The 230,686-nt window shown below is 57.7% G+C and carries 200 protein-coding genes, 9 tRNA genes, 6 rRNA genes, 2 pseudogenes and 1 CRISPR repeat array (2 of these 218 running past the window's edge); of the genes and pseudogenes, 100 read left to right on the top strand and 117 right to left on the bottom strand.

All coding sequences use genetic code 11. The features are described from left to right. A protein-coding gene (gene hisC / locus AAY24_RS15645; protein WP_046860474.1) for a histidinol-phosphate transaminase crosses the window boundary here: on the bottom strand, positions 1-310 show its start. 749 nt of this gene lie to the left of the window's left edge; only the first 310 of its 1,059 coding nucleotides appear in the window; it begins with the start codon at positions 308-310; its stop codon lies beyond the left edge, outside the window. Between the two features lie 167 nt (positions 311-477). Between hisC and AAY24_RS15640 the strand changes: the two genes are divergently transcribed. The 5 genes from AAY24_RS15640 (at position 478) to AAY24_RS15625 (ending at position 4,172) form a co-directional block, all read left to right on the top strand. Then, positions 478-897 (top strand): DUF3617 domain-containing protein, encoded by a 420-nt coding sequence (locus AAY24_RS15640; RefSeq protein ID WP_046860473.1) that lies wholly within the window; start codon positions 478-480, stop codon positions 895-897. 206 nt (positions 898-1,103) lie between these two features. After that, positions 1,104-1,298, top strand: coding sequence for a hypothetical protein (locus AAY24_RS19285; protein ID WP_199930403.1), 195 nt, complete (start codon positions 1,104-1,106; stop codon positions 1,296-1,298). A 136-nt stretch (positions 1,299-1,434) separates the two neighbouring features. After that, positions 1,435-3,273, top strand: a complete 1,839-nt coding sequence (locus tag AAY24_RS15635; RefSeq protein ID WP_046860472.1) for an SLC13 family permease — start codon at positions 1,435-1,437, stop codon at positions 3,271-3,273. Positions 3,274-3,348: 75 nt separating this feature from the next. Then, the gene (locus tag AAY24_RS15630) at positions 3,349-3,843 is read left to right on the top strand and encodes a TIGR00645 family protein (RefSeq protein WP_418064571.1); all 495 of its coding nucleotides are present in this window, start codon (positions 3,349-3,351) and stop codon (positions 3,841-3,843) included. Between the two features lie 131 nt (positions 3,844-3,974). After that, complete coding sequence (locus tag AAY24_RS15625) at positions 3,975-4,172, top strand: hypothetical protein (protein ID WP_046860471.1); 198 nt, start codon at positions 3,975-3,977, stop codon at positions 4,170-4,172. 6 nt (positions 4,173-4,178) lie between these two features. Here the strand turns inward: AAY24_RS15625 and AAY24_RS15620 are convergent, their stop codons facing one another. Further along, positions 4,179-4,868 (bottom strand): aspartate/glutamate racemase family protein, encoded by a 690-nt coding sequence (locus tag AAY24_RS15620; protein ID WP_335337251.1) that lies wholly within the window; start codon positions 4,866-4,868, stop codon positions 4,179-4,181. 237 nt (positions 4,869-5,105) lie between these two features. Here AAY24_RS15620 and AAY24_RS15615 point away from each other — a divergent pair, with 237 nt between their 5' ends. Together AAY24_RS15615 and AAY24_RS15610 are read left to right on the top strand one after the other, a co-directional pair. Then, on the top strand, positions 5,106-5,912 hold the full coding sequence (locus AAY24_RS15615; protein ID WP_046860469.1) for a CbbQ/NirQ/NorQ/GpvN family protein: 807 nt from the start codon (positions 5,106-5,108) through the stop codon (positions 5,910-5,912). Between the two features lie 37 nt (positions 5,913-5,949). Next, a complete protein-coding gene (locus AAY24_RS15610) occupies positions 5,950-8,205 on the top strand; it encodes a nitric oxide reductase activation protein NorD (RefSeq protein WP_046860468.1) in 2,256 nt (751 codons plus the stop codon). 110 nt (positions 8,206-8,315) lie between these two features. Here the strand turns inward: AAY24_RS15610 and AAY24_RS15605 are convergent, their stop codons facing one another. From AAY24_RS15605 to AAY24_RS15590, 4 genes are all read right to left on the bottom strand, one after another. Next, a complete protein-coding gene (locus AAY24_RS15605) occupies positions 8,316-8,558 on the bottom strand; it encodes an EF-hand domain-containing protein (protein ID WP_046860467.1) in 243 nt (80 codons plus the stop codon). Between the two features lie 276 nt (positions 8,559-8,834). Next, the gene (locus tag AAY24_RS15600) at positions 8,835-10,229 is read right to left on the bottom strand and encodes a sigma 54-interacting transcriptional regulator (protein WP_046860466.1); all 1,395 of its coding nucleotides are present in this window, start codon (positions 10,227-10,229) and stop codon (positions 8,835-8,837) included. Beyond that, entirely contained in the window at positions 10,168-10,779 is a 612-nt protein-coding gene (locus tag AAY24_RS15595; protein ID WP_046860465.1) for a hypothetical protein, read from the bottom strand. The genes AAY24_RS15600 and AAY24_RS15595 overlap by 62 nt, the downstream gene beginning before the upstream one ends. Then, entirely contained in the window at positions 10,776-12,257 is a 1,482-nt protein-coding gene (locus AAY24_RS15590; RefSeq protein ID WP_199930402.1) for a sensor histidine kinase, read from the bottom strand. Before AAY24_RS15590 ends, AAY24_RS15595 begins: the two co-directional genes overlap by 4 nt. Positions 12,258-12,535: 278 nt before the next feature. Between AAY24_RS15590 and AAY24_RS15585 the strand changes: the two genes are divergently transcribed. After that, positions 12,536-12,868, top strand: coding sequence for a BON domain-containing protein (locus AAY24_RS15585; protein ID WP_046860463.1), 333 nt, complete (start codon positions 12,536-12,538; stop codon positions 12,866-12,868). A 68-nt stretch (positions 12,869-12,936) separates the two neighbouring features. Then, the gene (locus AAY24_RS18635; protein WP_052761278.1) at positions 12,937-13,473 is read left to right on the top strand and encodes a hypothetical protein; all 537 of its coding nucleotides are present in this window, start codon (positions 12,937-12,939) and stop codon (positions 13,471-13,473) included. Between the two features lie 12 nt (positions 13,474-13,485). Here AAY24_RS18635 and AAY24_RS15575 read toward each other — a convergent pair whose 3' ends face one another. The 3 genes from AAY24_RS15575 to AAY24_RS15565 form a co-directional block, all read right to left on the bottom strand. Then, on the bottom strand, positions 13,486-14,076 hold the full coding sequence (locus AAY24_RS15575; protein ID WP_046860462.1) for a DUF938 domain-containing protein: 591 nt from the start codon (positions 14,074-14,076) through the stop codon (positions 13,486-13,488). 34 nt (positions 14,077-14,110) lie between these two features. Further along, the gene (locus AAY24_RS15570) at positions 14,111-15,238 is read right to left on the bottom strand and encodes a GNAT family N-acetyltransferase (RefSeq protein ID WP_046860461.1); all 1,128 of its coding nucleotides are present in this window, start codon (positions 15,236-15,238) and stop codon (positions 14,111-14,113) included. A gap of 93 nt (positions 15,239-15,331) precedes the next feature. Then, on the bottom strand, positions 15,332-16,006 hold the full coding sequence (locus AAY24_RS15565; RefSeq protein WP_046860460.1) for a glutathione S-transferase family protein: 675 nt from the start codon (positions 16,004-16,006) through the stop codon (positions 15,332-15,334). Positions 16,007-16,145: 139 nt separating this feature from the next. Between AAY24_RS15565 and aroG the strand changes: the two genes are divergently transcribed. Beyond that, the gene (gene aroG / locus AAY24_RS15560; RefSeq protein WP_046860459.1) at positions 16,146-17,210 is read left to right on the top strand and encodes a 3-deoxy-7-phosphoheptulonate synthase AroG; all 1,065 of its coding nucleotides are present in this window, start codon (positions 16,146-16,148) and stop codon (positions 17,208-17,210) included. Positions 17,211-17,219: 9 nt separating this feature from the next. On the opposite strand, the gene AAY24_RS15555 is transcribed toward aroG, so the two are convergent. Together AAY24_RS15555 and AAY24_RS15550 are read right to left on the bottom strand one after the other, a co-directional pair. After that, on the bottom strand, positions 17,220-17,663 hold the full coding sequence (locus AAY24_RS15555) for a tetratricopeptide repeat protein (protein WP_046860458.1): 444 nt from the start codon (positions 17,661-17,663) through the stop codon (positions 17,220-17,222). A gap of 85 nt (positions 17,664-17,748) precedes the next feature. Then, entirely contained in the window at positions 17,749-18,573 is an 825-nt protein-coding gene (locus AAY24_RS15550) for an inositol monophosphatase family protein (protein WP_046860457.1), read from the bottom strand. A 146-nt stretch (positions 18,574-18,719) separates the two neighbouring features. Here AAY24_RS15550 and AAY24_RS15545 point away from each other — a divergent pair, with 146 nt between their 5' ends. Continuing rightward, the gene (locus AAY24_RS15545) at positions 18,720-20,687 is read left to right on the top strand and encodes a transglycosylase SLT domain-containing protein (protein ID WP_052761277.1); all 1,968 of its coding nucleotides are present in this window, start codon (positions 18,720-18,722) and stop codon (positions 20,685-20,687) included. On the opposite strand, the gene AAY24_RS15540 is transcribed toward AAY24_RS15545, so the two are convergent. Continuing rightward, complete coding sequence (locus AAY24_RS15540; RefSeq protein WP_052761276.1) at positions 20,662-23,103, bottom strand: hypothetical protein; 2,442 nt, start codon at positions 23,101-23,103, stop codon at positions 20,662-20,664. The genes AAY24_RS15545 and AAY24_RS15540 overlap by 26 nt on opposite strands. 37 nt (positions 23,104-23,140) lie before the next feature. Further along, positions 23,141-23,587, bottom strand: a complete 447-nt coding sequence (locus AAY24_RS15535; protein WP_046860456.1) for a sigma D regulator — start codon at positions 23,585-23,587, stop codon at positions 23,141-23,143. Between the two features lie 158 nt (positions 23,588-23,745). Here AAY24_RS15535 and AAY24_RS15530 point away from each other — a divergent pair, with 158 nt between their 5' ends. Continuing rightward, on the top strand, positions 23,746-24,243 hold the full coding sequence (locus AAY24_RS15530) for a hypothetical protein (protein ID WP_046860455.1): 498 nt from the start codon (positions 23,746-23,748) through the stop codon (positions 24,241-24,243). Here AAY24_RS15530 and AAY24_RS15525 read toward each other — a convergent pair. After that, positions 24,222-25,319, bottom strand: a complete 1,098-nt coding sequence (locus tag AAY24_RS15525; protein WP_046860454.1) for an aminopeptidase — start codon at positions 25,317-25,319, stop codon at positions 24,222-24,224. The genes AAY24_RS15530 and AAY24_RS15525 overlap by 22 nt on opposite strands. A gap of 29 nt (positions 25,320-25,348) precedes the next feature. Here AAY24_RS15525 and AAY24_RS15520 point away from each other — a divergent pair, with 29 nt between their 5' ends. Together AAY24_RS15520 and AAY24_RS15515 are read left to right on the top strand one after the other, a co-directional pair. After that, positions 25,349-26,590, top strand: a complete 1,242-nt coding sequence (locus AAY24_RS15520; protein WP_046860453.1) for a multifunctional CCA addition/repair protein — start codon at positions 25,349-25,351, stop codon at positions 26,588-26,590. Between the two features lie 117 nt (positions 26,591-26,707). After that, positions 26,708-28,237, top strand: a complete 1,530-nt coding sequence (locus tag AAY24_RS15515) for a serine/threonine protein kinase (protein WP_052761275.1) — start codon at positions 26,708-26,710, stop codon at positions 28,235-28,237. Positions 28,238-28,251: 14 nt separating this feature from the next. Here AAY24_RS15515 and AAY24_RS15510 read toward each other — a convergent pair whose 3' ends face one another. Beyond that, positions 28,252-29,388 carry a BaiN/RdsA family NAD(P)/FAD-dependent oxidoreductase gene (locus AAY24_RS15510; RefSeq protein WP_046861368.1) on the bottom strand — a complete coding sequence of 379 codons (1,137 nt, stop codon included), beginning with the start codon at positions 29,386-29,388 and terminating at the stop codon, positions 28,252-28,254. A gap of 156 nt (positions 29,389-29,544) precedes the next feature. Between AAY24_RS15510 and AAY24_RS15505 the strand changes: the two genes are divergently transcribed. After that, complete coding sequence (locus AAY24_RS15505) at positions 29,545-30,939, top strand: DEAD/DEAH box helicase (RefSeq protein ID WP_082117178.1); 1,395 nt, start codon at positions 29,545-29,547, stop codon at positions 30,937-30,939. A gap of 2 nt (positions 30,940-30,941) precedes the next feature. After that, a complete protein-coding gene (locus AAY24_RS15500; RefSeq protein ID WP_335337180.1) occupies positions 30,942-31,205 on the top strand; it encodes a DUF3820 family protein in 264 nt (87 codons plus the stop codon). 9 nt (positions 31,206-31,214) lie between these two features. Here AAY24_RS15500 and AAY24_RS15495 read toward each other — a convergent pair whose 3' ends face one another. Together AAY24_RS15495 and AAY24_RS15490 are read right to left on the bottom strand one after the other, a co-directional pair. Further along, positions 31,215-31,781: a plasmid pRiA4b ORF-3 family protein gene (locus AAY24_RS15495; protein ID WP_046860451.1), complete on the bottom strand. Its 567-nt coding sequence runs from the start codon at positions 31,779-31,781 to the stop codon at positions 31,215-31,217. A 184-nt stretch (positions 31,782-31,965) separates the two neighbouring features. Beyond that, positions 31,966-33,129 carry a hypothetical protein gene (locus AAY24_RS15490; protein WP_046860450.1) on the bottom strand — a complete coding sequence of 388 codons (1,164 nt, stop codon included), beginning with the start codon at positions 33,127-33,129 and terminating at the stop codon, positions 31,966-31,968. A 407-nt stretch (positions 33,130-33,536) separates the two neighbouring features. Between AAY24_RS15490 and cas9 the strand changes: the two genes are divergently transcribed. Genes cas9 through cas2 form a run of 3 tightly spaced genes read left to right on the top strand, consistent with a single transcriptional unit; the run spans position 33,537 to position 37,998 of the window. Further along, positions 33,537-36,743 carry a type II CRISPR RNA-guided endonuclease Cas9 gene (cas9, locus tag AAY24_RS15485; protein ID WP_046860449.1) on the top strand — a complete coding sequence of 1,069 codons (3,207 nt, stop codon included), beginning with the start codon at positions 33,537-33,539 and terminating at the stop codon, positions 36,741-36,743. Between the two features lie 4 nt (positions 36,744-36,747). Continuing rightward, positions 36,748-37,659 carry a type II CRISPR-associated endonuclease Cas1 gene (gene cas1 / locus AAY24_RS15480; RefSeq protein ID WP_046860448.1) on the top strand — a complete coding sequence of 304 codons (912 nt, stop codon included), beginning with the start codon at positions 36,748-36,750 and terminating at the stop codon, positions 37,657-37,659. A 6-nt stretch (positions 37,660-37,665) separates the two neighbouring features. After that, a complete protein-coding gene (cas2, locus tag AAY24_RS15475; RefSeq protein ID WP_046860447.1) occupies positions 37,666-37,998 on the top strand; it encodes a CRISPR-associated endonuclease Cas2 in 333 nt (110 codons plus the stop codon). Positions 37,999-38,061: 63 nt separating this feature from the next. Next, positions 38,062-39,878: a CRISPR direct-repeat array (repeat unit 36 nt; unit sequence ATTGTAGTCATCCGGGGTGAGAGAGGGAACTACAAC). Positions 39,879-39,959: 81 nt separating this feature from the next. On the opposite strand, the gene AAY24_RS15470 is transcribed toward cas2, so the two are convergent. From AAY24_RS15470 to AAY24_RS15455, 4 genes are all read right to left on the bottom strand, one after another. Beyond that, positions 39,960-40,652 carry a DUF2461 domain-containing protein gene (locus AAY24_RS15470; protein WP_046860446.1) on the bottom strand — a complete coding sequence of 231 codons (693 nt, stop codon included), beginning with the start codon at positions 40,650-40,652 and terminating at the stop codon, positions 39,960-39,962. 91 nt (positions 40,653-40,743) lie between these two features. Next, positions 40,744-41,667: an AEC family transporter gene (locus AAY24_RS15465; protein WP_046860445.1), complete on the bottom strand. Its 924-nt coding sequence runs from the start codon at positions 41,665-41,667 to the stop codon at positions 40,744-40,746. 146 nt (positions 41,668-41,813) lie between these two features. Beyond that, positions 41,814-42,521 (bottom strand): hypothetical protein, encoded by a 708-nt coding sequence (locus AAY24_RS15460; RefSeq protein WP_234422186.1) that lies wholly within the window; start codon positions 42,519-42,521, stop codon positions 41,814-41,816. Next, a complete protein-coding gene (locus tag AAY24_RS15455) occupies positions 42,508-43,716 on the bottom strand; it encodes a class I SAM-dependent methyltransferase (protein WP_046860443.1) in 1,209 nt (402 codons plus the stop codon). Before AAY24_RS15455 ends, AAY24_RS15460 begins: the two co-directional genes overlap by 14 nt. 112 nt (positions 43,717-43,828) lie before the next feature. On the opposite strand from AAY24_RS15455, the gene AAY24_RS15450 reads away from it, so the two are divergent. Then, positions 43,829-44,572 carry a pteridine reductase gene (locus AAY24_RS15450; RefSeq protein ID WP_046860442.1) on the top strand — a complete coding sequence of 248 codons (744 nt, stop codon included), beginning with the start codon at positions 43,829-43,831 and terminating at the stop codon, positions 44,570-44,572. A 7-nt stretch (positions 44,573-44,579) separates the two neighbouring features. On the opposite strand, the gene folK is transcribed toward AAY24_RS15450, so the two are convergent. Both folK and folB read right to left on the bottom strand, forming a co-directional pair. Continuing rightward, the gene (folK, locus tag AAY24_RS15445) at positions 44,580-45,086 is read right to left on the bottom strand and encodes a 2-amino-4-hydroxy-6-hydroxymethyldihydropteridine diphosphokinase (protein ID WP_046860441.1); all 507 of its coding nucleotides are present in this window, start codon (positions 45,084-45,086) and stop codon (positions 44,580-44,582) included. A 1-nt stretch (position 45,087) separates the two neighbouring features. After that, positions 45,088-45,444, bottom strand: a complete 357-nt coding sequence (gene folB, locus AAY24_RS15440; protein WP_046861366.1) for a dihydroneopterin aldolase — start codon at positions 45,442-45,444, stop codon at positions 45,088-45,090. 140 nt (positions 45,445-45,584) lie between these two features. Between folB and plsY the strand changes: the two genes are divergently transcribed. Next, positions 45,585-46,169, top strand: coding sequence for a glycerol-3-phosphate 1-O-acyltransferase PlsY (gene plsY / locus AAY24_RS15435; RefSeq protein WP_046860440.1), 585 nt, complete (start codon positions 45,585-45,587; stop codon positions 46,167-46,169). Between the two features lie 35 nt (positions 46,170-46,204). Here plsY and tsaD read toward each other — a convergent pair whose 3' ends face one another. After that, positions 46,205-47,239 carry a tRNA (adenosine(37)-N6)-threonylcarbamoyltransferase complex transferase subunit TsaD gene (tsaD, locus tag AAY24_RS15430; protein ID WP_046861365.1) on the bottom strand — a complete coding sequence of 345 codons (1,035 nt, stop codon included), beginning with the start codon at positions 47,237-47,239 and terminating at the stop codon, positions 46,205-46,207. 252 nt (positions 47,240-47,491) lie between these two features. Between tsaD and rpsU the strand changes: the two genes are divergently transcribed. From rpsU to AAY24_RS15400, 6 genes are all read left to right on the top strand, one after another. Further along, on the top strand, positions 47,492-47,707 hold the full coding sequence (gene rpsU, locus AAY24_RS15425; protein WP_046860439.1) for a 30S ribosomal protein S21: 216 nt from the start codon (positions 47,492-47,494) through the stop codon (positions 47,705-47,707). Between the two features lie 24 nt (positions 47,708-47,731). Continuing rightward, entirely contained in the window at positions 47,732-48,175 is a 444-nt protein-coding gene (locus AAY24_RS15420) for a GatB/YqeY domain-containing protein (protein WP_046860438.1), read from the top strand. Between the two features lie 97 nt (positions 48,176-48,272). Further along, positions 48,273-50,051, top strand: coding sequence for a DNA primase (gene dnaG / locus AAY24_RS15415; RefSeq protein ID WP_046860437.1), 1,779 nt, complete (start codon positions 48,273-48,275; stop codon positions 50,049-50,051). Positions 50,052-50,184: 133 nt separating this feature from the next. Further along, positions 50,185-52,038, top strand: coding sequence for an RNA polymerase sigma factor RpoD (rpoD, locus tag AAY24_RS15410; protein ID WP_046860436.1), 1,854 nt, complete (start codon positions 50,185-50,187; stop codon positions 52,036-52,038). Positions 52,039-52,052: 14 nt separating this feature from the next. Continuing rightward, a tRNA-Ile gene (locus AAY24_RS15405) sits at positions 52,053-52,129 on the top strand. A 228-nt stretch (positions 52,130-52,357) separates the two neighbouring features. Beyond that, a complete protein-coding gene (locus AAY24_RS15400; protein ID WP_046860435.1) occupies positions 52,358-53,335 on the top strand; it encodes a site-specific integrase in 978 nt (325 codons plus the stop codon). Positions 53,336-53,485: 150 nt separating this feature from the next. Here AAY24_RS15400 and AAY24_RS19645 read toward each other — a convergent pair whose 3' ends face one another. The 3 genes from AAY24_RS19645 to AAY24_RS19595 all read right to left on the bottom strand — a co-directional run bounded on the left by AAY24_RS19645 (position 53,486) and on the right by AAY24_RS19595 (position 55,892). Further along, a complete protein-coding gene (locus tag AAY24_RS19645) occupies positions 53,486-53,860 on the bottom strand; it encodes a hypothetical protein (RefSeq protein WP_335337179.1) in 375 nt (124 codons plus the stop codon). Between the two features lie 617 nt (positions 53,861-54,477). After that, on the bottom strand, positions 54,478-55,221 hold the full coding sequence (locus AAY24_RS19280; RefSeq protein ID WP_199930399.1) for a tetratricopeptide repeat protein: 744 nt from the start codon (positions 55,219-55,221) through the stop codon (positions 54,478-54,480). A 26-nt stretch (positions 55,222-55,247) separates the two neighbouring features. Further along, the gene (locus tag AAY24_RS19595) at positions 55,248-55,892 is read right to left on the bottom strand and encodes an RHS repeat-associated core domain-containing protein (RefSeq protein WP_269465310.1); all 645 of its coding nucleotides are present in this window, start codon (positions 55,890-55,892) and stop codon (positions 55,248-55,250) included. A 96-nt stretch (positions 55,893-55,988) separates the two neighbouring features. On the opposite strand from AAY24_RS19595, the gene AAY24_RS15390 reads away from it, so the two are divergent. Then, positions 55,989-56,135, top strand: coding sequence for a hypothetical protein (locus AAY24_RS15390; protein WP_234422185.1), 147 nt, complete (start codon positions 55,989-55,991; stop codon positions 56,133-56,135). A 1,207-nt stretch (positions 56,136-57,342) separates the two neighbouring features. Here AAY24_RS15390 and AAY24_RS19495 read toward each other — a convergent pair. Continuing rightward, a complete protein-coding gene (locus AAY24_RS19495; RefSeq protein WP_234422308.1) occupies positions 57,343-57,693 on the bottom strand; it encodes a hypothetical protein in 351 nt (116 codons plus the stop codon). Positions 57,694-57,780: 87 nt separating this feature from the next. Then, positions 57,781-57,966: pseudogene (locus tag AAY24_RS19640) on the bottom strand (RHS repeat-associated core domain-containing protein); the annotation flags it as partial. Positions 57,967-58,029: 63 nt separating this feature from the next. Between AAY24_RS19640 and AAY24_RS18990 the strand changes: the two are divergent. Beyond that, positions 58,030-58,176 carry a hypothetical protein gene (locus AAY24_RS18990; RefSeq protein ID WP_234422185.1) on the top strand — a complete coding sequence of 49 codons (147 nt, stop codon included), beginning with the start codon at positions 58,030-58,032 and terminating at the stop codon, positions 58,174-58,176. A 255-nt stretch (positions 58,177-58,431) separates the two neighbouring features. Here AAY24_RS18990 and AAY24_RS15375 read toward each other — a convergent pair whose 3' ends face one another. Next, on the bottom strand, positions 58,432-58,890 hold the full coding sequence (locus tag AAY24_RS15375; protein ID WP_046860432.1) for a hypothetical protein: 459 nt from the start codon (positions 58,888-58,890) through the stop codon (positions 58,432-58,434). Continuing rightward, the gene (locus tag AAY24_RS19635; protein ID WP_335337178.1) at positions 58,887-59,486 is read right to left on the bottom strand and encodes an RHS repeat-associated core domain-containing protein; all 600 of its coding nucleotides are present in this window, start codon (positions 59,484-59,486) and stop codon (positions 58,887-58,889) included. The genes AAY24_RS15375 and AAY24_RS19635 overlap by 4 nt, the downstream gene beginning before the upstream one ends. 522 nt (positions 59,487-60,008) lie before the next feature. On the opposite strand from AAY24_RS19635, the gene AAY24_RS15360 reads away from it, so the two are divergent. The 4 genes from AAY24_RS15360 (at position 60,009) to AAY24_RS15345 (ending at position 67,698) form a co-directional block, all read left to right on the top strand. Beyond that, positions 60,009-61,060, top strand: a protein-coding gene (locus AAY24_RS15360; protein WP_199930397.1) for an IS3 family transposase whose coding sequence is annotated in 2 segments (ribosomal slippage) — positions 60,009-60,264 and positions 60,264-61,060 — 1,053 coding nt in all. Because the reading frame shifts where the segments join, the coding sequence is not laid out codon by codon here. Between the two features lie 180 nt (positions 61,061-61,240). Next, the gene (nifJ, locus tag AAY24_RS15355; protein WP_046860429.1) at positions 61,241-64,840 is read left to right on the top strand and encodes a pyruvate:ferredoxin (flavodoxin) oxidoreductase; all 3,600 of its coding nucleotides are present in this window, start codon (positions 61,241-61,243) and stop codon (positions 64,838-64,840) included. 2 nt (positions 64,841-64,842) lie between these two features. Continuing rightward, the gene (locus AAY24_RS15350) at positions 64,843-65,850 is read left to right on the top strand and encodes a dihydroorotate dehydrogenase-like protein (RefSeq protein WP_046860428.1); all 1,008 of its coding nucleotides are present in this window, start codon (positions 64,843-64,845) and stop codon (positions 65,848-65,850) included. Between the two features lie 102 nt (positions 65,851-65,952). After that, the gene (locus tag AAY24_RS15345; RefSeq protein WP_046860427.1) at positions 65,953-67,698 is read left to right on the top strand and encodes a GGDEF domain-containing protein; all 1,746 of its coding nucleotides are present in this window, start codon (positions 65,953-65,955) and stop codon (positions 67,696-67,698) included. A gap of 35 nt (positions 67,699-67,733) precedes the next feature. Here AAY24_RS15345 and AAY24_RS15340 read toward each other — a convergent pair whose 3' ends face one another. After that, positions 67,734-68,141 carry a hypothetical protein gene (locus AAY24_RS15340; protein WP_046860426.1) on the bottom strand — a complete coding sequence of 136 codons (408 nt, stop codon included), beginning with the start codon at positions 68,139-68,141 and terminating at the stop codon, positions 67,734-67,736. 157 nt (positions 68,142-68,298) lie between these two features. Between AAY24_RS15340 and AAY24_RS15335 the strand changes: the two genes are divergently transcribed. Beyond that, a complete protein-coding gene (locus AAY24_RS15335) occupies positions 68,299-68,637 on the top strand; it encodes a pentapeptide repeat-containing protein (protein ID WP_046860425.1) in 339 nt (112 codons plus the stop codon). A 245-nt stretch (positions 68,638-68,882) separates the two neighbouring features. Here AAY24_RS15335 and tatC read toward each other — a convergent pair whose 3' ends face one another. The 10 genes from tatC to typA form a co-directional block, all read right to left on the bottom strand. Further along, complete coding sequence (gene tatC, locus AAY24_RS15330; RefSeq protein WP_046860424.1) at positions 68,883-70,085, bottom strand: twin-arginine translocase subunit TatC; 1,203 nt, start codon at positions 70,083-70,085, stop codon at positions 68,883-68,885. Between the two features lie 18 nt (positions 70,086-70,103). Further along, positions 70,104-70,457: a Sec-independent protein translocase protein TatB gene (tatB, locus tag AAY24_RS15325; RefSeq protein WP_046860423.1), complete on the bottom strand. Its 354-nt coding sequence runs from the start codon at positions 70,455-70,457 to the stop codon at positions 70,104-70,106. 39 nt (positions 70,458-70,496) lie between these two features. After that, positions 70,497-70,745, bottom strand: a complete 249-nt coding sequence (tatA, locus tag AAY24_RS15320) for a Sec-independent protein translocase subunit TatA (RefSeq protein WP_046860422.1) — start codon at positions 70,743-70,745, stop codon at positions 70,497-70,499. Positions 70,746-70,898: 153 nt separating this feature from the next. Further along, positions 70,899-71,216 (bottom strand): phosphoribosyl-ATP diphosphatase, encoded by a 318-nt coding sequence (locus tag AAY24_RS15315; RefSeq protein WP_046860421.1) that lies wholly within the window; start codon positions 71,214-71,216, stop codon positions 70,899-70,901. Next, positions 71,213-71,983, bottom strand: coding sequence for an imidazole glycerol phosphate synthase subunit HisF (gene hisF / locus AAY24_RS15310; RefSeq protein WP_046860420.1), 771 nt, complete (start codon positions 71,981-71,983; stop codon positions 71,213-71,215). Before hisF ends, AAY24_RS15315 begins: the two co-directional genes overlap by 4 nt. Before the next feature lie 31 nt (positions 71,984-72,014). After that, the gene (gene hisA / locus AAY24_RS15305) at positions 72,015-72,752 is read right to left on the bottom strand and encodes a 1-(5-phosphoribosyl)-5-[(5-phosphoribosylamino)methylideneamino]imidazole-4-carboxamide isomerase (protein WP_046860419.1); all 738 of its coding nucleotides are present in this window, start codon (positions 72,750-72,752) and stop codon (positions 72,015-72,017) included. A gap of 45 nt (positions 72,753-72,797) precedes the next feature. Next, complete coding sequence (gene hisH / locus AAY24_RS15300) at positions 72,798-73,439, bottom strand: imidazole glycerol phosphate synthase subunit HisH (RefSeq protein ID WP_046860418.1); 642 nt, start codon at positions 73,437-73,439, stop codon at positions 72,798-72,800. Positions 73,440-73,467: 28 nt separating this feature from the next. Then, the gene (gene hisB / locus AAY24_RS15295) at positions 73,468-74,058 is read right to left on the bottom strand and encodes an imidazoleglycerol-phosphate dehydratase HisB (protein ID WP_046860417.1); all 591 of its coding nucleotides are present in this window, start codon (positions 74,056-74,058) and stop codon (positions 73,468-73,470) included. Between the two features lie 409 nt (positions 74,059-74,467). After that, a complete protein-coding gene (gene dtd, locus AAY24_RS15290; RefSeq protein ID WP_046860416.1) occupies positions 74,468-74,905 on the bottom strand; it encodes a D-aminoacyl-tRNA deacylase in 438 nt (145 codons plus the stop codon). 365 nt (positions 74,906-75,270) lie between these two features. Continuing rightward, a complete protein-coding gene (typA, locus tag AAY24_RS15285) occupies positions 75,271-77,091 on the bottom strand; it encodes a translational GTPase TypA (RefSeq protein ID WP_046860415.1) in 1,821 nt (606 codons plus the stop codon). 515 nt (positions 77,092-77,606) lie between these two features. On the opposite strand from typA, the gene AAY24_RS15280 reads away from it, so the two are divergent. Then, entirely contained in the window at positions 77,607-78,275 is a 669-nt protein-coding gene (locus tag AAY24_RS15280; protein ID WP_046860414.1) for a TIGR04211 family SH3 domain-containing protein, read from the top strand. 93 nt (positions 78,276-78,368) lie between these two features. Here AAY24_RS15280 and ilvD read toward each other — a convergent pair whose 3' ends face one another. Next, on the bottom strand, positions 78,369-80,219 hold the full coding sequence (gene ilvD / locus AAY24_RS15275; protein ID WP_046860413.1) for a dihydroxy-acid dehydratase: 1,851 nt from the start codon (positions 80,217-80,219) through the stop codon (positions 78,369-78,371). A gap of 90 nt (positions 80,220-80,309) precedes the next feature. Beyond that, positions 80,310-81,392 (bottom strand): PQQ-dependent sugar dehydrogenase, encoded by a 1,083-nt coding sequence (locus AAY24_RS15270; protein ID WP_046860412.1) that lies wholly within the window; start codon positions 81,390-81,392, stop codon positions 80,310-80,312. Between the two features lie 102 nt (positions 81,393-81,494). Between AAY24_RS15270 and AAY24_RS15265 the strand changes: the two genes are divergently transcribed. Next, positions 81,495-82,073: a TetR/AcrR family transcriptional regulator gene (locus AAY24_RS15265; RefSeq protein ID WP_046860411.1), complete on the top strand. Its 579-nt coding sequence runs from the start codon at positions 81,495-81,497 to the stop codon at positions 82,071-82,073. Positions 82,074-82,172: 99 nt separating this feature from the next. Continuing rightward, complete coding sequence (gene argE, locus AAY24_RS15260; protein WP_046860410.1) at positions 82,173-83,318, top strand: acetylornithine deacetylase; 1,146 nt, start codon at positions 82,173-82,175, stop codon at positions 83,316-83,318. 31 nt (positions 83,319-83,349) lie between these two features. Here argE and AAY24_RS15255 read toward each other — a convergent pair whose 3' ends face one another. After that, positions 83,350-83,799: a DUF192 domain-containing protein gene (locus AAY24_RS15255; protein ID WP_052761271.1), complete on the bottom strand. Its 450-nt coding sequence runs from the start codon at positions 83,797-83,799 to the stop codon at positions 83,350-83,352. A 75-nt stretch (positions 83,800-83,874) separates the two neighbouring features. Continuing rightward, positions 83,875-84,741 (bottom strand): LysR family transcriptional regulator, encoded by an 867-nt coding sequence (locus tag AAY24_RS15250; protein ID WP_046860409.1) that lies wholly within the window; start codon positions 84,739-84,741, stop codon positions 83,875-83,877. 209 nt (positions 84,742-84,950) lie between these two features. Between AAY24_RS15250 and AAY24_RS15245 the strand changes: the two genes are divergently transcribed. The 4 genes from AAY24_RS15245 (at position 84,951) to mgtE (ending at position 89,384) form a co-directional block, all read left to right on the top strand. Further along, positions 84,951-85,229: a hypothetical protein gene (locus tag AAY24_RS15245; RefSeq protein ID WP_046860408.1), complete on the top strand. Its 279-nt coding sequence runs from the start codon at positions 84,951-84,953 to the stop codon at positions 85,227-85,229. Between the two features lie 243 nt (positions 85,230-85,472). Beyond that, entirely contained in the window at positions 85,473-86,801 is a 1,329-nt protein-coding gene (gene argA / locus AAY24_RS15240) for an amino-acid N-acetyltransferase (protein ID WP_046860407.1), read from the top strand. Between the two features lie 5 nt (positions 86,802-86,806). Then, complete coding sequence (locus tag AAY24_RS15235) at positions 86,807-87,904, top strand: cation diffusion facilitator family transporter (RefSeq protein WP_046860406.1); 1,098 nt, start codon at positions 86,807-86,809, stop codon at positions 87,902-87,904. 112 nt (positions 87,905-88,016) lie between these two features. Next, positions 88,017-89,384, top strand: a complete 1,368-nt coding sequence (gene mgtE / locus AAY24_RS15230; RefSeq protein WP_046860405.1) for a magnesium transporter — start codon at positions 88,017-88,019, stop codon at positions 89,382-89,384. Between the two features lie 428 nt (positions 89,385-89,812). On the opposite strand, the gene xdp1 is transcribed toward mgtE, so the two are convergent. Next, positions 89,813-90,619: an exosortase-dependent surface protein XDP1 gene (gene xdp1 / locus AAY24_RS18985; RefSeq protein WP_199930395.1), complete on the bottom strand. Its 807-nt coding sequence runs from the start codon at positions 90,617-90,619 to the stop codon at positions 89,813-89,815. Positions 90,620-90,787: 168 nt separating this feature from the next. Further along, entirely contained in the window at positions 90,788-93,616 is a 2,829-nt protein-coding gene (gene prsT / locus AAY24_RS15220) for an XrtA/PEP-CTERM system TPR-repeat protein PrsT (protein WP_046860403.1), read from the bottom strand. Positions 93,617-93,782: 166 nt separating this feature from the next. On the opposite strand from prsT, the gene AAY24_RS15215 reads away from it, so the two are divergent. Both AAY24_RS15215 and AAY24_RS15210 read left to right on the top strand, forming a co-directional pair. Further along, positions 93,783-94,556 (top strand): DODA-type extradiol aromatic ring-opening family dioxygenase, encoded by a 774-nt coding sequence (locus tag AAY24_RS15215; RefSeq protein ID WP_046860402.1) that lies wholly within the window; start codon positions 93,783-93,785, stop codon positions 94,554-94,556. A gap of 111 nt (positions 94,557-94,667) precedes the next feature. Next, positions 94,668-95,630 (top strand): zinc metalloprotease HtpX, encoded by a 963-nt coding sequence (locus AAY24_RS15210; RefSeq protein WP_046860401.1) that lies wholly within the window; start codon positions 94,668-94,670, stop codon positions 95,628-95,630. A 118-nt stretch (positions 95,631-95,748) separates the two neighbouring features. Here AAY24_RS15210 and AAY24_RS15205 read toward each other — a convergent pair whose 3' ends face one another. From AAY24_RS15205 to AAY24_RS15195, 3 genes are read right to left on the bottom strand one after another with little or no spacing between them, the layout of a single operon-like run. Beyond that, positions 95,749-97,260, bottom strand: a complete 1,512-nt coding sequence (locus tag AAY24_RS15205; RefSeq protein ID WP_046860400.1) for a RimK family protein — start codon at positions 97,258-97,260, stop codon at positions 95,749-95,751. A gap of 27 nt (positions 97,261-97,287) precedes the next feature. Next, positions 97,288-98,409, bottom strand: a complete 1,122-nt coding sequence (locus AAY24_RS15200) for a GNAT family N-acetyltransferase/peptidase C39 family protein (RefSeq protein WP_046860399.1) — start codon at positions 98,407-98,409, stop codon at positions 97,288-97,290. Continuing rightward, a complete protein-coding gene (locus AAY24_RS15195; protein ID WP_046860398.1) occupies positions 98,406-99,194 on the bottom strand; it encodes an RMD1 family protein in 789 nt (262 codons plus the stop codon). Before AAY24_RS15195 ends, AAY24_RS15200 begins: the two co-directional genes overlap by 4 nt. A gap of 633 nt (positions 99,195-99,827) precedes the next feature. Here AAY24_RS15195 and AAY24_RS15190 point away from each other — a divergent pair. From AAY24_RS15190 to AAY24_RS15120, 15 genes are all read left to right on the top strand, one after another. Next, a complete protein-coding gene (locus AAY24_RS15190; protein WP_046860397.1) occupies positions 99,828-101,120 on the top strand; it encodes a citrate synthase in 1,293 nt (430 codons plus the stop codon). A 236-nt stretch (positions 101,121-101,356) separates the two neighbouring features. Then, positions 101,357-101,575 carry a hypothetical protein gene (locus AAY24_RS15185; RefSeq protein ID WP_046860396.1) on the top strand — a complete coding sequence of 73 codons (219 nt, stop codon included), beginning with the start codon at positions 101,357-101,359 and terminating at the stop codon, positions 101,573-101,575. Between the two features lie 359 nt (positions 101,576-101,934). Continuing rightward, complete coding sequence (locus tag AAY24_RS15180) at positions 101,935-102,303, top strand: histidine triad nucleotide-binding protein (protein WP_046860395.1); 369 nt, start codon at positions 101,935-101,937, stop codon at positions 102,301-102,303. Positions 102,304-102,909: 606 nt separating this feature from the next. Further along, on the top strand, positions 102,910-103,209 hold the full coding sequence (locus AAY24_RS15175; protein WP_046860394.1) for a DUF1488 family protein: 300 nt from the start codon (positions 102,910-102,912) through the stop codon (positions 103,207-103,209). Positions 103,210-103,672: 463 nt separating this feature from the next. Further along, positions 103,673-104,587, top strand: a complete 915-nt coding sequence (locus AAY24_RS15170; RefSeq protein WP_046860393.1) for an ABC transporter ATP-binding protein — start codon at positions 103,673-103,675, stop codon at positions 104,585-104,587. Then, the gene (locus AAY24_RS15165; protein ID WP_082117175.1) at positions 104,580-107,465 is read left to right on the top strand and encodes a Gldg family protein; all 2,886 of its coding nucleotides are present in this window, start codon (positions 104,580-104,582) and stop codon (positions 107,463-107,465) included. Before AAY24_RS15170 ends, AAY24_RS15165 begins: the two co-directional genes overlap by 8 nt. A gap of 3 nt (positions 107,466-107,468) precedes the next feature. Beyond that, positions 107,469-108,446, top strand: coding sequence for a DUF4340 domain-containing protein (locus AAY24_RS15160; protein WP_046860392.1), 978 nt, complete (start codon positions 107,469-107,471; stop codon positions 108,444-108,446). Continuing rightward, positions 108,443-109,447, top strand: coding sequence for an AAA family ATPase (locus AAY24_RS15155; protein WP_046860391.1), 1,005 nt, complete (start codon positions 108,443-108,445; stop codon positions 109,445-109,447). Before AAY24_RS15160 ends, AAY24_RS15155 begins: the two co-directional genes overlap by 4 nt. Further along, a complete protein-coding gene (locus tag AAY24_RS15150; RefSeq protein WP_046860390.1) occupies positions 109,431-110,351 on the top strand; it encodes a DUF58 domain-containing protein in 921 nt (306 codons plus the stop codon). The genes AAY24_RS15155 and AAY24_RS15150 overlap by 17 nt, the downstream gene beginning before the upstream one ends. Further along, entirely contained in the window at positions 110,348-110,812 is a 465-nt protein-coding gene (locus AAY24_RS15145) for a DUF4381 domain-containing protein (protein WP_046860389.1), read from the top strand. The genes AAY24_RS15150 and AAY24_RS15145 overlap by 4 nt, the downstream gene beginning before the upstream one ends. Continuing rightward, complete coding sequence (locus AAY24_RS15140; RefSeq protein ID WP_046860388.1) at positions 110,809-111,804, top strand: VWA domain-containing protein; 996 nt, start codon at positions 110,809-110,811, stop codon at positions 111,802-111,804. The genes AAY24_RS15145 and AAY24_RS15140 overlap by 4 nt, the downstream gene beginning before the upstream one ends. Next, positions 111,801-113,678, top strand: coding sequence for a vWA domain-containing protein (locus AAY24_RS15135; protein WP_046860387.1), 1,878 nt, complete (start codon positions 111,801-111,803; stop codon positions 113,676-113,678). Before AAY24_RS15140 ends, AAY24_RS15135 begins: the two co-directional genes overlap by 4 nt. Then, positions 113,675-115,441 (top strand): BatD family protein, encoded by a 1,767-nt coding sequence (locus tag AAY24_RS15130; protein WP_046860386.1) that lies wholly within the window; start codon positions 113,675-113,677, stop codon positions 115,439-115,441. Before AAY24_RS15135 ends, AAY24_RS15130 begins: the two co-directional genes overlap by 4 nt. Positions 115,442-115,513: 72 nt before the next feature. Beyond that, positions 115,514-116,482, top strand: coding sequence for a tRNA dihydrouridine(20/20a) synthase DusA (gene dusA / locus AAY24_RS15125; protein ID WP_046860385.1), 969 nt, complete (start codon positions 115,514-115,516; stop codon positions 116,480-116,482). Then, positions 116,479-116,838, top strand: a complete 360-nt coding sequence (locus tag AAY24_RS15120; RefSeq protein ID WP_046860384.1) for a cupin domain-containing protein — start codon at positions 116,479-116,481, stop codon at positions 116,836-116,838. The genes dusA and AAY24_RS15120 overlap by 4 nt, the downstream gene beginning before the upstream one ends. Positions 116,839-116,913: 75 nt before the next feature. Here AAY24_RS15120 and AAY24_RS15115 read toward each other — a convergent pair whose 3' ends face one another. Beyond that, complete coding sequence (locus AAY24_RS15115; RefSeq protein WP_046860383.1) at positions 116,914-118,479, bottom strand: bifunctional aminoglycoside phosphotransferase/ATP-binding protein; 1,566 nt, start codon at positions 118,477-118,479, stop codon at positions 116,914-116,916. Positions 118,480-118,595: 116 nt separating this feature from the next. On the opposite strand from AAY24_RS15115, the gene AAY24_RS15110 reads away from it, so the two are divergent. After that, positions 118,596-118,802 carry a YgaP family membrane protein gene (locus AAY24_RS15110; protein ID WP_046860382.1) on the top strand — a complete coding sequence of 69 codons (207 nt, stop codon included), beginning with the start codon at positions 118,596-118,598 and terminating at the stop codon, positions 118,800-118,802. Between the two features lie 47 nt (positions 118,803-118,849). On the opposite strand, the gene rimO is transcribed toward AAY24_RS15110, so the two are convergent. The 3 genes from rimO to AAY24_RS15095 form a co-directional block, all read right to left on the bottom strand. Further along, entirely contained in the window at positions 118,850-120,169 is a 1,320-nt protein-coding gene (gene rimO / locus AAY24_RS15105) for a 30S ribosomal protein S12 methylthiotransferase RimO (protein ID WP_046861360.1), read from the bottom strand. An 11-nt stretch (positions 120,170-120,180) separates the two neighbouring features. Then, positions 120,181-120,519, bottom strand: a complete 339-nt coding sequence (locus tag AAY24_RS15100; protein WP_046860381.1) for a hypothetical protein — start codon at positions 120,517-120,519, stop codon at positions 120,181-120,183. A gap of 474 nt (positions 120,520-120,993) precedes the next feature. After that, entirely contained in the window at positions 120,994-121,188 is a 195-nt protein-coding gene (locus tag AAY24_RS15095) for a hypothetical protein (RefSeq protein WP_199930394.1), read from the bottom strand. A gap of 179 nt (positions 121,189-121,367) precedes the next feature. On the opposite strand from AAY24_RS15095, the gene AAY24_RS15090 reads away from it, so the two are divergent. Genes AAY24_RS15090 through ispH form a run of 3 tightly spaced genes read left to right on the top strand, consistent with a single transcriptional unit; the run spans position 121,368 to position 123,375 of the window. Further along, positions 121,368-121,919 (top strand): cob(I)yrinic acid a,c-diamide adenosyltransferase, encoded by a 552-nt coding sequence (locus AAY24_RS15090; RefSeq protein WP_046860379.1) that lies wholly within the window; start codon positions 121,368-121,370, stop codon positions 121,917-121,919. A gap of 49 nt (positions 121,920-121,968) precedes the next feature. Then, positions 121,969-122,415, top strand: a complete 447-nt coding sequence (locus AAY24_RS15085) for an FKBP-type peptidyl-prolyl cis-trans isomerase (RefSeq protein ID WP_046860378.1) — start codon at positions 121,969-121,971, stop codon at positions 122,413-122,415. A gap of 18 nt (positions 122,416-122,433) precedes the next feature. Continuing rightward, complete coding sequence (ispH, locus tag AAY24_RS15080; RefSeq protein ID WP_046860377.1) at positions 122,434-123,375, top strand: 4-hydroxy-3-methylbut-2-enyl diphosphate reductase; 942 nt, start codon at positions 122,434-122,436, stop codon at positions 123,373-123,375. A gap of 65 nt (positions 123,376-123,440) precedes the next feature. Here the strand turns inward: ispH and AAY24_RS15075 are convergent, their stop codons facing one another. Genes AAY24_RS15075 through AAY24_RS15040 form a run of 7 tightly spaced genes read right to left on the bottom strand, consistent with a single transcriptional unit; the run spans position 123,441 to position 130,342 of the window. Continuing rightward, positions 123,441-123,887 (bottom strand): type IV pilin protein, encoded by a 447-nt coding sequence (locus AAY24_RS15075; RefSeq protein ID WP_046860376.1) that lies wholly within the window; start codon positions 123,885-123,887, stop codon positions 123,441-123,443. A gap of 2 nt (positions 123,888-123,889) precedes the next feature. Beyond that, positions 123,890-124,249 carry a hypothetical protein gene (locus tag AAY24_RS15070; protein ID WP_046860375.1) on the bottom strand — a complete coding sequence of 120 codons (360 nt, stop codon included), beginning with the start codon at positions 124,247-124,249 and terminating at the stop codon, positions 123,890-123,892. Between the two features lie 9 nt (positions 124,250-124,258). Next, positions 124,259-127,813, bottom strand: a complete 3,555-nt coding sequence (locus AAY24_RS18980; RefSeq protein WP_199930393.1) for a pilus assembly protein — start codon at positions 127,811-127,813, stop codon at positions 124,259-124,261. A 17-nt stretch (positions 127,814-127,830) separates the two neighbouring features. Beyond that, entirely contained in the window at positions 127,831-128,379 is a 549-nt protein-coding gene (locus AAY24_RS18620) for a pilus assembly PilX family protein (RefSeq protein WP_052761269.1), read from the bottom strand. Beyond that, the gene (locus AAY24_RS15050) at positions 128,376-129,362 is read right to left on the bottom strand and encodes a PilW family protein (protein WP_046860373.1); all 987 of its coding nucleotides are present in this window, start codon (positions 129,360-129,362) and stop codon (positions 128,376-128,378) included. Before AAY24_RS15050 ends, AAY24_RS18620 begins: the two co-directional genes overlap by 4 nt. A 3-nt stretch (positions 129,363-129,365) precedes the next feature. Then, complete coding sequence (pilV, locus tag AAY24_RS15045) at positions 129,366-129,809, bottom strand: type IV pilus modification protein PilV (RefSeq protein WP_052761373.1); 444 nt, start codon at positions 129,807-129,809, stop codon at positions 129,366-129,368. 8 nt (positions 129,810-129,817) lie between these two features. Beyond that, positions 129,818-130,342, bottom strand: coding sequence for a GspH/FimT family pseudopilin (locus tag AAY24_RS15040; protein ID WP_046860371.1), 525 nt, complete (start codon positions 130,340-130,342; stop codon positions 129,818-129,820). Positions 130,343-130,489: 147 nt separating this feature from the next. Between AAY24_RS15040 and AAY24_RS15035 the strand changes: the two genes are divergently transcribed. From AAY24_RS15035 to AAY24_RS15020, 4 genes are all read left to right on the top strand, one after another. Continuing rightward, positions 130,490-130,921: a Fur family transcriptional regulator gene (locus AAY24_RS15035; protein ID WP_046860370.1), complete on the top strand. Its 432-nt coding sequence runs from the start codon at positions 130,490-130,492 to the stop codon at positions 130,919-130,921. A 130-nt stretch (positions 130,922-131,051) separates the two neighbouring features. Further along, positions 131,052-131,127: transfer RNA gene (locus tag AAY24_RS15030), tRNA-Thr, on the top strand. Between the two features lie 156 nt (positions 131,128-131,283). Then, positions 131,284-133,317, top strand: coding sequence for a methyl-accepting chemotaxis protein (locus AAY24_RS18615; protein WP_082117172.1), 2,034 nt, complete (start codon positions 131,284-131,286; stop codon positions 133,315-133,317). 166 nt (positions 133,318-133,483) lie between these two features. Next, the gene (locus AAY24_RS15020) at positions 133,484-134,335 is read left to right on the top strand and encodes a 6-carboxytetrahydropterin synthase (protein WP_046860369.1); all 852 of its coding nucleotides are present in this window, start codon (positions 133,484-133,486) and stop codon (positions 134,333-134,335) included. 52 nt (positions 134,336-134,387) lie between these two features. Here the strand turns inward: AAY24_RS15020 and AAY24_RS15015 are convergent, their stop codons facing one another. From AAY24_RS15015 to hisI, 3 genes are read right to left on the bottom strand one after another with little or no spacing between them, the layout of a single operon-like run. Further along, positions 134,388-135,725: a dihydroorotase gene (locus AAY24_RS15015; RefSeq protein WP_046860368.1), complete on the bottom strand. Its 1,338-nt coding sequence runs from the start codon at positions 135,723-135,725 to the stop codon at positions 134,388-134,390. Between the two features lie 58 nt (positions 135,726-135,783). After that, complete coding sequence (gene gloB / locus AAY24_RS15010; RefSeq protein WP_046860367.1) at positions 135,784-136,563, bottom strand: hydroxyacylglutathione hydrolase; 780 nt, start codon at positions 136,561-136,563, stop codon at positions 135,784-135,786. Between the two features lie 17 nt (positions 136,564-136,580). Next, positions 136,581-137,006 carry a phosphoribosyl-AMP cyclohydrolase gene (hisI, locus tag AAY24_RS15005; protein WP_046860366.1) on the bottom strand — a complete coding sequence of 142 codons (426 nt, stop codon included), beginning with the start codon at positions 137,004-137,006 and terminating at the stop codon, positions 136,581-136,583. 155 nt (positions 137,007-137,161) lie between these two features. Between hisI and fur the strand changes: the two genes are divergently transcribed. The 11 genes from fur (at position 137,162) to AAY24_RS14950 (ending at position 144,073) form a co-directional block, all read left to right on the top strand. Then, positions 137,162-137,593, top strand: coding sequence for a ferric iron uptake transcriptional regulator (fur, locus tag AAY24_RS15000; protein ID WP_046860365.1), 432 nt, complete (start codon positions 137,162-137,164; stop codon positions 137,591-137,593). 13 nt (positions 137,594-137,606) lie between these two features. Then, the gene (locus tag AAY24_RS14995; RefSeq protein ID WP_046860364.1) at positions 137,607-137,936 is read left to right on the top strand and encodes a DUF1820 family protein; all 330 of its coding nucleotides are present in this window, start codon (positions 137,607-137,609) and stop codon (positions 137,934-137,936) included. Between the two features lie 85 nt (positions 137,937-138,021). Beyond that, entirely contained in the window at positions 138,022-138,585 is a 564-nt protein-coding gene (locus AAY24_RS14990; protein WP_046860363.1) for an ankyrin repeat domain-containing protein, read from the top strand. A 70-nt stretch (positions 138,586-138,655) separates the two neighbouring features. Beyond that, positions 138,656-139,111, top strand: a complete 456-nt coding sequence (locus tag AAY24_RS14985) for a hypothetical protein (RefSeq protein WP_046860362.1) — start codon at positions 138,656-138,658, stop codon at positions 139,109-139,111. A 140-nt stretch (positions 139,112-139,251) separates the two neighbouring features. Beyond that, a complete protein-coding gene (locus AAY24_RS14980; RefSeq protein WP_052761266.1) occupies positions 139,252-139,557 on the top strand; it encodes a BolA family protein in 306 nt (101 codons plus the stop codon). A 109-nt stretch (positions 139,558-139,666) separates the two neighbouring features. Continuing rightward, on the top strand, positions 139,667-140,041 hold the full coding sequence (locus tag AAY24_RS14975; protein WP_046860360.1) for a hypothetical protein: 375 nt from the start codon (positions 139,667-139,669) through the stop codon (positions 140,039-140,041). Continuing rightward, on the top strand, positions 140,013-140,921 hold the full coding sequence (locus AAY24_RS14970) for a TRAP transporter TatT component family protein (protein ID WP_234422184.1): 909 nt from the start codon (positions 140,013-140,015) through the stop codon (positions 140,919-140,921). Before AAY24_RS14975 ends, AAY24_RS14970 begins: the two co-directional genes overlap by 29 nt. A 61-nt stretch (positions 140,922-140,982) precedes the next feature. Next, positions 140,983-141,978, top strand: a complete 996-nt coding sequence (locus AAY24_RS14965; RefSeq protein WP_046860359.1) for a TRAP transporter substrate-binding protein — start codon at positions 140,983-140,985, stop codon at positions 141,976-141,978. 3 nt (positions 141,979-141,981) lie between these two features. Further along, the gene (locus AAY24_RS14960; protein WP_046860358.1) at positions 141,982-142,323 is read left to right on the top strand and encodes a cupin domain-containing protein; all 342 of its coding nucleotides are present in this window, start codon (positions 141,982-141,984) and stop codon (positions 142,321-142,323) included. Then, on the top strand, positions 142,320-142,808 hold the full coding sequence (locus AAY24_RS14955) for a TRAP transporter small permease (protein ID WP_052761265.1): 489 nt from the start codon (positions 142,320-142,322) through the stop codon (positions 142,806-142,808). The genes AAY24_RS14960 and AAY24_RS14955 overlap by 4 nt, the downstream gene beginning before the upstream one ends. Beyond that, positions 142,805-144,073, top strand: a complete 1,269-nt coding sequence (locus tag AAY24_RS14950) for a TRAP transporter large permease (protein WP_046860357.1) — start codon at positions 142,805-142,807, stop codon at positions 144,071-144,073. The genes AAY24_RS14955 and AAY24_RS14950 overlap by 4 nt, the downstream gene beginning before the upstream one ends. 105 nt (positions 144,074-144,178) lie before the next feature. Here AAY24_RS14950 and AAY24_RS14945 read toward each other — a convergent pair whose 3' ends face one another. Further along, positions 144,179-145,069, bottom strand: a complete 891-nt coding sequence (locus tag AAY24_RS14945; RefSeq protein WP_335337249.1) for a histone deacetylase family protein — start codon at positions 145,067-145,069, stop codon at positions 144,179-144,181. Between the two features lie 115 nt (positions 145,070-145,184). Between AAY24_RS14945 and AAY24_RS14940 the strand changes: the two genes are divergently transcribed. Beyond that, positions 145,185-147,866, top strand: coding sequence for a bifunctional acetate--CoA ligase family protein/GNAT family N-acetyltransferase (locus AAY24_RS14940; protein WP_046860355.1), 2,682 nt, complete (start codon positions 145,185-145,187; stop codon positions 147,864-147,866). A gap of 101 nt (positions 147,867-147,967) precedes the next feature. Here the strand turns inward: AAY24_RS14940 and AAY24_RS14935 are convergent, their stop codons facing one another. Next, positions 147,968-148,858 (bottom strand): sigma 54-interacting transcriptional regulator, encoded by an 891-nt coding sequence (locus AAY24_RS14935; RefSeq protein ID WP_046861354.1) that lies wholly within the window; start codon positions 148,856-148,858, stop codon positions 147,968-147,970. A 14-nt stretch (positions 148,859-148,872) separates the two neighbouring features. Further along, complete coding sequence (locus AAY24_RS14930; RefSeq protein ID WP_046860354.1) at positions 148,873-149,586, bottom strand: sulfite exporter TauE/SafE family protein; 714 nt, start codon at positions 149,584-149,586, stop codon at positions 148,873-148,875. Between the two features lie 240 nt (positions 149,587-149,826). Between AAY24_RS14930 and AAY24_RS14925 the strand changes: the two genes are divergently transcribed. From AAY24_RS14925 to AAY24_RS14915, 3 genes are all read left to right on the top strand, one after another. Then, on the top strand, positions 149,827-151,296 hold the full coding sequence (locus tag AAY24_RS14925) for an AAA family ATPase (protein WP_046860353.1): 1,470 nt from the start codon (positions 149,827-149,829) through the stop codon (positions 151,294-151,296). Between the two features lie 63 nt (positions 151,297-151,359). Continuing rightward, positions 151,360-152,547: an SUMF1/EgtB/PvdO family nonheme iron enzyme gene (locus AAY24_RS14920; RefSeq protein WP_082117171.1), complete on the top strand. Its 1,188-nt coding sequence runs from the start codon at positions 151,360-151,362 to the stop codon at positions 152,545-152,547. 4 nt (positions 152,548-152,551) lie between these two features. After that, entirely contained in the window at positions 152,552-153,430 is an 879-nt protein-coding gene (locus tag AAY24_RS14915) for a radical SAM protein (RefSeq protein WP_046860351.1), read from the top strand. A gap of 91 nt (positions 153,431-153,521) precedes the next feature. On the opposite strand, the gene AAY24_RS14910 is transcribed toward AAY24_RS14915, so the two are convergent. Next, on the bottom strand, positions 153,522-154,232 hold the full coding sequence (locus AAY24_RS14910) for an FKBP-type peptidyl-prolyl cis-trans isomerase (RefSeq protein ID WP_082117170.1): 711 nt from the start codon (positions 154,230-154,232) through the stop codon (positions 153,522-153,524). A gap of 164 nt (positions 154,233-154,396) precedes the next feature. Here AAY24_RS14910 and AAY24_RS14905 point away from each other — a divergent pair, with 164 nt between their 5' ends. Beyond that, positions 154,397-154,636, top strand: coding sequence for a hypothetical protein (locus AAY24_RS14905; RefSeq protein ID WP_046860350.1), 240 nt, complete (start codon positions 154,397-154,399; stop codon positions 154,634-154,636). A 5-nt stretch (positions 154,637-154,641) separates the two neighbouring features. Here the strand turns inward: AAY24_RS14905 and nadC are convergent, their stop codons facing one another. From nadC to AAY24_RS14890, 3 genes are all read right to left on the bottom strand, one after another. Next, complete coding sequence (gene nadC, locus AAY24_RS14900; RefSeq protein WP_418064570.1) at positions 154,642-155,481, bottom strand: carboxylating nicotinate-nucleotide diphosphorylase; 840 nt, start codon at positions 155,479-155,481, stop codon at positions 154,642-154,644. Position 155,482: 1 nt separating this feature from the next. After that, positions 155,483-155,827: an FKBP-type peptidyl-prolyl cis-trans isomerase gene (locus tag AAY24_RS14895; protein WP_046861352.1), complete on the bottom strand. Its 345-nt coding sequence runs from the start codon at positions 155,825-155,827 to the stop codon at positions 155,483-155,485. A gap of 175 nt (positions 155,828-156,002) precedes the next feature. After that, positions 156,003-158,282 carry a DUF1631 domain-containing protein gene (locus AAY24_RS14890; RefSeq protein WP_052761264.1) on the bottom strand — a complete coding sequence of 760 codons (2,280 nt, stop codon included), beginning with the start codon at positions 158,280-158,282 and terminating at the stop codon, positions 156,003-156,005. A gap of 294 nt (positions 158,283-158,576) precedes the next feature. On the opposite strand from AAY24_RS14890, the pseudogene AAY24_RS19630 reads away from it, so the two are divergent. The 4 genes and pseudogenes from AAY24_RS19630 (at position 158,577) to ampD (ending at position 161,401) form a co-directional block, all read left to right on the top strand. After that, positions 158,577-160,117, top strand: a pseudogene (locus tag AAY24_RS19630) (DUF1538 domain-containing protein). Next, a complete protein-coding gene (locus AAY24_RS14875) occupies positions 160,102-160,452 on the top strand; it encodes a P-II family nitrogen regulator (protein ID WP_046860347.1) in 351 nt (116 codons plus the stop codon). Before AAY24_RS19630 ends, AAY24_RS14875 begins: the two are co-directional and overlap by 16 nt. Next, entirely contained in the window at positions 160,449-160,847 is a 399-nt protein-coding gene (locus tag AAY24_RS14870; protein ID WP_199930392.1) for a CBS domain-containing protein, read from the top strand. The genes AAY24_RS14875 and AAY24_RS14870 overlap by 4 nt, the downstream gene beginning before the upstream one ends. Next, the gene (gene ampD / locus AAY24_RS14865; protein WP_046860346.1) at positions 160,844-161,401 is read left to right on the top strand and encodes a 1,6-anhydro-N-acetylmuramyl-L-alanine amidase AmpD; all 558 of its coding nucleotides are present in this window, start codon (positions 160,844-160,846) and stop codon (positions 161,399-161,401) included. Before AAY24_RS14870 ends, ampD begins: the two co-directional genes overlap by 4 nt. Here ampD and lspA read toward each other — a convergent pair. The 4 genes from lspA to murJ all read right to left on the bottom strand — a co-directional run bounded on the left by lspA (position 161,398) and on the right by murJ (position 167,437). After that, positions 161,398-161,865 (bottom strand): signal peptidase II, encoded by a 468-nt coding sequence (gene lspA / locus AAY24_RS14860; protein WP_046860345.1) that lies wholly within the window; start codon positions 161,863-161,865, stop codon positions 161,398-161,400. The genes ampD and lspA overlap by 4 nt on opposite strands. 39 nt (positions 161,866-161,904) lie before the next feature. Next, positions 161,905-164,733, bottom strand: a complete 2,829-nt coding sequence (ileS, locus tag AAY24_RS14855; protein ID WP_046860344.1) for an isoleucine--tRNA ligase — start codon at positions 164,731-164,733, stop codon at positions 161,905-161,907. A gap of 133 nt (positions 164,734-164,866) precedes the next feature. After that, entirely contained in the window at positions 164,867-165,799 is a 933-nt protein-coding gene (gene ribF, locus AAY24_RS14850; protein ID WP_046860343.1) for a bifunctional riboflavin kinase/FAD synthetase, read from the bottom strand. A gap of 108 nt (positions 165,800-165,907) precedes the next feature. Then, entirely contained in the window at positions 165,908-167,437 is a 1,530-nt protein-coding gene (murJ, locus tag AAY24_RS14845) for a murein biosynthesis integral membrane protein MurJ (RefSeq protein ID WP_082117168.1), read from the bottom strand. 246 nt (positions 167,438-167,683) lie between these two features. On the opposite strand from murJ, the gene rpsT reads away from it, so the two are divergent. Beyond that, positions 167,684-167,944, top strand: coding sequence for a 30S ribosomal protein S20 (gene rpsT / locus AAY24_RS14840; RefSeq protein ID WP_046860342.1), 261 nt, complete (start codon positions 167,684-167,686; stop codon positions 167,942-167,944). A gap of 181 nt (positions 167,945-168,125) precedes the next feature. After that, entirely contained in the window at positions 168,126-171,071 is a 2,946-nt protein-coding gene (locus AAY24_RS14835) for a DUF748 domain-containing protein (RefSeq protein WP_046860341.1), read from the top strand. A gap of 17 nt (positions 171,072-171,088) precedes the next feature. On the opposite strand, the gene proB is transcribed toward AAY24_RS14835, so the two are convergent. The 4 genes from proB to rplU form a co-directional block, all read right to left on the bottom strand. Beyond that, a complete protein-coding gene (gene proB, locus AAY24_RS14830; RefSeq protein WP_046860340.1) occupies positions 171,089-172,216 on the bottom strand; it encodes a glutamate 5-kinase in 1,128 nt (375 codons plus the stop codon). Between the two features lie 10 nt (positions 172,217-172,226). Beyond that, positions 172,227-173,303: an Obg family GTPase CgtA gene (cgtA, locus tag AAY24_RS14825; protein WP_046860339.1), complete on the bottom strand. Its 1,077-nt coding sequence runs from the start codon at positions 173,301-173,303 to the stop codon at positions 172,227-172,229. A gap of 95 nt (positions 173,304-173,398) precedes the next feature. Beyond that, entirely contained in the window at positions 173,399-173,656 is a 258-nt protein-coding gene (gene rpmA, locus AAY24_RS14820; protein WP_046860338.1) for a 50S ribosomal protein L27, read from the bottom strand. 15 nt (positions 173,657-173,671) lie between these two features. After that, complete coding sequence (gene rplU / locus AAY24_RS14815) at positions 173,672-173,986, bottom strand: 50S ribosomal protein L21 (RefSeq protein WP_046860337.1); 315 nt, start codon at positions 173,984-173,986, stop codon at positions 173,672-173,674. 250 nt (positions 173,987-174,236) lie between these two features. Here rplU and ispB point away from each other — a divergent pair, with 250 nt between their 5' ends. From ispB to AAY24_RS14800, 3 genes are all read left to right on the top strand, one after another. Beyond that, complete coding sequence (ispB, locus tag AAY24_RS14810) at positions 174,237-175,205, top strand: octaprenyl diphosphate synthase (protein ID WP_046860336.1); 969 nt, start codon at positions 174,237-174,239, stop codon at positions 175,203-175,205. Positions 175,206-175,214: 9 nt separating this feature from the next. Then, positions 175,215-175,291 (top strand) — tRNA-Pro (locus tag AAY24_RS14805). A gap of 300 nt (positions 175,292-175,591) precedes the next feature. Beyond that, on the top strand, positions 175,592-176,482 hold the full coding sequence (locus AAY24_RS14800; RefSeq protein ID WP_046860335.1) for a metal ABC transporter solute-binding protein, Zn/Mn family: 891 nt from the start codon (positions 175,592-175,594) through the stop codon (positions 176,480-176,482). Between the two features lie 50 nt (positions 176,483-176,532). Here the strand turns inward: AAY24_RS14800 and AAY24_RS19270 are convergent, their stop codons facing one another. After that, positions 176,533-176,700 carry a hypothetical protein gene (locus tag AAY24_RS19270; protein ID WP_199930391.1) on the bottom strand — a complete coding sequence of 56 codons (168 nt, stop codon included), beginning with the start codon at positions 176,698-176,700 and terminating at the stop codon, positions 176,533-176,535. A gap of 461 nt (positions 176,701-177,161) precedes the next feature. On the opposite strand from AAY24_RS19270, the gene AAY24_RS14795 reads away from it, so the two are divergent. Further along, on the top strand, positions 177,162-181,082 hold the full coding sequence (locus AAY24_RS14795; RefSeq protein ID WP_052761263.1) for a PAS domain S-box protein: 3,921 nt from the start codon (positions 177,162-177,164) through the stop codon (positions 181,080-181,082). A 111-nt stretch (positions 181,083-181,193) separates the two neighbouring features. Here the strand turns inward: AAY24_RS14795 and AAY24_RS14790 are convergent, their stop codons facing one another. Beyond that, on the bottom strand, positions 181,194-182,630 hold the full coding sequence (locus AAY24_RS14790; RefSeq protein ID WP_046860334.1) for an MBL fold metallo-hydrolase RNA specificity domain-containing protein: 1,437 nt from the start codon (positions 182,628-182,630) through the stop codon (positions 181,194-181,196). A gap of 198 nt (positions 182,631-182,828) precedes the next feature. Between AAY24_RS14790 and AAY24_RS14785 the strand changes: the two genes are divergently transcribed. Next, complete coding sequence (locus AAY24_RS14785; protein ID WP_052761262.1) at positions 182,829-185,552, top strand: cation-transporting P-type ATPase; 2,724 nt, start codon at positions 182,829-182,831, stop codon at positions 185,550-185,552. A gap of 38 nt (positions 185,553-185,590) precedes the next feature. Here the strand turns inward: AAY24_RS14785 and AAY24_RS14780 are convergent, their stop codons facing one another. Both AAY24_RS14780 and AAY24_RS14775 read right to left on the bottom strand, forming a co-directional pair. Beyond that, the gene (locus tag AAY24_RS14780) at positions 185,591-186,292 is read right to left on the bottom strand and encodes a response regulator transcription factor (RefSeq protein WP_046860333.1); all 702 of its coding nucleotides are present in this window, start codon (positions 186,290-186,292) and stop codon (positions 185,591-185,593) included. A 98-nt stretch (positions 186,293-186,390) separates the two neighbouring features. Further along, complete coding sequence (locus tag AAY24_RS14775) at positions 186,391-187,686, bottom strand: ammonium transporter (RefSeq protein WP_046860332.1); 1,296 nt, start codon at positions 187,684-187,686, stop codon at positions 186,391-186,393. A 704-nt stretch (positions 187,687-188,390) separates the two neighbouring features. Between AAY24_RS14775 and AAY24_RS14770 the strand changes: the two genes are divergently transcribed. Beyond that, on the top strand, positions 188,391-188,963 hold the full coding sequence (locus AAY24_RS14770) for a lipid-binding SYLF domain-containing protein (RefSeq protein ID WP_046860331.1): 573 nt from the start codon (positions 188,391-188,393) through the stop codon (positions 188,961-188,963). Positions 188,964-189,075: 112 nt separating this feature from the next. Here AAY24_RS14770 and AAY24_RS14765 read toward each other — a convergent pair. The 16 genes from AAY24_RS14765 to AAY24_RS14690 form a co-directional block, all read right to left on the bottom strand. Beyond that, positions 189,076-189,152, bottom strand: a tRNA-Met gene (locus AAY24_RS14765). Between the two features lie 152 nt (positions 189,153-189,304). Beyond that, positions 189,305-190,396 carry a redox-regulated ATPase YchF gene (gene ychF / locus AAY24_RS14760; protein ID WP_046861345.1) on the bottom strand — a complete coding sequence of 364 codons (1,092 nt, stop codon included), beginning with the start codon at positions 190,394-190,396 and terminating at the stop codon, positions 189,305-189,307. A gap of 144 nt (positions 190,397-190,540) precedes the next feature. Further along, on the bottom strand, positions 190,541-191,305 hold the full coding sequence (locus tag AAY24_RS14755; RefSeq protein WP_046860330.1) for a ParA family protein: 765 nt from the start codon (positions 191,303-191,305) through the stop codon (positions 190,541-190,543). Positions 191,306-191,367: 62 nt separating this feature from the next. After that, positions 191,368-191,751, bottom strand: coding sequence for a response regulator (locus AAY24_RS14750; RefSeq protein ID WP_199930390.1), 384 nt, complete (start codon positions 191,749-191,751; stop codon positions 191,368-191,370). Next, positions 191,744-193,951, bottom strand: a complete 2,208-nt coding sequence (locus tag AAY24_RS14745) for an EAL domain-containing response regulator (protein ID WP_046860328.1) — start codon at positions 193,949-193,951, stop codon at positions 191,744-191,746. The genes AAY24_RS14750 and AAY24_RS14745 overlap by 8 nt, the downstream gene beginning before the upstream one ends. Before the next feature lie 501 nt (positions 193,952-194,452). Then, positions 194,453-196,531 carry an elongation factor G gene (gene fusA, locus AAY24_RS14740; RefSeq protein ID WP_046860327.1) on the bottom strand — a complete coding sequence of 693 codons (2,079 nt, stop codon included), beginning with the start codon at positions 196,529-196,531 and terminating at the stop codon, positions 194,453-194,455. A gap of 422 nt (positions 196,532-196,953) precedes the next feature. Further along, positions 196,954-197,029: transfer RNA gene (locus AAY24_RS14735), tRNA-Thr, on the bottom strand. Positions 197,030-197,050: 21 nt separating this feature from the next. Next, positions 197,051-197,863 (bottom strand): SPOR domain-containing protein, encoded by an 813-nt coding sequence (locus AAY24_RS14730; RefSeq protein WP_046860326.1) that lies wholly within the window; start codon positions 197,861-197,863, stop codon positions 197,051-197,053. Beyond that, entirely contained in the window at positions 197,860-198,630 is a 771-nt protein-coding gene (locus AAY24_RS14725) for a type III pantothenate kinase (protein WP_046860325.1), read from the bottom strand. The genes AAY24_RS14730 and AAY24_RS14725 overlap by 4 nt, the downstream gene beginning before the upstream one ends. 27 nt (positions 198,631-198,657) lie before the next feature. After that, complete coding sequence (birA, locus tag AAY24_RS14720) at positions 198,658-199,641, bottom strand: bifunctional biotin--[acetyl-CoA-carboxylase] ligase/biotin operon repressor BirA (RefSeq protein ID WP_046860324.1); 984 nt, start codon at positions 199,639-199,641, stop codon at positions 198,658-198,660. A 21-nt stretch (positions 199,642-199,662) separates the two neighbouring features. After that, a complete protein-coding gene (locus AAY24_RS14715) occupies positions 199,663-201,492 on the bottom strand; it encodes a M61 family metallopeptidase (protein WP_046860323.1) in 1,830 nt (609 codons plus the stop codon). A gap of 213 nt (positions 201,493-201,705) precedes the next feature. Next, positions 201,706-201,821: ribosomal RNA gene (gene rrf, locus AAY24_RS14710) — 5S ribosomal RNA — on the bottom strand. Between the two features lie 115 nt (positions 201,822-201,936). Beyond that, a 23S ribosomal RNA gene (locus tag AAY24_RS14705) occupies positions 201,937-204,824 on the bottom strand. Positions 204,825-205,071: 247 nt separating this feature from the next. Further along, positions 205,072-205,147 (bottom strand) — tRNA-Ala (locus AAY24_RS14700). A 32-nt stretch (positions 205,148-205,179) separates the two neighbouring features. Then, positions 205,180-205,256, bottom strand: a tRNA-Ile gene (locus tag AAY24_RS14695). Positions 205,257-205,320: 64 nt separating this feature from the next. Continuing rightward, positions 205,321-206,862 (bottom strand): 16S ribosomal RNA (locus AAY24_RS14690). Together the 16S, 23S and 5S rRNA genes with 2 tRNA genes alongside form the textbook arrangement of a ribosomal RNA operon. Before the next feature lie 1,420 nt (positions 206,863-208,282). Between AAY24_RS14690 and AAY24_RS19710 the strand changes: the two genes are divergently transcribed. Together AAY24_RS19710 and AAY24_RS19545 are read left to right on the top strand one after the other, a co-directional pair. Further along, a complete protein-coding gene (locus tag AAY24_RS19710) occupies positions 208,283-208,459 on the top strand; it encodes a transposase (protein WP_418064569.1) in 177 nt (58 codons plus the stop codon). Positions 208,460-208,571: 112 nt separating this feature from the next. Further along, complete coding sequence (locus AAY24_RS19545; RefSeq protein ID WP_199930388.1) at positions 208,572-208,853, top strand: transposase; 282 nt, start codon at positions 208,572-208,574, stop codon at positions 208,851-208,853. A gap of 69 nt (positions 208,854-208,922) precedes the next feature. Here AAY24_RS19545 and rrf (AAY24_RS14680) read toward each other — a convergent pair. The 6 genes from rrf (AAY24_RS14680) to tyrS all read right to left on the bottom strand — a co-directional run bounded on the left by rrf (AAY24_RS14680) (position 208,923) and on the right by tyrS (position 215,764). Further along, a 5S ribosomal RNA gene (rrf, locus tag AAY24_RS14680) occupies positions 208,923-209,038 on the bottom strand. Between the two features lie 115 nt (positions 209,039-209,153). After that, positions 209,154-212,041: ribosomal RNA gene (locus tag AAY24_RS14675) — 23S ribosomal RNA — on the bottom strand. 247 nt (positions 212,042-212,288) lie between these two features. Next, positions 212,289-212,364, bottom strand: a tRNA-Ala gene (locus AAY24_RS14670). A gap of 32 nt (positions 212,365-212,396) precedes the next feature. Further along, positions 212,397-212,473, bottom strand: a tRNA-Ile gene (locus AAY24_RS14665). 64 nt (positions 212,474-212,537) lie between these two features. Then, a 16S ribosomal RNA gene (locus AAY24_RS14660) occupies positions 212,538-214,079 on the bottom strand. Positions 214,080-214,567: 488 nt separating this feature from the next. After that, positions 214,568-215,764 (bottom strand): tyrosine--tRNA ligase, encoded by a 1,197-nt coding sequence (gene tyrS / locus AAY24_RS14655; RefSeq protein WP_046860322.1) that lies wholly within the window; start codon positions 215,762-215,764, stop codon positions 214,568-214,570. 340 nt (positions 215,765-216,104) lie between these two features. Here tyrS and AAY24_RS14650 point away from each other — a divergent pair, with 340 nt between their 5' ends. From AAY24_RS14650 to AAY24_RS14640, 3 genes are all read left to right on the top strand, one after another. After that, positions 216,105-217,568, top strand: coding sequence for an OapA family protein (locus tag AAY24_RS14650; RefSeq protein WP_052761260.1), 1,464 nt, complete (start codon positions 216,105-216,107; stop codon positions 217,566-217,568). 67 nt (positions 217,569-217,635) lie between these two features. Then, positions 217,636-218,718 (top strand): anhydro-N-acetylmuramic acid kinase, encoded by a 1,083-nt coding sequence (locus AAY24_RS14645; RefSeq protein ID WP_335337248.1) that lies wholly within the window; start codon positions 217,636-217,638, stop codon positions 218,716-218,718. Positions 218,719-218,847: 129 nt separating this feature from the next. Beyond that, positions 218,848-220,047 carry an NnrS family protein gene (locus tag AAY24_RS14640; protein WP_046860320.1) on the top strand — a complete coding sequence of 400 codons (1,200 nt, stop codon included), beginning with the start codon at positions 218,848-218,850 and terminating at the stop codon, positions 220,045-220,047. Positions 220,048-220,127: 80 nt separating this feature from the next. On the opposite strand, the gene ssb is transcribed toward AAY24_RS14640, so the two are convergent. Both ssb and AAY24_RS14630 read right to left on the bottom strand, forming a co-directional pair. Next, positions 220,128-220,598 (bottom strand): single-stranded DNA-binding protein, encoded by a 471-nt coding sequence (gene ssb / locus AAY24_RS14635; RefSeq protein WP_046860319.1) that lies wholly within the window; start codon positions 220,596-220,598, stop codon positions 220,128-220,130. Positions 220,599-220,655: 57 nt separating this feature from the next. After that, positions 220,656-222,044 (bottom strand): MFS transporter, encoded by a 1,389-nt coding sequence (locus tag AAY24_RS14630; RefSeq protein WP_046860318.1) that lies wholly within the window; start codon positions 222,042-222,044, stop codon positions 220,656-220,658. 176 nt (positions 222,045-222,220) lie between these two features. Here AAY24_RS14630 and uvrA point away from each other — a divergent pair, with 176 nt between their 5' ends. Next, positions 222,221-225,049: an excinuclease ABC subunit UvrA gene (gene uvrA / locus AAY24_RS14625; protein ID WP_046860317.1), complete on the top strand. Its 2,829-nt coding sequence runs from the start codon at positions 222,221-222,223 to the stop codon at positions 225,047-225,049. Positions 225,050-225,073: 24 nt separating this feature from the next. On the opposite strand, the gene AAY24_RS14620 is transcribed toward uvrA, so the two are convergent. From AAY24_RS14620 to rplO, 9 genes are all read right to left on the bottom strand, one after another. Then, positions 225,074-225,823, bottom strand: a complete 750-nt coding sequence (locus AAY24_RS14620; RefSeq protein ID WP_046860316.1) for an SAM hydrolase/SAM-dependent halogenase family protein — start codon at positions 225,821-225,823, stop codon at positions 225,074-225,076. A 130-nt stretch (positions 225,824-225,953) separates the two neighbouring features. Further along, on the bottom strand, positions 225,954-226,343 hold the full coding sequence (gene rplQ / locus AAY24_RS14615; protein ID WP_046860315.1) for a 50S ribosomal protein L17: 390 nt from the start codon (positions 226,341-226,343) through the stop codon (positions 225,954-225,956). Between the two features lie 55 nt (positions 226,344-226,398). Continuing rightward, positions 226,399-227,397, bottom strand: coding sequence for a DNA-directed RNA polymerase subunit alpha (locus AAY24_RS14610; RefSeq protein WP_046860314.1), 999 nt, complete (start codon positions 227,395-227,397; stop codon positions 226,399-226,401). Between the two features lie 22 nt (positions 227,398-227,419). Then, a complete protein-coding gene (gene rpsD, locus AAY24_RS14605) occupies positions 227,420-228,040 on the bottom strand; it encodes a 30S ribosomal protein S4 (RefSeq protein WP_046860313.1) in 621 nt (206 codons plus the stop codon). A 19-nt stretch (positions 228,041-228,059) separates the two neighbouring features. Next, positions 228,060-228,446: a 30S ribosomal protein S11 gene (gene rpsK / locus AAY24_RS14600; RefSeq protein WP_046860312.1), complete on the bottom strand. Its 387-nt coding sequence runs from the start codon at positions 228,444-228,446 to the stop codon at positions 228,060-228,062. Between the two features lie 55 nt (positions 228,447-228,501). Further along, complete coding sequence (gene rpsM, locus AAY24_RS14595) at positions 228,502-228,858, bottom strand: 30S ribosomal protein S13 (protein WP_046860311.1); 357 nt, start codon at positions 228,856-228,858, stop codon at positions 228,502-228,504. A 93-nt stretch (positions 228,859-228,951) separates the two neighbouring features. Next, a complete protein-coding gene (gene rpmJ, locus AAY24_RS18970) occupies positions 228,952-229,065 on the bottom strand; it encodes a 50S ribosomal protein L36 (RefSeq protein ID WP_082117165.1) in 114 nt (37 codons plus the stop codon). Between the two features lie 37 nt (positions 229,066-229,102). Next, positions 229,103-230,452, bottom strand: coding sequence for a preprotein translocase subunit SecY (gene secY, locus AAY24_RS14590; RefSeq protein ID WP_046860310.1), 1,350 nt, complete (start codon positions 230,450-230,452; stop codon positions 229,103-229,105). Further along, positions 230,453-230,686, bottom strand: partial view of a 50S ribosomal protein L15 gene (gene rplO, locus AAY24_RS14585; protein ID WP_046860309.1) — the 3' portion only. Its footprint extends 201 nt past the window's final position; 234 of the gene's 435 nt are visible here — the last part of the coding sequence; its start codon lies beyond the right edge, outside the window — the gene reads right to left on this strand; its stop codon occupies positions 230,453-230,455.

Here is a 230,686-nt window from a genome sequence, read left to right as displayed (position 1 = left end):
GGGGCAAATCGTGTTTCAGCAGCCCCAGAAAGGTGTGTGCCAGCACCTCGTCAGAGCCGTTGCCGACAAATACCTGCGCCGGTGTCACACCGTGGAAGTCGGCAATCGCCTGCTTCAGCCGGTCGGCATTCGGGTCGGGATAGAGCCGCAGGCTCTCTGCCGCCTCCGCCGCCATTGCCTGCAGGGCCCGGGGTGACGGGGGATAGGGGTTTTCGTTGGTGTTGAGCTTGATCAGATCGGTCTGTTTGGGTTGCTCCCCCGGCACGTAAGGGGTGAGGGTCTGAACGATCGGACTCCAGAAACGATTCATAGCGGGACCTGATGCCATCCTGTGGGGTTTTGTAAGCAGCAGATCATACCGCTAACGGGACGCCGTTCCCATAGGCGACAGACCAGCCAATCACGCATCGACGCTACCGGGGATCTCTGTCAGAATCCAATGCTGGAAGATTATCCCTAGCCCCTAAGGAGAGCACTATGTCCGTCCGTTATGCCATGCTTGCCAGTGTCCTGCTATTCACCATGACTCCGGCAGCTGCCGAAGATATGCAGATCTCCCCGGGCCTGTGGGAGGTTCAGATCACCTCGAAGATGCCCATGCTGCCCCAACCGACCGTCAAGAGCATGCAGCACTGTTTCACCACCGGCCAGTTATCTCCCGACAAGATCATGGAAAACTCCAGCAACTGTGAATTCAGCGACGTGCAATCGAGCGGTTCTGAACTGAACTGGAAAATGAGCTGCACCGGGCATGGCGGCAGCATGAGCGGTACCGGCCACTTCGAGTCCGCAGGCACCAGTATGAACGGCACCCTGCTGATGACCATGCAGATGCAGGGCCAGCAGATCACCATGGAGCATCAATGGTCGGGTAAACGGATCGGCGACTGCCCCTGATCAATCCGGCTCTTCAAACAAGCCCCTGCAGCCTTGTTCAGGCTTAACACGGGCGACCCGAACGGGTCGCCCGTGTCCCCACTACCGCCTCCAATCACAGACACCTGCAAGAAGTTAGATCCACTTCTTAAAAAAAATATTATAAAACTATTGCAATCCTATGATATTGCGTTATTTTTACAATAAATCGCGAAGGAGGCACTACTATGTTGAATAAACTGGATAAAGAGATCTGCCATCGCTGCCCCCATGAAGTGGTGACAGGTGTAGCCTGCGACTGGCGCCCCATGGACCAATGTCCTTACCTGGCGTCTGAGACATCACCCAGGCGAAGCCGCGGTGTGCATCTGGTGCCGCTCCCCCTCTCCAGCGAAACCGACGCGATACGCAGCATCGACTGATCAGCCGGCGAGCCGGGAGCGACGGCCCTGCTGGCTTTGCGACAAACCCGGCGGGCGATGCAATTGCCGTTATACTGTTAGCTGTGCGCCGCAATCAGCGGCCCGCTAGCAGAGTTATCAGCGCAATTATCTCTCTATGTTGCCACCGCCACCCGACCCCCACGCCATTGCCGTTCTGCTGCTGATCGTGGTGGCCCTCTACCTGTTCACGCGGGACAAGATCCCGTTAGAGACCTCCTCACTGCTGATCCTGATCAGTCTGGTGGTGGGATTTGAAACCTTCCCCTACAGCCGTGACGGCATCACCCTGCAGCCCGGGGACTTTTTCAGCGGCTTCGGCAACGAGGCGCTGGTGGCCATCTGTGCCCTGATGATTATCGGCCAGGGCCTGGAGAGCACCGGTGCCTTGCGCCCCCTGGCCGCTCTGCTGTCCAGGCTTTGGGCCACCCGGCCACTGATCTCATTCCTGGCCACCCTGCTGTCCGCCGCTCTGCTCAGTGCGTTTCTCAACAACACACCGATAGTAGTGATGCTGCTGCCGATCCTGATCAGCGTCTCGATCCGCAACAAACAGTCCGCCTCCGGCATCCTGCTCCCGATGGGTCTGGCCACCCTGCTGGGCGGCATGACCACCACCATCGGCACCTCCACCAACCTGCTGGTGGTGGGTATCGTAGCGGACCTGGGCCTGCACCGGTTCGGTATGTTCGACTTTGCCCTGCCGGTACTGGTGGCGGGTAGTGTCGGGCTGCTCTACCTCTGGCTGCTGGCACCGCGCTTGCTGCCGCCGCGCCAGGCACTGTTGTCCGATATGTCGCCCCGGGTGTTCGACGCCCAGCTCTACATCAACCGGGAGAGCTTCGCCAACGGCAAGACCCTGGCCGAGATACTGGAGAAGACCGACCGGCGCATGAAGGTGGAGAAGATCCAGCGCGGTGACGGACTCAATGTGACCCGTCTGCCAACCGCCGTACTGCACGAGGGTGACCGCCTGCTGGTGCGGGACACGCCGGAGCTGCTGAAGGAATATGAACAGCTGCTGGGCGCCACCCTGTATAACACCAGCGACATCGAAAATCCGATTGACGAGGAGCACCCCCTCTCGTCCGAAGGCCAACTGCTGGCCGAAGTGGTGGTGACGGAAGGCTCCCCCCTGTACCGTCGCACCCTCAAGGAGCTGCGCTTTGCGGAGCACAACAACCTGGTGATCCTGGCCATTCACCGCACCCAGACCCAAGGCCAGCAGATCATCAAGCGCGGCATGGGGGATATACGCCTGGAGAGCGGCGACGTACTGCTGATGCAGGGGGCAGCGGAACGTATCGAGGCGCTGAAAAGCAGCGGCAAGCTGCTGGTACTGGATGCCTCGATCTACCTGCCGGAGACCCGCCGGGCCCGTCTCGCCCTGCTGATCATGGCGGGCGTGGTGATCGGTGCCGCCAGCGGACTGCTGCCGATCGCCACCAGCGCCCTGTGTGGTGTCGGACTGATGCTGCTGACCCGCTGCCTGGACTGGGAGGATGCCGCTTCGGCCCTCAGCACCCGGGTGATCCTGATCGTGGTGGTGAGTCTGGCACTCGGCATGGCCCTGATGGAGACCGGCGGGGCTGACTATATCGCCAGACTCTATGTGGCACTCTCCACCGGACTGCCGATCAGCGCAGTGCTGGGGGGACTGATGCTGATGATCGCCATCCTCACCAACGTGGTCTCCAACAATGCGGCGGCCGTAATCGGCACCCCCATCGCCATCAGTATTGCCGGTCAGTTGGGCCTGCCCACCGAACCTTTCGTCCTGGCGGTCCTGTTTGGTGCCAACATGAGCTACGCCACCCCCATGGGTTATCAGACCAACCTGCTGATCTTCAGCGCAGGCGGCTACCGGTTCAGCGACTTCCTGCGCGTGGGCATCCCCCTCACCCTGATCATGTGGGCCGGCCTGCTGGGCATGTTGATTCTGCTCTACGACCTTTAAAAACCACGCCACCGCCCTTACTATGGGGAGCGCTATCCGTCGTTGTAGAAATCAGACTGACCTGAAGGATCATCCATGATTGAAAAGAGCCTTGAACGGGCAATGTACGCCATGCGCTGGGCACTGGCACCCATCTACCTGGGGCTGAGTCTCGCCCTGCTGGCCCTGGGCATAAAGTTTTTCCAGGAGGTGTTCCACCTGCTGCCCAGTATTCTCACCGTATCCGAGACCGACCTGGTACTGGTGGTACTGTCGCTGATCGATATGGCCCTGGTGGGCGGCCTGCTGGTGATGGTGATGTTCTCCGGTTATGAAAACTTTGTCTCACAACTGGACGTGTCGGAAGATACCGAAAAGCTCGCCTGGCTCGGCAAACTGGACACCAGCACACTGAAGAACAAGGTGGCGGCCTCCATTGTGGCGATCTCCTCCATCCATCTGCTGAAGATCTTTATGAACGCGGTCAATATCGACAACGAAAAGCTGCTCTGGTATGTGATCATGCACTTGACCTTTGTCGCCTCCGCGGTGGCCATGGGCCTGCTGGATACCAAGACCCGCCATCACTGATCTTCTTGGCCAGCATGATCAACCTTCATTTGATGACGCTATTTAGGGTAAAATCAGCCGGTTATCGGAGTGCCGGCGGCTGTCCGCCCGCATACCCCCTCCCCCACCTTGCCTGACTATTTGGAGTTAAAATGACCCAGCCGGAAACGCAAATCGAGGCACCGTCCAAAACCGTGGTCACGGTGACCAAAGCCGATCTGCCGCTCACCTGCCCCCGGGCTGACGATCCCACCACCGGCCTGCATCCGCGTGTCGCCATTCCACTCAAGAATCCCGGTGACGAGGCCAGCTGCCGCTACTGCCGGACCCGTTATCGCCTGGTGGAGTGAGTCCGCTCAATCCGCAAGTATAAAATCCACTGCCGCGGCGGCATGCAGCGCGGTGGTGTCGTAGAGCGGCACCGCTGTCTGCGCCTGCTGTACCAGCAGGGCAATCTCGGTACAGCCGAGAATGACCGCCTCGGCGCCGGCCTGGCGCAATGCTTCGATAATCTCCAGATACGTCTGGCGGGAGGCGTCACGGACCCGACCCAGACAGAGCTCGTCGTAGATGATCCGGTGCACCCGCTCCCGCTCATCCCGACCCGGCACCAGTACATCGATGCCGAAGCGCTGTTCCAGCCGCTGCCGGTAAAACGGCTGCTCCATGGTGAAGCGGGTACCCAGCAGGCCAACCCGCCGCACACCGTCTGCCGCCAGCCGGCGGCCGGTCGCATCGGCAATATGCAGTAACGGGATAGAGAGCGCCTGCTCAATCTGTTCCGCCACCCGGTGCATGGTGTTGGTACAGATGATCAGGCCATCCGCACCACCCCGCTGCACCGCAAGGGCCGCCTCTTCCAGGATAGTCGCTGTGGCGGCCCAGTCGCCCTGGTGCTGCAGCCGTTCGATCTGCTGAAAATCCACGCTGTAAAGCAGGATCCTGGCCGAATGAAGTCCGCCCAGGCGCGCCTTCACCCCCTCATTGACGGCCCGGTAGTAGCTGACCGTCGACTCCCAGCTCATGCCGCCCAACATGCCTATCATCTTCACGTCTGATCACCTTCAATTTTACTAACAGTAGCCAGCTCACCCGCCCGACAAACACTACAATTCAAACTGCGGGTGGGACAAACAACCCTTTTATTCATCACTATAATGTAATGTGATAATCGATTTAGATAATATTTAGATTATGCATCCAATCAGCAAATACTATTTTCACTCCGCCCGAATACCAACTACTCTGGCGCATAATTTTGGCTATCGCGTGATGGGGTCATCATGACAGAAATCAGTGAACAGTACCGTATAGAACAGGAGCCATTCTACCACCCTCAGGGGGATGAAATTGCGCTCTACCAGGCCGCTTACCAGGCACGCATGCCGGTGATGATCAAGGGCCCGACCGGGTGCGGCAAGTCCCGTTTTATCGAACATATGGCCTGGCGTCTGAAACGACCGCTGATCACCGTGGCCTGTAACGAGGATATGACCGCCTCCGATCTGGTGGGTCGATACCTGCTGGATGCGGATGGTACCCGCTGGCTGGATGGGCCGCTGACCGTGGCAGCCCGTATCGGTGCCATCTGTTACCTGGATGAAGTGGTGGAAGCGCGTCAGGACACCACCGTGGTGATCCACCCCCTCACCGATCATCGCCGCACCCTGCCCCTGGACAAGAAGGGCGAAGTGGTGGCTGCACACCCCGATTTTCAGTTGGTGATCTCCTACAACCCCGGCTACCAGAGCCTGATGAAGGATCTGAAACAGTCCACCAAGCAGCGCTTTTCCGCCCTCGACTTCGATTATGCGCCAGAGTCAGTCGAGGCGGAGATCATCTGCCGGGAGACCGGCATCGACGCCGACACCGCCAGCAAGCTGGTCAAGATCGGCCATGCCGCACGGAACCTGAAAGGCCACGGTCTGGATGAAGGGATCTCCACCCGGTTGCTGGTGTACGGCGCCCAGCTGATCGGGCAGGGGGTTGAACCCATCGCCGCCTGCCGCATGGCACTGGTGCGCCCGATCACCGACGACGGGGATATCCGGGCCACACTGGATCACGCCATCGACAGCCTGTTCGCCTGATCCGGCCCACTGCTGTGACAGCCACGGGAAGCACATTGTGACTATCGAGGAATCCGCTCTCCAGGCCTACCGGGAGCAACTGACCTGCAATTTCCAGCAGTTGGACCTGGTGTTCGCCGACTGCATGGAGGAGGCCGCCGACAGCCTCACCGAGGCAGGCATCCAAGCCTACCTGGAAGGCGCCTCCCTGATCTGTATGATCGGCCGGGGCTTTGAGCCGGTACTGGTCTACCTGGAGGAGATGCCCCAGGTGGCGGCACGCCTGGGTGAGCCGGTCCTTGGTCTGGTGTCGCAAACTGTCTGGAAAATCTCCCGCACGCCCAACGGCGCCATCATCCTGCCCTTCCTGCAGACCCTGGCGGAGGCGGCGCGCCGACTCGGCAGCGAGACCCAGCTGACCCGCTATATTGAACTGCTGCTGGAGATGCTGGAGCGGACCAGCAGCTCCATCCACGGCGGCCCGGCCACCATTCCCAGCCCCGGAGCTAAAGCGTACCTGGAGCAGATGCCCTACCTGCTCAACCAGCTCTCCCTGGAGGGTATCCGCAACTGGACCGAGTACGGGATTCGCAACTACTCGAACCACCCCGAACGGCAGATCGACTTTTTCAGCCTGCAGTCGGCGGACAGCCGTGCCATGCTGCAACGGGAACGGCACGGCACCCTGTTTGCCGACCATGAGCGCCAGCTCGACCTCTACCTGCGCGCCCTGTGGCAGGACAAGGATCACCTGGTCCCTTACTCCACCGCCTTCGACGAGCTACGCAAGCCGATCCCCTACTACGACTCCCTGGGTATCCGGGTGCCGGATGTGTTTGACGACACCGACAGCGGCGTGCGCGGTATCGACCGCTACCGCGCCGTGCTGGCCCATATCGCCGCTCACCGACGCTGGAGTCAGGCGATCTTTGCCGACAACTTCAGCCCCTTCCAGCGCATCGCCATCGAACTGCTGGAGGATTCCCGGGTGGAGTACCTGGCGATGCAGTGCTATCCGGGATTGCGGAAACTCTGGCTGGCCCTGCATCCGGTGCCGATCGAAGGGGAGTGCGACCCGCAGAAAGAGTCCTGTATCCGTCACCGGCTGGCCATGCTCTCCTATGCCATACTCAATCCCCAGCACGGCTACCGTAACCGGGATATCCTGGACGCGGTGGCCCAGTTTCACCAGCTGATGCAAGGGGGCGAGAGCAGCACCCAGGGTATTGTGCAGCTGGCCATCTCTTTCATCGCCCGCACCCGGATACAGAACGACCAGGCACCCAATGTCTACTTCAAGAACACCGTGGTGGAGTACCGGGATGATAACCGTCACCTGTGGAAGTTCATCGAAGAGGGGGACGAGGAGGAGCAGTTCGAAGTGGAGCGCAAGAAGATGGAGCAGGAGCCGCTTAACGCCCTGCCCCCGCGCCACTACCCTGAGTGGGACTACAAGACCCAGACTTATCGCCCCGACTGGGTAAGCCTGTACGAATCGCTCCATCCACCGGGTGACGCCCGCTTGATTGATGACCTGCTGACCAAGCACAGCGCCCTGGCCAAGCAGCTGGAACGGATTCTCGACCTGCTCAAACCCCAGCAGTATGTCCGGGTACGCTACCAGGAGGAGGGCAGCGAGCTGGATCTGGATGTGGCGATCCGTTCCCTGGTGGATTTCAAGGGTGGTGCCACCCCGGACACCCGCATCAACATGAGCCACCGACACGACGGCCGGGACATCGCGGTGATGCTGTTGCTGGATCTCTCCCAGTCCCTGCACCAGGTGCCGGAGGGGTGTGACCAGAGCATCCTGCAACTGAGCCAGGAGGCGGTAGCCCTGCTGGGCTGGGCCATCGACCGGCTGGGCGACAGCTTCGCCATCGCCGGCTTCTCCTCCAACACCCGGCATGAAGTGCGTTACCAGCACATCAAGGGCTACAGCGAAGCCTGGAATGAACCGGTCAAGGGGCGCCTGGCGGCCATGGAGGCAGGCTACTCCACCCGCATGGGAGCGGCAATGCGCCACGCCGGCCACTATCTGGGGGCCCGTCAGGCGGAGAAGAAGCTGCTGCTGATACTCACCGATGGTGAGCCATCCGATATCGACGTACAGGACGAGCGGCTGCTGATCGAAGACGCCCGTAAGGCGGTTCAGGAGCTGGATCGGGACAACATCTACACCTACTGCATCAACCTGGATCCCCGCGCCGACGACTATGTAAGTGACATCTTCGGCAAGCAGTACAGCGTCATCGACCGGGTGGAAAAACTGCCGGCCAAGCTGCCGGAACTGTTCCTCTCCCTGACCCGCTGAACCACTCACCCCAAAACGACCCAGCCCCACCGGGAGCTACCCGATGGGGCTGGATCAATCAGCTGCTCACCCGCAGGAGGGAGTACTGCCCTGCGGATATCGGCGACTGATCAGTTGGCCGGTGTGGTCGTCACCACCTCAAACTTGGCAAATTCAGCAGGATCCAGCTGACCGTCCTTGTTGGTGTCCAGGGCGTCCCACTGCTCGCTCAGTCCCGGAATGGCCTTGGCCTCTTCCTGGCTCAGGGTACCGTTGTTATCGGTATCCAGTGCCACATCGGTTTTGCTTTCAGCAGCGATCACAGCGGCAGCGGCCAGGGAAGCAAACAGCAGAGTCATAATCTTCTTGGTCATAGGGAACTCCATTCATCAATAAAATATAGGTTCGGGCTGCCTACCTTGGAAGCAGTCAGCTATCCGGTACAGAGCAAGCCCGATGCCAACTTTTTATTTACCCTATTTTTCAGTCACTTATGATGAAACGATCAAAACAGTGGCGTCCTGTACCGAGCCAGCTGTCGCCAATCGGCAACAGCCGTTCAGGCTTACCGGCCCAGGTGCTTGATATACCGCCATTGTTAGCTGTTGCCGATAGGCGACAGTGGGTATGGACCCTGTCGCCCGGGGGGATCAATCGCCGCCCGGATCCTGCTTGAAACGGGCCGGATCCAGGTGATGCCGCTTAAGCAGCTTGTAGAATTCCGTGCGGTTACGCTTGGCCAGCCGGGCCGCCTGGCTGACGTTGCCGTTGACCCGTTGCAGCAGTTCCACCAGGTACTCCCGCTCAAACTGCTCCCGCGCCTCCTGGAATCCCGGCAACAGGGCCGACTTCTCCTTCAATGCCTTCTCCACCTGCTGGACCGGTATGATGGGGGTAGTGGAGAGCGCCGTCAGCCGCTCCACCACATTCTGCAGCTGGCGCACGTTGCCTGGCCAGTCATACTGCACCAGGGCACTGAGCGCCTCGGCGGAAAAGCCCTTCACCCGGTTACCGTAGCGGGGAGTGAGCCGGGCAAGAAAATGGTTGGCCAGCAGGGCGATATCCTCCCGCCGCTCGCTGAGGGCCGGCAGACTGAGCGTCACCACATTCAGTCGATAGTAGAGGTCCTGGCGAAACTCGCCCCGCTCCACCAACTGTTCCAGGTCATGGTGGCTGGCCGAGATGATGCGCACATCCACCGGAATATCCTGGTTGGCCCCCACCGGTCGAATACGCTGTTCCTGCAGGGCGCGCAGCAGTTTGACCTGGAACAGGGGCGGCATGTCACCGATCTCGTCCAGAAACAGGGTACCGCCGTCGGCGGTCCGGAACAGTCCATCCCGCGCCGACACGGCACCGCTGAAGGCCCCCCGCACATGGCCAAACAGTTCCGACTCCAGCAGGTCGGCGGGAATGGCGCTGCAGTTCACCGCCACAAAGGGCGCGGCGGAACGGGGACTGATCCGATGCACCGCCCGGGCGATCAACTCCTTGCCGGTGCCGCTCTGACCGTGAATAAACAGGCTCGCATCCCCCTGGGCGACCCGTTGCGCCTCCTGCAGCAACTGCTCCATGGACTGGCTGCGGGTGATAATCTCTGCACGCCAATCCTCCTGCTCTGCCTGTTCCGACTCCCGCTGCGGCCAGCCACCCAGCTCCAGCGCCTGCTCCACCTGGGCGATCAGCTCCTTGCTGTCGAACGGCTTGGTGAGAAAACCGTATACCCCCTGGCGGGTCGCCTCCACCGCCTCGGCTATGGTGCCGTGGGCGGTGAGGATAATCACCGGCAGCAGCGGATAGTGCTGTTGCAGGTAGCGGAACAGCGCCAGTCCATCCATCTCCCCCATGCGCAGGTCGGTCACCACCAGCTGGGGTTTGAACTGGGGCACCAGGCCGACCGCCTGTTCACCGCTGTCGGCGCACTCCACCGATAATCCGATCGCCGTCAGGCGCAGCGACAGCAGCCGCAGCAGGCTCGGATCATCATCGACCAGGAGTACGCGACGGCTCGGCGACCCCGGGGTCTGTTCCTTGCTCTTTTTCATCTAGCCTCTGATTGATACTGGTTTCGATTCGCTTCAGGTCGCGCAGCTGGTTTTCCAACAGGCGCCGGGTCTCCGCCAACCGGGTCAAGCGATCCTGCAGTTTGCGTTGCTGCACCTGCGCCTTGTTGAGCTTCTGCTCCTGACTCTGCTGGCGCTGTAACAGTCGTACCTGGTAATAGGCCAACCAGGCGGTCTGGCGCGAGACAAAACGTTGCTCCAGCAGTTGGTTGATCAGATCGATCGCCTCCTGCGGTTCTCCACAGCCATTTACCTGGCTGATGGCGGTGGCCAGATACCAGCCGGTCAGGGGATCCCCATCCCGACCCAGCGAAGCGCGCAGCTCGCTGCAGAGCGCCAGCTGATCCTCCGGCGTATGGGCTTCGAAACGGCTGGAAAAGTCGATCAGATTCAGCAGCAGATCCCCGGAGGACTCCTCGCCCGTAGCCACAGCTCCTGCTGTGGCGATGCCATCGTCCCCATCGGCGCGGGTCAGGGGCTGCTGACAGCCGGACAACAGCAGCAACAGGCAGATAGGCGTCAGCCATTTCATTGGGCCACCTCCAGGGTCGCCTGCCCGGCCATGGGCAGCTCCAGGCAGATCCGGGCCCCGGGGTAGTCGCGGGTAGCCGGTAACAGCATGATTCGGCCCCGGTGGCGCAAAACGGTATCATTCACCAGTGCCAGGCCGAGACCCGATCCCTTGACACTGGACCGGCCACTGCTCTTGCCCTGGTAGAACTCCTGGAACACAAAAGGCTGGTCCTCAACGGAAATCCCCTCGCCCTGATCTTCAATCAAAAAGGTCACGCACCCCTGATCGGCCGACAGGGTGAGACCGATCTGCCCCCCGTCCGGGGAGAACTTGATGGCATTGCTCAACAGATTACCCAGCATCATCCTGATCGTCTCCCGGTCACCCCGCAGGGTCACCGATGCCAACGCCTGCACAATCTCCAGTCGCTTGCTCCTGATCAGCAAACGGTAGTCATCCAGTACCTTTCTGAGCAGTTCCGCCAGATCCAGATCACTGGGTTCCGCCAAGGTACGCTGGTTGGCCAGGCGCTGATACTCAAGCAGATTCTCCACCAACCCGTTCAGCTGCAAAGTACCGATAGTCATCAATTGCACAATTTCCCGTTGCTCCCGGTTCAGCTCACCCACCACCTCATCCTCCAGCAGATCAGCACCTTCCCGCAGTGTCGCCAGGGGGGTTTTCAGTTCATGGGAGATATTGCGGATAAACTGCTGCTTCTCTCCCTCCAACGCCCGCAGGCGGCGGCGCATCCAGTCCAGCCGATGCCCCAGATCCGCCAGATCACTGGGGCCGTTAATCACTATTGGCTGATCGAAACGCCCGGCACCCAGTTCCGTGATCACCCGCTCGATACGCTTGATGGGACGGGTCATCAGGTAGACAAACAGCAGCCCCAGGATCAGCGCCAAGGGTAGCGCCAGCAGCGCCCACAACAACATGGAGCCGCGCACCCGGTCCGCTTCCCGGGCCAGCGCCTCCGCCTCAACCCCCACCTGCCGGCCACCGGTCTGCAGCAGCGCCCGGGCCTGCAACGTCAGGGTCGCATAACCCTGCAGGTCATCCGCACTGAGTTCGCTTTCTGCCCGGCTGACCCGGCTCTGTATGTCCTGAAACAGCTCCCGTTCGGCGGCCACCAGACCACGTAACGGGATCAGCAGATCGTCCGACACGCCGTCAAACCGCAATCCCTGGGCCACCGCCACGAAGGCGTCGTGATGCTGCCGGTAGACCTCAAGCAGTTCCGGATCTTTCAACACCTGGTATTGCCGGATGCCCCGCTCCATGGAGACCAGCCGATCAAGCAGTGAACGGCTGCCTTCGTTGGCCCGGACGGTCTGGAACAGGGCCTGCTGACTCTTTTCCGTGTACTGGCTCACCGACAGCACACCCCATATCAGCGCCACCACCAGGGGCAGTGTCACCAGCAGAAACCCGGTCAGGGCCCAGTAATAGAGTGACCCGGCCAGCTTCCGGCGGCCTGTCTCAGATAGCATGGGTTCAACTTCCGACATCAGCTGGGTCTGCCTTCAATGACCGGACGGTCGATGGCCGCAGCGCCAGACTCCATTCAAGGGAACTCCCTGCCACTTCCGTGGCCTTATCAGACCGTGCACCCAGGGAGAAAAGCTGGCAGCATAGGGAATACTCAACAGGATGAGTATAGAGCAGTTCGCAGTTCCGGCTATTGCCGGTATGAATAAATCAGGGTAGATATGAAACCGAGAACCGGTTCACTTTCCGCACTGTCGTCTCATAAGGTAAAAAGTGGTCCATGAGTAGAACTAAGACCCTGTTGCTGGGAGCAGTCGGGTTACTGCTGATTTTGATGCTCGCCTATTACAACGGGACAGCGAAGATCGAGCAGGACCTGAAGTTCCGCGGCGAGACCCTGTTGGCAGAACACCAACTGCAATGGGTGGATATTGAGGTCGAGGGACGTGACCTGCGTCTGTTGGGAGAAGCACCATCCAACAAGGCGGCCAACCAGGCCATCGCCCTGATCAAGGGACTTGACGGGGTCGACCAGGTCATCGACCGGTTCACCCTGCCCGCCGGACATCCCGCCAGCGACGCCTCCTGGTCAAGGGTAATCGAGGTCGATTGATGCCGGGACGGACTGAAATCGAACCAAATGGAGAGGCGCGCCGGTGGGTGGAGCCAGGGGAGAGGTAAATGGGTTATCTATTTTTTCAGATTCTGGTCTGGATACTGCTGGCGTTCGGGCTGGGCGGTATTGTGGGCTGGCTGCTGCGCGGTTTCACCCACACTTTCCAGGAAGATGAAAATGGTGACCCGCAACCTCTGGGACATGGCGATGATCACACCGTGGTGTCACTGCTGAGGGCGGAGCTGAGCGACTACAAAAAGCGCCTGCGGGAGCTGGAAGCAACCACCCTACCCGCCAAGCCGGAGCCGGAGCCGCAAAAACCGAAACGGGAGATTGCCGACGAGTGGCGGCCGGCAGCCCTGGCAGCACCCAACGGCGAGGCCGATGATCTCAAGCGGGTGCGTGGCATAGGCCCGAAGATTGAAAAAACCCTGAATGAACTGGGCATCTTCCACTACGCACAGATAGCCAACCTGAGTCGGGAGAACATCCTCTGGCTGAACCACCACCTGCACTTCCCCGGTCGCATTGAGCGGGAAAAGTGGGTGGAGCAGACCCGGGAGCTGGCCGAACAGTCCCTGGAGCAGGCTGAAAGCAGCTGATCCGGGACGGTATCACCGGCGCTGCCAGCAGAGGATGCGGTTGTTGGCCGGCATTTCAAAATCATCCATCAGCAGCATGCCCGCTTCACGGGCCAGACCGTCCAGCGCTTCGAAATCCCGCACTCCCATGGCCGGATCCCGCTGTTTCAGCCAGCCATCGAAACGGGCGTTGCTGGCGCTGGTGAAACGACCCTGGTAGTTGAACGGGCCGTATAGCGCAAACCGACCGCCGGCCGGCAGCAGAGCACCCACCCCGGCAAACATCGCCTCCACCTCAGGCCAGTGCATGATGTGGGCCGTGTTGGCGGAAAACACCCCGTCCACCCCCAGTGTCGGCCAGTCGGAACGGGCCACATCCAGGTGCAGTGGTGGCCGGACATTGGGCAGGGCCGCCTCCTCCAACCAGAGCCGAATGCCCGCATGGTACTCGGCACAGTCGCTGGTGTGCCAAACCAGGTGGGGCATCCGGGCGGCGAAATAGACCGCGTGCTGACCGGTGCCACTGCCGATCTCCAGAATCTGGGTCAGGTCGGCAAACAGGGGCTGGATCACGGAGAGGATCGGTTCACGATTCTGCTCACAGGATTCGGAATAGGGTTTCATTGCTGCTCCTCAAACCGGCCGATCATGCTGCCGGTCACTCACGGTAGGGGTTCGACGCCTGCAATTGCGCCAGGTACTCGGCAATCGCCGCCTGTTCATGCTCGGTATAGCGGGCGATGGGTTCACGAAACCCATCATCCCTGATCCAGTGACTGGAGCGGGTCAGGGTGGGGAGGAAGCCCCGGGGCAGCTTGTGTTCCCCCTGGGCACCTGGCTCAAACAGCGCTAATCCCTGTTCGATGCAGTGTTCGATGCCCTGGTAGTAACAGGCCTCGAAATGGAGCCCGTCCACCCACCCCTCAGCCCCCCAGTGACGACCGTAGAGGGTCGTATCACTCTGGTACATCAGGGAGCCGGCAATGCACTGCCCGTCCAGGTCCGCCAGTACCAGCAACACCTGGTCGGGCAACTGTGTCGCAACCTGGCGAAAGAACGGATAGTTGAAGGTTGCCACGCCCCATTTTTCATTGAAGGTTTTGTTATAAAAAGCGGTGAACTGTCGCCAGTCCTCATCGCTGGCGCTGTGACCATTCAGGCGGCGCAGGGTTACGCCTGCCTCCACCACCCGGCGGCGCTCCTGCCGAATGTTCTTACGCTTCTTGGCGGTCAGGCTGGCCAGAAATGCGTCGAACTCCGGGTAGTTGTGGTTATGCCAGTGGAACTGTATATCGTGGCGGGTCAGCAGCCCCTGCCCGGCCAGATAGTCGAAGCTGTCCGGGCTCGGAAACAGGCAGTGGAACCCGCTGGCGCCCATCTGCCCGGCCAGTTGCAGGGCAGTTTCCAGCAACAACGGATAGAGTTCAGCGACGTCTTCGGGAGCGGCCAGCAGACGCTGTCCGCTGGCGGGGGTGTAGGGTACCGCGGAGACCAGCTTGGGGAAGTAGGCCATACCGGCGCGCTGGTAGGCGTCCGCCCAGGCGTTATCAAACACGAACTCGCCATAGGAGTTGTACTTTTCGTACAGCGGCATGGCCGCCACCAGGCGCTCATCACGATACACCGCGATATGCCGGGGCAGCCAGCCGAAGCGTTCACCGACACAACCATGCTGCTCCATGGCATGCAGGAACTCGTGGCGGATCAGGGGATTGTTATCCCGCACCAGCCCATTCCACTCGGCAGCGGCTATTTCACTGATACTGCTATGAATGGCTATCTGCAATCGGACCACTTCCCATATATTTTCAATATGCGGAATTTAACAGGGAGGCCGGTAATTAAATACCGGCGAATCCTGGTGGATATCGACGCCGGATCAGAACGGCACGCTCGGCCACTCCGCCTCATCCTCTTCGATCACTTCCACCTCCGCAGCACCCGCCCTGACCCACTGCTGCATGGCCGGACTCTCATACAGGGTCCGGGCATAGCGGGTGGAGACCGGATCGAGCGAGATTTCATAACTCAGCAGGCGCATCACCACCGGTGCGTACATACAGTCAGCCACGCTGAATTGACCGAACAGCCAGGGGCCGGCAGCACCATAACGCTCCCGACAGAAGTTCCACAGCCCCAGTATCCGGTCGATATCCCGCTCCGTCTCTGCAGACGGTCGAAAGCCCGGGAAGCGGCGCCGGCAGTTCATCGGCAGTTCACCGCGCAGGGCAAAAAAACTGGAGTGCATCTCGGCGCAGACCGAGCGGGCCACCGCCCGGGCTGATCGCTCCTCCGGCCAGCCCCGGGTCGCGAGAAAGAGTTCCGCCAGGTATTCCAGGATCGCCAGGGAATCCCACACCTCCAGCTCCCCATGGATCAGCACGGGCACCTTGCCGTCGGAAAAGTGCGCCGCCAGATCCCGCTCCATGCGGTCGGTAAACAGTTGTACTTTGCGGGTCTGGAAGGGTATTCCGTGATGGGACAGAAACAGCCAGGGTCGCAGGGACCAGGATGAGTAGTTCTGATTGCCGATTACCAGCGTCAGATCGGTCATAAGCTTTCTCCTTTTGCAGTTGACCCCGTTATTGGATTACCGATGGCGATCCCTGAAAGCCGGCAGGCACCTGTCACCCAGGGGTATTACGCTATACAATAAACCGTTTACTGAACTTTTTGACCAGAGTAGAGAGATAATGCGCCACAAAACCGACGACCTGCGTATCGAAACGATCAAGGAGCTGGTGGCTCCGGCCGACCTGCTGGCTGAATTACCCGTGACCGACGCGGTGGCCGACACGGTTTACCAGGCGCGCCGGGCCATTCACCGCATCCTGCATGACGAGGATGATCGGGTACTGGCCATCGTCGGCCCCTGTTCGGTGCATGACCCGGCCGCGGCGCGGGACTACGCCGCCCGGCTGAACAAACTGCGTGAAGAGCTGGCCGACGATCTGCTGATCGTGATGCGGGTCTATTTCGAAAAGCCCCGCACTACGGTGGGCTGGAAAGGGCTGATCAACGATCCCGATCTGGACGGCACCTTCCATATCAACAAAGGGCTGCGCATGGCCCGCCAGCTGCTCCTGGATGTCAACAGTCTGGGCTTGCCCGCCGGCACTGAATTTCTGGATCTGATCAGCCCCCAGTACATTGCCGACCTGGTGAGCTGGGGCGCCATCGGCGCGCGCACCACCGAGAGCCAGGGACACCGGGAACTGGCCTCCGGTCTCTCCTGCCCGGTGGGCTTCAAGAACGGCACCAACGGCACCCTGCGCATCGCCCTGGACGCCATCCGCGCCGCCTCCCAGCCGCACTGTTTCCTGTCCGTGACCAAGGAGCGTCACTCGGCCATCTTCACCACCCGGGGCAACGAGGATTGCCACGTCATCCTGCGGGGTGGCAGCCGTCCCAATTACGACACCGAGAGTATCAACATCGCTTCCGCAGAGATGGAGCAGTGTGGCTTCAAACCGCGCCTGATGATCGATTTCAGCCACGCCAACTCGCGCAAGCAGCACCAGAAACAGATCGACGTGGGCCACGACGTGGCCGGCCAGATCGCCCGGGGCGACCAGCGTATCAACGGCGTCATGATCGAGAGCTTCCTGGAAGCGGGACGTCAGGATTGGCGCGCGGACGAGGAGCTGGTCTATGGCCAGAGCATCACCGATGCCTGCATCAGCTGGAGCGACACCGAGCCGTTGCTGCGCACCCTGGCCGAAGCGGTCCGGCAGCGCCGCACACGCCGCAACGGCTGAAGCGTCCGACTATTTTTCGTCGAAACCGGCGGCGTGATACCAGCGCCGCGCCTCTTCCATATCCTGCTCAACCCCCTCGCCGGTCTCATACATCATGGCGAGGGTGGTCTGGGAACCCACCAGCCCCTGTTCGGCCGCCTTGGTGAACCACTCAACCGCCTTGGCACCATTTTTATCCACACACTCACCCTCCATGTACATAAAGCCGAGGCCGTGCTGGGCCAGCGCCAGACCGCTCTCGGCCGCCGCCTTCATGTACTTGTAGGCCATCAGCTGGTTGACCGCCATGCCCAGTCCGTTCTGGGCCATGATGGCCATGCGGTACTGGGCCTCCGGATTGCCCTTTTCGGCCAGGCCAGAGAGCAACTTGGTGGCGCTGGCAAACTCCTTGGCCTCAAATGCCGCGATACCACTGCCCAGTTCCATTTCCAGTTGTTGGTCATTACTGCTCATTGTTTACCTCCGGTATCCAGGGGCACGGCCCCTGATTATTTTAGTAGTCGTGCAATTTCCTCAGCCCGCTGCGACTCTGTCCTGGTCAGGATGGAGGGAAGCCGGCCTCCTGCAGCCACGCCTGCCAGTGCCGATAAAGCGGTTCATTGACCGCCCCCAGGGCGGGGCGCACTGTCAGCCCGAGCCGTTCCTGATCGGTCAGATCCTGATTGGAGACCCCGCCCGCCTCGCTGAAGATCAGCTGCCCGGCAGCGTAGTCCCACAGCTTCTGTCCGCCATGCAGGTTCAGATGGGCCCGCCCCGCCGCCAGCCAGCACCACTCCAGCGCAATGGCACCAAAACAGCGTTGCGAACGGTACGGTGGGCAGTTGGATAACCGTATCGCCAACTCCGGCGTAAGCCGTTTCAGGTCCACGATAGCGATACACTCCTGCAGCGTGTTCGGCCCCTGCGGCAGAGTCAGCACCTCATCATTGAGCCAGGCCCCGCGCCCCCGTTCGGCCCGGAAGCATTCACGGCGAACCGGGTCATAGACGATACCCAATACGGCGCGACCCTCCACGATCAGGGCCAGAGAGAGGGCAAAAAAGGGCAGCCCGGCCGAGTAATTGGTGGTGCCGTCCAGCGGATCGACACACCAGTAACAGTCCCGTTCCGCCACCACCTGCTGCTCATCCGGTCCCATCTCCTCACCCAGCAGGGGGATGTCAGGCCAGCCCGCCGACAGCTGCTCGATCAGGCGGGCCTGGACCGCCAGATCGGCATCGGTCACCAGGGAGCCATCCCGCTTGCGGGTGATATCCGGATGGTGATAACGGGACACCACCTCGGCCTCGGCGATATCGATCAGAATATGCTGCAACTGCCTGCTGTCAGGCCATGCCGACCGGTTTTCCGATTGCTTGCTCATGCCGGTATCATCCCGTATTCATGGCGGCCGGGCAATCGACTGCGCCCACGCAAATCAGAGGGTTTTCCCCCTTGCACCTTGCCTGCGCCACCCCTAAGCTTCCCCTATGCCTCATGTTTCAAGTTGTAACAAGGAGTAACAGGCCAGTGGGACACTCAAGTATCGGACGGCGCCTGCTGTGGCTGCTCACCCTGCTGCCCATACTCTGCCTGGCAGATACGGACCTGGATCGGCAGCGTAGTGACTTTCTCGCCGCGGAGCGCAGTCTGGCCGCCGGCGACATGGAAACCTACCAGCGTATCAAGTCCACCCTGCTGGACTACCCACTACTGCCCTATCTGGAGTTCAAAGCACTGCAGCGGGAACTGACCGGCCTGAACAGCAGTCAGGTGGATGATTTCATCACCCGTTACAGCGACTCCCCGCTGGCGCAACGTATGCGCCGGATCTGGCTCAATGAACTGGTCCGACGGGGGAAGTGGTGGACCTACCTGGTGTTTTATCAGCCGAAACTCGGCGTAACTTACCGGTGCCACTATCTGACCGCCCTGCTGGAGACCGGGAAAAAGGACAAGGCGCTGAACGAAACCGCCCCGATCTGGCTGCACGGCAAATCCCGCCCCAAAGCGTGCGACCGTATCCTGGAAACCTGGATCGATGCCGGCAGGTTGACCCCGGCACTGGCCTGGAAGCGGGTGGAACTGGCCATGCAGGCCTCCCAGAGCGGCCTGGTCAACTACCTGAAACGTTATCTCGATCCGCCACAGCTGGCTCAACTGGAGGCCTGGCAAGGGTTACAGCGGAATCCCCAGCAGATCAACACCATTGCCGCCAGCCTGCCGGCCGGGAATATCCGCAAGCGCATCCTGCTGGACGGTTTCAAACGGCTGGTTCGTCGGGATATCGACAGCGCCATGATCACCTGGCAGCAGCTGCAACAGGAGCTCCCGTTAAATGACCAGGAGCGTTATCAGGGTGAGCGCGCGCTGCTGCTGGGCCTGATACGGGAGGAGCATCCGGACACCCTGAAGGCCCTGGCTGCATTCACTCCCGCGGACAAGGATCAGCGTCTGCATGAGGCCCGACTCCGAATAGCGCTGAAAAAACGCGCCTGGCCAACCCTGCTGAAGTGGATTGGGGAGTTGCCGGAAGAGCTGCAACGCTCAGATCGCTGGCGCTACTGGCAGGCAAGGGCACTGGCGGAAACCGGTAATCCGGCGGACGCCAAGGCCCGCTTTACCGCTCTGGCGAAAGAGCGCAGTTATCACGGTTTTCTGGCCGCCGACCGGCTGGATCAACCCTATCGCTACGATTCAACTCCCCTGGATCTGGAGCAGTCGACCATCGACCGACTGGGACAACGACCGGCGCTGCAACGGGCCCGGGAACTGTTTCAGCTGGGCCGCTTCCTGGATGCCAGGCGGGAGTGGAATGTGGGGGTGCACAACCTGAAACCGGCGGACCTGAAACGGGTTTCCAAGCTGGCCCAGTCCTGGGGCTGGCACGACCGGGCCATATTCACCCTGGCACGCACCGGTTACTGGGATGATCTGGAGCTGCGCTTCCCGCTGGAGCATCAGACCCTGGTGACAGAGAAGTCGGCGGAGACCGACCTGGACAGATCCTGGGTGTTTGCCGTCATCCGGCAGGAGAGCGCCTTCGCCAGCGACGCCCACTCCCCGGCCGGGGCGCGGGGCCTGATGCAGCTGATGCCGAACACCGCCCGCTTTATCGCCCGCAAGGCGAAGTTGAAGAAACCGCGTCTGGCCCACCTGATGCGACCGGAGATCAATATCTCCCTGGGTACCGCGTACCTGAACCACGTTTACCAGCAACTGGGGGAACACCAGGTGCTGGCCACGGCGGCCTACAACGCCGGACCGCGTAATGTGATGAAATGGCTACCGGAAGCCGCACTACCGGCGGATATCTGGGTTGAGCTGATTCCGTTTAACGAGACCCGACGCTATACAGAACGGGTACTGAGCTATGCGGCAATTTACGACCAGCGCCTGCATCAGCCGTTACAGCGACTCTCGGAGCGCATGTCGCCGGTAGGTCCGCGGGAGCAACTGGCAGCAAAAAGCGTCAATGGACGTGACGTGACGTTATAGGGGGCTTGCCCGGTTGGTTACCGGCGACACCGGGCAGCGGCCGACGCCGTTGATTGGTCTGCTCCACCGCATAGCTGATCAGCTCCGGATCAGTGATCACCTGGTAGTAGCAGCGGCCGTCCGCCGCCAGCCGCCCGGCCTTTTCACCGTCCCAGACCGTCACTGCCGCCTCCCGGATCACCAGGGTGTGCATGTGTCCCTCCAGATCGGGATAACGACCCACCAGCAGGTGATCATTCCGTGACCGTTTCCCGCTGTCCAGTTCGACCCGGCGGAAGGAGAGCTCCGATTTCAGTTTGTAGTAAGCGGGGAAATCGAGTTCGATGCCGTTCACGTTGTAGCGCATCAGTTTGTCCGAACTCTCCTTGTTAATGATCTCATCCGCCGGCGGGGCCAGCACCATCACCCCGCGCCCCAGCTTCTTCCCGAACTCGGAGCGTTTCAAGGTGGCCGAACAGGAGGAGAGCTGGTCGGCCCGGTTGATAGCCGGTGAGATCATGATCTCGCGTCCCTCGTCGTACAGGAAGGTGGGTGCGGAATCACTGAAGGCGATGCCCAGGCCCAGTTCCAGTTCCGGCAGATCGTTCTGGCGATTGATCACATTCTGGTCATCCACCACCTGGAGGATCTTGCGCGCCAGTCCACAGGCGTGGGACACGCAGAGCCACTGGTAGGGGGTATCCTCATACTCGAAAATACTCAGGATCACCGCATCCCCCTCGATAAACACCTTCTTGGCCCCGTAGTTGTCCAGCAGCTTGTTGATCGGTTCAAAAAAGTTGAGACTGAAATGGGATGCGGGGTTGAGGTTGCGGTTACGCAGTTCGCTGGTCATGGTGGTGGAACCACGCACATCGGCCTTGATAATGACATGGTTGCGGATACGGTGCTGCTCCGGCTTCAGCTCCACCCGCAGCGGAAACTCAAGCAGACTGCCGTTGCGACGCGACAGCTCCACATCCTCGGGCCGAACCAGCAGGTGGATCCGGTTCATGGCCACGTGGGCCTGGTAGGCCTGTTTCAGGTCGCGCCTGAACAGGGCGAAGTGACGCAGGAAGCTGAAGATGCGGCGCCGCCGACGGGAAGCAGGCATCCCCTTGATGATCGTCACCATCCGATCCAGCACCGGGATCACCTTGACCGGCACCGCCTTACTCTGCAGGCTGTTGAGCTTGCGTTTCAGCTCCCGCCGGGTCATTCGCCCGGAGAGATAGAGGCAGATGATGCGCACCGGCACCTGGCGGTTCAGCTCCTGGTAGATTCCGGGCGCGGCGTGACAGGCCAGCAGATCCCGTTCTATGCGGGTGCCCTGAAACGTCTTCAGAATCCGTTTCATCAGGCGATGATGAAAACCGGGCCACTTGTCATTCTCCCAGGTGACCCGCAGCCGGGGATCGTCCACATCGGTGCGGATGGTACTACGGTGTTTGACCGAATAGACAATGCGGTCGATATTGTCCGGAATGTCCAGCCAGGAGCAGTTACCGTTCTCGTACTCGTCCGGTTGCAGTGAGCGTTTCAGCAGCATCAGGGTCTCGGCATGGCCAACCAGGCCACCCTGCTCCCCCTTATGGCGACGCGCCGTATTCTGAATATCACTGCAGGTGACATCAAATGACTCACCCGGATCCACACTCCAGCACCAGGCCGGCAGGAATTCCGCAAACAGCTTGGTGACCATCCGATTGACCCGATCGAACCCATCCTGCTCGTCCTTGTCGGTACAGACCAGGGAGTAGTGGTTCATCACCTGCTCATCGGCCCACAGGGAGGGCAGTTGCAGCATCGGGTTGAACAGCAGGGGTTTAGGCACCGGCCAGGAGTGGCCAAGCACCGATTTACGCAGTTTACTCAAGCGCATGTTCTCGATCTTCAGGATCTCGCGGAACAGGCGACGGGTAATTCGATAGCGGATAGCGGCCTCATTTCTGGCCAGCAGTACCAGCCGCTCATGCAACTGGACCGAACGCCCGGTGGATTGGTGGCTGTCCACACTCTTGGCGCGCTGCATCTGGTTGCGCAACCGTTCGTACTCCTGATCCACCAACTGCAGCAGGTATTTCACCACGCTGAACTGCAACAGCTGGACCATCTCCAGTCGATTGTGTTTCCTGGCCCGATCGACGGTCAGCTCCATCAGTCCGGCATAATCTTCACGCAACACCTGCAGATCTTTATTGTCGGGTGGCGGCGGGGGCTCTCCCCAGTAGTTTTCCGTCACGTCGTGCAGCATATAGCGACGCACGAACTGTCGACACCGGTTCATGAACTCCGGGCTCAGGGTGACATCGATCCGATTGTTATCAATACCGATAGGCAACCGGTCAAACAGCAGTTTGAACGGTTTTTTCAGCTGCAGCGGTTTGGTGAACTCTTCCGCGTCGGGGGACCAGCGAAACAGATTGCTCAACTTCATGGCTATTCCGATCCCCGGCTGGTTGTCATTGACCGCATCATTGCAGCAGCGCCTGGACCACCCTGTCTTCCAGTTCAATCCGGCTCGCCAGGTCCTCCCCCAGGCGGGAGAGATCGCGGGTCAGACTGTCCAACGGCTGGGGGTGATCATTGAAGTCGTACTTGTCATTGAACTCCACCACCGTCTCGGTCACTTCAGCGATTTTCGGATAGGCTGCCTGAGCCACCTTGATGACTCGACCCCGGCGTTCGTCACCGCTGCTGATCCGGTCAAACACCTCGAAGTGTCCAAAAGCCACATAGTCCACCAGCATTTGACAGAAGTCCTGCAACAGCTGTTTCTCAGGCTTGTCCGGATCGAAGGATTCGATACCGGCCAGCTTGCAGTAGAGCACCAGCATCTGCTGACGCTCATCCAGCCAATTCTCCACCATCGCCTTTGTTCGGGTGCGCCGTTCCGGTCCGCCACTATACTGACTTGCCATGATTTCCCGACCCTTGTTATCTCTATTGCGCTCAAAGATGGCTTAAGATAAACACCATTTAAGAGAACAGGCAAGTATCTCTATTCTATTGAAAATTCTTATAGAATCCTCCAGTACGACCGGCCTGTTCCAGAACGACGTAAAAAAAGGGGTCCAAGGTGAGTAAAAAACGGCTGTTCAGACTGCTGCTTGTGCTGACACTAATTCCGCTGCAAAGCGCTGCCCTGGAGTATCCCAATCGCTACAACAGCATGGCAGAAACCCTGTTCGACATGATGGACGCCTTCTCTAACGCCTACCAGAGAAGACTGCACGAGCGGTCGCGGGATTACTCTGGCTTCCAGGGCGGCTATCCACCATACCCGCCTCCCGGTTACGGTCAGCCCCTGCCGCCGGCAAACCGGTCGATACTGGAAGGCAGCTGGCAGGGTGAGAGTGGCGAGGTACTGGTGATCCGCAACGGGCTGTTCAGGATCTATCTGGATCGGGACAATTTCCGCGAGGGACGCCTGAAGCAGGTACAACCCCAGGTGATCCTGCTTCAGGATCTGCAAAGTGGTCAGCTGCGCACCTACGCATTCGCCGAATCCGAAGGACGCCTGCTGTTGCAGGATCCGACCGGTAATCTGCTGCGTTATCTCCGCATCGGCTGGTAAGTGGCTTCCGCCTCCGCCGCCTCAAGCAGTTGTTGCAGGCGCGCCTCCCGTTCCGCCAGCGGGAGCTCACCCAGCGCCCGACTGGCGGTATAGAACGCAGGCAGATCCCCGCCGTTCTGTTTCAGCAATTGCCTGAACGCCGGCACCCGGGCCTCGTAGGTGGCGATGGAAGCCAGGTGTGCGTTGTTCAGCTTCTGTTCAAACCAGCCATCAAAACCGGCATATCCCTGCCACTGCTGCTTCAGCCCGGCATAGCGATCCCGGAGCTGCTGAAACAGCATCGCCTTGCGCCGGGCCATCTGTTTCCGATCCAGTGGCTGCTGGTAGAGCGCTGCTAACGCCCCCCTTGTCTCCAGCAACAGATCGACAAACTGGCGCTCCCGGCGCTGCGATTCCCGCCAGCGGGAAAGATCCTGGCCGGGCTGATCCTGTAACCAGCGCGTCACCCCTTCCTGCTCCACCAGACTGGCGAATGCCTCGTTGAACGCGCTGTCATCTTTTACATAGAGCTGCTGGTGCGCCAGCTCGTGGAAAATCAGACCGGCGATTCTGGCCTCGGGCCAGTTGATCACGGTACTGGGCAGCGGATCATCAAACCAGCCCAGGGTCGAATAGGCCGGTACCGGCAACAGCGCCACATCCATACCCGTGGCCTGCAGTTCATCCGCCACCTGCTGCGCACGGCTCCGGGAGAAGTAACCGCGGTAGCTGGTACAACCGACAAACAGGTGGCACCACTGCTTCGGTTCCATCGAATAGGCGGGCGTCGCTACCACACTCCAGACCACCGCCTCCCGCTCCAGTGCCGCATAACTGCGATAGCTGTCATTATCGGGTAGCCCCAGTTGGCTGGTTGCAAAGGTGCGCATCGCCTCGATCTGTTGTAGCTTCTGTTTCAATCCCGGTGGCGTTTGCGGATCCCGCACCAGTTGCGCAATCGGTTGCCGCTGCCCCATCAACTGCAGATGACCACTGACCGACTGGCTATAATAGCCCAGGCTGCTGCAGCCCTGAAGAAGAGCCAGCAGAAGGAGCAGCAGCAGGCCGAGTGGTCGAAAAGGAGCCCGGCCAATCATCGGAACAAGAGAGGTTTCAGCATAGTCACATGGATGATTCTAACAGCTTCAGCAGTCACACCTACCTGGTTGGCGGCGCCGTGCGTGATCAACTGCTCGGGCTACCGATCAGCGACCGGGACTGGCTGGTCACCGGCGTCACCGCCGAGCAGCTGGCGGCCCGGGGCTTTCACCAGGTGGGCAGGGATTTCCCGGTATTTCTCCATCCCCGGAGCAAGGAGGAGTACGCCCTGCCCCGGGGTGACATCCACGGCAAAACCGAGCAGGAACAGGTGTGTGATGACCTGATGCAGCGGGATCTGACCATCAACGCCATCGCCCGCGCGCCGGACGGCCACTATATTGATCCGTTGAACGGCCAGCAGGACCTGCAGGCACGCCGCCTGCGTCACACGCCCACTTTCCGACAGGACCCGATCCGGGTCCTGCGGCTGGCGCGGCTCGCCGCCCGGCTGCATCCACTGGGGTTCCGGGTGGCGCAACAGACCCGGCAACTGGTGGCTCAGATGATCCGCCAGGGCGAACTGGATCAACTGGTGCCGGAGCGGGTCTGGGCCGAGATCCTGCGCGCCCTGCAGGACAGGGATCCGGTGGTTTTTTTCCAGACCCTGCATGAGCTGGGTGCACTTCGGGTGATCCTCCCTGAGCTGGATCGCCTGTTCGGCGTCCCGCAACCGGAACGGCACCACCCGGAGATTGATACCGGCCTGCACTGCCTGATGGTTCTGCGCCAGGCATGCGCACTCAGCACAGAGCCGGAGACCCGGCTGGCCGCCCTGCTGCATGACCTGGGGAAAGGCACCACGCGCCCGGCGGAGTGGCCCAGTCACCACGGCCATGAACAGCGCGGCGCAAAACTGGTGGAACAGCTGTGCGACCGGCTACGGATTCCCAACCGTTTCCGTGACCTGAGCCGGCGGGTGGCGGAATTCCATACCCACAGCCATCGGGCCTTCGATCTGAAGCCGTCCACACTGCTGCGTACCCTGCTGAAGATCGACGGACTGCGCCGGCCCGAGCAACTGGAGCAGTTTCTGATCGCCTGTGAAGCCGATGCACGGGGGCGCAAGGGTTTTGAACAGCAACCTTACCCCCAGGCCGACTGGTTCAGGGCGGCACGTAACGCTGCCGCAGCCGTCGATACCGGGGCGCTGGCGGCTTCAGCAACCGACCCGCAGGTAATTCCGGAGCTGATTTTTCAGGCCAGGAGTCGCGCCATCGGCCAAGCCAGAAAGGAGTGGCAGACACAACAGGAAGGGGTAATTAAGTGAAGCAGTACTCAATTTCCCCCATTCACGGACGATACCCCCAAGCAAGGGGGTAACCTCTTTCCGAGCAGATGACTGGCCAGATCGCCAGGCGTCAGACCAGTTCCGACAGGACCAGTAATGAACCATAGCCTGCAGATCAAAGTCCCCGGCTATCGTATCGAGCGTATTCTCGGCAGGGGTGGTATGGCGACCGTCTACCTGGCCACCCAGATGTCGCTTGGCAGACCGGTGGCCCTGAAGGTCCTGCATGATCCGGACACTCCACAGTTTTTTGAGCGTTTTTTCAACGAAGGACGCTATATCGCCCGGCTGAACCACAGCAACCTGATCGCCATTTTCGACATCGGACAGGGTGACGGCTTCTACTATATCGCCATGGAGTACCTGCCAGGCGGTGACCTGAAAGCCCGCATAATGCAGGGACTGAAACCGTCCCAGGCACTGAAGATATTGAGCCGGCTGGCCAGTTGCCTTGCCTATGTGCATGGGGAGGGTGTGATACACCGGGATATCAAACCGTCCAACATCCTGTTCCGCAACGACGGCACTCCGGTGCTGACCGATTTTGGCATCGCCAAGCTGATCCAGACCGACAATGATCTCACCGTCACCGGCACCGTGATGGGCAGCCCGCACTATCTCAGCCCTGAGCTGGCCCAGGGCATCCGCCGGGTGGATGGCCGTTCCGATCTCTACAGCCTGGGCATTATCCTTTACGAGATGCTTACCGGTCGGAAACCCTATACCGCAGACAGTTTTGCCGCCACCCTGATGGCCCATATTCAGCACCCGATTCCGAAACTGCCGGAGCAGTTCGCCGAACTGCAACCACTACTGGAGAAGTTGCTGGCCAAGAAGCCGGAAGATCGCTTCCAGAACGGCGTCGAACTGCTGATGAATCTGCAGGCTGTGCGCAGTCGGTTAAAGGCGGAAAAAGCCAACTCTGCCGAACCGGCGCAGCCCCGGACACCATCCCCCCAGACTACCCGGCGCCGCCGGTTGAACGGACTGGCCTATGGCGGCCTGGCCGGACTGACCCTGCTGGCCGGACTGGGACTGGTGCTGGGCCAGCGCACCGCTGAGACACCGGCAGCCCCCCCGGAAACCGTGCTGGAAGTGCCTGCCACAGCTATGCAACCGGTCGCGGTGGTAGCCCCCGCCGACATCCAGGCAGAGCCTCCCGACTCAGGGGAATCCCCGACCGAAAGCGAGGAACAGGCAGAGCAGCTATCGGAGCTGGCGACCCCGGTAGAACCTGAACCGCAGCCGGAACCTGAACCGCAGCCGGTCGATCCTGAGATCAAACAGTTACTGGAGAAGGCCGGGCAACGGCTGGCATCGGATCGTCTCAGCTATCCCGAGGGGAACAGTGCCCGTTTCTACTACAATGCGGTGCTGAAAAAGGACCCGGACAACGCTGAGGCGCGCCGGGGGATGGTGAAAATTGCCAACCGTTATGCCGATCTGGCCCAGGCCAATATTAACCGGGGACGCACCCTGGCAGCCCGGCGTCAAATCTCCCAGGGACTCTCGGTACAGCCCCGGCACGAACGGCTGATCAGAATGCTCAACCAGCTCAACCGTCCGACCCCCACCCGTTCCATCGAGACCATCTTCGACCGGTTAAATCCGCAGAATCAACGTTAGCCGGGAATCGGAAGTCAGGCAAACTGGCCGGCGGTATAGCCGGAAGACCAGGCCCATTGGAAATTGAACCCACCCAGATGCCCGGTCACATCCACCACTTCACCGATAAAGAAGAGCCCGGGCTGGTGTCTGCACGCCATGGTTTTTGAAGAGAGCTCATCGGTATCCACACCCCCCAGGGTCACCTCCGCCGTCCGGTAACCTTCAGTACCGGCCGGTTTCAGTTTCCAGCCGTTCAACTGCTCACCGATCTGACCCAGCACCCGATCCGGGATCTCCGCCATAGGTCGTTCCTCCCACTCAGGCCACTCCAAACGGATCCATTCTATTACCAGTTTTTTGGCCAGCCGCTTTGCCAGCAGATTTTTCAGCAATCCCCTGGGATGGGCCTTTTTCAGCTCCAGCAACCAGTGATCAGCCGTCAGATCGGGGAGCAGATCCAGCCTTATCGGCTCCCCTGCCTGCCAGTAGTTGGAGAGTTGCAGGGCAACCGGGCCACTCAGGCCCCGGTGGGTGAACAGCAGCTGCTCGGTAAAGGAGCGATCAGCAGTGCTCATGCTCACCGGCAGGGAGATCCCGGCCAGGCGTTCGGTCAAGACCTTCATACGGTCACTGAAAGTGAACGGCACCAGGCCGGCCCGCTGCGGCAACACATTCAGACCGAACTGGCGGGCAATGGCATAACCGAACCCACTCGATCCCATGGTGGGAATGGAGAGTCCACCGGTCGCCACCACCAGGGATGGAGAACAGAACTCACCCTCACTGGTGGTCAGGTGGTACTGCTCATCGTAACTGATCGAGAGCACCTCGCAACCGGCACGCAGGGTAACACCGGCCTGGTTACACTCCGCCAGCAGCATGTTGAGAATCTGCCGGGAAGAGTCGTCACAAAACAGCTGGCCATGATCCCGTTCGTGATAGGCGATCCCGTACCGCTCCACCAGGGCTATGAAATCCCACTGGGTGTAACGGCTGAGTGCCGACTTGCAGAAATGGGGATTGTGGCAGACGTAGTTATCCGGCCCCACATAGAGATTGGTGAAGTTGCAGCGCCCGCCACCGGACATGAGTATCTTCTTGCCCACTTTGCGGCTGTTGTCCAGCAGCAGCACATCACGGCCCCGTTGCGCCGCCGTGGCCGCGCACATCAGGCCGGCGGCACCGGCTCCGATAATTGTTACATCGTATTGCTTCACCACGTCATCCCGGCTGGAAAAGAGCTCACCACTGACTGTCAGCGGCGGATTATCGCATACAACTGCCGGGCGGCGAGCGACGTGATTTATACCACTATTCCGGCGGCAATGGATTACAATAGTGGGCAGTTTTGTTCTCTCGCTACCAAGGTGATTCCGTTGTTATCCAGTTTCCCACTCCATCCCCGACTGCTCCAGACGCTCGACGACCTGGGACTGAACCAGGCCACCCCGATCCAGCAGCAGGCGATACCGGTGGCACTGGAACGGCAGGATCTGATCGCCAGCGCCGAAACCGGCAGCGGCAAGACCTTCGCCTTCCTGCTGCCGACCCTGCACCATCTGCTGAACACCTCGGCACCGGAGAGTGGCACCCGGGTGCTCATACTGGTACCGACCCGGGAACTGGGTCACCAGATCCTCAAGCAGGGCCAGAAACTGATCAAGGGTACCCGCCTGCAGATCGGACTGATCACCGGCGGAGAGTCATTCAAGTACCAGCGCGCCCTGTTTCGCAAGAACCCGGAGATGATAGTGGCCACACCGGGCCGCTTGCTGGAGCATCTGGAACAGGGCACCCCCGATTTCCGCGACCTGGAGGTACTGATCCTGGATGAGGCGGACCGCATGCTGGACATGGGATTCAGCGAGGATGTGCTCAACATTACCAGCCAATGTAATCCGGCCCGCCAGACCCTGCTGTTCTCCGCCACCCTGAGTCACCGCGGTCTGAAAGCGATCACCGACACACTGCTGCGTGATCCGGTCAGCATCAGTCTGAATACCGTGCGCGACCGGCATCAGAACATCACCCAGCAGATCATCCCGTCCGATGACAAGCTGCACAAACAGCGGCAACTCGCCTGGCTGCTGCTGCATGAGACGTTTGACAAGGCGCTGGTGTTTACCAACACCCGGCTGCAGGCCGACGCCCTGGGCCCGGAACTGCGCAAACAGGGGGTGCGGGCCGGGGTTCTCCACGGTGACATGGGGCAGGATGAGCGTAATCAGATCATGGCCCTGCTGCGACAGGGAACCATCAAGGTGCTGGTGGCCACCGACGTGGCCGCCCGGGGCCTGGACATCAAGGGTGTGGATCTGGTTATCAACTTCGATATGGCCCGCAGCGGCAAGGATTATGTGCACCGGATCGGGCGCACCGGTCGGGCCGGACAACCGGGACTGGCGATCTCCCTGGTCAGCCATCAGGAGTGGAACCTGATGAGCGGTATCGAGCGCTACCTGAAGCATGAGTTCGAACGGCGCCTGATCAAGGAGATTGCCGGAAAGTACCGGGGCCCGAAAAGACTCAAGACATCGGGCAAGGCCGCCGGCGGCAAAAAGAAAACGGCAACCGACAAGCCGGCAAAGAGCGGCGCCAGAAAACCCAAGCAGCGGCTGCGGGATCGGAAAAATATCGGCAAACGCCGTAAACCGAGCAGTAATCCCGGTGACAGCAGCCCCCGTGAAGCGGGCCACAAACCCCTGACCCGAAAAAAGTAGTCTTGTCCGGATCAGACCATCACGACTCCTCCCCCACCATGTTCGACAAGCAGCAGCTCGTCAAACTGGCCAAGCTGAAGATGCCGTTTGGCAAGTACCAGGGAACCGCCCTGATCGACCTGCCGGAGGCCTATCTGATCTGGTTTGCCAATCGGGGCTTTCCGGAAGGGGAGCTGGGGCAGCTGATGGCCCTCACCCTGGAGATCAAGATCAACGGTCTGGAGAGCCTGATAGAACCACTCAAACGTATCCCCACCGTGCACTGAGGAAGTGCATCAGACGATGTGGAGATGATTCTCCCGCAACAGCTGGTTGGTGAGATTGATATCGAACAATTCAGGGGAGAACTCGCCACCGATCCAGCGCACCATGTAATCATGCTCGGGATGGGAGCGGTCCACAATGGCTTCCAGAAACTCGTCGTAACCGGGCGGGCCACCCACATCCTCAGGCGGGCAGGCCCGCGCGCCCCCCGAGCAGGTCGGCAGGCGCTGGGACAGGTCGTAGGGCAGTACCTCCTCCAGCACGACCCGGTGCTCCCAGGCATCGCCGAAATCATAGATATAGAGCAGGCTGTCACCTGGCTTTTTCAGTACCTGGCGCAAACGGACCTGCTGTTCATTATGGGTATCATCGGGAAACTGGTCGTCCGGGACGCCGTACTTCTCCTGCCCCTTGATAAACATGTGCATATGAATATTGGTCCAGCCCATGGCGACCTGCAGGGTCTCATGCAGGGAAGCGAGCGTATCACTATCGGCAACCCGCACCTGCCGCCACACCTCCGGCACCACTCCCAGGAGACTGATATTCAGTTGGTAGACCTTGCGTAGATAATCCATAATCGAAGTGTAGTTTCTTCTCGCCGCGGCTATTCATAGTAACAATCCATCGACAGAGTAAAACCCCTACCTGTAAAAATCATGACCTCGCTCAATAGCACCCGGCGAAAGGATCGCCTTACTACCACCTTGATTATAAGGCTGTTTATCTACGTTGATGGGTAACGGACGCAGACTCAGGACCTTATTCAGCCCCCCAATAAGGTGTGCTGAGCGCCTCGCCCAGGTCCGCCTCCACCAGGCGGCGGCGCACTTCCAGCAAACGCTCGATCAACTGCGGCTCTTTCGCTTCATAGGCTTCGGCATCGGGAACCCGTCTCACCACCACACCCAGTAGCTCGGTAATGGCATTACCGATCGAGTTCTGGCTGATGGTGACGATCAGACGACCACTGTCATCCCGGTAGAGCAGCTGTTTAAAGGCCGGCTGCCAGCGGATGGCATTGGCATACTTGGCATCCTGTACACACTGGTCCCGCACTTTCTTGGCAACTCTGAGAAAGTCGTTGTTATACAGCAGGGTATTCTCGATCTGCTCAGGGAAGTAAGCGTCCTTGGGAATCGGCGCATTACGCGTCGAGACCTGAGTAAAGAAGGTGCGGTAAAAATCGATAAAGCCCATCAGAATGGCATCATACTCGCGCCAGAAGCGGATGCTTTTCAGGATCTCCACACCCCCCTGCACCTCCCAACTGGGCAGGCCCTGGGGATAGCCGGTCAACTCAAGCCGGCAGCTGCCATCCGTGACCGGGCGGAGGATATGCAGATCCAGCTGGGAGAAAAACTCCCGGTAGACATCATTCATATAGGCCTGGAACAGGCTGTGCTGACCGCCATCAGTCAGGTTCGGGTTGTCCGGATCGGCCATGGGCGCCTGGCGCAACTGCCGTTTGTCGAACACGATGAAGTGGTTGTGCAGCATGCGGATGCTGGGCACGCCGGGCGAGGTAAGGGGCCAGGTGGCGTCCAGGCTCGCCTCTCCCGCCAGGATCAGCGCCTCGTCCGGATCGGGGTACTGCTCCAGCATGTAGGCAATCACCACCTGGTTCATCCGGTTCCAGACATGCTTCACCCGGTCCGGCACCTGGGTGCGGCGCACCGGCCGCCCCAGCGGATCGAGAATCAAATTGGAGGTGTTGTAGATGATCGACGCATCAAATTCGTTACTGTGACCCAGCGCCTTGCGGTAGAGCAGCAGGTTCTCCGGATTCACCAGCAGGCCGTTGTTGTGCACCAAGTCGTTGAGGTTTTCGGTGCTGTTGAAAAATTCGTTCGGCTTCATCCCCTCCGGTACTTCCAGCGGAATGGGGCGGAACGGGGTTTCGATCTCGCGCGGACCTGACTGCATAACCTGAACCTCAGATGCAATATTCTATTTATACCTATATAAGTTATTGAAATAATTAACTATTTATAGAGTCTAGACACATCATAGAGGAACTAAAGAGATAAGCAAGTAGCCAGGGGAAAAGACGGAACAAACAGAGGATGGCTTAAGGAGTATTAAAATCGCAACCTGGACTAGGCGTTTTAATCTTAATTGAAGTTTAGTACTCTCATTAATGAACCAGCCCACCGGACGATAAAGGGCTATGGAAAACACACTAATTTCCAGAATATAAAAACCCGACATGCAAGCAGCAGAGGTCGGGTCGGGTTCGGTTCTATTTAAAGACCTTATTGTAGTAACGGCTCTCACCCCGGATAACCACAACGCCATAAAGAATACACAATAATAAGCCGAGAAGGAAGACCATGCCTAAATCCGCCAAGCCACAACAAGCCTATACCCTCGGTCTCGATATTGGAATTGCATCCGTTGGAGCCGCCCTGTTAGGGCAACAGCATATTATTGGGCTCCATGTGCGCACATTTGACCGGGCTGAAACAGCAAAAGAGGGCGAGCCACTCAACAAGATACGCAGGGATGCTCGTCTCACCAGACGGCGGCTGCAACGGCGAGCCCATCGTCTACTGCGCTTGCGTCGGTTATTCAAGCGCCACAACCTGATTCCGGACACCGACACATCCACTTTTATCAGTGGCCAGTCCCCCTGGGAACTACGCGCCCAAGGGCTAGATCGACAACTTACATCCGCCGAGTGGACCACAGTTCTATACCATATCGTCAAACATCGCGGCTTCCATTCAAATCGAAAAAGTGAGGTGAAAACTGACGAAAAAGCGGGCCAAATGCTTAGCGGAGTCAACCAGAACCAGGCGTTACTGAAACAGTCGGGGTTACGCACCATGGGTGAGTTAGCCGCCCGTCATGAGGCTTTCAGAGAGGCAAAGCGGAACAAAAAAGGTGCGTACAACCATACTTTCTCGCGCCACGATCTTGAAGATGAGCTTCACTTACTTTTTTCCCGTCAACGGGAACTCGGCAACCCCTATGCCACACCGGAACTGGAAGATGCTGTTCACACGCTGTTGATGCAGAGACGCCCCGCACTATCGGGAACAAACCTGTTAAAAATGGTGGGGCATTGTACTTTAGAACCGGATGAGTTCAGGGCTCCAAAGGCAAGTTACACTGCAGAACGTTTTATCTGGCTGACGAAACTGAACAACTTACGCGTAAGCGGATCGGGGGAAACACGCCCCCTGAACGAATCCGAACGCCAGGCACTCCTATCAAAGCCATTTAGCCAGAGTAAACTGACCTACAAGCAGGTTCGTAAAATCCTGGAACTTCCCGACAACATACGATTCGTCGGTCTGCATTATCACCCCGCCCAGGACAATGGAAAAAGTCCGGAAAATAGAGTCTTCTTCGAGGCCAAAGCATTCCACGCACTGCGTAATGTCTATAAAAAAGCGGGGTTAAATCTGGAGTGGCAGCGTGACAGCCAGAACCCGGAAAAACTGGACAACATTACCTACGCCTTGACTGTATTTAAAGAGGATAAAGAGGCAAAACAGTGGCTCATCGAGAAAGGCGTTGAGGCCTCCGTTATAGAAGCTGTACTGAATGAGTCTTTTAGTGAATTTGTCCGACTATCCATCAAGGCATTACGCAAAATCATACCCCATATGGAGATCGGCCACCGGTATGACGAAGCGGTAAAGCTGGCAGGTTATTCCCATCACAGCCACTTACCACAACCAAGCAAAACGCCCTATATCCCCCGCTTTAGCAAACAGTCAATTGCCAACCCGGTGGTCTCCAGGGCCCTTAACCAAGCGAGAAAACTGGTCAATGCTATTGTCCGGGAATACGGTCCACCTGACGCGGTGCATATTGAGCTGGCTCGCGATCTGAACAAACCATTTGACGAACGACGCAAAATAGAGAAAGACCAGGAGAAATATCAGAAAGACAAGGCCAGGGACATTGAAACTTTCCAGGAAAACTTTGGCTTTACCCCAAAAGGTTTACAACTTACCAAGTGGCGCCTTTACCGCGAACAGAGTGGAAAATGCGCATACAGTCTGAAGCCGTTAGACATCAATCGTCTTTTTGAAGATGGCTACGTAGAGATTGATCACGCACTGCCCTACTCGCGTAGTTTTAATGACGGCATGAACAATAAAGTGTTAACGCTCACTACCGAGAACCGAAACAAAGGAAACCAGACACCCTATGAATATCTCGACGGGGCGAGTAACAGCGCACAGTGGCGAAATTTTGTGGCATGGGTTAACAGCAACAAGAGCTATCGAGCAAGCAAACAACGTAACCTGTTGCGCAAAGATTTTGCTGCACAGGCTGCTACTGAATTCCGCGAGCGGCATCTTACCGACACCCGTTACATCGCCCGTGAATTCAAACGCATGGTCGAAACCCACTTAAAGCTGAACAAACCGAATCAGCGTTGCGTTGTAGTATCAGGCCAGTTAACTGCCTATCTACGTGCTCGATGGGGCTTGATCAAAGTTCGTGAAAATGGCGATCTACACCATGCCCTTGATGCAGCTGTTGTGGCAGCCTGTAGTCACGCCATGGTGAAACGGCTGGCAGACTACTCCCGCAGAGGGGAATTACAGTACGCACGGGGCCATCATTTTGATCCGGAAACTGGGGAAATAATCGATATAAACGCCCTTCGCAAACTCGACGATCACTTTCCTCAACCCTGGACCGACTTTCGCCGTGAACTGCTGGCCTGGTTATCACCTGACCCGGCCCAACAACTGAAAAACCTCGCCTACTACACGGATGAGAGGCTGAAACAAGTAAAACCGATACGGGTCTCACGAGCCCCGACTCGGCGCGGGCTTGGTGCAGCACACCAAGAGACCATCCGATCTGCAAAGTATCTTGGCGAGAATAGAAGTACCGTCAAGACACCCTTGGAAAAACTGAAACTGAAAGATATACCCAACATCGTGGGTTATGAGGATCCGCGTAACCACCAGCTGATCCAAGCCATTTCACAGCGTTTAACCGAACATGGTGATGATGGCAAAAAAGCTTTCAAGGAACCGCTGTATAAACCCGGTAATAATAAATCCACCGCACCTGTAGTCCGCAGTGTCAAACTATTCACAGTACAAAAAAGTGGCATTCCGGTTCGCGGCGGGATTGCCAATAACGGCAATATGGTGCGAGTCGATATTTTTACTAAAAAAGAGCGGTATTTTGCCGTACCTGTTTACGTCTCAGACGCGGCAAGAAATGAACTACCAAATAAGGCCGTTGCACGGGGAAAAGATGGATGGATAGATATTGATGATAGTTTCAGCTTTTTATTCAGTCTCTATCCCAACGACTGGGTATCGGTGGTAGTTAAACCACACGAGGCGCCATGCGAAGGTTATTATGCCGGCCTCGATATATCCACCGGCGCCATCCATATTTGGGCGCATGATCGCAACCGTTCGGTTGGCAAAAACGGCCTGATGCGCAGTATCGGGATAAAAACCGCCCACAGTGTGGAGAAATATCACGTGGACTTACTAGGTAACTTGTACCGGGTAGTCCACGAAACCCGGAAACCTTTACGGGCCGGAAAGTAGCAGAATGGCCTGGCGAAGCGTGATGATCAGCCGCCCATCCTACCTTAAGCTCAGGCATGGGGCGTTGAAGGTGGTGCAGGATGATGGTGAGGTCAGCATCCCGCTGGAAGATATTGCGGTTCTTCTTATCGATTGCCCACAAATCACCCTGAGTGCGCAACTGCTCTCGGCATGCGCTGAAAGGCAGATCGCCGTCATAACCGTCGGCTTAAACCACCACCCAAATGGGGTTTTAATTCCCTATCTGCCACACAGTCGCGCACTGAAGGCCATGAAGATGCAACTGGCCATGAGTTTGCCCCAACGGAAACAGTTGTGGCGTTCAATTGTAAAGCAAAAGATCAGGAACCAGGCATTGGTCCTACAACACATGGGCAGGACCAAGGAAGGGAGCAAGCTGCTCGCGCTGATAAAGGAAGTCAAGTCGGGTGACAGTGGCAATGCCGAGGCGCAGGCAAGCCAGCTCTATTTTCCGGCGTTATTTGGCGGTGGTTTTACGCGAAAACAGATTCGCTTTCACAACGCGGCTCTCAACTACGGCTACGCCATAATCCGCGCGGCACTGGCACGTAACCTGGTTTGCTACGGCTTCATTGCCGCTTTTGGTCTGCATCATCGCAACGAGCAAAATAGTTTTAACCTGGCCGATGACCTTATAGAGCCCTTTCGTCCATTACTTGATGCCTACCTGCTCAAGCATTTCCCCCATGAAGAGGATGACCAGCTGTTACCGAGTCACAAATCGACCCTTGTCAACATACTGAACCAGGACATACCCATGATTGATGTGGACGGAGTAATGACGCGAAGTACCGTGCTTAACGCCACTGAGAGCATGGTGGTCAGTCTAACCCAACGACTCCATGATGGCGGCCACAAGCTCCACCTCCCGCTATTCGAATCGACACAGATGTAGATCCCCATGAGCCAAGAGACCCGAAGATTTATGCGACTACTGGTATTCTTCGACCTCCCCACTATTACCCGTGAAGACAAGCGGGCCTATACCCTGTTCCGTCGTTTCCTCCTTAAAGACGGATACGACATGATTCAATGGTCGGTTTACGGCAGGGTAATAAATGGCTTCGACAATATGGAAACCCACTTGAAAAGGCTCTCCGCCAACCTGCCACCAGAGGGCTCCGTGCGGTGTTTGCAGGTAAGTGAAAAGCAGTTTGTACAGATGAAACTGCTGGTAGGCGAACCCAAAAAGCAAGAAAAAACTGTCTCATCAGCCCAATTGGTCTTGCTCTAAACGCAAAAAAATCACCCTGGAACCCCCTGTTCTCCAGTACTGGCGGGGGTTCCAGGGCAGGGTATTGTAGTCATCCGGGGTGAGAGAGGGAACTACAACTGGATCGCGAGAAGCAGTTAAGCGCTGTTTATTGTAGTCATCCGGGGTGAGAGAGGGAACTACAACACGATCTCGACACCGGGCAGACGAACAACAATTGTAGTCATCCGGGGTGAGAGAGGGAACTACAACTTGGGGACCTGGGGTATTTAACCTAGATCAATTGTAGTCATCCGGGGTGAGAGAGGGAACTACAACTCCATTGGGTTCTCCTGTGTGGATTGAGCGATTGTAGTCATCCGGGGTGAGAGAGGGAACTACAACAGTCCAGGTGCATTAAGTAATCTATACCAAATTGTAGTCATCCGGGGTGAGAGAGGGAACTACAACGATTAGCCTGAGAGAACGCCACCAACGCATATTGTAGTCATCCGGGGTGAGAGAGGGAACTACAACCAGCCGCTGCACCAGGGCGTCACGCCGTTCATTGTAGTCATCCGGGGTGAGAGAGGGAACTACAACCATGCCCATCCAGGCATAGTGCGCACACCTATTGTAGTCATCCGGGGTGAGAGAGGGAACTACAACTTTATTGCGCATCAGGTAGTCACAGAGCTTATTGTAGTCATCCGGGGTGAGAGAGGGAACTACAACTCCTCCGGCAATCACCACCTCTTCATCAGTATTGTAGTCATCCGGGGTGAGAGAGGGAACTACAACAATTCAGCTCGGCAATCGGACCGTCGGCGATTGTAGTCATCCGGGGTGAGAGAGGGAACTACAACGCGGTACAGCGCCGCCAACACATCCCACTCATTGTAGTCATCCGGGGTGAGAGAGGGAACTACAACTTCCATTACCGATACGTTTGAGGCGGTCATATTGTAGTCATCCGGGGTGAGAGAGGGAACTACAACCACAAACGTGGTGTAGCCGTCCAACGGTGCATTGTAGTCATCCGGGGTGAGAGAGGGAACTACAACTCGGTGGCATCCGGATCCGGGCCAGCTTTCATTGTAGTCATCCGGGGTGAGAGAGGGAACTACAACTCGTGCCAACGACCGACCGGACGTATATTAATTGTAGTCATCCGGGGGGAGAGAGGGAACTACAACGGATCTCTTTCTGTGGGTCGCGGTCGTTGAATTGTAGTCATCCGGGGTGAGAGAGGGAACTACAACTGATCCGCTGGTGGCGCTGCCAGTTGGCGAATTGTAGTCATCCGGGGTGAGAGAGGGAACTACAACTGTCTTATACTCACTCGCTAGGTATTTTAAATTGTAGTCATCCGGGGTGAGAGAGGGAACTACAACCAGGGCATCGTCGTGATTGACGAGGCCGCAATTGTAGTCATCCGGGGTGAGAGAGGGAACTACAACCTGCTGGTCTGTCACGGCCCTCTGGCTCCTATTGTAGTCATCCGGGGTGAGAGAGGGAACTACAACCATGATTGTTGAAGCCATCCACTACGAGGTATTGTAGTCATCCGGGGTGAGAGAGGGAACTACAACAGTCAGCGTCATGCTGGCCTGTAGCACTGGATTGTAGTCATCCGGGGTGAGAGAGGGAACTACAACTCGACATCGACATCCATGCCCAGAGCAATGATTGTAGTCATCCGGGGTGAGAGAGGGAACTACAACCGAAATGCGGCAGGCGAGCTATCAGCACGAATTGTAGTCATCCGGGGTGAGAGAGGGAACTACAACCTTCGGACGGATGCGCAGATCCTCGACACCATTGTAGTCATCCGGGGTGAGAGAGGGAGCTACAACAAATGCAGGCACGCGAATCTCGCCCCAGCTATTGTAGTCATCCGGGGTGAGAGAGGGATCGCCACCATAAAAAGCATTTCACATTAGCGAGCTCGAAAGCCATTCGTAAAACCAATAAAAACCTCTTCTAAATATAACACTCCGGGTTCAGTAGTTGACGTTAATGGCGGTACAGAGATAACCCATCAGGGCATCGGCGCAGCGAAAGTCCTGCAACACCGACCGGCACAGATCGGCCGAATGGATGGCCTCCGCCGGGATCGGCTTGAAGGCGATGAAATCCTTTCTTTTCAGATCCTCGATCAGCGGGTGATCGGCAGCATATCCCCGGGGTGGCCGCTTCAGGGTGTCACCATCCAGGCTGAACTGCCCGGCAAAACCCGGCGACTGCAGGGCCTTTTTCCAGGCCGCCGGGTTGTCATCCATGAAGCTGCGGATCTGGTTAAGGGTCTTTCCATCGGGACGCCAGATGCCGGCCCCGACAAAGCAATTTTCCGGTTCGATATGCAGGTAAAAGCCGGGGGCGTGCACATCCTTGCCCAGCTCATGGCGGAACTGGATGCCGATATTGGTTTTGTAAGGGGTCTTGTCCCGGGCGAAGCGGGTATCCCGATAGACCCGCATCAGCGAGCCCCCCACCTTCTTCGGAATGGCACGGAAATGGGGCGAGATCTCCGCCAGTCCGGGGGCCAGAGATTCTATAAAAGCGAGCGCCGGCTCCCTGACCAGGGCCTCGTAACGGGCCTTGTTGTCATGGAACCAGGCTTTGTTGTTATTCGCCTTCAGTTCGCTGAGGAACCGCAGAGTGTCCTGGGGGAAACCGTCAAACGGGGCCATCATCGTCTCCTGGCGTGAGTTGTCTGAAGGGGTTCTGGGTAATCCGGGCAGGCGGTCGAAACTAACCGTACATGGGCGCGTCCCGGTGCCCGTTCTATACCGACAGCCAGATCATCACCGGCAGGGTCACTACCGCCATCACCACCTGTACGGTAATCAGGTTGGCCATCAGCGGTGCATCCCCCCCCATCTGCCGGGCCAGTATATAGCAACTGGATCCGGTCGGTACGGCAGCGGCGATTACCGCGACCGTTCTCGGCACCCCGTCAATACCAAACATCCAGGCCCCGAGAAACATCAGCAGCGGCATCCCCAGCAGCCGGATCGCGACACCGAAACCGACCACCAGGCGATGATCCAGCACCAGGCCGAAATGCAGTCCTGCACCCACTGTGAGCAGCCCCAGCCCCAGGGCACCACCCCCCAGAATATCCAGCAGGGAGAAGAGCTGGGCGGGCAACCCGATACCGGTGAGATTGAGGGTCGCGCCAATCACACTGCCGATGATGAAGGGGTTCTTCAACAATTTGCGGGTCACATCAGCCAGGCCACTGCTACCCTCGGCATAGCGAGCCAGCACCAGCACGTTGATGATGTTCAGGGGGGGTATGATCACCGCCATGATAATCGCCATATAGGCCACCCCCTCGTCGCCATAGAGCAGACCCACGATGGACAGGGCGATAAAGCCGTGCCAACGGGTCGCTCCCTGGAACAGGCTGGTAAATGCCGGGCCGTCGATACCCAGCAAGCGCCGCATCAACGGTTGGAACAGCAGCAACAGCAGGCTCATGGCAAGAATGGAGAACAGCGCCAGGCTGGAAAACAGGAGCAGCTCACCGGAAGCGATCCTGGCGCTGGCCAGCGTCTTGACCAGCAGCGCCGGAAACAGCACGAAATAGCAGAGATTTTCCATGCCGAGCCAGCTCTCGTCGTTAAACAGGGTGGTTCGGCGCAACAGCATGCCCAGCAGGATAATAGCCACAACCGGCAGCAGCGCATTGAATACATCGATCATCTGACGGGGAGGTTCCTCAAAAACGGAGCAGCCCTGCCACGCAAGGCGGGCGAAGGGATAATGTTAAGCCAAACAACGATCGCTACGAAAGCGCCGCTGCCCCAGGCCAGCCCCCTCCCACCGGGGGCCAATCAGCCGGGGCGAATTCAGATCGGCATAAAGACCGCCGAGGCAACCGACTGGATAATGGTCTTGATGCGTCGATTGGTACTCTGGGCGATCACCCGGGCCATGCCGTCCTGCAGGGCGATCAGCTTGCCGAACAGACGCTCGTAACTGAGATTGATGACCGGGCCTTCGGTCTGGTTGCTGACCAGGAACAGGCGACCGGCGCTGTCCCGGGTATGGCTCAGTTTCCAGGCGGCAATCTCCAGATTGCGGGCCGCATTGTAGAGCTTCTGGGGATCCAGTTCATCGGTCAGATAGAAACTCTGCTTGCCGTTGTGCGCCTCCAGGATCATACCCCGCAACCCTTCGACAAAGGCCAGTACCCGGTCCCCCTGATAGGCCTCGTCAAAGGCCAGCATCACTGCGTCGGTGCCCCGCTTCTGCTGCAGTTCGGGAAACTGATCCGTTCGGCCATTGCCGAAAACCCGCTCAACCGCCTGCTCCAGGCTCTCGGCACCACCGGCGCGCCACTCCCGGGGATTGCGCCGGTAGAGCTTCTCCATCAGCTCCTGCAGATACTCCATGGTGAACCGAAGCTGGCTCTCCGCCACCATATCCACGTCGCTCCGGGCGATATCATCCACCTGGAACTGGCGCGTCTTGATCGGCGAGTCCCGATCCGGTGCCGAGCCGCAGCCTGACAGCAGCAGCGACAAGATCAACAACATCCATCTAGAGCCGGTCACGCATATCCCTCAGAGCAAAGCCGTTTAACGGGCCATCCCAGCCCCTGGTCAACCCCAGCACCTTGAAACGCTCCCCCATCTCGGTGGGCAGGGTCAGTTGTTTGACCCCCTGCACCAGATCCAGGTGGGCCGCGACATCGTTCGGATCCGATGCGGCAACCAGCTCATCCAATCCGCTCCCCATCAGGAAGAAGGCCTGGGTGGTATAACCAACCACGTTGAATCCGCTCGCCACTGCCGCCTCGGCAATGGCACTGAAATCCACATGGGCGGTGATATCCTGCAGCCCCGGATAGACCAGCGGGTCACTGTGGGCCCGGTGCCGGTAATGGCACATCAGGGTGCCCCGGTTACGGGCCGGATGGTAATACTCGGCACCGCTGTGTCCATAATCGATCAGCAGTGCGGCACCCCGTTCCAGGCAGCCGGCCAGGGCGGCCAGCCAGGGTCCGGCCCGCAGGTTGATCTCCGATTCAAACTCATCCACCCCCGCCAGTCGGGCCAGGGGGGCGGCCAACTGCCGGGCAAAATCGGCCGACGCCGGTGCGTCCCAGACCAGCTGGAACTGCTCCCCGTTCCAGCTCACGTACTGCTCCTGCAGGACCTGGTCGGCATACCTGAAACGGTGCACCGGCATGGCGTCCAGCAGTTCATTGGCAATCACCACGCCGGACAAGCAGGTATCCGGAAAAGCGGTCAGCCAGTCGACCCGCTCCACCAGATGGGCGGCCCGCTGTTCCAGGGTCTCGCGCTGGCGCTGGCGCAGATCGGGGCTCAGGTCCAGAATCAGATAACGCTCCGGCAGACAGTTGAGCCGCTCCAGCTCCAGCAGCAGCTCGGCCGCCAGAACGCCGGAACCGGCCCCCACCTCCAGGATCACCCCGCCGCCCAGATCCTCCAGCACCTGCCGACACTGCCGGGCCAGGCAACGGGCGAACAGGGGCGAGATCTCCGGTGCGGTGACAAAGTCCCCCGCCCCGCCGAACTTACGCGACCCGGCGGTGTAGTAACCGAGGCCGGGCGCATACAGCGCCAGCTCCATGTAGCGGTCAAAGGGAATCCTGCCGCCGGCTGCGACGATCTCATCTCGGATCAGCGACACCAGTTGCAGACTGTGAGCACGGGCTTCCGCATCGGGCTCCGGCATCCGGGCCACTTCGGCCTCGACTGCCCGGGGGTTGATCCGTTCAATCATGAATTTCGTAAACTCGTCGGTTCGGTATAAAGTGACCGCTTATCTGTCGCGGCCTGTTCCCGGCTAGTTTAGCAAGACCGGGGAAGGAGCAGAAATCGAGGGAGTAGCCAACGTGAGTCAAGACCATCCACCCGTCGCCCTGATTACCGGCGCAGCCCAGCGGATCGGCGCCACAATCGCCCGCCACCTGCACCAGCGCGGCCTGGCTATTGCCCTGCACTATCACCGCTCCCAGGCACCTGCCGCCGCCCTTAAAGAGGAACTGGAACAGGCGCGGCCGGACTCCGTGCAACTGATTCAGGCCGACCTGAACGAGTCCCGGCAGCTGGCGCGCATCATTCAGCAGGTCGAACAGTGGCGCGGCCGGCTCGATCTGCTGGTCAACAACGCCTCCAGCTTCTACCCAACGCCCTTGTCACAACTGACCGGCGAGCAGTGGGATGACCTGATGGGAACCAACCTGAAGGCGCCCTTTTTTCTCGCCATCGAAGCCGCGCCCCTGCTCCGGGCAAGCCGGGGAGCAATCATCAACCTGGTGGATATCCATGCCGAGCGGCCGCTGAAAAACCATCCGGTCTACAGCATGGCCAAGGCGGGCAACGCCATGATGGTGAAATCCCTGGCCCGGGAACTGGGCCCGGAGATTCGGGTCAACGGTGTGGCCCCGGGCGCCATACTCTGGCCGGAACAGGCGATGAGCGACCCGGTCAAACAGGAGATTCTCGCTCGAACCGCCCTGGAGCGGACCGGCACGCCGGCGGATATCGCCGGAGCGGTCTGTTTTCTGGCGCTGGAGGCCCCCTACGTCACCGGACAGATTCTTGCGGTGGATGGTGGACGCACCGTTCAGCAGTGAATGCCTGTTACAAATCCGGAGTCAGTCCGGTGTCAAACGGCACTGGCCAGAGTCGCTGGGAGTCCCGATCGAACCCTTGCCAGATCTCATTGTAGGTCTGCCCCAGTTCCGGGTGGCGACTGTCACCGGCCAGCTCGGTCAACGGCAACAGTACAAAGGCGTAGCGGGTGATCTCGTCCCGCGGCAGGTGCATGCCATCCAGATCGACAATCCGGTCACCATAGGTCAGCAGATCGATATCCAGGGTACGCGGCGCAAAACTGCCCCCCTCCCGGGTTCTGCCATGGGTCGATTCAATGGTCCGGAACAGCTGTACCAGCTCGGCTACCGGCAGTTCGGTATCGGCGCCCACCACCAGGTTATAGAAGGCGTCGCCGCTAAATCCCACCGCCTCACTCTCGTAGACCCGGGAGATCAGCAGGTGACCGAACTGAGCCTGCAGATCCCGCAGCGCGGCGCGGATATTGCGCTCCCGGTCGATATTGCTGCCAAGACTGATCCAGACCCTGGCCATATCAGAACCGTTCGCCCCGTTCGATAATCACCCCCACGTCGGTGGCGGCACTGACGGCACCGATCTTGTTCACGGTCAGGCGCACCCAACGCACATCGAACTCCTGACGAATAATCTCCGCACAGCGTTCCGCCAGGGTCTCCACCAGCTGGAACCGGCTCTCCTGCACAAAACTGATCAGCCGCTTCGAAACGGCCTTGTAATCCACCGCATCGGCAATATCTTCGGAAGCAGCAGCCCGTTTCACATCGGTACTCATATCAATATCGAGCACCACGGTCTGTTTGATCTCCCGCTCCCAGTCATAGATGCCGATCACCGTATCGATCCTGAGATCGCGTAAAAAAACTATATCCATGGTCATTCCAATTTCCTGTCGCAATAGCGGACCATGGTAAAACAGCCACGCCGCAGAACAAATACCCTTGACCCTGAACCCCCACTGCCGGGAAAATCCCGCAGACCCGCTGGGCACCGGCTCACCGTACAGGATTTGCCATGATCAATGCCTTACTCATTATTGCAGCCTATCTATTGGGCTCCCTCTCCAGCGCCATCATTGTCTGCCGACTGATGGGGCTGCCCGACCCGCGCACCCAGGGCTCCAACAATCCGGGAGCCACCAACGTGTTGCGCCTGGGTGGAAAAAGAGCGGCCGCCATCACCCTGCTTGGGGACAGTCTGAAAGGCTTCCTGCCGGTGTTGGCCGCCAAGCTGATCGGGGTCCCGCCACTGGTGCTGGCGGCGGTCGCCATGGCGGCCTTTCTGGGGCATCTCTATCCGCTGTTTTTCCGCTTCCAGGGTGGTAAGGGCGTGGCCACCGCACTGGGAGTTCAATTTGGCATCCACTGGCAGATCGGTGGTTTGGTGGCCCTGATCTGGCTGCTGATGGCGAAGGGGCTGAATATCTCGTCCCTGGCGGCCCTGGTCTCAATGGCGCTGGCGCCCCTGGTGGTCTGGTTGATCTGGCCGGTACCAGCACTGATCGGTATGCAGATAGTGATGAGCCTGATCCTGTTCTGGCGCCACCGCAGCAACATCCGTAACCTGCTGGCGGGGTCAGAGGGCAAGATCAAACAGTAACAGCCGCCCGTCCCGGCCTGGCGGCGATGCCGGGATCAGTAGCCGGCCAGGGAATCCATCGGCCAGCGGGCACGGACTCCGAACCCCAGATCCTCATGGGCACCCTGGCGCAGCCGCTGCCAGCCGGCATAGGCGATCATCGCCCCGTTATCGGTGCAGAACTCGGTTCGTGGATAGAACACCCGGGCACCCTCTTTGCCCATCGCTACCTGCATCCGCTCGCGCAACTGCCGGTTGGCACTGACGCCACCGGCCAGCACCAGGGTGGCGGCACCGCTGTCGCGCACGGCTCGGCGGCACTTGATCACCAGGGTATCCACCACCGCCTCCTCGAAGGCCCGGGCGATATCCGCCCGGGTCTGCTGTTTGGTCGCTTCGCTGTCCTGTGGAGTAATCTCCCGCTGCAGGGTATTCAGGGCAAAAGTCTTCAGGCCACTGAAGCTGAAATCCAGGCCGGGTCGATCGGTCATGGGGCGGGGGAAACGGAACCGCTTTGGATCTCCCGATAACGCCAACGCCGCCAGCTCCGGACCGCCGGGATAGGGAAGCCCCATCATCTTGGCGGTTTTGTCGAACGCCTCACCCGCCGCATCATCCAGCGACTCCCCCAGCAGCCGGTATTGACCGATGCCTTTTACCTCCACCAGTTGGGTGTGTCCGCCGGAGACCAGCAGGGCAACGAAGGGGAACTCGGGCCGTTCCGGCTCCAACATCGGCGCCAACAGATGACCCTCCATATGGTGCACGCCCACCGCCGGCACGCCCCAGGCCCAGGCCAGAGTACGGCCAATAGCGGTGCCCACCAGCAGGGCGCCCACCAGACCGGGACCGGCGGTGTAGGCAACACCATCGATGTCGCTTTTTGCCAGGCCGGTTTGTGCCAGCAGGTTGTGCAGCAGGGGCAGAGTCTTGCGCACATGATCCCGTGACGCCAGCTCCGGCACCACGCCACCATAGACCGCATGCAGATCAATCTGGCTGTGCAGCACATGCCCCAGCAGCCCCTGCTCGCTGTCATAAATGGCTAAACCTGTCTCATCACAGGAGGTCTCTATTCCCAGTACCCGCATCTGTATCTCGAACTCCGGCGGCGCGGCCGCCATACCTCTAGCTAATAAAACCGAGGCTCAGATTGAGCCGACCATCTCCAACGTCGCCGGCTCATCTCCCCACCCGATCCCCGGCAAGCCAGCCGGGATGGGCTACAATTCCACCACAACCCAGGAATAATCCATAATTTTTTTGCAAAACGTCTCCACAGTGCGTAGAATTCGCGCTCTTATATTTCCAGCATTCCGTTGGTACGATTTTTGAGGTGGGAAATGCCCAACGTACGAGTTAAAGAAAACGAGCCCTTTGAAGTTGCAATGCGTCGCTTTAAGCGCGGCTGCGAAAAAGCCGGCGTACTGGCTGAAGTGCGTCGCCGTGAGCACTATGAGAAACCGACCACCGAGCGTAAGCGCAAGGCGGCCGCGGCAGTGAAGCGTCACCTGAAGAAAATCTCCCGCGAAAATCGCAAGTGGGATCGTCAGTACTGATCTCACCACTTCGGTCCGATACTCATGCTCAAACAACGCATCCAGGATGACATGAAGTCCGCCATGAAGGGGGGCGATAAAGCCCGCCTTGGCGTGATCCGTCTGCTGATGGCTGCCATAAAGCAGCGGGAAGTGGACGAGCGCGTCGAGCTGGATGACGAGCAGATTCTGGCCGTACTGGACAAGATGGTGAAGCAGCGCCGCGACTCCATCAGCCAGTATGAGCAGGCGGGACGCGCCGAACTGGCCGAGCAGGAAGCCTTCGAGATCACCGTCCTGCAGGATTATCTGCCGGAGGCCCTGAGCGAAGACGAGATCAGCAACATGATCAGTGAAGTGATTCAGGCCACCGGGGCCACATCACTGCGTGACATGGGTAAGGTGATGGGTCAGCTGAAGCCCAAAATGCAAGGCCGTGCCGATATGGGAGCCGTTAGCGCCCTGATCAAACAGAAACTCGGCAACTGATCCTCCCTGACCAGCAAGCAAACGGAGCTCTGGCATCTTGCATGACCGGGGCTTTTTTTGTATCTGTTGATCAGATAACTCAGGGTACTATAGCAGTATGGCCGGAAAGATCCCCGCGCACTTCATCGACGAACTGCTGAACCGGATCGATATCGTCGACCTGATCAACAGCCGTGTGCCGCTGAAAAAGGCCGGCAAGGATTACCAGGCCTGCTGCCCGTTCCATAACGAAAAAACCCCGTCATTCACCGTCAGCCGGGAGAAACAGTTCTACCACTGCTTCGGCTGTGGCGCCCATGGCACCGCCATCGGCTTCCTTATGGAGTATGACAATCTGGGATTCGTAGACTCCATTGAGGAGCTGGCCAGCAAGGCCGGGCTGGAGGTTCCGCGCGAGGGCAGGGACGAGAGCGGCCCCGACTACCGGCCACTCTACGCCAGCCTGGAAAAAGCGGCCCGCTATTATCAATGGCAACTGCGCAAACACCCGGACGCCGGTAAGGCGATCAACTACCTGAAACAGCGCGGGCTGACCGGCGAGATCAGCGTCGATTACGGCATCGGTTATGCCCCACCCGGATGGGACAACCTGATCCGGCACATGGGACAGACCCCGGAGGCACTGGAACAGTTGCGGGTAACCGGCATGATCTCGGAACCGGAAGCGGACAAATGCTACGACCGCTTCCGGGAGCGCATCATGTTCCCGATCCGCAACCATCGCGGTCACACTATCGGCTTTGGCGGCCGACTCCTGGGGGACGGCAAACCCAAATACCTGAACTCGCCCGAGACCCCGGTATTCCACAAGGGCCGCGAGTTGTACGGCCTCTACGAGGCCCGCAAGGCGCTGCGTAAAATCGAGCGCCTGCTGGTGGTGGAAGGCTACATGGATGTGGTGGCCCTGGCCCAGTTCGGTATCCGCTATGCCGTGGCAACCCTGGGAACCGCCACCACCCCGGAACACCTGGAGCGGCTGTTTCGGACCACGTCGGAAGTGATCTTCTGTTTCGATGGTGACCGGGCCGGCAGCGAGGCCGGCTGGAAGGCGCTGGAGACCGCCCTGCCCCAGATGCGCGATGGACGGGAGGCGCGCTTTCTGTTCCTGCCGAACGGGGAAGACCCTGACAGCCTGATCCGCAAGGAGGGGCGCGAGCAGTTTGAACAGCGCATTGCCCAGGCCACCCCACTCTCCAGCTTTCTGTTCGACAAGCTTGAGGAGGAAGTGGACATGACCTCTCTCGGCGGACGAGCACGCCTGGCGGAACTGGCCAAGCCGCTGCTGGTCAAACTACCGGGCGGCCTGTTCCGGGAGATGATGTACCAGCGACTGGCCCAGAAGGTGGGTGTGGCAACCGAACAACTCGGTGCTCAGCCGCAAGACCAAGGCAGCAACAGACGACGGCAGCCAGTACGCAAAAAGGCCGGCGCACAACAGATGCTATCGCCGGTTCGCCGTGCCATCACTCTGCTGCTGCTGAAACCGGAACTGGGGCAACTGACTGATCTGCCGTCACAATGGCGCGATTATCAGGCCCCGGGCATCGATTTATTAAGCCAACTCCTTGAAATTGCGCAGAATCAACCTAATCTTAGGACTGCGCAAATCATTGAACGCTGGCGGGCCACACCAGAATATCACCACCTGGAGAAGATCTGGAGTACAGCCACCGAGCTACCCACCCCCGAAGAAGGCATGGAGACGGAATTCCGTGGAGCCCTGCAGCGGCTCGTGGAACAGCAGCACGAACAGGAAACCACCCAACTGCTGGAGAGAGTCAGCACGGGAGATGCTTCCGAACAGGAGAAGCAGCGCCTGCGCCAGCTACTTTCTGAAAAACAGAAATTCGCTGACTCGCACAGACATTCGGATTGAAGTGGCCGGCAGCAGGTGAGCCAGCGCACATCGAATCGAACTTTTTGTAGTGCACGTATAGAAAGCAAGCGATATACAAGTTATACTTCGCCGCTTGACATTCGAGCACGCCCCTTAGAATTTAAGGTAGGAAATGGATAAGGTACAGCAGCAATCCCAGCTCAAGCAACTGATCGCGAAAGGTAAAGAACAAGGTTTTCTCACCTACGCCGAAGTAAACGACCACCTACCGGACGGCATCGTAGAACCCGAGCAGATCGAAGACATCATCCGGATGATCAACGATATGGGTATCCAGGTGCATGAGAGCGCCCCTGATGCCGACGACCAGGTGATGAGCGACTCCGCCGTTTCCGCCGATGAAGATGCGGCAGAAGAGGCCGCGGCAGCACTGGCAAGCGTGGATAGCGATTTTGGTCGCACCACCGACCCGGTGCGCATGTACATGCGTGAAATGGGCACTGTGGAACTGCTCACCCGCGAGGGTGAACTGAAGATCGCCAAGCGCATCGAAGAGGGACAGAACCAGGTTCTGACAGCCCTCTCCACCTATCCGGATACCATCAACACGGTTATCGAACTGTTAGAGAAGGTAGACGCGGAAGAGATGCGCCTGACCGACGTGATTGTCGGCTTCGCCCAGACCGAAGAGGAAGAAGCGGCACTCGCCGCCCCCGCCCCCAGCCCGAAAAGCAGTGATGCGGACGCCACAGATAAAGATATCGACGACGACGAAGACGACGAGACGGAAGAGGAAGATCCCAACCGCGGCCCCGATCCGGAAGAGGCAGCACGCAGAAGCGAGGCACTGAAGAAGGCGTTCAAAACCCATAATACACTGCTGGAGAAACACGGCCGCGAGCACAAGAAAACGGCCGCCGCAGCCGAAGCGCTCACCACCGCCTTCATGGACTTCCGCTACAGCCCCAAAGTGTTCGCCACGCTGGTGGAGAACCTGCGCGAAGCGATCGCATTCGTGCGTAGCCAGGAGCGCGCCATTATGGATCTGTGTGTCAACACAGCCCACATGCCGCGCAAAGAGTTCATCACCTCCTTCCCGGACAATGAGACCGACATCAACTGGATCGATCGACAGATCGAGAAAGGTCAGGACTATTCCGCCAACCTGGAAGAGTTCAAGGAAGAGGTATTGCGGGCCCAGAGAAAACTGCTCGAACTGGAACAGCGCTGCAAGCTGACCATCTCGGAGATCAAAGAGATCAACCGACAGATGTCCATCGGCGAAGCCAAGGCGCGCCGGGCCAAAAAAGAGATGGTGGAGGCCAATCTGCGTCTGGTGATCTCTATCGCCAAGAAATACACCAACCGCGGTCTGCAGTTCCTGGACCTGATTCAGGAGGGCAATATCGGCCTCATGAAGGCGGTGGACAAGTTCGAGTACCGCCGCGGCTACAAGTTCTCCACCTACGCCACCTGGTGGATCCGGCAGGCCATCACCCGCTCCATTGCGGATCAGGCCCGTACCATTCGTATTCCGGTACACATGATTGAGACCATTAACAAGCTCAACCGAATCTCCCGCCAGATGGTGCAGGAGATGGGGCGCGAAGCTACACCGGAAGAGCTGGCCGAGCGTATGGACATGCCGGAAGACAAGGTCCGCAAGGTGCTGAAAATCGCCAAGGAACCGATCTCCATGGAGACCCCGATCGGTGACGATGAAGATTCACACCTGGGTGACTTTATCGAGGATTCCGGTGTAATATCGCCCATCGATTCCGCCACCGGTGAAGGCCTGCGCGAAGCGACCCAGAACATGCTCTGCGGACTCACCTCACGGGAAGCCAAGGTGCTGCGTATGCGTTTCGGTATCGACATGAATACCGACCATACCCTGGAAGAGGTCGGCAAGCAGTTCGACGTGACCCGCGAGCGTATCCGGCAGATCGAGGCCAAGGCACTGCGCAAACTGCGCCACCCCTCGCGTTCGGAAAATCTGCGCAGCTTCCTGGACGGAGATCTGTAACCAGATCGATTTACGGGCCTATAGCTCAGTTGGTTAGAGCAGTGGACTCATAATCCATTGGTCGTAGGTTCGAGTCCTACTGGGCCCACCAATATTAATCAGTAAAAACAAAGGGTTACGCTATTTGCGTAGCCCTTTTTTGTTGCGACCAAAATTTCTCTGTGTGCACTAGAAACAACGACTTAGCGCAGACGTGCACAGAAAAATACGATAGAGTGCACACATAGTGCATACGAATCAGGAGCTTATAGAGCCCTTACCCATAAAGTTCATTCAGCATCTCACGTACAATCTGTGTGCACTCTGAAAGGGAGAACTCATGGCATCATTCACTAAGCTCAAGTCCGGAAAATGGCGCGCTCAGATCCGCAAGGATGGCGTCTATACCAGCAAGACATTTACCACCAAGACGGCAGCCAGGACTTGGGCGCAACGAATCGAGGTAGCTATTGAGACAGGCGAATACCAAGCGGAGCAGGTCCAACTGCCGACTCTAGGCAAGCTCCTGGATCGATATGAAACCGAAATCACCTCAAAAAAGAAAAGTAACAAGGCCGAGCGTTCACGGCTGCGGACCCTGCATGCCGATGAACTGGCCAAGCAGCCGCTAGAACGAATCACAGCGCCTGATATTGCCGCCCTACGGGATCGCCTTGCCAAAACCCGCTCCAGCGGCACGGTGCGTCTTATGATCGCCCTGATCAGCCACATCTACACGGTAGCGCGCAAGGAATGGGCGATACCGGTGGCTAATCCGGTGATGGACATACGCAAGCCTCCACCTGGTCGAGCCAGGGATCGTCGCCTGTCCTACGCTGAAACCGCCCAGCTATTTCGCCTGGGACGGCAGCACAGAAACCCTGAGCTGCTAATCATCATCCGTCTAGCGATTGAAACCGGCATGAGACAAGGGGAGATACTGGGGCTTACCTGGGAGGCTGTCGATTTGGATAGCCGCATCATACACCTGAAGGACACCAAGAACGGCTCAGATCGCGGGGTTCCGCTATCCCGTAAAGCTTTGCGGATGCTACGCCACCATAAACCAGATAATGCCAAAGGGAGCTTATTCTCCTATACCGGCGATGGGTTGAGAGCCTCCTGGAAAAAGCTCCTGAAGAAAGGGAGCATTGAAGGCCTCCGTTTCCATGATCTGCGCCACGAAGCGACTAGTAGGCTGTTTGAAAAGGGCTTGGACAGCATGGAAGTGGCCGCCATCACCGGACACAAGACTTTACAGATGTTGAAGCGGTATACCCATTTGAATGCTGGGAAGTTGGCGGATAAGTTGGGATAAGGCACCCTCTTAGCCCTTGCTGTCCTCGAGGATCGATTCGTAATCCTGGCCACCATAGAACACCCCAAGGATGTTCACGCTTCCTTCGTTAACTGTGAAAGCGATTGTTACCCACCGACGGGACACAAAGCGTCCCGGCCAACCCCGGGGTCAGGTCTTGATTCTTGAGTTCTCCAGCCTTCGAATGATTTTACTGACCGATGAATAATGCAGACTAAAGTACTCCGACAACACCGCCATCTTGTATCCTCCACTTCGACAAGCTTGATAAATTGCTTGATCACATGGTCGACATTGCACTTGATAGTCGCCTAACGTCTTGGCCATCTTTCTTTTTTGCCCCTGAGGAATCTCTTCTAAAGACTTCTCGGGATCGATCAGCGTTTGCATTTCAGCAACAAACTGCTCATTACCTAAAAACACCTGAAGAATCAGGTGTTCCCACGGTAAGGGTTGCCCCTTTCCCTCCAAGACAAATGCACGGAAGCGCTCACACGCCGTCTTGCGCAGTTTGGCGAACTGCACTCAATATCCAGTCTGTCTGCAGCCAGACGGGTGCTGTTATCCAACCGGCTGTTGCCCGGTAACCGCTCCAGGGCCAATCTTTCGCCGAGCGCACCATCGCCGCCCGTACCGGGAGAGCACGATATAACGGGCCAACTCCAAGAGGTAACTGTTTTTATCCACCAAAATGGATTTGTAACGGCCTTGAAAACATCACCGGTGCGTCCATGGAGACGATTGAAGTGTTGAGTATATACACCATTGAGTTGGCGCATTCCCGGAGATTAGTTGCCCTCTGGCGTCTCCACCAGCAGGTGGTAATAATTATCCATCAGACAATACGTGTGACAGGACCAATTAAACCGACAACATACTTCTGCGAACACTTCCAGCTAGATATCCCTATGGCTGTCTGAAAGATAAATAGCTTCGCGCTGATTACCACGGGAGGTAACGTGATAGAGCGCGCTTGGTAATGCTATTCGAAGTGGCCTCGCCATGGGGGTCGATTATAGTTAAGAGGATTCAAAATTCACGACCTGACCCTTTTGTTGTGCTTTCACGACCAGCATCTGATAAAGCAGAACAATCAATGACTCTGACCCCATTGATCGGCTATTTGTCTTGCCAGGATTTTCTTAAGGACAGTGTGGAGATAACCGAATTAGCATATTTGCGCAATAAGGCATTAAGTTTAACTTAGTATCATGCCCAATAATTATCATATTTTTAGATTGTTTAGCAGCTGAATCAAATAGCTTTCTTGAGGATGGATTTCTAGATAAACCATCTATTAATACCTGCCTTGCATCTTCAACTTTATCCATTCTTAGATTTAACATAGAGTACTCCACATAAAATTCTTCTTCTTCTGGTGAAAGTCTCACCTTTCTTGGTTCAAGCTGAACTGGATATACAGCCTTTAAATGTTGATTTAGAACATCGTAAACCTTGCCTGCTTGATTCAATAGTCCTTTCTGCGTAAGAATTCGACCTAGCAATAGGCGCACGTCTATATCAAATTCGTACCTTTCAATAGCTATGAGTACTGCGTTGTATGCTATGTCAACATTCCCCGCCTCATAATATGCTTTAGCAATAAAATAATTTATGAATTCAATTTTTGGATTTAACTTACGCAACATAACTAAGTTACCCGCGGCCAATTCATGATTGCCGAATCTAGTATGACATTCATATAACCTACGATAGCGCAAAATCGGATCAGAAATAGCTTTTACTTTTTTCAGAATGACTTGTTGATCTTCACGCGATACTATTGTTTTACCCTTGTCACACAAGGGCTGTGATTCATATCCTGGAGAGGCATAGCAAACGCTGAATACAGTCCATAACAAAACAGCTAGCGAAATATATGTCAAAAGCTTGAACCTAAAAACCAACATAGCTATTTCTTCCCCGGAGTTGACCCACGGTAAAATGCCCAAGTACGTCTATTAGGATGATTATACCAAGGAGCTGAGAACATAATAGGCTTCCATGCTTGATTCTTGTCGGTACTTAACCCACTCAGCACATGATTCGATTTGCATCCAGAAGGTCCAATTAGGTAATCAATTTGCCAATAAAGGGCCTCACATTTTGAAACCTCTTCCGCTGCGTTATTTATCTGTTCAAGTATCGTGATTAAGTGTTTATCCGATTTCCATCCACAAAGAAACGTGAGGGAATCGTTAATCAACCCCAAAACATCTGCTGCTTTGCTTCCTTTGCTTCCTTTGCTTCCTTTGCTTCCTTTGCTTCCTTTGCTTCCAGGAATAGGGGAACCTGGCATCATATGGGTTCCATCTGAAGCCCCATCAAGAAAGCTTTTCGGTGCAAGCCCATAATTATCATTTAGACCCAACGCATCATTTTCCGCATAAGCATAAATATTTAGCCCCCCTCTTAGGCCAATGGGATCCGACTCCAGGTATCTTCCGGTAGATGGATCATACGTCCGATAGTAGTTGTAATAAGTCCCCGTCTCCTGATCATAATACTGCCCCGGGAACCGCAACGGATTGGCCCACGCCTGCTGGGTTTCGCTCACCTCCCCGAACGCCCGGCACTCCCCGGCCCACACCGTCGCGCCGTTGCTATGCTGCCTGAACTAGCCAAGGCCCTAGCCGTATCCATAGAAGATCTGATGGATACACAGCCAACAGCCACTAAAGGTAAGCGCGGCCCAACCCCAACCCTGCAACGCCAAATTGAACAGATCAGTCAGCTGCCCCGCGCCAAACAGAAGTTTGTGATGGAGATGCTGGACACCGTCATTCAACAGACAGAATAAGCAAAAATAAAGCCCCGCATGGCAGGGCTTAGAGGGTATTTTTTACCGCTTATTAAGCTTCAATCAATATCAATCGAGTCTGACCCCATTGATTGCGCGTGCTTTCCTTGCCATAACTCTCCTGTAACAGCATTCAATCCATTGAACGGCTGGTCTATCCCGGCTAAATAGTTACGTCCCCTTTAGTTCAACCGGATCAGATTCCAGATATCTACCCGTACTTGGATCATAAGTCCTAAAGTAGTTGTAGTCTGAAGAACAGCATCAAATTTGGTGAATCGTACTTCGTTTCACTTCTGTTACAACCAGTTAGCAACCAGCTCTCCCTTAGATGGCAGTACGACCAAAATCTTGCCTTAGTGCAGCAAAAAGCCCCTCATAGAAGGACTTTATTCAGAATTATTCTTGATTCGATTATTTCTGCTATTCCATGCAATCTAAATCCTTTGGATCAAATTCTTCTGGATCAATGCTTTCATTTGTGGATACCTCATCGAATACTATGGACTCCACAACGCTTGATCCATTAACAACTCGTTTCCTTTTTATCTTCCTAATTAATAGCCTGTTTTTATCAATATGAAATTCATCGGTCAAATTATCGTCATATATAATTCGCACGACACTTAGTCCAACCTTATTAGCAGCCCTATTTTCTATCAATTTGGCTCTAAAATTACGTTTTGACAAACGAAGATCACCGCCAAGCTGAACTAGCCTAGGAGTTATATTTGTATAGTGCCAGACACCCCAGTCAGTGCGGTTAGGGCTCCATCTAAAGAATCGAATTTTTCGATCTGCCCACTTGGTGATATTGCATGAATACCACATGAGTTCTCGAGTAGAACAGACACTCTAGGTTTAACAACAGGAAGATACTTTACCCATTCCAATTTAAGTTTATTGGGATTAAATATATGGGTATGAAATTTTATCTGCTCCTCAAATTCCTCTACACCATTTTTAGTAAACCTAGTTATAACTCTTCCTTGGTCTTTATAAGTTCTCAATTTGTTGTATTTGTTTACAACAGACTGAATTAATTCCTCTGCGACATCATTCCCCCCGCCTGATGCGGTACCATAGCAGAAAAACACTAATAAAGAGACCAAGACATTAAGGATACACCGAGAACAAGTTTTCATAATTTTTGATCTTACATTTTAGAAAATATTCAAAAAGCACCGTCGACTTGAGATACCCTCGCTTACCATTGCATTCCATATTTAAATATATAGAGAGGATCCATTTTGTACTTTTTGAGCAAATCACGATTTCTATCTTGTATTAAAGTCAGCTCATCCATGATAGACCTATAGTCCTCCCAGCACTTTCTCCAACAGTCTTCAAAATTGAAGCATTTGTTCTTTTCCCTCTCTTCCATACAACGTCTATCACAATTTAATCTAGATGTCTCCGCAGCATCCATAGCATCAGCTATTGAGTCAATCTGCCTCTCTAGATTAGCAATATTGTTAAGAAGATCATTTATCATATTCTCTTGAACCTGTTGTGCACCCATTTCTACAGTAGCTTCTTCGGCGAGTTTTCTTGCCAATTCTGCTAAATAACTCCTCATACCTTTCAAACCGAGCGGATCTATATCATTGATTGGGTTTCCCCGAACGTACGCATAAGTATTCAACCCGCCTCGCAATCCAATCGGGTCGGATTCCAGGTACCTCCCAGTGGATGGATCATACGTCCGATAGTAGTTGTAATAGGCCCCCGTCTCCTGATCATAATACTGCCCCGGGAACCGCAACGGATTGGCCCACGCCTGATTCGTCTCATTAACCTCGCCGAACGCCCGGTACTCCCCGGCCCACACCGTCGCGCCGTTGCTATGCTGCCTGAACTAGCCAAGGCCCTAGCCGTATCCATCAGATCTTCTATGGATACACAGCCAACAGCCACTAAAGGTAAGCGCGGCCCAACCCCAACCCTGCAACGCCAAATTGAACAGATCAGTCAGCTGCCCCGCGCCAAACAGAAGTTTGTGATGGAGATGCTGGACACCGTCATTCAACAGACAGAATAAGCAAAAATAAAGCCCCGCATGGCAGGGCTTAGAGGGTATTTTTTACCGCTTATTAAGCTTCAATCAATATCAATCGAGTCTGACCCCATTGATTGCGCGTGCTTTCCTTGCCATAACTCTCCTGTAACGGCATTCAGTCCATTGAACGGCTGGTCTATCCCGGCTAAATAGTTACGTCCCCTTTAGTTATTTATTGATCGGTGAGACATTAATATCCAGGGGAAGTGGTGCATGGAATGCACCCTACCTGGCTGGCTAAATACCCCTATTTAATGTCATGTGAAAACGAGTAGCGCACACCCTACAAAACCACCTATCTTTTTCCTTTTGCCACACAGTTTGTTCAGAAAAGGTTATAGTGTTATTGTTCTCTAGATTCATTTTTTCCTTAAAAACATTAGGCGCTTGCTCGACAAACTCGATAACTACAATGGTCTCTGAATTTTGTAGCTTTTCTACCTTTAATATCTCCCACTCAATCAATTTCCAGCCCAAGCTATCTTGTTCCATTCGGGTAATATAGTATTCTTTTTCGGTAATCTCCCTAAATTCACTTACCCTTTCATTATATGCCTTGTCCCATTGCGAATTTTTCTCAAAAGCATAGTATCTATTAATAGCTTGGACTAGTAACTCATACTCAGAGCCAACGGCAATGCCCTGAACCATTACCAGCATAAACAGTGAACCTAATTGCAATTTTAGCCTATTCATTTTGTGCCAATTCCAGAGGAAATATCGCGAATGTATTTAAATAGATCGTATTCCTTGTATTCATCCCGAGAAAATTCGGGCTTGCATTCCTCATTACATCCATCCTCACTATAAAACTCAAAACGCGTGGCGTAGTACCAAAGATGACTAACTCCTGTTGAGCCAGCAATCCCATCTTTGTCAAAATGCAAACCCACAGAGGGTTCGAAGCCTCCCATTGGGCCGCTAAGATCGCCCGCGACCCTTCTTTTACATGTCTCTTCAACCATTACGTAAATTTTATAATCATAGACCGGTTCCACACCTCCTCCCGCTGAATAATTCCTGAACTCTCCAGAGTACTCAACAACACTTAACACATATATCAGCCTCTCAATTTTTTCTAATCCATATGGATCGAAAAATCTAGTAGAATTCGCATTAGCATAGAGATATGTGTTAAACCCACCCCTCAGCCCAATCGGATCCGCCTGCATATATCGGCCTATTGCCGGATCATAATCCCTAAAATAGTTGTAATAAGTCCCCGTCTCCTGATCATAATACTGCCCCGGGAACCGCAACGGATTAGCCCACGCCTGCTGGGTTTCGCTCACCTCCCCGAACGCCCGGTACTCACCCGCCCACACCGTCGCGCCGTTGTTATGCTGCCTGAACTAGCCAAGGCCCTAGCCGTATCCATAGAAGATCTGATGGATACACAGCCAACAGCCACTAAAGGTAAGCGCGGCCCAACCCCAACCCTGCAACGCCAAATTGAACAGATCAGTCAGCTGCCCCGCACCAAATAGAAGTTTGTGATGGAGATGCTGGACACCGTCATTCAACAGACAGAATAAGCAAAAATAAAGCCCCGCATGGCAGGGCTTAGAGGGTATTTTTTACCGCTTATTAAGCTTCAATCAATATCAATCGAGTCTGACCCCATTGATTGCTTCCTAAAAATTCTCAATCTTTGGAAGAATTCAAGCAGTCACCAGTCAGGGATGACTCTGAAAATCAAAGGGCGAGAAACTGGATTGTTGCGTTAGTGAAGGCCGATGGTAGGGTAATCCCCCCGAAAAATAGTGGCGTTTATAAGTAGAATTTTCCAATATAGAGATTGAAGGAGAATCTACATGAAGAAATCCCGCTACAGTGAGTCCCAGATCATCAGCATCCTGAAGGAAGCCGAGAACGGTATACCAGTTGCTGAACTCTGCCGAAAACACGGGATGAGCGACGCCACCTTCTATAATTGGCGCTCCAAATACGGGGGCATGGATGTCTCGATGATGAAGCGCATGAAAGAACTGGAAGAAGAGAACCGTCGCCTGAAGAAGATGTACGCTGAAGAGCGGCTGAAGGCAGAGATCATCCAGGAAGAGCTTGAAAAAAAGTGGTAAGGCCATCTCGCCGCAGGGAGATGGCCAGGCAAGCGGTTGAACAGCGACAGATTTCGATCCGTATGGCCTGCCGCCTGTTCGGTATCAGTGAAACCTGCTATCGATACCAGGCCAAGCTTTCGGGTGAAAATTCCCATATAGCGGACTGGCTGCTGAGATTGACGACCACTCACCGGACCTGGGGCTTCGGGTTCTGTTTTCTGTATCTGCGCAATGTGAAGGGCTATGGCTACAATCACAAGCGTGTGTACAGGGTCTACCGGGAGTTGGAACTCAACCTGCGAATCAAGCCAAAACGGCGCTTGAGGCGGGATAGGCCGGATGAACTGGCCGTGCCACGCCAGATCAATGATATGTGGTCAATGGACTTCATGCATGACAAATTGAGAGATGGGCGTAGCTTCCGCACCTTCAATGTGATCGATGACTACAACCGGGAGGGGCTGGGTATTGAAGTGGATCTGTCACTCCCGGCGTTGCGAGTCATCCGGAGCCTCGAGCAGATTATCGAATGGCGAGGAAAGCCCAAGGCGATCCGGTGCGACAATGGTCCAGAATATCTGAGCGGTCGACTGGTGGAAGGGGCCGACAAGCAGCGTACCCAGCTCCAGTATATTCAGCCAGGCAAGCCACAACAGAATGCTTATGTGGAACGATTCAATCGGACGGTCAGGCATGAGTGGTTAGATCAGCATCTGTTTGAGTCCATTGCTCATGCCCAGGATACAGCAACGAAATGGCTCTGGAGCTACAATAACGAACGGCCTAATATGGCACTTGGTTAAATACCCCCGATTCAGAAGTTAACCCGAGCTGTATGACTTCTACTTTTGAACGTCATTAAAAATGGGGGGATTACCTACCCCAGGAAGTTTCCGGCATATAGTTACTGATCTGGATCCCGCTCTGGTTTATGCTAGAGACGAGGCCGGAGAATATGCCCCAGTCAGTAAAGGGAGGACAGCATGCAACGCCGGGTCACTATTGACGGCAACGAAGCCGCCGCCACCATCGCCCACCTGACCAACGAAGTTATCGCTATCTACCCCATTACGCCTGCCTCGCCCATGGGCGAACATGCGGATGAGTGGTCAGCCCAGGGACGCAGGAACCTCTGGGGGACAGTACCCAGCATCATCGAGATGCAGAGCGAGGGAGGGGCCGCCGGTGCGCTGCACGGTGCCCTGCAGGCCGGAGCACTCTGCACCAGCTTCACCGCCTCCCAGGGCCTGCTGCTGATGATCCCCAACATGTATAAAATCGCCGGCGAACTAACCCCCATGGTGCTGCATGTGGCGGCCCGTTCGCTGGCCGTTCAGGCCCTCTCGATCTTCTGCGATCACAGTGATGTGATGGCCACCCGTGGCACCGGTTTCGCCCTGTTGTGTGCCAATTCGGTACAGGAGGCGCAGGACATGGCGCTCATTGCCCAGGCGGCGACCCTGGAGGGCCGGGTGCCGATCCTGCACTTCTTCGATGGTTTCCGCACCTCCCATGAAGTGGCAAAAATAGAAACCATTGATCCGGCCATCGTACGGGAGATGATCCGCGACGAGTGGGTGCAGGCGCACCGGGAACGGGCCCTTAACCCGGAACATCCGGTGCTGCGCGGTAGCTCCCAGAACCCCGATGCCTATTTCCAGGGTCGGGAGAGCGTCAATCTCCATTATCAAAAGATGCCTGGCATTGTACAGGCTGCCATGGATCGCTTCGCCGCGCTGACCGGACGGCACTACCACCTGTTCGACTATGTCGGTGCCCCGGATGCCGAGCGTGTACTGGTACTGATGGGCTCCGGTGCCGAGGCGGCCCACGAGACGGTCGACCACCTGCTGGCCCGGGGCGAAAAAGTAGGCCTGCTCAAGGTACGGCTCTACCGTCCATTCGATCCCACCGCCCTGCTCGCCGCCCTGCCGGCCAGCACCCGCCGCATCGCCGTGCTCGACCGGACCAAGGAACCGGGGGCCGACGGTGAACCGCTGTACAAGGATATTCTCACCGCCATCGCCCAGGCCTGCTGTAGCGGAGAGTCACCCTTTGATGAAATGCCCCGGGTTATCGGCGGACGCTACGGTCTCTCGTCCAAGGAGTTCACCCCCGGCATGATCAAGGCGGTATTCGATGAGCTGGAGAGCGCTCAGCCGAAAAACGGCTTTACCATCGGCATCCATGACGATGTCAGTCACACCAGTCTGACATGGGACGAGCATTTCCGCACGGACGCCGCCAGCGAGGTTAACTGCGCCCTGTTCTACGGACTCGGCTCCGATGGCACGGTCAGTGCCAACAAAAACAGCATCAAGATTATCGGCGCGACCACCGATCTGCATGCCCAGGGTTACTTTGAATACGACTCCAAGAAGTCCGGCGCCGTTACCATTTCGCACTTGCGCTTCGGCAAGCAGCCGATCCGCTCCAGCTATCTGATCGGCAGCAACCAGGCGCAGTTTGTCGGCTGCCACCAGACCATCTTCCTGGAACGCTACGACATGCTGGAGAGGGCTGCGCCGGGCGCCGTGTTCCTGCTCAATACGGCCACAGCGCCGGAACAGGCCTGGGACACCCTGCCGCGACCCATGCAGCAGCAGATTATCGACAAACAGATACGCTTCTTCGTCATCGATGCCTACCGGGTGGCCCAGGAGAGTGGCATGCAGCAGCGCATCAACACCATCATGCAGACCTGCCACTTCGCCATCTCCGGCCTGCTGCCCCGGGACCAGGCCATTGCAGCCATCAAGCATGCGGTGGAGGAGACCTACGGCAAGAAGGGCAGCAAGATTGTTGAGCTGAACTTCAAGGCCATCGATGCCGCCCTGGCCAATCTGCATCAGGTGCAGGTACCGGACCAGGTCACCTCCCGGTTTGAGCGGCCGCCGGTGGTCGCCGCCAACGCCCCGCCGTTCGTCCAGCAGGTGACCGCCCGGCTGATCGCCGGCGACGGTAATCAGCTCCCGGTCAGCGCCTTCCCCGCTGATGGCACCTGGCCCACCGGCACCACACGCTGGGAGAAGCGCAACATCGCCCGGGAGATCCCGGTATGGGACGAGACGCTCTGCATCGCCTGCGGCAAGTGCCCATTTGTCTGTCCCCACAGCGCTATCCGCAGCAAGCTGTTTGATCCGGACCAGGCCAGTGACGCACCGGCTACCTTCAAGCACATGCCGGTTAAGGGCAAGGAGTTTCCCGCCGGCGCCCATATCGTCTACCAGGTGGCGCCGGAGGACTGCACCGGCTGCGGACTCTGTGTGGACATCTGCCCGGTCAAGGACAAGGCCCACCCTGGCCGACGGGCCCTCAACATGGCACCACAGCCGCCGCTGCGGGAACAGGAGCGGGTCAATTTCGACTACTTCCTCTCCCTGCCGGAGTTCGACCGGCGCGAGGTGCGCGGCACGGTGATGAAAAGCGCCATGCTGCTGCAACCACTGTTCGAGTTCTCCAGCGCCTGCTCCGGTTGTGGTGAAACCCCCTACCTGCGACTCGCCTCGCAACTGTTCGGTGATCGCATGGTGGTGGCGAATGCCACCGGCTGCTCCTCCATCTACGGAGGTAACCTGCCCACCACCCCCTGGGCGCAAAATGCCCAGGGTCGCGGCCCGGCCTGGAACAACTCGCTGTTCGAGGACAATGCCGAATTCGGCCTGGGTCTGCGCATCGCCATCGACAAGCAGCGGGAGCACGCCAACGAACTGCTGGAGGCGCTGGCTCCCCGGATCGACAACGATCTGGTGACCCAGCTGCTGTCCAACGCGCAGCAGGATGAGGCGCAGATCCAGGTACAGCGCGAACGGGTCAGCGCCCTGCGCGCCCAGCTGCAACCACTCGACCAACCGGAGGCACGGCAACTGGAGAGCCTGGCCGACAGCCTGATCAGGCGCAGCGTCTGGATCGTCGGTGGCGACGGTTGGGCCTATGACATCGGTTTCGGCGGACTGGACCACGTATTATCATCCGGGCGCAACGTCAACATCCTGGTGCTGGATACCGAGGTCTATTCCAATACCGGCGGCCAGACCTCCAAGGCGACACCGCGTGGCGCGGTCGCCAAGTTCTCCGCCGGCGGCAAACCGACAGCAAAAAAGGATCTGGCCATGATCGCCATGGCCTATGGTGACGTGTACGTGGCCCAGGTCGCCTACGGCGCCAAGGACGTACAGACCCTGAAGGCCTTCGCGGAGGCGGAATCCTGGCCCGGCGTCTCGTTGATCATTGCCTACAGTCCCTGTACCGCCTGGGGTACCGACATGGTGCACAATCACGCTATGCAGGATCGGGCCGTACGCAGTGGTCACTGGCCGCTGTTCCGCTACGATCCGCGCCGTGTTGCTCAACAGGAGAATCCGCTGCAACTCGACTGCAAAGAGCCATCCATCGCCTATCGGGATTTCGTCAGCCAGGAGACGCGCTTCAGCATGCTGTGGCGCAGCCATCCGGAGATGGCCGAACAGTATCTTGGCGCGGCACAAAAACACGCCCTCAACAACTTCCGGCACTATCGGCAACTGGCGGAACTCAGTTACGCGAATCCGTCTGACGCTGAACCCAATGGAACAAAGGAGTGACCATGGACCTGCGTACCACCTATCTTGGCCTGCCGCTAAAAAATCCCCTGGTGCCCTCCTCATCCCCGTTGTCGCGCAACCTCGACACCGCCAAACGACTGGAGGATGCAGGGGCCGCCGCCCTGATTATGTATTCCCTGTTTGAAGAGGAGTTACAACACGACCAGGAGGTGATGGACGGCTATCTGCAAAATCAGGCCCTGGGCCATGGCGAAGCCAGCAGTTTCCTGCCGATGCACGCCGCCCTGCCCTCCCGGCTGGAGCACTACCTGGAACAGTTGCAGCGACTCAAGCAGAGCCTGGAGATTCCCGTCATCGCCAGCCTCAATGGCATCACGCCCGGGGGCTGGATCGAGCACGGCAAAGCGCTGCAGGAGGCCGGCGCCGATGCCCTGGAGCTGAATGTCTACTATATCGCCGGTGATATGCAGATCAGCGGGTCGGAGGTGGAGCGACGTTATATCGACCTGCTGCATGAACTGCGTCAGCATGTCACCCTGCCCATTGCCATGAAACTGTCGCCTCAATTCAGCTCGGTTACCAATATCGTCGCCCATCTGGAACGGGTGGGCGCTGCGGGGGTCAGCCTGTTCAATCGCTTCTACCAGCCCGATATCGATATCGACAGCCTGCGGGTGGCGCCCCAGCTGCACCTGTCAAACTCCGCCGAGGCGTTACTGGCGCTGCGCTGGATCGCCATCCTGCACGGCCGGGTCAAACTGACCCTGGCGGCCACCGGCGGGATACACAATCACGAGGATGCACTGAAGATGCTATTGGCCGGCGCCGACGTGGTACATCTGTGCAGCGCCCTGCTAAAGCATGGTCCCGGCAGAGTGGCCGAAATCCTGCGCGGCATTGAAGCGTGGTTGGAGGAGAGCCCCTACGAGTCGATCGAACAGCTCAAGGGCACCCTCAGCCAGCGGCATAACGGAGACGCCTCCGCCTACGCCCGGGCCAACTATCTGCAACTGCTGGATAGTTACACACCACTACGGCAGGGACATTGAGCAGACGCCGAAGTGACCAATCATGCAGCCAGAAGCCGGAACGCAACGCCCCCGAAGCAGTCCAAGGTCTGAGCCACGCCGTTACAGGACCTGTTTTTTGACATGAATCTGAAATCACGCTTCCTCCTGGTCACCCTGCTGCTGATTGCCGTCTCGGCCGCAGCTGTCTGGTGGTCGGTTCGCACCATGGCGGAAGATATTGTCGAACAGTGGGCGATGCGCTATGCCGAGAAACAGGTCCTGTACGACAAGAGCCGCACCCTGCAACCCATACTCCGGGAAGTGGCGCTGGCGCGGCAACTGGCCAACTCCCAGTATATTCGGGAGTGGGCGAGGCAGCCGGCCGACCCGGAGAGCACCCGCCGGGCCGTTGCCGAAATGGAGAGTTTCCGTCTCAATTTCCAGGGCAGGAACTACTTTGTCGGGCTATTGGGGAATGGGCACTACTACTATAACAATGCCGATAATGAGTATGGCGGCCGGGAGTTTCGTTACATTCTCGATCCACAAAAGCCCAAGGACGCCTGGTTCTATAACCTGATCGGACAGGGACGGGATCTGCATATCAATGTGAACCCTGACCCGGAACTGGGCATCACCAAGCTCTGGATTGACGTGCTGATCCGGGACGGTAACGACATCCTGGGCATCGCCGGAACCGGACTGGATCTGACCAGTTTTATACGCAATGTGGTGGAAGAGGGGGTTCCGGGGGTCACCAGCCTGTTTGTGGATCACGCCGGTGCAATCCAGGTTCACCGCAACGAATCACTGATCGATTTCGGTTCAATCAGCAAACAATCCGCGGAACAGAACACGCTTGATCTGCTGTTCGATCAGGACGCGGACCGGAAGGCGATCCTGGCCGCCATGAAAGCGCTGGAAGACCTTCGACAGACGGTGATCACCGAGTTTGTCAGCGTCAACGGCAAGCGGCATCTAGCCGGGGTCACCTATCTGCCGGAGATCGGCTGGTATGAGATCACCCTGATGGACCTGGACGTGGTGCTCCCGCTGAGTCAGTTCAGCGGTCTGCTGCTGGTGTACGCCGCCACCCTGCTGGGTGCGCTGTTTCTGCTCAACCTGTTCCTCAACCACCAGGTACTGACGCCGCTTGGTCAGCTGGACCGGGCCATGACCCGGGTCGAAGCGGGCGAGGATGTTCCGGAGCAGCTGGGACACATGGGCACGGGGGAGGTGCGGCGACTGATGAAGCGTTTTATCCACATGGCACACACCGTCAGCCAGTCCCGCCATGAGCTGGAGAGCAAGGTACAGGAGCGGACCCTGGCCCTGGAGCAACTGGCCAAAGTGGATCCGCTGACCGGGCTGTTGAACCGGCGCGGCATGACCGAACGCATAGAGTCGGAACTGCAACGCCTGCAGCGTGAACCCAATCATGTGGGCCTGCTCTGGCTGGATGTGGACTGGTTCAAGCAGATTAACGACACCTATGGTCATGCAGTCGGCGACCAGGCGCTGAAAACTGTAGCAGACGTCATTCACGACACCCTGCGTCCCTATGATGTGGCGTCCCGTTGGGGTGGTGATGAATTCCTGATACTGATCCAACCGGCGGATTGGGAAACCCTGCACAACATCGGCAACCGGATCTGTCAGCGGATCGCCGCCAATCGCCAGGTGAAAGCGCCCAGCGGGGAGAGTATCCACATGAGCGCCAGTATCGGTGGGCATCTGTCACGAGCGGACGAACCGCTGGACAGCCTACTGCATCAGGCCGACCAGGCGCTGTATGCCGCCAAGGCAGCCGGGCGCAACTGTTTCCGTTCATCCGAGACGCAGCGCAAACAACCGGAACGGATGCCCCCTCCCCCGATCAACAGATAATGATCGCACCATGCCTCTGCCCCCGAACTTCAGGTTCAGGCATCTTCGCGGCCGAGTTGCTGATCAATACCCCGCAGCGTCGGACTGGAGGAGCTGACCCGGCGGATTTTAAGATGTGCCCGCCGGCGCTCCTTGCGCGGGCCCTTCGCCCGACCACCGGAACGGCGCTCCATGAACTTCCGGGCGGTGAGACGCTGTCCATGCAGGCGTTGTTCCCGGAAATGGTCAATCAACCAACTCCCCGCTTCATCAGGATGTATGGAGACCAGACCGTGGTACTCAACCACACCCTCCCCGTCCCGAAACTGGAGCACCTCACAACTGCCCACCACGGGCCAGCGGGTAAACGGGAAGTGAAACCGCCGTTTCAGCAGATCGTCAATCAGGCGTTTTAACTCCCGACTGGTGGTGCTACTGGATAACCGGGGTATAAAAATCTTCATAACGCCAAATCCCTGTTGGTTTTTGCATTATAGCGGCTACAGATTAAAGCGATTCGCAGGAAAAGGACTCTCTGGCTATAATCATTACCGCTGCCGCAGGCAGGGGCGCTCCCGCCCCGGCACCATTATCCATCACAAAGGACAGAATAAAAAACGTATGGCCACACCAACCATTAAAGATGACCCACTCTATCTGCTGCTTCGCGAGGGACGTATCGAGGAGTTCAATCAACGCCGCCAATCCGGCGTAGCCTGCGACCTGCGGGGTGCGGATCTGCGCTCACTGGACCTGCGTAACCTGGACGCAAAGGATCTGGACATGCGGGACGCCTACCTGCGCCAGGCAGACCTGCGCGGGGTGGATCTCTCCCAGACCAACCTCAACGGAGCCAGTATCAGTGGTGCAAAAATCTCCGGCACCCTGTTCCCCTTACAACTGACAGCGGATGAGATCACCCTGTCCCTGGTGCACGGCACCCGTTTGCGCTACCGCTAGGCAACCCGGCCGGCATACCCTGGTGACGCCGTTCAGCCAAGCGAACGGAACCGGGTATATTGAACAGTTAGGGCGACGCAGGAGGTGCTGATTGATGGGCCGGTGATCCGCGCCAGCGGTTCTCCCTTGTCTGTCAGCAGGAGGTCCGCCAACCCAGGACGCGCCGTTCCAGATCACTGCTCCCGGTGATGAAGGGGCTATCCCGACGGGGTCCAGCAGAGGTTTGCAACAGGGGGTGATGCCCCTCAATAATCCTCATCTAACTGGGCGAGAATATTCCGGGCCACCTTGGCCTGTTCCGGTCCCGCTTCGCCGAGGATCTCATAGAGTAATCCGCGTGCCTTCACCGGTTCATCCTGGTCACGCAACTGCTGCACCCGCCGCAACTTCTCATCGATCGCCGGGTCATGATCTGCCTGATCCGCCACTTCCGGGTCATGATCTGCCTGATCATCCGCCGCTTCCGGTTCCTGCTCCGCTTCCTCGGCAGCCTCAATGATATCCAGCTCCGCCTCCAGCTCCTCTTCTGTCAAAGGCTCGAAGCGCTCAGGATCGGAGGGGTCTTCCACCATATCAAACGCCGGATCAACACCTGCCACCGCAGCAGCAGCACCTGGACCCGATTTGTCGGGGCCAGACGGCGGGGTATCATCCACACCGGCGGCAGCGTCCTCATCACCGGCCGCTTCCGCCTGTTCACGCCGCTCCTTGTCACGCTTGATAATGCGGGAGAAGAATACGCCAATCTCAAACAGCAACCACATCGGCAACGCCAGCAACGTCTGGGAGATAACATCCGGCGGAGTCAGCAGCATCCCCAGGGCGAAGGCGCCGACGATGATATAGGGCCGTTTCTGTACCAGGCTCTCCGGCGTCGTCATGCCCATGGAGACCAGAATAATGGTGGCGATCGGCACTTCGAAAGCGATACCGAAAGCAAAAAACAGACTGAGCACGAAATCGAGATACTTGGCGATATCGGTCGCCATCACCACACCCTCCGGTGTGGTACTGGCCATGAACGCGAATACCAGCGGGAAGACCACAAAGTAGGCGAACATGACCCCGATATAGAACAGCAGGGCACTGGAAGCGACCAGGGGGATCATCAGCCGCTTTTCATGCTTGTAGAGCCCCGGCGCGATGAAGGCCCACATCTGGTAGAGAATAAACGGCATGCCGATAAAAATCGACGACATCAGGGTCAGTTTGAACGGCGTCAGGAAGGGCGATGCCACCTCGGTGGCGATCATGGACGAACCTTCCGGCAAATGGGCCATCAGGGGCCCGGCCACCATCTGGTAAATGTCATTACTGAAAGGGAACAACCCGGCAAAAATGATACCGACGGCGATCAGCGCCCGCAGCAGTCGATCGCGCAACTCCAGCAGGTGGGAAACAAAGGGCTGTTCTGTCAGGGCATCTTCCCCTTGGTTATCTGTCGTCATGGGGTAGGTTCGTTGCGGCTATTTGGTGGAATCAACCGATTGCTTCGGTTTGGTATCGGCATCTGCGGAATCACGTTCAGCCTCGCGCACCGTCTTTTGGGCTTCAGCAGTAAAATCCCGCAGGGTTTCGCCGGTCTCCTCCACAATCTCTTCCAGTGGATCGAGCTGTTTTTTCTGCTCGGCAAGAATCTCCTTCAGCTCCTCCGCCTTGATCTCCTTGTCGATTTCGGTTTTAACCTGCTGTATCACCTTGCGTCCCTTACCCAACCACTTACCAGCGGTATAGGCCAGTTTCGGCAGGCGCTCCGGCCCAACCACCACCAGCGCCACCAGTGCAATGATCGTCAACTCCCAGAAGCCGATATCAAACATAGTTTAAAAACCTGACAATCTGTTAACCGGACCGGCAGTTCAGGAGTTTTTGCTGTTGGAAGGCTCTTCCTTCTTGGTCACCTCGCCTTCGATAATTTTCTCTTCTTCCGCCTGTTCCAGCCGGGCACTGTCATCACTCTTGTTTTCGTCCTTCATGGCGCCTTTGAAGCCTTTAACCGCATTCCCGAGGTCGGAGCCGATATTCTTAAGTCGCTTGGTTCCAAACAGCAACAGGACAATTACCAGGACAATCAACAACTGCCAGATACTGATTCCGCCAAAACCCATAATATTCTCCACACATATAACAACGGCCTGATTCGGATCGAACGCATGGCCTACCGAGATTACCACTCCAGCCAGCGAATACTGATACACCGGGAGAGAGTGGGTGATAATAACTGAAAAAGCGTTCAGGCGCAGGGTTTTTAACCACCCTGCTCACCGATCACGCCGGGCTTTCTCCTCCAACCCCGAGAGGCCGAATCGACGATCCAGTTCATCCAGCACATCCTGGGGTTTAAGCCCCTGATGGGCCAGCAGCACCAGGCTGTGAAACCAGAGATCAGCCGTTTCGTAAATAATCTTTTCCGGTACACCATCCTTGGCGGCCATCACTGTTTCGGTGGCTTCCTCGCCGATCTTTTTCAGAATGGCGTCCAGCCCCTTGTCATACAGCTTGGCTACGTAGGATGACTCGGGATCGGCATTCTTGCGCGCCTCCAGCACCTCGCCCAACCGCTCCAGCACTTCACTCACAACCGCACCTCCACACCCTGGTCGGCCATGAACCGCTTGGCCTGTTCAATACTGTATTCGGCAAAATGGAAGATGCTCGCGGCGAGCACCGCGTCCGCCCCGCCCTGGGCTACACCATCCACCAGATGCTGCAGATTGCCCACGCCGCCGGAGGCGATCACCGGTACGCTCACGGCATCACTGATGGCGCGGGTCAGTTCCAGGTCGAAACCGATCCGGGTGCCATCCCGGTCCATGCTGGTCAGCAATATCTCGCCGGCGCCGTAATCGACCATCTTACGCGCCCAGTCGATGGCATCCAGGCCGGTCGGCTTGCGCCCGCCATGGGTAAAAATCTCCCACTTGGCGGGTTCCCCCTCGCCACTGGTGCGCTTGGCATCGATGGCCACCACGATGCACTGGGAACCGAACCGGCTGGTGGCCTCCCGGACGAACTCCGGATTGAACACGGCGGCGGTATTGATGGCCACCTTGTCGGCCCCGGCATTGAGCATGCGGCGCACATCTTCCGTAGTGCGGATACCGCCGCCCACAGTGAGCGGGATAAACACCTCACTGGCCACCTGCTCCACCACATGCACGATGGTCTCCCGGTCATCGGAGCTGGCGGTAATATCCAGGAAGGTGATCTCGTCGGCCCCCTCGCTGTTGTAGCGGCGCGCCACCTCCACCGGATCACCGGCATCGCGGATATCCACAAACTTGACGCCTTTCACCACGCGTCCGGCGTCCACATCCAGGCAGGGTATGATTCTCTTGGCCAGCATCTTGTCTGATCTCTGTAGTTGTTCCCGGCGTTCAGGCGCTGAGCCGATCCGCCAGTGACTGTCCAGCGGCAAAATCCAGGGTACCCTCGTAGATGGCCCGTCCGGTGATCGCCCCCATGATGTTACGGGTATCTGCCTGGCACAGCGCTTCGATATCCCCAATGTCAGTGATGCCACCAGAGGCAACAATGGGGATGTTGACCGCGTTGGCCAGGGCGGCGGTGGCGGTCACGTTGGGGCCGGTGAGCATGCCGTCCCGGCCGATATCGGTATAGACGATGGCAGAGACCCCGTCCTGCTCGAAGCGACGTGACAATTCGGTCACCTCCTGATCGGTCACCGTGGCCCAGCCATCAATCGCCACCATTCCATCCTTCGCATCCAGTCCAACGATCACATGACCGGGAAAGGCACTACAGGCACGACCCACAAAGGCCGGCTCCTTGACCGCCTGGGTACCGATAATGACAAAGCTGACCCCGGCATCCAGATAGGCCTGGATAGTCTGCTCGTCGCGGATACCGCCGCCCACCTGAATCGGCAGATCGGGATAGGCCCGGGCGATCGCCCGAATCACCTCACCATTGACCGGCTCACCGGCAAAGGCGCCGTTCAGGTCCACCAGGTGCAGCCGACGGGCACCCGCCTCGACCCAGCGACCGGCCACCTCGACCGGGTCATCGGAAAAGATAGTCTCATCATCCATACGACCCTGGCGCAGCCGGACACAGCGGCCATCTTTCAGATCAATTGCGGGTATCAGTAACACGTTCAGTTCCTAAAGTAGCGAAATTAATGACAACAGGCGTTGCCCTCAGGGTTTCCAGTTAATGAAGTTGGCCAGCAGCCGCAGGCCGGCATCGGCGCTCTTTTCCGGGTGAAACTGGGTAGCAAACAGGTTGTCCCGGGCAATCACACTGGTAAAGGAGATACCGTAGTCGGTGGTGCCCGCTACCAGGTCCGGCTCTTCCGGATCCACGTAATAGCTGTGTACAAAGTAGAACCGGGTCTGGTCCTCAATACCTTCCCAGAGTGGGTGAGCTTTAGCCTGGATAACCTGGTTCCAGCCCATCTGGGGGATTTTCAGACGCTTCCCCTCGGCATCCCGGGACTCGGGAAAGTGCCGGACCTGCCCGGGAAACAGCTCCATCAACGGCGTGCCCTGGTTCTCTTCACTGAAGCTCATCAGCACCTGCATACCCATGCAGATGCCGAGAAAGGGTTTGTTTTTGGCCGCTTCCAGCACCGCCTGATTCAGATGATGGCTGGAGATCGCCGCCATGCAGTCCCGGGCCGCGCCCTGCCCCGGAAATACCACCCGGTCCGCCTGCTGGATCAGTACCGGATCATCGGTCACCAGAACCCGGGCATCAGCGCCGGCTACATGCTCGATCGCCTTGGAGACAGAGCGCAGATTGCCCATGCCATAATCAATGACTGCAATGGTTTTCGACATAACTTAAAACTGCCAGCAGATAGTAAGGTTAAAGGCTGCCCTTGGTGGACGGAATGACCCCTGCCATGCGCGGGTCGGGTTCCAGCGCCATGCGCAGCGCCCGGCCAAATGCCTTGAAAACGGTTTCAGCAATATGGTGGCTGTTACGGCCACGCAGATTATCCACGTGCAGGGTCACCCCGGCGTGATTCACAAAGCCCTGGAAAAACTCGTAGAACAGGTCGGTATCGAACGCCCCAATCATAGCGCGGGGAAAGGTCACCCCGAACTCCAGACCGGGTCGACCGGAGAAATCGAGTACCACCCGGCTGAGCGCCTCATCCAGCGGGACATAGGCGTGACCGTAACGGCGGATGCCCTTTTTATCACCCACCGCCTGGGCAATCGCCTGGCCGATACTGATACCGATATCCTCCGCCGTGTGGTGCCCATCAATGTGCAGATCACCCTTGGCGATAACTTCAAGATCGATCAGGCCATGCCGGGCCACCTGATCCAGCATGTGCTCCAGAAACGGCATGCCGGTCTCCAGGCGCGATTCACCACGCCCGTCCAGGTTCAGACTGACCCGGATCTGGGTCTCCAGGGTATTGCGTTCGATTTCAGCTTGACGCTGCATGGGTCGACTCCAGCGGGTTCAATTCAGGTCCAGGGATGGACGGCCCCATCGGGACACGGGGCTCACTCACATCACGACAGCCAATTGGCCATTCTATGGGAAATGCCTGTTTTGTCCAAGGATGGACTTATGCCGCGAAGGCCAGGGATGGCCGGGAGCGGCTTTGCCAAGGATGGACTTATGCCGCGAACAACTCCAGGGATGGAGGAGGTAGAGCGAAGCAGGAGGCCAGAGCCGAGGCCAGGGATGGCCGGGAGCGGCTTTGCCAAGGATGGACTTATGCCGCGGACGACTCCAGGGATGGAGGAGGTAGGGCGAAGCAGGAGGCCAGAGCCGAGGCCAGGGATGGCGGTGGTATGCCATGTCGGAACATATTGCCGAGGGGGCCGAGACTGGGGAGGACCGATATTCAGACCTGCAACCAGAAGGTGACCGGGCCATCGTTAACCAGACCCACCTGCATATCCGCACCAAACTGCCCCAGGGCAACCGGCGCATGTTTTGAATCGGCCTGTTCGCACAGGTACTGGAACAGCTGCGCGCCCGTTTCCGGATCGGCCGCCGTGGAAAAACCGGGCCGGGTCCCTTTGCGGGTATCCGCCGCCAGGGTGAACTGGGGTACCAGCAGCAGACCGCCGTCAATATCCCGGAGACTCAGGTTCATACGTCCGTCGGCGTCCGGAAACACCCGGTAACCGAGCAGTCGCTCCAGCAGCCTGTCCGCCTGCTGTTCACTATCCTGGCGCTCAACCCCCACCAGTACCAGCAGGCCCCGAGCGATCTCCCCGACCCGTTGGCCGGCGATATCCACATGGGCAGCCGAGACCCTTTGTAGCAATCCGATCACACTCCCTCCTGCTGTTGGATGACGCTGGCAGCCGACAAAAGTGGATGTCCCGGAGGCCGGGCGCCAATATTCAGATTATTCCTACACGGCACCGGGATTCGACTCACAGTACTGTCGAGGCGATAGTGGCAATCTATAGCTGTCGCCAAACAACGGAAGCCAACGGACCGGCACTACACTTCACGGACGATTCCAAGGACTGGAACCCTTTGCCAACCAAGCCCGGCGACATACCCCGACAGCACGGACAGCTGGCGGGGTTTTTTATTGCCCGGTCGATATCGCGGCGGCCGGTCGCCGACCTGACTCCACCCAATCAGCGGCCTGTACGACATGAGGTGCCCGCAGTGGAGCGCGCGACCTGCTCAGTCCGATTTGGTATCCCGGGAAGCCCGCTTGCGCTCGTGCTCCTTCAGATGCCGCTTGCGGATGCGAATCGCGCTGGGCGTCACCTCCACCAACTCATCACTCTCGATAAATTCCAGTGCCTGCTCCAGGGAGAATCGTACCGGCGGCGTCAGCACGATATTCTCATCACTGCCGGCGGCCCGGATATTGGTCAACTGCTTGCCCTTCAGCGGATTGACCGTCAGGTCGTTGGCCCGGGAATGGATGCCGATCACCTGGCCCTCATAGACTGACTGGCCATGTTCGATGAACAGACGGCCCCGCTCCTGCAGATTGAACAGCGCATAACCGAGCGCCTTGCCGGTGGAGTTGGCGATCATCACCCCGTTGGTGCGTGGCGCAATCCCCCCGTGCTGGGCCGGGCCATAGTGATCAAATACATGGTAGATGAGGCCGGAACCGGAGGTCAGGGTCATGAACTCTGTCTGGAACCCGATCAGCCCCCGTGACGGAATAATATAGTCCAGTCGCACTCTGCCCTTGCCATCGGGCACCATGTCCTGCAGATCGCCCTTACGGCTGCCCAGGGCCTCCATTATGCCGCCCTGGTGATCCTCTTCCACGTCCACCGTGAGCTGCTCATACGGTTCACACACCTCCCCATCCACTTCCCGGAAGATCACTTCCGGCCGGGAGACGGCCAATTCGTACCCTTCCCGACGCATGGTCTCCAGCAGAATAGAGAGATGCAGTTCGCCACGGCCGGACACCCGGAATTTCTCCGGATCGGTGCCCTCTTCCACCCGCAGCGCCACGTTGTGGATCAACTCCCGCTCCAACCGCTCTTTCAACTGCCGGGAGGTGAGGTACTTGCCCTCCTTGCCGGCAAAGGGGGAGGTGTTGACCTGAAAGGTCATGTTTACCGTCGGTTCATCCACCGTCAGGGCAGGCATGATCTCCGGATGTTCCGGGTCACACAGGGTATCGGATACGTTCGGCGCGGCAATGCCGGACAGGGCGATAATGTCGCCGGCCGTGGCGCTATCCACTTCAACCCGCTCTAGCCCGATGAAACCGAACACCTTGCCGATCTTCTCCTTCCGCTCATCGCCATCCCGGGTGATCAGGGTGATCGGCATGTTACGCCGTACCGTGCCCCGGGTGATGCGCCCAACCGCAATGGCCCCCACGTAGCTGTTGTAGGCCAGGGTGGTGACCTGCATCTGGAACGGTGCATCCGGATCCACATCCGGGGCACGGCAGTTGTCCACAATGGCCTCGAACAGCGGGGTCATATCCCCTTCCCGCGCATCACTGTCGAGACTCGCATAACCGTTGATGGCGGAGGCGTAGATAATGGGAAAATCGAGCTGCTCGTCGCTGGCACCCAGGCGGTCGAACAACTCAAAGGTCTGGTCAATCACCCAGTCCGGGCGGGCGCCCTCCCGGTCGATCTTGTTCACCACTACAATCGGTTTCAGACCGTGCTGAAACGCCTTCTGGGTCACAAACCGGGTCTGGGGCATCGGTCCTTCCACCGCATCCACCAGCAGCAGCACCGAGTCGACCATGGAGAGTACCCGCTCCACTTCGCCGCCGAAATCGGCATGTCCAGGGGTATCAACTATATTGATCCGGTAGTCATTCCAGGTGATCGAGGTGTTCTTGGAGAGGATGGTGATACCCCGCTCCTTCTCCAGGTCGTTGGAGTCCATCAGGCGTTCAACCGGACCAAACCGCTCACCGAGTGTGCCCGACTGCTGCAAGAGCTGGTCGACCAGAGTTGTTTTTCCATGATCGACGTGGGCGATGATGGCGATATTACGTAACTGTTTCATGTGTGGGACCGGAACCAAGATGGAATAAAGGCGGCGCATTATATACAACTTAACGTCGCGTGGCTCATCTATCATTATGGAGAGGATGATTTTTCTCCGCTTCACATTACATGTCAGTGAGTTATGAACCTTTTATGAAGAAAAGCATGCAACAGAAGTGACATCCGCTTGTCATAAAAGCGGTTTGCCGGTTATTCACAGAACCTGTGGATAACTTTGTGGACAAATTAGGGGAAAACCGCCCAAACCCCCAAGAATACTGTGCTTTGGTTAAATTGATAATTTTTCATACAGTTTGTTATTTTCAATATTTTCAATGACTTAACAAATCACCAAAAAACGAACACCGGACTATTGACATCATTTTTCATCTAAGATATGGACACCACGCCGATGTGTATAACAGGCCTGAAAACAGTCTGAACGGGAAAAAATATGTGATCTCCGGCTTGGACAGATTGGAGTCGATCTGAAAGAATGCCTGAAAAAATCCCCACCCCAAATCCGAGGTACCTGTGAAAAAGATCCTGATTCTTTTGCTGTTGCTGTGTGCGGCGGCAAACCTGCAGGCTGAATCCCGTTATGTAACGGATCAGTTTAAAGTCACCCTGCGCTCTGGAGAGAGTTCTTCCCACAAGATCATCCGCATGCTGCCCAGCGGCTACCAGCTGGAACTGATCAGCAGCAATCCGGACAACGGCTACTCAAAGGTGAAAACCCGGGACGGAACCACTGGCTTCATTCTGACCCGTCAACTGATGAGTATCCCCAGCGCCCGTGACCGCCTGGTGGCGGCGGAAGCAAAACTGGCGGAGTTGCAGGAGGCGCCGGAACTGTTAAGCGCCAAACTGAGCAAACTGCAGGACGCCTACAAGAGCCTGGAGGGCGAACACAAGAGACTGCAGCGGGAAAAGGCGGCACTGGACGACGAACTGCAGGCCATCAAACGCACGGCGGCCAACGCAGTCAGAATCTCCAACGAGCGCAACGAGTTACGCAAACAGGTGGCCACCCTGACCCGGGAAGCGGAAGAGCTCAAACAGGCCAATCGGGAGCTGGGTAATGACAGCGCCCAGCGCTGGTTCCTGATCGGCGGCGGTGTGGTGGTGGGCGGTATTATCCTGGGACTGATCCTGCCGAGTCTGCGGGTGCGCAAACGCAAGAGCTCCTGGGGTTCACTGTAACAGCCGACCTGAAAGCATCCGGTAGCGGATGCTGTGATCCCGTGCGGCGCCCGATCGGGCGCCGCGTTTGATTTACTGGCGAAAAATCCCTTCTCAGCGCTTCAACTGATCCAGGTCCCGCACCGCGCCGCGGGCGGCACTGGTGGTCAGGGCGGCATAGGCCTGCAACGCCTTGGATACCACCCGCTCCCGGTTCACCGGCTTCCAGGCCAGATCCCCTTTGGCATTCATCGCCTCACGGCGGGCCGCCAGCTCCTCTTCGCTTACCGCCAGTTGGATGGTACGACCGGGGATATCGATCTCGATCCGATCCCCCTCCTGCACCAGCCCGATGGTTCCCCCCTCGGCCGCTTCCGGTGAGCAGTGACCAATGGAGAGGCCCGAGGTGCCGCCGGAGAAACGACCATCGGTAATCAGGGCGCACGCCTTGCCCAATCCCTTCGATTTCAGATAACTGGTGGGGTAGAGCATCTCCTGCATACCCGGTCCGCCTTTTGGTCCCTCGTAGCGGATCAGCACCACGTCACCGGCCTGGATCTTATCCCCCAGAATCGCCTCCACGGCGGCCTCCTGGCTCTCGAAGATACGCGCCGGACCACTGAACTTGAGTATCGACTCATCCACGCCGGCGGTTTTGACAATGCAGCCGGCTTCCGCCAGGTTGCCGTACAGCACCGCCAGTCCGCCATCCTGACTGTAGGCGTGTTCAATATCCCGGATACAGCCACCGGCCCGGTCCAGATCCAGGTCCGGCCAGCGGGTCGACTGGCTGAATGCGGTCTGGGTCGGGATACCACCCGGCCCAGCCAGATAGCGGGAGCGTGCTGTTTCATCCTCACTGCGGCCGATATCCCACTTCTCGATCGCCTGTCCCAGGGTGCCGCTGTGCACATTGCCGGCATCGGTGTGGATCAAACCGGCTTTCTCCAGTTCACCCAGAATCGCTAGCACACCCCCGGCACGGTGCACATCCTCCATGTGGTACTGCTGGGTGGAGGGGGCCACTTTGCTCAGGTGGGGCACCTTGCGCGACAGCCGGTCAATATCGGCCATGGTGAAATCCACCTCGGCCTCATGGGCAGCGGCCAGCAGATGCAATACGGTGTTGGTGGAGCCGCCCATGGCGATATCCAGACACATGGCATTTTCGAACGACTCGAAACTGGCGATGGAGCGGGGCAGCACCGCCTCCTCGTCCTGTTCGTAATAGCGGCGGGCGATATCCACCGCCAGCCGGCCCGCTTCCAGGAACAGCTCGCGCCGGTCCGCATGGGTGGCCAGCAGGGAGCCGTTGCCCGGCAGGCTCAATCCCAACGCCTCGGTCAGACAGTTCATGGAGTTGGCGGTGAACATGCCGGAACAGGAGCCGCAGGTGGGACAGGCGGAACGCTCGATGGCGGCTACGTCGTCGTCCGACTCGCTGTCATCCACCGCCATCACCATGGCGTCCACCAGATCCAGCTTCAGATCCTTGCCATGCAGGCGGGTTTTACCTGACTCCATGGGACCTCCAGAGACAAACACCGCGGGAATATTCAACCGCAGGGCGGCCATCAGCATGCCCGGAGTGATCTTATCGCAGTTGGAGATGCAGACCATGGCGTCGGCACAGTGGGCGTTGACCATGTACTCCACGGAGTCGGCAATAATATCCCGCGACGGCAGCGAGTAGAGCATGCCACCGTGGCCCATGGCGATACCGTCATCCACTGCGATGGTGTTGAACTCCTTGGCCACGCCGCCGGCCTTTTCGATCTCCCGCGCCACCAGCTGGCCCATGTCCTTCAGGTGGACATGGCCCGGTACGAACTGGGTGAATGAATTGACCACGGCGATGATCGGTTTGTCGAAATCCCCGTCGGTCATGCCGGTGGCGCGCCACAGGGCGCGGGCTCCGGCCATGTTGCGTCCATGGGTAGTAGTACGGGAACGGTATTTGGGCATGCTCTTCTCCAACTGAATTTCGGTAAATATCTGGCCCGATTATCCACCATTTGGACCCGGTCGACACCCCCGGCCGCATGGCAAGGGAGATCAGGGAGTATAGGTGATACGGTAGACCACCCCGGCATGATCATCCGACACCAGTAGCGCGCCATCCGGCATCACCAGCAGATCCACCGGCCGGCCACTCACCCCGTCCGCACTGAGCCAGCCCTCGGCAAACAGGCTGTAGTCGATGACCCGATCCCCCTCAATGCGGGCCAGGCCGATGCGATAACCGTCCGGCACAGTCCGGTTCCAGGAGCCATGCTCGGCGATAAACAGTTGACCGCGGTAATCGGCCGGGAACTGTTCGCCGCTGTAGAAGCGCACACCCAACGCAGCCACGTGAGCTCCCAGTTTCAGTGCCGGCGGCGTGAATTCACTACAGGCACGTTGTGCGCCATACTCCGGATCGGGGAGATCACCGGCGTGACAGTAGGGATAGCCAAAGTGCAGCCCGGGCTCCGGGGCACGGTTGAGCTCATCGGCGGGCAGATCGTCACCCAGCCAGTCGCGGCCATTGTCACTGAACCAGAGCACCCCGCTATCGGGCTGCCAGTCAAAACCGACCGAATTGCGTACCCCCTCCGCCATCACCTGCCGTTCACTACCATCCGCCCGCATGCGGATAATGGTGCCGTATCCCGGCTCACTACAGCTATTGCAGGGCGCGCCAATGGCCACGTAGAGCCGGTCGCCGGGACCGAAGGCCAGATAGCGCCAGCCATGGTGTGTCTCACTGGGAAGTCGGGCCAGCACGACCGCTTCAGGCGGCTGATCCAACTGCTGCTCGATCCGGTCGTAGCGGACAATACGGTGATTCTCCGCCACATAGAGCGCCCCATCACGGTAGGCGATGCCGTTCGGCATACGCAGCCCGTGCAACAGAACCCGGGGCGGATCGAAACGGCCATCGCCATCCCGATCGGTCACCGCATAGACCCGTCCCGAGCGACGTGTCCCGATAAACAGGGTGCCCTGATCACCCAACGCCATGGAGCGGGCATCCGGCACGCCGTCAATCGCCACCTCGATCCGAAACCCGTCCGGCAGCCGGATCTCCGGCAAACCTTTCGCCTCGGCAAAGCCGGCCAACAGCAGCAGTCCGGTGATTGTTATCAGTCGCATCATTCAACCCCGCCATCATGCATAATTAATTAGCATAGTAGATTCCATTTCCGACAAAAATTTAGGACTATAATCCAAACCACAACTTGAGCACTCGTCAATACTATGGCTACCAAAAGCGAACGCACCCAGCAACGGATCATCGACGCCGCCAATCAGCTCTTCTACCGCAAAGGCTACAACCGCACCTCCTTCACCGACGTGGTGGACGAAGCGGAAGTGCCGCGGGGCAACATCTACTACTATTTCAAGACCAAGGAGGATATGCTGCGGGCGGTCATCAAACACCGTATGGAGACCACTCGGCTGATGCTGTCGGAGTGGGAAAAAAGCATCAAGACCCCGCTTGATCGACTGGAGCGGTTCGTGCAGATCATGTATGACAGCACCCCCGCCCTGCTCCGTTCCGGCTGCCCGATGGGATCACTCAATGTGGAGCTGGCAAAGGATCAACCGGAGCTGAAAAATGACGCCAAACAGCTGTTCGACCTGTTCCAGCAGTGGCTGGCCAAACAGTTCGCCCAGATGGGTTACCCGGAAGAGGCTCGGGAACTCTCCCTGGAGCTGATGGCCAGAGGTCAGGGTATTATCGTGATTGCCCAGGTCTACCAGGATCCCGGTTTTCTGGAACGGGGTACCAAGGAGATCAACCGCTGGCTGGAGAATCTGGACCGTTACGCCTGATAACGGCCACCCGGAGGGTGCAGCAGCTAAGCCCGCCGACTGCCTGGCGTAGCGATCCTGTTACAGCCTTTAACTTATACCCGAGCCACCAGAGAGTCTATGTCCACACCCGCCCTGATACCGATGATTCAACAGCTGATTGCCGCCCCCTCGGTGAGCAGTATCAGTCCCCAGTGGGATCAATCCAATGAGCAGGTGATCCAGCATCTGGCCGACTGGTGTCGCAGTGCCGGATTTCAGGTGGAGGTGGTACCGATACCGGGCCAACAGAACAAGTTCAACCTGATCGCCAGTGCCGGCCGGGGGCCTGGCGGGTTGGTGCTGTCCGGCCATACCGATACGGTCCCCTATGATCAACAGCGCTGGCAGAGCGATCCGTTCCGACTGGTGGAGCGGGACAACCGACTGTACGGATTGGGCACCTCGGACATGAAGGCGTTCTTCGCCCTGGTGCTGGAGGCGGTGCGGGAGCTGGACCTTGCGCAGCTGAAACACCCCCTGACCCTGCTGGCCACGGCGGATGAAGAGAGCAACATGTGTGGTGCCCAGTCCCTGCTGGATACCAACCGCCGGCTGGGCCGCTACGCGGTAATCGGCGAGCCGACCGGCCTCAAGCCGGTACGCATGCACAAGGGAATCACCATGGAGATCATCCGCCTGCAGGGGCGCTCAGGCCACTCCAGTAACCCGGCCCTGGGGGTGAACGCCCTGGAGGGGATGTACCGGGTGATCGGCAACATCCTGGCCTGGCGGGACGAACTGCAGGCGCGCCACAACAATCCACTGTTTGAAGTACAGGTACCGACCCTCAATCTCGGGCACATCCATGGCGGGGACAATCCCAACCGGATCTGCGCCAGTTGCGAACTGCAGATCGATCTCCGCCCCCTGCCGGGCATGCCGCTGGAGGCGCTGCGTAACGAGCTGACGCAACGGCTGGAGCAGTTGCTGGACAATAGCGAACTGACCCTGGAGATCATCACCCCTTTCCCCGGCATCCCCCCCATGGAGACCGCCGCCAACAGCCAGATTGTCCAGATTGCCGAGCAGCTGACCGGCCACAGCGCCGGCTCCGTTGCCTTTGGTACCGAGGGCCCCTATCTGCAACAGCTGGGCATGGAGACCCTGATTCTCGGACCGGGGGATATCGACCAGGCCCATCAGCCAAACGAGTTTATCGGGCTGGAGCGTATCCAGCCGATGATCAACCTGCTGCAGGGCCTGATCCGTCGTTTCTGTCTGTGAGCTGGCGATCGGCAGAATCAGGCAAAACGCCTCACTCGCCGGTGATGGCATAGGGCAGCCGCAGGCTGGCCCCGGGTTGCAAGGCGTTGCGCTCAAACCATCCCTGCTTCATCTCCAGGGCGTAAAGCGTCCCGGGCGGTGAATGATAGAGCCGCTCCCCCCCATCCGGCTGCATGGGGAGTACCGAGCGCAGAACTCCCTGCTGATCGAAAAACCCCACATCCAGCGGCAGGGGGGTGTTGAGCATCCAGAGGCTGACCTCCTTGGGCTCCGCAAAGATCATCAGCAAACCCTCGTCATCCCCCAGCTGCTGCCGGTACATCAGACCAAGCTGGCGGCTGTCGGGGGTGGCCGCCACCTCTACCTGGGCATCGACCCCATTCACCTGGACGGTTATCCGGTCAACTTCCCGGCATCCGGCCAGCAAGTTAACCAGCAGGAGTGCAAGCAGATATAGGCGGGATCTATTTGGTTCAGGCATCGCCGTTTCGGCCCCATCAGACCGGTCAACCAGACATTGACCGGGATTGTAGTCTCCGACGCGGCCAGAAAACAATCATCTCTCCGTCCCGGCCATCGCCCGATCCGCCACCCGGTGCAGCAGGGCCAAGGTGGGTGTTATCAGTGGATTCTTAGCCGATTCGGGATAGACCACATAAGCCGGCAGCTGGAAACTGGGGGCATCAGCCACCCGGTACAGCCGCTCCTGCCCGATCAGATCCTGCACCAGGCGACGGGGGAAATAGCCGGACCCGCCTTCGCTCATGATCAGTTGCAGCGCCAGCCAGCTGATACCGACAATCAGTCGGGGACTGCTCAGGGTCGGCAGACTGCCACTCAACTGGGCCAGGAACTCCGGCCCCCAATCGACGTGAATATAGCGGTCCGGATCGGGCGTTGTCGCCGACCCGGGCCCGCTGGCCACCAGTACCAGCTCCTCCTCCAGCAGCCGCTCGACCCGCAGGGCCGGACGGTTCTGGGGCGTGTACATAATGGCGATATCCAGGCTGCCGTCCACCAGCGCCTGCATCAACCCCTCCTCAAAACCGATCTCGGCACGGATCTGGATATCGGATCGCTCTCCACGCATCTCTTCCAGCAGCCGCAACAGCAGCCCATCCCACAGACCGAAGCGACCACCAATAGTCAGGGAGCCATTGAACTCCCGCGCCACACCAATCTCATGCCGTGCCCGCTCCAGGGTCTGCACCATGTTGGCGGCATGCCGGAGAAAGCGCCGGCCACTGGGGGTCAATACCGCACCGGCCCTGTTGCGCACAAAGAGAGCACAGCCCAGGTACGCCTCCAGGGTACGGATTCTGCGACTTACGGCCGCCTGGGTCACATGCAGGGTCCTGGCTGCCCGGATGAAGCTGCCGGTATCCACCACCTTCAAGAAAGTACGGGCCAGTTCAATATCCATCAGCACGCTCCATAAGCGGGGTCTTAAAACGGGTTAAAACAACCAAATGTTATATTAACCTTAATTATTTATCGTTTGTGTAATCTATACTCCCGCTATAAAGTGCCTAGTACAACCGCCAGAGAACACTGCCCGGTTGGTGCCGGTAATCCGGACATAGCACCCCCGGCAAAACGGGTCGACCGCGACAGAGAGAGGAGCAACAGACCGTGTCCCATAAACCATCCCCGCTGATCACCCGGAAAGCTGCCCAGACAGTTGAACAGCGCCTGCATAACCTGTTCACCGGTTATGACGGCTTCGGCATAATCATCTATTTCTGGACGCTGATCGGCTCATTTATTGCCGCCGTGACACTGATCGTTGCCGGCCTCGCCTTCTGGAACTGGTGGATACTATTTCTCGGATTGCTAGCCCTGCGCAGCTACGCCTACCTGGGCAACATCGGCCAGGATCTGCTGGACAAAATCTCCCCCCACGACAGCTGATCCCGAGACGTTCCCCGCCAGTCCATCAGGTCCACTCACGGCCCCGGCGGCGGACTGCACCCACTCTGCTTCACGCTGATTATCTGATCACTACAGCCCTTTTTACGGGCCTGTAACCCGCTCAATCAGCCGTTTTTGCGGCTTAACGCTCGAATTATTCCCGAATGCGGTTTACAGTTAGGAGCTTCAGACCGGGGAATCTGAAAGCGCCACCCCGGACGTTGATCCATCGGGAACAAATGCGTGACAAACAGAAGTAAAAACAGGCCTGATCCTTTCGTCGACTGGTTTCGCAATGCGTCACCCTATATCCATGCCCATCGCGGCAAGACGGTGGTTATTCTGTTTGGCGGTGAAGCGGTCGCCGAGGAGAGTTTCGCCGACCTGATCCACGACATCTCCCTGCTGCACGGACTGGGCATCAGACTGGTACTGGTGCACGGCGCACGCCCGCAGATCGAAGAGCGACTCGGGCTGCACCAGACCGAAATGCAATACATCAACGGCCTGCGGGTTACCGACGAAGCGGCACTGGCCTGTGTCAAGGATGCGACCGGTGCGGTGCGGGTAGAGATCGAGGCGCGTCTCTCTATGGGGCTGGCCAATTCACCCATGGCGGGGGTGAACATCCGGGTGGTGTCGGGCAATTTTGTCACCGCACAGCCGATCGGCATCCATGACGGCGTCGATTACGGCCATACCGGCATGGTGCGGCGCATCGATGCGGAGGCGATCCAGCGGGTGGTGGATGCAGGCGCCATCGCCCTGGTTCCCTCGCTGGGCTACTCACCCACCGGGGAGGTGTTCAATCTCGGCGCCGCCGATGTGGCCAGTGCCGTGGCTATCGCCCTGGGTGCCGACAAGCTGATCATGCTGATCGAGGGTAAGGGGGTCACCGACACCCGTGGCAGGGTGCTGACCAATGTGATCCCCCGCGAGGTAGAGGCGATCATACAGCGGCGCCGGAGCCTGCCGGAGGAGTTGGTCCAGCAGTTGAACTGCGCAATCAAAGCCTGCCGGGGTGGGGTCAAACGGACCCACCTGATCGGGCGCCAGATGAACGGCGCCCTGCTCAAGGAGCTGTTTACCCGGGACGGTGTCGGCACCATGCTGACAGCAGAGCCTTACGAAGAGATCCGTGGCGCACGTATCGACGACATCGGCGGTATCCTGGAACTGCTCGGCCCGCTGGAAGCCAACGGCACCCTGGTGCGCCGCTCCCGGGATCTGCTGGAGACCGAGATAGACAGATTCACCGTGGTGGAGCTGGACGGCACCATCATCGGCTGCGCCTCCCTGCACCCCTATCCCGAGGAGCAGATCGGCGAACTGGCCGGCGTCGCAGTGCATCCGGATTACCGCAACAGCGGGCGGGGCGACGCCCTGCTCCAGCATATGGAGAAACGGGCCCGGGCCGCCGGTATCAACCGGCTGTTCGTACTCACCACCCAGACCGCCCACTGGTTCCGGGAACGGGGTTTTGTCCCCACTCCGGTCAGCAGCCTGCCCATGGCCAGACAGCAGCTGTACAACTATCAACGAAATTCGAAAGTCTTCATCAAGGGGCTCTGAACAGGATGGCACACGGTTCCAGAACAGCGGTACTGACGGCTATTGTCTCCAACGGCATTGTCACTGTAATCAAGTTCATCGCCGCCCTGATCAGTGGTTCAGCCGCCATGATGAACGAGGCGGTTCACTCCCTGATGGATACCCTCAACCAGCTGTTCCTGCTGCTGGGTCTGCGGGAAGGGACAAGACCGGCCGACCAGCTCTACGCCTTCGGACATGGCCAGAAAAAATACCTGTGGAACCTATGGAGCGCTATCGGCCTGTTCTCCATCGGTTCCGGTCTCGGACTGGCCCACGCCTGGCACTCCTGGCATGACCTGGGGCATCCGACTCCGGTGGAACCGACCGTCTTTTTAGGCGTTACGCTGAACCCGCTCTGGATTAACCTGGCGGTGCTGGCCATCGCCTTTCTGCTGGAGGGTTACTCCTTCCTGGTGGCCCTCAAAACATTCCTGCAGAAGATGCGCGGCGCCGGAGTCAGAAATCCGTTCCGATATCTGCTTGTGGCAGACGACCCGACTTTGGTGGCGGTGGTACTGGAGGATTCGGTCGCCATGCTGGGCCTGGTGTTTGCAGCGCTGGGCGTCGGCCTCTCCGCCCTGACCGGCAACGGTATCTGGGACGTCAGCTTTTCCGCCCTGATCGCCGTCATGCTCGGCATGATCGCCTTCTACCTCGGTTTCACCAATATGCGCTTTCTGGCCGATATGCGGGACAACGAGGCGGAAAAGCTGTTCATGGAGGTCGCCGAGTCGCACCAGCAGGTGGAACGCTGTCACGATCTGCGCTCCATTATCATCGACGAGACCCACACCATCCTGGTGGCCGAGGTGGAACTGCGCGAGGAGGCGGTGATTCCGGGACTGTATGAACGCATTGAGGCGGAACGTAACGCCATTCTGGAACAGCTCCCGGCCGAGCAGAGAGAAGATACCCAACAGCACTGCTATGCGGCCGCCAGAGCAGCCGTGATTGTCAGCCTGCTGCGCACCGAAGAGATCATAGATGAACTGGAGGCAGCGATAAAAAGCCAGCTCCCCCGGGTCAGCCACATCACACTCGAAGTGGAAGGCCTCAGCCAGCCCAGCAAACCTCCCTCCTGAAGCTGATCCCGGGTCCGTGATTATCCGGACCCGCTACACTCTGTAGACCACCCTCTGTTGACAGACGGATGCGCCTCGCTGTTTCCGCGCAGCCCGACAAGAAGCCCGAGCCATGACCAGCGAAAACGAAACAACCCCATCCCAGACCCAGTTACTGGATCAGGTCATCGCCGACCTGGAGACCGGTCGCCAGGAGGCACTGGCCCAGACCCTGTTGACCACCCATCCGGCCGACGTGGCCAGCCTGCTGGAGTCGCTGCCCCCGGAACAGCGCAGCGAATTGTGGGAAGTGGTGCCGGTCGCCCAGGAGAGCGAGGTGCTCTCCTTTCTGCACGATGAGGCGCGCACCACCATCGTGGACGAGATGGACCAGGGTGAACTGGTGGCAGCGGCCGGCTCCATGGCCCCGGAGGACCTGGCCGAGTTTATTGATGAACTGCCCGAGGATCTGACCAACCACCTGCTGCTGGCCCTGGATGCGGACCACCGGAAACGGCTCGACAACGTACTCAACTATGAAGAGGGAAGCGCCGGCCGCCTGATGAGCACCGATGTGATCAGCGTGCGCAAGGACGTCACTATCGCAGTGGTACTGCGCTGGTTGCGCCGCCATGAAACGCTGCCGCCCCATACCGACAGTTTGATGGTGATCGACGATGCAGGTGAAGGGCTCTACCTGGGCAAGCTGGATGTGGCCGATCTGCTGATCAGTAATCCGGACATCATGGTGGAACAGGTCATGCAACCGGAAGCGGTAACCGTGCGGGCCGATCTCAGCGAGCATGAAGTGGCCAACCTGTTCGAACGCCGCGACCTGATCTCGGTGGCCGTGCTGGATGACGCGGGCAAACTGCTGGGGCGCATCACCATTGACGATATTGTGGACGTGATCCGGGAAGAGTCCGACCGCACCCTGTTGCGCAGCGCCGGCCTGAATGAAGAGGAGGATATGTACGCCCCCGTGCTGCCCAGCGCCCGGCGCCGGGGCCTGTGGCTGGGAATAAACCTGATCACCGTGTTCGCGGCGGCCTGGGTGATCGGCCGCTTTGAAGCGGCCCTGAGCCAGATCGTGGCGCTGGCGGTACTGATGCCGATTGTGGCCAGTATGGGCGGCATCGCCGGCAGCCAGACCCTGACCCTGACTATCCGCGGCCTGGCCCTGAACCAGATCGCCAGCGCCAATGTGCGCTGGCTGACCATCAAAGAGTTGCTGGTGGGTGGCGTGAATGGCGCGGTCTGGGCACTGGTGGTCGCCCTGATCACCTATTTCTGGTTTGGTGAACCGGGCATCGCCATCATCATCGGCGCCGCCATGGTGCTCAATCTGCTGGCTGCAGCCCTGGCGGGTATCGCCATCCCCCTGTTGCTGAACCGCTGGGGTATGGATCCGGCCCTCTCCGGGGCGGTTGTTCTCACCACCATCACCGATATCATCGGCTTTCTCAGTTTCCTGGGACTGGCCACCCTGTTCCTGCTGTAACGCGGAAAACAACTTCCGGCCGCAGCCCCTCGCCACGCTGTACAGCACCGCCGGGCAGTAGCCATTCCGGCACCACAACGCCAACCAGCCATCTGGGGCATTAACCACCCTGAGGCCCAATCTCGGCCCCTGCACAACGACGGCTCAGGTGGTAAGAACCAGCAAACTCCGGCCAGCAAAAAAGTTCTCAAATCAGCCGGGTATATGGGCAGGGAATTTGACATCGCCTGACGGCCGTCAGCGAGGCGCTTTTGTGGTCAAAAGCCCCCAAAAACCTCTTCTTGGCCAACCCTGTCACCCTGTTTTACTGATCAGAGTGATGTAACGGGAAGTGCGGGAGACCGGTTCCCCGATAAAAAAAGGGTTGCCGGATCAATCCGACAACCCTTTCCGGGTAGCTTCGCAAGCAGTGCTTCTATATTTTTTATTTAGGCCTGCAGTGCAAGACCTGAATCTCCCTGGCCTGCCTTTCGGGCACGCATGGTCATGATCAGGAGCGCGCCACCCAGCAACAGCAGGGTTGAAGGTTCCGGCACAGAGGTGCTGGGCGGTGGTGGGGGAGCGGCAAATCCGGCAACGCTTTTCAACTTGAAGAAGTCATTAGCGTAAGAACCTGAGCTGCTGGTCCCGCCAAGAAACGGGTTAAGCGCACTGATCAACCAGTAACTGGAAGCCACTTCGCCACTGTTGACCGACGCCGTTCCGCTGCCGTTGTTGTAGTAACTACCTACGGTGGTCCAACCATTGCTGGTCAGGTCACTGTACTCCATGCTGGAGAGGTTGGTGCTACCGCCGCCGGTGTAGGCCGCCATGGAAAAGTCGGAATCGTACTGGTACCAACCTATTCTGAGCTGATTCAGGGTCACTGCGGTTCCGCCAAAATCCAACAGGATGGAGTCGATGCGATACTCGTTATCCATCGCGTGCTCCGGGCTCCCCTTCCCTATATCATCAGAGCTTTCCACCCCCAAGCCACCGGAATACCGCTTAAGCGACCGTTGTACCAGGTTACCCGTACCGTAATTGCTTGATGCACTCGATGCGTAATTTGCATTGGACCAGGCGGTAGCCGTGACACTGGGCGCTCCGCCGCTGCCACTGAAGGTCATGCCGTTGCTATTACCGGAGTACGAGCTGTTAAAACTCCAGGACCAGTCAGCCATTGCAGAACCGGAGACCACCAGGGCCAGCAATCCAAGAATTGAACTCTTCATAATGCTTGTTCTGTTTTTCATCTGTCCAACCTGATTTGTTGCGAATTGTTGGGCTTGGCCTAAACTCCCCCGCCAGCCCTTTGCAATACACACAAGCAATCTATATGCCATATTTTATTGCACTTTTAATTCAAACAGTTACATCTGTCACAGTAAGCTACAGAGATCACAGTGTAAAAAAAACCGACACTATTCACTCGCTTTCAGCTCAGTCAGCAACGCCTTAGCCTGTGCCAGGTCGGCAAACGGCTCCCCCGACTCAATCAGGCTCTGCAGCTCCCGTCGGGCCTCATCCTTGCGATCCAGTGCCGCCAGCGCGACGGCGATATGAAACCGGATGCTCTTGTTCGAGGCTTCCCGCAGACTGGCATTGCGCAGATAACGCAGCCCCTCGGCTGGCCTGCCTGTTTTTACCAGAATCCAGCCCAGGGTGTCATTAATGGCCGGATTTTCCGGTGCCAGCTCATGGGCGGTCTGTGCCAGACCCAGGGCCTCTTCGTCACCCCGCCCGAAGCGAATCATGGCCAGGTTGTTGAACAGCTGCGGATCTTTGCTACCGGTATTGATCAGTGCTTCGTAGATCTGTTCCGCTGCCGGCAGATCCCCCAGCCGCAGGTATCCCTCAGCCAGGGCCATGGTTAATGGGCGTCGATCGGGACCTTCCGGGATGGCCTCGATCCGCTGTTTCAGAAACCGGACTCCGGTCTGTATGTCACCGCTGGAGAGATAGGCCTGGTAGAGCCGCAGCATAACCGCTTGTCCGCCGCCCATGGCGAGTGCCTTTTCGTAACCGGCAACAGCCTGGGGCAACTCACCTCGCTGCATGGCCAGATCCGCCTGCAGACGGTGACTGTCCGGCTGATCGGCGTGGAACTGCAGCAACTGATCCACAACCTTTTCCGCAGACTCGGTTTTCCCCGATGCCAACAGCACCTCGCCCAGGGCGATCTGGGCCGGAACAGAGCGGGGATTGTCTTCCAGTATCTTGCGCAACGCCCAGGCAGCACCCTCCAGATCGCCAGCCGTGCGCAGCAGGCTCGATGCATCCAGCAGCAGTGGCGCCCGGTAACCGGCCATTTTGGTCATGCGTCTGAACAGGGTTCTGGCCATATCCAGATTCCCTTGTGCCAGATGACCAACACCGATCAGACGCATCACCCGGATATCATCCGGGAACAGTCGTTCAAGGGTCTGCAACTGCTGATTGAGCGCCTCCTGCTTACCCAGCCGGATATAGAGCTCCCCCAGGTAAAGCTGACTCTCAACAGACTGTTCATCCAGGGCCACTGCCTTAAGCAGCAGATCCAGTGCCAGCTCCGGGTTGCCGTCAGCCTCCTCCAGCCGAGCCAGTTCCAGCATCGCCAACGTATTTTTGGGATGATGGATCAGGGCCTTGTCAATACGCGCCCGGGCCTCTGCCATCCGACCGGCCGCCCGATCGATCTTGGCCAGATTCAGTGCCGCACCGAGAAACTGCTCATCCTGTTTCAGGATCTGCTCCAGATGACCGGTGGCGGTGGCTATATCCCCCGCCGCGATCTCGGCCGAGGCCAGCAGATTGAGCAACATCAGGTCGTTGGGATTGCGCTGGCTGAGCAGTTCAGCGATCTTGACCGCCTGGCTATTCTCACTCCTCCTCAGATGCTCCAGCACCAGGGTCATCCCTGCCAGGCGTGCCTCTTCGGTGGTGGCAAATACCTCACTGAGCTGCTCCACGCCCAGATCACTCTGCCCCTGCGCCAGGTGGCTCAAGGCGATCTGGGTACGGGCATCGACCGCATCACCACCCACGGCCACCGCCCGATCCAGCAACTCGATGGCGCGCAGATGGCGCCCTTTTTTGCTGTAGGCGGTGCCCAGCATGGTCAACAGCCTGTAGTCATTGGGAATCTGCGCCAGTGCCGGTTTGAGCACCTGGATCACCCGATCATACTGGCCCCGCTTGAACAGTATGGAACCCATCAGTTTACGCGCCCCCGGATTATCCGGATCACGCCGGATATAGAGCTCCAGGTTGGCATAGGCTTCATCCATCCGGTTCAGGCTGTAGTCGATCAGACCGGCCAGCAGCAGGGTCTCCAGATGGGCCTGCTTCAACTCGGTCGGCAGCTTCGCCATGATGCCATCGGCCTCCAGCATCGCCTCCCGGGACGCCTCCCCATTGCCAAGACGGGAGTAGGCGACGCTGCGCAGATAGGCGACCTGGGGATCGGGCACCTGGGGCTCACTGACCTGGTTTAACACTTCGATCGCCAGATCGTACTTGCCCATATCCATATAGGTGCTGGCCATGGAGACCTGCGCCTTATAGTTGCCGGGGTCAAACTCCAACGCCTTGCGGTAGGCAGCGATCGCCTCATCAAACCGGGCCCGGGCATGGGCAACCGCGCCTCTGGTACGCCAGACCGCCGGATCTTCCGGCCCCAGATCCATCGCCTTTTCCAGAATGCCGTCCAGGGCCTCGAACTCCCCCCTGCGCATCAGCACGTTGGTCAGCCCCAACAGGGGCCGGGTGGCAATCGGGTCGTAACCAGAGGCGTCCCGGTAGGCCTGCTCCGCTTTCTCCAGATCACTCAACTCCAGGTAGGCGTCGCCCCGTAGCACCATGATTTCCGCATTCAGGTCAGGTAGAAACTGCCCCGTATGGATTTCATCCAGGATCTCCTGGTACTTCCGTTGCAGCGCATAAGCCTGCCCCAGGGGTACAGAAACCAGCGCACGGTCGGCACCCAGCCGCAAGGCCAGGGTCAGTTCCCGCTCCGCCAGCGCGGCTTCCCCCTGTTGCAGGTAGGCCCGCCCCAACAGCAGGTGAGCCGCCAGGAACTCAGGATCTTCACTGAGGGCATTTTTCAGATGAATGACCGCCGTTGACAACTCATTGCTCTGAAACTTGATCAGCGCCTCTTCATACAGGGAGGCCACTCCCGACCGTTCCACCACGGCAAAAGCCGATACGACAGGCAAAATCCCCAGCAGACACCCGATTCCAACCAACTTGAAAAATTTCTCTCTATTCATAACTGATACTGACTGCACCCCGATCAAATTGATTATGCGCTATACCGCCAGGCCGTCCGACAGCTGTTTCATCCACACCATAAACACCCCGCCCCCAACAGGCAACCATTCGGCTGATTAGTGGTCTGTTAATCCGAGATCTCCCCATTATCTTCAGGAAGACCACATGGCAACACACTATCCCAGTCTGTTTATCTCCCACGGAGCGCCCGACTTTATCCTGACCCGGGATCCGGCCATCGCCGCCCTGCGGATGCTCGGCAAGCGCTTTCCCCAACCCCGGGCCGTGGTGGTCATATCCGCCCACTGGATCCGGCAGCCCATCGGGGTCACCAGCGGCGAGACGCAGCCGACCATCCATGACTTCAGTGGTTTTCCCGATGAGCTCTATCAACTCACCTACCCGGCCAAGGGCGATCCGTTACTGGCCCGACAAATAGTCGAGGCAGTCACCGCCGGAGGTATGGAAAGCACTCCAGTAGCGGACCGGGGACTCGATCACGGCAGCTGGATACCCCTTCTGTTAATGTACCCGGAAGCGGCAGTTCCGGTCATTCAGGTATCACTGCCAAGCGAAAATCTGCAAGCCAGCGCAGACCTGGGTGCGGCACTCATGCCGTTACGGGAACAGGGTGTTCTGATAATCGGCTCCGGCAGTTCGGTACACAACCTGGGGGCACTGAACAGAGAGGCGCGCATCGCCCCCTGGGCCAGCAGGTTTGAAGACTGGCTGCAAACCACGGTGGAAGGCAACCGGTTTGACGAGCTGCTGGACGCGCAACAACTGGCACCGGAGTTTGGTACCGCCCACCCGACTCCTGAACACTTTGCTCCACTGGCTGCAGCCTGGGCAGCGGGAAATCAAACCAGTCCGGGCCAGCGTTTTCACCACGGTTTTATGTACGGCAATCTGGGTATGTCGATGTTCGAATTTCACTGATACCCGGTAAGAAAAAACCAGCCGTCGGAAAACGTCTCCATTCAGGTTGAAAATCCACCTTGAGCACACAATCCTCGAATTGAGGACAAACGTTGTTGATACGAAGAGATCATGCATCAAAGTCTGACCACTGCACAGAAGTTACGTAATCTTGGCCACACCCTGCTCCTGATCGGCAGCATGGCGCTGTTACTGGCGCTGATCAGCGAATTGTTATTTGGTGAAGGGATCTGGCCCTGGGTGTTTGCGGGAGTATTCCTGGCCATGAGCACCCTGCCGGATATTTCACCACGCTGGATACTGCGCCTCTACCAGGCGCGCCGCATCTACCCCAACACAGCACCGGAGCTGACCCGCCTGATGGAGCATATCGGCCGGCGCGCCGGGGTCAGCCCGATCCCGGATCTCTACTGGATACCCAGCAGCACCAGCAACGCCTTCTCGGTGGGCAGTGGCAACAATGCCGCCATCGCCCTCACCGACGGTCTCCTGAGACTGCTCAACACCCGGGAGCTGGCTGGCGTGCTGGCCCACGAAGTCAGCCATATTGTCAATCATGACATGCGCCTGATGAATCTGGCGGATCTGATCAGCCGCCTCACCCACATGCTCTCCATGATCGGCATCCTGCTGGCGATTATCTCCCTGCCCCTGGCGGTGTTGGGCAAAGCCCCTGTGCCCCTGTCCGGTCTGCTGCTGTTGATCGTTGCCCCCACCCTCAGCGCCCTGCTGCAACTGGGTCTCTCCCGGGTTCGGGAGTTCCAGGCCGACCTCAGCGCGGTGCGCATTACCGGCGATCCGGAAGGACTCGCCTCCGCCCTGGGCAAGATCGAGCAGCGCCAGACCAGCCTGTGGCAGCAGATTCTGCTGCCGGGTTATCGGGATCCGCAACCCTCCCTGCTGCGCACCCACCCCGACACCGCCGAGCGGGTGCGCCGACTGCTGGCACTGCGGGACCACACCAACCCAACGGCTCAGCCCTTCCTGGGGCGGGCGCGCAATCCCCGGCTGCCGGGCACTTTCCGGGTGGTACGGGCACCCCGGCACCGGCTGTTTTTCCGAACCTGGCATTGAGTGTAATTGCCAGCTTCAGGACTGTGTTCACCCTCCGACCGTGGAGTGACCAGCCGCCAACCCATATAGCGAAGCAGACGGACATCGCCAGGCGATGTCCGTTATCTCCCCGCGGGGGTCAATTCCCCTCTGCCGAGTCGGCAGAGCCGGCGGTTCGCGCTGCCACCGGTGTCTTACCGGCCTCAATGCGGGTCAGAAACTCCAGCATGATGGTTTCATACAGGGTGTCACCCAGCACCTCATCCTCGACGCCCGCCTCAATACTCGGGTTGTCATTCACCTCAATCACCACCACCCCCGTATCGGTCTCTTTCAGATCCACCCCGTACAGACCATTGCCGATCAGGTTGGCCGCCTTGAGCGCCGTTTCAACAACACGCTTCGGCGCAGCCTGAATGGCAAAGGTACGAAAATCGCCCTCCTTCTCCTGGCTGGCATGGTCATAGATCTGCCAGTGATTTTTGGACATGAAATATTGACAGACAAACAGCGGCTGGCGATTCAGCACACCCACCCGCCAATCAAACCGGGTATAGGTGTAGGCTTGACCCAGGAGCAGATCGGAATCCTTGAACAGGCGCCGTGCCACCTGCTCCAGCTGAGCCCGATTCTCCACCTTGTAGACCCCCCGGGAGAAGGAGCCGTCCGGCACCTTGAGCACAATCGGGTAATCCAGTCGCTGCTCCAGCTCATCCAGCCCGCCGCCACGCACCACCACCGTCTCCGGCGTGGCCACACGGTTGGACTTCAACAGCTCCGCCAGGTAGATCTTGTTGGTACAGCGCAGGATCGAATCGGGGTCGTCAATCACCACCAACCCCTCCGAGGCGGCCTTGCGGGAGAAGCGATAGGTGTGGTGATCAATGGCGGTGGTCTCGCGGATAAACAGGGCGTCAAACTCACCCAGGCGGGCAAAGTCCCTGGGCAGTATCAACTCCGCATCCAGGCCATGTTTTTTCGCCGCCCGGACAAACCGCTTCAAAGCCCGGGCATCCGAGGGCGGCATCTCTTCGTTGGGATTGTGCAGGATCGCCAGGTCATAACGACCCTGACGTTTCTGCCGTGGCGCCCGCCAGCGCCTGCTCAGGTAACCCTGTAACGCCTCACCAAACTCACTCTCCTGTGCATCGGAGAGATCCTGAATACCCAGCGAGCGGATAGCAGTAATACGCCACTCGCCCCGCTTCTCGAACGAGACCCGCAGCAGGGGCGCGCGAAACAGCTCGAACAGCTCCCGCCCCAGTGACTGGAAATCCCGCAGCGGCGAATTACCAAACATCATGGTGACACTGAACGAAGTGGTCTCAACTCCTTTGTGACGCCGTCCCAGAATCCGTTGCACCTGTTTATCCAGATCCTCGGTCGCCAGCGAATAGAGGGACTTGCGGCTCAGATCGCGCAGGGTACGCACCGACGGGATCACCTTATGCCCCCGCGCCTCCGCCAACAGGGAGCAGTAGTAACCCTCTCCCAGATAGCGCTGGGAACGACACAGGTTGACGATGCGCAGCCCCTTCTTCTGCTGCCACACCGGGTCGGTCAGGTACTCCGCCGCTGTCACCACCGGATAGCCATCGATCGGCCCCTTCCAGTAACTGGCGCGTTCCACAAGCAATAGATGTTCAGGCATGGTTGTTCTTATCCTTTGGGACGCTGTTTATGCACGGTACAACACCACCATCGCCTGCAGGCCAACCCGGCCATAGCGGGTCATGCTGGCAAATTTCTCTTTCAGAATCGGCATATGGATCGAGTCGATCTGGGTCTCCCCCTCTTCCCGATCCACATAGGGGTCATTGACGTAAATGAAATTCTCATCCGAGCCGGTCACCACCACCCAGTGGGGTACCCGCGCCTTGTAGATCTGCCAGGAACTGATCAGCACCAGGGGTATGCCGCCCCGCCCCAGACAGGCCTCGATCTGTTTCACACTGACCCCACCCCGGGTGATGGACACCCCCTGTGAGCGCAACTGCTGGAACATATCCTGCTGTACCAGACGCATCACTTCCCGCTTGTGTTCGCTGCGCACCGAATCACCCAGATGAGTACCCTCACCAGAGACAAAAACATCCACAGGGTAATGACGTTTAACCGCGGCCAGCGCCAGGCCATAGGGCCCGCACCCCCCGTGACCGGAGGTCATGAAAATGGTGGTCGCCTCGCGCCACAGACGTAACTCCAGGGTGCGGGAAAGATCCAACGTCGGGGTAAGCGTCTGCATCGCCATCATCAGGGCTGCGGCACCACAGGTAAACTCCAGGCTCTGTTCGTAGTAAGGAACCGGCGCCAGCTCCGGGTGCTGATCGGGCGCCAGCGACTTCTCCAACCGCCAGGCGTCCATGTGGTCATCGTAGTAATCGGGGGATTCACCCAACCGACGATAGCCCAGGGATTCATAGAGATTGACCGCCGCCAGGTTATCCTTGCGCACTTCCAGCCGCAGATAGGCACGCTGGTGAGCCCAGGCCTCCCGCTCCGCCGCCTTCATCAGATGGCGCCCCAGGCCCTGTTTCCGGTATTCCCTCAATACCGCTATCGAGTAGAGCCGGGCCACCGAAGTGGCGCGGGAGAACAGCAGCACCACATCACCGCGAAGTTCATTGTCCAGTTCAGCAACCAGGATCGCGGCGTTGCCCTTACTCAACAGATAACGAAACTGGCGACGGGATATCCGGTCGGTGTCGAAACAGCGCTGCTCCAGGGCCACCAGATCGGAAAGGTCGGCAGATCGGGCCAGCCTGATCTTGCTGCCGGCGGCAAGGTCCTCACCGGTCATGGCGTATGCCTGAAAAACAGCTCGTACAGGGTCAGGACAATCTCAATCACGATCAGGATAACGATGTACCACTCCACCCGCAGGGTGCGGCGATCCTGCAACAGTCCCAGCAAAGTCTCGGCAGTACCGCTAATCAGATCCAGCTTACGCTCCAGGGCGATCTGCCGCTCACCGATCTCGTACTCGTTTTCCAACCGCTGCCAGATACGCTCCAGCTCCGGGTGATCCCACAGGATAGCCGGCTTCTCCCCCACCTGGGCACGGCCCACCATGCGATGCTGGATCTGCAATATCTCGCCGATATGGGCAAGCAGGTGATTGGCCTGCCGGGGCAGTCGTCCACCGGACTGCATACGCTCCGCCAGCGGCTCGATCCGTTCAAAAGCGCCGGCGGCCCGCTGCTCGTAATCGTCCAGCACCAGGCTCTTGGCCAGGATATCCGCCACCACCTGTAACAGGGACAACTCCGCCACCGGCAGGATCAGTCTGCCCTCCTCCAGCCGTTCGGCGGCATCCGGGATCACCGCAATCTCCAGGGTCTCAACCGTGGGGGTGGCAAAAGGCTCGATAACAAAGCCATTCAGCCGTTGCAGGAAAGTGGCCTCGGCCAGCGCCGGCACGTTGAACAGCACCACGACGCCAAAGCGGAACAGCACCCCGTAGCCACCCTCTGCAACCTCGATGGTGGTGGGATCGCGGGAGAGAATTTTCACATGGCTGAGCCTGCGCAGCTCAATGCCCTGGCCAATCAGCAGCGAGCGAGCCGTGGTGATGGATTGCAACATGGGGAGATCCTGGTCAAAACAGTGGCGGTGCACCCCGGCAGAAAACAGCACTTGCCGGTGGTAGATGGGAGTCGATCTATCCCTGAATCCGATCCGGTATTCCGCTGGGCATGGGCAGGTGCCCCACTCCGGCAGGGGATAGATCCGGGTCCGACTTTAGCAATCTGAACGGGACCGGTCCGGCAACGAACAGTGACCCAGGGGGAGGGGTTATCCTCCCCCTGGGGTGTCAATATTCCTGATGACCACGCCGAGCAGTTCGGGCGCGATTGCGGTTTTTGACTTGGGGCGTCTCCTCATCAACAAAGCGGCTTTTCTCCCGCCCATTGCGATTCCGGCTGTGTGACCGATATTCCAGCTGGTCGAACTCGTCAACAGAGCCATTCCGAAATCTTTTACTCACGACGGCAATCTCCTGATTCAGCCAATGATACCCAGCGGGTATCTGGCGCAGAGATTTAAACCATAGCGGGGCATTTGGAAAACAAATAATTTTTGTCGCCAGTGGCAAGATAATTTGTCGTGGAACACTTCCTGTAAACGCACCCCGGACGCAACATAGCTAGACAGCGACGCGCTGTTCAAGCGCGCCCGAAATCCAACCGATCCAACCGTTGTGTCCGGGAGAGTCCCATGTCTGAAACTGCAAAACTGCTCTACCAAGGGAATGCCTATGAACTGCCGCTGATCCATGGCACGGAAGGCGAAAATGCCATCGATATCCGTAACCTGCGCAACCAGACCGGCCTGATCGCCTTTGATCCAGGCCTGGGTAACACCGGCAGTTGCGAGAGTGCCATCACCTTTATTGACGGTGAAAAAGGTATTTTGCGCTATCGCGGCATCTCGCTGGATGCGCTGCAGAACCACCCCAATTTTGTCGAGGTGGCGCTGCTGCTGATGTTCGGCAAACTACCCGGCAAGGCACAATACCAACGCTTCAGCACCAGCCTCACCAATAACGCCAACCTGGATGAGGACATGAAACACCACTTCGCCGGCTTTCCCCGTTCCGCGCCTCCCATGGCGGTACTCTCGGCCATGATCTCCACCCTCTCCTGCTTCCATCCCGAATTCCTGGAACTGGAAGATGCCACCCAGGTGGAGCGGGCCGCCGCCCGGTTGATCAGCAAGGTGCGCACCCTGGCTGCCTACGCCTACCGGCGTTCACTGGGCCTGCCCTACAACTACCCGGATCCGACCCTGCCCTATGTGTCCAATTTTCTGCACATGATGTTCTCCGAGCCCTATCGACAATACAGCATTGATGAAGATGTGGTGGCCGCCCTCAACATGGTGTTGATCCTGCACGCCGACCATGAACAGAACTGCAGCACCTCCACGGTACGCATGGTTGGTTCCAGTGGCGCCAATCTGTTTGCCTCCTGTGCCGCCGGAGTGAGTGCCCTGTGGGGGCCGCTGCACGGCGGCGCCAATATGGCGGTGATCGAGATGCTGGAGGCGATCCACAAGGGCAACATGACGGCCCAGGAGTATGTGGCGCTGGCCAAGGACAGGGATAGTCCGGTGCGCCTGATGGGTTTCGGACACCGGGTCTACCGCAACTTCGATCCCCGCGCCACCATTCTGCGCGAGGTGAGTGAAAAACTGCTGCAGCGAATGGGCAGAAAGGATCCGCTGCTGAGTATCGCCCGCAAGCTGGAGGAGATTGCCCTCCAGGACAGCTATTTCATCGATCGCAAACTCTACCCGAACGTGGACTTCTACAGCGGCATCATCCTGCGCGCCATCGGCATCCCCACCAACATGTTCACCGTCATCTTCGCCATCGGTCGACTGCCTGGCTGGATCGCCCACTGGTATGAACAGAAGCGGCAGTCCGATGGCAAAATCTGGCGTCCTCGCCAGGTTTATGCCGGTAACCGGCAGAGCGCCTACACCGCTCGTACAGAGCGTGGCTGGTAGCCTTTCAGGACGGGCCGGTCAACTGCACCAAAACAGCTGACCGGCTCCCTGTTGACGATCACTTTTTGCGATCGTATCGACAACAAAAATTATCTCGTCAGGGACCGCCTGATCCCTTATAACAGGCGCCGGACATGCGGCTTGCCCATGATCCGGAACCTGTTTCAGGTCGCTTGCCAGCCAGGCTATCACGCCGGCAACTGACCACCCTGTTTGCATACCGAGGACATTTGCGTATGAAAAGAGCTTCGTTATACAGCCTGCTGATGCTGTTGTTCGCCTGCAGCATCAGCGGCACTGCGTTTTCAGAAGAGTCCCAGGATAACCTGGAACAGCGCTGTCGCGAATTCGCCAAGGAAGATGGCGTACCCGCCGCAGAACTGGCTGATTACCTGAAAGAGTGTATTGAGTCCCTCAAGGAAGAGGATGCCGACAAACCGGAAAAGAGCGACTGACATCAGACCACTCCAAAGCGGGATAAAGTGATTCAGTCCGGCACCGGCCAGCCACCAGGTTGGCCGGTTTTTTTAGCGGGGAGGGTCCGGCATCCTGCACCGGGTTAGTTTTACCGGTAAGAGTACCTTGCCAAAGGCCGTTAGACCGGGCGAAATTCCTTTAGCTGGTCACTCTTTTCTGTCCCACAGATCTGCGATCAACTCTTTCGTGGTTCTATCCGACGCCAACAGTGGCCGCTGTCGCTTCAGCCGGATCAGCATCAATACACGCCCTTCACAGGCGTTGCAACGTTGGGCTAAACTGCCCGGTCACGGCGGAGGGGAGACTCCGCATTACCGTTCTTATCCTGGAGTAACCCATGGCTTACGATTCCAATAATATTTTCGCCCGGATTCTGCGAGGCGAAATCCCCTGTAACAAAATCTATGAAGATGATTACGCCCTGGCATTTCATGACATCAACCCCCAGGCACCGGTACACGCACTGGTCATTCCGAAGGGCGAATATGTCTCCTTTGATGATTTCTCCAAAACCGCCCCACCTGAAGTGATCACCGGCTTCTATCGGGCCGCCCAGAAAGTCACCGAGATGCTGGAACTGCAGGAGGGAGGCTACCGTGTGCTGGCCAATACCGGGGCCGACGCACACCAGGAGGTCCCCCACTATCACCTGCATATCTTCGCCGGTTGCGACCTGGGCCACATGGTCAAACAGGGACTGGTGTAAATCCCCCATCACACAGCGTCCCCTCCCGTATGGAGGGGCGCAGCCACTCCAGCTCCGTTACTGTCATCGGGCAATCCCACAAGCAAACAGAGATGGGTCAGTCAGAAAAACGGACTTGTTCTCCGCTTGACCGGCAGGAATCTCAACCCCCGGCAGTGGCGTGGTGGAGCGGTCTTCTGGCTACTCTTACCGGCAAACCTAATCCGCCCCCGGAATTCAGATCCCCCGTTCATAAATAAACCTGCCGCCGGTCATGAATTGAACTATATTTACAGAAACACCCGCTTTTGAATCAGGCGCTTAAGATGGCCGGGACTATAATCCGCCCCCGGTGAACGCCGTGCCGCCCCCGGTTAAAAGGGCAACCCGAATGACCCGGCGCTGCGGTCATTGCCGGGCAAATAATAGATCATGGGGCTTCTGCCATCGGCAACTGTTATCATGGTGGCCGGGGAATTGGGGGAGCAATTCAGGTCACACCGCCCCTGCCACCCGGTTATATTGAATCGGCGCCCTGTCTACCCTGCCCATCTCCGGCCGGTCCGGCGCAGGCAGCCGACGCACCATAGCGATCGCCGGACAAACCACTGACATTCAGGATATGACATGCATCTGACCCATTATAAAACCACCCCTACCGGAGATACCGTGATCACCTTTCCCCGACTCGAATGCTGGAACGCCAAGACCAAGGTCGCCACCGTCGCCGCAGACGTCAACAAACGCCGGGTACTCTGCCGTATACCACTCACACTGCTGCGGGAACGGTTTGGCGCCACCCCGGAAGAACCGATGCAGGCGGTCACCACCCATCGGCTTGTCATCCAGGAGGCAGCCCGTCGCCTCATTGAAACAGAGTCATTCGAAGAGGATGGGTCGGTCCTGATTGGCGCCCAGGACATCTAATCTCCCCAATCCCGCCACGCCAGTTGTAGTTCCGAATCAGCAGAAACGGGCTCTTTCCCACTGCCCGGATTCCGCTCTGTCTGCCTGTGGGCTATCCAGTTATCGCCACCCCTTGCCACTCCTATCGACAGGTGGCTGTTAAGGGGCTGTGACTCTGCCACGGGTAACGGCAAACTGAACAGATCATAAAGAAATCACACCAGGATTTGTCCGGGAACTTTTTATCCACCCCTACGGTCTCCTTTAGCGCGTCTGGAATATCGCTTTTCCCTAACAGTTTTCATTACGGTAAACGATGTCCTTCAGAACAGTAACCGACAACAGATCTATCCTGACCCTCAGTCGTCCGCCCCCCGGATGACCCGGCGCTTCCCGAGCCAGCCAAACGTGTCCGGGAAACCAGCCAGTTGCGGCGACTCCCATCCATTAAACGCAACAAACGCTACAACAAGGAGAACGATACATGATTCAGGTGGAACACCTGACGCGTCGCTATGGCGATTTTACCGCCGTGAACGATGTCAGTTTTACCATCAATCGAGGTGAAGTGGTGGGCCTTCTGGGCCATAACGGGGCCGGCAAAACCACCATTATGAAAATGCTCACCGGTTTTCTGGAGCCCACCGCCGGAAACATCCGCATCAACAATCTGCAGGTCGGCCCCGATACCGCTGCCATCCAGGGACAGATCGGTTACCTGCCCGAGAACTGTCCGGTCTGGCCGGAGATGACGGTTATCGACTATCTGGACTACCAGGCCGCACTGCACGGCGTACCCGGCGCCAGACGCGGCCGGGCAATTGCCCAGGCGATCCGTCGCACCGCACTGAATGACAAGGCAACCGCCCCCATTCAGACCCTGTCCCGGGGTTATCGCCAACGGGTCGGCGTGGCCCAGGCACTGCTGCACGATCCCGACATCATCATCCTGGACGAACCCACCAACGGTCTCGACCCCACCCAGATCAGCCACATGCGCGAGCTGATCCATGAACTCTCCAGCCACGCCACCCTGATCATCTCAACCCACATCCTGCAGGAGGTGCAGGCGGTGTGCGAGCGGGTGTTGATCCTGCGGGCCGGCGAGCTGGTGGTGGATGCCCGCCTGGAAGAGCTGCAACAGACCAAGGGGCTGCTGGTATCGGTTCAGGGTGATGCGCGCCAGGCACTCGATGGACTGGAGGGTGTTGAATCGGTCACCGAATATGGCGGCCACGACGGCCTGCACCAGTACCGCCTGGCCGCTGAGCAGTCGGCGGCACCGAAAGTGGCCAGCGCCATCGCCGAGGCGGGTCTGGCGCTCTACTCACTACAGCCTGAATGCCGCGACCTGGAAACTCTGTTTGCCGAGGTCAACGGGGAGGTGGCCCATGCCTAAACTGCTGTCTGATACCGCCCGGGTGGCCCGCAAGGAGTTTCGCGGCTTCTTCGCCAGTCCCGCTGCCTACCTGTTCCTGGGTTCCTTCCTGGCGGCGGTACTGTTCGCTTTCTTCTGGGTGTCCACCTACTTCGCCCGTAATATTGCCGATGTGCGCCCCCTGTTCCAGTGGCTGCCGCTGCTGCTGATTTTTCTGGTGGCGACACTCACCATGCGCAGCTGGTCAGAGGAGCGGCGCGCCGGCACACTGGAGAGCCTGCTGACCGCACCACTGTCGCCCAGCGCGCTGGTGCTGGGCAAGTTCGCCGCCGCCCTGGCACTGGTGGCCATCGCCCTGTTGCTGACCCTGCCTCTGCCGATTACGGTCTCCCTGATCGGACCGCTGGACTGGGGACCGGTTATCGGCGGTTACCTGGCGACGCTCTTCCTGGCGGCCGCCTACGTCGCCATCGGGGTCTACATGAGTGTGCGCACCGACAACCCCATTGTGGCGCTGATTCTCACCGCCCTGGTTTGCGGTCTCTTCTACCTGGTTGGATCGAACACCCTGACCAACCTGTTCGGCTATCCCATCGGCAGCCTGCTGGCCCTGTTGGGAACCGGCACCCGCTTTGAGTCCATCACCCGGGGCGTGCTGGATCTGCGCGATCTCTATTACTACCTCTCCATTGTGGGGGTGTTTCTGGTCCTCAACCGGTTCAGCCTGGAGCGTCTCAGCTGGTCCGGCAATCCGGTGGGCCGGCAACATCGGCTATGGGGCTGGGTGGCCGGGCTGGCGGTGGCCAACTTCTTGGCCGCCAACCTGTGGCTGGCGCCGATCGGCTGGGCCCGGGCCGACATCACCCAAGGTAAACTCTACTCCATCTCGGATGCCACCCGTCATCAACTGGAACAGCTGCGTGAACCGTTGTTGATCCGTGGCTACTTCTCCGCCAAGACCCATCCGCTGCTGGCGCCGCTGGTACCCCGTATCAAGGATCTGCTGGAGGAGTACGCGGTGGCCGCCGGTGGGCAGGCCCGGGTCGAGTTCATCGACCCGACCCGTGACCCGGCCGCGGAAGAGGAGGCCGCCTCCCACTACGGCATACGACCGGTGCCGTTCCAGACCGCCGACCGGTATCAGGCAGCGGTGGTGAACTCCTACTTTGATCTGGTTATCGCCTATGGCGATCAGTTCGAGACCCTCGGCTATCAGGATCTGATCGAAGTGAAGGCCAGGGGTGAACGGGATCTGGATGTACTGTTGAAAAACCCGGAATACGCCATCACCCGGGCCATCCGCAAGGTGACCAGCGCCTACCAGGCCGGTGGCAATCCGTTCGAGACCCTGCAACAGCCGGTCACTTTCAAGGCCTACATGTCACCCAGCGAGCGTTTGCCGGAGCAGCTGCGCAGCCTGCGCGGGGATCTGGACAGCCTGCTGGATGAGCTCTCGAAACAGGCGAACGGCAAACTCAAGGTGAGCTTCGAAGATCCGGACGCCAACGGCGGCGTGCTGGGCGAAACACTGGCAAAGCAGTACGGTTTCGGCCCCCAGGTGGCCAGCCTGCTGGATCCCGATCCGTTCTGGTTCTACATGGTGCTGGAGGGCAAGGATGAACATGTCCAGGTACCCCTGCCCGATCCCCTGGACAAGACCGCGCTGAAGCGCTCCATCGACGCCGCCCTGCAGCGACTGGCGCCCGGTTTCCTGAAGACCGTCGCCCTGTTCAAACCGGCCGGCTTCGGTCCCGGCGCAAAAAGCTACAGCCAGCTGAGCAAGGCGCTTGCGGAAGATGTCCGGGTGAAAGAGACCGACCTCAAGAACGGACAGGTACCGGATGAAGCCGACGCCCTGCTGGTACTGGCGCCAAGGGACCTGGATGAGACCCAGCGCTTCGCCATCGACCAGTTCCTGATGCAGGGTGGCAGTGTCATCCTGGCCACTTCGCCTTTTGATGTGCAGGTGGCCACCACCCTGAACGCACAACGCCAGACAACGGGACTGGAGGCGTGGTTGGAGCACCTGGGTGTGGATATCCAGACCAGCATGGTGCTGGATCCGCAAAACGCCGCCCTGCCGGTACCCATGGAGCGCAATATCGGCGGTCTGACTCTACGGGAGATCCGCATGCTGCCCTATCCCCATTTCCCGGACCTGCGGGGCGACCAGTTGAACAGCGAGAACCCGATCACCGCCTCGCTGGGGCAGTTGACCCTCAACTGGGCTTCCCCCATCGAACTGGATGCAGAGAAGAATCAGCACCGGGTGGTGACCGAACTGCTGCACAGTTCGCCGGATAGCTGGCGCTCCGATGCCCTCAACCTGGTACCGGACTACCGCAACTATCCCGACAGCGGTTTTGCGGTCAGCGATGAACGCCAACCAAGCCTGCTGGCGGTGGCGCTGGAGGGGAAATTCGACTCCTACTACCAGGGCAAGCCTTCGCCCCTGGCCCACGCCCCGACCGATCCCGAGACAACCGGAGATGACAGCCAGGCGGAGGAAACAGCGGATGAGGAGGAGAGCCCGCAGATCACCGGTGTGATCAGCCACTCCCCGGAATCGGCCCGGCTGGTGCTGGTGGCCAGCAACACTTTCGCCTCCGATTCCGCGCTTGACCTGGCCTCCCAGGGACTCAACACCCTCTACAGCAAACCGGTGGCTTTCCTGCAGAACGCCCTGGACTGGTCCCTGGAGGATAGCGGCCTGCTGGCCCTGCGTGGACGCACCCAACTGGCCCGCACCCTGATACCGATGCCGGAATCCCAGCAGCGGCTGTGGGAATACCTGAACTACGGCCTGGCACTGGCCGGCCTGTTTGGCGTCTGGTTGTGGCGCCGTCGGGTGGCCGTCGCTGATCGTCGGCGTTATCAGAAAATTCTCGCGGAGATTTGAAGCATGCAGAAGACTCTACGACTACTCGCCGTCCTGCTGGGCGTACAGCTGCTGATGGCCCTGGCACTCAGCCAGTCCGGTCCGGGACTGGCCACCGCCAACGACAGGGAGCCACTGATCCAGCTTGCCTCTGAGCGTATCAACCGGATCACGCTGGAAGGGCCTGATGATGCCCGGCTCACACTGGCCAGGGAGGCGGACAACTGGCAGCTGCCGGAATTGGAAAACTTCCCGGCTGATTCACAGCGGGTCAAACGGCTCATCGAGCAACTCACCACCCTCCGTCCCGGTCTGACTGTCGCCTCCAGCGGGGGCGCCCGGGAGCGCTTCAAGGTCAGTGAAGAGCGGTTCGAGCGGCGGATCACCCTGGCTGACGGTGATGAGACCCTGGCCACCCTCTACCTGGGCAGCTCCCCGGGACGCAACCGCATCCATGCCCGGCTGGCTGACCAGGATGAGATCCGTACTCTCGAACTGGCGGCGTATGAGGTTCCGGTCAGTCGCAGCGACTGGGAGGACAAAACCGTCCTGCAACTGCCCGAGGAGCAGATCAGCACCATCCAGCTGGATGGTCTGAAACTGGAGCGGCAGGCATCCGACTGGCGCGCCAACGACCTGAAAGAGGGTGAAGTGCTGGATACCGAGGCGGCGGACAAGCTGGCCCGACAGCTGGCCAATCTGCGTATCGGTCAGGTTCTGGGGCAGACGCCGCAACCGGAGTACGGACTGGAGGAACCGGCCCTGGACCTGACCCTCACCCGCCAGGACGGCACCCAGGTGACCTATCGGCTGGGTAAGCAGTCGGACCAGGATAGCTACACCCTCAAGGTCTCAAACCGGCCGGAATACTTCAGCATTCCCAGCTTCACCGCCAGCTCCCTGATCGAGGTCGCCAGCCAGCGGGACAAGCTGATTACACCGGCCACCACCGCCGACCCGGCTGACCCGGATCAGCAAACACCAACCCAGGAGGCCTCATGAAACAACCCGGCCCGGCACCGGTGATGCCGGCGGATGACACGGCCCGGAGCGCATTCCGGGACCTGCTGGATTACCTGGAGAGCCGGGTCATCGGCCAGCGCGCCCTGGTCGAACGGCTGTTGATCGCCCTGTTGAGCGGTGGTCACGTGCTGGTGGAGGGCGCCCCCGGCCTGGCCAAGACCCGCGCCATCAAGGCGCTGGCGGGCGGGCTGGAGGCCGATTTCCACCGGGTTCAGTTCACCCCTGACCTGCTGCCGGCGGATCTCACCGGCAGCGATGTCTATCGTCCCGCTGACGGCAGTTTTCAGTTTCAGCCCGGACCGATATTCCATAACCTGCTGCTGGCCGACGAGATCAACCGTGCCCCCGCCAAGGTGCAGTCGGCCCTGCTGGAAGCTATGGGTGAGGGACAGGTGACGGTGGGTGCCCGCAGCTATCCTCTGCCCCCTTTGTTCCTGGTCATGGCGACCCAGAATCCGATTGAACAGGAGGGCACCTATCCACTCCCGGAGGCCCAACTGGACCGCTTCCTGTTTCACCTGCTGGTGGATTACCCGGCCCGCGAAGCAAGTCGCCAGATCCTGCGCCTGGTGCGGCAGGAGAGTCGGGGCGACAACGGGCCGCAGGAGAACCCCACGCGCCTGGCCCAAAGCACCGTGTTCAGCGCCCGCGGCGAACTGCTGCAGCTGCACCTGGCCGATGTGGTGGAGGAGTACATCATTGAGCTGATCGAGGCCAGCCGCAACCCGGCCGATTACGGGCCGGAACTGGCCGACTGGATAAGCTGGGGCGCCAGTCCCCGGGGCGCTATCGGTCTGGAACGGGCGGCCCGGGGCCACGCCTGGCTGGCCGGACGCGACTTCGTCACCCCGGAGGATGTTCAGAGCATGGCGCCCGATGTGCTGCGCCACCGCATTCTGCTCAACTTCGAGGCCGAGGCCGACGGTATCACCCCCCAACGCCTGATCGAGGAGTTGCTCAACCGTGTTCCCGCGCCCTGAACCGGTCTCACCGCTGTTCTCCCTGGCCGAGTTGATCGCCCTGCGCGGTGCCGCCCGGAGATTGGAACTGGGCGCACAGCGCCTGGCACGAGCCAGCCAGGCCGGTGGTTACCGCTCCATTTACCGCGGCCGTGGTCTGGAGTTTGACGAGGTACGGCCCTACCAGCCGGGCGATGAGGCCCGGGATATGGACTGGCGTGTCACCGCCCGGCGCGGTCGCCCCCACACCAAGCTCTATCGCGAAGAGCGGGAACGCCCGGTACTGCTGCTGGCTGACCTGGGTCCGACCATGCTGTTCGGCAGTCGTCACCTGAAATCGACCCGGGCCGCCCACTGCGTGGCCCTGCTGGCCTGGGCGGCGGTTCAGGGGGGAGATCGGGTCGGCGGCGTCGTGACGGCTGCGGCAGGCAGCGGTATCTGTCCGCCCCGGCCACGCACTGATGCGGTACTGGCACTGCTGCATCGACTGGTTGAAGCGCAACCCCGCGCTCCCCAGCCCCTGGTGCCGGGGCTGTTGGATCAGGGCCTGGCACGCCTCGAACAGATCAGCCGTCCGGGTAGTCTGTTACCCATTGTGAGTGACTTCCAGTTGCTGGATGACAGCGCAGAGCGGCGACTCGGCCGTCTCTCCCGCCACAACGACCTGCTGATGATTCAGGTCTACGACCCGCTGGAGGCCGAACCGCCCCCGGCGGGACGTTACCGCCTGGGCATACCGGGACAGCTGCTGGAGCTGGACAGCCGTAGTGCCGCCCTGGCCTGGCGTCAACAGTTCGCGGACCGACAGGAGCAGTTGGCGCAGATCGCCCGTCGACTTCGCTGCCCACTCATACCGCTCTCCACGGATGAGACGGTGGCAAGGGTGCTGGCACGGGACATGGGTCGCTACGGGAGCGCCGCATGAACGGCCCTGACGATCCGCTGGCTGCCCTGCGTCCGCTGCATCTGCCGGAAGCGGTGAGCTGGTGGCCGCCGGCCCCGGGCTGGTGGCTGCTGACACTGGTGGTAGTAATCGCCGGCGGCGGCTGGTGGTGGTGGCGACGCACGGCCCTGCGCCGCAGCGCTTTGGCTGAACTGCGGCTGCTGTCCCGGTGCCAGCTGGACGACCGGCAACTGGCCGCCGGGCTGAACCGGCTGTTGCGGCGGGTCGCCCTGGCCCGCTTCCCGCGCCGGCAGGTGGCCCCCCTAAGTGGTGAGGCGTGGCTGCAATTCCTGGATAGCCGGATCAGCGGCAGCCCGTTTAGCCATGGGCCGGGCCGGGTACTGGCCACACTCCCCTACGGGGCCGGCGGCAACATTGACCGGACGGCGCTGCTGGCGGTGGTGCGGAACTGGATCCGTCAGGTCGGACGGAGGCAACCATGATCCAGTTCGCCTGGCCCTGGCTACTGCTGTTGCTGCCCCTGCCGTGGCTGTTCAGACGCCTGCTGCCGGCCGCTCCGGGGGCCACTGGCGGCGCCCTGTATGCCCCCTTCGCATTGGAGATCGGCGCAGCCGGCAGCACCGTTCAGACAACCGATGACAATCGCCGGCAACTGGTTGTGGCCACGCTGGTCTGGCTCTGCCTGTTGCTGGCCGCAGCACGGCCCCAGTGGTTGGGCGAGCCGGTCAGTCTGTCCCAGACCGGACGCAACCTGATCCTGGCGATTGATGTTTCGGGCAGTATGGAGACCCCGGACCTGGCCCTCGATGGCAGCCAGGCCACACGCCTTGATGTGGTCAAGCAGGTGGCGGGCGACTTTCTACAGCGACGCGATGGTGACCGGATCGGACTGATCCTGTTCGGCACCCAACCCTATCTGCAATCACCCCTCACTTTCGACCATGTCACGGTGCGGCACTTTCTGGGCCAGGCGGTGATCGGCCTGGCGGGCCGGGAGACCGCCATCGGGGACGCCATCGGCCTGGCAATCAAACGGCTGCGCACCGCCCCCGGCAGCGAGGCGGTGCTGATCCTGCTGACCGATGGACAGAACACGGCGGGCAAAGTACCACCCCGGGAGGCGATGCAGCTGGCCGCCCGCAGTGGCCTGCGCATCCACACCATCGGCATTGGCGCCGACGCCATGCAGGTGCAGGGACTGTTCGGCAGCCGGCAGATCAACCCCTCGGCAGATCTGGATGAAGCGACCCTCAAGGCGGTGGCGGAGGCCACCGGCGGCCACTACTTCCGCGCCCGCAGCCGCCAGGACCTGGAACAGGTCTACCAACGCCTGGACCAGCTGGAACCGGTGGCGGATGAGGGACGGATGGCCCGCCCGGTCAGCGAGCTGTTCCCCTGGCCGCTGGGGGTGGCACTACTCATCAGCCTGCTGCTGGCCGCTCAACCCCTGCTGCAACGGCGGGTGCTCCCATGAACGGGGTCCACTTCCTGCGCCCCGCCTGGCTGCTCGCCCTGCTGCCGGCGCTCCTGCTGCTGATCCTGGCCTGGCGTCACCAGGCGCGTTCCAGCGACTGGCGCGGCATCGTGGCGCCGACACTGCTGCCGGTTCTGCTCCTGCAGGCGGGTCGGCCACTCAGCCGTCTGCCCCTGGTTCTGCTGGGAATCGGTTGGCTGCTGGCCATCACCGCCCTGGCCGGCCCCACCTGGGAGCGCCAATCCCTGCCGCTCTACCGCGCCCCGGTGGATCGGCTGCTGATTCTGGATATGTCCCCCTCCATGGGCACCCCCGATCTGAAACCGGATCGGCTGACCCGGGCCAGATTCGCTATCCGGAAACTGATGGACACTGCACCGGAAGGCCGTTTCGCCCTGCTGGTGTTCGGTGCCGAACCCCACGTAGTGGTGCCCCTCACTGATGATGTGGCCACCATTCAGGCACTGCTGCCGGCACTGTCGCTGGATATTATCCCCGCCCCCGGTAATCTGGCCGGCCCGGCCCTGCGGGAGGCGGGCAAACTGCTGCAACAGGCCGGCAGTAGACAGGGCCAGATCCTGCTGTTGAGCGATGGTATCAGTGATACCGCCGATACACTGGGGGCCATCCGGACACTGCGACAGCAGGGCTTCCGAACCTCGGTGATCGGTGTGGGCACAGCCCAGGGCGCTCCCCTGGCCACGGCCCGGGGCGGTTTCAGGAGCGGGCCGGACGGTGCCCCGGTTGTGCAGCGACTGGACGAGCGTGGACTGCGCGAGCTGGCCAACAGCGGCGGCGGACAGTATCGACGGTTGGCATCGGGCCCACTCACCGATCTGCTGCAACCGGGTGACGCCCGGGATCTTTCCCGGGCGGCCCGGCAACGGGGCGATCTGGAACGTTGGGTGGAGCGGGGCCCCTGGCTGCTGCTGCCGCTGCTGCTGATCGCCGCCGGGGGATTCCGCCGCGGCTGGTTGGGCGCACTGGCGCTGTGCATGACCCTGCCTCCCCCGGTGCACGCTTTCAGCTGGCAGGATCTGTGGCAACGGCCCGATCAACAGGCCAGCCGGCTGCTGGAACAGGGCGACGCCAGGGCTGCCGCAGAGCGCTTTCAGGATCCCCGCTGGCGGGCCACCGCACTGTACCAGGCCGGTGACTATGCCGCTGCCGCCCGGGCCTTCTCCGGTCAGGACCCTGACAGCCTGTTCAACCGGGGCAACGCCCTGGCCCGGGCCGGCCAACTGCCACAGGCGCTGGCGGCCTACGACCAGGCACTGCAACAGCAGCCGGACCATCAGGATGCCCGCTTCAACCGGGATCTGGTGGCAAAACTGCTGGAGCAGAGACAAGCACAGCATAATCAGCCCGGCGCGGCACAACAGCAACCGCCTGCCGGCCAGAGCGACCAGCCCCGGAACGCTCCCCCGCAACAACAGAGTGGCCGGGCCGCCGGCGGGAAACCGGATAACGCCACCGCCCCACCGGGGGCCACCGACAACCCGGGGGGCGATGCTGAAACGGAAAGCACGCCACAACCAAACCCCTCAAACAGTCGGCAACAGGCTGAAAACGAGCCCGACGGGGCTGAGCAGCGACCCTCCAGCGGGTCGCACACCGCACCCGCCGACACCCCGGAGCAGGCACGGGCCGATGTAAGCCCCAGCGGGCAACCAGCCGATAGGGGACAATCGGGAACAGTGGCGGAAATCAACAGCCGGGACCCGACCGCTTCAATGCCGTCCCAGCCCATGAGTGAAGGGCAGATCGCCCTGGAACAGTGGCTGCGGCAGATCCCCGATGACCCCGCCGGCCTGTTACGGCGTAAATTTATGCTGGAGCACATCTTGCGAGAGAACGGAGAGCGCACACCATGACCCATCGACTCGGTTATGTCGCACTGCTACTGATTCTGCTGTCGGCAAACAGCCTGGCAGCCACCGGTTTGAGCGCCCGGCTGGACCGTGACCGGATCAGCGAGGGTGAAACCGTACAGCTGATTCTGGAGGCACCCGGGCAGGTGGCTGGTCGACCGGATACCGCTCCGCTGGAGAAAACCTTCGATGTGTTGGGGATCAGCAGTGGCAGCCGCATTCAGATCATCAACGGAAAGACCGATGCCCGCACCACCTGGACCCTGACCCTGAGTCCGAAACAGCCCGGCAAGCTGACCATTCCGCCGCTCCGGATCGGCAACCGGGAGAGTCAGGAACTGCTGCTGGAGGTGACCGATGCGCCTGTCGCCGATTCGACCAGCGGTGCCGATATCCTGATCGAGAGCGAACTCTCTCCGCAACAGCCCTATGTGCAGGGCCAGGTGCTTTACAACCTGCGCCTGCTGCATGCGGTGCCGATCCAGTCCGGCACCCTGTCCGATCCCAAACCGGACAACACGCTGGTGCAGCGACTCGGTGAAGAGCGGAACTACAGCACCCTGCGGCACGGCCGGCGCTACCAGGTGATTGAGCGGCGCTATGCGCTGTTCCCACAGAAGAGCGGCACACTGAAGCTGGCGCCGCCGCTGTTTGACGGCGAAGTCCCGGATAAGCGTCAGCCTGGCCGCTCTCCTTTCGGCCGTCTGTTTGGCCAGGATCCTTTCTTCAACTCCTCACCCCTGGATAACCTGATCACGCCGACCCGGCGGGTACGCATTCGCGGCACCGCCCGGGAGTTGCAGATCCAACCCCGGCCCGGCAACGCCCGGGGCAGCCACTGGCTGCCGGCCAGGCAGCTGCAGCTGCACGGCAGCTGGTCACCCGATGCCAACCAAGCGCAGGTGGGGGAGCCCATCACCCTGGAGCTGGAACTGCAGGCCGAGGGTCTGACCGCTGGACAACTGCCGGACCTGACACCAGCAGCGGTGGCGGGGTTCGATCTCTATCCTGATCAGGCCCAACGGCACACCGATACCGGCTCAACCGGAGTGACCGGGCGACTGCGACAGAAGATCGCCTTTTTGCCCAAACAGCCGGGCAAACTCTCCCTGCCAGCCATCCAGCTGCACTGGTGGGACACCACAGCGGACCAACCCCGGCTGGCCACACTGCCGGGACGCGAAGTGGTGGTGACCGGCGCAGCGCCACAGCCGATTCAGACGCCCGCTGTCCCCGCCCTGGACAGCCCCCGCACCCCGCAGGCCCCGGCTGTTACTACCGGCCAGGCGATCCAGCCGGGCATCACCCCGCTAGAGTCCGGGAACCGCTGGCTGTGGCTCAGCACCCTGTTGGCGAGCGGTTGGCTGGTCACCTTGCTGCTCTGGTGGCGACAGAGCCGGCGAACCCGGGCAGACCGGCCCGCGACCGAGCCCGCGTCGCCACCCCGTGCCGGAACCGCCCGACGTCGGTTCCAGAGCGCCTGCCAAAACGGTGATCCGGTTGCGGCACAGCGGGCGCTGCTCGACTGGGCCGCCGCCCACTGGCCGGAAGATCCACCACGGGGGCTTGAGGCACTGGCCCGGCGGCTGTCCGACCCGGCTGCCTGTGCCGCGCTGGAGGAGCTGAATCGGGCGCTCTACCGGGAGCGAACAGGCTGGAACGGAACCTCACTGGCAACCGCCCTGCAACAGCTGCCCAAACCGTCACGTGGCGGGGATAACCGCCCCCGGGTTCTGCCGCCGCTGTATCCCCGGTCATCATCCTGACCCTGCCCGGATTGGTATCCCGGCGGCAAACGGCTACAATCCCGCCATTCACACGCCACAGCACGACACCCAATGATTGACCGCCGCCTCTGCATTGCCCCCATGCTGGACTGGACTGATCGCTATTGCCGGTACTTCCTGCGCCTGATCTCCCGTCACACCCTGCTCTATACCGAGATGGTGACCACCGGTGCGCTATTGCATGGGGACCAGCCGCGCCACCTCGATTTTGATCCGGCGGAACACCCGCTGGCCCTGCAACTGGGCGGCAGCGATCCGGACGAACTGGCGGCCTGCGCCCGCCTGGCGGAGCAGTGGGGTTATGACGAGGTGAACCTGAATGTGGGCTGTCCATCCGACCGGGTGCAGTCGGGGCGTTTCGGCGCCTGCCTGATGGCCACGCCGGAACTGGTCGCACAGGGGGTGGCCGCCATGCGCGCCGCCACCCGGCTGCCGGTGACGGTCAAGCACCGCATCGGTATCGACCAACTGGACAGTTACGAAGCCCTGACCCGGTTTGTCGCCACGGTGGCGGAGGCAGGCTGTGAGACCTTTATTATCCACGCCCGCAAGGCGTGGCTCAGCGGCCTCAGCCCGAAAGAGAACCGGGAGATCCCCCCACTGCGCTACGATCGGGTATACCGGATCAAGCAGGAGTTCCCCCGGCTGGAGATCATTATCAATGGTGGAATCGCCAGCCTGGACCAGGCGGAGGAGCAGCTGCGGCATGTGGATGGGGTGATGATCGGTCGCGAGGCGTACCAGAATCCCTGGATACTGGCGGAGGCAGATCGGCGCCTGTATGGCGATGAGCATCCGATCCCCACTCGGCATGAAATTATTGAACAGCTGATGCCGTTCGCCGAACGGGCCCACGCCGCCGGCACACCGGTCAACCGGATCAGCCGCCACATCCTGGGGCTGTTCCAGGGCCAGCCAAGGGCCCGGGCGTGGCGCCGGCACATCAGTGAGAATGCGCACCGGGCGGGTGCCACCCCCGAGGTGATACGGGAAGCGGCCCGGCAGGTGCCGGCGACATGATCACTGCAAAAAAGTCACTGGCCCCTTACCGCACCAAGGACGGCTCCCTGATCCGTGAACTGCTGCACCCGGATCACCAGGCAGTGAAAAACCAGAGTCTGGCCGAAGCCACTGTTCCACCGGGAGTAACCACCCACTTACACCGGCATCTTCAAAGCGAGGAGATCTACCACATCACCCAGGGAGAGGGCGTGATGCGGTTGGGAAACGAGGAGTTCCCGGTCGAAGCGGGGGACAGCATACTGATCCCACCCGGTACCGCCCATGCCATCCGCAACAGGGGTACCGATGACCTGCTGATCCTCTGCTGCTGCGCCCCAGCCTACCGGCACGAAGACACCGAACTGTTGGAGTGACTACGGGTCGGTCCTTGTTAAAAATCGATCGCTTTGGGCACAGCGGGTTACATCGCCACTCAGCTGGTTGAGCCGCTACAGCTCCACGGCACCGTGCTGCAGGCGGTCCCGCAACTCATCCATGGGTAAGTGATCACTCTCAACAGCCAGTGCCTGTTTAAGCTCATCCCCGGACAACGGCTCGGCGCTAACCAACTGCCGCTCCAGCACATCCAGGGTTGCCTCGGAGGCATCACCGCCCTGTTGGTGGCGCTGCCTGACCCGCTGGCGCAGCAGTGACTCGGGCACCCGGAAGTCGAGAATCAGAAAAGGGACACCAAGGGCCCGGGCCTGCTGCCGGAAAGCCTGTCGGTCGCTCCGGCGCAGGAAAGTGGCGTCCACGATCGCCACCATCTCCGCACCGATGATCTGTGTTGCCAGCTGCAGCAGTCGCCCATAGGTGCGTGCCGAGAAATCGGCCCGGTAGATCCCGTCTCCCAGGGCGGAACCACTGGATTGGTCACTCTCCATGCCCGCCAGCCGCTTGCGTTCCACGTCGGACCGGACCCGCAACGCCGGCAGCTGTTCGATACAGGCCAGGGTCTGGGTGCTCTTACCGGAGCCGGAGAGACCGTGGGTAATCACCAGTGCGCCCTGTTTCGTCCCGGTGTAGCCCAGGGCCAACTGCAGATAGTTATGCAGATCGCCGGTGAGCTGTGCCTGATCTTCTGCCGGGATATCCGGCTGGGCAAGACGGATCGCTGTCACCTTGGCCCGCACCATGGCCCGGTAGACCTGGTAGAAGCGCAGCAACCGCAGCGCGGCATAGTCACCACTCAATTCCAGGTAGCGGTTGAGCAGACGCTGAGCCAGCGGCTGCAAACCCTTCTCATCCAGATCCATCAGCAGGAACGCCAGCTCGCTGATCACGTCAATCCAGCGCAGTGCCGGATTGAACTCGATACCATCAAAAATCAGCAGTTCATCCCCATCCAGTGCCATATTGCCCAAGTGCAGATCGCCATGACATTCGCGGATAAAACCACCGGCCTTGCGCTCGCTTAGCAGCGGCGCCAGCTTTTCCGCTTCCAACTCGGTCCAGTCGGCGAGCCGGTCCAGTGCCTCGCTCTCCCCGATCAACTCCCGCAGTTGCAGGAAGTTCTCCCGCATGGGTGCCTCCACCGCTTCCGGATCTCCCCAGTCGGCATCCACAGGCGCCCGATCAACGTCGGCATGGAAGCGGGCCAGCCGTTCAGCCAGCTGATCCACCAAGCCGGGAGTCACCAGCTCCAGATGTTCCGATAACAGACCGGACTGATCAAAACGACGCATGCGCACCGCATACTCGATGGCGGGGCCGGTGGTGAAGGGTTCGGGAGCATCGGGGGTGCCGCCGATCGGGATCACCTCCAGGTAGACATCCGGGGCCAGGCGGCTGTTGAGGCGGATCTCCTCCTCGCAGAAGTGACGCCGGCGCTCCAGGGTGGAGAAGTCGAGAAAACCGAGATCCAGCGGCTTTTTGATCTTGTAGGCATAGTGACCCACCAGTAAGACCGTGGAGATATGGGTCTCGATCACCTGATCCGGTCCGATACCATCCGGCCAGCAGGCTGGCTCCCGCAAACCCGCCACCAGTCGCGCGTGATCATTCAACGGTTTCAAGCTGCGTAGCTCCTTGGGTTAATTGACATAATATTAGAATATGCTAATGTCATTTCATTTTTCCGGGCCCATTCAGGTGCTCCGGTCAGACAAATTGCGTTAGAGGAAGGTATAACATGACTGTTGATCGCATGATTCTCGCCTTTGCCGGCTTCTTCATTCTGCTCAGCCTGGCACTCGGCTGGGAGAAGAGCCCCCTGTTCCACAGCAGCAACTGGCTCTGGTTTACCGCCTTTGTGGGACTGAACCTGTTCCAGTCCGCCTTTACCGGCTTCTGCCCGCTTGGCAATATTCTCAAGGCATTGGGCGTTAAAACCGCCTGATCTGCTGATTTACCGGATGACGGATGGGTTTCGTTCCGCCCATCCGGCTATATCACCGGCTCCGCGTACAGATCGTGTGCGTCCGAGCCGGTGATCTTCACCTCAACAAAATCCCCCGGTTCCAGATCCCAGCCACCACCAATCAGCACGTTGCCATCAATCTCCGGCGCATCGGCGTAGCTGCGGGCGATCACTGCATCTTCGGTCACTCCGTCCACCAGAACAATCGTCTGGCTGCCGACCTTGTCCGCCAGGCGCTCCCGGCTGATCTGCTCCTGCACCGCCATGAATCGCTCCAACCGCTCCTGCTTGAGTGACTCCGGTACTTGATCCGGCAAGGCATTGGCGGTGGCTCCTGCCACTGGTGAATAGGTGAAGCAGCCGACCCGATCCAGCCGCGCCTCCTGCAGGAAGGCCAGCAATTCGTTGAACGACGCCTCGGTTTCGCCAGGAAAACCGACGATAAAGGTACTGCGCAGGGTCAGATCGGGGCAGATCTGGCGCCAGCGGCGAATCCGCTCCAGCACCTTTTCACTGGCGGCCGGACGCTGCATCGACCGCAGAATGGTGCGGTCAGCATGCTGCAGGGGCATATCCAGGTAGGGCAGGATGACGCCTTCCGCCATTAGCGGAATCAGATCATCCACGCTTGGGTAGGGATAGACATAGTGCAGCCGGGTCCAGGCCTGCAGATCGCCCAGGGCGGTGGCCAGTTCCTTGAGCCGGGTCTTGAGAACTTTTCCACCCACCAGATCGCTGCGATACTTGAGATCCACACCGTAGGCGCTGGTGTCCTGAGAAACCACCAGCAGCTCCCGCACCCCGGCATTCACCAGGTTCTCGGCTTCCCGCACCACCTCCCCGACCGGACGACTCACCAGATCGCCCCGCAGTTGGGGGATGATGCAGAAGGTGCAGCGGTGATTGCACCCTTCGGAGATCTTCAGGTAGGCGTAGTGACGGGGGGTCAGCTTGACTCCCTGGGGTGGCAACAGGCTGGTATAGGGATCATGGGGGGCCGGCAAGTGGTCATGTACCGCCGCCATCACCGCTTCGTAGGCGTGGGGTCCGGTCACCGCCAATACACCGGGATGTTCAGCGCGCACCTCGTCCTCCCTGACACCGAGACAACCGGTCACAATGACCCGGCCATTCTCATTCAGTGCGTCACCGATGGTCTCCAGCGACTCTTCCACCGCCGCATCAATAAAGCCGCAGGTGTTAACCACCACCAGGTCGGCTCCCGCGTAGCTATGGGCTATACCATACCCTTCGGCACGCAGTTGGGTAAGGATACGTTCGGAGTCAACCAGATTTTTGGGACAGCCAAGACTGACAAAACCGATCTGGGGAGCCGGGTTGTTCATGCCGATCAAGCTCAGTGACGGGCCAGCAGATCGGTCAGCGCAACCGCCTGGCCTTCATGGCGCACCTGGAGCACAATCCGCTCTTCCAGGGCCAATTCGCCACTGAGGATATGGGGCAGGAGCTGTTCGGCAAACTGGTAGATAATCGCCATGCCCGCCCGGTTTCGCTCATCAACCTTATCCTTGGACTCAATATGGCTGGCCAACAAGCGCATGTAGTCCTGGAACTGCACGCCCTGCTCCTCCAGGGAGAGGGCCTGGAACTCCGGGGTGAACACGATAACCAATACCTTGCCCTGACCGTCGGCTGGATCGGATATGGTGATATTCATAGGGCCTTCGATCAGCATGTCATACTCCTCACTACAATTCTGCTCTGCTTTACCGCTCAGCGGTAACAAGCTGCCAATTCTACCCCATCAGGCTGGTGATAATAGCCCCGTAGCAGCTAAGGACTTAGCCATTACGGCAACTATCCCTGCAGATTGCATTAACCATGCTTACCCGGAACACAGTTGAAACCAATCAATAAGGTCTATTTAAGGACAGATTTTATCGTTGATTAGGAACATCTTCCGATGCGAGAGGATGACACGGAGTGTCTGGTCAACCGCCCCCGTTATGGAGCGACGCGAGCGTAAAGCTGATGCAGTCCGGGGGATTAATTGAAGAATTGTAAGCTATGCGGTTTCAGTAAAGTGTGCAACAGCCTCCCGGGCATCTGTATTATCCTCCAGTATGCCAGTACTGCTGTTCTGCTCAGGGTAGTCGGCTATCTCTTGGTAACCCAGGAACTGTTTTCCCGGCTACATCGCCCCGCCCCGTCAGGCGGCGGCTGAGTCAGCTGAGGCCAACCCCGACCAGGCGCAATGCCGCACCGAATCACCGGTCTCTGGAGGCATCTGTGGCCGCATCGACTCCTTGTCCGCAGCCAGCACCAGCAGCGCCTCCTCCATGCTGAGTTCTTTGACCTCGTAAACAGGAAGGATCGATGAACGGGTATTATTTTTAATAATCATGATCTTATCTAACATAGGTGATTTTTTGGATTAAAAAAATCATACGCCTTATTGAAAATAATGCAATAGTTCGAATAGATGTTTCCCTCACCCAGCACTAAACCGATCACAGTACTATCCAAGACGCCCACTCTCCCAGTTGTTATACTTTCTCTTTTCTCCCACCAAAGATATTGAACATGGGCTACAGATTATCCAAGATTTATACCCGCACCGGTGACAAAGGCACCACCGGCCTGGGTGACGGTCGCCGCGTCGACAAGGACAGCGCTCGTATCGAAGCGATCGGCACTATCGATGAACTGAACTGTCTGATCGGCATCCTGATTACCCACAGTCCGCCAGCAGAGATCGAGCAGCTGTTGACCGCAATCCAGCATCGCCTGTTTGACCTGGGTGGCGAACTGGCCATGCCCGGACACAACCTGATGAGTGACCAATCAGTGACTGACCTGGAACAGGAGCTGGATAAATTGAATGAAAACCTGCCTCCTTTGCAGGAGTTCATCCTGCCCGCAGGAAACCGGCTGGCCGCCAGTTGTCACCACGCCCGTGCGGTATGCCGCCGCGCCGAGCGGCGTCTGACACAACTCGCCCGGGATGAAAACGAAGCGGTCAACCAGACCGGGCTGAAATATCTCAATCGACTTTCGGATCTGTTATTTGTGATCGCGCGCGTGCTCGCACGACAAGATGGTGGTAACGAGGTCTATTGGCGCAAGGATATTTAACGCCACCATATCACCCCCATTTAAGTTAAAGAATAAGAGAATCACCACCTTGACTGAAGCACTACAGGAAATCACCAGCAATGGCGAAGTCACCTTGCACTTTGCCATCGCACTTTGTGACGGCACGGTAATAACCAGCACCTTTGAGGAGGAGCCGGTTACCCTGACCATGGGCACCGGCAATCTGGCAGAGAATCTGGAGAAAACCCTTTATGGCCTGAAACCGGGGGATAAACAGTCAGTAATCCTGGAGGCGGAACACGCCTTCGGCCCGCATGATCAGGAGAAGTCCTACTTTATGCCCCGCAGTTCATTCCCTCCGGAGATGGAACTGGAACCGGAGCTGGTGGTCAGCTTTGCCACACCCGCAGGTGATGAACTGGCCGGTATTATCAGAGAACTGGAAGAGTCGCAGGTCAAGGTCGACTTTAACCACCCGCTGGCTGGCCAGGATATTGTCTTTACCGTACAGATTATCAGCGTTAACAACCCATAAAACCGGACCAATATTCCCATGGAAATTCTGCTCGCCAATCCCCGTGGTTTCTGTGCCGGCGTCGATCGCGCCATCGAGATCGTACAACGGGCACTGCAGATATATGGCGCTCCAATCTATGTCAGGCACGAGGTGGTGCACAATCGCTATGTGGTCGACAGCCTGAAACAGGCAGGTGCTATCTTTGTCGACGAACTTGATGAGATCCCCGAAAACAACACTGTGATCTTCAGTGCCCACGGAGTTCCGCAAGCTGTCAGGGAAGAGGCTGAACGACGCACGCTACAGGTGTTTGATGCCACTTGCCCTCTGGTCACCAAGGTCCATCTGGAAGTGGCCCGGCATAGCAGAAACGGCCATGAAGTGATCCTGATCGGGCATCGAGGTCATCCGGAAGTGGAAGGCACCATGGGTCAATATCGAACGCGGGACGGCCAGGGCGGTATCTACCTGGTGGTCACTGCAGATGATGTGGCGGGGCTGCAGATCAAGGACCCAAACAATCTGGCGTTCGTCACCCAGACCACCCTTTCAATGGATGATACTGCCAAAGTTATCGCAGCACTGAAATCCCGCTTTCCAAAAATACAGGGCCCAAAACAGAACGACATTTGTTACGCCACCCAGAACCGACAGGATGCGGTCAAAGAGTTGGCCAAGCAGTGCGATTTAGTTTTGGTTGTGGGCTCGCCCAACAGTTCAAACTCCAACCGACTGCGGGAGCTGGCCTTGCAATCGGATACACCGGCTTACCTGATAGACAGGGCCGATGATATCGATCCAAGCTGGTTGAACGGCATCAAAATGATTGGCCTGACCGCTGGCGCGTCGGCTCCGGACCTGTTGGTGAATGAAGTGATAGAAAAGCTCAAGGAGCGTGGTGCCAACTCGGTGCGCACACTGAGCGGACAAGAGGAGAATGTGACCTTTTCCCTGCCGAGACAATTGACAGAACAGTAGCTAAAGACGTGTGCATAAAAATATACCTACTCTATCTGCCTACTAGAAACAAACTATCATGCCAATTAATTACATGATTTTTCCCAGCAGCCCTCATCACCATCAATAGCACCATTATTATTTCTATCCCACCCTTTGTTACCAAGATTGTCGATAGTGAGCATTCCATCCCCAGCCTGGGCTCCCTTAGGCGTTGCCGTTAAAAGGAATGTCTGGGGATCCCCACCAACAAGCGACGGTACAATATCATAAAACTTGTCACCCGTATCCTTCGGTGATTCTTGCAAACCAGCAGGCAAAGGGGTAACACCAGCACCCGCAGTGAAACTAAAATTATTGGAATAATAACGATGCATCCACTGATTCGCCTCACTCAGTACAGCCTTGGCATCGGCGCGGCGCCCCTTTTTGACTTGCTCCGTATACGACGGGTAGGCGATTGCCGCCAGAATCGCGACAATCGCTACCGTAATCATTAATTCGATGAGGGTGAATCCGCTTTGCTTGCTCATTATTATCTCCGTACCTCTCCGGTAACCAGTATTCCCAGAGCTGTTATCGGGAACTCTAACTCTTCCGCCTCCATGGCAGCCGGAGAAATATAAATAGTGACGCCCAGCCCTTTTTTCAGCGCACTACGCGACAACACTCCACCACCCCGGTTACGCACCAGCATGTTTTCTGAGAACGTAAAAACCGTATCGTTAGCTACAAATGTTTTATTACCTTGTGTTATCTCATCGATCACTGCTGGCATCGGGTAAAGCCCCGGAAACCACCTGTTGTCAGCCTGCTCATTCTCTTGGGCATGCGATACATAGCTTACAGCCAAGACAGCAATAAAGAGCGTTGCTTTGATCAGTTTGCTTTTCATAACTTCCACCTATCGAAGTTCACGCCAGGAGCGCACTTGATTAAGCCCGGAATTCTCACGAACTGATTCGATAGCACCCGTCGAGGTACTCATAATCTTATCCTCAGAGACATTATCGGGATGCAGTACAACAGCCGGGGTGGTATAGATACCCGCGTTATCGATACGAATACCACTACCAGGCGCTACGTCACCAGAATCAATCGACCCATCTCCGTTAATATCAACACTTGCCTGTACGTAATCATCAATCGAAAACACACCATCATTGTTATAATCAAACGGAGTGGTTTGTAAACGACCGCCACTGGCCGCATCGACTTCCATCAGCCAACTCGTGCCGCCGGACTCACAGGGATCATCAGAGGGAGTCGCTGTTACAAAAATAATATTTCCATTGCGAATGATTGGCGTTTGGTGCACCCGTTCACCAGATTCAGGAAGGTCCATATACCAACCCAACACCTCATCGGAGTCAGTGGGACTTGAATAATCATCCCAACGAATCGGGTAATCAGAGACAATACGCGCATCATAGCCGGCAAACTGGGTAAGATTGACAGTTATAATCTCCTGTTTAAGAAGTTGATTGCGCTGGGCACCTATCTTTGGAGTTATATTATTGACGCTATTAATCGCGTCCCAGATCCCATAGAAAGACTGGGTGGAAGTATCAACCAAATCCCCCGTTCCGTAATACTTACCGGTACCAAAATAGACCATAACACCCATTCCCAAGGGGTGGAGATCGACTTGCGGTGCAGTTGTAATTGGTTGCGCATCGCCACTGTCGTTCACCGCAGTAAACAGGGGAACTCCGTTACCATATGCAGCTGCCCATTGAGATTTATTAGAACTGGACAGATCCCATACCCACATATTTCCAAACAGGTCACCTGCATAGAGGCGATCAGTGATTGAATCACCATCCAAATCAACAGGACGCACATCCACAATCCCATTCGGTCTTGAATTACCCGTTGGGTCGTTTGATTTGCCCGTGTTGGTATCCAATTTTTTAATCACATTACCGGTGGCGATATCCACAATAAATACCACAGCATTACCGGTAGCACTGACATTTCCGTCATTGCCTTCAGTATTATTGAAACCATTCCCAAATACAGCAGCCCATGAACCGTCATTTAAACGAACAATAGCCGGCTTACCGAAACTGTTGCCCAAATCCGGGTCATCTGCATCTGTGAACTCCCATAGCACCATATTGGCAGCATTAGCTTCACTGAAACTGGACGGGTCGGTGATATCCAGGGCGTAGAAACCTTGTCCACCAAGCCCCAATCCACCTACAAGAACGGTATGCCAGTCATTATTGTAGAACACATCACCCTCTGCTATCGGGCCATCTACATAGTTGGTATGAGAGTAGTCAGTAAGCGACAAACGCCACAGATTGGAAAAAACCTCACTAGGGATAAAGGCAAATTTCTCATCACCACTTATCGCATCAAATGCATGCAGCATTCCGTCGTTCGCACCAACATAAACCATTTCATCCCTGCCGCTATAAGCGGTTTTAAATGTCGGGTAAGAAGATGCCTCGAGAAAGCTAGATGACGACTGGTAATAACGACTCGGCGCCCCTACGTAGGTAGGGTTGGAATAGATGATATCGCCAAGTTTGCTCGTACGATTACGAAAACCCCCTCCGTTTGCCGCTATATTTGTGTCATCACCGCGCAAAAAATCAAGCCGATCCATTCCATACTGATCCGATGAGTTTGGCAACGGGCCAAGGGGACCATCAGGATCTTTCAGCATATCCTGTTGAGTACTGGATAATTGGGACCAGCGGAATCCTATGCCAGAACCATTAGCATTATCGACGGTGATAATATGACGTAAATCAGGCGATTTAGGAGTATAACTGACCCCGTTGGCGGCACAGACACCTCCATCAAGAAGGCATGCTGCATCCCACTCAGGTGAGCAGATATCACCAATCGGCACGCTACCACAGTTGCTACCATCGGAAACTTTACTCGCAATTAGATGGCCGGCCCATCCAGAGGTCTCAAAACGTGCCTGGTAGAGCATGGTATTCGAGGTAATACTGCCCATATTCAGCGAAACTGGAGCAGAAGAACCGGTTCGGTCAATAATGTTTTGGATCACATCTGTGAACGATTGCACCAGCGTGTCCGCATCATCAGCAGCGAAATACTTGCCGCGACTATTTATTGCTGCGTGCCAAAGATCATCCACCTGATTACTACTCCAGCTTTTGACACCAGTTAAAAGATCTGCGTAATCCGCCGGATAGGAGAGATTGCCGTTAACTCCCAAGCCGATGGTATAGGTAACCATGTGCTGCCATTCAGCAGGGTCGTTAATTGGATTCCAGAACTGATCGAAATCATCAACGCTGCCGTCATTGTTGATATCTGTTGAGCTATCGACAATATGGGGAGGCACTTTGTTATCAAGAGATGGCCGCAGATCACGATACCAGTAATAAAAAGTGTTATCGGCCAAATAGCTTGAATTATTATCCTTGTAAGGTGCAGCAGGCGTATAGCTGGTAATGTTCATGCTATTGTTAGGCAACGTATGCGACTGGTTATCTCTGTTACCGCTCACACCAGCTGCACTATTCCAATAACCATCAGTCATCAGCACAAGAAAGTTTTGGCGGCACTCTCTTTCCGGAGTAGAAGCATCCGCCGGATCATCGCGATATGGCTCTGCTGTACTCAAGTACTCTCCGGCACGATAAACTGCGCGACGTAGTGGCGTATTACCAGTAGCGTCAACATTGAACAACCAGTTGTAAAAGTTTGTACGCTGCGTACCTGCAAATTTCGTGGCTTGGCTAACAGCATTGGAGGAGCTATCATTAATCAGTTGCATGGAAAGGCGGAAATCGTCGCTCAGGTTGGCAAACGAACGAGAAGCTGCAGCCTTCATCGCATATATGCGCTTACGATAATAGGAGTACCAGTTGGCGAAGTTGGTGGTTTCATCCGTCCCCCCAGGTCCGGATGTACTACTCACTACCACTTTATCGTAGCAGTCATCATCTGTAGTTTGCCCATTACAGTTGTTATTGGTGCTATCAAACAGGTAATAATAGGCGGCTTCTGTAGAATTGTGCGCATACTCATTTGAAGAGTTGTAACTGTCACAATGGTTCCCATAATACCAAGTTGGCCGGTAATGGTTGGAGAGATTTACTGTACAAGTGTTTCCCTGGTTGTAACCATCATTCCAAGCCGAAGTAAACGAAGCATCACCCAGTGAGTTGCCATCATGATCGACAGGTGGCGTATAGGTGACATTCGGGTTGTAGTACATTTTATTGTAAACATATGACTTGGCACGTTTAGTATTCTTTTTCCCAGAGATCCCGTCAGGCATAAAGGACCAATACATACTGCCGGAATCATCCAGTGTCAGGATAATATTGGGATCCACACCCTGCATTACATAAAGTGGGGCGTCACTGACATCAACAGGCGCCGCCTGTATATGCATGACGGGAATAGCGGTCAGCAAACAGGTAACAAGCGCCGTTGAGAAATGTTTATATAGACTGGTCTCCATCTTATTCTCCGGTGACATCAGTTAAAGCGTTTTTCGTAGACGACTTGCAAAACCGATTCCGCACTATCGGAGCCGCCTCGGCCTATCGAAGATATGGTGTAATAATTAACACCTTGCCCTTTCGCTCTCGCCTCAGGATCTAGTCCATCCGGTATAAAAGCAGTCTCTTCGACAACAAAAGAGGGAACGGCATAATGAAAACTAAATTCATTGGGGTTGTTATTGGTCTTATCGCCATAATCAAAACCTTTCGACGCCCAATCAAACTGAGAGTCAGCTGGATCAGCAGCAATAGTACCGGCAGTCCAAATCCCACTGGAGCCGTCTGACGTGGCAGTGGGCTTGACCAGGAAACTCTGAACCCACTCACTGGCATCACGCAATCCCGATTCTGCTGCCTGAAACGCCATGTTACGATCAGCGAAGTTCCCCGCCATCCGCTCTTCAAGAGCCGTATTTTGCATCGCGGAAACCCCAATCAGGGTCATCACCAACAACATCACAAGAACAATGACCAGTACCGTGCCTTGCTGTGTATCAAGAGTAATTTCACGTATTGTTCTCATGGCAGCCTATTCCTGACTCCGACAGATGACCAGAAAGCTTTCCGCAAACGTAAATCCCCAGAAGGATTTCCATCAACGCCATTAAATGTGATTGCCTGGGCTTCAGCGCCGACATTATTCTCGGTTCTTAGCAGCATGCCGATTCGAACCCCAAGTACCGACCCCCAATCCGTGACGGCACCGGCATCGCGAAAATCATCAGGAACCAGGTCCCCGTTTGTATCCACCTCGTAGATCAACTGCATATCCTGAACGCCCGAAACCAACTCGACGGCTGGATTGGCTGAGTCAAGATCAAGCCAGTAAAGCGCGGGAATACCACTTGGATTCAGGCCAATAAAATAAAGCGATGATTCAAAAGCCATCAACTGCGCTGACTCTGGGTAAGCCTTTGAAAGGTTATCTGTTGTATTGGCCGAACTACCGTGGGCGATAGTGTATTGCCCCGAACTCTGAGAGACGCTGGTGGCGCGAAAAAGATCCGCGCTCTGGCAATCAGTAATATAGACAAGATCACCAGCCTGCAACTGGTCAGGATTACCATTGACCACGATATTTGCGTTATTGGTAGCCATATCTCCATCAAGCTTAGTTCCAACACCCGCTGCAAAATTAACGCGGATCACATCGGTACCAGCCACATGAGCAATTCCGGTAGGATTGGCCCATCCAGACCCAGAATCCCACCCCTCTATGGCATCTTCTATTGAGGCAAAATCGGGCGGGTTGTTTGCTATTATTGTTGGCGCGATACTCATTAAGGTACGGCAACCTGAGTAACCAGCCATGCGAATACTTCGCTGTAAAACGTCTATAGCATAACGGCCATTTTCCTGAATCCTTGCAAACTCCGAGTCAGTACGATAAACCGCCTTTGACGATACAAAAAGACTGAGAACAGCAGCCATAATAAGCAGCATCAACACCATGCTGATCATCAACTCAACGAGGGAAAAGCCCTGTTCTTTTAGATCTCTATACATAGATTACAGCCTGGCGGTAATATTAACTTGTTGCGTAGCAATACCTTCTGTTGCACGCGTATCATCCCATTGGACGACAATCGAACAAAGACCCGAAACGCTCGTACAATCCACTGAACCGTCACCGGCAGGGAGCGCTTCAGCAAGGTCAGCAACCCAAGCTGTCAGGTCTTGCTGGTGGACACCCGAACCACTTGATGGGGTTGCGTTAAGCGCCAGATCATAGGATCCATTAATTGCCTGATCACGGTTGATCCGCATGCGATCCATAATGTCATAAGCGAGAATGGTAGCCTGCGAACGCATGTAGGCACTCTGGCCGTTTTGCAGCGTAACAGTCTGAAGCCCGGCCATTCCAAGCAGGCCAATCGCCAGAACAATAACAGAAACCATTACTTCTATTAAAGTAAAGCCCTGCTGATGCTTTTTTATCTTGAGTGTATTCATCTGGTCGCCTACGGACATGCGGAACGCGTAATTGAAGGTCTGCCGGTCGTTGAAACAATCAGAGTTCTTTTTTGATCCCCCGTACAGCCCGGATCAGAAATAACCATCGAGAACACATCTCCCCTGGGCACAAGAGCACCACGAGAATCAAATACAACCACACCAGGAATAGTCAGACTGTTACTGCCACCCGCAACCACCGTGGATTTCGGGAATGGCGCCAAAACGCTCAAAACGTCTCCAGCGTCATTGAAGTCGCCATCCTTATTATCATCTACAAGCACGTTCCAACCTTTTGTCCAGTCATTGGCATCCTGCGCCGCGACACGCACCTCGGCACCACGCTTGGTGGCTTCACTCCTGGCCAGCGCAAACAGGGCGACCATCTCATTGGCCTGCGTGTTCAAGCGATTATTAATCAACATGGAGGTGAAAGAAGGAACAGCGATAGCTAATAGTATGGCTACCACAGCGATAGTGATCATTAGTTCGATCAGGGTAAAACCCGAATTTTTGCTGCCTTTTCTTTTCATATCTGAACGTATAGCAGGTCCTGGTTGAGAAATTCATCTATCAAAGGACAAGTGGTCAATCCTGTCCGACCAACGGCCGATCAGATGACAGGCGTCAAAATTTTGGATTGGACTTAAAAAACAACCAACGTCTATAATGTTAAACCTATGAGCCGGAACGAACTCAAGCAAAGTGAACAGCGCAGGAAAATCGTACACCTGCTGCGTAGCCATGGCATCAGCCCCACGGTTCAGCGGGTCAAGATCGCGTCCGCCATACTGGCGCGCCCGCAGCACCTCTCCGCTGATCAGGTACTTGAACTGACCAACCGGACAGGACGTCCGGTCTCTAAGGCCACGGTCTACAACTCCCTCGGCCTGTTTGCCCGCAAGGGATTGATCCGGGAACTGTTCGTCGATCCGGAACGGGCCTTCTACGACTCCAGCACCCATCCTCACCACCACTTCTACAATACTGAAACCCAGGAGATCTGCGATATTGACGACGATGCGATCCAGATCAACCTGGATGCGATGCCGCCAGCAGGTACGGAAATCAGTGGCGTTGAACTGGTGGTTCAGATCAGACCAAAGAAGTAACCCCGAAACCGCCTATTTTCCAGCCACTTACCGGGATCAGTAACGGCTTGTGCCCGGACCAACATTTCTTTATACTCCCGATCCCTTATCCGCTATGCCCTATTCCAGCGCGGCGGAAGACCCTGAATACGCCACCCTAGCTCAGTTGGTAGAGCGCGTCACTCGTAATGATGAGGTCGCCGGTTCGATTCCGGCGGGTGGCTCCATCCCCCAATAACCATATCTCTCATGCGGTTATAGCCGCCCGGTGGAATTAAAGTTCCCGCAATTCCTGCCGTTAGAACTCCTCACATAACAGAGATTCGGCGCTGAAAGCCGGACCAGCCAAATGAATCATCAAGATTCTTCAGGGGGATTTCTTCGTGTTTAGCATTCTTCAAGTCCGTCACAAAATCTGGATAGGTTTTGCCGCGTTGCTGATTATCATAGCGGCCATTTCCATCCAGACCCTGACCAGCCTGAAGAACATGGAGCGTTCTGTCATAGAGATGGTACAGGTTCGGCAGCCAACTGCCCTGCTCTCCAAGGAGCTCTCCGCCAGCGTCCACCAGACCGCCAGCGCGCTCGGCTTCTTTCTGTCGACCCGGGAGGAGGATCACAGGAACGGTTTTCTGCAGGGACTCGAACACTCTGAAACACTGGTTAAAAAACTCAAAGCACTCAAGGCGGTCGCTTCAGACGAGGAGTCTGCCGCATTGGTGGAAGGACTCGCTACGGACCTGGAGCGATTTCGCAGCCTTGGCAACCGCCTGCTGGAGACAGCCACCAGCTATGAGAAGAATTTTCCCGGTATCGCCTTCGCCAACTCCGATCTGAACCCCACCAGCCGGGTGATGGTGCAGCTCACTTCGCAAATGATCGCTGCTGAACAGGAAGAGGATGTGACCCCCGAACGACGTACTCTACTGACCCTGTTCGGCGATCTGCGTTACGCCTGGAGCAACGTGATGAGCAGCATCCGGGGTTATCTGGCGTTCCGCTCCGACACTGTGATTAACGATCTCGATCTCTACCTGGAGCGGACTGAACAACTGGTGGACCAATTATTCGAGTACGAAGATGAGCTGACCCTGGATCAGGCCGATTCACTGGAGCAGTTCCGGGAGCAGTTGGCGACCTACAAGACCAACATCACTAAAATGATGGCGATTCACGGTGGTGATCAATGGCGCACCGATGCCTGGTTGGTACGTAGCGAAGCGACCCCCTTGTTCAAAGAAATTGACGATAGGCTGATTGCCCTGGAATCACTCCAGTCCGACGCGATCAGCCAAACCAACGGCCACCTCATTGATGAGACCAGCCGGACCACCCTGACCGTCGCCATCCTGATGGTTGTCGGCCTGCTAATGGGCCTGTTAATGGCCTGGTTAATCGGCCGTTCAATCTGTAAACCACTGGGCGAAGTGGTCCATGCCCTGGATGATATCGCCCATGGGGAAGGGGATCTGACCCGCCGCCTGACCTGCCGCACCCGGGATGAGATCGGTCAGCTGGCGCAATCATTCAATACCTTTATCGACAAGATTCAGGCACTGGTACAACACACCGCCAGCGCCACCGGCGAGGTCATCAACGCGGTCTCCGAAACCACCGAAAGTGCCCGTAATATCAGCAACATGATTTTGGCCCAGGAACAGGAGACCGAACAGGTGGCCACCGCCATTAATCAGATGTCCGCCACCATCAGTGAAGTGGCCGGCAACGCAGTCAACGCCTCCCAGGCCACCCGCTCCGCTACGGGTGAGGCTGCCAATGGCCGTCTGACCATGGAACAGACCGCCAAATCAACCCAGTCCCTGCATGACGAAATCACCAATGCGGCCACCATCATCGGCCAGGTGGAGAAAAGCAGCGAAGGCATAGGGAGTGTGCTGGATGTGATCAAAGGCATCGCAGAACAGACTAACCTGCTGGCCCTGAACGCGGCTATTGAGGCAGCCCGGGCCGGTGACCAGGGGCGGGGATTTGCCGTCGTGGCCGACGAGGTACGCAACCTGGCAAACCGTACCCAGGAGTCCGCCGGCGAAATCGAGGAGATGATCCATAATCTGCAGCTGAACGCCCACCAGGCGGTAGACGCCATGGAGAAAGGGTGCAGCACTGCCGAGGAGAATGTTCAACAAGCCAACAACGCATGTGCATCCCTGGAGGCGATCAATGCCGCCATCGAAACCATCAACGACATGAATCTGCAAATCGCTTCTGCTTCTGAACAGCAAAGCGCCGTCTCTGAAGAGATCAACCGGTCCATTATCTCGATCAGCGAGGGCAGCAAGAGCACCGCCACCCTCTCCCAGCAGTCGATGAACACCACCATACACCTGGGAGAGCTGGCCCGGGAACTGCAGCAGGTGGTCCGGCAGTTCAAAATCTCTTCAGGCGCCGACGACTAACCCCCGTTCACCCATGTGGGCAGAGATGCCCCACCCAGACCGGCTGGCCGGTAGAAATCCAGTGAACATCGCTGGATCAGCCTGAGTCGGCGAGGCGTGCGGGCTTGCCTCAACGGGCAAAGCCTGCAAAGATGCTCGACCTCCAAGGGCAGACCCACAACCATCCATGACCACACTGTTCGTTAACCGGCTGACGGTTATAGACTTCTCCCTCCTTGATCCCGTCGCCGGCCTGCTGGGCGAAAGCTGGCTGGTGGATATCGAACTGGACGGTTCACTCGATCACCAGGGCATGGTGCTTGACTTCAGCGAAGTGAAAAAGCAGGTTAAACGCTGTATCGACCTGGAGTTTGACCACCGCCTGCTGGTACCGGCCCAATACAGCGGCTGCCAGACCGAAAAGCAGGAGCACCGCTGCGATATCCGTTTTCAACTGACATCGGGTGAAACCCTGCTGCACAGCAGCCCGAATAGTGCCGTAACCCTGATCGAGTCAGAGACGATCAATGAACAGAGCCTGATTCAGGCCATGATGGAAAAGCTGCAGCGGGAGTTGCCCGATAATATTCAGGAGTTGCGTTTAAGGCTCTACGCAGACTCCACTGCAGGCGCCTGGTATCGCTACAGTCATGGACTGAAGCATCACGGGGGAAACTGTCAGCGTATCGCCCACGGCCATCGCTCGCGCATCGTGATCTACCGGAATGGGACACGGGATCAAGCCCTGGAGGCGGATTGGGCCGACCGTTGGAGGGATATCTACATCGCCACCCGCAGCGACCTGCAAGCGACCATACAACGGACCCACCAGACCTTCTACCGATTCGGGTACACGGCCAATCAGGGACTTTTCAGCCTGGAGTTGCCCAGCCAGCGCTGCTATCTGGTGGACAGCGACACCACGGTGGAGAATCTGGCCCAGCATATCGCCGACACCCTGAAACAGGAGCATCCGGAAGCGCATTTTCGGGTTGAAGCATTTGAAGGTGTGGACAAGGGCGCCATCGGCTACAGCTGATGTCGGCCTGCCTGGCTGAAATGGCGGGCCGGCATCACTTTTCCACAGCCTGTCAGCGGTCGAACTCCAGCCGCTGCCCCCGCACCGCATCATTGACCCGGCCACCCCGGTAAGCGACCTGACCATTGACGATGGTGGCGATGATCTTGGATCGCAGCCGCTCACCCTCCATTGGCGACCAGCCGCACTTATAGAGCACATCCCGGCGCTCCACCCGGGTAGGACTGTTCAGGTCAACCAGGGTAAGATCGGCCCAATAGCCTTCCCGCAAATAGCCACGCTCCATGACATTGAACAGGCGCGCCGGTGCGTGGCTGGTCTTCTCCACCAGCTGCTCCAGACTGATCAGTCGGTCATGATAGAGTTCGAACATCATCGGCAGCGCCCACTGCACCAGGGGTAGTCCGGCAGGTGCCTTGAAGTAGCTGTTGAGCTTCTCCTCCAGGGTATGGGGCGCATGATCGGTCGCCACCACATCGATCCGCCCGTCCAGCAGCGCTTTACGCAACGCATTCCGGTCGGATTCGCTCTTTACCGCCGGATTGCACTTGATAAAACTCCCTTTGCGGGCGTAATCGCGGTCATCGAAATAGAGGTGATGGACACAGGCCTCGGCGGTGATCCGCTTGCCATCCGACGGACCAGGCTGGAACAGCTCCATCTCCCGTTCCGTGGTCAGATGCAGCACATGCAGCCGGGCATCATGTTTTTTGGCCAGCTCCACCGCCATGGAGGATGAAAGATAACAGGCCTCGGCACTGCGGATCAGCGGGTGGCACTCGATGGGTACATCCTCGCCGTACTTGTCCCGATAGCTCTCTTCCAGCCGCTGGATGGTCGGCGTATCCTCACAATGGGTAGCAATCAGCACCGGCGCATCCCGGAAGATCGCCTCCAGTGCCGCTTCGTTATTGACCAGCATGTTACCGGTCGAAGCCCCCATGAACACTTTGACCCCACAGGCCTGTTTCGGGTCCAGGGCGACTATCTCATCCAGATTGTCGTTTGTGGCGCCCAGGTAGAAGGCATAATTGGCCAGCGCCCGGTCCGCCGCCAGCGCATATTTGGCCTCCAGTGCCTGCCGATTGGTGGTCTGGGGATTGGTGTTGGGCATATCCATGAAACTGGTGATACCACCCGCCACCGCCGCCCGGGATTCGCTGTACATATCCCCCTTGTGGGTGGCTCCCGGTTCACGAAAATGGACCTGATCATCGATCATACCCGGAATCAGGGTATGACCCTCCGCATCCAGCACCCGGGCCTGTTCCGGTACGGAAATCTCCGGGGCAATCTGTTCAATCCGGCCATTCCGGATTAACAGATCCCCTTCGAGAATCTGCCCATCATTCACCATGGATGCATTTTTAATCAGGATTTGCTCGGCCATTGATTACTCGATCTGTCGGGTTAATGAAAGCTCTGGAGTTCCCGCCAATCCGGAGAGACTAATCGTACTCCCGGTCTTTCCAGAGACGAATGGCGGTAAACACCTCGGCACCGCTGGACAGCTCATGTCCGGCATAGCGTTCAGCAGCCGCCTTCACTTCAGGTACGGACACCCGCAGGAACGGGTTGGTTGCCAACTCTGTCTGCAACGTGGAGGGTACAGTATTCTCCCCCCGGGACAGTTGCGCCTGCGCCTCCTGTTCACGCTCCAGGATAGCGGTACTTTCCGGCTCCACCCACTTGGCGAACCCCAGGTTTTCCAGGGTGTATTCATGGGCACAATAGACCAGCGTGTCCGCCGGCAGCGCCGCGATTCGCTGCAGCGATGCATGCATCTGCTCGTGGGTACCTCCAAAGATACCGCCGCAACCGGCCGAAAACAGGGTGTCACCACAAAACAGCTTACCTTCTCCGTAGTAGGCAATATGGCCTTCGGTATGTCCGGGTATTTCCAACACCGTAAAATCTACATCCAGGCCCGGTATCTGCGGCTGATCACCCTCCTTTAGTTTAACCTTGATCCCCCGTATCGCCTCATGGGTCGGCCCCATAACCGCAATACCCGGAAAAGCAAACTGCAGATCCATCACTCCGCCGGTGTGATCGATATGCTTATGGGTAATCAGGATCGCGCTCAAACGCAAGCCGCGCTCTTCCAACCAGGCAAGCACCGGTGCGCTCTCGCCCGGATCAACGGCAACCGCCGTCTCACTGCCTGGATTGTGCAGCATCCAGATAAAGTTGTCCTTGAATGCCTTGACTGGTGTAACTTCCAACATAGCCTAAATTCCGTCGATTATTTACCGTAAAGCGTTTCCGGATCGATCAGTGGCTCGCTCACTACCTCCACCCGGTCACCACGCACCGCATTGTAGAAACAGCTGCGGCGACCAGTGTGGCAGGCGGGGCCGGTCTGATCCACCAGGAGTAAAATCGTATCGCCATCGCAGTCGAAGCGCATATCCTTCAACTGCTGTATCTGGCCGGACGACTCCCCTTTACGCCAGAACTTCTGACGTGAGCGGGACCAGTAACAGACCCGCCCCGTTTCCAGGGTCTCATCCAACGAAGCCCGGTTCATCCAGGCCATCATCAGCACTTCTCCGGTATCGTGCTGTTGGGCAATCGCCGGTATCAGGCCATCGCTGTTGTACGGGAGCGTATCCAGAACTTGTTTCAAGGGCAGGCTCTCACCCAGCTTGAACTTTTCACTCGCTTTCATTTTCTGATCTCATCGGTTTACCTAGGCTTCGCAGGGAAATCATACCACCGATGAGAGGAATTCCTGTACCCCGCGCCTGCGGAGTGTGATTAATGCCTTATCAGGAACCGGAGTGGTATACTGATAATCGGATTACTTGAGCAGGAATCAAAGCAGTGACCGAATACACAGCAAAGCTAAAAGAGGCCGGACTCAAGGTCACCCTTCCGAGACTTAAAATCCTGGAAATCCTGAGCCAGGGTGAATTGCAACACGCCAGCGCCGAAGACATCTACAAAATATTGCTTCAGCATGATGAGGATATTGGCGTCGCCACCATCTACCGGGTGCTGACCCAGTGTGAACAGGCCGGCCTGGTCAAGCGCCACCAGTTCGAAGGGGGCCGGGCGGTGTTTGAAATCGCTGAAGGCGATCACCATGATCACATCATCTGTGTACGCTGTGGTGTGGTCAGGGAGTTCCATGACGATATCATCGAAGCCAGGCAGAGCGAGGTCGCCAAGCAGGCCGGCTTCGAGATGGCAGAGCACAACATGACCCTCTACGGACTCTGTGAAAAGTGCCGGCAGCTGCCGCCAGAGAAGTAGCTCAGAGAATTACATGCGCATATTCAGAATCACCTTCATCAACCAGGGCAAAGTCTACCAACTCTATGCCGAGTCTGTCGGACAGGCTGATGTGCTGGGCTTTCTGGAGATTCGTAACCTTATCTTTGGCGAGGCCAGCACCCTGGTCATCGACCCCGCCGAAGAGAAGCTGAAAGCGGAATTCAGTGGCGTAAGCCGCACCCTGGTTCCGATGCACGCAGTAATCCGGGTGGACGAGGTGGAAAAACGTGGCCAATGTAAGATCATGGATCTGGACGGCAACGCCAATATCACCCCATTTCCCAATCAGTATCTGCGCCCAGACAAGGGGCCGGGAAGCTAGCGATCAATGATTTATTGAGATTAATCATTGTCGACGGGCCTCACCGACAGTCAATATAAGATAATTATAATGTTCGGTGATTCAAATGAACTCGAAGCACCTATTGATTACTCACTTTCTGCTGTTGGCCGCTTTGTGGTTGCTGGCGGGCTGTTCGCCCGACACTGCCGAGCAGACCGACATCCCGCCCTTGGTTGTTGCCGCCGAACAGGGAGACACAGAGAAGATTAGCGCCCTGCTTTCGGCTCAGACGCCGGTAGACAGCCGGGACAGCTGCCAGTGGACGCCACTGATGAAGGCGGCACTCTACGGACACACCGAGGCGGCCATGCAGTTGATCGAGGCAGGCGCCGACATGAATCTGGTCGACAACGGCGGCTACACCGCGCTGATGCTGGCGGCATCGAACAACCACACCGAGCTGGTCAGGGCGTTGCTGGCGCGGGGCGCCGATCCCGATATACAGGAGGCCACCAAAGGCTGGACGGCACTGATCTGGGCCGCCAAACGGGGCCATCTGGAGAGCGTCAAGGCACTGATCGAGGGGGGTGCCCGCCCCGATCTGGCCGATTTTGCAGGCGAGACCGCCCGTTCTTGGGCGGAACAAAAGCAGCACCTCGAGGTAATTCAACTACTGGACCGTTCATAAGATCGGCGCAGACCATATCCGGGTGGCGCCGACCCGTGACACCTGACAGCCATGGCAAGGGAGACCCATTATGAAGATCAGCAATGACCAGGAATTCAAGGCGGCTTTGAGCAATCTATCTGCAACGCAGCAGCGCCAGCTGGGTGCCCGGTACAGCGAGCGCGTGTCCGGCTCACTGGATAATCCGCGACTGGCGGCGGTGCTGAAGACAGCCCTGGCGCCGGACAGCTCCGAGCAGGAGCTGAAAGACGCCTACAAAGTGGCCAAGTCAATCGCAACCAAAACCTATACCGCCTGCGGCCGGGACGCCGACTGGGGCCTGCAGGCAGAGCATTTCGCCGCTGCCGCCTGCGCCGCAGCCCTGACGCCCGCAGACCAGGCAGGGGAGAACTTCAATGCGGCATGGAAAGCTGCCATACAGGCACGTATGGCCAACAACTGCCTGATGATCGAGAGTGACTCCGGTGAAGTGGAAAACGAGGCCGACAGGCAATACAGGCTTACCGAGGCGTTTCTGGCGGAGTAGCAGCGGCGGCGCAAAACCCCGCTATTGCCGTTGATTATCTGACGCCCCCCAGGTGTATGATCCACCGGGTGAACTTATCCCGGACGGGCGTCTATTCAAGAGAATAGAGCGCCCGCGCAACGAACATCAGGCAGGCCATAATGAGAGACCGATTAAGCGCACTGATTACGGATGCCCTGCATCCGCAACATCTTGAAGTGATAGATGAAACCCATATGCACAATGTGCCCAGGGATGCCCAGTCCCATTTCAAGATCGTGGTGGTCAGCGACCAGTTCGAGGGCTTATCCCTGGTAGCCCGTCACCGCAAGATCAACAGTCTGGCCAAACCCCTCTTTTCCGGCAGTCTGCACGCGCTGGCACTGCACACCATGACACCGGCGGAGTGGGAAGCGCGGGGCGGCTCGTTCCCGAAATCCCCGCCCTGCATGGGCGGATCCAAGTAATATCGGTGCGGAGGCGGTCAGCCGACCGCCCCAACACCAGACCCCGGCTTGCACTTTGCCCGGTTTTTCCTTACTTTCGGTAAACCATAATAAAGAGCGGGGGATGGGTATGACGATCTGTTCAAGAATCAAGGGCTATGCACGCAACCATGAGCGGATTGCCGATCTCTCATCACTCCTGGCCGTCGTCCTGCTGTTTACCACCATCTGGTTCGTCATCGATTACCAGGCCGGCATTTTTCACTGGACCCACGAAAGCGTCCTGCTGCGCGGTCCGGCGGTGATACTCCTGCTGGTGCTGGATGTGTTCCTCATCTTCGTGCTGCTGAACATCGGCTCCACCCGCCTGGAAGGACCTGACGATATCCGGTCCGAGCGCTGCTTCGGCACTTTCCGTGGCCGACGACACGGGGGATCCAGCCTGGGTACGGCACTGCGCAACTGGGTGCACCATATTGAGCAGGTCAACAAAAGCCATCGCTGAACAGGTGCTTCCCCCCAGACCACAATCACCGGCTGCATCCCGGGCCCTGTATCGGCTATTGGTTATCGGGCTGCTGCTGACCCTGGTGACCGGCTGCGCTTCCCTATCCCGGGAGCGATTGGCGGCCAACCTGACCAGCGCCATGCTGAACCAGAACGACCCGGATATTGTGCGCGATGGCGCGCCGGCCTATCTGCTGCTACTGGACAGCATGATCCGTGACACCCCCCGGGACCAGACCCTGTTGATGGCCGGGGCCCGGCTCTATGGCGCCTTCGCCAGCGGATTAATCCGGGAACCGGTGCGGATCAAGCGCCTGACTCAGCGTTCATGGGAGTACGCTCAGCGGGCTTTCTGTCCCCGCTATGGGGCGATATGCGCACAGTCGGATGCCCGCTTCGATCAATTCACCGCCACCATCGACCGTATCGCCCCTGATGACCTGGGCCTGCTCTACGTCTATGCCACCAGTTGGGCCGGCTGGATCGCAGCCCGCAGCGACGACTGGAGTGCCCTGGCGGACCTGCCCAAGGTGGAATACCTGCTGGAACGGGTCGTTGCCCGGGTACCGGATTACGATCATGGCCGGGCCCAACTCTACCTGGCCGTCATGCACTCCCAGTTGCCGCCCTCCATGGGTGGCAAACCGGAAATCGGCAAACAGCACTTCGAGCTGGCAATCGCCTATTCAGACGGACGCGACCTGATGGCCAAGGTGGAGTATGCCCGACGCTATGCCCGACTGGTGTTTGACCAGTCCCTGCATGACCGGCTGCTGACGGAGGTGCTGGCGGCTCCCGCCGAGGCCCCCGACCTGACCCTGAGCAACATCCTGGCAAAACAGCAGGCAGAACAGCTCCTAAAGGATGAGTACTTCTAGTTCTGGTGTGGCAAAATAGGCAGTCAGGATAGACCTATCAATAACAATACCCGGATATCCCATGCCCAAATACCTGCCCATACTGCTGCTTCTGCTGCTCCCCACTCTCCCGACACACGCCACCACCCTGAAGATTGCCACTCTGCTGCCGGACGGCACCAGCTGGATGAACATGCTCAGATCCGGTGCCGAAGAGCTGGAACAGCGCACCGAAGGACGGGTGAAACTGCGCTTTTATCCCGGCGGCGTAATGGGCAACGACAACAGCGTGCTGCGCAAGATCCGGGTCGGGCAGTTGCATGGCGGCGCCCTGACCGCCGGTGGGCTGGCTGCGATCTATCCCGATATCCAGATCTACAGCCTGCCGTTCCTGTTCCGCTCGCTCGACGAGGTGGATTATGTCCGCAAACGGATGGACCCAAGGCTGGTGGCCGGGCTGAAAAAGGCCGGATTTATCAGTTACGGCTTCAGTGAAGGGGGCTTTGCTTACCTGATGTCCCAACTACCGCTGGATAACGTCGATCAGTTGTTACAACGCAAAATATGGAGTCCCGAGGGGGATCAGATCAGTCTCAGTGCGTTCCGCAGTATCGGGGTGTCCCCGGTTCCCCTGCCACTCACCGACGTGCTGACCGGTCTGCAGACCGGGCTGATCGATACGGTCGGCTCCTCCCCGTCCGGTGCTATCGCCCTGCAGTGGCACACCCGTATCAAGCACGTGGCGGATATCCCCCTGATCTATCTCTACGGCACCCTGGTGATCCGGGACAAAGCGTTGAATAAAATCTCCAGCAGCGATCGGCAGATTCTCCGGGAGATCATGGAAGAGCGCTTCCGGCAGATCAACCAGCAGACCCGGATCGACAACCAAGCCGCCCTTAAGGCGCTGAAGAAACAGGGTATCCGGTTCTTCCGCCCCGAAGAGGGAGAGCGCGCAAGCTGGCAGCATCTGATCGACAAAGTGGAGGCCAATCTCAAACGGGAACATCAGCTCGATCCGACGCTGTTCCAGCAGATCCAACAGTTGCTGGCCGATTTCAGGAAGGGCCAGAGATAAACCATGCCGACCCGTCACCTGCTGACCGATCTGCCCCACGTCATCGGGGAGGAACAGACCGATCTTCTGGCCGCCAACCGCCACGCCAGACTGCTGCGCATTGTCAGCCCACCACGCTTCAGATCCGAGCCGTTTCTGCAGCAGGAGGATGAATGGGTAATGGTTCTGCAGGGAGAAGCCACACTGGATCTGGCGGGGCAACCGATACGGCTTGTCGCCGGTGACAGCCTGCTGATCCCGGCCGGCACCCCCCACCAGGTCACCGATACCTCAATCGACCCGCCCTGCACCTGGCTGGCGCTGCACCTGGAGCGCGACATGCCGGACTCCGGAGCAGGACCTTGAGCGCGCGGCTGAAACAGCTGGTTATACGCCTGCGGCAACTGGAAGATCTGCTGCTGGCCCTGCTGCTAACCGCCATGATTCTGCTCGCCACCGGCCAGATTCTGCTGCGCAACCTGTGGGACTACGGCCTTAGCTGGGGAGATCCGACCCTGCGCCTGATGGTACTCTGGGTCACCCTGCTGGGGGCCATGGCGGCCACCCGGGACAACAACCATATCCGCATCGACCTGCTGACCCGCTACCTGCCCGACACCGCCGGCCGTATCGCACGGCGGCTGACGGACGCGTTCACCGCCCTGGTCTGCGCCCTGCTGGCCTGGCATGCGGCGCGCTTCGTCGGCTTTGAATACCAGGACGGCAACCGCTTTCTGGATCTCCTGCCGATCTGGCCGTTTCAGCTGGTGATGCCGATCGGCTTCGGCATCATCGCCCTGCGCCTGCTGCTCTGCAGCCTGGCCCCGCAACCGCCGCAGGAGAAACAATGATCCTGACCGGCCTGCTGTTACTGCTGCTCGCCCTGCTGGGCGCCCCGCTGTTCGGCATTATCGCCGCCAGCGCCATGCTCGGTTTCTACCGCTCCGAAATCGATCTGTCGGTAGTCGCCATCGAGTTCTACCGTATCGCCGAGATGCCGGTGCTGCTGGCGATTCCTCTGTTCACCTTTGCCGGCTATCTGTTGAGTGAAAGCGGCGCTCCCCGCCGCCTGGTGCGCCTGACCCAGGCGCTGCTCGGCTGGATGCCGGGCGGCCTGGCACTGGTCTCCCTGATCGCCTGCGCCCTGTTCACCGCCTTTACCGGGGCATCCGGCGTCACTATCGTGGCACTCGGTGCACTGCTCTATCCCGCCCTCACTCGTTCCGGTTACCCGGACAACTTCAGCCTGGGACTGGTCACCACCTCCGGCAGCCTGGGCCTGCTGTTCGCCCCGGCACTGCCGCTGATTCTGTACGCCGTGATTGCCCAGCAGCTGGGTATTGCCCACAACATCACCGTGGAAGCGATGTTCCTGGCCGGCATTCTGCCCGGACTGCTGATGCTGAGCCTGCTGGCGGGCTGGTCTGTCTTCTCCAACCGATCCCTGCCCCTGACGCCCTTCTCGGCCCGCGAGGCAGTGGCCGCCATGCGGGACGCCATCTGGGAACTGCCATTGCCCCTGGTGGTGCTGGGTGGTATCTACAGCGGCTACTTCGCCATCTCTGAGGCCGCCGCAGTAACCGCCTGTTACGTCCTGCTGGTGGAAGTCGTTATCCTGCGCGAAATCCCCTACGGCAGGCTGCCGCAGGTCATGCGGGAATCCATGGTACTGGTCGGGGGAATACTGCTGATCCTGGGGCTGTCACTGGCCTCCACCAATTACCTGATCGACGCCGGGATACCCAGCCTGCTGTTCGACACGATCCGGGAACTGGTGGACGACAAACTGACCTTCCTGATACTGCTGAATATCTTTCTGCTGATTCTCGGCACCATGCTGGATATCTTTTCCGCCCTGGTGCTGATGGTGCCGTTACTGCTGCCGATCGCCATCGGCTACGGTATCGACCCGGTGCATCTCGGCATCATCTTCCTGGCCAATATGCAGATCGGCTACTTCACCCCACCGGTGGGAATGAACCTGTTCATCGCCAGCTACCGTTTCAAGAAACCGGTATTGCAACTTTACCGGGCCACCCTGCCCTGGTTCCTGATCCTGCTGGCGGCACTGCTGCTCATCACCTACTGGCCCTGGCTCTCCCTCGCCCTGTTGTAGCCACATCGCCACAGTGCACGACTATATCTGCCTGCCAAAATGCAGAAACGAGCCAATTCCAGAACGGCAAAACTGCAGACAAGGTAACGGTCGTCATCCGACCGGCTAGCGCCCCCCTAACAGGGCATCCAGGTGGGCCAGTACGCTGCGGGCCAGGGAACCCAGGTCATAACCCCCCTCCAGGGTGGAGACAATGCGCCCCTCCGCATACTGGTCGGCGACCCCCTTGAGCAAACCGGTCACCCAGTCGTAATCGGCCTCGCGCAATCGCAGGTGGCCCATCTCATCGGCGATATGGGCATCGAAACCGGCTGAAATCATCACCAGTTGGGGCTTGAAATTGTGCAGAGCAGGAATCCAGTGCGCTTCCACCTGCTCACGGAACTCGGCACTGCCGGCCCCCGCCGGCAGTGTGATGTTGACGATATGGTCGGTATCGGTCTCATGGCCGGTGAAGGGGTAGAAGGGGTGTTGAAAACTGGAACAGAACAGCACCCGGGGATCGGTGGCAAAGATGTGCTCGGTACCGTTACCGTGATGCACATCAAAATCGATAATGGCGACCCGATCCAGGCCGTGCTTATCGATCGCATAGGCCGCACCTACCGCCACGTTATTGAGATAGCAGAAACCCATGGCCCGATCCCGCTCTGCATGATGGCCGGGGGGACGAACGGCGCAGAATGCCGCTGTCGCCTCTTTGCTCATCACCAGATCCACACCCATCACCACTGCCCCGGCGGCACGTAGCGCCGCATCCAGGGTTTTCGGCATCATGAAAGTATCACCGTCCAGTTCCAGAATCCCTTCATGGGGCGCATCGGTATAGAGCATTGAGATATAGTCCGGATCGTGCGCCAGCTCCAGATGTTCACGCCTGGCCCGTGGCGCTTCGTACATACTCATGACAAGCTCCATGCCTGTGCTGATCAACTGATCCTGGATGGCGCGGAGGCGTGCTGGCTGCTCAGGATGATCTTGACCAACATCATGCAACAGGCAATCGGGATGCGAAATATAGGCTATAGACAAAACTCAACCCTCAAAAAAATGTAAAATCCCTCTCATACAAATACTCTATTCCTTTCCATCGCAACAGGCAAAAAGAACCATGGGCCCACACCATCTCGACACCCTTTTCTCGCCAAAGAGCATCGCCGTATTCGGTGCCAGCGAAAAATCCGAAAGAATCGGCACCCGGGTGTTTAAAAACCTGCTCCAGGCCGGTTTCAAAGGCGAGCTCTATCCGATCAACCCCAGCCACAAGTCGGTTCAGGGGCATGCCTGCTACAAGAAGATTGGCGATATTGAGCTGCCGGTAGACCTGGCGGTAATCACTTCACCCGCGAAGACTGTACCGGGCATCATCCGTGAGTGCGGGGAACAGGGCGTACGCGCCGCAGTGATCCTGACGCCGGGATTCCGTGAAACCGGCCCCGCCGGGGCGAGGATCGAGCGATCCATACTGGAGACCGCCAAACACTACAATCTGCGCCTGGTGGGTCCCAACTGTCTGGGGCTGATGCGTCCCAGCGTCGGGCTAGACGCCACTTTTCGGGAAACCCCCGCTCCAGCCGGCGGCCTGGCCCTGGTATCACAGTCCGGCGCGCTCTGCACCGCGATTCTGGACTGGGCCAAGCCGCATCAGCTCGGTTTTTCCACCGTGGTCTCCCTGGGCAATGCCATCGATATCGATTTTGGCGATGTGCTGGACTACCTCGCGTCTGACTACAAAACATCCGCCATCCTGCTCTACATCGAAGGTATTCATGACGCCCGCGCCTTCATGAGTGGATTGCGTACGGCCGCCCGGGCAAAACCGGTAATTGTGTTGAAGGTGGGGCGGCACGCCAAAGGCTCCCAAGCGGCCAGCACCCATACCGGCGCTATGATCGGCTCTGATGATGTGTTTGATGCCGCCCTGGAACGGGCCGGTGTGGTGCGGGCCATGACCTTCGGCCAGCTGTTTGCCGCGGCGGAAATACTATCGGCGGGGAAAAAAGTCAACGGCAACCGGTTGGCCATCATCACCAACGGCGGCGGGCCTGGTGTATTGGCTACCGACCGGGCTGAAGACCTGCGGGTCGAGGTCGCCCAGTTGAGTGACGAGACCATTGTGAATCTGGACAAACATCTGCCCGGCAACTGGTCTCACGGTAACCCGATCGACATCACCGGCGATGCCAGCGCCGAGGCTTATGGTGAAGCGGTCAAGGCTTGCCTGAAGGACCCTGGTGTGGACGGCATACTGACCCTGTTCACCCCGCTCCCCATGAGCAATCCGCTTGATTCCGCCCAGGCGGTGATTGAGGCCGCCAAGAACAGAAAGGGCAAACCGGTGCTGGCCTGCTGGATGGGTGAAACCCGTATCCGGGAAGCCCGGGAACGGCTTTCAGCTAACCACCTGCCCAGCTTCATCACCCCGGAACGGGCGGTGGAGGCATTTGCCTATCTCTCCCGTCACTGCCGGAACCAGAAGCTGCTGCTGCAGACGCCAGGGCCGATTTCAGACGAACGGGAACCGGATGTGGAAGGGGTCCGGCTGATCATGGAAGCCGCATTGGCTGAAGGTCGGGAAATACTCACCGATCTGGAGTCGAAAGCGATCCTGCGCGCTTTCCATATCCCCTGTACCCAGACCATCGAAGCCAACTCACCGACCCAGGCACTGGTGGCAGCGGAGACGGTCGGCTTTCCGGTCGCCATGAAGATCAACTCCCCGGACGTGAGCCACAAATCGGATGTGGGGGGTGTACGGCTGAATATCACCAGTGCGCCGGACGTACACAGCGCCTACAAATCCCTGGTGGAATCGGTACATAAACGCCACCCCGAGTTGAACATTCTGGGCGTAACGGTAGAACCCATGTCATCCAACCTGAATACCCGCGAGCTGATGGTGGGGGTGAAGCGTGATCCGGTCTTCGGCCCGGTCATCGCCTTCGGCTCCGGCGGCACGGCGGTGGAGATACTGCGTGACAGCGCCGTTGCCCTGCCGCCACTGAACAGCCTGCTGGCCCAGCGCCTGATCGCACGCACCCGGGCCGCCAAGCTGCTGGAACCGTTCCGCCAGATGTCCGCTGTCAACCCGGAACATGTGGAGCATATCCTGTTACGGGTATCCGACATGGTGTGCGAACTCCCCCATATCGTGGAGATGGACCTCAATCCCCTGCTGGCGGACGAGAATGGGGTGGTGGCGGCGGATGTCCGTATCCGGGTGGGTCGCCCCCCCACGGCCCCGATCCCCTACGCCCACATGGCCATCCACCCCTACCCTTCCGAGCTGGTCTCGCGCTTTCTGCTGTCGGACGGCACCGCACTGACCATACGGCCGATCCGACCGGAGGATGCGGATACGGAGCAGGAGTTCGTGCGTAACATGTCACCCGAAGCGAAATATTTCCGCTTCATGCAGACCATTGACGAACTGACACCAGAGATGCTGGCACGCTTCACCCAGCCCGATTACGACCGGGAGATGGCGCTGATCGCGGTAATTAACGAGAACGGCAAACGCACCCAGTTGGGTGTGGCGCGCTACACCGTCAATCCTGACAGCCAATCCTGCGAATTTGCCCTGGCGGTACTGGATACCAAGCGGCGCATGGGTATCGGCTCAAAACTGATGGAGGCGTTAATGGAGGCGGCCCGCACCCGGGGCATCCGCATGATCGAAGGGGAGGTGCTGTCGGACAACAACCGCATGCTCTCCCTGATGCGCCGACTCGGCTTCGCTATCCGCAATTCTCCAGAGGACACCGGCATACGGATAGTGGAACGCTGGTTGTAGCAAAAGCAGCGGGAATTGAACCGTGCCAGAACAAAAAACCCCAGCCGGGTGGCTGGGGTTTTCCCATGGATGGATCGGCCAGCTGGTTCAGCTGGGCTGATTCACACCTCTATGGCGTGTTTCTGGATGCGGTAGAGCAGGGTATCCCGGGTCAAACCCAGCAGACGCGCCGCCTTGCTGCGGTTACCGCCACTCATGCAGATCGCCTGCCGGATAATATCCCCTTCCAGTTCAAACAGGTCGACGCCCTCCTCCGGCAACGAAAACAGCCCCCGATTGGTTGCAGTAGCCGAGTCGCGGCGCATCTCCAACGGCATATCATCCGGCTGAACGATCGCCCCTGGCAGCAGAATCACCATACGTTCACAGAAATTACGCAACTCACGCACATTACCGGGCCAGCGGTACTGCTTGACCAGATTGCGCGCGGTAACCGAGTAACGCGGAGCCTTGCGGCCATGCCGCCGCGCCAGATCGGTGGTGAACTGTTTCAGCAGCAGTACAATATCATCAGCCCGTTCGCGCAGTGGCGGTAACGCCAGCGGCACTACATGCAACCGGTAGTAGAGATCTTCCCGGAATTCACCCGACATCTGCAACGCCAGCAGATCGGCGCCTGTAGAGGCCAGCACCCTGACATCCGGATAGCCGGTGTGGCGAGCCTCAACCGATTCAAGAAAGTGCAGCAGCTTGGCCTGCGCCTCTGCCGACAGGTCCGCCACCTCATCCATATAGAGGGTGGAACCACTGGGAGTCGCCATCAGTTCCGCTTCCAGCTGACGCTCATCGATGCCGGCACAGCCGATCATCCGGAATTCGCCATTGGAGCGTCGACTGGTGGCGTGGATCTCATGGGCCATAGACGCCTTCCCCGACCCTGGTTCCCCGGTAATCAGCACAGGCGCATCGGTTCCCGCCACCATACGGGCAGCATTTAACGCCCGACTGAATACGGGCGAGCTGCCATACATTTTCTCTGCAACACTGTTCATAACGGTATCACTCACTATTGAATGTTTGTCTGTTGATAGGTGGTCATATCCAGCAAACCCGGGTACCAGAGCGTCAACAGACCCATCACTATAATAATCAACCCCACTGCCACCTTCAAATAGGAATTCTGTGCGTAGCGGTATAGCCGCCCCGCCAACATACCGGTCGCCAGCACCGAAGGCAGGGTACCCAGGCCGAATGCTGCCATATACAGAGCCCCATCCAGCGGGCCGACCTTGGTTGCGGTGGAGATCAACATAGTGTAGACCAAACCGCAAGGCAGCCAGCCCCAGACCGCCCCATAGGCCAGGGCCTGAAGCACCGATTCAACCGGCATCATTCGCCGGCCCAGCGGCTCAAGCAAGCGCCACAGCGGGGCACCAATCCGTTCCACCTGGGCCAGACGCGGTAGCCAACCTGCCACATGGAGGCCGATCAGCACCATGATCAGCGCCGCAAACCACTGCAGCCAACGATGTCCCTGCCCGGGGCCAAGTGCCTCCAGCAGCGCGCTCCCCAGTAAGCCGATCAGGGCACCGGCAACGGCGTAACTCAATATCCGCCCACAGTTGTAGGCCAACAAAAACAGCAGAAATCGCGTACTGTTCTGACGTAGCGCCGGCGGCAAGCCGTAGCTCAACGCCCCCATAATACCGCCACACATACCGATGCAGTGCACCGCACTAAACAGCCCGACAGTAAACGCCAGTGGCAATGACAGGTCCAATTATATTCCACCATCTGTATTCAGGCCGCAGGAATGAAACACAGCCTGCGCATCCAACCGATGTGATGACCCGTCAGCGCCATCACCTGCATGGTAACTCTTCTTCCCGTTATCATATGCCATTCTATCCCGACATGTATTGATCAATAACAATTGGCGACATTTTGCCAGCAGCCCCACTACTGCAGCACTGCTGAAAGATTGCTAAAGTGCGCAGGTCGCCTATGCACAGGAATAACCATGAAAGAGCTGCATGACCTTGAACTGATTCTGACCTCCCACACTCCGGTGATCGTGATCGAATCCCTGGAGGAGGTCAGGGTGACCCAGATGCTGGCCCAGCTCGGCCTGCGCATGGATCATCCGATGTACCAGTGGACCGTCACCGAGGGTCTCAGACGACTGGAGGCGGATTTCGGCGCCCAGAAATTCACCGCAGAGCCGCGAGAAGTACTCAAGCACATCAAGGCGCTGTCCCAGCCCGGCTATTTCCTGCTGCTGGATTTCCACCCGTTCCTGGACGACCCGATCCATGTGCGCCTGATCAAGGAGATTGCCCAGGAGTATGAACAGATCGGCAAGACCCTGATCTTCCTCAGCCACGATATCTCCATTCCGCCGGAGATCAGACACCTGACCGCCCGCTTCAATCTGCGCCTGCCCGATCGCGCCACGATCAAGCGATTAATCAAGGAAGAGGCGCGGCGTTGGCAGTCACAGAATCGTCGCAAGGTGCAGGCCGATCAGCTGGCGGTGGATCGCCTGGCCTCCAATCTCACGGGAGTGACCGCCACTGACGCCCGCCGGCTGATCCGCTCCGCGATTGAAAACGACGGCGCTATCAGCCAGGAAGATCTGCCCGGCCTGATGAAGAGCAAATACGAACTGATCAACCAGGACGGCGTGATCGCCTTTGAATATGACACCGCCAGCTTTGCGGAAGTGGCCGGCCTGGCCAATCTGAAGGAGTGGCTGAGCCATCGCCACCGCGCTTTTGCCGGCAAGGCCAGCAGCCTGGACCAGCCCCGCGGCATCATGTTGCTGGGTGTCCAGGGGGGCGGCAAGAGCCTGGCCGCCAAAGCAGTTGCCGGCACCTTTGGCGTCCCCCTGTTGCGGATCGACTTCGGGGCGCTCTACAACAAGTACATTGGTGAAACCGAAAAGAATCTCCGAAATGCCCTGGAGATCGCCGAGAGCATGGCCCCCTGCGTGCTCTGGATGGATGAGATCGAGAAAGGCGTCTCCGCCGGTCAGTCGGATGACGGCGTCTCATTGCGCATTCTCGGCACCCTGCTCACCTGGATGGCGGAAAAAAGGCAATCGGTATTCCTCGTGGCCACCGCCAACGACGTCCAGCGCCTGCCTCCCGAACTGCTGCGCAAGGGCAGATTGGATGAGATCTTCTTTGTAGATCTACCCAGCGAGACGACACGTCGCAAGATCTTTGATATCCACCTGCGCCGCCGCAACCAGGCGCCGAGTGGCTTTGACCTGACTTTACTGGGCAGCGCCAGCGAAGGTTTTACCGGTGCCGAGATCGAGCAGGTTATCGTCTCCGCCCTCTATGCCGCCCAGGCGCAGGAGAGCAAACTGGATACTGAACATCTGCTGGAGGAGATAGAACGGACCCGTCCGCTCTCGGTGGTGATGGGGGAAAAGATCGCCCAGCTCCGGGAATGGGCAGCAAACCGCACCGTAGCGGCAGACTGATGCCCACAAACCGGCTACCATAATCCACCCGATGAAGTCGCAACCAAAGTTATCCTGCTAATCATGTCGCCTACTCACCCCCTCGGGCAGCTCAGTGCCCTGCAACAGCTGATGACCCAACTGATCGAACCGCTCAGCGAACAGCAGTGCCGGTGCAGCCATCCACCCTCACAGCCCCCCCTGCTCTGGTACTACGGTCGCGCCGCCTACCTGGAAACCTGGTGGTTACGAGATCAGGTTCAGGGAGAGAGTGACCTTACCGACCGGGTAGCGGAGATATTCAGCCCCGGCGCACTGCCGCCGGAAGTTCAGTGGGAGCGCCTGCCCCCCAAGGATCACCTGATGAACTGGGCGTTGGAGCTGCAGGAAGAGAACCTGATGCGGCTGGCTAACAGGGACCGACTGCCGCGCCACCCCCTGTTGGCGGACAACCGGTTGGTACTGCTGATCAACCAGGCCCGGGCCCTGCTCTACGAGCAGATGCTGCAGTGCCTGCTGGAACAACGGCTGCAAATGGCGGAACCCTATCGGGTAGGGCGACCACTGACCGCCCAAGCCCCGTCGACCGAACTGGTCGGCATCTCCCAGGGCCACTACCGGGTCGGCGCCAAGGATGACCCAGCCGCCCGGGACAATGAGCTGCCTCCCCAGATCGTCAACCTGAGCAACTTCCGTATCGACCGGCAGCCGGTGAGCAACGCGGCCTGGCTCGCCTTCATGGAAGCCGGTGGCTACACCACCCGGGACTACTGGAGCGAAGATGGCTGGGAATGGCGCCAGGAGAGGGAGGAACACCCCTACCACTGGCGCCGTGACGACCAGGGCGCCTGGTATGGCGTTAGCCTGAACGGCCCGGCCGATCTGCCGGCCACTGACCCAGTGATGGGTATCTCGCAACATGAAGCCCGGGCCTATGCCTGCTGGGTCGCCTCCCTGGGCGGCGAGCTGAGTGGCGCGGTACTGCAACATGAATACCAGTGGGAAGTGGCGATGCGCACCCAGGCACTGCAACCAACCTGTCGTGTCTGGGAGTGGTGTGCCAACCGTTTTGAGCCCTACGATAAGTTCCAGCCTGATCCAGCCCCGGACGCAGGTCCGGGGCAATTCTCCCAGGACCACGCTGTGCTGCGGGGTGGCTGCCTGCACAGTCAACCGGCGGTTCGTCGAATCAGTTTCAGACACCATGCAGCCCCGGAATCCCAAACCCTGTTCGCCGGCACCCGGCTGGTCTATCCGCCACAGGAGTCGTGAACCGATGTTCAATTACGATATGCCGCTCTACCGCCCGCCCAGCGAGGGCAACAACCTGATTATCCAGGCCACCCTGGGGTGTCACTTCAACCAGTGTTCGTTCTGCTCCATGTACAAGCAGAAGCAGTACACTGTGCGACCACTGGAGACGGTGTTTAACGAGATAGCCCAGGCCGCCCAGGCCTGGCCGGACGCCCAGCGGGTGTTCCTGGCCGATGGGGACGCCCTGACCCTGCCCAGCGATCATCTGCTGGCCATCCTGGAGCGACTGAATGACACCTTCCCCCGATTAAACCGGGTCTCCTGCTATGCCAATCCGAGCGATATCCTGCGCAAGACGGAGAGCGAGCTGGCACAGCTGCGACAACATAAACTCAACCTGCTCTATGTGGGTATCGAATCCGGTTCCGGCACCATTTTAAAAAAGATCACCAAGGGGGCGAGCCCGCGCAGTATCCGGGCCGCCCTGCAGAAGGCCCACGACTGCCGACTGAAGGTTTCCGCCACCGTCATTCTCGGCCTGGGGGGTGAGACACGCTCGGACGAGCACATCCGGGGCACTATAGAGCTGCTGAACCAGACGCCGGTCACCTACTTGTCAACGCTACAGCTGTTTCTGGAACCCGATGTACAGCAGGAGTTTCTGGAAAAGTTTGACGAACCCTTCATTCCCCAGGATGACCAGGCCCTGTTGCGGGAACAGCGTCAGTTAGTGGCTGGCATTGAACCGCCCAAACCGGTAATTTTCCGTTCCAACCACGCCTCCAACGCCCTGGCCCTGGCGGGCAACCTGCCCAAGGACCGGGAACGGTTGCTGGACAGTATCGATCGGGCCATCCTCCATGGTGAGCAGCTCCGTCCCCGGTTTCTGCGCAGCTTGTAGCGGCAGTTGACCAGCTAAACAGGATGTTCGAGCCGAATTGATGGTATGACAGGGTCACCCACTTCAGGCGTCCCTGTCATACCGGGTAGCATTATTCCGGCTTACCTTGTTCCAAGGCCTTGGGCGCCTCGAAGGAGAGCAGTTCAACTTCAAAGATCAGGGTTTCATTGGGTCCGATGGCACCAGGAGCACCCACTTCGCCATAACCCAGGTTGGAGGGAATAAACAGTTTCCACTTGGCACCCGGCTTCATCTGGCTGATACCTTCCCGGAATCCGGGAATCACACCATCCAGAGAAAAACTGGTGGGCTCCCCACGGTCATAGGAGCTATCGAACTGTTTCCCGGAAATCAGCGTGCCGCGGTAATGCACCGTGACGGTTGCCCCTGCCATGGGCTTTTCACCCTCACCCGCCTTCAGGATCTGATACTGCAGCCCACTGGGCAACACCACGACACCGTCCTGCTTGCTGTTTTCCGCCAGGAATTTTTCTCCCGCATCCTTAGCTGCGATGGCCTCTTGTGCCTTGGCCTTAGCCATCTCTTCCTTGGTCTGACTGAATGCTTCGGACATCTCCTTGGAACTCAGCTTCGGGGTCCTGCCTTCCAGCACGTCATCCAGCGCAGCACCGAAGGCGCTGCCATCGACGGTCACACCCTGCTGCTTCAGCTGCTGGGCAAATTGAAAGCCCAGCGCATAACTGAACTTCTGCTCCAGGCTGGTCAGTTCAGCCGCCTGGACAGAAAAGGCAGCGGCTCCCAGGACCGCCGAAACAATAATGGGTTTTATGAACAGAGACATTGATCTTCCTTTGTGTGGTTAAAATGAGCCCGCAGGGCCTGTCGGATACAACCGGACATCACAGAACAACCACCTGCGATGCGTCAATCTATTGCAAAAAGTCACTTTATTGACTATTTTATCTTTTACTAAGCGGAGACAGTGCACTCAATCCGGAACCCCATATGGCTATCAACCCGATTTCGGATACCGCCCTCCAGGGCATACAACGCGGCATGCGCCAGATGCGTCGCAACGCGGCCAGTATTGCCAGTGCCAGCCAAATGACCGCCAAGACACCCACCAAGGATGCCGTTCGCGCACTGGTGGAACTCCACCAGAGCAGCCTGCAGACCAGCGCCTCGGTGAAGGCATTCAAGACCAGCGACACCCTGGTCGGCTCCCTGCTTGATGTAAAGGCCTGAAGTCATTAATCGTCAATAAAGCGCATCGACAGGTCGACCGCCTTCACATCCTTGGTCAGGGCGCCGACGGAGATATCATCCACGCCGGTTTCGGCAATACCGCGAATCGTCCCCAGGGTGACACCTCCTGACGCCTCAAGCCGGGCCCGCCCCTGGACCCGTTTCACCGCCTGACGCAACGACTCGAGACTGAAGTTATCCAGCAGAATCCGCCGGGCGCCGGCGTCCAGAGCCTCATCCAACTCATCGAGCGACTCCACTTCCACTTCGATCTCAATATCCGCCGCCTGCTGCTGGGCCGCCTTGATCGCCGCCCGGATGGATCCGGCCGCCTTGATATGGTTCTCCTTGATTAAAATCGCGTCGAACAGGCCGATTCGGTGATTATGTCCACCGCCGCAGGTAACGGCGTATTTCTGTTGCAGCCGCAACCCGGGCACTGTCTTGCGAGTATCCAGGATACGCACCCCGGTACCGGCTACCGCATCGACATAGCGTTTTGTCAGAGTAGCCGTTCCGGAGAGGGTCTGAAGATAGTTCAACGCCGTCCGTTCGCCGGACAGCAGGGCGCGGGTATTGCCACTCAGCTCGCAGACCAACTGATCAGCCGCTATGTCACTGCCATCCCGGCAATGCCACTGGATGGCTATGGCCGGATCCAGCTGGTGAAACACCGCCTCAAACCAGGCGGTACCACAGATCACGGCCGCCTCCCGGCAGATCACCCTGACCCGGGAGCTGGCATCGGCCGGAATCAAACCGGCGGTGCGATCCCCTGAGCCGAGATCCTCCGCCAGCGCCAGACTCACCTGCGCCCGAATATCATCCCGATTCGGTAGTGCCAACTCAGCCGATCTCCAGCAGCTCGACCTCGAATACCAAGGTTGCATTGGGCGGAATCACACCACCGGCACCCGTTGCCCCGTAACCAAGCTGAGGCGGTATAGTGAGCTTGCGCTTGCCACCGACCTTCATCCCCTGGACACCCTCATCCCAGCCGCGGATCACCCGGCCGGCACCCAGAACAAAGGAGAACGGATCATTGCGATCCAGACTGGAATCAAACTTGCGGCCGTCGGTCAGCCAACCGGTATAGTGCACCACAACCCGCTGGCCAGCGGTGGCGTCCGCGCCTTCCCCTTCGATCAAATCGTCATATTTGAGACCGGAGTCGGTCATCTTTTCCGCCATCGCAGTGTCCTCGAAGTTGTTATCAATCCGGATAAAAAAACAGCTATTGTATATGCCGGCAGAGCCGACCACCAGCCGGATGATGGCGTCAGCAGTTACCCTGAAAAAATCGATTACGGATAAAAAACACCCCCGCAGAACGGGGGCATTAACCGCACAGTAAATCGATTCTCAACTACTTTTTCTTCGTCGTGCCCGGCTTACTCGAAACCGCCCGGTTAAGACTCGCCATCATGGAACTCAGCGCCCGGTCCATCAGTGGCTCATCCACTGCAGGCAACACAACCGCTTTTCCGCTGCGCAGCCAATCGCCGAGCCCCTGCTGGGTCAGTTCTGCCACCTTCATGCCCTTGCGATTCACAAACAGGCAACTGCCGCTGATGTTACTGCGCCAGGAGAGCTTGGCACGAATCACCTTGTCACCCTCTTCCTTCAACTCCAGCCAGGTACCCACTTCCAGCGCCTTGGCCTGTTCGTCAAACTCATCTGCTTCGTGCTCAACTGGCGCCGGCGCTTCCTGTACCAGAGGTTCAGGCGACTCCAGAACAATCTCCTCCATCGCACCGGATCGAGTATCAGCACCTTCCTCCGCTACCGGATTGCCATCCACTCCATCCAGGGCCCGCCCGCCCCGCAGACAGGCCAAATGACGCGCCTGCAGTCCCTTGAAGGCACGGGTCATCTTGTGCTGGTTATAGGAGATACCGGCCAGCCCGGCCCGTAACTCTTTCAACAGACCGGGAATGAAACGCAAAAGCTCCTGGCGCTCGCTGTGAGTCGGCTTGGGCATCACGCTCCAGACCAGACGATCCATCAGGTTAACCGCATCGGCCCACTCTTCACTCTCCCGCCCCTTACGCAGATAGATCAGCAGCAGTACATCATTCCAGCCATCCCGGATCAGATTCTGCACCACATCGGGGACAGTACCGTAGCTGGACAGACAACGCCCTATCTCGTTCGCCACATGCCGTTTTGCCTCGACCAGCGCCTCTTTTCCCTGGGTGACCTGGGCAGCCCGCTCTTCGGCGACGTGAGCCCCCCGTTGTTCCCGCTCCAGGAAGGCGACAAACTGCTCATACAACTCATCGAACAGGGTGAGGTCATCATCAAACTTGGTGAGTATGCGGTTGACCGCCGATTCAATGTGGGCATACAGGCCATCACCGCTACGACCTGACTCCTCGGTCCAGCCGATGGCCGCCTGTGCCATGGTGTTGAGCAAACGCCGCGCCGGGTGATCCTTGCGACTGAAGAAGCTCTTGTCCAGGATCGCCACTTTCAGCATGGGGATCTGCAGCCGCGACAACAGGGCTCGCATCGCGTCGGAAAGACCGGGATCGTCCAGGATGAACTCAAACAACATGGAGATGACATCGATGGTATCTTCATCCGACCGGTCAATTGCCACCTTTCCTGACTCGGCCGCCTGGCCGATCTGCGGCATACTCATCAATGCGGACCGCATTGATCCGGCATCCAGTACCTGCCCCCCATCGGCCACCTGGCCGCCCTGGTGCTGCAGCGCCGAGAGCGCCGACAACAGGCTGGCTGAGTCCACATACTGGACCGGCGTGCTGGCGGGTTGGGGAGCGGCCGGACGGCGTTGGGTCAGTAACTGCTGGAGTGTGGCAAACACCTCTGCCTGCAACTCCGGGTTGTCGCCAGCAGCATAGCCGCCCGCCTCTTCGGCAGCACCATAGCCGGCGCCGGCGGGACTGGCCGGACGATAGGCCGGATTGCGACGCAGCGACGGCTTGATCTCCGGCTGGATACCGGCTTTGGCCAGAGTCCCGTTAATCTGATCATAAAGCGGCCCCAACTGGCCGACGACCTCTTTTTCGAACTGCTTGTAAATCACCAGTTTGACCGCAAGTGTCACTTCCAGCTTGGTGATCGACTGTTTGAAGGCGGTGGCAAAAGAGGCCGGTGCCACCGGATTGCCGTCCTGTTCTATCTCGACCCCATTCAGCAGGTAGCTGAATCGCTGATCCAGGGCGTACAGATCCCGGTAAAAACTGTTGTTACCCTTGGAGACCATACCGGAAATCGCCAGCCCCTCCTCCAGGTCATCGCTCTCCACCAGCCCCAGCTCTTCGCTGGTAAACGACGCGTCCGGGGCCTCGCTGGGGACAGAACCCGGCCCATGGGTCCAGAAGCGGTCGAAACGCCCCAGTACGCCCTTATTGAAAGAGCTCTGTATCTGCTGGCGCTCCCGCCGCAATATCCGCATCGCCTCAAAGTAAGCCGCTTGGCTCTTGTCTGTACCCGCCTTATCTGCATGGGTGTACAAAACATCATCAAGCCGTTCGAACAACGCATCCATGCTCTGCGGCAAAAACTTCACCAACAGCTGCCGACACGCGTTGATCGTGCCGTGATACCCCTCACGAAGAGTCACCGCCTGATCACCCGAGCGCTTACCACCAAATGAAACAATATTTCCGACCTTCATAGTACTGGGTTCCAATCGTCACTGTGCTCTGCGAATGCAGGAAAAAGCCGTCAACCAGAGGGCCCGCCACACTGTAAAGTCTCCACGTCACCCGCAGGGACTGTCGTGAGAGGCGTCACATTTAACCATAAGTCAAAAAAACGTCATGTTAAAGCGTGATAATCATCACAAGCCACGTCCGAGCTTCTGCACATTCTCTACGACCTGGCCGATAACAGACTGATATAACAGCAGTATTTAAAGTCATCGCCCTGCTCAGTTAACATCAAATTCCCTGTCGTGTATGGTAACTGCGTGACCAGACTCATCCGCCATTTTAGCAAGGCTCTGACAGAAAGCATCCGTGACTTACTGCCTATTGTAGTCGTAATTGCCTTTTTCCAACTACTGGTATTCAAACAACCTCTACCCGACCAGGGTAAGCTTCTATTCGGCACATTACAGGTTGTGATCGGCCTGACCCTGTTCATCCAGGGGCTGAAAATGGGCCTGTTCCCGATCGGCGAGTCGATGGCGCATGATTTTGCCTCCAAAGGCAGTATCCTGTGGCTCACCCTGTTTGCCTTCGCACTGGGGTTCGGCACTACAGTAGCCGAACCTGCGCTGATCGCCATTGCCGACGAAGCGGCCCGGGTGGCCGCCAACGGTGGCATGATCGACACCAGCCTGCCGGCCAGACAGACATACGCCGACGGGCTGCGCCTGACGGTGGCGATCTCGGTAGGGCTGGCCATCGTTATAGGCGTGATACGGATCATCAAGGGATGGCCGGTGCAATATCTGATCATGGGCGGTTACGGGGGAGTGGTACTTATGACCACCCTGGCGCCGCCGGAGATCATCGGCATCGCCTATGATTCCGGCGGCGTCACCACTTCCACTATTACTGTTCCACTGGTTACCGCACTGGGTGTCGGACTGGCCAGCAGTATCCGGGGCCGCAACCCGATGACGGATGGTTTCGGCCTCATCGCCTTCGCCTCACTCACTCCGATGATCTTTGTCATGGGCTACGGAATGCTGCTGCAATGAGCTGGGTGCCCGACTTTCTGGCAACGCTCACCTCGACAATCACCGATGTCTTGCCCATAGCCGCCATTTTGTTCGGGTTTCAGCTGTTTGTTCTGCGCAAACGGGTACGCCATCTCGGCCAGGTACTGACCGGCTTTCTACTGGTGGTGCTGGGCCTCGCTTTCTTTCTCCAGGGGCTGCAGGAGGCCCTGTTCCCTCTGGGCAAGTTGATGGCCGAACAGCTCACAGCCCCCGAATTCCTTGGCACCAGTCAGACGGCGGAAGCAACCGACAGCAACTGGCAACACTATCTCTGGGTCTACCTGTTCGCTTTCGCCATCGGCCTCTCCACCACCATTGCCGAACCCTCCCTGATTGCCGTCGCGATCAAGGCCAACCAGGTCTCCGGCGGCACCGTGGGCACCTGGGGCCTGCGCATTGCAGTGGCCTTCGGCGTGGCGATCGGAATCGCCCTGGGCGCCTACCGGATCGTTACCGGAACGCCGCTGCACTACTATATTGTTACCGGCTATCTGGTGGTGTTGATCCAGACCATTTTCTGCCCCAAAGCGATTATTGCGCTGGCCTATGATTCAGGTGGCGTCACCACCTCCACGGTAACCGTTCCGCTGGTGGCCGCCCTGGGATTGGGCCTCTCCGGCTCGATTCCCGGCCGCAACCCGTTGCTGGACGGCTTCGGGCTGATCGCTTTTGCCAGCCTGTTTCCCATTATGAGTGTTATGGGCTACGCCCAACTGAGTGAATGGCTTGCCCGTCGGGCAAAAGAGAAACAAGCGAAGGAAGAACAATGCATTTCAAACTGATCATCGCACTGATTGAAGACAGCAAAACCCCTACCGTGGTGGATGCGGCCAGAAATGCCGGCGCCACGGGCTCTACGGTGCTGACCCAGGCCAGGGGTGAGGGATTGCAGAAGAGCAAGACCTTTTTCGGGCTGAGCCTGGAGGTGCAGCGCGACATGGTGCTGTTTCTGGTGGAAGAGCATTTGAGTCGCTGTATTCTTGAAACCATCGCCGAAGTGGGCGAGTTTGACGATAAGCCGGGTACTGGCATCGCTTTCCAGATTGACGTGGAAGACGCCGTGGGCGTCAGCCACCAGATCAGGCAGCTGACCCCTGTGGTGGAGGAAGAGTTGTGAGAAAACAGGATATCGTCCGGGTTCGGGATGTGATGAAATCCGAAGTGGATACGGTGGACGGCATGGACACCGTGGAGGCTGCGTTGCAGAAGATGGTGCACGTGGAGACCAAGACACTGATCGTCAACAAGCGGGACGAAAACGACGCCTTTGGCATCGTTATGTTCTCCGATATCGCCCGGAAAGTGTTGGCCCGGGACCGCCCACCGGCCCGGGTAAACATCTACGAAGTGATGACCAAACCGGTCATTTCCGTCGAACCGGACATGGATATCCGTTACTGCGCCCGACTGTTTGACCGGCTGCATCTGTCACGGGCCCCGGTAATCAGCCAGGGAAAGGTGCTGGGGGTAGTGAGTTTTTCCGATATGATTCTGAAGGGTATCAAGCAGTGAATTCGACCACCTGTTCCGGCTGGCTGGAGTCAGTACGCCGATGCCCGTCACCCAATCAGGATCAACGCCCGGCAGCCTGTGAAGTGGACCTGCTGGTGATTCACAACATCAGCCTGCCGCCGGACCAGTATGGCGGCCCCTGGATCGACCGGCTGTTTCTCAACCAGCTACCACCGGAGCAGCACCCCTATTTTGCTAAAATTCATCAGCTGCGAGTCTCGGCCCATCTGCTGATCCGCCGGGACGGCGAGCGGGTGCAGTATGTTCCGCTGCACCGGCGCGCCTGGCACGCCGGTCAGTCCTGCTTTGACGGACGGGAGCGCTGTAACGATTTTTCCATCGGCATTGAACTGGAAGGGAGTGATGAGACGCCCTACACGGAGGCCCAGTACCGGGCGCTGGCCCGGACCATCCGGGAGATCCAGCGCCGCTACCCCGCTATCAGCGATGATCGCATCACCGGCCACTGTGACATCGCTCCGGGACGCAAGACCGACCCGGGTCCGGCCTTTGACTGGCAGCGACTGAGACGACTGCTGTCCCGAATTGCCTAGTCCGCTTCCCGACCGGGCCCGAACAGGGCGTCCACGAACATCAGCACCACCCCGAGGGTGATGGCCATATCCGCCACGTTAAATGCCGGCCAGTGGTAGGACTGATAGAAGAAGTCCAGGAAATCGATAACATGGCCGATAAACAGACGGTCCAGCAGGTTCCCCACCGCGCCCCCGATCACCAGGCTGAGCGACACCGCCAGCACCCGCTCATCCCTCAGCCGGGCCAGCCACACCACCAGGACCACCACCACCACGGCGGCCACCAGGGCAAAGAACCAGCGCTGCCAGCCACCCTGATCGCTCAGAAAGCTGAATGCGGCACCCTCGTTATAGGCCAGGGTCAGATTGAAAAACGGCAGCACCGGAATGGTCTCGTAGACCATCAGGGAGGATTCCACCAACTGCTTGCTGAGCTGGTCCAGCAGCACGACACCCAGCGATAACCAGAGCCAACGGTACATAGATTCGTCCCTACTGCTGCCGTCTGTCCTGCAACCGGATCAGGCGATGCGCCTGACCTCGCCTGCACCATCCACATTCTCCACGCAGCGACCACAGAGTGTCGGGTGGGCCGCATGACTGCCCACATCCTCACGATGGTGCCAGCAGCGGCCGCACTTCTCATGCTCCGAAGCACGGGCCAGCAGATAGAGGCCGGCCAGATCGGTCTCAACCGCCTCGGCGGTTTTCTCCTGCAGGGGGTGCACACGGGCATAGGAGGTGATCATCACGAAACGCAGCTCCTCGCCCAGCTTCTCCAGGTCGGCTCTCATCTGGTCATCACAGTAGAGATCCAGTTCGGCATCCAGGGAGGATCCGATCACCCCATTGGCCCGCAACTGCTCAAGCTGTTTACTCACCGCCGTGCGGATACCGATCACCCGGGCCCAGAAGTCGCGGTCGAAGCTGTCATTCTGATCAAGAGCAAACAGCCCTTCGTACCAGGTCTCGACAAACACCGTCTCACTGCGCTCGCCGGGAATAAATGGCCAGATTTCATCAGCGGTGAAGCTGAGAATCGGCGCCAGCCAGCGCACCATCGCCTCCATCACGTGGTAGATGGCGGTCTGACAGGAGCGGCGCGCCTGGCTATCGGCCTGGGTGGTGTACTGACGATCCTTGATAATATCCAGGTAGACACCACCCAGTTCCGGTCCGCAGAAGTTGTGGATCTTCTGCACGATCAGATGGAACTGGTAGCCCTGGTAAGCCTCGATGATCTCCTGCTGCAACTGCAGCGCCCGATCCACCACCCAGCGGTCCAGCTCCACCATCTCGGCCGGCGGCAGCATGTCCCGGGCCGGATCAAAACCGTTCAGGTTGGCCAGCAGGAAGCGTGAGGTGTTGCGGATACGGCGATAGGCGTCAGCGGTCCGCTTCAGAATCTCTTCCGAGACCGTCATCTCGCCCCGGTAATCGGTGGCGGCCACCCAGAGCCGGATAATGTCGGCACCCAGCCGCTTCATCACATCCTGGGGACTGACCGTGTTGCCCAGGGACTTGGACATCTTGTGGCCCTTGGCATCCACGGTAAAGCCGTGGGTCAGCACGCCAGCATAGGGCGCCCGGTCATTGATCGCCACCGAGGTAAGCAGGGAGGACTGGAACCAGCCCCGGTGCTGGTCGGAGCCCTCCAGGTAGAGATCTGCCGGAAAGCGCAGCTCCTTGCGTGGTCCCAGCACGGCGAAGTGGGTAACGCCAGAGTCAAACCAGACGTCCAGGGTATCCTGAGCCTTCTCGTAATCACCGGCCTGGTCACCCAGCAGTTCGACCGGATCCAGGGAGAACCAGGCCTCGATACCGTCCTTCTCGATCCGTTTCGCCACCTGCTCGATCAGTGCCGGGGTATCCGGGTGAAGTTCACCGGTTGTCTTGTGTACGAACAGCGCGATCGGCACACCCCAGGTGCGCTGCCGGGAGATACACCAGTCCGGCCGGCCTTCCACCATGCCTTCGATCCGGGCGCGCCCCCAGGCGGGGGTAAAGGTCACCTTGTCGATCTCCTTCAACGCGGTCTGGCGCAGCCCTTTCTGCTCCATACTGATAAACCATTGGGGCGTGGCACGGAAGATAATGGGCGTCTTGTGGCGCCAGCAGTGGGGATAGCTGTGGGAGAGTCGCGCCTCCTGCACCAGGGCACCCCGGGACTTCAGGACCTCGATCACCTTTTCATTGGCATTGAACACGTGTTCGCCGGCAAACAGCGGAGTTCCCTCCACAAAGCGACCATCACTGCCGACCGGGTTATCCACCTCCAGGCCGTAGCGCTGGCCCACGATATAGTCATCCAGACCATGCCCGGGGGCGGTATGTACTGCACCGGTGCCGGCTTCGAGGGTGACGTGCTCACCCAGAATCACCGGCACGGTGCGATCGTAAAAACAGTGTTTCAGCTTGAGTCCCTCAAAGGCATCGCCGCGACCGTAGGCGATCACTTTGTACTCCTCGATGCCCCAGCGCAGCATACTGTCCTTGAGCATCCCCTCGGCCAGAACCAGGCGCTCCTGACCACGCGGACCATCCGCCTGCACCACCACATAATCGAGCGTCGGATTGAGCGCCACCGCCTGGTTGGCCGGCAGGGTCCAGGGCGTAGTGGTCCAGATCACCACCGACATCGGCCCGTCACCATGACCACCGGGCACCGAGTGACAGCGGGCCATCAGGGTCTCGGGATTGAGCACCTCGAAGCGCACATCGATGGCGAAGGACTCTTTGTCCTTGTACTCCACTTCCGCCTCGGCCAGCGCGGAGCGACAGTCGGTACACCAGTGCACCGGCTTGGAGCCCTTGTGCACATGGCCATTCTCCACAATACGCCCCAGGGCGCGGACGATATCCGCCTCGGTCTGGAAGGCCATGGTGAGATAGGGATTCTCCCAGTCACCCACCACGCCGAGACGCTTGAAGTCGGTCCGCTGCCGGTCAATCTGTTTGCCGGCGTATTCCCGACAGGCGACACGAAACTGGGCCGCGGTCACCTTGCCGCCCGGCTTGCCCACCTTCTTCTCCACCTGCAGTTCAATCGGCAGGCCGTGGCAATCCCAGCCCGGCACATAGGGGGAGTCCATCCCATCCAGGGTGTGACTCTTGACGATAATATCCTTCAGCACCTTATTGACCGCATGACCGATATGGATCTCGCCGTTGGCGTACGGAGGGCCGTCATGCAGGATGAACTGGGGACGCCCGGCAAAGGCCTCGCGAATCTTGTGATACAGCCCCATGCTCTCCCACCGCTTGAGCATCTCGGGCTCGCGATTGGCCAGGTTGGCCTTCATGGGGAATCCGGTCTTGGGAAGGTTCAGGGTACTTTTATAGTCAGTCACTATCCAATGCCTTGTCGCCGCCGAGTCCAGCTGGGCGATCTGTCTAGTCAAATTTCCGGTGATTATCGCCGAACCGTTGCTTGGCGATGTTGCTGTAGCAATTACACCACTGATTTAAATACGATTCACTTACTTAATCGATACTGAAATAGTTCCGGGCCTGCTCAGCGTCCTGCGCTATCTGCTGACGCAGGGCATCGAACGACTCGAAGCGCCGCTCATCCCGTAACCATTTGCGGAACTCCACCTGCACGTGCTCGCCATAGATAAAGCGCGAAAAGTTGAACAGGTGCACCTCCAGCAGGTAACGGGAGTCCCCCGTTACGGTCGGACGGTTGCCGATATTGGCCACCCCCGGCAGCGGCCCTTCCGCCAGACCGTACAGCATGACGGCAAAAACCCCATGTACCGGACTCACCTTGCGGTGCAGGTCAATATTGGCGGTGGGGAATCCGATGGTCCGACCGCGGGCATCACCGTGGGCGACCCGACCGCAGATCCGGTAGGGACGTCCCAGATTGCGCTCCGCCAGATCCAGATCCCCCTGGGCCAGCGCCTGGCGGATACGGGTGCTGCTGATCCGCGCCTCACCATCCATAAGGGTATTCATGTTGGCCACTTCAAAACCGTGCTGCTCACCGGCCTGGCGCAGCAGATCAATATCACCCACCCGCTGGCGGCCAAAACGGAAATCATCACCAACATAGAGGAACTTGACATCCAGCCCATCCACCAGCAACTCCTGGACAAACTGTGCAGCCGACATGGCAGCGAGCTTGTGACCGAACTCCAGCAACACCACCCGGTCGATGCCGGCATCCTTCAGGGCCTGTAACTTTTCCCGCATCCGGGTCAGTCGCGCCGGCGCCCCATCCGGGGTAAAGAACTCCTGCGGTTGCGGCTCAAAGGTAACCACGGTAGTCGGCAGGCCGAATGCGGCCGCCCGCTCCCGCAGATGCCGAAAAACGGCCTGATGGCCGAGGTGCACACCATCGAAATTTCCGATCGTGGCAACACAACCCCGGTGTTCAGCGCGCAGATTGTGGAGACCGCGTATAACCTGCATCGAAACCCGCCCAAAAGTTTCCAAAACGGTGCATTATAGGCAATGTTTTACCACAAGTCCCTGTTTCCGGAGCAGATCAGTGACACCACTCCCGCTGCCTCGCCGCTGTCAGGAAGCGCTGTTGCGGAAATGGCGCGGACCGATCCCCAGCAGAGCCAGCACCGCAAAGTAACTGGCCGCCCCCGCCAGCACCCAGATCAGCAGGCGCCACACCTTGTCGACAGTAGCCATTCCCAGCCAGGAGGCGAGGTCACCCACCCCCCAGAGAAGCACACCACCCATCACCGCAGAAGCAGCGGCACCGCGCAGAATCAGCAACAACCAACCCGGTTCCGGCCGGTAGACCCCCGCCTTGCGCAGCCCCCGGAACAGCAGAAAGGCGTTGAGCGTGGCCGAGAGCGACGTGGCCAGCGCCAGGCCGGCATGGGCCAGCGGGAACACCAGGATGATATTCAGCACCATGTTGGCAAACATGGCGATCACGGCGATACGCACCGGTGTGCGGGTATCCTGCCGGGAGTAATAACCCGGCGCCAGCACCTTGATCAGAATGAACGAGAGCAGTCCCAGGGCGTAGGCCATCAGGCTCTGCCGGGACATAGCCACGTCGGCGGCGTCAAACACCTCAGACTGGAACAGGGTGGCGATCATCGGACCGGCCAGCACAAATAGCCCGACCGCAGCCGGCAGCCCCAGCAGCAGCCCCCAGCGCAGGGCCCAGTCGATCACGTGGGAAAAGCCCTGAGGCGATTCGGTGGCATGTTTTTTGGACAGATTGGGCAGGATGACCGTTGCCAACCCTACCCCCAGAATACCCAGCGGGAACTCCATCAGGCGGTCCGAATAGTAGAGCCAGGAGATACTGCCGGAGACCAGAAACGAGGCGATCAGGGTATCCAGCAACAGGTTCAGCTGGGTCACTGAAACCCCGAACAGGGCTGGCAGCATCAGCCGCCCGATGCGCCGCACCCCCTCATCCTTCGGCGCAGGAATAAAGCGCGGAAACAGCCGTATCTGGCGCAGAAACGGGTACTGAAACAGCAGTTGCAGGATGCCGGCGAACAGCACGCCCCAGGCCAACGCCATGATCGGGCGCTCTAGCAGGGGCGCCAGCCAGAGCGCACAGCTGATCAGGGACACATTGAGGAATACCGGGGTAAAGGCCGGCACACCGAACCGACCATGGGCATTGAGAATCCCCCCGGCAAAAGCGGTCAGGGAGATGAAAAACAGGTAGGGAAAGGTGAGCCGCAGCATATCCACGGCCAGATCCAGCTTGCCTTCCGAGCCGATGAAACCGGGCGCGAAGACCATTGCCAGGACCGGTGCCCCCAGCACCCCCGCCAGGGTGACCGCCAGCAGAATCGCCCCCAGGGTACCGGCCACGTGATCGACAAACAACTTCAGTTCTGCAAAACTGCGCCGCTCCTTGTACTCGGTCAGTACCGGCACAAACGCGACCGCAAAGGCCCCTTCGGCAAACAGGCGGCGTAGAAAATTGGGTATCTTGAAGGCGACGAAGAAGGCATCCGTACCCGCGTTGGCACCAAAGGTGTGGGCCACCACCAGATCCCGGACAAATCCGAGGATACGCGACAACAGGGTATTGGAGCCCACCTTGGCCAGTGATCTGAACATGCGTCTGTCTGCAACCTGAAAAAATTAAGTTACCGCGGGCGGCGGCCAAAAGGCGGATTATAGGCTTTTTAGCGCGGGTTGGTCAGGAGAATCCGGCCACGCCCCACCGACCGGAGCCAGATCGGTCCAGGCAACCGTAACGACAAACCGGCCGACAATTAGCTGTTGACAAACCAGGGTCCAGCCATCAAAATACCGCGCTCTTTAACGAGACACTCAATTTTACTGAATTTTTGGAGACAGACCTTGGCCAATTCACCACAAGCCCGCAAACGTGCGCGTCAGGCCGAAAAGCATCGCCAGAACAATGCGTCGCGTCGCAGCAACATGCGCACCTACCTGAAAAACGTAGTGAAGGCGTTGGCGACTGGCGATAAGGAAAAGGCCACTGAGGCTTACAAACAGGCGGTACCGGTGATCGACCGTGCGGCAAATACCGGCCTTATCCACAAGAATAAGGCTGCCCGTCATAAAAGCCGCCTGAATGCGCAGATCAAATCGCTGTAAACAGTAGCACCTGCGTATCCAGAAAAAACCGGCCAAAAGCCGGTTTTTTTCTGCCTGCGATTCCCTCCGGCAATATACAAGCCCTGCTAATACAACAGGCTGACTCTGGTTTTACCCGACTCTGCCTGGGTTATACTCCACCCCCTGAAGCACAAGAGCAACCGCAAAGGGACGAGCCAGCATGACCGAAGCACCTGACAATAAGCATAAACGCCGTCACGGCCTGATCATCACACTCTCCATCCTGTTAATCCTGGTTATCGCCACCCTCTCCCTGCTGCCACTGGGCATCAACTACGCACTGAAGGAGTGGATCAGGCAACAGGGCGGGGAACGGGTCTCGGTCGCCAATGTGGACTTCAACCCCTTTACCGCCACCCTCCGGCTGGATGAACTGAGAGTAACCAATCAAGGGGAGGAGCAACTGACTCTGCCCCGGCTCGATCTGCAACTGGCCTGGGCTCCGCTGTTCAGCAAACAGCTGGTCATTACCGGACTGGAGCTGTCGGGCGTGACGTTGAAACTGATTCAGAACGGCACCCAGAGCCAGATCCAGATTGGCGGTATGCTGTTCCCCCTATCCACAGAAAAAGCCCCCACCGAGACAACCCCTTGGGCCGTCCACCTGAACCGCTTCAGCCTGCAAGAGGCGCTCGTTGACTACCAGGCGCCCCAACTGACCACCCGGATCCAGGTCACTGATCTGCTGTTGACGGATATCGCCACGGACAATCCGACAGGCATAGCCCAGGTGGCGTTACAGGGCAGTATCGACCAGGCGCCGATCACCCTGCAGGGCAACTTCACCCCGTTTGCCGACACCCCATCGTTTGATGGCGAAGTCCGGATCGATTCCCTCGCCCTGGATGGCTACGCCAAGCTGGCAGCGTCACAGTTGAACCAGTTAACGGGAAAACTGAGCATGGATGGAACACTGCTCCTGTCGATCACACCATCAGGCACTCCCCAGATCACCCATAACGGCAACATCAGCCTGGCCGATTACCAGATCGGCGATCAGAAACAGGCCATTGCCGGCAGCAGTCTTGCCTGGCAGGGCCAGCTGAAGCAGAACGCTGACAACCTCTCAATCGACGGCGGCCTCACTTCATCAGCACTCCGTTTCGACATGCCGAACGAACAGATCAGCTACAACCACCAGGGTCTGGAGTGGCAGGGCAGTCTGACCCTGGCATCGGATGATATCGCCCGAAAGATTCTCAGCAGCAGCCGTCTCCATATTCAGTCGCCGGACATCCAGCTCGCCGACAACCAAGCGAGCCTGAAACAGATCGAGCTGTCACTGGAAAAAGCGACTCTCAGTCTGGCCGGAGAGAGCATGGCGGCGCAACTGCCAGGCAGCCTGAAACTGACCGGAACCAAGCTGACCACCCCCACACAGGAACTGACCAACGCATCGTTCAGCTGGCAGGGTGACGCCCAGTTAAACCGGGACGAAAAACAGACAGCCGTTACCCTTGACGGCACTCTCAGCGACGGTCCGGCCCAGCTCAGACTGCTGGAGAAGCAGGCCGCTGCCGGGCTGGGGGATATCAACTGGCAGGGCAGGCTGGAGCTGGTTCAGAATGGGCACGATACCCGTATCAGTCCGTCGGGCGATCTGAGCGCCAACGCCCTGGAGGCGAGCGATCAACAGACCGGGTTGCAACTGCTGGCCCTGGATTCCCTCACCATCAACGGCCTTGCGGGTGACAGTGCCGATGGCTTGACCGCCACCCACATCGACGCCCGGGCGATCACTATCGGGGGAACCCCAGCGTCCGATAAAGCCTCCACTCCCGCCATGCTCGCCCTGCATGAACTGCAGATCCGCCAACCCAGCTACTCGGCCAGTCACGGATTACAGATCGACCGGATCGAAGCCAACGGCCTGACCCAGGTGGTGATCCGCCAGTCCGACAAGCAGCTCAATCTGCAACGGCTGGCCGATGTGATACAACGCATGACCGGCCAAACACCCACACAAAACGAACCGCCAGCGAGCCAACCAAGCCCGATCACTATCGGACAGGTCACCCTCACCGGCGAGAACCGTATCAGCTTTGAGGATCGCACCACAGACCCGGTATACCAGCTGCTCATCAAGCCGGAGCAGTTCCGCCTGGAGGGCATCACCAATACCCCGGCAGACCAACCCGCCACCCTGGTGCTGAAGGGTATTTTGGATAAAAACACCACCCTGAACCTGGATGGGGATGTGGCCCTGTTCGCCGCCCAGCCAACTTTCGCAGTAAAGGGGCGTATTGAAGGCCTGGAGCTACCACCGCTGTCCGCCTACACCATCCCATTGCTGGGTTATCAGCTGCAGAGCGGCGAGGCCAACAGCGACATCCAGCTCAGCGCCAAGGCGGGCCAGGTGGATGGCAACAGTGACCTGACACTGAATCAGCTGGAGGTGGAACCTCTCGATGCAGACAAGATGGCTGCCATGCAGCAGCAGTTGAGCATCCCGCTGGAGACCGCCCTGGGCATGCTGAAGGACAAGAACAACCGGATCCAACTCTCCCTGCCCATCAGCGGCGCCATGGATAACATCCAGGTCGATCCGAGTGACGCCATCAACCAGGCTATCGGCCGGGCCATGAAAAAGGGCGCCAAAACCTACCTGGCAACGGCACTTTTCCCCTTCGGCACCCTGCTCACCCTGGTGGAGATAGCCGGAGACGCCGCCGCCAAGATCCAGCTGGACCCGATCCCGTTCGCCCCGGGTTCAAGTCGACTGAACCCGGACCAACACGCCTATCTGGACAAGATAGCCGAACTGCTCAACGAGCGGCCGGAGGTGTACGTGCGACTCTGCGGTGTCACGACAGCCAGCGATATTGAAGCCCTGCAGGAGATCGAGCGGGAACGCCTGCTGGCGGCAGCCAAAAGCGCGCAGGAAACTTCCGATGAGAAAGAAAAGAGACCCGATCCAATCGATCCAGCACCGATAGAGATCAGCCAGCAGCAACTGAATCAGCTGGCCGGCGAGCGCACCAGTAGCATTGAGCACTACCTGTCAGAAGCACACCAGGTGAAAGCCGAGCGCCTGATCAGTTGCCAGCCACGCATAGAGAAGGGAGCAGAGAAGGAACCCGCGCCGCGGGTCGACCTGTTGATTTGACAACAGGGGAGGACTGATTAAACCAGCACCAGATTGTCCCGGTGGATCAGCTCCTCCTCATCCACGTAACCCAGGATCTCCTGGATGCGACTGGAGGCGACACCCTTGATGCGATCACTCTCAATGGAGTTGTAGTTGACCAGGCCCCGCGCCACTTCCCGACCCTGCTCATCTACACAGGCCACCACTTCGCCCCGGGAGAACTGGCCAACCACCTGTTTCACACCGACCGCCAGCAGACTGCGCCCCGACTCCCGTAACACCCGCACCGCACCGGCATCCACCACCAGACGGCCGCGCACCTGCAGGTGGCCCGCCAGCCAGCGCTTGCGTGCCGCCTGCGCCTCCTGTACCGGCAACAACAGGGTGCCGACCGGTTCAGCGGCAGCTATCCGGGTCAGGATCTGCTCGCCCACTCCGGGAGCGATAATAGTGGCAGTTCCGGACCGCGCCGCCAGTCGGGCGGCCCGTATCTTGGTGATCATACCGCCCCGACCCAGCAGGCCCGAACTGCCACCGGCCACCCGGTCCAGCTGGGGATTGTCCACTCGACTTTCACTGATCAGCACCGCATCGGGGTTTTGCCGCGGGTCGCTGTCATACAGACCCTGCTGATCGGTCAACAGCACCAGCAGATCCGCCTCCACCAGATTGGCTACCAGCGCCGCCAGGGTATCGTTGTCACCGAAACGCAACTCCTGGTTTGCCACCGTATCATTCTCATTCACCACCGGCACCACACCCAGTTTAAGCAGCGTCCGCAAAGTACTGCGGGCATTCAGATATCGCCGCCGGTTGGTCAGGTCATCATGGGTCAGCAACACCTGCGCGGTGTGCAGATTATGGGAGCGAAAACAGGTCTCATAGGCCCGCACCAACCCCATCTGGCCGATGGCAGCGGCCGCTTGCAACTGGTGCAATGTGGTGGGTCGCGTAGTCCAGCCCATGCGGCTCATACCCTCGGCCACCGCCCCGGAAGAGACCAGGATCAGCTGGTTACCGGCCAACACCCAGGCAGCCATCTGCTCAACCCAGCCAGCCAACGCTTCCCGCGCCAGCCCCTTTCCATCATCGGTCAGCAGGGCGCTGCCGATCTTCACCACCCAACGCCTGGCCGAGGTAAATTTCTCCCGGGACATGTTCATAGGCTGCCTGCTACTCCTTCAAGGGGTCCCACGGCTCTTCGGTTTTCTCTTCCGGCTTGGCCGGCGCATCCAGTTCACGCAGCAGCTTCAACCGTTTCATCAGGTCCTGCATCAGTTCCCGGGTTCCTGCACCGGTCAGTGCCGAGATCGAATAGACCGGCCCCTGCCAATCCAACTCCTGCAACACGGCGGCACGTCTTTCGGCAAACTCTTCGGCGGGCATCAGGTCCATTTTGTTAAGCACTAGCCAGCGCTCCCGCTCGTACAGATCATCGCTGTACTTCTCCAGTTCGGAGGCGATCAACCGCACCTCGTCTGCCGGTGACACCCCTTCGTCCATCGGCGCCATATCCACCAGGTGCAACAGCAATCGGGTCCGGTTCAGGTGCTTCAGAAACTGCAGGCCCAGTCCGGCCCCTTCCGCCGCCCCCTCAATCACACCCGGGATATCCGCAATCACAAAACTGTTGCCGGTACCCAGACTGACCACCCCCAGATTGGGGTGTAAGGTAGTAAAAGGATAATCCGCCACCTTGGGCGTGGCACTGGAAACCTTGCTGATCAGACTGGACTTCCCGGCATTGGGCATCCCCAGCAGGCCCACATCCGCCAGCAGGATCAGTTCCAGGCGGATATCCCGCTCCTCACCCATTGAGCCGGGGGTAAATTGGCGTGGCGCGCGGTTAGTACTACTCTTGAAGCGGGCATTGCCGATACCATGGAAACCACCCTTGGCCACCAGTAGCCGCTGTCCGTGGCTGAGCAGTTCACCCATCAGTTCCCCGGTCTCCATGTCGGTCACCCGGGTTCCCACCGGCACCTTGACAATCAGATCCTCGGCACTGCGCCCGGTGCAGTTACGCCCCATCCCCTGCTGACCACTGTGTGCCCGGTGACGACGTTGATGCCGGAAGTCCACCAGGGTGTTCAGCCCGGAATCAGCCACCAGGTAGACACTGCCACCGTCACCTCCATCGCCGCCATCGGGACCACCCCGGGGGATATATTTTTCGCGTCTAAAGCTGACGGCGCCGTTACCACCCTTGCCGGCTTCTACGCGGATCGTGGCTTCATCAACAAATTTCATGGACGCCTGACACCCTGTAATTAATCAATCGTCATAACGTAAAAAGCCCCGTCATTATGACGAGGCCTTTTATAGCTGTTAGAGCGGTGGCGCGATCAGGCCGGAATCACGCTGACGTAGCGACGATTTTTCGGACCCTTGGTTTCAAACTTCACCACACCATCCACCTTGGCAAACAGTGTGTGGTCCTTGCCCAGACCAACGTTCACGCCATTGTGCACAGCAGTGCCACGCTGACGAATGATGATGCCGCCGGCGTTGATGGACTGGCCACCGAACACTTTGACGCCAAGACGTTTTGACTCTGAATCGCGGCCGTTACGTGTACTACCGCCTGCTTTCTTATGTGCCATTGCCTAACCCTGCCCTCAGCCTGCGCTGATTCCGGTAATTTCGAGTTCCGTGTACCACTGACGATGCCCCTGACGTTTCATGTGGTGTTTACGCCGCTTGAATTTCAGGATCGTCACTTTCTTGCCCCGCCCATGGGATTTAACCGTGGCGGTAACCTTGCCACCGGCCACATAGGGGGTGCCAATTTTTATATCTTCGCCGTTGGCGACCATCAGGACCTTATCAAGGTCAAGCGTAGCACCCTCTTCGGCACTCAGCTTTTCGACTTTAACCGTGTCGCCTTCGGAAACCCGGTACTGTTTACCCCCGGTCTGAATTACGGCATACATACCAAATCCCCGCAAAAATCTGCTAATTTCGGCGCGCAAATAGACAGACGCGCCAACGAAAGAGGCGGAATTCTACCCGTGCCAGCGACACAGGTCAATCACTCCACAGAAAAAAAGACTAAAATCACCGCCCAGCCACCCTGGCATTTAACGACTATCAGCGGCCGTGCTTGACAGCACCATGGTAGGCTCCTAGCATGCTCCACTCCTGAAATATTACCCTAAAACTAAAGCAGTTTAAGACATCCCCATGGAAATGAGCGCAATCCGCGAGCTGGCAGCGGAAGACATGAAGGCGGTCGACGCCCTGATCCTGCACCGGCTCCAGTCGGACGTGGTACTCATCAATCAGGTGGGCCACTACATTATTAACAGTGGCGGCAAACGGCTGCGCCCGATGATCGTACTGCTGGCTGCCCGGGCGCTGGGTTATCAGGGTAAGGAACATGTGGACCTGGCAGCGGTAATCGAGTTCATTCACACCGCCACCCTGCTGCACGACGATGTGGTGGACGAGTCCGATATGCGGCGCAACCGGGACACTGCCAACGCGGTCTGGGGTAATGCGGCCAGCGTGCTGGTGGGAGATTTCCTCTATACCCGCTCGTTCGAGATGATGGTGGATATCAACCGGATGCGGGTAATGGAAGTGCTCGCCCGCGCCACCAACCTGATCGCCGAGGGTGAAGTGCTTCAACTGCTCAATTGCAACGACCCGGACACCACCGAAGAGAAGTATCGGGAGGTTATCCTGCGCAAGACCGCCACCCTGTTCGAGGCCGGCGCCCGGCTTGGCGCGGTGCTGGCGGATGCCACACCAGAGCAGGAGCAGGCGATCGCCGATTATGGCCTGCACCTGGGAATCGCCTTCCAGATTATCGATGACGCCCTCGATTACAGCACATCCAGCGAAGAGATTGGCAAGAATATCGGCGACGACCTGGAAGAGGGCAAACCAACCCTACCGATTCTGCGCGCCATGCAGGTAGGCACCCCCGAGCAGCGCGCCACGCTGCGGGAAATTATAGAAAAAGGTGGCCGGGAACATATACAAACTGTCATGGCGGCCATTGAATCAACCGATGCTATCGAGTACACTGCGCGCCTCGCCGCGGAGGAAGCCGACAAGGCCAAGCAGGCCCTGGAAGCAGTTCCCGAATCTCCTTTCCGCGACGCACTCGCTGCCCTGGCCGACTTTTCTGTCAGACGCAGGAGCTAAAAACGATTACGGGGTGTAGCTCAGCCTGGTAGAGCACTGCCTTCGGGAGGCAGGGGCCGGAGGTTCGAATCCTCTCACCCCGACCAGATATAGCAAGGCCTGCGCATGCAGGCCTTTTTATTACGCAGTATTGCAGTTCCCCGCCCCCCTGTACCCACGCCACAAAGCATGCCCTCTGCACGGGGCAAATTAGCGGATATTTAACGCCCCTTAAAATCCGTCGAAAAACCCAGCAATAGTCCGATATTGCGGGATTTGTCCTATTTTTCTCACTCTGTAGGACTCCCAGCCCGGTTATCCCCCTATTTATGCTATTAAAGGCTCCCCGGATCATCTTAAATTCCACCACTGCGATCTGTCAGACAAGACATCCCTGGAGGTGGAGTATGAAAATTATAACAGCCGGTTACCGACACCTGGCCCTGTCCCTTACGCTACTGATCTTTGCATCCACAACCATGGCGGCCCCCCGGGTCGTGGTTAGCATCCCCCCTCTGCACTCCCTGGTCAGTGGCCTGATGACAGGCGTCGCTGACCCCGTACTCCTGATGGAGGGCGGAGAAGTAGACAAGGCCAGCCTGACCCCGTCCCAGAAACTGCAGCTGGTCGCAGCCGATATGGTGATCTGGGTTGGTGCCGGCCTGGAAAAGCAGATCTCCCGTGCCGTACAGAATGAATTTCCCGCCATGGAGCGGAACATGTATGCGCTGTCAAATCATCTTCCCTTGTTGCCGAAATCGGCCGATATCCCCGGGCAACTGCTGATGCCGGATGCCCGCCAGGATTACAGCGATCTGGGCTTCTGGGCAGACCCGAAACTGGCGGCAATGGCGGTACGTCACATTACCCCCAAGCTGGTGCAGTTGGATCCGGACAATGCCGATACCTATCTGAAAAACGAAGTGAAACTGCTCACCCGAATCAAGGAGATGGGAAGGCAGCTGGCTGAAACACTGGCTCCCTATCGCGGATCCCTGGGCATTAACGACTCCGTGCCGACCTATCTGGCCTGGCGCTACCACCTGTATGGTAGCCAACAGATCACCCTGGCTAGCGCCGATGCAACGGAGAGCTACATCGCCGGTTGCCAGAACTTTATGAAAGTAGGCCAGGACCAACCGGACGCCGGCATATCTGACCTCTACGGCAGCAACCTTAAACCGGGCGCGGAGCTCTATTTCCAGATGATGCAGCGTCAGGCGGGCTTTATCACCAGCTGCGATCAGAAGACAAAAACGATTGCAGATAGAACGGCCCAGCAGAAAAACCGGACCTGAATCGTCCACCACCGCATCCATAAACCGGGCTTATCAGATCACAGCAGTTATCAAGCCTGCACGTTGTCACCGGCGGTCACCGCCGGTTTTTTTTGCCCGGAAAAATCTGCCAGCCGATCAAAAAACAGAAAAATGCTCACCGATCGCCTACCCACCTGCGGGAGAGTCGGCAGCAAAGCGGGCAGATCCGCATAAAAATAAAAATCTGCTACAATCACTACTCTAATCGAAGTGAGTACTGACTCCTTAGCGATGTACTTTCTTGATTACTGTCATCGGCTCATCCCGGAACAGACCCGGTAATCTGCAACGGGTTCAGCCATCATCGAGCGCACAAACGCAGCCCCCGGGGCTGATCCAGGACAATCATCTCTTATCCTGATTTGCCCGGATCGATACATCCACGATACCCTCTATATAGTTCAAGGTTCGCTCAAGATTGACGCTATATTGGGCAGCCTTGAATACTTTAATTTGTCAGTCGGGGCCCATGAATGACGAACAATAACGACCAGGCCCCATCAGTACCCGTGACAACTACAACGGCTGCCAGGGCGGTCCCTATACAGATCAGTGATAAACGGACGCGCTGAACCGCCCCAGCAATAGAATTAACTTCGGGCAATACACGTTAAAAAATAGGATTACAGTTGCCCTTTTACAGGCCTATTTTCGCTGCATGAAATCCGAACAGCGTTACACCAACCTCCGGGAAAGCAATCTCAGCGGTGCAGGGGTCATGAAGATTGTCCTGATCTACGCCCTGCTCTCCATGCTCTACATCCTGTTTTCTGACATGTTGGTGAGCAGGCTGCTGGAGACACCGGAGGCGATCAATATCGCCAGCACCCTGAAAGGCTGGCTGTTCATACTGGCCACTTCACTGCTGCTTTACCTGCTGATGAGGCGACTGGTGGGCCAGGTGGCCATCTCCATGCAACGGGGTCAGGCCTTGCAGGCGGACCGCGTCCGCACCCTTAGGCTGTTGAATTCAATCACCGAGAACTCCAGTGACGTCATTTTCATCAAGGATCTGGAGGGGCGTTATCTGGTGGCCAATCCGGCGTTGTCGAGGCTGCTGGACATGCCGATGGAGCAGATCATCGGTCAAAATGATTTCCAGCTGTTTCCGGAAGATCTGGCACAAAGGTTCCGCCAGGATGACCAACACATTCTGGAATCGAAGGAGACCCGAACTGTCCATGAAACTCTGTTCACCAGAGACCAGTCCCGGCCCTACCTGACCACCAAGGGACCATTGATCATCGAGGGCAAAATCGAGGGGGTTTTCGGTATAGGGCGAGACATATCCCAGATCAAACAGGCAGAGGAGGAGATCAAGGAGGGGCTGCGCAACCTCCAGGCACAAGAACTTGAACTGCAAACGCTGTTCCAGGCCTTGCCGGATATCTATTTCAGACTGGCGCCGGATGGGACCGTGCTGGACTACCGGACACAAAGCGTCGACGAGCTCTATGTTGAACCAGAGGTGTTCCTTGGCAGACCGTTACGGGAGAGCCTGCCAGAGTCCCTGTCCCAACTGCTGGAAGACAGGATCAACCAGACCCTTAGAACCAACGAAATGCAGGTGTTCGAGTATGACCTGACCGTGAGGGGCGTGGAACATCACTACGAAGCCCGCCTGATAAAACTTCCGGACAAGGAGCAGTTGATCCTTATTATCCGCAAGATCTCCGATCAATACCGGGCACGCCAGGAACTGTTATTAAGTGAAAAGCGTTTTCGCACCATTTTTGAACAGGCGGCGGTAGGGGTCGCCCTGATCGATTCCAAAACCGGACGTATTCTGCGCATCAACCAGCGTTACTGCGACATGCTGGGTTATACAAGCGAAGAGATGACCGGGGGCAAGACATTTCCACAGATCACCCACCCCGAAGACCATCAACGGGATGAAAGTAACCTGGATCTGCTGCTGACCGGCGAGATAGACCAGTTTGAGATGGAAAAGCGCTACATCCACCGGGATGGCTCCATCATCTGGTGTAATCTCACCGTATCCCCGACCTGGCACCCCGACGAGGAGCCAACCAATCACATCGCTGTAGCGGTCGATATTACCGAACGCAAACAGGCAGAGGCGGCACAACAGGAGAGCGAGTCGCAGCTACGCACCCTGATTAACGCCACCCCGGACATCATCTGTTTCAAGGATGGCCAGGGGCGCTGGCTGCAAGCTAACGACGCCGACCTGGAGCTATTTGCGCTGACTGGTGTGGATTACCGGGGCAAGACCGATTCGGAGCTGGCCGATTTCACCGCCCCCATGTATCGAAAGGCATTCCTTGCCTGCGAGGAGAGTGATGAAAGGGCCTGGAGAAACAGGAGGACGTTACGTTGCGAAGAGGCCATTCCCAGGATGGACGGCACTACCGCCATCTACGATGTGATAAAAGTCCCCCTGCACCTTGATGACGGCACACGGCGTGGACTGATTATACTGGGACGGGATATTACTGATCGAAAACGGGTGGAACAGAAGTTGGCGTTGGCCAACTCGGAATGGACCCAGGCCCTGGATCAATTTGACGATGCCGTCTATCTGCTGGATACGGATCTTCAGCTGTTAAAGGCGAACAAGGCGTTCTACCAGATGACCGGGCTGGAGCCGGAGCAGAGCCTGGGCCAGCCCATCACCGAAATGTTGCATCCGGACGGTGGGGCCCATAGGTGCCCCATCTGCAGTAAACTCATAGACGGCACCGAAAGCATCTTCACCCTGGACGAAAACGACACCCGCAATCCGGACAAAAAACCGGTCGAGGTCAAAATAAAACGGCTGCGGGACGAATCCGGCACCAGCACCGGCATGTTAATCAGCATGCATGACCTGACCCATACCCGACAGATAGAGGAACGGCTGCGCCTGGCCGCCAGCGTGTTCGAGAACACGGACGAAGGCGTGATCATTACCGACGCCAATGCCAGGATTCTGGATGTGAATAAAGCTTTCACCCGTATTCAGGGTTACTCCCGGGAAGAGGTGATCGGCAAGAATCCCCGTATTTTCAAATCCGGACACCATGACCAGAGCTTCTTTCGCGACATGTGGCGCAACCTGAATGAGACCGGCCACTGGCGTGGCGAGATGTGGAATCGCCGCAAGAATGGTGAGCTGTTCCCCAAGTGGCAGACCATCAACCGGGTGGTGGACGCCGAAGGGAACCTGACCCACTACGTGGGCATCTTCGCTGACATTACCCATATCAAGCAGTCCCAGGAGAAACTGGACCACCTTGGTCACCATGATGCACTGACTGACCTGCCCAACCGTCTGCTGCTCAATGAGCGACTGGAACAGGCCGTCAAGCATGCACAACGCCACAACTCCCTGCTGGCGGTGATTTTCCTCGACCTGGATAACTTCAAACACATCAATGACAGCCTGGGCCATCCGGTAGGGGATCAGCTACTGCAGGAGGTATCACAAAAGCTGTTACAGGCCACCCGGCAGGACGACACAGTGGCCCGGATTGGCGGAGACGAGTTCGTACTGCTGCTGGAGGATATCGGCAAACCGGAGAATGCGGGTATCGCGGCGGAGAAGCTGACGGCCATTTTTGCCGAGCCATTCCAGCTGGTTGAGCACTCGATACGTGTCACAGCCAGTCTCGGCATCTGCATCTGCCCACAGGATGGCGAGGACCCCAGCACCCTGCTGCGCAACGCCGACTCGGCCATGTATCGGGCCAAGGAAGAGGGGCGTAACACCTACCAGTTCTACACCGAGGAGCTGACCCGCAACGCCTTCGAACGGGTGCTGCTGGAAAACAACCTGCGCCAGGCGATAGATGAAAAGCAGCTTTGCCTGCTTTATCAGCCCCAATACGATCTTCAAACTGACCGGGTAATCGGCCTGGAAGTCCTGCTGCGCTGGAACCACCCGGAACTGGGGACCATCTCACCCGCCAAGTTCATTCCGCTGGCGGAGGAGTCCGGTCTGATTCATCCGATTGGCGAGTGGGTGCTTAAAACCGCCTGTCAGCAGGGTCAGCTGTGGCAGCAGCAAGGGCTCGACTTTGGCCGCATCGCAGTCAATATTGCCGGTCCCCAACTGCAACGGGGAAACCTGGTCAATGAAGTGATGGCCGTACTGGACGAGACCCAGCTACAGACCGAGCACCTGGAGCTGGAGGTCACGGAGAGCTTTATCATGCAGCAGGGTGGAGCCGCCATTCCCCAGTTACAGGCACTACGTGACCTGGGACTGACCCTGGCGATCGATGACTTCGGCACCGGCTACTCCTCGCTCAGCTATCTCAAACAGCTGCCGATCCACAAGCTGAAGATCGATCAGTCGTTCGTGCGCGATATTCCCGGTGACCGCAATGACATGGCTATCGCGGACGCCATAATCGCCATGGGCAAGAGTCTGGGACTCACCGTCATTGCCGAAGGCGTGGAGACCGAGGCACAGGCCAGTTTTCTGAAACAGACCGGTTGCCAGGAGGGACAGGGCTACCTGTACAGCAAACCGGTTTCTGCCGACGTGATAGAACTCATGCTCACCAGTGGCCTTACCCGGCTCGACCAGCTCGTGAGCCAGCGGCCTGCCCTTCCGGATGCCCCCCTGGGCTGATGGCCCATCGGACCAGACGGGAAAAACCGACCCACTGGGCAGAACCCTCCTGGAGGCGTATTCACACGCCTCCAGGGCGCACACAAGGCCAGCAAACCGGCCATCTGCCCCCTAGAAGTGAATTATTTCACCCAGGGTCGGAATAGAGGCGTCCCAGTTGAACTCTTCAATGAACCGTTTCTGCAGGGCCAGCATGCTTTCACTCTCCCCGTGCACCAGGTAGAGACGCGGCATGGATTTACGCATATGGCCGGCCCACTCCAGTAACTGGGACTGCCCGGCGTGGGCGGAGAAGCCACCCAGGGTGTGAATCTGGGCCTTCACGGCTATCTCGCTGCCGAGAATCTTCACCTTCTTCACCCCATCCACCAACAGTCGCCCGAGGGTGCCCCGGGCCTGGAAACCGGCGATGATCAGGTGGGTGTTCTTGCGCCACAGGTTGTATTTCAAATGGTGACGGATACGCCCACCGTGGCACATACCGCTGCCGGCAATAATAATGGCGCCGCCGGCGATCTTGTTCAGCGCCATCGACTCCTCCACGCTGCGGGTAAAGCGCAGGATCGGCAGCCACTGCTGCCAGTCATGGGTCATGATCTGGCGGAACTCCGGATCATCCTTATTGAACAGCCGGGTGTTCTGTTCATAGATCTCACTGATACTGGTGGCCATGGGGCTGTCGATGTAGATATTGTTCTGCTTCAACTGCCCTGCGTGGTAAAGCTGCCCCAGGTGATAGATCAGATCCTGAGTACGGCCCACAGCAAAGGAAGGGATCAGCACATTGCCACCGCTATCGGCCGCCTCATCCAGAGCGGCGCGGAACTCATCCAGGGTCTGCTCCAGGGGCTGGTGATCCCGATTGCCGTAGGTGGATTCCATCAGTAACAGATCCGCCTCGGTGATGATGGCCGGATCCCGCATCAGCGGTGCCTGACTGTTCCCCAGATCCCCCGAAAAGACCAGTTTGCGGGTATCCCCCTTGTCATCGAACCAGAGCTCCACAATGGCTGAGCCCAGAATATGCCCCGCTTCACGAAAACAGAGCCGGATACCGGGCAGAATCTCTGCCTCTTCGCCGTAGGCCATGCCCTGACACAGCCCCAGTTCCAGCTCCACGTCCGCCGTATTGAAGAGAGGCTCCACGGCCTTTTTACCGGCCCGGGCCCGGCGCTTGTTCTCCCACTCCGCATCCTTCTCCTGCAGGAAAGCGGCATCCTTATGCATGGTCGGCAGCAGCGCCTGGGTCTGCCGGGTCATATAGATCGGGCCTTGATAGCCCTGTTTGGCCAGCAAGGGCAGCATACCGGAGTGATCCAGGTGGGCATGGGAGATGACGACCGCATCGATATCCGCCACTTCAAACGGAAAATGGCTCCCGTTGTTCCCGGTTGTGTTGGATTTTTTTCGCTTGCCACCCCGCTTGCCGTTGCTGTTTTCCCCCTGCAGCATGCCGCACTCCAACAGAATCTGCTGTTGCCCGTTTCTGATCAGGTAGCAGGAACCGGTTACCCGTTGTGCCGCACCCAGAAATGTCAGTGTCGTCATACATCCGCCCAGGGGTCATAAACCAAGAACCAAAACCATTTAAAACAATCTTATACGAGATACCGGATGCCGTCCGACAACCAGGACCAAATGTTGACGCCTGTCAATCCGTAATGGCGGCAGTTGTATCATCATTCGGGTAGGCCATTTTAGCCCGCCACGTAAAGAATCCATTTATCTGATCATTGGCACCAAAATATGACCGTCGATACCAAGCTGAAAAAGAACACTGAAGTTGACGCAACCCCCACCACCTGGCATGCCAAGCCGGTGAGCGAAGCCTTACAGGAACTCTCCAGCTGTGAACAGGGTTTAACCGCCGCGGAAGTGGAGCAGCGCCTGGAGAAATATGGCCCCAACCGACTCAATCCACCGGCAGCACGCAGCGCACTGGTGCGCTTCCTCGAGCAGTTCAAGAACGTATTGATTTACGTTCTGCTGGTCGCCGGGGCAGTCACTACTGCCATGGGTCATTTTATCGATTCCGGGGTTATTTTCGGTGTCGTTATCATCAATGCGATTATCGGCTTTATCCAGGAGGGTAAAGCCGAGCGGGCCCTGGAAGCAGTTCGTAACATGCTGTCACCCCAGGCCATGGTAATCCGGGACGGGAAACGTTTTACCCTGCCGGCGGAGCAGATTGTCCCCGGCGACCTGGTATTCATCCAGTCCGGTGACCGGGTTCCGGCCGACCTGCGGCTGATCAGCGTGCGCAACCTGCGCGTCGACGAAGCGATGCTCACCGGTGAATCCCTGCCAGTGGAGAAGAGCGTTGACCCCGTGGATATCGATGCTTCTCTGGGTGACCGGGACTGCATGGCCTATTCCGGCACACTGGTTACCTTCGGCCAGGGAACCGGCCTGGTGGTGGCTACCGGCGAACTGAGCGAGATCGGCCGAATCAGTACACTACTGGCCCAGGTGCAGGTACTGAACACCCCGCTGACCCGACAGATGGCCCAGTTTGCCAGCCGGCTCTCCATCGCCATCCTGGGCATCGCCCTGATAGCCGCCCTGTTTGGCGTACTGGTACATGACAACTCCCTGGAGGAGATGTTCCTGGCTGCAGTCGGCCTGGCGGTAGCCGCCATACCGGAGGGACTGCCCGCCATTATCACCATCACCCTGGCTATCGGCGTACAGCGCATGGCGGCCCGGAACGCCATTATCCGGCGCCTGCCGGCGGTGGAGACCCTGGGCTCGGTGAACGTGATCTGCTCGGACAAGACCGGCACCCTGACCCGCAATGAGATGATGGTCCAGTCGCTGGTATTTGCCGACGGGAGCTGCGAGGTGGAGGGCAACGGCTACGACCCACACGGCCAGTTCGTTGACCAACAGGGCAACCCCATGGATACAAACCATCCCCTGCTGAGCAGTTGCTGCCGGGCTGCCATGCTCTGCAACGATGCCACCCTGACCGAGGAGGAGGGCAACTGGAAACTGAATGGCGATCCCATGGAGGGAGCACTGGTGGTGCTGGGCATGAAGGGAGGATTTGACCAGACACTACTGCTTGAACAGATGCCGCGAACCGACGTAATCCCGTTTGAATCGGAACACCGGTTCATGGCCACCCTGCACCATGACCACACCGACCAAGGCTGTATCTACATCAAGGGGGCCATTGAGGCGATCCTGCCCCGCTGTACCAGCCAGATCACCACCATGGGCACACAACCGATAGACCCGGCCTTCTGGGCTACCCAGACCGAGTCCATCGCGGCCCGCGGACAGCGCACCCTGGCCATCGCCATGCGGCCGGTTGACCGGGTACAGCAGTCGCTCAATTTCGAGGACGTGGACGGCGACCTGATCCTGATCGGGCTGATCGGTATTGTCGATCCGCCACGCCCGGAGGCTATTGAAGCGATCGCACGCTGCTACTCCGCCGGCATCCAGGTCAAGATGATCACCGGAGACCATGTAGCCACAGCGCGAGCGATCGCCGGCAACATGGGCATCAGCAACCCCGACCGGTCACTCACAGGGGCCGAGCTGGAATCGATGGACGAGGCGATGCTCAGCCAGAAGGCCCTTGATAACAATGTATTTGCCCGCACCAGCCCGGAACAGAAGCTGCGCTTGGTAAAGGCATTGCAGGGTAATGAACTGGTGGTGGCCATGACCGGTGACGGGGTCAATGACGCCCCTGCCCTGAAGCGTGCCGACATCGGCGTAGCCATGGGCATCAAGGGGAGTGAAACCGCCAAGGAGTCCGCCGAGATGGTCCTGGCGGATGACAACTTCGCCTCCATCGTCAAGGCGATCGAAGAGGGTCGGACGGTCTACGACAACATCAAGAAATCGATTCTGTTCATCCTGCCCACCAACGGCGGGGAGGCACTGACTATCCTGGCCGCAATCGCCATGGGACGCTTGTTACCGGTAACCGCGGCACAGATCCTCTGGGTCAACATGATTACCGCTGTCACCCTGGCCCTCTCCCTGGCATTCGAACCGGCGGAAGCCAATATCATGCGGCGCCGCCCCCGTGACAGCCAGGACTCCTTACTCTCCCCCTTCATGGTGTGGCGCATCCTGTTTGTCTCGGTACTGATGGTACTGGCCACGTTTGGCCTGTTTATCTGGGAGCGGGAGAGCGGTGCCAGTATCGAGGTGGCACGTACGGTGGCGGTCAACACCCTGGTGGTGGCGGAGATTTTCTACCTGTTCAACACCCGCTATATCACCGCCCCCATACTGAACCGGAAAGGCCTGCTGGGTAACCGTTATGTGCTGATTGCCGTGCTGATCGTCTCCATATTCCAGCTGCTGTACACCTACCTACCGGTGATGCAACTGTTCTTCCACTCCGCCCCACTGGACAGTGACGCCTGGCTGCGGATTCTGGCCGCAGGCGCAACGCTGTTCTTCGTCGTGGAGATCGAAAAGTGGGTGGTGAGGCGATTTTTCCAGTAGCCGATAAAACCTGGCAGAACCGGTGCTTCGGCACCGGTTCAGGCCGCTGAGGAGTTGCCCAGATACTCCAGCCGGTAGCCGTGCTGATAGATCGCTTTCAACTGCCAGCCGTGTTCGGGCGTCAACTGCAGTTTCTGGCGTAACCGGCTGACGTGGGTATCCACGGTTCGGGTGGCGATATCAGCCGAGATACCCCAGATATCCTCCAGCAGATGATCCCTGGAGATAATTCGGCCCAGGTTGTTGAACAGCATCACCGCCAGTTTGAACTCCCGCTCCGTCAGTTCACAGCGGCGTCCGCCCTGGAGAATCTCACCCTTTTCAACATCAATGGAAATATCATCAAAGGAGAGCAACGTCTGCAGACGTTCCGGATTGCCCAGACGGCGCGCCAAAGCGTTAATGCGCGCCAAGGTAACCACCTGGGAGGCGGGCTTGATGATATAGTCATCCGCCCCCTGTTCCAGGGCATGCACAATATCGGCCTCTGAATCCCGCGCGGTCATGAACAGGACGGGAATGTGCCAGTCGATGTGCTTCCTCACCCAGCCCAGCACCTCAATACCGGACGACACGGGCAACTCCCAGTCGATCATCAGCAGATCGAAACTACTCCGCTTCAGGGTGCGTAGAAAATCGGCCGCTTCTGTATGGGGGTGACAGTGATGCCCCGCCCCTTCCAACCAAAGCTGGACCACCTTGAGCTGATCCTCATTGTCTTCCAATACGGCAATACGCACGGCTGACCTCGCAAAACGGTAACCTGGTTTAACAGAGTATTCAGCCCATCTTATCACTTCACAGGGGGCAGGCTAAGCCACCCCCCGCAATTACCCGCTTAATAGTTGTAACCGGACTCTTCATGACTGACGATATCCAGGCCCTGAATCTCCTGCTCCTCGGTCACACGCAGGCCGCCGGTCACCAAGGAGACCAGCCGCAGAATGAGATAGGAAGCCAAGCCGGTAAACAGGATAGCCACCAGCACACCGGTCAGCTGGACACCGAACTGCCCGCCCATGCTGCTGATTCCGTCGGCAAAACCAAAACCGCTGAACACCCCCAGATCCGGTGAGGAGAGCAGCCCGGCCAGCAGCGTTCCCATGATGCCGCCTATACCGTGCACGGGAAAGACATCGAGAGAGTCATCGATCTTGAGTACCCGCTTGATATATTGTGTTGCCGCAAAACAGACACTTCCGGCCAACAGACCGATAATCAATGCCCCGCCCGGCCCCACAAAACCGGACGCGGGGGTGATGGTGCCAAGCCCTGCCACCATACCGGTCACCGCCCCCAATACGCTCGGTTTGCCGAACTTTTTCCACTCGATCATGGACCAGGTCATGGCACCCGTGGCCGCAGCGATATGGGTAGCCAGCATGGCCATGGCAGCGTCCCCATTGGCCGCCAGGGCACTGCCGCCGTTAAATCCAAACCAGCCCACCCAGAGCATGCCGGCCCCGGTGACAGTCATGGGCAGATTGTGTGGCGGCATGGCGGTCGTGGGAAAGCCCTTGCGCGGCCCCAATACCAGGGCCGCGACCAGGGCGGCCACGCCGGCGGTGATATGCACCACCACACCACCGGCAAAATCGTATAGACCCATCTGTTGCAGCCAACCACCGCCCCAGACCCAGTGAGTAACCGGTACATACACCAGTAACAACCAGATACAGCTGAACAGCAGCATGGCGGAGAACTTCATCCGTTCGGCATAACCACCGATAATCAGTGCCGGGGTAATCACCGCAAAGGTCATCTGAAACAGCATGAAGAGTGATTCGGGAATATCGCCGACCAGTGACTCCCGACCGATACCGGCCATCATCACCTTGCTGAAATCACCAATCCAGGCGTTACCCTCGCCAAATGCCAGACTGTAACCCAGGATCAACCAGAGGATGGAGGCCGAGCCGGCTATGGCGAAGCAGTGCATCAGCACCGAGAGCACGTTCTTGGTTCTCACCAAACCGCCGTAGAACAGGGCCAGGCCAGGCAGGGTCATGAACAGCACCAGGGCCGTTGATGTGAGTATCCAGGCGGTGTTCGCATCATTCAGGCCGGTATCCGCCGCCTGAACCAACCCCGGTAGTAATACTGAAAGAAACACGACCCATAGTGGTTTTCTCATTTTCTCACTCCACGCTTAAAGCTCGGCCCTATCGCCCGGGATTATCAACACCCCGGACTCGGCCACCGTCAATAGAATTTCCGGCGGTTATTGCACGATTCATGCCCACAAATAATCACTTTAATAAACAGTAAGTTAGACATATGACGCCCCAAAATCAGGCGATCAACGCACTGTTAGTGGGCGAGCCGGCCGGATTGACGCACCAGAAGCGTGCGCAGAACCAGGCTGGTGCAGCGCACAGTTCTCCCCCGACCGATAGAAGGTCATGGGCAGATTGACGGGAAAGAAGGAATTGGCATACTAAAGGGAGTTCAGCCGGCAGGCCGACCTTCGACGAGGCACTTTGGTGGTCAAAGGCCGCCCCCTGTCGCTGCTGAAGAACACTGCACCTTGCAGGGGTGGCGTGGTGGTGCGGGGATCGAATCCCCGTCCAAAAAAAACCGCCCAACAAGGGCGGTTACAAGTCAGACATAGTGCCTGAAGCGGAGTCCTAAACGAACAAACGTACACGTCAATCGCTGATGCCCACTGCACATCGTTGGCATCAATAGTAGTGACCCGACAAATCGTGAAAAGTTTCCATCCCTGATTATTCAAATCGTTCAGATTACTGTTCACGAATGAGGTGCCTGCACGCTGCATCCCCGCCATTCTGTGTTAATAATGGCGAAACTAATCAGAACAACACAGGATAATGGTTTATGAATCGTAGAAAGATCTCCACGCTTTGTACCCTGATCGCGCTGATCCTGGCGCCACTGTTCCAGCCTCTCCAGGCCGGCTGGGACCCTCATAAGGAGAGTGGCGTCAGCAAGAGTAGCACCGGTAACCGGGGGGTAGACGAGGCGATTTTCCGGCTCAAGGCCCGGGATCCCGGCCTGAAACTGTTCTTCGACAAAGCCTACGGCTATGCCGTATTCCCCACGGTGGGCAAGGCCGGCTTCGGATTGGGTGGAGCTTATGGAGAGGGTGAGGTATATCGGCAGGGTCGTTTCATTGGTACCTCGACGCTCTCCCAGGTGACCATCGGGCTTCAGATCGGTGGCCAGGCCTATACCGAGATCATATTTTTCAGAAACAAACGGGCCCTGGATGATTTCACCAGCGGCAACTTTGAGTTCAACGCCCAGGCATCCGCCGTTGCAGTGACTGCCGGCGCCTCCGCCGACGCGGATTACAATAATGGCGTGGCAATCTTCACCCTGCCCAAGGGGGGCCTGATGGCCGAGGCCAGTGTTGGCGGACAGAAGTTCAGCTTTGAACCGGGCCGTTAAAGACGGCACCTATCTGCGCCCCGGTCAGCAAGCAAGCCGGAGTTAAAGAGAAACATCCGCATCCGGATATAGAAAGGCCCCGCGACAGTAACTGTCGCGGGGCCTTGATATGTGGTGGCTACGGGTGGAATTGAACCACCGACCTACGGGTTATGAGTCCGTCGCTCTAACCGACTGAGCTACGTAGCCAGAAGGCGGGGAAATATACCGGGGCTTCCGCCAACTGTCAATTCCAAACGTGCATCAAAGGATAAAATTTATTCAGCCAGCCACCAACCGGCTGAACAACCGCAACGCTGGCAGACCAGACCCTGGGCGTTCCTGGCTGCGCCATCACCCCATCACACGTTGAATCGGAAATGGATTACGTCGCCATCCTGAACCACATAATCCTTCCCCTCCAGGCGGAGTTTACCGGCCTCCTTGGCCCCCTGCTCCCCCTGACAGGCGATGAAATCGTCATAGGAGATCACCTCGGCACGGATGAATCCCCGTTCAAAGTCGGTATGGATCACACCCGCCGCCTGGGGCGCGGTGGCCCCGACCGGTATGGTCCAGGCCCGCACCTCCTTCACGCCGGCGGTAAAATAGGTCTCCAGCCCTAACAGGGCATAACCGGCCCGTACCACCCGGTCAAGGCCCGGTTCGTCGAGACCCATGTCCGTCAGGAACTCCTGCCGCTCGTCATCATCCAGTTCCGCCAGTTCGGCCTCTATCGCCGCGCACACCGGCACTACACCGGCCCCCTCACGTTCCGCCAGTTCCTGCACTGCGGTCAACAGGGGGTTGTCGACAAATCCATCGTCGGCCACATTGGCGATATAGAGGGTCGGCTTGATAGTCAGCAGGTGCAGATCCCGTAACGCCAGTTTCTGGTCGTCATCCAGGGACATGGAGCGCACCGGCTCACCTGAATCGAGGTGCGCCTTGACCGACTCCAGCAACTCCTTGAGTGACAGAATCTGTTTATCACCGGTACGGGCCTGCTTGACCGCCTTCAGCAGTGCTTTATCCACCGACTCCATATCGGCCAGGGCCAGTTCGGTATTGATGATCTCGATATCGGACAGCGGATCGATTTTGCCCGCCACGTGCACCACGTCATCATTTTCAAAACAGCGCACCACGTGACAGATGGCATCGGTCTCGCGGATATTGGCGAGGAACTTGTTACCCAGTCCCTCCCCCTTGGAGGCCCCTTCCACCAGCCCGGCAATATCCACAAACTGCATGGTGGTCGGGATAATATTCTGCGGCTTGACGATCTTCGCCAGCTCTTTCTGCCTGGGATCAGCAACCGGTACCACGCCCACATTGGGATCAATGGTACAAAAAGGATAGTTTTCAGCCGCGATCGTGGCTCGTGTCAATGCATTGAAAAGTGTCGATTTGCCCACGTTCGGCAAGCCGACGATGCCACATTTAAAACCCATGCTGTGTCGCCCCAACAGAAAAAGGGCAAGGATAGGGTAATTGGCGGCCAGTTGCCAGTCCATACCACGGGTTTATCACCCCGTCTGCCACTCGCAAAAGCGTTACAGATCCGGTTCTGGAGGTGCCCGTCACCCCTGCCAGTCCTAACCGTCGGTCTGTCCCATGCGCTTCACCAACTCCTGGGCAAGCAGCCTGAAATCCTCCGCCGAACGACTGTTGGGCCGGTATTCAAACACCGTCCTGCCGGCGCTCCTGGCCCGGTCAATCAGATCTGATTGGCAGATGACAGATCTGAGAAAATGGTCAGGGGCCAGGCTGCAAAACTTTGACGCGGCCGGCCCGGTGAGTCGGCGTCGTTGGGGGATACGATTCATCAGGACCGCATAATCCAGCGGCCGCTCTCTGGCCGAGCGAAACTGCCGAATAGTCTCCAGCAGACGGGGCAGCGCGGCAGCGCCCTCGTCATCGCCGGGCACCGGCATCAACACCATATTCACCCCTAACAGAAGATTGGCGGTCAAGGCGCCGGATCGGGATGGGCAGTCGAATATCATCACCGACTGGTCAGGGGTTTCACCTGTAATGGCCTGGCGCAGCCGCAGACCACTTTCCGATTCGGATGGTTGCTCCCGCTCGAATTCCGCCAGCCCGGCTCCGGCCGGGATCAGGTGCAGGGTATCCCGGGTACTGATGGTTACCGAATCAAGCGTGGCGGTTCCCTGCAGCACCTGGTCGATGCCCTGGGTCGGTGGCCTGAACAGTCCCAGGCCGCTGGAGAGATCACCGGCAGAATCGAGATCCACCAGGGTCACCGGGTAGCCGGCCAGAGACAGGGCGTGTCCGAGATTGATCGTTGTGGCCGTTTTACCGGCACTTTTCTGGTCATTGAAAACGGCTATGCTGTACATGCTCAACCCGTGTTAATTTCACCGGCAGGCCGAGCCGGCAACTGCACCGGGGTAGATACGGATCACGCCGCTTCATCCAGGCGTTTCCTGACCCCCTCTGCCAGCATGGTCAGATCGTTTAACGGCTTCAGATAGACATGTTCTTCCCTGATACCCAGCCGCTTCAATTCGTCGCTGAGATAAAACTCCACCGAGCCGGTATGAATCAGAAAGCGCAGACTCGGTAACACCCGGATCGCTTTGGTGATGAATATATCACCACTCATGCCTGACAAACGCATATCCACAATGGCCAGGTCAAATATCTCGTGCCGCAATCGTTCAAGAGCTTCCTCGGCACTCTCTGCCGACTCGACCTGATAGTCGTAATCTTCCAGAAACGCACACAGGCTCTCCCGGATGGAGATCTCATCATCAATAACCAGGATGCGGCCCGACTCAGACAAGATCGCCCCCTCCATGAGTGTCGTTTCGCTCAGCCACGTAGGCCTCGAACTCGTCAATCGGCAACGCTTCGCTGAAATAGTAGCCCTGATAACGCCCACATCCCTTCTCCTGGAGGAATTTCAACTGCGTCTCGGTCTCCACACCTTCAGCAATCACTTCCAGCCCGAGATGGTCTGCCATCGCGATGATCGTCTCCACAATGGCTGCATTGCTCTCGTCCTCCTGCAGCTCTTCAACAAAGCTCCGGTCGATTTTCAGAATATCCAGCGGCAGCTTCTTCAGATAGGCGAGCGACGAATAACCGGTACCAAAATCATCAATCGATATCTTCACGCCCAGCGCCTTGAAAGAGGCCATTTTCTCCACTGTGTCGGCAACATTATCGATCACCACGCCCTCGGTCAGTTCCAGGCCCAGCAAGCGGGGATCCGCACCGGTGTCGGCCAAAATCCGCTCCACCCGCTCAGGGAAGTCCGGCTGGCGGAACTGCCAGGGGCTCACATTGATGGCGATATGCCGCAGCAGAGTGCCGAAATGGTCGTCACTCCAGCGGGTGATCAACCGACAGGCAGTGCGCAGCACCCAGTCGCCGATGGGCAGGATCAGGCCGGTCTCCTCGGCTACCGGGATAAAGCGGTCGGGCATAATCATCCCGTGTTCCGGGTGCTCCCAGCGCAGCAGCCCCTCCGCACCGCAAACGCTGCCGTCACTATCGATTTGTGGCTGAAAATAGAGCCTGAGCTGATTGTGCGCAATGGCCAACCGCAGATCCTTCTCAAGCCCCAAACGCTCATCCGCCTCCGCCTGCATATCCGGCAGAAAGAAGCGTATAGTGTTTCTGCCCGACGATTTGGCCCGATACATAGCGGTATCACTATGCTTCAGGACCGCATCCCCATCCTCCTCCTGCATCGGAAACAGGGTGATGCCGATACTGGGCGTAATGTACAATTCATGATCACGGATCAGGATCGGAAACGACAATATCTGCATGATCCGTTCGGCAATGGCCTGGACCTCTCTTTTCGTCTCGGAACCGTTTTGGCCCAGGTTGGCCAGCAGCACCACGAACTCGTCGCCGCCGATTCTTGCCACTGTATCGCCTTCCCCAAGCACCCCTTTCAGGCGTCTGGAGACTTCACACAGCAGTTGATCACCAACACTGTGGCCGAGTGAATCATTGATTGTTTTGAAGCGATCCAGATCGATCAGCAGGAGGGCGCCAGTGTAGCCGTGGCGCCGCGACCGGCTAAGCGCCAGTTCCAGTCGATCCAGTAGCAGGCTCCGGTTGGGCAGATCGGTCAGGATATCGTAATACGCCTGATACTCAATTTTTGCTTCTGCCTGCTTGCGTTCGGTGATATCCCGGAATACGCCGTAGATGCGCCCCTTACCGGTCGGTGATTCAGCCTCCCGGGTTGCAGAAACGGCGCAGGGTCGTTTCGATCCATCCTGTTCCAGCAACAGCACTTCGAAGTCGCTCACCGTACCAGACTGTTCCAGTCGATCCAGCAGACTGTCACAATGGGCGGGATCCGCAAAGGAGTCCCAAAACAGACGTCCCAGCAACTGCTCCCGCTCATAGCCCAGATTGTCAGCAATGGACGGGGACAGCTCTTCAATTACGCCTTCCAGGTCGACCTGGAAATAGACATCAGTGAGGCTGTCAAATATTGAGCGGTACTTCTCTTCACTCTGTTTGAGCTGCCGATAGGCCTCCCGCATCTCTTCATTGGCATGCTGCAACTCTTCTGTCCGGATCGCAACCTGCTCTTCGAGGTGCTGCTGGTATGCGCGGTTTTCCCGCATCAGCCGGCTTCGCTCCAGGTTCCGCTTCACCGCATGCAGCAGTACCGAAAGATCCTGAACCGGTTTCAGCATGTAGTCCCACGCGCCCAGGCGCAGTGCCTGGATAGCGTCATCAATAACGCCAGTGCCGGATACGACAATAATCGGCGTGTCGGGTGAGTGGCTTACGATGAAGTTGAGCACCTGAAGACCGTCGACTTCAGGCATGCGAAGATCAACCAACACCAGATCGGGATGGTGGGATTCGAACAGCGCTATACCGGCCCGGCCATCCCCTGCCTCCAACACCCTGTAGCCGTAATCTTCGAGGTAAAGGTGGAAACTCTCCCTGATCGCAGGCTCATCATCAATGGTCAGAATTGTGGCGGAAGCGTCCAACTCGTGATTCATAAAAGACGTCCCGACGATACCCGCATCCTAATCAGGCCGTTTGTTAAGATGATGGTTATAGCGGTCAAAATTCGTATCCCCAAGGCCTCCCCACGACCCAGGCGAATCACGGGAAAAACAGCATGCTATTTATCAGCCGGACGCAACTGCCGGTGTATCACCAAGATCCGGGTCCGCCTCTGCAAGCTTATGGCTCATCATATCCCGAACCCATCCAAAAAATCTTTAGGGATTTTAACACCCGCGCACGGACATGCCACACATAAGCAACGGATAGCATCAAATAATAGTCGAATGGTGTGGGCACACCGAGAGAAGGTTAACAATTCCGCTGGTACAGGTCATCAACCATAACCGGGCTGCCGGAAAAGGCCGCTTTCGAGCCAAATGGAGCACCACCATCCCGGCACATGGGGTATAAACCAGTCCGATAGCAAAAACCTACTGACAATAAAAAGCCGGGCGATGGTGACCACCGCCCGGCTTGCTGGGTGTCGCTGATTATTTCTTTCTTTCCAGCGTCTCCTTGATTACCTCTTCGGCCACATTCTTGGGGCACGGCAGGTAATGGGAGAACTCCATCGAGAACTGGCCACGACCGGAAGTCATGGTACGCAGGTCACCAATGTAGCCAAACATCTCGCTCAGGGGCGCCTCGGCCTTGATCCGGACACCGGTAGGCGCGGTATCCTGGGACTTGATCATACCGCGGCGACGGTTGAGGTCACCAATCACGTCACCGACATGATCTTCCGGGGTATAGACATCCACCTTCATGATCGGCTCGATCAGCTGCGGGGCAGCCTTCGGTATGGACTGCCGATAGGCACCCTTGGCCGCAATCTCAAACGCAACCGCCGAGGAGTCCACCGCGTGGAACGCACCATCCACCAGGGTCACTTTGACATCCAGACAGGGGAAGCCGGCCAGTACGCCTTTCTCCATGCTGTTGGCAAAGCCTTTCTGGATGGCAGGCCAGTACTCCTTGGGAACGTTACCACCCACAACCACTGACTCGAACTGGAAACCACTGCCGGGCTCGCCGGGCTCGATGATGTAGTCGATTTTACCGAACTGACCGGAACCACCGGACTGTTTCTTGTGGGTGTAGCTGTCTTCAACCCGCTGGGTGATGGTTTCGCGATAGGCCACCTGGGGCTTGCCAACGGTCACATCCACGCCATGGGTACGACGCAGAATATCGATTTTGATATCCAGATGCAGCTCACCCATACCCTTGAGGATGGTCTCACCACTCTCTTCGTCAGTCTCGACATAGAAGGAGGGATCCTCCTGAACCATCTTGTTCAGGGCGATACCCATCTTCTCGACAGCGGCTTTGTCCTTGGGAGTAATGGAGATGGCGATAACGGGATCCGGGAACACCATGGGTTCCAGGGTAGCCGGGTCTTTCGGATCACACAGGGTGTGACCGGTTTTGACATTCTTCATGCCCACGACAGCAACGATATCGCCCGCCTGCGCCCGGGTCAGCTCCTGACGAGAGTCCGCATGCATCTCGACGATTCGGCCAATTCGCTCGGTCTTGCCGGTGAAGGAGTTCATCACCGTCATACCCTTCTCCAGTACGCCGGAGTAGATGCGGATAAAGGTCAGGGCACCAAAACGGTCATCCATGATCTTGAACGCCAGGGCGCGCAGCGGTGCATCCGGGGTCACGATAGCGAATTTACCGGTCTCATTACCTTCCAGGTCAACTTCTGGCTGCGGTTCAACTTCCTGCGGATTGGGCAAGTAGTCGACAACCGCATCCAATACCAGCTGCATGCCCTTGTTCTTGAAAGCGGAACCGCAGTAGGTGGGGAAGAAGTCCAGCTTGATCGTACCTTTGCGGATGCAACGCTTCAGGTCTTCGATAGAGGGCTCCTCACCATCGAGGTACTTCTCCATCAGCTCATCGTCCTGCTCGACAGCGGTCTCCACCAGCATCTCGCGATACTCTTCAACTTTGTCCACCATATCAGCAGGGACATCCTGCAACTCGTAATTCATCGGATCGCCGGACTCATCCCAGACCCAGGCCTTGCGGGTCAGCAGATCGACAACACCCTTGAGCTCATCTTCCACACCGATCGGCAGCACCATGACCAGCGGATTGGCGCCCAGCACGTTCTTGATCTGGTCAACCACGCGATAGAAATCGGCGCCCATACGGTCGAGTTTATTCACGAAGATGATACGGGCCACTTCCGACTCATTGGCATAACGCCAGTTGGTCTCGGACTGGGGCTCCACACCACCGGAACCACAGAATACGCCAATGCCGCCATCCAGTACCTTCAGGGAGCGGTACACCTCGATGGTGAAGTCCACGTGTCCCGGGGTGTCGATGACATTGAAGCGGTGATCTTTCCAGAAACAGGAGGTAGCAGCAGACTGAATGGTGATGCCGCGCTCGGACTCCTGGTCCATAAAGTCCATGGTGGACTCACCGTCATGCACTTCACCGAGCTTATGGATCTTACCTGTCAATTTCAGGATGCGCTCGGTGGTGGTTGTTTTACCAGCATCTACGTGAGCGAAGATACCGATGTTTCGGTAATGGCTTAGATCTGTCATGTTCGTACTCTAGGGTTAGACATTAAATATAGTATCTGGCGACCACCTATACAGACTCCCCGGAAGAGTTGGATAGCGGTACTCTCCGCCAACCAAACCGCCCCAACTGAGTTATAGGCCCGGGTGATCTGCAGGCCAACAACAAATTGTTCAACGAGCCAGATGCTGGTGGTAGCATGAGATGAATCGCCTAAATCCCTGCCATTAAGGCAGCACAAGGCGACCCAGCCATAAATAGCCGGCTATTCTAACCTGAAACTCTGGCTGAGTGCTAAAGTTTCCTGCGCGATTTGGAAGATTTTTTCGACAATGGCGTTACGCCCGACCCGCCGCACTTCGGCCGGAAGTGAATTTACCGACTAACCTGGCCAGATCACACCAACAGTCGCTTCAAAACCTTTCTTTTTACAGGAAAATAGATATGGAGCTGGCGACAGGAGTCGAACCCGCGACCTGCTGATTACAAATCAGCTGCTCTACCAACTGAGCTACGCCAGCCAAAATAGCGAGGGGCCTATTCTAGAAGATCCCACCTGATGTGACAACGCGGGAGCAGGGGTATTGTTCATTTTTTATCTCCCCCTCAGACTCCCTGAGCCGGGCTTCCGCCCGCTCGACCCCGGACTGATCTGAGCGATAGTCAATCCAATAGCTGGGAACTGTGATCAGCCTTGGTACCACGTCGGCGCGATGCCCTTTGTTGGCGACCTCCTGTTGGCGTTTCTGGGCGTTACTCTTGTTGGAAAACACCCCCAGGGAGATCCCGTCTTTCAAATCGCCTTTCACAAAACGCCGAATGTCTTCAATGCCGCTGGCTCGCAGCTGTTTCACTTTTTCAATCGCTGCTTGCTGACTGGACAACGGCGGAATCAACACCCAGAACCCTATGGGTTTCTCCATGGATTCCCGACGCAGTGAGGCATCCATACCCTGACCAACCAAGGATTCCGCTATTGCACGGGCTTCTGCGCCCCGCTCGAATGGCCCAAAGGCACCACAAACTGGCGGAGGTGGCTCTGTCGGCTCCTTGCGGTCTGAACTTTGACTGACAGCGGCATCCGCTTTGCTATCAACCACCGGTACATCGAGTGACTTTTCGGGAGCAGGGATTGCCGCCAGATCCTGTTTCGGCGCCAGACCGGGTTGAGGATCCACGGTTTTCTCCTCCACAATCGGATTTGGCTGTTCGGCCTTAACCTCACTCAGCAGCTGTAAATCACCAATATCTCGCGATACTTTGGTGGTGGCCATTGCCCGGTCTGGGTCCCGCTGCAAACCCCAACCGAGGATGGCCAAGTTTGTCAGTAACAGCAGAATAAAAAGCCATTTCATGATATCAAATCCATCCGCTCTGCTATTGCCGCCAACCCTTTCATAACCAGCTCCCGGTCGAGCTGGTAAGTTACTGTTAATCGCTCGGCCACCTGCACCGCATCGCTTCCAGTGAGGATCAGCTTCGGGATCCCATGGCCGTCAGATTCCGCTTGCGCAACGGCCCGTTCGATCAGTGCCGCCGCCGAGTTGATGGCCGCGGAAGCCACGCCGGACGCGGTATCCCGACCAAACAGGCTGTCGGGCGCGATATGGGAAACTCTGGGTATCCGGGTCTGCTGCAGCAGGGACTCCCGCATCAGGGAGAGTCCGGGCAGGATCATTCCCCCCTGGTGCAGGCCGTTGCCATCCATCAGATCCACAGTAATCGCGGTGCCGCAATCCACTATACAAACCGGCCCGGGCTCCTGTCGACGCACAGCCAACAGGGTCAACCAGCGGTCCACACCCAACTGGGCGGGATCCCTATAGCCATTGGTAACGCCACACGCCTCAGCAACCGGCTGCACCAGGGACGGTAACTTGCCCCAGCGGGTCTGCATCCAATCACTCAGACCCGATGCCAGCCCGGCACCCGCAACGTTGGCCAGGTAGATGGCATCAGGCGGCGGTATATCGGACCAGCACTGATTCGCCAGCAGATTGAGATCATCCCCAACCGCACGGTGACTTTTTGTACCGACAGGTGATAGCTCTCCCGCCTGCAACAGCGACCATTTCAGATTGGTATTGCCGATATCTATGAGTAGTATGCTGTTGCTTTTCATAAAGCATCCATCCAATCTGTCAGCGATTCAGGCCGGCCGGAGCGAGACCTCGCCACCATGGTACGCACGCACACCATCCGCGGTCTCAAGCAATAGTGCCCCACTCGCCTCCACACCCCGGTGTACCCCTTCGATCTGCCGTGAGCCCATCTGTAACAGCACTTTTCTACCGTCATACAGATCATGTTTCCGCCACTCGGGAATCATGACGTTAAAGCCCTGCTCTTCATACCTGGACAGCACACTGACCAGATCATCCAGCAGCACGGCCACCACCCGGTTCCGGGACAGTCCGGCCCCACCAGGCAGTTGATCGAGGCTTGTCCAGGGCTGATCAATCCCATCGGCTTCATCCTCGGAGAGGCGCAAATTCATACCCAGGCCAAGAACAACACGACTGGGCCCGGACTGCTCTCCAGAAACTTCGAGCAGCAGACCGGCCAGCTTTCGATTATTCCACAAGATATCATTTGGCCACTTCAGGCCAACCTCTTCGATTCCCAGTCGATGCAATGCGCGGATCACCGCCAGACCTGCCGCCAGACTGAGCCCCGACAGGGCCGCGGGGGCAAGGCCATACTCCCAGAACAGAGACAGGTAGATGTTACGGCCAAATGGCGAAATCCAATGTCGACCCCGTCGTCCCCGGCCCTCACTCTGCTGCTCCGCAAGGCAGACATGCCCTGCCTTTAACTCACCGGCGGCCTTTTCCATCAGGTAGCTGTTGGTGGAAGGAATGGTGTCGTGAATCTCCAGATGACGAATCCAGTCATGGCTCGGCTCTGCCAACTGAGCGCGAATTTGTCGTGCATCCAACAGCTCCAACCTATTCGGCAGTCTGTATCCCCGCCCGGGTACGGAGTGAATTTCCAGTCCAAATTGATCCCGCAGGACAACCAAATGTTTCCAGACCGCTGCCCGACTTATCCCCAGGATCCCGGCCAGGTCCTCCCCGGAGTGCCACAGACCATCAGCCAGCAGCGCCAGTAGCTGTTGTCGACTGTTCATCATACTATCGGCTGACAACTTTGCTCAGACATTGCCGGGCAAGCCGTTTAACCACTCGTGCCGACGCTTAAGGGTTTGTTCATCTACACCCTCTTTGAGCCAGAGCTCGCAGATATTCGCGCTAGCGGGTAGAGGCGTGACGTCAAATCTCATCAATTCGTCACGCCTAAAAACCACTACTTCGAGCGGCTCGCCCTTACTGGCACAATTAATTGTGTTATCCATGTTAGCTTCAGACACCCTCAACCCATCTATGGCGACCAACACATCGCCCGCAGAGATTCCGGCAAGCTGGGCAGCTCCCTGATCAAATACATGGGTTACTACCACATCCTTTCCGTCAGTCCGGGTTGCTACGCCTAGCACCAGTCGCGGAGCTGTAGCAGGCGTTTTATCTCTAGATACATCCCGGACTCCACCCTGGTCCAATGCGCCACGGGCCTCTCGCAACTGAAAGCCTACACCGACCTGATCCAGGTAATCGGCCAGATCCAGATCATCGTATCCTCTGACTGCCTGATCAAAGAAAGTCTTCAGATCAATACCGGTAAATTCCTCGATAAACTGTTCTATCTCCTGCTCCCCCAAGCCAATGTCCTGCCGCCCATAGCGCAGCCACAACGCCCTCATAACCTGGTCAAGGGTCAGACGCCCAGCCGTTTCAGTTCGAATAAGCAGATCGAGAACCAGTGCAACCAAGGCGCCCTTGGTGTAGTAACTGACCACGGCATTTGGGGCGTTTTCATCCTGCTTGTAAAACTTGGTCCAGGCATCGAAACTGGATTCTGCCACCGATTGCTTAAACCGACCCGTACCTCGGTAGACTCGACTCAGGGATCTGGCCAGCAACTCCAGATAACTGTTCTCATCAATGCGGCCAGAACGTAGCAAGCCCAGGTCGTCGTAGTAAGAAGTTACCCCCTCAAAGAACCACAGCAGAGTGGTGTGGGTCTCCCGGGTTAAATCACTCTGCATCAATTTTAACGGCCGGATACGTTTAACATTCCACAGGTGAAAATACTCATGGCTGCATAAACCCAAAAACTGCCGATAACCTTCGTTAATCTCAGTCATGCCAGTTTGGGGCAAGTCGTCCCTTTTGCAGATCAGAGAGGTAGAACTGCGATGTTCCAGACCGCCATAACCATCGCCCAAAGCCGTTACCAGAAACAGATACCGGTCCATCCGGGGTAATTCACCAAACATCGAGATATGCTGACCACATATCTTCTTCAGGTCTGTGCAGATACGTTCCAAATCAGCGTAATGTTTCCCGGTTATCACCAGATCGTGCGGTACACCGGCTACCTCAAAACTTGCGTGACTGAATTCACCCATCTCAACCGGGTGATCAATCAACTCCTCATAATTGCCTGCCCGGTAACGTCCAAACCCGTATGGCTCAGCACCACGAGACGGCAGCGTGGTGGCCACACGCCAGTGGGCATATTGGTTACCGTCGGGCGCTGTTATATCCACCTGACAGACCTGATCTTCCTGACCATGCACCCGCAAAAAAACACTGGTTCCATTAAAAAAGCCGTGAGTGGTATCCAGGTGCGCCCCCCGGACAGAGAGATCCCAGGCGTATACCAGATAACGGAGAGATACCGGTCCATCAATCTCCGGGAGCTTCCAGGTCTGCTTATCCAGCTTAACCAGGTCCAAACGCTTTTCGCCGGCAAACGCACTGATTGAGACAATATTTTTGGCAAAATCCCGGATCATGTAACTGCCGGGTATCCAGGCGGGCAAGGAAACCACCTGGCCCGCGGGATCCGGCCGGTGAATTGTGATGTTAACCTGGAACTGATGAGTCTCAGGAGAAAGTGGCTTGATTACATAATCGATCATTGAAGGTTGGCCCGTGGCAGTCACTGCTGAACTCTATCAAAATAAGTGCTTAAAGAAGAGGTAGAAGTATAAAGTATAGGAGTAGCCAGCCCTAACCCGGCAAGCAGCGTTTTCGACCAAGTTATCGGCGCGGAGACGCAGTAAATCCCGATCGCTAGTTTGGAAGAATAAAAAAACCCCACCCGAGTGATCGGATGGGGTTTTGGGATTAAAGCTTGGCAGTGACCTACTTTCACATGGGGAGGCCCCACACTATCATCGGCGATACACCGTTTCACTTCTGAGTTCGGGATGGGATCAGGTGGTTCCAGTGCTCTATGGCCGCCAAGCAAACTGTTGGCAAGCCGCTTACGCGACTTTGCATGCATTCGGAATAGATTGTAAATAGTACATGGGTTTGTTGCGTTCTCAACCAGCACCCAGCACAAAGTACTTGGGTGTTATATGGTCAAGCCTCACGGGCAATTAGTACTGGTTAGCTTCATACATTGCTGCACTTCCACACCCAGCCTATCAACGTTGTAGTCTTCAACGGCCCTTCAGAGACCTTAAAGGTCTGGTGAGATCTAATCTTGGGAGGGGCTTCCCGCTTAGATGCTTTCAGCGGTTATCCTGTCCGAACATAGCTACCCGGCAATGCCACTGGCGTGACAACCGGAACACCAGAGGTTCGTCCACTCCGGTCCTCTCGTACTAGGAGCAGCTTCCCTCAAATCTCAAACGCCCACGGCAGATAGGGACCGAACTGTCTCACGACGTTCTAAACCCAGCTCGCGTACCACTTTAAATGGCGAACAGCCATACCCTTGGGACCGACTTCAGCCCCAGGATGTGATGAGCCGACATCGAGGTGCCAAACACCGCCGTCGATATGAACTCTTGGGCGGTATCAGCCTGTTATCCCCGGCGTACCTTTTATCCGTTGAGCGATGGCCCTTCCATACAGAGCCACCGGATCACTAGAACCTACTTTCGTACCTGCTCGACTTGTCTGTCTCGCAGTCAAGCACCCTTATGCTCTTGCACTCATTGCGCGATTTCCGACCGCGCTGAGGGTACCTTCGTGCTCCTCCGTTACTCTTTGGGAGGAGACCGCCCCAGTCAAACTACCCACCACACACTGTCCCCGACCCGGATAACGGGTCTGGGTTAGAACTCCAAACATACCAGGGTGGTATTTCAAGGTTGGCTCCACCGAAACTAGCGTCTCGGTTTCAAAGCCTCCCACCTATCCTACACAAGTAGGCTCAAAGTCCAGTGTGAAGCTGTAGTAAAGGTGCACGGGGTCTTTCCGTCTAGCCGCGGGTACGCTGCATCTTAACAGCGAGTTCAATTTCACTGAGTCTCTGGTGGAGACAGTGTGGCCATCATTACGCCATTCGTGCAGGTCGGAACTTACCCGACAAGGAATTTCGCTACCTTAGGACCGTTATAGTTACGGCCGCCGTTTACCGGGGCTTCGATCAAGAGCTTCTCCGAAGATAACCCCATCAATTAACCTTCCGGCACCGGGCAGGCGTCACACCCTATACGTCCACTTTCGTGTTTGCAGAGTGCTATGTTTTTAATAAACAGTTGCAGCCACCATTTTATTGCAACCTCCAACAGCTTAAAGAGTAAATCTCATCACCGTCAAAGGCGTACCTTCTCCCGAAGTTACGGTACCATTTTGCCTAGTTCCTTCACCAGAGTTCTCTCAAGCGCCTTGGAATTCTCATCCAGCCCACCTGTGTCGGTTTGGAGTACGGTCTCTTATTACCTGAAGCTTAGAAGATTTTCCTGGAAGCAGGGCATCAACCACTTCACATCCAAAGATGTTTCGTCGTCACGTCTCAGGATTGTGAGTCCGGATTTGCCTAAACTCACTCCCTACTCGCTTAAACCGGGACAACCAACGCCCGGATGGCCTAGCCTTCTCCGTCTCTCCATCGCAGTAATAAGAGGTGCAGGAATATTAACCTGCTTCCCATCGATTACGCATTTCTGCCTCACCTTAGGGGCCGACTAACCCTGCGCCGATTAGCGTTGCGCAGGAAACCTTGGGCTTTCGGCGAGGGGGCCTCTCACCCCCTTTATCGTTACTCATGTCAGCATTCGCACTTCTGATACGTCCAGCATGCCTTACAGCACACCTTCAACCGCTTACAGAACGCTCCTCTACCATGCGTGTAAACACGCATCCGCAGCTTCGGTACACATCTTAAGCCCCGTTAAATCTTCCGCGCAGGCCGACTCGACTAGTGAGCTATTACGCTTTCTTTAAAGGATGGCTGCTTCTAAGCCAACCTCCTAGCTGTCTATGCCTTCCCACATCGTTTCCCACTGAGATGTGATTTTGGGACCTTAGCTGGCGGTCTGGGTTGTTTCCCTTTTGACGACGGACGTTAGCACCCGCCGTCTGTCTCCCATGATTGCACTTCGCGGTATTCGGAGTTTGCATCGGTTTGGTAAGTCGGGATGACCCCCTAGCCGAAACAGTGCTCTACCCCCGCGAGTGATACATGAGGCGCTACCTAAATAGCTTTCGAGGAGAACCAGCTATCTCCGAGCTTGATTAGCCTTTCACTCCGATCCACAGCTCATCCCCTCATTTTTCAACATAAGTGGGTTCGGGCCTCCAGTAGATGTTACTCCACCTTCACCCTGGCCATGGATAGATCGCCCGGTTTCGGGTCTACTCCCAGCAACTAAACGCCCTATTAAGACTCGGTTTCCCTACGCCTCCCCTATTCGGTTAAGCTTGCTACTGAGAAGTAAGTCGCTGACCCATTATACAAAAGGTACGCAGTCACCCCGTAGGGCTCCCACTGCTTGTACGCATACGGTTTCAGGTTCTATTTCACTCCCTTAAAAAGGGTTCTTTTCGCCTTTCCCTCACGGTACTGGTTCACTATCGGTCGGTAAGGAGTATTTAGCCTTGGAGGATGGTCCCCCCATGTTCAGACAGGATATCACGTGTCCCGCCCTACTCGATTTCACTGTTGAATAGTTTTCGTGTACGGGGCTATCACCCTGTATCGCCAAACTTTCCAGATTGTTCCACTAACAACATCAACAGCTTAAGGGCTAATCCCCGTTCGCTCGCCGCTACTAAGGGAATCTCGGTTGATTTCTTTTCCTCCGGGTACTTAGATGTTTCAGTTCCCCGGGTTCGCCTCTTACACCTATGTATTCAGTGCAAGATAACCCGCTTACACGGGCTGGGTTTCCCCATTCGGAAATCCACGGATCAAAGTCTGTTTGCTGACTCCCCGTGGCTTATCGCAAGCTACAACGTCCTTCATCGCCTCTTACCGCCTAGGCATCCACCATATGCGCTTATTCACTTGACCATATAACCCCAAAAACTCTGGAGCCATGGTGCCGGTTTTAACTCGTTTGAATGCAACATACCCAAGTAACTAATTTTTGAGAAAATTAGTACTTTTTCGTAGATAAACTCTCCAGCCACTTTCGTGACCTTCAAGTCATCACCTATCTACAATCTATATCCGAATTGTTAAAGAGCATGCACTTTGCATAAATACAAAGTGGCGAACATCTCTGCTCGACACTTGGCACTCATACTGGACACAAAGTTGGTGGAGCCAGGGAGGATCGAACTCCCGACCTCCTGCGTGCAAGGCAGGCGCTCTCCCAGCTGAGCTATGGCCCCGATAACCTTCATCTTCCGCCTTAACGAAAAACTGGTGGGTCTGGGTGGATTCGAACCACCGACCTCACCCTTATCAGGGGTGCGCTCTAACCAACTGAGCTACAGACCCGTGTCCGTGCTACTTGATCAGGTAATTTGTGTGGGAGCTCCGAAAGCGCTTAATCCGCTATCTTAAAGGAGGTGATCCAGCCCCAGGTTCCCCTAGGGCTACCTTGTTACGACTTCACCCCAGTCATGAATCACAAAGTGGTAAGCGTCCTCCCGAAGGTTAGACTACCTACTTCTTTTGCAACCCACTCCCATGGTGTGACGGGCGGTGTGTACAAGGCCCGGGAACGTATTCACCGCGACATTCTGATTCGCGATTACTAGCGATTCCAACTTCACGCAGTCGAGTTGCAGACTGCGATCCGGACTACGACCGGTTTTGTGAGATTTGCTTCCCCTCGCGGGTTCGCCGCCCTCTGTACCGGCCATTGTAGCACGTGTGTAGCCCAGCCCATAAGGGCCATGATGACTTGACGTCATCCCCACCTTCCTCCGGTTTATCACCGGCAGTCTCCCTAGAGTTCCCACCTTTACGTGCTGGCAACTAAGGACAAGGGTTGCGCTCGTTACGGGACTTAACCCAACATCTCACGACACGAGCTGACGACAGCCATGCAGCACCTGTCTCTGCGTTCCCGAAGGCACCAATCTATCTCTAGAAAGTTCGCAGGATGTCAAGGGCTGGTAAGGTTCTTCGCGTTGCATCGAATTAAACCACATGCTCCACCGCTTGTGCGGGCCCCCGTCAATTCCTTTGAGTTTTAACCTTGCGGCCGTACTCCCCAGGCGGTCAACTTATCGCGTTAGCTACGTTACTAAAAGCCAGAATGCTCCCAACAACTAGTTGACATCGTTTACGGCGTGGACTACCAGGGTATCTAATCCTGTTTGCTACCCACGCTTTCGTACCTCAGCGTCAGTGTTGGTCCAGGAAGTCGCCTTCGCCACTGGTGTTCCTCCGGATATCTACGCATTTCACCGCTACACCCGGAATTCCACTTCCCTCTACCACACTCTAGTTCAGCAGTTTCAAATGCAGTTCCCAGGTTAAGCCCAGGGCTTTCACATCTGACTTACTAAACCGCCTACGCACGCTTTACGCCCAGTAATTCCGATTAACGCTCGCACCCTCTGTATTACCGCGGCTGCTGGCACAGAGTTAGCCGGTGCTTCTTCTAAAGTTAACGTCAAGACTCGGGGCTATTAACCCCAAGCTTTTCTTCACAATTGAAAGTGCTTTACAACCCGCAGGCCTTCTTCACACACGCGGTATTGCTGGATCAGGCTTGCGCCCATTGTCCAATATTCCCCACTGCTGCCTCCCGTAGGAGTCTGGGCCGTGTCTCAGTCCCAGTGTGGCTGATCGTCCTCTCAGACCAGCTATGGATCGTCGCCTTGGTGAGCCATTACCTCACCAACTAGCTAATCCAACGCAAGCTCATCTAATAGCGTGAGGCCCGAAGGTCCCCCACTTTCCCCCGTAGGGCGTATGCGGTATTAGCTCGAGTTTCCCCGAGTTATCCCCCACTACTAGGCAGATTCTTACGCGTTACTCACCCGTCCGCCACTCGTCAGCCAGGAGCAAGCTCCTGCTGTTACCGTTCGACTTGCATGTGTTAAGCATACCGCCAGCGTTCAATCTGAGCCAGGATCAAACTCTTCACTTGAAGTGTTTTAGTCACTTTTTGGGTGACAAATCCGTGCTCGACTTTACGTCTAAAAAAGGAATTTCTTTTAGATGCTTCGTCGAAATTTTTGGCTTCATAAGCCACCGACGGAGCACCCACACAAATTACCTAACCTGATTGTTAAAGAGCCGCCAGATTTACATCCGGCCGAGACATTCAATTATGATTGCCTCCGATTTTTATGTCAATATCTTCGACCAAAAATCTTTCCGCTTGACGCTAACCATTCCTGCCGTTCGCCCCAAGCGAGGCGCGTATTCTACGCCTCATTCCGAACAGGTCAAGTACTATTTTTAACCTCTCCGTAACACCCTCTCCCTGGGCTTCCGATCGATACCAAAACAACTCAACAACAGTCGCCTCAGCACCCAACGAGCGGCGCATTATACGCACTCATCCACAACACGCAAGTACTATCTTTGCATTTTTATGGCACAGTTAATAACAGCCTGCCCCTTCCAGTAAATTCCTGCAAATTTGCGTATAAAACGATCTGCAGAGAATAAGTCTGCCTTGTGATTCGACTGGCCGTTTACGAATTGGCGGACATGATCATGCCCGGCTAGTAACATCCCCGACAGTGACCCTCCCTGGCGCCCCGCTACCTAATTGTATGCTTACACGAACAGAGCATATGTTACTGGACCGTCGCGATATTTATGTGGGTACTGTTGTTATCAAACGCGCCCAAGCCAGGGAGTTGTCGCCTGACTCGTACCCGGTGGATTGAGATCGGATAACTACTGGAAAATTCCCGCTGCTCGGGATGGTCACGTGAAGGACGGAAACGGTTTCGATCACGCCCACTCTCCGGGAGTTTGTGGGTTCCAAATTAAGAGAAGAGCACGTCACCAGCTCCGAAAAGACACCCTTGAAGCTCAAGGTCTGGATACCCCAGGTACGGCTTAACCAGATAAGGAAAAATCGTTTTCACACATTTAGAAGAACAGTGGCCTCGTTGGTTAGATGGTAAGTAACCAACCGGATTAAAAAACGGCGGAGGCCCAATTCCACACGCACAGACACCGAAAGCTTGATAATAGTTATACCGATTCATAATCGGCATAATCAGGATCGCCTAGGTGAATTAATCGGGGGGACGACCGAAGAGACCCTGCATTCCATGCTGGATGAGGAGACCAAAGTTCATTGTTGTCTCCAGCACTACAAGCGCAGCCCGGAATAGATCGATACCCGACCCAGAAACAATGAGCAAAAGTTCCACACCAAGGTGGCGAGGTTAGGCTGAAGATCCCCAAGTTACGCAAGCAGACCTTTACGGCGGCTATTATCGAGCACTACCGCAGCCGCGAGACCGTATTGAGTAGTCCCGGAACGAGATATACCCAGGCGCCCGATCGTTGCTGAACCTCCTCATCCTTACCTGGTAGGTATCGTTGTGAAGTGGAACTGGGACCGGGCGGCAGTGAATATCTTGGTTCCGGTGGCGGTGGGAGTAAGATCAGACGGTTACCGACAGATCGCCTGGATCCAGGAGCGCCACACGGAAGATAAGACAAGCTGGAGCGGCTTCCTTGTCTATCCGAAACGACGAATGTTCGGGGCGCACGCCTGATAATATCCGACGCTTGTGTGGGGCTGGTGGAGTCGATAGCCGAGTACTACCCGGAGGCCGACTGGCAGCGCTAGGTGGTACACTTCACTTCTATCGGAATATTTTCAGCCATGTGCCGTCAAACAAGGTAAAGCAGGTGGCGTTGATGCTGAAAGCGATCCATTCACAGGAGAGCTTGGAGGCCGCCCGGGAGAAGGCCGGTCGAGTTACCGAGCAACTTCGAGCTATACGCCTGGGAAAGGCTGCTGAGTGGGTGGAACAACATATCGACAAGACGTTGAGCTACTACTGCTATCCACAAAACCGCTGGACCCGGATCACGATTAACAATCCGCTGGAGCGGATCATGCGTGAGATCCGACGACGTACCCGAATAGTCAGGGTCTTTCCGTAAATCCCGATCGCTAGTTTGGAAGAATAAAAAAACCCCACCCGAGTGATCGGATGGGGTTTTGGGATTAAAGCTTGGCAGTGACCTACTTTCACATGGGGAGGCCCCACACTATCATCGGCGATACACCGTTTCACTTCTGAGTTCGGGATGGGATCAGGTGGTTCCAGTGCTCTATGGCCGCCAAGCAAACTGTTGGCAAGCCGCTTACGCGACTTTGCATGCATTCGGAATAGATTGTAAATAGTACATGGGTTTGTTGCGTTCTCAACCAGCACCCAGCACAAAGTACTTGGGTGTTATATGGTCAAGCCTCACGGGCAATTAGTACTGGTTAGCTTCATACATTGCTGCACTTCCACACCCAGCCTATCAACGTTGTAGTCTTCAACGGCCCTTCAGAGACCTTAAAGGTCTGGTGAGATCTAATCTTGGGAGGGGCTTCCCGCTTAGATGCTTTCAGCGGTTATCCTGTCCGAACATAGCTACCCGGCAATGCCACTGGCGTGACAACCGGAACACCAGAGGTTCGTCCACTCCGGTCCTCTCGTACTAGGAGCAGCTTCCCTCAAATCTCAAACGCCCACGGCAGATAGGGACCGAACTGTCTCACGACGTTCTAAACCCAGCTCGCGTACCACTTTAAATGGCGAACAGCCATACCCTTGGGACCGACTTCAGCCCCAGGATGTGATGAGCCGACATCGAGGTGCCAAACACCGCCGTCGATATGAACTCTTGGGCGGTATCAGCCTGTTATCCCCGGCGTACCTTTTATCCGTTGAGCGATGGCCCTTCCATACAGAGCCACCGGATCACTAGAACCTACTTTCGTACCTGCTCGACTTGTCTGTCTCGCAGTCAAGCACCCTTATGCTCTTGCACTCATTGCGCGATTTCCGACCGCGCTGAGGGTACCTTCGTGCTCCTCCGTTACTCTTTGGGAGGAGACCGCCCCAGTCAAACTACCCACCACACACTGTCCCCGACCCGGATAACGGGTCTGGGTTAGAACTCCAAACATACCAGGGTGGTATTTCAAGGTTGGCTCCACCGAAACTAGCGTCTCGGTTTCAAAGCCTCCCACCTATCCTACACAAGTAGGCTCAAAGTCCAGTGTGAAGCTGTAGTAAAGGTGCACGGGGTCTTTCCGTCTAGCCGCGGGTACGCTGCATCTTAACAGCGAGTTCAATTTCACTGAGTCTCTGGTGGAGACAGTGTGGCCATCATTACGCCATTCGTGCAGGTCGGAACTTACCCGACAAGGAATTTCGCTACCTTAGGACCGTTATAGTTACGGCCGCCGTTTACCGGGGCTTCGATCAAGAGCTTCTCCGAAGATAACCCCATCAATTAACCTTCCGGCACCGGGCAGGCGTCACACCCTATACGTCCACTTTCGTGTTTGCAGAGTGCTATGTTTTTAATAAACAGTTGCAGCCACCATTTTATTGCAACCTCCAACAGCTTAAAGAGTAAATCTCATCACCGTCAAAGGCGTACCTTCTCCCGAAGTTACGGTACCATTTTGCCTAGTTCCTTCACCAGAGTTCTCTCAAGCGCCTTGGAATTCTCATCCAGCCCACCTGTGTCGGTTTGGAGTACGGTCTCTTATTACCTGAAGCTTAGAAGATTTTCCTGGAAGCAGGGCATCAACCACTTCACATCCAAAGATGTTTCGTCGTCACGTCTCAGGATTGTGAGTCCGGATTTGCCTAAACTCACTCCCTACTCGCTTAAACCGGGACAACCAACGCCCGGATGGCCTAGCCTTCTCCGTCTCTCCATCGCAGTAATAAGAGGTGCAGGAATATTAACCTGCTTCCCATCGATTACGCATTTCTGCCTCACCTTAGGGGCCGACTAACCCTGCGCCGATTAGCGTTGCGCAGGAAACCTTGGGCTTTCGGCGAGGGGGCCTCTCACCCCCTTTATCGTTACTCATGTCAGCATTCGCACTTCTGATACGTCCAGCATGCCTTACAGCACACCTTCAACCGCTTACAGAACGCTCCTCTACCATGCGTGTAAACACGCATCCGCAGCTTCGGTACACATCTTAAGCCCCGTTAAATCTTCCGCGCAGGCCGACTCGACTAGTGAGCTATTACGCTTTCTTTAAAGGATGGCTGCTTCTAAGCCAACCTCCTAGCTGTCTATGCCTTCCCACATCGTTTCCCACTGAGATGTGATTTTGGGACCTTAGCTGGCGGTCTGGGTTGTTTCCCTTTTGACGACGGACGTTAGCACCCGCCGTCTGTCTCCCATGATTGCACTTCGCGGTATTCGGAGTTTGCATCGGTTTGGTAAGTCGGGATGACCCCCTAGCCGAAACAGTGCTCTACCCCCGCGAGTGATACATGAGGCGCTACCTAAATAGCTTTCGAGGAGAACCAGCTATCTCCGAGCTTGATTAGCCTTTCACTCCGATCCACAGCTCATCCCCTCATTTTTCAACATAAGTGGGTTCGGGCCTCCAGTAGATGTTACTCCACCTTCACCCTGGCCATGGATAGATCGCCCGGTTTCGGGTCTACTCCCAGCAACTAAACGCCCTATTAAGACTCGGTTTCCCTACGCCTCCCCTATTCGGTTAAGCTTGCTACTGAGAAGTAAGTCGCTGACCCATTATACAAAAGGTACGCAGTCACCCCGTAGGGCTCCCACTGCTTGTACGCATACGGTTTCAGGTTCTATTTCACTCCCTTAAAAAGGGTTCTTTTCGCCTTTCCCTCACGGTACTGGTTCACTATCGGTCGGTAAGGAGTATTTAGCCTTGGAGGATGGTCCCCCCATGTTCAGACAGGATATCACGTGTCCCGCCCTACTCGATTTCACTGTTGAATAGTTTTCGTGTACGGGGCTATCACCCTGTATCGCCAAACTTTCCAGATTGTTCCACTAACAACATCAACAGCTTAAGGGCTAATCCCCGTTCGCTCGCCGCTACTAAGGGAATCTCGGTTGATTTCTTTTCCTCCGGGTACTTAGATGTTTCAGTTCCCCGGGTTCGCCTCTTACACCTATGTATTCAGTGCAAGATAACCCGCTTACACGGGCTGGGTTTCCCCATTCGGAAATCCACGGATCAAAGTCTGTTTGCTGACTCCCCGTGGCTTATCGCAAGCTACAACGTCCTTCATCGCCTCTTACCGCCTAGGCATCCACCATATGCGCTTATTCACTTGACCATATAACCCCAAAAACTCTGGAGCCATGGTGCCGGTTTTAACTCGTTTGAATGCAACATACCCAAGTAACTAATTTTTGAGAAAATTAGTACTTTTTCGTAGATAAACTCTCCAGCCACTTTCGTGACCTTCAAGTCATCACCTATCTACAATCTATATCCGAATTGTTAAAGAGCATGCACTTTGCATAAATACAAAGTGGCGAACATCTCTGCTCGACACTTGGCACTCATACTGGACACAAAGTTGGTGGAGCCAGGGAGGATCGAACTCCCGACCTCCTGCGTGCAAGGCAGGCGCTCTCCCAGCTGAGCTATGGCCCCGATAACCTTCATCTTCCGCCTTAACGAAAAACTGGTGGGTCTGGGTGGATTCGAACCACCGACCTCACCCTTATCAGGGGTGCGCTCTAACCAACTGAGCTACAGACCCGTGTCCGTGCTACTTGATCAGGTAATTTGTGTGGGAGCTCCGAAAGCGCTTAATCCGCTATCTTAAAGGAGGTGATCCAGCCCCAGGTTCCCCTAGGGCTACCTTGTTACGACTTCACCCCAGTCATGAATCACAAAGTGGTAAGCGTCCTCCCGAAGGTTAGACTACCTACTTCTTTTGCAACCCACTCCCATGGTGTGACGGGCGGTGTGTACAAGGCCCGGGAACGTATTCACCGCGACATTCTGATTCGCGATTACTAGCGATTCCAACTTCACGCAGTCGAGTTGCAGACTGCGATCCGGACTACGACCGGTTTTGTGAGATTTGCTTCCCCTCGCGGGTTCGCCGCCCTCTGTACCGGCCATTGTAGCACGTGTGTAGCCCAGCCCATAAGGGCCATGATGACTTGACGTCATCCCCACCTTCCTCCGGTTTATCACCGGCAGTCTCCCTAGAGTTCCCACCTTTACGTGCTGGCAACTAAGGACAAGGGTTGCGCTCGTTACGGGACTTAACCCAACATCTCACGACACGAGCTGACGACAGCCATGCAGCACCTGTCTCTGCGTTCCCGAAGGCACCAATCTATCTCTAGAAAGTTCGCAGGATGTCAAGGGCTGGTAAGGTTCTTCGCGTTGCATCGAATTAAACCACATGCTCCACCGCTTGTGCGGGCCCCCGTCAATTCCTTTGAGTTTTAACCTTGCGGCCGTACTCCCCAGGCGGTCAACTTATCGCGTTAGCTACGTTACTAAAAGCCAGAATGCTCCCAACAACTAGTTGACATCGTTTACGGCGTGGACTACCAGGGTATCTAATCCTGTTTGCTACCCACGCTTTCGTACCTCAGCGTCAGTGTTGGTCCAGGAAGTCGCCTTCGCCACTGGTGTTCCTCCGGATATCTACGCATTTCACCGCTACACCCGGAATTCCACTTCCCTCTACCACACTCTAGTTCAGCAGTTTCAAATGCAGTTCCCAGGTTAAGCCCAGGGCTTTCACATCTGACTTACTAAACCGCCTACGCACGCTTTACGCCCAGTAATTCCGATTAACGCTCGCACCCTCTGTATTACCGCGGCTGCTGGCACAGAGTTAGCCGGTGCTTCTTCTAAAGTTAACGTCAAGACTCGGGGCTATTAACCCCAAGCTTTTCTTCACAATTGAAAGTGCTTTACAACCCGCAGGCCTTCTTCACACACGCGGTATTGCTGGATCAGGCTTGCGCCCATTGTCCAATATTCCCCACTGCTGCCTCCCGTAGGAGTCTGGGCCGTGTCTCAGTCCCAGTGTGGCTGATCGTCCTCTCAGACCAGCTATGGATCGTCGCCTTGGTGAGCCATTACCTCACCAACTAGCTAATCCAACGCAAGCTCATCTAATAGCGTGAGGCCCGAAGGTCCCCCACTTTCCCCCGTAGGGCGTATGCGGTATTAGCTCGAGTTTCCCCGAGTTATCCCCCACTACTAGGCAGATTCTTACGCGTTACTCACCCGTCCGCCACTCGTCAGCCAGGAGCAAGCTCCTGCTGTTACCGTTCGACTTGCATGTGTTAAGCATACCGCCAGCGTTCAATCTGAGCCAGGATCAAACTCTTCACTTGAAGTGTTTTAGTCACTTTTTGGGTGACAAATCCGTGCTCGACTTTACGTCTAAAAAAAGGAATTTCTTTTAGATGCTTCGTCGAAATTTTTGGCTTCATAAGCCACCGACGGAGCACCCACACAAATTACCTAACCTGATTGTTAAAGAGCCGCCAGATTTACATCCGGCCGAGACATTCAATTATGATTGCCTCCGATTTTTATGTCAATATCTTCGACCAAAAATCTTTCCGCTTGACGCTAACCATTCCTGCCGTTCGCCCCAAGCGAGGCGCGTATTCTACGCCTCATTCCGAACAGGTCAAGTACTATTTTTAACCTCTCCGTAACACCCTCTCCCTGGGCTTCCGATCGATACCAAAACAACCCAACAACAGTCGCCTCAGCACCCAACGAGCGGCGCATTATACGCACTCATTCACAACACGCAAGTACTATCTTTGGAATTTTCTCAGCACCCACATAACCACCCATTTAGGAGGCGCTTTTAGGTCACTGAAACCCTGGCGAAACGCCGCTTCCCAACCTGGTAAACCTGGTTTGTACCCACCGGCACAACCAGATTGCGATCATCGACTTTTTCTCCATCGATTTTCACCGCTCCCTGCTTGATCATGCGGAACGCCTCGGAAGTGCTGGACACCAGCCCCGCCTCTTTCAGCAGGTTGGCAATGGGCATTCCATCGCCGCCCCCAAGGGAGTACTCCGGCATATCGTCCGGCATGGCTCCCTGCCGGAAGCGTGCTACAAAGTTCTCATGGGCACTGGCTGCTGCAGATTTGTCGTGGAATCGCTCGATCAACTCTTCCGCCAGCATGATCTTGGCATCCCGTGGATTCATCCCCTCGTCGACCCGCTTGCGCAGATCATCAATTTCTGCCATCGGCCGGAAACTGAGCAGTTCGTAGTAGCGCCACATCAAATCATCAGAGATCGACATGACTTTGCCGAACATCTCATCCGGCTGATCGGCGATACCAATATAGTTATTGAGCGACTTGGACATCTTCTGGACACCATCCAGCCCCTCCAGAATCGGCATGGTAAGAACCACCTGCGGTTCCTGACCGTAAACCTCCTGCAGCTGCCGCCCCACCAGGAGATTGAACTTCTGATCGGTACCACCCAGCTCCACGTCCGCTTGCAGCGCAACCGAGTCATACCCCTGCACCAGCGGGTAGAGGAACTCGTGGATTGCGATGGGCTGGCCACTTTTGTATCGCTTACTGAAATCGTCCCGCTCCAGCATACGGGCCACGGTGTGCTTGGCGGCCAACTGAATCAGCCCCGCCGCACCCAATTCGGTCATCCATTCGGAATTGAACCGGATAACGGTCTTTTCCCGATCCAGGATCTTGAAGATCTGCTCCTGGTAGGTTTCGGCATTCTTTAATACTTCCTCCCGGGTGAGCGCCTTGCGGGTCACGTTCTTGCCGGTGGGATCGCCGATCATCCCGGTAAAATCACCGATCAGGAAGGTAACTTCATGGCCCAACTCCTGGAACTGCCGCAGTTTATTGATCAGAACGGTGTGCCCCAGATGCAGATCCGGCGCCGTGGGATCGAAACCCGCCTTGACCTTGAGCGGTTTTCCCCGCTCCAATTTCTTAATCAGCGACTCTTCCAGCAGAATCTCATCCGCACCTCGCCTGATTAGCTCCATCGACTCTGCGACTGACGCCATTACCCACCTCAAAAAAACAAGAATATGTCGGGGCGCACAATTTACAGGATGAAGCAAGAAAAAGTAACCGTTTCGCTATATATTGAGGCTCTCCCGACCCTATCATCCCTGGATCGCCCAGCTACCCGAGCATCCACACCCTGAAACCACTGGGAAAACTGGAAGTTTTGGGCAATAATTACCTGTATTTTCCGAAAATTAGCGGACAAACATGATAAAAGACTATAAATCCCGGCACGAATTTCTCAAGCCAGCATCACGGCGAGGCCCGTGGCGAGCCCGATTATTCGTCCTGCTCGGCGTGGCACTTTGTGCCTCAGCCATCTATGCCACACTCGGAATGTCTGCGCCTCCCGCTCCCATCGACACGGTAGAGAAGAGTTCCGCACCTGTCGTCGTAGCAGAGAAGCAGGTTGACGAAACCCCGGCCGCCCAGCCCCTGACCCGGGTCTCGCTGCAGTTACCCGGACAGATACCGGAACAGCAGGCGGCTTCGCAATCTCCAGCAATCAACTCCGGCAGCGCCGACCAGGAAGCTGTACTGGAGGATAGTACAGCAACCACGCCATCCCAAGCTGAAACAACACCGCTTCAGGCCGCTTCAGAAGAGGTCGATAGCACCGAAACAGTCCCGGTAGAACCGGACATCAGCGACACGACTGAACCAGCAGACGAATCCATCGAGATCGTATCCATTGATCATGGCACTTGGCATGAAGAGAAGGTCAAATCCGGTGACTCCCTGGCGCGGATATTTTCGCGCCTGAAGCTTTCTCCCACTCTCCTGCACCGCATCGTCAACAGCAGTGAGGAAGCTAAAACACTGGCCAATATCCGCCCAGGGGAGAGCATCAAGGTGCGCCTGGACCAACAGGGTGAACTACTGGAACTGGTGCATAAGCAGAGTGCTATCCGCAGCCTGCAGATCCTGCCCCACGAAGAGACTTTTACCGCTCAGATCAACGACCGGAGCCTGGAGAAACGGATCGCCACCGCCTCCGGCACTATTACCAGCTCACTCTATATGAGTGCACAACGGGCCGGTCTGTCCGATTCTCTCACCATGGAGCTGGCCAACATTTTTGGTTGGGACATCGACTTCGCTCTGGAGATTCGCGCCGGCGACCAGTTCAGCCTGATCTACGAAGAGGAGTATCTGGACGGCAAGAAATATCGCAACGGCCCGATCCTGGCCGCCGAGTTTGTCAACCAGGGCAAGGTTTTCAGAGCCATCCGCTTTGAGGATGACGAGGGCTACGGCAGCTACTACTCCCCCAAAGGCGAAAGCATGCGCAAGGCGTTCCTCCGCGCCCCGGTGGATTTTCGCCGCATATCCTCCCGCTTCACCAAAGCACGCTACCATCCGGTGCTGGGAAAGAAACGGCCCCACAGAGGCGTCGACTATGCCGCGGCCATTGGCACCCCTATTAAGGCTGCGGGAGATGGCCGGGTGATTTTCCGGGGCACCAAGGGTGGCTATGGGCGCACGGTGATTATCCGCCACGGCAGCAAGTACACTACCCTCTACGCCCATATGTCCAAGTTTCGCAGCAGTGTAAAAAACGGCACCCGGGTACGTCAGGGCCAGGTGATCGGCTATGTTGGCAAAAGCGGACTGGCCACCGGCCCCCATCTGCATTACGAGTTCCGGGTCAATGGGGTGCATCGCAACCCCTTGACTGTCAAATTGCCCGCGGCAGAACCATTGCCCAAAGCTTACCGGGAAAAATTCAATCAGATCAGCCAGCCGTTGCTGGCCGAGCTGGACCTGATTTCGAAAACCATCGTCGCCGATGCCCGATAGGGAGGCCCGGTATAGGGAGGCCCGGTACAGGGAGACCCTCTTCCCGGACGACCTGTATATCGGCCTGATGTCCGGCACCAGTATCGATGGCATCGATGCGGCACTGGTGGATTTCAGCCCGGCCCGGCCAACATTGATAGGGCACTGCTATCAGCCCTGGCCGGAAGATCTCCGGGATAAGCTGAAGAAACTCGCCCACCCGGGGGAAAACGAAATTGAGCGTCTGGGCCAGGCAGATATTGCGGTGGCCCAACACTTCGCCGATGCGGTATCCGAGCTACTGCGGCAGACCGGCGTTGACACCGCCCGGATCCGGGCGATCGGCTCCCATGGGCAGACCATCCGTCATCGCCCCGATGCCGCCTCCCCCTTTACGCTACAGATCGGTGACCCCAACCAGCTGGCTGAACAGACCGGCATAACGGTAGTGGCTGATTTCCGCCGCCGGGATATGGCCGCTGGCGGTCAGGGCGCCCCACTGGCACCGGCTTTCCACGCCGCATATCTGCGTCGCCCGGATGAGAATCGCGTGGTTCTGAATCTGGGCGGTATAGCGAACATTACCCACCTGCCGGCCGACCCAACCCAGCCGGTTATCGGGTTTGACACAGGCCCTGCCAACACCCTGATGGACGCCTGGATTCTCACCAGTCTGGGGCGTGCGTTTGATGCCGGGGGAAGCTGGGCCGCCCAAGGCGAGGTGGTGGATGAATTACTCCAACGCCTGCTCAAGGAGGATTATTTCCAACGTTCTCCGCCGAAGAGTACCGGACCGGAACTTTTTAACCTGGAATGGCTGAGACAGCAGTTGGTCAACAGCCCGGAAATCGCCCCAGAGGATATCCAGGCGACCCTGTGCGCCCTCTCCAGTCAATCGATCATCCGGGCGATCGACCAGTACGCGCCCGACTGTGACCGGGTAATCTGCTGTGGTGGTGGGGTAAAAAATCCGCTCCTTATGAAACAGCTTCAGCGCGGTCTGGAACTCCCGGTTGAGACCACCGCTGCACACGGCATCGACCCGGATCAGCTGGAGGCCATGGCATTCGCCTGGTTAGCCAGACAGACCCTGCAGGGCCTGCCAGGAAACCTGGCAGATGTGACCGGGGCCAGCCATCCGGTGATTCTGGGTGGCATCTATCCGGCCTGATTGGGACCAGCCGCCCCGCCCCACGGAAGCACCCCGCCCAAGCCCGCTTGATTGATATCAAAGCGGCAAATCCCACAGCGGTTAAGCTAGTCCATCCTATTGTCTTGTAACGGAAAAACCCTAACGATCATGTTGAAAGTCCATTCCGAACCACCCAAGCCCGAGCTACAGCAGGCGGGCCCCGCAATCCTGGCATTGGGATTCAGACCCTTCTTCATCGCCGCTGGGGTCTCCGGCCTGATCCTGATGCTGATATGGCTCGGTGCCTGGTCAGGCGCCTATCCACTCCCGACTTATTACGGATCGATCGGCTGGCACAGCCACGAGATGCTGTTCGGTTATGCGGTCGCGGTGATCGCCGGCTTCCTGCTTACCGCGGTACGGAACTGGACCGGCATCACACCACCAACAGGAGCCGCTCTGGGCCTGCTGTTTCTACTCTGGTTGGCGGGCCGGATTGCCCCCTTCATGGCCAGCGCCATTCCAGCCGGGGTCATCGCCGTTATCGATCTGGCCTTTCTGCCGGCCGTGGCTGCCGGCATCATGCCGGCCCTCTGGAGAGGCGAGCAGAAGGCCAACCGGGTTTTTGTCCCCTTGCTGCTGATCATGGCGCTCGCCAACCTTTACGTTCATCTTCAGTCACTGGGGATATTCAACAGTGCCACCCAGGGCACCGATGCCATGCTGTATCTGGTCGCCTTCCTGATCACCCTGCTGGGCGGCCGGGTTATCCCTTTCTTTACTGAAGCGGTGATCGATGGACACACCTCAAAGCGCAACAGCAGCATCGAACTGGCAACTGTGATCTCCCTGGGCGGACTGGTCGTGGTGCAGCTCATCTATCCCAACAACTGGCTGAATGGCTTGCTGGCCTTTGCCGTTGCAGCAACCCAGTTGATCCGGGTTATCGGCTGGTACAACCGGAGAATCTGGGGGATTCCCATCCTATGGGTGCTGTTCAGCGCCATGTTCTGGCTGATCATCGGCTTCACCATGACCGGGCTGGCCTATTTTGGCGTCACCCCACTCAACCTGGCAAAACACGCCATCACGGTTGGCGGTATCGGTCTGCTCACCTACGGCATGATGGCGCGGGTAGCACTGGGCCACACCGGCCGGGAGATCTCATCCCACTGGCTGATCAATGGCAGTTTCATCCTGCTGAACCTTGCTACCCTGCTGCGGGTGTTCGGCCCGCTGGCGCTGGCTGATAAATACAATCTCTGGGTGCACCTGTCCGGCGGGTTGTGGATGATCAGCTTCCTGCTGTTCAGCGTTATCTATGTCCCCATGCTGATCCGCCCCCGGGTCGATGGCAAACCGGGTTAAGCCGATCCTTGCATCGAACGTCACGACATAAAAAACCCCATGTTCAGACATGGGGTTTTTTATTGATTCCCGGCTAAACGTCAGAATGGAATATCGTCATCAAACCCGTCATCCGGCATGGGTGCCGCTGCCGGAGCAGAACCGGCCGCAGGGCGTGACGCGGAGCCGGAGTCCTGGCGATTAGAGTCAAACCCAGCGCCACCGCCGCCGCCCCGGCTGTCCAGCATCTGCATCTCATCCGCGACGATCTCGGTGGTGTAACGGTCCTGGCCGCTCTGATCCTGCCACTTGCGAGTCTGCAGCTTGCCCTCGATGTAAAGCTTTGAACCTTTCTTGACGTACTCGCCGACAATTTCCGCCAGACGCCGGAAGAACACCACCCGGTGCCACTCGGTGCGCTCCTGGGTTTCACCGCTGGTCTTGTCTTTCCAGGACTCGGATGTCGCCAGGGTGACATTGGCTACAGCATTTCCATTCGGCATATAACGAACATCCGGATCCTTCCCGACGTTTCCGACCAAGATTACTTTATTGACGCCTCTGGCAGCCATATCTCCTCCGATTCAGATCTAAGTGGTTCCCTGGCCCTGGGGCCTGAACAGTTAATTTTACGTCTCTGCGACCGAGAATTCATCCAGTAATGCAAAATCCACCGACTGGGTATCCACTTTCAGATAGGCGACGCCCTCCTGCCCCATCACGACGGCTTCGCCTACACCCGGTATCTCCCGCAATTGCATCTGCAGCTCCTGGGCAGTTAACGGATCGAGCGTACCCACATGGATCAGATAACTGCTCAGGTAGCTGGGCTGACGCATGCCGCTGGCCACCAGCAACCAGAGCAGGGAGGCCCCGGCGCCGAACAGAAACACGCCCACCAGATGGAACTGTCCGTAGACCCATCCGCCGAGCATGCCGCCCAGGAATGCGCCCACAAATTGGGACGTGGAGTAGACCCCCATGGCGGTCCCTTTGCTCTCCGCCTGGGCCATCTTGGAGATCAGCGACGGCAGGGAAGCCTCCAGCAGGTTGAATGCGGTGAAGAACAGCAGCAGCGCTGCGGTAAATCCGACAATTGACGCCTGAAACAGGATGAAACCCAGTTGGGACAGGCAGATCGCCGAGATCGCCAGCAGAAACACCTGACGCATCTTGCGGCGCTTCTCGGCAATCACGATAAACGGCACCATAAAGATCATGGCCAGCAACACCACGGGGAGATAGACCATCCAGTGGCTTTCAACCGCGATCCCGGTGATATCCCGCAGGGTTACCGGCACCACAATAAACACCGCAGTGAGCATCATGTGCAACAGCAGGATGCCCAGGTCGAGACGCAGCAGGTCGGGATTGCGCAGCACCCGGGCGAATTGATCCCGCACCGGGCTGGTGTCCCGGTGAGTTGAGGATCTGTCCGGATTGGGCACCAGGAAGATCACCACCAGGATGCCGGCTATCGCCAGCGCAGCGGTCAGCCAGAAGATGCCGGAGACGCCGATCCAGGTATTCAGCAACGGCCCCAGCACCAGGGAGACAGCGAAGGCCAGCCCGATACTCATGCCGATCACCGCCATCGCCTTGGTTCTGTTCTGTTCCCGGGTCAGATCGGCTGCCAAGGCCATCACCGCGGCGGCGATAGCGCCGCTACCCTGCAGGGCGCGACCAGCGATTACCCCCCAGATGGTGTCGGAACCGGCCGCCACCACACTACCCAGGGTGAACAGCAACAGCCCGCCAACAATCACCGGCTTGCGACCGATGCGGTCGGACAGCATGCCAAAGGGGATCTGTAGCATGGCCTGGGTAAGACCATAGGCGCCGATGGCTACGCCGATCAACAGCGGGGTGACACCGGCCAACTGCTCCGCATAGATCGCAAACACCGGCAGGATCAGAAACAGTCCCAGCATGCGCAGGGAGAAGATGCCGGCAAGCGAAAAGGCTGCCCGTATTTCGGTGGGAGTCAGCCGATGAAGTTGTTGCGCTTTCTTGTTCAATTACTGGTTCACTGTACTAACGGCCAACCCCTGGCATGCAGGGGCACACCCAACATTCACCTTTGGTCGGGAAGCATATCCCGAACCCTGTTCAATCATTGTATTGCCCCGGTTTGTTTGGCCCGAAACCATAAGACAGCGTATAGTAACAGGTTCGCCAATTTGCTGGTATGTAGATGGATACAATACGCTTACGTGGGGCCCGCACCCACAATCTGAAGAACATTGACCTGGATCTGCCCCGCGATCGATTGATCGTTATCACCGGTCTTTCCGGCTCCGGAAAATCATCCCTGGCTTTTGACACGATATATGCCGAGGGCCAACGGCGCTATGTGGAGTCACTGTCCGCCTACGCCCGGCAGTTTCTCTCGATGATGGAGAAGCCCGATATCGACCATATTGAGGGGCTCTCTCCAGCCATCTCCATCGAACAGAAGACCACGTCCCACAATCCCCGCTCGACAGTCGGCACCATTACCGAGATCTATGACTATCTCCGCCTGCTGTACGCCCGGGCAGGTACACCCCGCTGTCCGAACCACGGCCAGACCCTGGAGGCCCAGACCATCAATCAGATGGTCGATCAGGTGCTGACCCTCCCCGAGGGCAGCAAGCTGATGCTGCTGGCACCGGTGGTATCGGAACGCAAAGGGGAGCACCATAAACTGCTGCGGGAGCTGAATGCCCAGGGTTTTATCCGGGCCCGTATTGACGGTGAGATCTTCGAACTGGATACCCCCCCGGAACTGGAACTGCACAAAAAGCACACCATTGAAGCGGTTGTGGACCGATTCAAGGTGCGGCCTGGACTGGAGCTTCGCTTGGCCGAGTCGTTTGAGACGGCTCTTGGCCTCTCTGGCGGACTGGTTCGTATTGCCTCCATGGATAACGAACCGGCGATGGATGAACTGGTTTTTTCCGCCAACTTCGCCTGCCCGCAATGTGGTTACAGCCTCCCGGAACTGGAACCCCGACTGTTCTCTTTCAACAACCCGGTTGGTGCCTGCCCCACCTGTGACGGCCTTGGTGTGGAACAGTTTTTCGATCCTGAGCGGGTGGTTGCCCATCCCCACCTCAGCCTGGCAGCCGGCGCAGTGCGGGGATGGGACCGAAGAAATGCCTACTATTTCCAACTCATCAGCTCACTGGGGAAACACTACAAGTTTGACGTGGAAACCAGCTGGGATGAGTTGCCCAAAAAGATACGCGACACCATCCTGTTTGGCAGTGGTCGGGAGAAGATCAAGTTCACCTACTTCAATGAACGGGGCCGTACCACCACCAACACCCACGTCTTCGAAGGGATTATCCGCAATATGGAACGGCGCTACCGGGAGACCGAGTCGAACGCCGTTCGGGAAGAGTTGGCCCGTTACATCTCCACCCATCCCTGCCCCGACTGCGGCGGCACCCGCCTGAATGAGGCCGCCCGCCACGTATTCGTGGATGACCACAACCTGCCCGCCATCACGACTATGCCGATTGGCAACTGTCTGGAGTTTTTTCAGCAGCTGAAATTGCCGGGCAAGCAGGGCAAAATCGCCGAGAAGGTGATCAAGGAGATCGCCCAGCGACTGCAGTTCCTGGTCAATGTGGGTCTGGATTACCTGACATTGGACCGTAGTGCGGAGACACTCTCCGGCGGCGAAGCACAGCGAATCCGACTGGCCAGCCAGATCGGCGCCGGCCTAGTGGGTGTCATGTATGTGCTGGATGAACCCTCCATTGGCCTGCACCAGCGGGACAACGACCGGCTGTTGAAAACCCTCACCTATCTGCGCGATCTGGGCAACACGGTCATTGTGGTGGAGCATGACGAGGAGGCGATCCTCTCCGCAGATCACGTGATTGACGTAGGGCCCGGTGCCGGCATCCATGGCGGGCGGATCATAGCCCAAGGGACACCGAAACAGATTGCTGCCAGCGTCGACTCCCTCACCGGGCAGTATCTTTCACGGCAACTCAGCATCGCTATTCCCGCCGAGCGCCACCCACCGGACGCGGATCGCATGCTGACTATTTCGGGGGCACGCGGCAATAATCTTAAATCGGTCGAACTGAATATACCCGCCGGCCTGTTTACCTGCGTCACCGGTGTGTCGGGTTCCGGTAAGTCCACCCTGATCAACGATACACTCTATCCACTGGCAGCCACCCAATTGAACCGGGCATCCCTGGACGCAGCGGAGCACGACAAGATCAGTGGCCTGGAGCATTTTGACAAGGTGGTGGATATAGACCAGAGCCCGATTGGTCGTACACCCCGCTCCAACCCGGCCACCTATACCGGCATCTTCACCCCGGTGCGGGAGCTGTTTGCCGGTACCCATGAAGCCCGTTCACGGGGCTATACGCCCGGACGGTTCAGTTTTAATGTCAAGGGTGGTCGTTGCGAGGCGTGCCGCGGTGACGGGGTAATCAAGGTGGAGATGCATTTTCTGCCGGATATTTACGTCCAGTGCGATGTCTGCAAAGGCAGTCGTTATAACCGGGAAACCCTGGAAATCAAATACAAAGGGAAAAGCATCGACCAGGTTCTGGATATGACCATCGAGGAGGCTTTGCTGTTCTTTGACGCTATTCCGGCCCTGAAGCGCAAGTTACAGACCCTGATGGACGTGGGACTCTCCTATATCACCCTGGGGCAGAACGCTACCACCCTCTCCGGCGGCGAGGCGCAGCGGGTAAAACTCTCCCGGGAGCTCTCCAAACGGGATACCGGCAATACCCTCTATATCCTGGATGAGCCAACTACCGGTCTGCACTTCCATGACGTCAAGCATCTACTGGAGGTGCTGCACCGACTGCGGGATCACGGTAACACCGTGGTGGTGATCGAGCACAACCTGGATGTGATCAAGACCGCTGATTGGATTGTCGACCTGGGGCCTGAAGGTGGTAACCGGGGTGGTGAAATCGTTGCAGAAGGAACGCCGGAGCAGGTCAGCAAGGTGAAGCGGTCACATACCGGACACTATCTGAAGAAGGTGCTGAAAGGTTAGCCGAAGTGACACTGAGGCGTGGCCTCAGGCGCACCACTCAACCCGCATACCGATAGACAGATCCAACTGTTGCGCAGCATTGCCACAACTGACTGCGATCTCCACCAGACCATTGGCATTCACGTACCAAAAAGGTGTCCCAGGTGAAACGCTGGAGAAAGTATCAGCATGTTGCAGCGTCCGGCCGGCAATCCGTAACCCGGTATCGCCCGCCAGTCCCCGCCCCGATAACCCGGTGACAGCATTCCCATAACTGTCCAGGTAGATCACCTCCGGCAACTGGTCCGGCCAATCTGCCCCAATCACATTATCCGGCTGTACCGGCTTCCCCGGGACAGCTGCGCCGTTGCATAGTAGGGCGGCGGCCGGTGCAAAATAGTCTCGACCGTCGAATGTCCTCGACCGGTCGCTCAACTCCGGCAGTTCAACGGTCTGAATCTCCGCATCGGTCAGATGCGTTACCACACGAGAGAGCAAACCGTTGTCCGGTCCCAGGAACCAGAAAAAACTATTCTTTACCAACAACGCGCGCCGATCACTGCCCACTCCCGGGTCGACAACACAGAGAAAAAGAGTAGCCGGCGGTATATAGGGAAGAAAGGATGCAAGCAGATAGGCCGAGGCCCTGGGATTAAACACCGGGGCATCGGAACAGAGATCGATGACGGGTTGCTTGACCCGTTCGGACAGGAGTCGCGCTTTTAACTGCCCCAGATAGTGACTACCGATACCGAAGTCGGTAAACAGGCTGATCAGTTCAGGTCGCTTCTGCATGGAGCGGACACCGCTGGTTTAACTCGTCCAAACCCCTTTTTCAGGGCGCTGTAAATATCCTGTATCCTAATAGCAGAAAACCGGGCCACGGCCCGGTTTTCCAGTCACTGCCTGAATAGTGGCGACAGCATCAGTCAGCTTCGACTGCTGCTCCATCCACATCGGGGCGATCGACCAGTTCAACATAGGCCATCGGGGCTTTGTCGCCTGGGCGATAACCGCACTTCAGAATACGCAGGTAGCCACCGGGACGCTCCTTATAACGGGGCCCCAGTTCATTAAACAGTTTTCCGACAACCTCGTCGTCACGCAGACGATCGAAAGCCAGGCGACGTTTGGCTACAGAGTCGCTTTTTGCCAGAGTAATCATCGGCTCTGCTACACGACGCAGCTCTTTAGCCTTTGGTAATGTGGTTTTGATCAGCTCATGACGCAACAGTGAGCAAGCCATGTTACGGAACATTGCCTTGCGGTGTGAACTGTTGCGGTTCAGTTGCCGTCCTGATTTGCGATGACGCATGGATCGACTTCCCTAAACTTAGATTAATACGATGATTTACGATTCTGAGTCGAGATTATCGACCGTTATCTTCCATACCTTCCGGCGGCCAGTTTTCCAGCCTCATGCCCAGAGACAAGCCTCTGGTGGCAAGTACATCCTTGATTTCGGTGAGTGACTTTTTACCCAGATTCGGGGTCTTCAGCAGTTCAACCTCTGTCCGCTGAATCAGATCACCGATCATAAATATGTTTTCCGCCTTGAGACAGTTGGCAGAACGCACCGTCAGTTCAAGGTCGTCTACCGGACGCAGCAGGATTGGATCGATAGCCGGACGATCCTCTTCAACCTCTTTCTCTGCCGTGGCGGTCTCATCGAGCTTAACAAAAGCCGACAACTGATCCTGAAGGATGGTGGCCGCTCTGCGGATCGCCTCTTCCGGATCAATAGTACCATTGGTCTCGAGATCAATGACCAGCCGATCCAGATCGGTACGCTGCTCTACACGGGTCGCTTCGACTGCATAAGCGACACGGCGGACCGGCGAGAAGCTGGCATCCAACTGCAGGCGACCAATGGGTCGATCTTCCATGCTGTCGGTTTGCCGATTCGCAGCGGGCTGGTAACCAATACCGCGTGCCACTTTCAGGGTCATGCTGATCTCGCCATCTTTGGTCAAGTTGGCGATCACGTGGTCCGGGTTGGCAATCTCCACATCGTGATCAAGCGTGATATCGCTTGCCAACACCGGGCCGGGACCTTTCTTTTTCAGCGTCAAAGTGGCCTCATCACGAGCGTGCATGATGATCGCCAGTCCCTTCAGATTCAGCAGAATCTCCAGGACATCTTCCTGAACGCCTTCGATACTGGTGTACTCGTGAAGCACACCGTCGATTTCAGCTTCGACCACCGCACTCCCCGGCATGGAGGAGAGCAGGATTCGACGCAATGAGTTGCCAAGTGTATGACCAAAGCCACGTTCCATCGGCTCGAGTGAAACCTTGGCATGCAATTCGCTCAACGGCTGTACACTGACGAGTCGCGGCTTAAGAAAATCGGTAACAAACTCCGGCATTTCGACCTCTTGAAGGTAATCCTTACTTGGAGTACAGCTCTACAACCAGCTGTTCATTGATTTCAGCAGGCAATTCGGATCGATCAGGCAGACGTTTGAAAGTACCGGTCATGCCTTTTGCATCGACCTCAATCCAGTCAACGGTCCCGAACTGCTCAGCCAGGGACAACGAACTCTGAATGCGTAACTGCTTTTTCGACTTTTCGCGAACGCTGATTACATCGTTAACCTGGACCTGGTAAGAGGGGATGTTGACCACCTTACCATTCACTTCAATCGACTTATGGCTTACGAGCTGACGAGCTTCTGAGCGTGTGCTGCCGAAGCCCATGCGGTAAACCACATTATCCAGACGCGTCTCCAGGAGGCGCAACAGGTTATCGCCTGTGGCACCCTTGGTCTGAGCGGCAGTCTTGTAATAGTTACTGAACTGCTTCTCCATGATTCCGTACATACGACGCATTTTCTGCTTTTCACGCAGCTGCAGTCCGTAATCGGAGAGGCGGCGGCGGCGATCAGTCGTCTGACCGGGCTGCTTTTCCATATTACATTTGGATTCCAGGGAGCGAGCGCGGCTCTTCAGAAACAGGTCAGTGCCTTCCCTGCGGCTCAGCTTACACTTGGGACCGATATATCTTGCCATGATTATCTATAACTCCGGATTATACGCGACGCTTTTTGGGCGGGCGGCAACCATTATGCGGGATTGGGGTAACATCGGAGATGCTGGTGATCTTGAATCCCGCATTATTCAGTGCGCGCACAGCGGATTCACGACCAGGACCGGGGCCTTTGACGTTTACATCGAGGTTTTTGACACCATAGTCCTTAGCCCGCTCGCCGGCGCGATCAGCTGCGACCTGCGCCGCAAACGGCGTGCTTTTACGAGAACCACGAAAACCTGAACCACCAGCAGTCGCCCAGGACAACACGTTACCCTGGCGATCAGAAATGGTAATGATCGTATTGTTAAAAGAGGCGTGTATATGAGCGACACCATCGGTAACGCTCTTTTTTACCTTCTTCCGCACGCTGCTCGGCTTTGCCATCTTGAATGTTCCTGTGAACTATATCGCTGTAAACTGCCCGTCTGCCGGACTGATATTATCTCTTGATCGGACGACGCGGCCCCTTACGGGTGCGCGCATTCGTTTTGGTACGCTGACCCCGCAACGGAAGCCCGCGGCGGTGGCGAATTCCACGATTACAACCAAGGTCCATCAGACGCTTGATATTCATGGAAACTTCACGTCGAAGGTCACCTTCAACAGTAAACTTGGCAACTTCCGCACGAAGTGCCTCGACCTCGCCTTCGGTCAGGTTTTGAATTTTTGCATCTTTCGCAACACCCGCAGCCTCGCAGATACGAGCGGCACGAGTAGAACCGATCCCATAGATCTCGGTCAACGCAATAACTGCGTGCTTACGATCGGGAATATTGACGCCTGCAATACGGGCCATCAGGTAACTCCTAAAAATACAATAATCAGCCTACGTTGGGCGCGGTGAACGCACAACTTTAACTGGATTTCATCAACAAATCAAGCGAAATGCTTAACCCTGCCTCTGTTTATGCCTGGCTTCTTTGCAGATAACCCGCACCACGCCATTGCGGCGGACAATCTTGCAGTTTCTGCAAATCTTCTTAACAGACGCCCTTACTTTCATGACTCAATCTCCAAAATTCCGTAAAACCATCCAGGGACTAGCGCAACAGACCAGCACCGCCACCTTTCAGATTCGCCTTTTTCATCAGACCTTCATACTGGTGAGACATCATGTGCGCCTGCACCTGTGCCATGAAGTCCATGACGACTACAACAATGATCAGCAAGGACGTTCCGCCAAAGTAGAACGGTACGTTCCAACCGACAATCAAAAACTCCGGTAACAGACAAACCGCTGTTATATAAATCGCTCCAGCAAACGTGAGTCGGGACATCACCTTGTCGATATATCGGGCGGTCTGATCACCGGGGCGATAACCCGGAATGAACGCGCCAGAACGTTTCAGGTTGTCCGCAGTCTCTTTCGAGTTGAATACCAGGGCCGTGTAAAAGAAACAGAAGAACACGATAGCCAAGGCATACAACAACACGTAGAGCGGCTCTCCCGGCGATATTTTACCCACGATATCCTGCAGCCAGCGCATATTCTCCTGAGTACCCAGCCACTGCCCCAGCGTGGATGGAAACAGAATAATACTGGATGCAAAAATCGGCGGAATCACACCAGCCATATTCAGCTTGAGCGGCAGATGACTGCTCTGGGCGGCAAACATCTTGCGCCCCTGTTGCCGCTTGGCATAGTTGACCGTGATGCGACGCTGTCCTCGTTCCACGAAGACAACAAACGCAGTCACTGCTACTGCCAGGGCAAACAGCACCAGCACCGTAAGCGCATTCATTTCACCGGTACGTACCAGTTCCAGTGTTCCACCAATAGCGGACGGCAGTCCTGCCACGATACCCGCAAAAATGATCAGCGAAATACCGTTACCCAGGCCCCTTTCGGTGATCTGCTCGCCTAACCACATCAGGAACATGGTGCCTGTTACCAGCGAAACAGCAGCGGTGAGGATAAAGCCAGGTCCCGCATGGGAAACCAGCGACATACCACCGGACTGCTGGGACTGCAGTGCGATGGCAATACCAACCGCCTGGAACGTAGCTAACAGCACCGTGCCATAGCGGGTGTACTGGGTAATGGTCCGACGCCCCTGCTCACCTTCTTTCTTCAGCTGTTCCAGCTTGGGGACCACTGCCGACATCAGCTGCATAATAATGGATGCTGAGATGTAGGGCATGATTCCCAACGCAAACAGACTGGCCCGCTCCAGCGCACCACCCGAGAACATGTTGAACATATCCAGGATGCTTCCCTGCTGCTGATCGAATAACGCTGCAACAGCCGCAGGATTAACGCCAGGTACCGGAATGAACGTGCCGATGCGAAATACCAGCAACGCGCCGACTACAAACAGCAGTCGCTGGCGCAATTCGGTGAATTTGCCTGCACCGGCAAGTCCGCCGGCCTTTGCACCCTGACCAGCCATTTATTCCTCGATCTTCCCGCCAGCCGCTTCAATGGCAGCACGAGCACCTTTGGTAACACCCAAACCGCGAATCGTTACCGCCCTGTCGATGGTACCGGACAGCATGATCTTGGCACGCTTGATGTTCATCGGCAGTACGTCAGCTTCGTGGAGCGCCTTCAAAGTAATCTCATCGCCCTGTACCTTGGCCAGCTCACTCAACCGGACTTCAGCAGTAAATCTGCCTTTCCGGGA

The sequence above is a fragment of the Sedimenticola thiotaurini genome (genome assembly GCF_001007875.1).
GTDB classification, from domain to species: domain Bacteria; phylum Pseudomonadota; class Gammaproteobacteria; order Chromatiales; family Chromatiaceae; genus Sedimenticola; species Sedimenticola thiotaurini.
Note: the sequence above shows the minus strand (reverse complement) of the source record. Positions and strands in the feature narration are given on the sequence as shown.

Bases quoted from the DNA above. Each gene is read 5' to 3' on its own strand.
- plsY (WP_046860440.1), top strand. From the start codon at position 45,585: ATGATCAATGCCTTACTCATTATTGCAGCCTATCTATTGGGCTCCCTC.
- AAY24_RS14725 (WP_046860325.1), bottom strand. From the start codon at position 198,630: ATGAAAAGCAACAGCATACTACTCATAGATATCGGCAATACCAATCTG.
- AAY24_RS15270 (WP_046860412.1), bottom strand. From the start codon at position 81,392: ATGATGCGACTGATAACAATCACCGGACTGCTGCTGTTGGCCGGCTTT.
- AAY24_RS15180 (WP_046860395.1), top strand. From the start codon at position 101,935: ATGGCTTACGATTCCAATAATATTTTCGCCCGGATTCTGCGAGGCGAA.
- rplQ (WP_046860315.1), bottom strand. From the start codon at position 226,343: ATGCGTCATCGCAAATCAGGACGGCAACTGAACCGCAACAGTTCACAC.
- AAY24_RS15050 (WP_046860373.1), bottom strand. From the start codon at position 129,362: ATGTATAGAGATCTAAAAGAACAGGGCTTTTCCCTCGTTGAGTTGATG.
- AAY24_RS15335 (WP_046860425.1), top strand. From the start codon at position 68,299: ATGGCCACACCAACCATTAAAGATGACCCACTCTATCTGCTGCTTCGC.
- AAY24_RS14770 (WP_046860331.1), top strand. From the start codon at position 188,391: ATGAATCGTAGAAAGATCTCCACGCTTTGTACCCTGATCGCGCTGATC.
- AAY24_RS15140 (WP_046860388.1), top strand. From the start codon at position 110,809: ATGATCCAGTTCGCCTGGCCCTGGCTACTGCTGTTGCTGCCCCTGCCG.
- AAY24_RS15505 (WP_082117178.1), top strand. From the start codon at position 29,545: ATGGATTACAATAGTGGGCAGTTTTGTTCTCTCGCTACCAAGGTGATT.
- AAY24_RS14745 (WP_046860328.1), bottom strand. From the start codon at position 193,951: ATGAATCACGAGTTGGACGCTTCCGCCACAATTCTGACCATTGATGAT.
- tatA (WP_046860422.1), bottom strand. From the start codon at position 70,745: ATGGGTTTTGGCGGAATCAGTATCTGGCAGTTGTTGATTGTCCTGGTA.
- AAY24_RS14980 (WP_052761266.1), top strand. From the start codon at position 139,252: ATGAGAGACCGATTAAGCGCACTGATTACGGATGCCCTGCATCCGCAA.
- AAY24_RS15535 (WP_046860456.1), bottom strand. From the start codon at position 23,587: ATGGCAAGTCAGTATAGTGGCGGACCGGAACGGCGCACCCGAACAAAG.
- AAY24_RS14935 (WP_046861354.1), bottom strand. From the start codon at position 148,858: ATGAACAGTGTTGCAGAGAAAATGTATGGCAGCTCGCCCGTATTCAGT.
- ispH (WP_046860377.1), top strand. From the start codon at position 122,434: ATGGAAATTCTGCTCGCCAATCCCCGTGGTTTCTGTGCCGGCGTCGAT.
- AAY24_RS14800 (WP_046860335.1), top strand. From the start codon at position 175,592: ATGAAAATTATAACAGCCGGTTACCGACACCTGGCCCTGTCCCTTACG.
- AAY24_RS15200 (WP_046860399.1), bottom strand. From the start codon at position 98,409: ATGACCGGTGAGGACCTTGCCGCCGGCAGCAAGATCAGGCTGGCCCGA.
- AAY24_RS15035 (WP_046860370.1), top strand. From the start codon at position 130,490: ATGAGCCGGAACGAACTCAAGCAAAGTGAACAGCGCAGGAAAATCGTA.
- rplU (WP_046860337.1), bottom strand. From the start codon at position 173,986: ATGTATGCCGTAATTCAGACCGGGGGTAAACAGTACCGGGTTTCCGAA.
- AAY24_RS15390 (WP_234422185.1), top strand. From the start codon at position 55,989: ATGGATACACAGCCAACAGCCACTAAAGGTAAGCGCGGCCCAACCCCA.
- xdp1 (WP_199930395.1), bottom strand. From the start codon at position 90,619: ATGAAAAACAGAACAAGCATTATGAAGAGTTCAATTCTTGGATTGCTG.
- AAY24_RS15400 (WP_046860435.1), top strand. From the start codon at position 52,358: ATGGCATCATTCACTAAGCTCAAGTCCGGAAAATGGCGCGCTCAGATC.
- cas9 (WP_046860449.1), top strand. From the start codon at position 33,537: ATGCCTAAATCCGCCAAGCCACAACAAGCCTATACCCTCGGTCTCGAT.
- AAY24_RS15490 (WP_046860450.1), bottom strand. From the start codon at position 33,129: ATGCAGTCAGGTCCGCGCGAGATCGAAACCCCGTTCCGCCCCATTCCG.
- AAY24_RS18980 (WP_199930393.1), bottom strand. From the start codon at position 127,813: ATGGAGACCAGTCTATATAAACATTTCTCAACGGCGCTTGTTACCTGT.
- ssb (WP_046860319.1), bottom strand. From the start codon at position 220,598: ATGGCTGCCAGAGGCGTCAATAAAGTAATCTTGGTCGGAAACGTCGGG.
- prsT (WP_046860403.1), bottom strand. From the start codon at position 93,616: ATGAATAGAGAGAAATTTTTCAAGTTGGTTGGAATCGGGTGTCTGCTG.
- AAY24_RS14620 (WP_046860316.1), bottom strand. From the start codon at position 225,823: ATGCAGAAGCGACCTGAACTGATCAGCCTGTTTACCGACTTCGGTATC.
- AAY24_RS15095 (WP_199930394.1), bottom strand. From the start codon at position 121,188: ATGATTATTAAAAATAATACCCGTTCATCGATCCTTCCTGTTTACGAG.
- AAY24_RS15075 (WP_046860376.1), bottom strand. From the start codon at position 123,887: ATGAGCAAGCAAAGCGGATTCACCCTCATCGAATTAATGATTACGGTA.
- AAY24_RS15550 (WP_046860457.1), bottom strand. From the start codon at position 18,573: ATGAGCAAGCAATCGGAAAACCGGTCGGCATGGCCTGACAGCAGGCAG.
- AAY24_RS14835 (WP_046860341.1), top strand. From the start codon at position 168,126: ATGACCGAAGCACCTGACAATAAGCATAAACGCCGTCACGGCCTGATC.
- AAY24_RS15110 (WP_046860382.1), top strand. From the start codon at position 118,596: ATGACTGTTGATCGCATGATTCTCGCCTTTGCCGGCTTCTTCATTCTG.
- hisB (WP_046860417.1), bottom strand. From the start codon at position 74,058: ATGCAGCGTCAAGCTGAAATCGAACGCAATACCCTGGAGACCCAGATC.
- folB (WP_046861366.1), bottom strand. From the start codon at position 45,444: ATGGATATAGTTTTTTTACGCGATCTCAGGATCGATACGGTGATCGGC.
- AAY24_RS14910 (WP_082117170.1), bottom strand. From the start codon at position 154,232: ATGTCTCTGTTCATAAAACCCATTATTGTTTCGGCGGTCCTGGGAGCC.
- cas1 (WP_046860448.1), top strand. From the start codon at position 36,748: ATGGCCTGGCGAAGCGTGATGATCAGCCGCCCATCCTACCTTAAGCTC.
- AAY24_RS15135 (WP_046860387.1), top strand. From the start codon at position 111,801: ATGAACGGGGTCCACTTCCTGCGCCCCGCCTGGCTGCTCGCCCTGCTG.
- AAY24_RS15020 (WP_046860369.1), top strand. From the start codon at position 133,484: ATGACCACACTGTTCGTTAACCGGCTGACGGTTATAGACTTCTCCCTC.
- AAY24_RS14775 (WP_046860332.1), bottom strand. From the start codon at position 187,686: ATGAGAAAACCACTATGGGTCGTGTTTCTTTCAGTATTACTACCGGGG.
- AAY24_RS14905 (WP_046860350.1), top strand. From the start codon at position 154,397: ATGGCTATCAACCCGATTTCGGATACCGCCCTCCAGGGCATACAACGC.
- AAY24_RS15215 (WP_046860402.1), top strand. From the start codon at position 93,783: ATGGCAACACACTATCCCAGTCTGTTTATCTCCCACGGAGCGCCCGAC.
- AAY24_RS15420 (WP_046860438.1), top strand. From the start codon at position 47,732: ATGCTCAAACAACGCATCCAGGATGACATGAAGTCCGCCATGAAGGGG.
- AAY24_RS15605 (WP_046860467.1), bottom strand. From the start codon at position 8,558: ATGACCAAGAAGATTATGACTCTGCTGTTTGCTTCCCTGGCCGCTGCC.
- AAY24_RS15190 (WP_046860397.1), top strand. From the start codon at position 99,828: ATGTCTGAAACTGCAAAACTGCTCTACCAAGGGAATGCCTATGAACTG.
- AAY24_RS15525 (WP_046860454.1), bottom strand. From the start codon at position 25,319: ATGATTGGCCGGGCTCCTTTTCGACCACTCGGCCTGCTGCTGCTCCTT.
- AAY24_RS15160 (WP_046860392.1), top strand. From the start codon at position 107,469: ATGCAGAAGACTCTACGACTACTCGCCGTCCTGCTGGGCGTACAGCTG.
- tatC (WP_046860424.1), bottom strand. From the start codon at position 70,085: ATGACGACAGATAACCAAGGGGAAGATGCCCTGACAGAACAGCCCTTT.
- cas2 (WP_046860447.1), top strand. From the start codon at position 37,666: ATGAGCCAAGAGACCCGAAGATTTATGCGACTACTGGTATTCTTCGAC.
- AAY24_RS14640 (WP_046860320.1), top strand. From the start codon at position 218,848: ATGTTGAAAGTCCATTCCGAACCACCCAAGCCCGAGCTACAGCAGGCG.
- AAY24_RS15205 (WP_046860400.1), bottom strand. From the start codon at position 97,260: ATGCCTGAACATCTATTGCTTGTGGAACGCGCCAGTTACTGGAAGGGG.
- hisH (WP_046860418.1), bottom strand. From the start codon at position 73,439: ATGTCGAAAACCATTGCAGTCATTGATTATGGCATGGGCAATCTGCGC.
- AAY24_RS15600 (WP_046860466.1), bottom strand. From the start codon at position 10,229: ATGAAAAAGAGCAAGGAACAGACCCCGGGGTCGCCGAGCCGTCGCGTA.
- AAY24_RS14785 (WP_052761262.1), top strand. From the start codon at position 182,829: ATGACCGTCGATACCAAGCTGAAAAAGAACACTGAAGTTGACGCAACC.
- AAY24_RS18635 (WP_052761278.1), top strand. From the start codon at position 12,937: ATGGGTTATCTATTTTTTCAGATTCTGGTCTGGATACTGCTGGCGTTC.
- AAY24_RS15340 (WP_046860426.1), bottom strand. From the start codon at position 68,141: ATGAAGATTTTTATACCCCGGTTATCCAGTAGCACCACCAGTCGGGAG.
- cgtA (WP_046860339.1), bottom strand. From the start codon at position 173,303: ATGAAATTTGTTGATGAAGCCACGATCCGCGTAGAAGCCGGCAAGGGT.
- AAY24_RS15210 (WP_046860401.1), top strand. From the start codon at position 94,668: ATGCATCAAAGTCTGACCACTGCACAGAAGTTACGTAATCTTGGCCAC.
- AAY24_RS14730 (WP_046860326.1), bottom strand. From the start codon at position 197,863: ATGAAATGGCTTTTTATTCTGCTGTTACTGACAAACTTGGCCATCCTC.
- AAY24_RS15040 (WP_046860371.1), bottom strand. From the start codon at position 130,342: ATGAAAAGAAAAGGCAGCAAAAATTCGGGTTTTACCCTGATCGAACTA.
- hisF (WP_046860420.1), bottom strand. From the start codon at position 71,983: ATGCTGGCCAAGAGAATCATACCCTGCCTGGATGTGGACGCCGGACGC.
- AAY24_RS14650 (WP_052761260.1), top strand. From the start codon at position 216,105: ATGTCTGCGCCTCCCGCTCCCATCGACACGGTAGAGAAGAGTTCCGCA.
- AAY24_RS19285 (WP_199930403.1), top strand. From the start codon at position 1,104: ATGTTGAATAAACTGGATAAAGAGATCTGCCATCGCTGCCCCCATGAA.
- AAY24_RS14715 (WP_046860323.1), bottom strand. From the start codon at position 201,492: ATGATCGATTATGTAATCAAGCCACTTTCTCCTGAGACTCATCAGTTC.
- AAY24_RS15595 (WP_046860465.1), bottom strand. From the start codon at position 10,779: ATGAAATGGCTGACGCCTATCTGCCTGTTGCTGCTGTTGTCCGGCTGT.
- AAY24_RS15470 (WP_046860446.1), bottom strand. From the start codon at position 40,652: ATGATGGCCCCGTTTGACGGTTTCCCCCAGGACACTCTGCGGTTCCTC.
- AAY24_RS15185 (WP_046860396.1), top strand. From the start codon at position 101,357: ATGAAAAGAGCTTCGTTATACAGCCTGCTGATGCTGTTGTTCGCCTGC.
- folK (WP_046860441.1), bottom strand. From the start codon at position 45,086: ATGGCCAGGGTCTGGATCAGTCTTGGCAGCAATATCGACCGGGAGCGC.
- AAY24_RS14890 (WP_052761264.1), bottom strand. From the start codon at position 158,282: ATGAAGGTCGGAAATATTGTTTCATTTGGTGGTAAGCGCTCGGGTGAT.
- AAY24_RS15130 (WP_046860386.1), top strand. From the start codon at position 113,675: ATGACCCATCGACTCGGTTATGTCGCACTGCTACTGATTCTGCTGTCG.
- ilvD (WP_046860413.1), bottom strand. From the start codon at position 80,219: ATGCCCAAATACCGTTCCCGTACTACTACCCATGGACGCAACATGGCC.
- dnaG (WP_046860437.1), top strand. From the start codon at position 48,273: ATGGCCGGAAAGATCCCCGCGCACTTCATCGACGAACTGCTGAACCGG.
- secY (WP_046860310.1), bottom strand. From the start codon at position 230,452: ATGGCTGGTCAGGGTGCAAAGGCCGGCGGACTTGCCGGTGCAGGCAAA.
- tatB (WP_046860423.1), bottom strand. From the start codon at position 70,457: ATGTTTGATATCGGCTTCTGGGAGTTGACGATCATTGCACTGGTGGCG.
- AAY24_RS15585 (WP_046860463.1), top strand. From the start codon at position 12,536: ATGAGTAGAACTAAGACCCTGTTGCTGGGAGCAGTCGGGTTACTGCTG.
- rpsK (WP_046860312.1), bottom strand. From the start codon at position 228,446: ATGGCAAAGCCGAGCAGCGTGCGGAAGAAGGTAAAAAAGAGCGTTACC.
- AAY24_RS15070 (WP_046860375.1), bottom strand. From the start codon at position 124,249: ATGAAAAGCAAACTGATCAAAGCAACGCTCTTTATTGCTGTCTTGGCT.
- gloB (WP_046860367.1), bottom strand. From the start codon at position 136,563: ATGTTGGAAGTTACACCAGTCAAGGCATTCAAGGACAACTTTATCTGG.
- dusA (WP_046860385.1), top strand. From the start codon at position 115,514: ATGATTGACCGCCGCCTCTGCATTGCCCCCATGCTGGACTGGACTGAT.
- AAY24_RS15615 (WP_046860469.1), top strand. From the start codon at position 5,106: ATGACAGAAATCAGTGAACAGTACCGTATAGAACAGGAGCCATTCTAC.
- rpsD (WP_046860313.1), bottom strand. From the start codon at position 228,040: ATGGCAAGATATATCGGTCCCAAGTGTAAGCTGAGCCGCAGGGAAGGC.
- AAY24_RS14995 (WP_046860364.1), top strand. From the start codon at position 137,607: ATGCGCATATTCAGAATCACCTTCATCAACCAGGGCAAAGTCTACCAA.
- AAY24_RS15575 (WP_046860462.1), bottom strand. From the start codon at position 14,076: ATGAAACCCTATTCCGAATCCTGTGAGCAGAATCGTGAACCGATCCTC.
- AAY24_RS15555 (WP_046860458.1), bottom strand. From the start codon at position 17,663: ATGAGCAGTAATGACCAACAACTGGAAATGGAACTGGGCAGTGGTATC.
- AAY24_RS15145 (WP_046860389.1), top strand. From the start codon at position 110,348: ATGAACGGCCCTGACGATCCGCTGGCTGCCCTGCGTCCGCTGCATCTG.
- birA (WP_046860324.1), bottom strand. From the start codon at position 199,641: ATGATGAACAGTCGACAACAGCTACTGGCGCTGCTGGCTGATGGTCTG.
- AAY24_RS14645 (WP_335337248.1), top strand. From the start codon at position 217,636: ATGTCCGGCACCAGTATCGATGGCATCGATGCGGCACTGGTGGATTTC.
- murJ (WP_082117168.1), bottom strand. From the start codon at position 167,437: ATGTTCAGATCACTGGCCAAGGTGGGCTCCAATACCCTGTTGTCGCGT.
- AAY24_RS14795 (WP_052761263.1), top strand. From the start codon at position 177,162: ATGAAATCCGAACAGCGTTACACCAACCTCCGGGAAAGCAATCTCAGC.
- AAY24_RS15625 (WP_046860471.1), top strand. From the start codon at position 3,975: ATGACCCAGCCGGAAACGCAAATCGAGGCACCGTCCAAAACCGTGGTC.
- AAY24_RS15175 (WP_046860394.1), top strand. From the start codon at position 102,910: ATGCATCTGACCCATTATAAAACCACCCCTACCGGAGATACCGTGATC.
- AAY24_RS14895 (WP_046861352.1), bottom strand. From the start codon at position 155,827: ATGGCGGAAAAGATGACCGACTCCGGTCTCAAATATGACGATTTGATC.
- AAY24_RS15520 (WP_046860453.1), top strand. From the start codon at position 25,349: ATGGATGATTCTAACAGCTTCAGCAGTCACACCTACCTGGTTGGCGGC.
- AAY24_RS18990 (WP_234422185.1), top strand. From the start codon at position 58,030: ATGGATACACAGCCAACAGCCACTAAAGGTAAGCGCGGCCCAACCCCA.
- nifJ (WP_046860429.1), top strand. From the start codon at position 61,241: ATGCAACGCCGGGTCACTATTGACGGCAACGAAGCCGCCGCCACCATC.
- pilV (WP_052761373.1), bottom strand. From the start codon at position 129,809: ATGAATACACTCAAGATAAAAAAGCATCAGCAGGGCTTTACTTTAATA.
- AAY24_RS15265 (WP_046860411.1), top strand. From the start codon at position 81,495: ATGGCTACCAAAAGCGAACGCACCCAGCAACGGATCATCGACGCCGCC.
- tsaD (WP_046861365.1), bottom strand. From the start codon at position 47,239: ATGCGGGTACTGGGAATAGAGACCTCCTGTGATGAGACAGGTTTAGCC.
- argE (WP_046860410.1), top strand. From the start codon at position 82,173: ATGTCCACACCCGCCCTGATACCGATGATTCAACAGCTGATTGCCGCC.
- AAY24_RS14975 (WP_046860360.1), top strand. From the start codon at position 139,667: ATGACGATCTGTTCAAGAATCAAGGGCTATGCACGCAACCATGAGCGG.
- AAY24_RS15620 (WP_335337251.1), bottom strand. From the start codon at position 4,868: ATGATAGGCATGTTGGGCGGCATGAGCTGGGAGTCGACGGTCAGCTAC.
- typA (WP_046860415.1), bottom strand. From the start codon at position 77,091: ATGAAACAGTTACGTAATATCGCCATCATCGCCCACGTCGATCATGGA.
- AAY24_RS15590 (WP_199930402.1), bottom strand. From the start codon at position 12,257: ATGCTATCTGAGACAGGCCGCCGGAAGCTGGCCGGGTCACTCTATTAC.
- AAY24_RS15540 (WP_052761276.1), bottom strand. From the start codon at position 23,103: ATGAAGTTGAGCAATCTGTTTCGCTGGTCCCCCGACGCGGAAGAGTTC.
- hisI (WP_046860366.1), bottom strand. From the start codon at position 137,006: ATGAAAGCGAGTGAAAAGTTCAAGCTGGGTGAGAGCCTGCCCTTGAAA.
- AAY24_RS15255 (WP_052761271.1), bottom strand. From the start codon at position 83,799: ATGCCTGAACCAAATAGATCCCGCCTATATCTGCTTGCACTCCTGCTG.
- mgtE (WP_046860405.1), top strand. From the start codon at position 88,017: ATGACCAGCGAAAACGAAACAACCCCATCCCAGACCCAGTTACTGGAT.
- AAY24_RS14790 (WP_046860334.1), bottom strand. From the start codon at position 182,630: ATGACGACACTGACATTTCTGGGTGCGGCACAACGGGTAACCGGTTCC.
- AAY24_RS14985 (WP_046860362.1), top strand. From the start codon at position 138,656: ATGAAGATCAGCAATGACCAGGAATTCAAGGCGGCTTTGAGCAATCTA.
- rpmJ (WP_082117165.1), bottom strand. From the start codon at position 229,065: ATGAAAGTAAGGGCGTCTGTTAAGAAGATTTGCAGAAACTGCAAGATT.
- tyrS (WP_046860322.1), bottom strand. From the start codon at position 215,764: ATGGCGTCAGTCGCAGAGTCGATGGAGCTAATCAGGCGAGGTGCGGAT.
- rpsU (WP_046860439.1), top strand. From the start codon at position 47,492: ATGCCCAACGTACGAGTTAAAGAAAACGAGCCCTTTGAAGTTGCAATG.
- AAY24_RS15640 (WP_046860473.1), top strand. From the start codon at position 478: ATGTCCGTCCGTTATGCCATGCTTGCCAGTGTCCTGCTATTCACCATG.
- AAY24_RS15170 (WP_046860393.1), top strand. From the start codon at position 103,673: ATGATTCAGGTGGAACACCTGACGCGTCGCTATGGCGATTTTACCGCC.
- AAY24_RS14960 (WP_046860358.1), top strand. From the start codon at position 141,982: ATGCCGACCCGTCACCTGCTGACCGATCTGCCCCACGTCATCGGGGAG.
- AAY24_RS15565 (WP_046860460.1), bottom strand. From the start codon at position 16,006: ATGACCGATCTGACGCTGGTAATCGGCAATCAGAACTACTCATCCTGG.
- AAY24_RS15250 (WP_046860409.1), bottom strand. From the start codon at position 84,741: ATGGATATTGAACTGGCCCGTACTTTCTTGAAGGTGGTGGATACCGGC.
- ychF (WP_046861345.1), bottom strand. From the start codon at position 190,396: ATGGGTTTTAAATGTGGCATCGTCGGCTTGCCGAACGTGGGCAAATCG.
- AAY24_RS15235 (WP_046860406.1), top strand. From the start codon at position 86,807: ATGGCACACGGTTCCAGAACAGCGGTACTGACGGCTATTGTCTCCAAC.
- ribF (WP_046860343.1), bottom strand. From the start codon at position 165,799: ATGCAGGTTATACGCGGTCTCCACAATCTGCGCGCTGAACACCGGGGT.
- fusA (WP_046860327.1), bottom strand. From the start codon at position 196,531: ATGACAGATCTAAGCCATTACCGAAACATCGGTATCTTCGCTCACGTA.
- AAY24_RS15195 (WP_046860398.1), bottom strand. From the start codon at position 99,194: ATGTTGCAATCCATCACCACGGCTCGCTCGCTGCTGATTGGCCAGGGC.
- AAY24_RS18620 (WP_052761269.1), bottom strand. From the start codon at position 128,379: ATGAGAACAATACGTGAAATTACTCTTGATACACAGCAAGGCACGGTA.
- lspA (WP_046860345.1), bottom strand. From the start codon at position 161,865: ATGTACCGTTGGCTCTGGTTATCGCTGGGTGTCGTGCTGCTGGACCAG.
- ispB (WP_046860336.1), top strand. From the start codon at position 174,237: ATGGAAATGAGCGCAATCCGCGAGCTGGCAGCGGAAGACATGAAGGCG.
- AAY24_RS15100 (WP_046860381.1), bottom strand. From the start codon at position 120,519: ATGCTGATCGAAGGCCCTATGAATATCACCATATCCGATCCAGCCGAC.
- AAY24_RS14940 (WP_046860355.1), top strand. From the start codon at position 145,185: ATGGGCCCACACCATCTCGACACCCTTTTCTCGCCAAAGAGCATCGCC.
- AAY24_RS15350 (WP_046860428.1), top strand. From the start codon at position 64,843: ATGGACCTGCGTACCACCTATCTTGGCCTGCCGCTAAAAAATCCCCTG.
- AAY24_RS15120 (WP_046860384.1), top strand. From the start codon at position 116,479: ATGATCACTGCAAAAAAGTCACTGGCCCCTTACCGCACCAAGGACGGC.
- AAY24_RS14950 (WP_046860357.1), top strand. From the start codon at position 142,805: ATGATCCTGACCGGCCTGCTGTTACTGCTGCTCGCCCTGCTGGGCGCC.
- AAY24_RS15510 (WP_046861368.1), bottom strand. From the start codon at position 29,388: ATGTGCGCGGCCACGGCGGCGCAACGGGGCCGTGATGTGCTGCTGCTG.
- AAY24_RS14755 (WP_046860330.1), bottom strand. From the start codon at position 191,305: ATGTACAGCATAGCCGTTTTCAATGACCAGAAAAGTGCCGGTAAAACG.
- rpoD (WP_046860436.1), top strand. From the start codon at position 50,185: ATGGATAAGGTACAGCAGCAATCCCAGCTCAAGCAACTGATCGCGAAA.
- AAY24_RS15630 (WP_418064571.1), top strand. From the start codon at position 3,349: ATGATTGAAAAGAGCCTTGAACGGGCAATGTACGCCATGCGCTGGGCA.
- AAY24_RS15465 (WP_046860445.1), bottom strand. From the start codon at position 41,667: ATGATCGATGTATTCAATGCGCTGCTGCCGGTTGTGGCTATTATCCTG.
- AAY24_RS15635 (WP_046860472.1), top strand. From the start codon at position 1,435: ATGTTGCCACCGCCACCCGACCCCCACGCCATTGCCGTTCTGCTGCTG.
- AAY24_RS14610 (WP_046860314.1), bottom strand. From the start codon at position 227,397: ATGCCGGAGTTTGTTACCGATTTTCTTAAGCCGCGACTCGTCAGTGTA.
- AAY24_RS15155 (WP_046860391.1), top strand. From the start codon at position 108,443: ATGAAACAACCCGGCCCGGCACCGGTGATGCCGGCGGATGACACGGCC.
- rpmA (WP_046860338.1), bottom strand. From the start codon at position 173,656: ATGGCACATAAGAAAGCAGGCGGTAGTACACGTAACGGCCGCGATTCA.
- proB (WP_046860340.1), bottom strand. From the start codon at position 172,216: ATGAACATGTCCCGGGAGAAATTTACCTCGGCCAGGCGTTGGGTGGTG.
- AAY24_RS15015 (WP_046860368.1), bottom strand. From the start codon at position 135,725: ATGGCCGAGCAAATCCTGATTAAAAATGCATCCATGGTGAATGATGGG.
- AAY24_RS15090 (WP_046860379.1), top strand. From the start codon at position 121,368: ATGGGCTACAGATTATCCAAGATTTATACCCGCACCGGTGACAAAGGC.
- uvrA (WP_046860317.1), top strand. From the start codon at position 222,221: ATGGATACAATACGCTTACGTGGGGCCCGCACCCACAATCTGAAGAAC.
- aroG (WP_046860459.1), top strand. From the start codon at position 16,146: ATGCGCCACAAAACCGACGACCTGCGTATCGAAACGATCAAGGAGCTG.
- rpsM (WP_046860311.1), bottom strand. From the start codon at position 228,858: ATGGCCCGTATTGCAGGCGTCAATATTCCCGATCGTAAGCACGCAGTT.
- AAY24_RS14915 (WP_046860351.1), top strand. From the start codon at position 152,552: ATGTTCAATTACGATATGCCGCTCTACCGCCCGCCCAGCGAGGGCAAC.
- AAY24_RS14920 (WP_082117171.1), top strand. From the start codon at position 151,360: ATGTCGCCTACTCACCCCCTCGGGCAGCTCAGTGCCCTGCAACAGCTG.
- AAY24_RS15375 (WP_046860432.1), bottom strand. From the start codon at position 58,890: ATGAATAGGCTAAAATTGCAATTAGGTTCACTGTTTATGCTGGTAATG.
- rimO (WP_046861360.1), bottom strand. From the start codon at position 120,169: ATGAACAACCCGGCTCCCCAGATCGGTTTTGTCAGTCTTGGCTGTCCC.
- AAY24_RS15345 (WP_046860427.1), top strand. From the start codon at position 65,953: ATGAATCTGAAATCACGCTTCCTCCTGGTCACCCTGCTGCTGATTGCC.
- AAY24_RS15515 (WP_052761275.1), top strand. From the start codon at position 26,708: ATGAACCATAGCCTGCAGATCAAAGTCCCCGGCTATCGTATCGAGCGT.
- AAY24_RS15455 (WP_046860443.1), bottom strand. From the start codon at position 43,716: ATGATTGAACGGATCAACCCCCGGGCAGTCGAGGCCGAAGTGGCCCGG.
- AAY24_RS15495 (WP_046860451.1), bottom strand. From the start codon at position 31,781: ATGGATTATCTACGCAAGGTCTACCAACTGAATATCAGTCTCCTGGGA.
- AAY24_RS14875 (WP_046860347.1), top strand. From the start codon at position 160,102: ATGCATTTCAAACTGATCATCGCACTGATTGAAGACAGCAAAACCCCT.
- AAY24_RS15165 (WP_082117175.1), top strand. From the start codon at position 104,580: ATGCCTAAACTGCTGTCTGATACCGCCCGGGTGGCCCGCAAGGAGTTT.
- AAY24_RS14990 (WP_046860363.1), top strand. From the start codon at position 138,022: ATGAACTCGAAGCACCTATTGATTACTCACTTTCTGCTGTTGGCCGCT.
- AAY24_RS14925 (WP_046860353.1), top strand. From the start codon at position 149,827: ATGAAAGAGCTGCATGACCTTGAACTGATTCTGACCTCCCACACTCCG.
- AAY24_RS14965 (WP_046860359.1), top strand. From the start codon at position 140,983: ATGCCCAAATACCTGCCCATACTGCTGCTTCTGCTGCTCCCCACTCTC.